Source organism: Lentzea sp. NPDC102401 (genome assembly GCF_044765805.1).
Lineage (GTDB): Bacteria > Actinomycetota > Actinomycetes > Mycobacteriales > Pseudonocardiaceae > Lentzea > Lentzea sokolovensis.
This window is the reverse complement of sequence record NZ_JBIWKS010000003.1, coordinates 672,179-855,628: the sequence shown is the minus strand read 5'-3', so window position 1 is coordinate 855,628 and position 183,450 is coordinate 672,179. Positions and strand designations below refer to the sequence as shown.

Genomic DNA, 183,450 nt, shown 5'->3' with positions numbered 1-183,450 from the left:
GGGAACCCGAACCTGCGGCCGTTGCGCCTGCCACGCTGGGAGTCCGCCCAGTTGCCCAAGGCGGTCGCGAGGTTGGCCAGGCCGCAGGAGTAGGCCTCCTTCGAGTTCTCGGCCCACCACGGGGCGACCTCGTCCTTGGCTTGGTTCCAGTCCTTGCGCAGGCTGTAGGCCGACCACGACACCGACGGCGTCAGCTCGTCCTCGACCAGGCCGTAGGTCATCTCGGCGCCCCGCTGGTCCAGGTTCGCCTTGATCCGCGCCAGGCCCCAGTTGAACGCGCGCCGCTGGGCGCCACAGTGCGACCGCAACGCTTGCTCCTGAACGGGAGCGGGGTCCAGGGCGAACCGGTACGCCTGGATCACGGACGACACCCGGCCAGCCTACCGAACACATGTTCCCATCGCCGCGAAGGGTCATCCCAGCTCACAAACGAACACGTTCCATCACACATGATCACAAACCACCGAACAGTTCAGAACCCCTTCGGCGTGTCCTCAGGAGCCATACCGGAGGATGGAGGCATGGCCTCAGTCGTCCAGTGGATCCAGGGGACCCGCCCGCGCACGCTGCCGAACTCGATCGCCCCGGTGGTCGTGGGAGCTGCTGCGGCGCACCACATCGACGAGTTCAACGTGCTCTACACGGTGCTCGCTCTCGTCGTCTCGGTGGCGTTCCAGGTCGGCGTGAACTACGCGAACGACTACTCCGACGGCATCCGCGGCACCGACGACAACCGGGTGGGGCCGTTCCGTCTGACCGGGTCCGGTGCCGCCGAGCCTGCCAAGGTGCGGCTGGCGGCGTTCATCGCACTCGGCGTGGGCGCGCTGGCCGGTGTGGCGCTGGTGGTGTTGTCGGGCCACTGGTGGCTGCTCGGGTTCGGCGCGGTGTGCATTGCCGGAGCGTGGTTCTACACGGGCGGCAAGTGTCCGTACGGCTACGCGGGCCTCGGCGAGATCGCGGTGTTCCTCTTCTTCGGCCCGGCCGCGGTGCTGGGCACGCTGTACGTGCAGACCGGCGAGATCACCGGTATCGGCATCGGGGCGTCCATCGCGATGGGGTCGATCTCGGCCGCGGTGCTGGTGGCGAACAACCTGCGCGACATCCCGACGGACGCCGTGTCGGGCAAGCGGACCCTGGCCGTGGTGCTGGGCGACAAGGACACCCGCAGGCTGTACCTGGCGCTGGTCGCGGTGCCGTTCCTGATCGCGCTCGGGATGGTCGTGCGGGTGCCGTACGCGTTGCTGGGCTTCCTCGCGGCGCCGGTGCTGCTGCCCGCCGTGCGCCGGGTGGCCGCCGGGCGTGGCGGCCGTGACCTGATCCCGGTGCTGCAGTTCACCGGTATCGCGATGCTGGCGTGGGCGGTGCTGGTCAGCGTCGGCCTCGTGCTGGACTGAGGCTCTACCAGGCGTCTTCGGTGAACTGGGTCGGCTCGTCGTCGTCCGTTCGCACGGGCCTGCGCGGCGGTGGCGGCGGTGCCGTCTCGCCCTTGATCAGCTCGTCCAGCCTGGCCCGGTCGGCGTCGAGTGCCTGGCGCACCAGCGGATCGTGACCCGCCTCGCCGGTGAGGACCTGACGCCAGCTCAGGCCGGCGCCGCGCGCGATGCGGTCGGCGAGCTGGCGCATCGCCGGTGAGGCGTCGCTGGACTTCGCGAACTGCATCACCCTGCGGATGTCCTCAGTGGATGGTTCCTTGCCCTTGAGGTTCTGCTGGGCGGAGCGCATCGCGCGGTCCGCCTCGGCGACGGCGCTGCTCAGGAAGTCCTCCGCCGCGAGGATGTCCGGTGTCCGCCAGGCCGTCATCACCACTTGTCCTCCGTGAAGATGTCGGGGTCGAGCTGGTCGGCGTCGTCCCCACCCCGGCGCGGCCGCTGCGCGTCCATGATCTCCTCGGCGGTCATGCCCTCCTGAAGCATCTGAAACGCCTGCTTCATCTTGTTGACGTTCTCCTGCTGCATGGCCTGCACGTCGGGGTCCTGCGCCGCCTTGCCGGAGACGACGTCCTCCCAGGTGAACTCGCCCGCGTCCACCTTGCGCTTCAACGCTTTGAGCTGTTCGGGCGCGTCCCGTTCCTGCGCTGCCCGCTCGACCTGCTGGGCGATCGCCTTGAAGTCGACCGGCGGAACGGGCGGCAGCGGCGTCTCCTTGAGGCGGTTCGCGAGGTCCTGCGCCTCCTTGAAGCGCGCGTCGACCTGCGCCTCGGCCGCCCGCAGCTCCGCGGACTTCCAGCTGTCGTTCGGGGTGGTCATCAGTTCTCCCTCGCGAAGAGCCCGCGCTGAATCGGCCTGGCCTCACCGCGGATGTCGCCCACCTCGGCGCGCTGCGCGAGGGTGCGCCACTGCCGGAAGTCTACTTCGGACAGACCGAGCCGCTGCGCCGTTTCGTAGTTCTCGCCGAGGAAGTGGAGCACGGCCTGGTCGCCCAGGACGCCGATGATCTCGAACTCCGCGCCCCGGTACGTGCAGAGCGTGCGGACCAGCTGGAGGTCCTCGACGACCGCGTCCGGCACCTCGAGGAACCGGACGCCGTTCTCCTCGGTGAAGTCCGGCGGCGCGGGCTGACCGGCCAGCGGGTGCAGCAGAACGGAGCCGGGCGCCGGACCGAAGTCGACGTCGAAGTCCTGGCCCTGGAACTTCCCGATCAGTCCACGACGGACGGTCGGCCGGTGCGGAACCGGTGCCTGCCAGTACCTTCCGGGACCGAAGCCGACGTCTCCCGTGGGGACCCAGCCGACCTGGCGGTTGAGGTACTTGCCGACGCTGCGGCCTTCTCCGTTGGGCTCGAAGCGCCAGAGTTCCGTGCCCGCCGGGAGTTCGGCGAGCTCCATGACGTACTCGGGGATGGGATTCGCGCTCGGCGTGTAGCCGGTGCCGGTGAACGGGACCGGGTAGACGCGCGTGGTGCCCATCTTCTGCGCGCCGTCGAGCGTCGGCCCGCCGAAGCTGGTGTCGAAGAGCTCGGTGGTGTGGGCCAGGAAGCGCAGCAGGTACTGGGTGCCCTTCGGCCAGTCCGCGACCTTGTCGACGCCGAACGCCTCGGCGAACTGGTCGGACGTGCCCTGCGGGAAATCCTGCCCGCGCGTCACGAACCCGGCCACCCGGTGCGGTTCGAACTTGCCGGGCACCACGACGTTGCCCAGGTAGAGCTGCGCGATCGCGGGGTGCACGATCTTCTGCAGGATCGTCTCCGGCCCGATGCCGGCCGCCTTGCGGACGGCCTGTGGGGTGCTCATCCCGGGTTCTTCTCCTTCCACCGCGCCAGGAAGTCGGTGCGGTCGACCTGCACGTCCTGAAGCTCGTCGACGTCGAGCGTGGCCCGGTAGCCGTTGTACTGGTCGCCTTCGAGCCCGTTCTGCGCGGCCCACACGTACTCGCCGCCCGCGTACCCGGCCTCGGCCTTGCCGTTCTCCGTCGAGACGACGTTGAACGGCTGACCGCGCCAGGTAGCCCTGCAGGTGTCCCGGTACCAGGCTTCGAGATCCCTGACGTGCACCGTTTTGAGCTCACGGTTCCCGTAGGTCTGGAACCCTTCGCTGTTCGCGTAGGTCACGCCGGGGATCTTGCGGATCCACACGTCGTTCCCTTCCGCGCCCGCGAAGTAGGTCTCGCCGCGGTACTCGGCCATCTCCTGGGAGTACTGGGTCATCAGAGCTTCGTCCAGCCGAACTTGCGGTCGTACACGGCGTGCAGTTTCTCAGTTCCGTCCGCGTTCACCTGCCAGATCTCGGCACGATCAGGCAACGGTGTCCCACCGTCGACGCGCCACTCCGGCATCCCGCCCATCGTGGACCCGGTACCGGTGAACGGGTCGTAGCCGTCGTACGGCTTCGCCGCACCGCCCGCCGCCGCCATCTGCTGCTGCGACGCCTCGTAGTGCGCCTTCTCCTGCGGCGACTGGTACTGGTCCGCCGGGTACGGCCCTGGCTGGGTGAAGTCCGGCGTGTCCTTCTTCGGCCCGCCGAACGGCACGTTGTGCGCGCCGGCGTTCTGGTCGGTGATCTCGTACCTGAGCTGCATCGCGTTCGGCGCACCCGCCGGGATGGGCGTCCAGCCCTTGCCCTTGTCGTCGAGCGCGAGGCCGTCCCTGAGCCCCTGCGGCGTGTTGACGTCGACCACGTCCTGGCCGCGGGCGATCGAGCCGCCCATCTGGTTCTGCCAGGTCTCCTGCTTGCTGCCGGCGGCGTGCGGCTGGTCGGGCAGGTAGGTGCTGACGGCACTCGGGTTGAGGGCCTTGGTGACGATGTCGCCGGAGTCGACCTTGATCTGGTTGCGGACGTCGGCCACGTGCTGGGCCTCGGCCGGGCTCAGCTCGGTGGACAGCTTCTGGCTCAGTTCGACGTAGCGGTCGCGGTCGGCCTGGTTGGGCAGCATCTGCTCGAGCTGGTGCTGGTAGCCCTGGCCCTGCGCCGCCATGGCGGCCGCGTCGAAGTGGCCCTTGAGGTCCGGGCCGGTGGGCGGCGGCGGGGTGCTGCCGTCGCCGTTGTCGTTGTGGCCGGAGGTGGTGGCGTCGTCGTGGCCGGGCTTGGGGTCGGTGTCGTGGGTGGCCGGGGTGTCGTGGTCCGGCTGAGTGTCGTGGGGCTTGACGTCCTCGGCACCGCTCGCGTCGGTGTCGTGCGGCTTGCCGTCGTCGGGCCGGGCGTCGCCGTCGTGAGGCTTGGGGTCGGCGTCGTGGGGCTTGGTGTCGGCGTCGTGCGGCTTCGCGTCGGCGTCGTGCGGCTTCGCGTCGCTGTCGTGCGGCTTGGTGTCGCCGTCGTGCGGCCGGGGGTCGGCGTCGTGCGGCTTGGTGCCGTCCGGGGTGTCGTGGGGCTTGGTGTCCGTCGACCCGTTGGGCGTGGTGTCGTGGGGACGCGTGCTCGACGGGTCGTGCGGGGCGGTGCCGGACGGAGTCGTGTCGTGGGGACGCGTGCCGCCGTCGTGCGGCGCCGATCCTCCCGAGCCGCTGGGGGCCGGGTGGTCCGTGCTGGGGCTCGGGTGTCCCGGAGGGGAGGGCAGGCCGCCGCCCGCGCTCGGGGACGCGTGTCCGGGAGGCGACGGGAGGCCGCCACCGGAACTCGGCGCCGGGTGGTCCGTGCCGGCGCTCGGGTGGCCGGGAGGGGAAGGCAGACCGCCACCCGCGCTCGGGGACGCGTGTCCGGGAGGCGACGGGAGACCGCCGCCCGTGTGGGACGGGGCCGGCGCGGTCGCCGTGCCCGAACTGGCGGTCGGGTGGTCAGGGGGCGTGGGCAGGCCGGAGCCGCCTGGCGTCGAGTGAGCACCCGAGTTCGGCGGAGTCGGCAAGCCGCTGCCCGAGCCAGGAGTCGCGTGCGCGCCGGAGTTGGGCGGGGTCGGCAGACCGCTGCCAGGAGTCGCGTGACTGCCCGAGTTCGGCGGGGTCGGCAGGCCGCTGCCCGCGCCGGGCGTCGGGTGGGTGCCCGCGGAACCTGGCGTCTGGTGCGTGCCGGGGTGGCTGCCCGACGTGCCGGTGCCCGACGGGGGCGTGGGCAGGCCGGAACCACCAGGGCGAGTGCCGGACGCCGGGGTCGCGGGCGGGGTGGGGAGGCCTGAGGCGTGGCCGGGAGGTGTCGGCAGGCCCGTGGGGGCCTTGGACCCGGCCGGGGCGCCCGCGCTGGGGAAGGACGGGACGCCGCCCGCGCCCGGACGGGAGCCGGAGCTCCTGGTCTGGTCGCCGCCGCCCGCTCCTGACGCCATGGGGGCGCCCATCGGCATCGCGCCGCCCATGACGGGCTGGTGGGAGGCCGGCGGGGCTGCGGCGGGGGCCGCGCTGGCCGCGTGGGTGGTGTTGGTGCTGGGTGGCACGACAGATCCGTGGCCGCCGGACGAAGGCCCGCCGGACGAGGGCACGCCGCCCGAGCCGGAGTGACCGCCGGTGGGAACGCCGCCGGTCGGCACGCCGCCACCTCCGCCGCCGCCCGTCGAAGGCGGTGCGGACACGGCTGGGCCAGTGGCCGCCGCGGCGTGGGTGGCGGGAGCGTCGGGGCCGGCGTGCAGGGTGGGCGGGGGCGCTACCGAAGCGCCGCCGGGCGCCACGGACGAGACGGCGGCCGGTTTGGTGTCCTCCGTGCCGCCTGGCGGGGTGTAGACCTCGCGGACCTTCGAGCCGACGTCGCGGCCCCGGTCGGCGATCTCGGTGGCCGAGTCCTTGATGGACGCGGCGTCGTCGCTGATGTCCCTGACGGCGTTGCGGACGTCGCGGCCCGCCTCCGCCACCTCCTGGGTGGCGTTCATGGCCTCGGCGAGGGAGTCGGCGTCCTTCAGCTTGCCGATGGCGGAGAAGACGCGGCCGACGGCGTCGAAGAGCGCCTTCACGTCGGCGATGAGCTTCTGGACCGTGTCGATGATGTCCATCACGCGCCGGTAGATCTGGTACGCGTTCCAGACCATCTCGGCTGCCTTGATCCAGCCGGCGACCGGGATCCAGACGGTGGCGGCGGCTTCGAGGAGCTTGTTGACCAGGTAGTCCAAAAGCCTGGCTGCCTGCTTGCCCAGGGCCTCGGCGCCGGACGCGACCGTGTCGAAGCCCTTCGCGATCAGCTGGGCGACGCCCATCTCCGCGAGCAGGCCGGCCTTCCAGCCCAGGGCGATGTACTTCTCGTGGGCGCGAGCCGCGTCACCGTCCCAGTGGCCGCGCACCTTGCCCACGGCGTCGGTGAGGTTGTACGAGACGTCGTTCATGGCGTTGCCGACCATGCGCCAGGCGTCGCCGTCCGCACGGATCTTCGACCAGTCGCCGGTGATCGGCGTGATGATCGTGGAGACCAGGCTCTCACCGGTCACGGCCTCGAACACCCAGTTGACCGCCTGCACGCCCCAGCCCTGGTCGCGCAGGACGTCGTTCAACGACGCCGTGTCGACGTCGGGCTGCTTGAGCGAGGCCGCGACCGGGCGAGGGGAACTGTAGGACGCGGTAGTCACTTCAGCAGCCCCTCGAAGATCCGCCGCTGAAGGGCGTCGATGTCCTCGTAGCCCTTCGCCGTCGCGTCCACCGCCGCGGCCGTGCCTTCGAGCTTCGACTTGCCGAAGTCGAGCGTCTCGTCAAACAACGCTCGCACGATGTCAACGCCCGGCTGCAGCAACGTCAGCAGGCCGGTGAAGCCCGCCTTGTCGCACGCCGTGGCGTGGACGTACTTGCGGATCGTGTCGAACTCTTGGGCCTCGGTGCGCAGGTACTCGGCGTACGCGCGCATCTCGGCCGCGTCGGTGAACAGCGACGACACAGCGTCCCCCCTGCGGACTCAGGTGCTCAGGTCACGCTGTGACGCAGAACGCTCGTCACCAGTTCCCCGTGCGGTGGAAGTTGTCGAGACGTTCAAGGCACGGGTCGAGATGCATGCCCTGAGCGGATACCCATGTGTCGTCGTAGTAGGTGTTCGCGTAACGCTCGCCACCGTCGCACAACAGAGTCACCACGCTTCCGCGGGTGCGAGACTGCCTCATCTCGGCCACGATCTGGAACGCTCCCCAGAGATTCGTTCCGGTCGACCCGCCGACCCGCCGTCCGAGCAGGTCCTCCACGTACCGGATCGTCGCGACGGACGACGCGTCCGGCACCTTGATCATCCGGTCGATGACCTCACCGATGAACGACGGCTCCACCCGCGGCCGCCCGATGCCCTCGATGCCCGACCCGCGCGTCGCGACCAGGTCGCGGTTGCCGTCGCGCCACGCGTCGAAGAACACCGAGTGCTCGGGGTCGACGACGGCGAGACGCGTGTTCAGCTTCTGGTAGTGGATGTACCGGCCGATCGTGGCCGACGTGCCGCCCGTGCCCGCGCCCACGACGATCCAGTCGGGGGTGGGCGACGGTTCCAGCTTCATCTGCTCGAAGATCGACTCGGCGATGTTGTTGTTGCCCCGCCAGTCCGTGGCGCGCTCGGCGTGCGTGAACTGGTCCATGAAGTGGCCGCCGAGTTCGGCCGCCAGCCGCCGCGACTCGTCGTAGAGCGCCGACGGCTCGTCGATGAAGTGGCACCTGCCGCCCTGACGCTCGATCAGCGCGACCTTCTCGGCCGAGGTCGAGCGGGGCATCACCGCGATGAACGGCAGTCCGAGCAACCGGGCGAAGTACGCCTCGGACACCGCCGTGGAACCGGAGGAGGCCTCGATGACGGGCGTGCCACCGGTGATCCAGCCGTTGCAGATCGCGTAGAGGAACAACGAGCGCGCCAGCCGGTGCTTCAACGAACCCGTGGGGTGCGTCGACTCGTCCTTCAGGTAGAGGTCGATGCCCCATTCGAGCGGCAACGGGTAGCGCAGCAGGTGCGTGTCCGCGCTGCGGTTCGCGTCCGCCTCGATGATCCCGACGGCCTCGCACACCCAGTGCCTGGTCCTGCTGCAAACGCGGTCAACGGAGGTACTCACAGCCCGCACGATAACCGGGCGAACGTCCTACGCCTGGGTGAGAGGACCTTCGTCACCACGCAGTTCGGAACGCAGCTTCTCGCGCTCGGCCCTGCGCACGGCCTGGTGCGCGTCGAGGCCGGTCGCGACCCGCTCCCGCAACCCCTTGAAGATGAACAGCGAGGCCGGCAGCGCCACGACCACGCCCACGGCGAGGGCGGGCAGCAAAGGAACCTTGAACAACATGAGCGCGCCCATCACCACGACCACGAGGCCGAGGCGGGCGAGGACGTAGAGCGTCACATCACGAGCGAGCACCCGTTCAGGTTACGTCGCCTTCCTCGTCACCGGTGTTCGGGCGTCCCTCGAAGCGCGTGGAAAGCACCACCGTCGTGCGCGTGCGGGCCACGCCGTGGATGCGCCGCAACCGCCCGAGCGCACGCTCCAGATCGTCCACCGTCGCGACCCTGACCTTCACGATGAACGACTCGTCGCCCGCCACCCGGTAGCAGGACTCGACCTCGTTGAGCTCGGCCAGCGCGACCGCGACCTCGTTGTCGTCCGCGATGTCGGTGGGGTGGATGCCGATCAGCGCCGTCACGCCCAGGCCGACCGCGCTGGGGTCGACGACCGCGTGATACCCGACGATCACGCCGCTGGACTCGAGCTTGCCGACCCGCTCGTGCACGGCGGAGGCGGACAGGCCGACCTGCCTGCCGAGGTCGGCGTACGTGGCCCGGCCGTTGGCACGAAGTGCGGCGATGATCTGTCGATCAAGAGCATCCACCCGCGACACCCTATGCCCCACGTGTGTGCCCAGGCACCAGCGGTCACAGGAGCCGCCATGCGAACTGTCCGAATCGCGCCGGTCGTCCCTTACTACCTCTTTACCAAAAAACAAGCGTTCGAGTACCTGATGGGTCAGATGCCACGATCAGACCGGAACGTCTGATCTGAGGAGGACGAGTGACTGCAGCCACCGAGCGGCTCTTGACGCCTGGGGAAGTCGCCAATCTGTTCCGGGTCGACCCGAAGACCGTGACCCGATGGGCCACCGCAGGTCGCATCGGCTCGATCCGCACCCCTGGAGGACATCGCAGGTTCCGTGAGACCGAGGTGAAGGCCCTGCTTTCGGAGCTGACCACCGAGGCGACTGAACCCGTCCGCCACTGAAACCGTAGTTATCCCTGTGCCGCGGGTAATCTCGTGGCAAAGGGAGGTGGCGACACGATGATCTACCTGCTGGCGGTGATCGGTGCGCTCACCGTGGCTGTGCTCGTGTGGCGAGCGTTCGCCCCGCAGCACTCGGAGTACACCCCAGGCCGCAAGGTGATCGCGCCCGACGACGACCCGGAGTTCCTGCGCAAGCTCGACGAGCAGCGCAAGCGCGACGAGTGACGGAAAAGGGGCCCTGATCGACAGGACCCCTTTCCGCTAGTTTCCGGACCGGCTCAGGAGTGCGGGAAGTCGTCCGCCACCACGGCGGCGAGTTCGAGCAACGCGAGGCGGGTCTCCGGCGCGAGCTGGTCCAGTGCGATCTCCGCGCCTTCTTCGAGGTGCGCGTCGAACGGCAGGCGGACCACGGCACGGCAGCGCTGCTGGAAGTGCGCGGCGAGCTTGTCGAGGTCGACCTTGCCCGACTTCGGGCGCACCGAGTTGATCACGCAGACGGACTTCGCGACCAGGTCGCGGTAGCCGTGCGCCTCAAGCCAGTCGAGCGTCGCCGCTGACGTCTGCGCGCCGTCGACCGAGCCGGACGACACCAGGACGAGCGAGTCCGCCTCGTCCAGGACGCCCTTCATCGCGGAGTGCATCAGACCGGTGCCGCAGTCGGTGAGCACGATGTTGTAGAAGAGCTCCAGCAGATCCACCGTGCGCCGGTAGTCGTCCTCGCTGAACGCCTCCGAGACGGACGGGTCCTGCTCGGACGCCAGCACCTCGAGGCGCGCCGGCGACTGCGAGGTGTACGCGCGCACGTCGCTGTACTTCTTGATCTTCGGTGCGTCGCGCAGCAGGTGACGCACGGTCGCCGTGGTCTCGCGCGGGATCTTCAACGCCAGCGTGCCGCGGTCGGGGTTCGCGTCGACCGCGACCACCCTGTCGCCGCGCAGCGACGAGAACGTCGAGCCCAGCGTCGTGGTCGTCGTGGTCTTGCCGACGCCGCCCTTGAGGGACAGCATCGCGATCTTGTAGCACCCGCGCAGCGGCTGGTTGATCCGCGCGATCAGCTCGCGTCGCCGCACGTCGGCAGGGCTCTCGCCGAGGTTGATGGCGCCGCCGGTCAACGAGTGCAGGGACTTGCGCCAGCCCGAGGTCGGCGGACGCTTCTCCTTCTTGATCAGCTGCTGCGACGACACTTCCTGCGCCTGCGAGCGGTACTCCTGCTGCGGGAAGTTGTTCGGGAACTGCGCACCGGCGAACTGGCCGTACTGCGCCGTGTTCGGGGTGTTGTGGGGACCCGACTGGCCGCCACCCACCTGGTAGGGGCCCGACTGGGCACCCGGCACCGGGTAGGGACCAGAGGCGTTGCCCGGTACCTGGTAGGGACCCGACGCGTTGCCCGGCACCTGGTACGGGCCGGAGGCGTTGCCGGGCACCTGATAGGACCCCGACTGGTTGCCCAAGTTGTACGGGCCGGACTGGCCGCCGCTGACGTGCTGCGGACCGGACTGCTGCGGGTCGAGGTAGGCCGCCGCCTGCGGGTCGACGTACTGCGGGCCGGAGCCCTGTTCCTCACCCGGTGGTTGCCATGTCACCGCTGTGGCCCTCCCTGAGCAAGAGGGACCGAGACTTCCCCGACCCCCAGGTTGCGACGGTACGCAACCGGCAACGGTTCCATCGACCTGGGGGCTAACTCGTTAGAGACCCGCGTACGAATGCAACCCGCTGGTGACCAAGTTGATGAAGAACAGGTTGAACACGTTCAGGGCGAAGCCCGCGATGTTGATCCAAGCGGCCCCACGACCACGCCATCCGGCCGTAGCGCGCGCGTGCAGATACGCCGCGTAGACCACCCACGAGACGAACGCGACCGTCTCCTTCGGGTCCCAGCCCCAGAACCGGCCCCACGCGGCCTCGGCCCAGATCGCGCCGAGGATGATTCCGGCCGTGAACAGCGGGAACGCCAGAACGGTGGTCCGGTACGACATCCGGTCGAGCACGTCGGCGGACGGCAGCTTCGGGAAGCGGTCCGAATTGGTGTCCTTGAGCAGGTAGAGGATCGACGTCACGCCGGGGATCAGCAGCACGCCGGACGAGATCGAGATCACCGAGACGTGGATCACCAGCCAGTACGACCGCAGTGCCGGCTGGACGGGCGCGGCCTCGGCGTACAGGACGGTGCCGCCGAGGAACAGCAGGACCAGGATCGGCGGCAGCACGAACACGCCGAGACGGCGGATCGGGAACTTCGCCATCAGCACGATCCACGTCACCACGGCCGCGAGGCACAGCAGCGACATGTACTCGTACATGTTGCCCCAGGGTGCGCGCCCGGCGGAGAGTCCGCGCATGACCAACGACCCGAGGTGCAGCACCGCGCCGAGGACCGTCATCGCGGCGCCCATGCGGCCGATGCGCTCGGCCCTGGTCAGTTCAGCTTTCGGCTCGTCGACGAGGACGTCCGGCCCGCCGGCGCCCACCAACGCCTTGCGCGGCGCACGGGCGAAGGCCTGCTCGACCGCGTAGAGCAGGATCGCGAAGAGGTAGACCCCGAGTGCGCTGCGGTACAGCCAGTCGCTGTAGGTCGCGAGGGTCTCGTCAACCGGCATCAGGACTTCTCCTCGTTCAGCACCGCGCGGGCGAGCCGCGTGAACTCCTCGCCGTATCCTGCCTGGTCAGTACGGGCGAGCCCGCCGACCTCGACCAAAGTACGCCCGTCGTCCAGACGAGTCGCACGGACCCACACCCTGCGGCGCTTGACGGTCAGCGAGACCCCCAGGCCGAGGATGATCAGGATGGCGAACATCAGCACGTAACCCTGGGTCGGGTCGTGCGAGACCTGCAACGACACCCAGTCGCTCACGGAGTCGAAGCGCACCTTGGTGCCGTCGTCGAGCGCGATCTCCTCGCCCAGCGCGAGGTTCTTCCGCGCGACCTTCTGCAACCGGCCCTGGTCGACCATCTTCTGGTCGATCGAGAAGATCGACTGGCCGCGGCCGTCGTCCACGCCGAGGTCGCCTCGGTACACGTCGACGGCGACCATCGGGTCGTTCAGCGCCGGGAACTTCGAGTTCAGGATGTTGCCGTGCAGCAACGGCGTCGGCGCCAGCAGGCCCGTCACCGCGATCTGGTTCTTGCGCCGCGTCTCGGAGTCCGTGACTCCGGGCGGGTCGAACTTCGTCGCGCCCTCCGAGGCCAGCGTGAGCTGGTCGGTCGGCAGCCACTGGATGCCCTGCGTGCGCTTCTCACCGTTGGGGAACGTCACCGTGAACGTCGGCGTGTAGCCGTGTCCGAGCAGGTAGAGGCGGTCACCCTCGGTGCGCAGCGGGTGGTTGACCTGCAGCGTGTACGGATTCCAGGTGTTCGAGGCGAGGCTCTCGCCCGACTGGTAGCGGATGTCCGCCTTGAAGCCGACGGGCTGGCCGTTGTCGAGGTACTCGGCGGAGAACTTGCCGATCTCGACGCAGAACGGCGTGAGGTCCGTGCCGTCGACCCGCAGGCCAGGACGGAACTGGTCGTAGTTGAAGATGCCGCCGTTGCAGAACTGGCCGCCGTCGGCCTGGACGATGATCTGGCCCTCGTAGCTGAACATCTTGCCCAGCGCGAACGACACCAGCAGGCCCAGCAGCGCGAAGTGGAAGACCAGGTTGCCGGTCTCGCGCAGGAAGCCGCGCTCGGCGCTGACCGTGTCCTCGCCGGTCTCCATCCGCCAGCCGCGCAGGACCTTCTTGGCTCGTGCGACGGCCTCGTCCGGCGTCACGTCGAGCTCGGCTTGGGCGTGGTGCGGCATCCGCGACAGATTGCGCGGCGTCAGCACCGGCTTCGCGCGCATCTGCTTGAAGTACTCCCACGTGCGGGGAAGCAGACACCCGACGAGGGACGTGAACAGCAGCAGGTAGATCGCGGCGAACCACGGCGTGGCGTACACCTCGAAGAACCCGAGCTTGAGCAGCAGCTGCCCCCACCAGCCGCGCTGGGCGACGTAGTCGTCGACCTTGGCGGCGTTGAGCGAGAGCTGCGGCAGCAGCGCGCCGGGCATCGCCGCGAGCGCGAGCAGGAACAGCAGGGTCAGCGCGGTCCTCATCGAGGTGAGCCCGCGCCACGTGTTGCGGAGGAAGGCGATCACTAGAGCGGCAGCCTCACGACGTCGACGAACGAGTAGCGCAGCCACCCGACGAACTCACCCCAGAGCCCGGTGACCAGCGCGATCCCGACCAGGATCAGCAGCACGCCACCGAAGATCTGTACCTGCCGGGCGTGCGTGCGCAGCCACTTCGTAACGCCCAGCGCCCACCGGGCGCCGAGCGCGAGCACCACGAACGGCAACCCGAGGCCCAGGCAGTAGGCCAGGACCAGCACCGCGCCGCGCGCCGTCGACGACCCGACCTCGGTGCTGCGCGCGACGGCGAGCACGCCGGCCAGCGTCGGCCCGAGACACGGCGTCCACCCGAGCGCGAACACGGCCCCGAGCACCGGAGCGCCGAACAACCCGGCGTTGGGCTTGGTGTGGAACCGCACGTCCTTCTGCAACGCCGGCACGAGTCCGAGGAACACCAGTCCCATCAGGATCGTGACGACGCCACCGATGCGCTGGAACAGATCGGCGTTGAGGAACAACGCGTCCGACGCACCGAGAATGGCCATCGAGGCCAACGCGAAGACGACCGTGAACCCGAGCACGAACAGCAACGAGGCCCCGGCGACGCGCCACCGGCCCTGCTTCGCCGGTTCGTTCGCCTCCACCCGAGGCGCCTCGGCACCGACCAGACCGGCGAGGTACGCGAGGTAGCCGGGCACGAGCGGCACCACGCACGGTGACGCGAACGAGATGAACCCGGCGAGCAGAGCAACCCCGGTGGCCAGCAGCAACGGCCCGGAGATCGCCAGATCGGTGGGGTTCACAGACCTCAGGGTAGGTAGTTGCCCAGATCACGCGACGACCGGCACCGGTTTGTGACCCGACACAACGGTTGGGCCAAAAGTACCGACGATTGCCGCTTGTGGGTGACATCACGGTTGCTTAGCGTCAGCTCATGCATCGTTCCCGGCTGCTCCTCCCCGCGCTCACCGTCGCGGCGCTGGCACTGTTCGCGCAGGTACCGGCCGGTGGCGCTGCCCCGGCGATGGAGTGGCGGGAGGTCTTCAACGAGGACGGCTCCATCACCCAGGCCCTGAGCCCGAAAGCACCAGCGGAGAAGTCGGCGGACTTCCAGGCCCTGGTCGCGGCCGACGTGGTCCCGGTCCAGGTGACCGGCGACTCGGCCGATCGCTTCGACCTCGTCTTCGTGGGAGACGGCTACACGGCCGACGACCTGGAGACCTACACCGGCAACGTGAAGAGCAAGTGGGAAGAGCTCTCCGCCGTGGAGCCCTTCGCCTCCTACAAGGAGTACTTCAACGTCTGGCAGGTCAACGTCGTCTCCGCCGAGTCCGGTGTGGACCACGACCCGACCAAGGGCCTGCTCAAGAACACCGCGCTGGACATGGGTTTCTGGTGTCAGGGCCGCGACGCGAACACCGAGCGCCTGCTCTGCGTCAACGAGACCAAGGCCAAGGAGTTCGCGGCCCTCGCCCCGCAGGCGGACCAGGTGATCGCGCTCGGCAACACCGCGAAGTACGGCGGCGCGGGCGGTTCGGTGGCCACCGCGTCCGGCTCGAACGCGCAGGCCGGTCAGATCGCGATCCACGAACTCGGCCACTCGATCGGCGGTCTGGCCGACGAGTACGACTACCCGTACGTGAACTACACGGGCTCCGAACCGCGCGAGATCAACGTGACCGCCGACCCGACCGGCGCGAAGTGGGGCGAGTACCTGGGCCAGCCCTCCCCGGACGGCGGCGTGGTCGCCCCGGTCGAGGGTGCGCGGTACTACAAGACGGGCCTCTACCGGCCGACCGGCAACTCGATCATGCGCACGCTGGGCAAGCAGTTCAACTCGATCGGGCGTGACGCGATGGTCAAGGCCTTCAAGGCCAAGATCCCGTCGCTGAACGCCCCGGTGGAACCGCCGGCCCAGTAAGCGAGCGACATGAAGAAGGGGGCCTCGCGGCCCCCTTTTCTCATTCCTTGGCCAGCTCGTCCAGGACGGTCTGGAGGTCGGAGGCCAGTACCGGCACCAGGAACGCCGCCGCCACCTTGTGGTCCTTGTCCACGATGAACGTGGAGGGCACGGTGTTGGCCGGAACTCCCCGGAACACGTTGATGAAGCTCCGGGCCGAAGCGTCGTAAATGGACGGATAGGTCAGCGATCGGTCCTTCATGAAGTCCCGGGGATGGTCCTTCGAGGTCTCCTTGACGTCGACCCCGACCACCTGGGTCCCGGCGTCGAAGATCTTCTGCATCTCGGGGGCCTCGGTCCGGCAGGGCCCGCACCAGGCTCCCCAGATGTTGATCACGACGGGCTTGCCCGCGTAGTCGGAGAGCTTGACGACCTTGCCCTCTTCGAGCAGGGACTCGCCTTCGAGCCCCTTCAACTCCTTGCGCTCGCTGGGCGCGTACCGGATCTTGACCTGCCCGCCGGGCGCCACGAGGTAGAAGTCCCCTGCCCCGATCTGGGCGGCGTCCTTCCCGGTGGCGCACCCGGCGAGCAGCAGAAGCAGAACGAGGAACCGCTTCATGCCCCGGTCACCCGAGGGTTGGTGGCACCCACCGGTTCGGAGTAGGCGATCCGGACCAGCTGCTCACCCTCGAAGATCAGCGAGGTGAGCGAGGCGAGCGAGCACTCCCGTTTGCGCGGGTCGTGCCACATCCGCTTGCCCTCCAGGAACCGTCGCACGGTCCAAATGGGCAGCTGGTGCGAAACGCACACGGCCTCATGACCTTCGGCGGCGGCCCTGGCCTTCTGCACCGCCCCCATCATCCGGTGGGCGATCTCGATGTACGGCTCGCCCCACGAGGGCTTGAACGGGTTGACCAGCTTCGGCCAGTGCTGGGGCGACCGCAGAGCGCCGTCGCCCACGGCGACCTTCAGCCCCTCGAACTGGTTGTCGGCCTCGATCAACCGGTCGTCGGTCGCGAGCTCCAGCCGATGCGAGTCGGCGATGGGCGAGGCGGTCTGCTGTGCACGGTCCAAAGGGGACGCGACCACGTGCACGATGTCGTGGTCCGCCAGGTGCTCGGCCACGGTCAGCGCCTGCTTCTGCCCCCGCTCGGACAGCTTGAAGCCGGGAAGGCGGCCGTAGAGGACGCCGGTCGGGTTGTGCACCTCGCCGTGGCGGAGCAGGTGGACGACGGTGCGGGTCACTTGCGGGCCTCCTTGGCGGCACGAGCCGCGTGCGGCAGTGCGTCGGCGATCACTGCGAACTCCTCTTCACCCATGGCGGCGTTCACGAACCACGCCTCGAACGCCGACGGCGGGGCGTAGACGCCCCGCTCCAGCAGGGCGTGGAAGAACGGCGGGAAACGCCACGTCTCGCACGCCTGCGCGCCCGCGTAGTCCTTCACCTCGGTCGCACCGAAGAACACGCTCACCAGGTTGCCGGCGAACTGCACTCGGTGCTCGACACCGGCTTCCGTCAACGCGGCCGTGAACAGCGCGCCGAGGCGCGCGGCGTTGCGGTCGAGGGCCCGGTAGACGTCCTCGTCGGCGGCCTTCAGCGTGGCCAGGCCCGCGGCGACGGCCACGGGGTTACCGGACAGCGTTCCCGCCTGGTAGACGGGGCCGGAGGGCGCCAGCCGCGCCATGACGTCCGCGCGGCCGCCGAACGCCGCCGCGGGCAGGCCGCCGGACATGACCTTGCCGAACGTGTAGAGGTCGCCGCGCACGCGCTCCAGGCCGAACCAGCCGGCGCGCGAGACGCGGAAGCCCGTCATGACCTCGTCCATGATCAGCAACGCGCCGTCGGCGTCGCAGATCTCCCGCAGGCCCGCGTTGAAGTCCTGGCCGGGCGCGACCGCGCCCATGTTGCCCGCCGCGGCCTCGGTGATGACGCAGGCGATCTCGCCGGGGTTCTCCGCGAACGCGGCGCGAACGGCCTCGATGTCGTTGTACGGCAGGACGATCGTGTCCTCGGCCTGCGCGCCCGTGACACCCGGCGACGAAGGCAGGCCGAGGGTCGCGACGCCGGAGCCCGCCTGGGCGAGCAGCGCGTCGACGTGACCGTGGTAGCAGCCGGCGAACTTGATGATCTTGCGGCGCTCGGTGAAGCCGCGGGCGAGGCGGATCGCGCTCATCGTGGCCTCGGTGCCCGAGTTGACCAGGCGGACCTGGCGGACCGGCTCGACCCGGTCGATGATCTCGGCCGCGAGGTCGATCTCGCCCTCGGTCGGCGTGCCGAACGACAGACCGTTCACGGCCGCCTTCCGCACGGCCTCGACGACGGCCGGGTGGGCGTGCCCGAGGATCATCGGGCCCCACGAGGACACCAGGTCGACGTACCGGTTGCCGTCCGCGTCCCACAGGTGCGGGCCCTCGCCGCGAACCATGAATCGCGGGGTGCCGCCGACGGAGTGGAACGCCCGCACCGGAGAGTTGACCCCGCCGGGGGTCAGCGTCGACGCGCGCTCGAACAGGGCCTGGGATCGACTCGCAGTCACGTACCCCAGTCTCACATGTCGGAGTCGGCGGCTTTCTGCGGCCGGGTGCGCACAGCCAGTAGGACCTGCCGCACCACGTCGAGAGCGAGGACCACGGCCAGCGTGAGCGCGCCTGCGGCGGTGCCCAGCCAGTTGCCGTGATAGCGCGTGGAGATCAACGGCTCACGGCCCTCGATCGGGTATTCGAGGCGCACGACACCGCGGTTCCAGGCCCACACGGCGACGATCACCAGCACGACGATCACCACGACCTCGCCCGCGGCGATGAGCCACCGCTGGGGCTGGTGCAGGCTCGGACCGGCCGGCGGGGCCTGCTCAGGCTCCTCCACCACGGTGTCCGACTCCGGCTCAGTCACGGCCTCTGTCACGTCGCTCACCCTCTCACGACCCGCCGCAGCGCCGCGAGGAAGGCTTCCGGATCGCGCGCCCATCCCAGCACCACCGTGCCGTCGACCAGCCGCAACGGCATCGTGGTCGTCCCCTTGGGCACGGACCAGCCGCCGCCGAGCACCCTGGCGCCCGTGGGAGCGCCGACGTCGGTGAAGGCCTGGATCATCGCGACCGGCAGCTTCTCCCGCCCGAACTGGGCCTCTTCGGTCGTCAGCGCGACGCTGCCGGTCTTCACCCTGAGGTTCACCCACAACACCGCGCACAGCGTCAGCACGAGCCCCACGATCGCCCACAGCGCCACGGACGCGGGCCCGGTGATGAGCTCGATCAGGTACCCGGCGACCGCGAACCCCGGTCCCCACACCAACGGCCACCAGCTGCTGCCGGACTCCCGGTAGAGCACTAGCGCACGAACTTGTTCGAGGCGGGCAGGAACTGCAGCACCACGGCCGCGATCGTCAGCCCGATCACGACGACGCTGATCACCACGCCCGGCTGCCACACCCGCGCGTTCAGCGAGATGAGCATGATCGCGATCATCGACAGGAACCCGATCACGGCGAGGATCGTGAGCAGGATGCGCGCCCAGCTCTGGCCGTTGCGCAGCACGACGGCGAACGCGACGTACGGCGCGGCAGCGACGAGCATGGCGAACCCGGAGAACACGGCCATGACCCGCACCCCGAGTTCGCCCGCCTGGCGGTCCTGCTCCGTGACGGAGCTGCCCTGGTTCGGGATGTAGTCGGCGTTGACGAGCAGCAGCACCGGGATCACGGCCACGGACAGCACGGCACCCGCGATCCAGATCCACATCGCGGCGGTGATCGTGGCGGGTCGAGGCGGCGCCATCTCGTGGGGCAGCACGGGCGAGAGCGGCGCCATCGAGAAGCTCGCCTGCCCGACGTGGTTCACCTGGTACTGACCGGTGGGCGCCGGGGTCACGGGATAGGCGCCCGCGGGGTTCTGCCACTGGACGTCGTCGGGGTTCTGCCGCTGCCACGGGTCCTGCGGATAGGTCACTGCTCTCGCACCTCCGCGATCCACTGTGCCGTACGCGCCTGCCACGTGAAGACGATTGCGAAGCAGATGAGCAGCAACGTGACCAAGTTCGACGCGCTGATGCCGACGAACAGGATCCAGACCATGTGCGCGATGGCGACGAGCGACAACGTGATCCGGGCCCAGTTCTTGCGCTTGAGGAACAGCCTGGTCAGCACCACGTAGGCCGCCACGAAGATCAGCGCGACCCCGGACAGCGTGGCCAGGAAGCTCGTGACCTGTCCGGACGTCCAGTCGGTCAGGCGCTGCACCTCACCGCGCTGGAACCACAGCCCGGCCGTGGTGAACACCACGAAAACGGCGGTCGCGAGCCAGAGCCCGACCGCGATGCGGACCGGCCGGGGAGCGTCGTTCACGTCAGCTGCTCGCGCTCGGTCAGGTAGTCGGTCGACTGCCGGAAGTAGAACAGCACCAGGCCGGAGATGGCGATCAGCACCGTCACGACCCCGAGGGTGTTCGAGATCAGCTGGAAGAACAGCCCGATCAGCAACGTGATCATCAGGCCGGTGCGGCTCTTCCTGATGCCCGCCTTGACCTTGCCCGCGAACCACACCGCGAGACCGGCCAGCACCAGCGTCACGACCATCGAGACGATCACCAGGGTGTTCACCGTCGAGGCGATCATCTCCCGCGTGACCTTCGGGTCCTTGTTGCCTTGCAGGGTGGCCTCGACCAGCACCTCCTTGTTCAGCAGCACGTACAGCGCGGCCAGGACGCTGAGGGCCACACCGACCACGACGAGCCAGTAGCCCGCGGTGATGGTGCGAGGGGTGCCCGATTCATTCGGAGACGTCACGTTCGAAACCTAGGTCCGCAGGAAGGCGCTGTCCACCGTGACGCGCTTCCTGAAGTGCGCGGACACCCGGTACATCAGCACTATCGCGGTCGCGTCCAGCACGGTGGTGACCAGCGTTACGGCCAGGTCGACCGCCCGCATCTCCACCCCGAGCTCCGCCGCGACCCCACTGCTCCAGGCACCGAGCCGGAACAGTCCGAACGCGACAGAGGCTCCGCCCAGCACGGTCAGCACGATCCGGGCCCAGTTGCGGCCGCGCGCCATCGCGTTCGCGAACCGCGTGTACGCGAGCAGCACGGCGACGGCGATCAACAGTCCGAAGAGGACACCACCGTTCACGCCCGCATCGATCTGATCCTGCCCCAGCGAGGGATTCTGGCGGCGTGCCTCGGCCACGAGGGTCTCGCGGTCGAAGAGCTGCACCACGAACCGCAGCATGCCGACGCACGCGCTGGCGATCCACAGCCAGCGCGCGACGTCGATCAGCTTCGGGACAGGAGCGGGAGTTACCGGTCCAGCCATCGGGCGGCTTCGGTTGCCCAGTACGTGAGCACGATGTCCGCGCCGGCACGACGGATGGACGTGAGCGACTCCAGGATCGAGCGCTCGCGGTCGATCCAGCCGTTCGCAGCGGCGGCCTCGATCATCGAGTACTCGCCGGAGATCTGGTACGCCGCAACGGGAACGTCCGACACCTCGGCGACCGAGCGCAGCACGTCCAGGTACAGCAGGGCGGGCTTGACCATGACCATGTCCGCGCCCTCGGCGAGGTCCAGCTGCACCTCGCGGATCGCCTCACGGGCGTTCGCGGGATCCTGCTGGTAGGTCTTGCGGTCGCCCGCGAGCTGCGACTCGACGGCGTCGCGGAACGGGCCGTAGAACGCCGACGCGTACTTGGCCGAGTAGGCCAGGATGCCGGTGTCGGGCAGGCCCGCCTGGTCCAAGGCGTTGCGGATGAAGGCGATCTGGCCGTCCATCATGCCGCTGGGGCCGACGACGTGGGCACCGGCGCGCGCCTGGGCCACGGCCATCTCGCCGTAGACCTCAAGGGTCGCGTCGTTGTCCACGGTGCCGTCGGCGGCGAGAACGCCGCAGTGGCCGTGGTCGGTGAACTCGTCGAGGCAGCAGTCCGACATGAGCACGGTGCTGTCGCCCAGTTCCGCGCGCAGGTCGCCCAGCGCGGCGTTGAGGATGCCGTCCGGGTCGGTGCCACCGGAACCGACGGCGTCGCGCACGGCGGGGACGCCGAACAGCATGATGCCGCCGACTCCTGCCTGCACGGCCTCGACCGCGGCCTTGCGCAACGAGTCGCGGGAGTGCTGCAGGACGCCCGGCATGCTGCTGATCTCAGCGGGCTCGGCCAGGCCTTCCTTGACGAACATCGGCAGCACGAGCTGCCTCGGGCGCACCTCGGTCTCGGAGACCAGGCGGCGCATCGCGGGCGTCGTGCGCAGACGCCTCGGCCGGTGAAGTGGGTACATCCTTGACTCCCTGACGGAAGAGAGTCGAAGGGGCCACTCAAAGGATCTTGAGTGGCCCCGACGGCTTCAGTTTGTTCTAGCTCCTGCGCAGGCGCTTGGTCTTGCGCGGGGGAGGAAGGGCTCCCTCGGCGCGCAACCGGGCGGCGTGCGCGGCCAGCGCGTCGACCAGCGCGGGCACGTTCGCCTCCTCAGGCTGCACGTCGACCCGGAGGCCGAACTCCCGCGCCGTCTCGGCGGTCTGCGGGCCGATGCACGCGACGAGCGTGCGGGCGTGCGGCTTGCCCGCGATGCCGACCAGGTTCCGCACGGTCGACGACGAGGTGAAGCACACCGCGTCGAAGCCACCGGACTTGATCATCTCGCGGGTGTCGGCGGGCGGCGGGGCCGCACGCACGGTGCGGTACGCCGTCACGTCGTCGATCTCCCAGCCACGTTCGCGCAGGCCCGCGGCCAGCGTCTCGGTGGCGATGTCGGCCCGCGGCAGCAGCACGCGGTCGACCGGGTCGAGGATGTCGTCGTAGGGCGGGAAGTCGTTCAGCAGGCCCTCGGACGACTGGTCACCCGACGGCACGAGCTCCGGGATGATGCCGAACGAGCGCACCTTCGCGGCCGTGGCCTCGCCGACGCACGCGATCTTCACGCCGGAGAACGCACGAGCGTCCAGGCCGAACTCGCGGAACTTCTCCCACACCGCGCGGACGGCGTTGGTCGAGGTGAAGACGACCCACTGGTAGCGGCCGTCGACGAGACCCTTGACCGAGCGCTCCATCTGCGCGGGGCTGCGGGGCGGCTCGACCGAGATCGTCGGCACCTCGACGGCGATGGCGCCGTGCGAGTGCAGACGCTCGGACATCGCGCCGGCCTGCTCCTTGGTCCGCGGGACCAGCACTCGCCAGCCGTACAGCGCCCGCGACTCCCACCAGGAGAGCTTCGAGCGGTTGGCGGCGGCGGCACCGACGGTGACGACCAGCGGGCCGCCCATCTCACCGGCGTCGGCCGCGACGGCGGCCAGCGTGGTGTCGATGGTGCGCTGCTGGAAGCCCGTTCCCTCGGCGGTCACGGCGACCGGTGTCTGCGGCGCGAGGCCGTTCTCCACCAGGTTCGACGCGGCCTCGGCCAGGTGCGAGCCGGTCGCGTGCAGCACGAGCGTGCCGGGCGCGGCGGCGAGGCCGGCCCAGTCCGTCACGGCGCGCACGTCGACCTCGGTGTGCACGCCACCGAGAGCGACACCCGCGTACGCCGGCACCGCGGTGCCCGAGGGCACACCGGGTACGACGTCGAACGGGATCGTCGACTTCGCGACGGCCTGCGCTTCCTTGACGACCGAGTCGAGCGTCAGCGGGTCACCCGCGACGAGACGGACGACGGTCGCACCGTTGCGCGCCTCGTTCACCAGGTCCTTGGCCACGTCGGCGGACTCACCGACAGCGGGGCGGACCTCGACTCCCTCCGGCACGGTCGCGAGGACGTCCGCAGGAACGTCCGGGTCCGTGACCACGAGTTCAGCCCTGGTGAGCAAGTCGTGGGCCCGGACCGTGAGCAGCCCGGTGTCGCCGGGGCCGGAGCCCACGAAGGCGACGCGTCCGGGGGTCTTGCGTGCGCGGGTCATCAGGGCACTCCCCATCGATTACGCCTCTGGACCGCTGAGAACCGCGGCCCCGAGGTCGAGCAACTCGGCGGCCAGCGCCCGGCCAAGTCCCTCAGCTTCGGTCAAGTCACCGGTGGTGGACGCACGGAGGAGATCGTTCTCCGGCGTCGCAGCGACCCCGCGCAGGGAAAGTCGGTACACGACCTTCCCGTCGTCATCGAGGTCTTCCACCACATCGGCCAGCGCGCCGACCGGCGCGCTGCAGCCCGCTTCGAGCGCGGCCAGCATGGCGCGCTCAGCGGTCACAGCGGCCCGGCTGGCCGAATCGTCCAAAGTGGACTGGATCAGGTGCTCGGCGTCGACGTCGTCGACCCGGCACTCGACTGCCAACGCACCCTGTGCGGGTGCGGGAAGCATCTGGATGGGCTCCAGGTTCTCGGTGATCTCGCTCGTGCGACCGAGCCGCGCGATGCCGGCGCGAGCCAGCACCACCGCGTCGAGCTCACCGTTGCGGACCTTGCCGATCCGCGTGTCCACGTTGCCGCGCAACGGAACGATGTCCAGCCCGAGGCCGAGGGCCTCCAGCTGGGCCGCGCGGCGCGGCGAACCGGTGCCCACAGTGGACCCCTGCGGCAGCTCACCGAGCGTGAGACCGTCGCGCGCCACGAGAGCGTCGCGCGGGTCCTCTCGCTGGGGCACGGCCGCGAGCGTCAGCCGGGGGTCCGGCGCGGTCGGGAGGTCCTTGTAGGAGTGGACGGCGACGTCGATCTCACCGTTCGCGAGCGCGTCGCGAAGGGCCGACGTGAAGACGCCGATGCCGATCTGGGCGATCGGAGCGTCGGAGAGGTCGCCCGGCGTCTTGATGACGACGATCTCGACCTGTGCTCCGGCAGCCTTCAGCGCCTCGGCCACGGTCCCCGTCTGCGCGAGCGCCAGTGCGCTGCCTCGGGTACCGATCCGTAGGGTGCGGGTCACCGCGTTTCACCATCCACAGAAGCTTGCTTGGTCTGACTGACAACCCCAGGAGCCTGGGGGTCGAGCCCGAACAGTTCGCGGAGAGCCTCCGCGTAGCCGGTACCACCAGGGGCGGAGGCGAGCTCCTTCACCCTGACGGTCGGCGTGTGCAGGAGCTTGTCTACAACGCGACGCACCGTCTTGGCCAATTCACCGCGTGTCGCGGCGTCCAGTTCGGGAAGTCGCGAATCAAGACGGAGCAGTTCGGCGTCGACCACTTCGGCGGCCCGCTTGCGCAGGGCCGTCACGGTCGGCGTGACCTCGGCGGAACGCTGGCCGGCGAGGTAGGCCTTGACCTCGTCGGCGACCAGCTGGGCCGCCAGGCGGGCGTCCTGGCCCGCGGGCGCGTCCGAGAGACGGCGCTGCAGGGTTTCCAGGTCCACCACACGAACGTTCGGCAGATCGGCCGCGGCCGGGTCTACGTCCTTGGGCAGGCCCAGGTCGCACACGACCAACGGCCGCGAGCGCTTGCTGATCATGTCCGCGCGAACGACCGTGTCGACCGACCCGGTGCACGCGAAGACGATGTCCGCGAGGTCGATCTCGACGCCCAGCGCGGCCAGGTCGACGGCCGTCGCGGGGACGCCCTCTGCCTTGAGCGACGTGGCGAGACGCACACCGTTGGCCTGCGTCCGGTTCGCGATGACGACCTCGCCGATGCCCGCCCTGCGCAGGTGCGCGGCGGCCAGGCCACCCATGGCGCCCGCGCCGACGAGCAGCGCGCGCCTGCCGACGAGGGTGCCCAGCTGGGCCTCCGCGTCACCGAGCGCCTCGGACACGACCGACGCGCCCGCGTGGTCGATGCCGGTCTCGGAGTGCACGCGCTTGCCGACGCGCAGCGCGTTCTGGGTGAGTTCGTGGACGGTCCTGCCGACGGTGCCCGCCTCGTCCGCCGCCGCGTACGCACCGCGCAGCTGGCCGAGGATCTGGGACTCGCCGACGACCATCGAGTCGAGGCCGGCCGCGACGGAGAACAGGTGCTCGACGGCAGCGGCGGCGTAATGCACGTAAAAGTGCTCGTAGAGCGAGTTCGCGTCGACCTGGGCGTGCTGCGCGAGGACCTCGACGACCTCGGACATGCCGCCGTGGAACGACTCGACGACGGCGTAGACCTCGACCCTGTTGCAGGTCGACAGGACCATCGCCTCGGAGACGCTGGGCGCGGCGAGCAACTGACCGAGGACCTTGGGCAGGTCCGGCTCGGCCACGGTGACGCGTTCCAGGACCGGAACGGGGGCGGTGCGGTGCGACAGACCGACTACGAGCAAGCTCATGTGGTCACCACGTCTGCCGGAGCCGATTGGCTCACGCTCACGGGCGAATCACCATCCCGTCCACACCGAGTCCGTTGTTGCCTGCCGAGACGATCCCCGACGAGACGCTGGCAGCCTCGTCCGCACGTCGAGCGACGTGGAACGACAGGATCTGCATCTCGACCGCCAAGTCAACCTTGCGCACCTCGACGTTGTCTGGAACCTGAAGGACAACTGGTGCGAAGTTCAGAATGCACTGGACGCCCGCAGATACCAAACGGTCGCAAACCGACTGAGCGGCGGGCGGCGGCGTCGCGATGACGCCGATCGACACCTCGCGCTCCATGCAGACCGCGGTGATCTCGTCGATGTGGTTGACGGGGATGCCCCCAACAGGGATTCCGACGAGATCGGCGTCCACGTCGAAGAGGGCGGTGACCGGGAAACCACGGCCGGGGAACCCGCCGTAGTTGGCGAGAGCGTGACCAAGGTTACCGATGCCGACGACGGCCACGGAGTGGTTGCGGGTGAGGCCGAGGATGCGCTCGATGTGGCTCACGAGGACCTCTACGTCGTACCCGACGCCCCTCGTGCCGTAGCTGCCGATGTAGCTCAGGTCCTTGCGGAGCTTCGCCGCGTTGACGCCGGCGGCCTGGCTCAGTTCCTCGCTCGAGACCGCCGTCACGCCCTGGTCGGCCATGCCGGACAGCACGCGCAGATACACGGCGAGGCGGGCCACGGCCGCCTCGGGAATCGCGCGAGCGCGTTCCTTGTCGGCAGCCTCCAGAGGGGTGGTGGTCGTCTCACCTTCGCCCCGCTGTGATGCCACGCTCTCCGACCTCCGGGTGTGCTTCACCGCAGGGACCCCGCGGCGTTGGTGATGCTCACACCGTACCGCTTGTGAACGCATGCACAAAGTCGGTGATCGGGTGTCACAGCACTGGTGACAGGGCGTGACCAGCAGTTCAGCGGTTCATGATCACTACGGGGTGAGCGCCTACTCGACGGTGAAGGTGACCGAATGCCATCCCGTCGCGCCGTCGGGAACGGGGTCCAGGCGGGCCTGGTCCTGGGTGAACCCGGATTTGTCGGTGGCCCGGCACTCGACCGTGTGACTGCCCTGGGAGAGGTCCATCTCGATCTTCCACATCCGCCAGGTGCTGTCGCTGACGTCGGCCCCGAGTTCGGTCTCCTGCCACGGCCCGCCGTCGACGCGGACCTCGACCTTGGCCACGCCCTTGGGCTGCGCCCACGCCGTTCCGGCGATGACGGCCTTCCCCTGGACCTTGCCCATCCGCCGGGGCCGGTCGATCCGCGAGGACGCCTTGATCGGCGCCCTGGTCGCCCACCCGCGCGGAATCCAGTAGCCCTGTTCTTTGGCGAACGTGGTGACGTTGAGGTCGGTGACCCACTTGGTCGCGGAGACGTAGCCGTAGAGCCCCGGCACCACGAGCCGGGCGGGAAAACCGTGCTCGGCGGGCAGCGGTTCGCCGTTCATGCCGATCGCGATCAGCCCGTTCTCGAGCACGTAGTCGAGCGGGCTGCCCGCCGTGAACCCGTCGTCGCTGGTGCTGAACAGCTGGTCGGCGCCCGCCTTCACGCCGGCCTCCCGCAGCACGTCGCCGATCTTGACGCCGATGAAGTTGGCCGTGGAGATGTACGGCCCGCCGACCTCGTTGGAGACGCAGGTCAGCGTGACCGTCTCCTCCACGAGGTCCTTGCTGCGGATCTCCTCGAACGTGAGCACCATCGGCCGCTCGACCATGCCGTGCACCCGCAGCGCCCACTCCTCGGCCCGGATCCGCGGCACGCTCAGCGCGGTGTCGATCCGGTAGAAGTCCTCGCCGCTGGTGATGAAGCTCGGGGTGCCGTCCTTGACGAAGTCGGCGTTGAACGGGATCTCCGGCGCCTTCGTCTTCGGCGTGAGGTCGCCGATGGCCTGCCTCGAGCCCTCGACGTCCGTCCGGTTGCCGAACAGCTGCCCCGCGACCCCCGCGAAGACCGTCAGCCCGGCGGTGATCAGGAAGCCGCGCCTGCTGTCACTCTCCTCGGCCTCTTTGTGCAGGTAGCGGAACACGTAGACGCCCGCGGCCGTGCTGGCGACGGGTGCGAGGACCGCGAGCTGCCCGACGTCCGGCCTCGTGACGACCGCCACGACGCCCACGAACCCGAGCAGCACGGCCACCAGCGATCCCGGCGCGGCACTGTTCCTGCTGGCCAGGCCCGCACCGATGCCGATGCCCGCCAGGACCAGGGCCATGCCGGTGAGCAGCACGAGCTTGTCTGCCGTGCCGAACGTGGTGACCGCGAAGTCCTTCAGCCAGGACGGCGTGAGGTCGATCGCGGCGTTGCCCACCGCGAGGTACGGGGAGGCGCTCAGGCCCACGAAGGCCGCCACCAGGTGCCCTGCCGCTAGGGCGGCCACGAGGGCGAGCAGTCCGGTGAGTGCGGCCTTGGCGGGCTTCATGCCTCTCATTCGACACCCGAGCGGCCCTGGTTCGCTCAGGTCGTAAGCCCTCGGTAATCAACTCCTGCGCTGGAGGCGTGTCCGAAGACGGCTGGCCTGAGCAGGAGTACGTCGCTTACCTCGAGAACGAGCGCACGAACTACGCCTGGACGTTGCAGCACTACGGCGACATGTCCGCAGATGAGGCCGTGGAGGCCGCCCTCGCGAGTTACCCGTACGAACCGCCGGACGCGTCCTACCGGGGCCTGCACTTCAACAAGGAGGCCTGGTACTGGGCGGCCGACTGGATCGCGGAGACCAGGGGCACGGATCCGCGTGACTTCCCCGCCATGCCGCCCGAGTACCCCGGCTACGTCGAGCCGGGCGTCATCGAGCCGTCCGAGGAGCAACTGGCGGCGCTCCGGCGCAGGCTGGACGGCGGCGAGGACTGAACGGGTCCCCGGCCCCCGACCAGGGCTAGTGCGGTGACCACGAACCTTCACCGGGTCTTCCGGCGCTCAGCAGGGCGCCTCGCGGCCGTCTGACCGGCGAAATACCGGGTAAAGGTTAGTGGCCACCGCACTAGCCGGCGAGAGCCGCCCGCAGGCGGTCCTCCTCGACCTTCCAGTACCCGTGCTCGGACCCGTCCACCAGGAACACCGGCACCCGGTCCCCGTACTCGGCCCGCAGCTCCGGGTCGGCGTCCACGTCCTCGACGGACCAGGTCGCGCCCAGGTCGGCGCAGATCCGCTCGATCTCGGTCGCCGCCTCCTCGCAGGCGTGGCAGTCGACCCGGCTCATCAGCGTCACGTGGTGGCTCATGCCGTCATGCTCCCAGCGGCTTGCGCAGGACGGCGCGCGCCAGCTTGCCGGTCGGCGAGTGCGGCAGGGCCGGGGCGAACTCCACCGACGTCGGCACCTTGAACTTGGCCAGTCGCGCGGCGCAGTGCGCGACGACGTCCTCGACGGAGACCGTGGCGCCGTCGCGGAGCACCACGACGACCTTCACGGACTCGCCGGTCTTCTCGTTCGGCACACCGACGGCCGCGGCCTCCACGACCCCGTCCATCTCGCCGATGACCTGTTCCACCTCGTGCGGGTAGACGTTGAAGCCGTTGACGATGATCAGGTCGCCCGCGCGGTCCACCAGGTGCAGGTCGCCGTCGGCGTCGATGAAGCCGACGTCGCCGGTGCGGAACCAGCCGGAGCTGTCCGGGCCGTACGCGCCGTCCGGCCAGTAGCCGCTGAAGAGGTTGTCGCCCTTCGCGGACACCAGGCCCGTGCCGGGTTCGTCCTCGTCGATGTCGAGCACCGAACCGTCGGTGTCGACCAGACGGATCTCGACGCCGGGCAGTGCCTGACCCACCGAACCCGGCTTCGGCACGCCGCCGACCAGCGTGGACGTCAGCACCGGGCCCGTCTCGGTCAGGCCGTAGCCCTCGTAGATCGGGATGCCGATCGCGCCGCGCATCTCCGCGATGACGCTCGCCGGGAGCGGGGCCGCACCGGAGGTGAAGAGGCGGACCGTGGCGAGCTTCTCGCGCAGCAACTCGACCGGGTTCGCGAGCAGTGCCCGGTACATGGGCGGCACGCCGACCATGGTGGTGACGCGGTGGTCCTCGATGACGTCCAGCACCGCCGCGGGGTCGAAGCGCTCCAGCAGGACCGCCGTGGCGCCGGCGCCCGCCACCTGCAGCAGGCCGGGGCCGAGGCCGTAGACGTGGAACAACGGCAGCGCGAGCAGCACCCGGTCGCCCGCCGTCACGGGGGCGGGACGCAGGGAGGCGCACTGCGAGACGTTCGCGAGCAACGCGCGGTGCGACAGCATCGCTCCGCGCGGCACACCGGACGTGCCCGAGGTGTAGCCGAGGACCGCGAGGTCCTCACCGCCGCGGACGGCCTCGAACGGCGCGGCGGTGGCCGTGACGTCCGGGACGTCGAGAACCTGCGCGTCCGAGCCCTCGCCGTCGCCGACCAGCAGCGCGGCGCCGGAGTCGGCGAGGATCCGCTGGAGCTCGCGCGGCGGGATGCCGGGGCCGGTGGGCACCACGACGCCGCCCGCACGCAGAATTCCGAACACGGCGACCACGAACTCGGGGCTCGTGGGCAGTCGTACCGCCACTCGGTCGCCCGATTCGAGTCCTGAATCAGCCAAATGGCGGGCGAAAGCATCGGTCGCGCCGTCGATGGTTTCCCACGTGAGGCTCTTACCGCTCGCTACGTCGACCAAGGCGACGTGGCTGGGTCCCCGCCGTGCCGAAGCACGGACCAGATCTGACACATTGCGAGCGGAAGTCAACATGGCCTCCTCATGAACAACTGGACGCTTCGAGCAGTCTTCCACGCGTGACGGGCGTCATGAAGTCACGGTTGGCTCGTCTGCACCACAGAACCATCCGCTACCTACTACGGAGTAACAACACGTATGCTGCCGCCACGGCGACTCTGTGGAGGTGCCGCGAGCCGATGACCGCGCGGGCACGACCGAACACGATCAGGACCACCCGGACCATGACGGGGGGTCAGCACGACAACGCCGCCGACGAGCCGTGGCAGCTCGTCAAGGCCGCCCAGGCGGGTGACACCGAGGCGTTCGGAGTGCTGTACGACAACTACGTCGACATGGTCTTCCGCTATGTCCTCTTCCGGGTGGGCGGCGATCGCGCGTTCGCCGAGGACGTGACGAGCGAGACCTTCCTCAGGGCGCTGCGGAGCATCGGTTCGGTCAGCTACCAGGGCCGTGACGTCGGGGCGTGGTTCGTCACGATCGCCCGCAACATCGTGTTCGACCACGTGAAGTCGAGCCGCTACCGGCTCGAGATCACCACGGCTGAACTGCAGGACAACCGCGAGGAGACGAGCGGCCCTGAGCAGGAGGTCATGACCGAGGCGACCAACGCGGAGCTGCTCCGGTGCGTCTCCCAGCTGGGCGACGACCAGCGCGACTGCATCGTGCTGAGGTTCATCGAGGGCAAGTCCGTGTCCGAGGTCGCGCAGATCATGGACCGCAACGAGGGCGCCGTGAAGGCGCTGCAACACAGGGCCGTGAGGCGGCTCGCACAGATTCTTCCGTCGTGGTTGCGGTGATTGCGATCGCAGACGCGTAACCCAAACTAGATCAACTTCGTTACTCGGGCTGAGATGGACGGCAAGGGAAGAACACCGCGGTGGCGGCACACGGAGCACGAGCGCTTCGCTCGTGCCGTTGAAGGCGGCCCACAGCCGGTGGGGAACGACGACCTCGCTGAGGACCTCGCGATCGTCGAACTCCTCCGGCGGATGGACGTCGGCCCGGACGCCGAGGCGCGCGAACGGATGAGACAGCGCGTCCTCACCGCGCCCCCGCCCGAGAAGCCACTGGAGCTCTCGTCGGTAAGACGGGTGGGAGCGCGCGCACGATTAGCGGTCGCAGCGGCCGCGGTCCTCTGCTTGCTGTTGTCACTCGCCGGCATGAGTGTGCTGCTCAGCCGTGACGCGCTCCCGGGAGACCCGCTCTACGGCATCAAGCGCACCACCGAAAGCGCGTCGCTGGGCCTGACCTTCGACGACGAGGACCGCGCCCTCAAGCACCTGGAGTTCGCCGCGTCCAGGGTCAGCGAGATGGAGACCCTCGCCGACCGCTCCTCGGCCCCGGAAGCGCAGCTCACCGCGCTGTCCGACCTGGACGCCGACGCGGTCGAGGGCGCCCGCCAGCTCACCACCTACGCGACCTCGTCCGACGAGACCGCTCTGCCCGCGCTCCGCGACTGGGCACTCGCCCAGTACGTGAAGATCGGCACCCTGCGCCCCCGCCTGCCCGGTGACGCCGGCGCCCACGCCGACACCACGATGTGGCTGCTGGCGAGCATCGCCCAGCGAGCCCACGACCTCGCCGCCCGCGCCGGGTGCGACGCCGTGATCAGCGGTTCCTCCGACCCGCTCGGCCCGCTGCCGGCCAAGGACGAGTGCGCCGCAGCGGTCACCGACCCGAACTCCTCGTCGGGCCGCGAGCCGTCCTCGGTCCAGCCGACCCCGTCCGGCCTGCCCACGCCCTCGGGCTCCGCGGTCCCGCCGGTCCAGCCCACCCAGTCGGTGGCGCCGGGCACGTCGAACCCGCAGACGTCCCAGCCGGGCACCTCGCCCCAGCCCTCGACCGGCAAGCCCGGAATCACGATTCCGCTGCCGCTCCCGCTGCCGAGCATCTCGCTTCCGCTGCTACCCGGCATCAGCTTCGGCTGAGTCGGGCGGTTTCCGACGAACCTGATCGCTACGCTTGGGACATGGCAAGCAAGCGTGACGTGGAGAGCGACCGGCTGGCCGAACTAGCCGGCGAGGCATCGGCGGACGCCGCGATCCAGGCCGCCGCGATGGCGCCGGAGCTCGAAGCGTCCCTGACGGTCCCGCCGGACCTGACGGCAGCGGCCTTCTTCGACGTGGACAACACGATGATGATGGGCGCGTCGATCTTCCACTTCGCCCGTGGCCTGGCCGCGCGCAAGTACTTCTCGACCTCCGACCTCGCGGGCTTCGTCTGGCAGCAGCTGAAGTTCCGGGTGGGCGGCCGCGAGGACCCGGAGTCGGTGAAGGCCTCCCGCGAGCAGGCCCTCTCCTTCGTCGCGGGCCGCACCGTCGCCGAACTGGTCTCGCTGGGCGAGGAGATCTACGACGAGCTGATGGCCGACCGCATCTGGAAGGGCACCCAGGCCCTCGCTCAGATGCACATCGACGCTGGTCAGCGCGTCTGGCTGGTCACCGCGACCCCGGTGGAACTGGCGCAGATCATCGCGCGCCGCCTGGGCCTGACCGGCGCCCTCGGCACGGTCTCCGAGTCGACGAACGGCGTCTACACGGGCCGTCTGGTCGGCGACCTCCTGCACGGCAAGGCCAAGGCACAGGCGGTCCGCTCGCTGGCCGCCAAGGAGGGCCTCGACCTGCGGCGCTGCACCGCCTACTCGGACTCGTCCAACGACGTCCCGATGCTGTCGGTCGTGGGCACCGCCGTGGCCGTGAACCCGGACTCGCAGCTGCGCGAGGTCTCGCGCCGCAAGGGCTGGGAGATCCGCGACTTCCGCACCGGCCGCAAGGCGGCGAAGATCGGCGTCCCGTCGGTGCTGGGCGCGGGCGCGCTGGCCGGAGCCGTGGCGGCCACGATGGCCTACCGCCGCCGGGTGAAGTAGCGGGTCAGACGATCCCCAGTTCCCGCCACCCCTGCTCACCCTCGGGAGCGAGGACGACGGCACGCCCGGACCCGATCCGCCGCACCCAGCCGCGTTCGAGGAACACCCGGCACAGATGGGCTCCAGCCGCGCCGGCGAGGTGAGGCACGCGCTCGGTCCAGTCCAGGCACGCCCGGCTGACCTGACGCTGCGAGGGCTCGAACCCGAGCTCCTTCAGCCACACCATCCCCGGCTCGGTGACGGCGAGGTCCGCCGTCACCACGCCCAGCGCCACCAGCCCTGACCTCAACGTGATCCCGAGCTGCCCGGCCAGGTGGTCGTAGCAGGTCCGGCCACGTGCCATCGCCTCCGAGGCAGAGACCGCCCGCAGCGAACGAGGCCGCGCGTCGGGCCCGGCGAACGCGACCATGCTCTCCAGCAGCTCCGCGACGTGCGGCCCGGCCAGAGCCACGTACCGGTGCCGCCCCTGCCGGTGCTCGACCAGCAGCCCGCCCTCGACCAGCCTGGTCAGGTGCTCGCTGACGGTGGAGGCGGCCACCCCGGCGTGCACGGCCAGCTCCCGGGCCGTCCAGGCCCGTCCGTCCAGCAGGGCCCCGCAGAACGCCGCCCGCGTCCGGTCCGCGAGCAACCCGGCAACCTGCGCAAGTCCCTCCATGGAACCCATTCTGCGACCGGAACACTTCGGCCCGCGCCGAACCGTCCCGGCTCTAGCGTCGACACCATGACCGAAGAGCTGCTGAGCCTCCCCGTACCGAGCGCCCCCGGCGGCGACCGGGGCGTGGCGTGGCTGCGCGCCACCGTCGTCCGCTTCAGCAACGGCCCGGACCACACCCGCAGGCGTGCGCTCACGACCAGGCTCCTCGACGACGTCACCGCGACCACGCTCGACGAGCTGGCCACCGCGCTGGGCCTGCCCGGCTCGCTCGACGACATCGCCAGAATCGCTCCCAGCTACCAGCCGCACGAGCCGATCACCGCGGCAGCCGACGCGGCCGTGGAACGCCTGGCCGGCACCCACGACGAGGAGGCAGCGGCGAGAATTGGCCTGCTCGTCCAGGCCTGGGCGGCCACGAACGCCCTGGCCGAGCACCTGCGCACCGGCAACCAGGCCCCACCGGTCCCGATCACCCGCAGGGCCACGAAGACCGGCACCGTCGAGGTGAGTCTCGACGCCCACCCGTTCGGCCACGGCCCGCACGCCTGCCCCGGCCGGCACCTGGCCACCCGGATCGCCAAGAACATGGCGTTCAGGGCCCTGCACCACCAGGACGAGCCGCTGATCCTCCCCAACGCCTGGGACCACGCCTCGGCGGTGGCTCTGCACGCGGCGGGCTTCCCGGCGATCGGCACGACGAGCCTCGGCGTCGCGGCAGCGCACGGCATCCCGGACGGCATGGGCCTGGCCGGCGACCAGGCGACGGCACTGGCGAGGCTGCTCGCCACGTTGCCCTGTCCAGTCACCGCGGACCTGGAGTCGGGCTTCGGCAGGACGCCGGCGGAGGTGGCCGATCTCGTGGCGAACCTCGGCGTGGCCGGGGTGAACCTGGAGGACGGCCGCCCGCACGGCCTCGCCACCCCGCAGGAGCAGGCAGAACTCATCGCGGCCGTGAAGGGACGTGCGCCGGGCGTCTTCCTCAACGCCCGCATCGACACCCACTGGCAGGGCGTGGCCCTGGAGGAGACCGAGGACCGCGCTCGCCGCTACGTCGACGCCGGCGCGGACGGGATCTTCGTGGCGGGCCTGACCGAGTCGAGGGACATCGAGAAGCTCGCGACGCTCGCCCCGTTGAACGTGCTGGCCCAGCAACGCACGCCGAAGGAACTCGGAGACCTCGGCGTGAAGCGGATCAGCACCGGTTCGCTGCTGTTCAGGGCAGCGCTGCGGCACACCGTCGCGACCGCCGAAGCAGTGCGTGACGGCGAGCCCGCCTCACCGTCGTTCAGCTACGACCAGGTCCAGTCCCTGATCAGCCGAGAAACACGTTCCGACGCTGGGTGAGCAGCCGGTAGAGGGTCTGCTGGATCGTCTCCCGCACCTGGTCGGTGAGGTTGAAGACGAGCATCGGGTCGTCGGACGCGTTCTCGCCGAACACGTCCGTCTGGATCGGCTCGCCGAACTCGATGTACCACTTCGAGGGCAGCGGGATCGCGCCCAGCGGACCGAGCAGCGGGAAGAACGGCGTCACCGGGAAGTACGGGAAACCGAACAACCGCGCGAGAGCCTTGATGTCGCCGATCATCGGGTAGATCTCCTCGGCCCCGACGATCGAGCACGGGATGATCGGCACACCGGTCTTCAGCGCCGCCGACACGAAGCCGCCGCGGCCGAAGCGCTGCAGCTTGTAGCGGTCCTTGAACGGCTTGCCGACGCCCTTGAAGCCCTCCGGCCACACGCCGACGAGCTCACCGGAGGACAGCAGCCGTTCGGCGTCCGCGTTGCACGCGAGCGTCTGGCCGCCCTTGCGGGCGATCGCACCGAGCAGCGGCGTGCGGAACACCAGGTCGGCGCCGAGCCCGCGCAGGGACCGGTGCGCCGGGTGCTCGGACGCGATGCCGTACGACGTCATCAGGGCGTCCAGCGGCAACGTCCCGGAGTGGTTCGCGACGATCAGCGCGCCGCCGGCCAGCGGGATGTTGTTCATGCCGATGGTCTCGACGCGGAACCACTTCTCGTACAACGGCTTCAGCGGCGGCATCAGCACGTTCTCGGTGAGGTCGCGGTCGAACCCGAACTCGTCGATCTGGTAGTCGCCCGCGATCCGCCTGCGTGCGAACGACAGCAGGTCGGCCAGCCTGCGTTCCCAGTCCGATGTCCCGGACTGCTGCTGCTCGGGCTCGGGAACCACCTCGACGTGGCGCGCTCGGCGCGCGGCGTCGCGTTCCGGGTCGTGCAGCGGGATAACGCGTGCTCCTGCCACTGCGTTCATCTCCTCAAAGCAAAGATCAGCGGAATCTGGCGGCCGCGTCGAGGATTCCCCGTTCCGCGGCTTCGACCGTCTCCGGGTCGATGAGCGGCTTCAGACCTCGGCCGTTCACGTAGTCGTCGAACGCCTGCTGGGTGGTCCACCGCGGCGTGAACCCGAATTCCTTCTTCAGCAGGGTGGTGTCGACCACGCGCCCCCAGTTGAGGAACCTCATCTGGTCCGGCGAGAAGTCGACGAGCCGGGCGCTCCGGAAGAAGCCACCGACCGTGGGCACGGCCATGCTGGGCACCGGCAGGTTCAGCCTGCCCGCCCGCCTGATCGCCTGCGACAGCAGCAGCACGCCGTCGCCGCCCACGTTGAACACACCGGGCAGGTCGTGCATCGTCGCGCGCTCCAGGACCGCCAGTGCGTCCTCGGAGTGCAACAGCTGCACACGAGCGTCGTAGCCCAGAACGGTGGGCACGACCGGAAGAGCGAAGTAGCGCGTCAGCACCGTGTCGATGCGCGGGCCGATGAAGTTCGTGAAGCGCAGCGTGGTGACGTTCACATCCGGCCTGCGGCGGCCGAACCCGCGCACGTACCCCTCGACCTCCACCGCGTCCTTGGCGTAACCGGACGACGGCAGGTCCTTGGGGCCCATGTCCTCGGTGAACACCGCCGGGTCGCGGCTGCTGGACCCGTAGACGGCGCTGGTGGACTTCACGACGAGCTTCTGCACCTTGGGCGACTTCTGGCACGCGGCCAGCAGCTGCATGGTGCCGATGACGTTCATCTCCTTCATCACCGTGCGACCGGTGGGCCCGGCCGGGTTCGCGGTGACGGAGGCGTGCACGACCGTGTCCACGTTCGCGGTGGAGATGACCTTGCTGATCAGCGGGTTGCGGATGTCGGCCCGCACGAACTCGGCCCTGCCCATGCGGCGCAGCAGATCGCGCGGCGGCGGTTCGGTGTCCACACCGAGCACGCGCTCGATGTCCGGGTTCGCGGCGAAGCGCGCGGCGAGGTGGCCGCCGAGGAAGCGGCTGACTCCGGTGACGAGGACGACCTTGGGCGTCATGCGACTCCAAGCACGAAGGGTGGTGCGATTGGTCGATGCTACAGACCGAATAGAGAACCGCAGGGGGCCGGAACGCCGTCTTGACGCAGGTCACGCAGGCTTTACCGGCTAATCACCCGAACGGCGGCGACCGATCCCGTGTTTCCCGCGGTTCGTCTCAGAGGGTGATATCCGTGCCGGTGCAAGCACCCAGGCGAGTACCCCTGAGCGGGCTGGAGAAACGCAACCGCCGCCGGCCTCCGTGAGGAGACCGGCGGCGGCAGAGCGCATGCGGGCTTACTTGCCGCGCTTCCTGCGCTGGACCCTGGTCTTGCGCAGCAGCTTGCGGTGCTTCTTCTTCGACATGCGCTTGCGGCGCTTCTTGATGACCGAGCCCATGCGGGTTCCTTAGCTCTAGACGTTGCTTTGACTGGCGCGCCCCAGCCTTGGCCGTGTCAAGCACGGCGCGCCGGTAAGCACGATCGGCCTACCAGTCTACCCGGCGAGGTTCACCAGCTTTCAGCCAGCGTCGAAGTACGCGTTCTCCAGGTAGGCGTGGACCGCCTTTTCGGGCACCCGGAACGACTTGCCGACCCGAACTGCGGGCAGCTCACCGGAGTGCACCAGGCGGTACACGGTCATCTTGGAGACCCGCATCATCGAGGCCACCTCGGCCACGGTCAGGAACTGAACCTGAGCGAGACCTGTTCGTTCGTTCTCCTTCGCAGGCATACATCACCGCATCCTTCGACACGTGTCGTGCCGTCGGTCTTCCCCACCAACGGTTCGACACGCACGTGCTGCCTCTGAGAGTAGCGGGACTGGTGTGACTCCTGCGACGTCCAACCAGTGTTGCTTGTAGGTAACGCGGGGCCCCCGCGTTCCCCAGAGGGAAACGAAGGCGCCCCGCGTGCACTCAGTCCTCGTGCTGACGGCCCAGCTCGACCGAACGGTCACGAGCGCTCTCGATGGCCGCGAGCAGGGCCGCACGGACGCCGTGCTTCTCCAGCTCGCGGATGGCCATGATCGTCGTGCCCGCGGGGGAGGTGACGGCCTCACGCAGGATCACGGGGTGCGAAGAGCCCTCGTTCAGCATCGTCGCGGCCCCCACGGCCGACTGGATGATCAGCGTCGAGGCCAGGTCGCGCGGGATGCCGAGCAGGATGCCCGCGTCGATCATCGCCTCGACCAGGAAGAAGAAGTACGCGGGCCCGGAGCCCGACAGCGCCGTCACCGCGTCCTGCTGCGACTCCGGCACCACCGCGACCTTGCCCACGGTCGACAGCATCTCCTCGACGATCTTGAGGTGCTCGGCCGTCGCGTTGGAACCGCCGGAGACGGCGCTCATGGCCTCACCGACGACCATCGGGGTGTTCGGCATGACCCGCACGACCGGCGTGCCCTCGGGCAGCCTGCGCTCGTACAGGGCCGTCGGCAGCCCCGCGCACAGCGAGACGATCAACGTGCCGGGACGCAGCACCGGCGCGAGTTCCACCAGCAGCGGTTCGATGTCCTGCGGCTTGACCGCCACGATCAGCACGTCGGCCTGGGCAGCCGCGCCGGCGACCGTGACGGCCTCGAACCCGTACTGCTCGGTCAAGGCACGAGCCCGTGACTCGTGCTTCTCCGTGAACATCAGATCCGTGGCGGCGCGGCCGCCCTGCAAGAGCCCGGACAGCAGCGCCTCACCGATCTTGCCCGCGCCGAGCACCGCGATCTTCGTCATCGGTCAAGTCTCACACAGCAGGCGTCAACGCCAGCTGCCGTGCCTGACACACCAACCGCCCGGCGGAATCGATCACCGTGGCGTCTTCGTCGAACCACTGACCGTGCACCGCCTGGCAGGTGACGTGGATGCGCAGCCAGCCCGGCGCCGGCCGGGCCCGCAGCAGCGCCGTCAGCTGCACCGTCGGTGACCAGCCGAAACGACCGAGGTTGAACGTGACGGGCATCGACAGATCACCCGCGAGCAACGCGAAGTACGGGTCGGGTTGCTCGTCGGTGGGCCGCGCCCACAGCTTCAGCGTCAGCGGTCCGTCCGTGCGCCGGTCGAGGAACGTCGCCGACTCGCGGTCCACCCGAAGGTCGCACAGCGCGCCCACCCGGTAGACCCCGCCGGTCGGGAACGTGGCCATCTCCACCGAACCGGCAGGCGGTGCCGCGGGCATGGTGGGCAGGTTCACGTAGTCGGCCCGGTGCTCGGGGATCCGCCCCGTGGTGACCGACGCCTCAACGCACACCTGACCGCGTTGCTCCAGCGTCACCGCGATGACCGTCGCCGTCCGCCCGGCCTTGCGCACGTCGGTGCGGACCAGCACGGGCCCGACCTCCGGCGCACGCAGGAACTGCGCGGACACGGCCAGCGGATCACCGTCGGCGACGTGAGCAGCCGCACGGGTCATCACCGCGAGAAGGAAACCGCCGTGGGGCTTCGGGCCCACGGTCCACTCGGCGGGCAGGGACGCGGTGAAGGTTCCGTCACCGAGCGACCGCACCGCACTGGACTTCGAGAAGGTCATGAGCGGCTGGCCAGCGACCGCAGGAAAAAGGTCACGTTGGCAGGCCGTTCCGCAAGTCGCCGCATGAGATATCCGTACCACTGCTCGCCGTAGGGAACATAAACACGAGTGCCGAGACGCCTCTGCTCCTCGGTCCGGATGCCGTAGAGCATCTGGTACTCGAAGTCAGTTTTGTCATACCAGCGCGCTCGTTCGCCAATGATCTCGATCAAGCGCGGGTCATGCGTCGCGAACATCGGATACCCCTCTCCGGCGAGGAGAACGTTCAGGCACCGCACGTAGTTCAGATCAACCTCGGATGGATCCTGAATCGCAACCTCGGGAGGCTCCGCGTAGGCCCCCTTGACCAGCCTGACCCTGCTCCCGGCCCCGGAGAGCGCCTTGCAGTCGTCCAACGTCCGATGCAGGTACGACTGCAGCACCGCACCGACCCAGGGCCACGTCCGACGCAACTCGTGCAGGACCCGCAACGTCGAGTCGGTGGTCGTGTGATCCTCCATGTCGAGCGTGACGGTCGTCCCGCACTGCTCGGCGGCGGCACAGATCCGGGAGGCATTCGTCAGGGCGAGCGACTCGTCGAGCGTCTGCCCGACCGCGGTCAGCTTGACGCTGACCTCGGCATTCACCGCCAGCCCCGCAGCGTGCAACGCGTCGAGCAACTCGAGGTACGCCTGCACGGTCCGCTCGGCCTGAGCCTCGTCCCTCGTGTCCTCCCCGAGGTAGTCGAGCGTCACCGGCAGCCCAAGACCGCGCACGACCTCGACGGCGTCCTTCGTGGTCTCGCCTGCGACGAACCGCTTCACGACATCGCGGCTGATCGGCGCGTTGGCGACCAGGTGACGGACCGCGTCGTTGCGAGACGCGGCCATGATCAACGCTCGCAGCGGGTTCACACCGGAAACCCTAACTCGCCACTCAACTCACAGCGCCGGGACGCGCGGCGGGTACGCAAAGCGGCCCCTCTGCCGGAACGCGGCGAGCGCCCGCAGGCCGACCCGCACGGCCGAGCCCACGAACGCAAAACGACCCGCGCGCGGCCCCGCCGCCAACGCAAGCCGACCCGCACGGTCCAAACCCGCGCACGCAGGCCCAGTCGCGATCAGCGAGACAACCCGGGCCGAGCCTTCCCGGCGTCGCCCTCGGCAGCCCAGTCCAAATGCAGCCGGGCGAACAACAAAGCCTCAGCCAGCATCTCCCGCCGCGCGCCGGGAGTCGCGGCGCGACGTGTGTTGACCTCCAGCACGACCTGCCCGTCGAACCCACTCCGAGCCAGCATCTCGCAGAGCTCCGCACACGGCTGAGTCCCGCGCCCGGGGATCATGTGCTCGTCCTTGGGCGCCCCGGACCCGTCAGCCAGGTGGATGTGCCGCAGCCCGTCCCCCATCCGCTTGGCCAACTCCAGCGCATCCATGTGCGCGGCGGCGGAATGCGACAGATCCAGGGTGTAGTTGGCGTGCCCGACATCGGTCGGGTCCACAGAAGGCTTGAACGCGTTCATCTCCACCGACCGCCCCCGCCCAAGAGGCCGCCGCACGGGAAACATGTTCTCGACGGCGATGGCGATCCCGCTCTCGTCCTCAAGCGACGAGACCAGCTCCGCGAACCCGTCCGCGTACTTGCGCTGCCACCGGAACGGCGGGTGCAGCACGACGGTCGACGCCCCGAGATCGGCAGCGGCCCGCACCGACCGGCGCAACCGCTCGGCCGGGTCCGGCGACCACACCCGCTGCGAGATCAGCAGGCAGGGCGCGTGCACGGCGAGGACCGGCATGCCCGTCCGGGCCGACAGGCGGTCGACCGCGCGGATGTCCTGCGACACCGGGTCGGCCCACACCATCAGCTCGACGCCGTCGTAGCCCAGTTCCGACGCGATCTCGAACGCCGCTCCGGCGGGCTGCGGGTAGACCGATGCCGTGGAAAGCCCGACCGGGATGCGGGCGGTCAATTCTTCACCAGCAGCATCGCCGCTGGTGAGACGGTCACGATGAGGCCCACGAGCACGGCCAGGACGGTGGTCTGCAGATCGTCCGCTCTGCGGATCTTTCGAACCAGCAACACCAGACCCACGGTAACGGCAAGCGCCACCACGAGTGCGGCGGCCGGTACCGAGCGCCACAGGTAGTTGAACGCGAGCCACAGCGCGGCGCCGCCGAGCACGCCGACGGCGAGCTGGCCGATCATGATCAGCCATTCCTTGCCGGGCGAACGCGGTTCGGCTTCCGCGTCCTCCTCGACGTCGGCCGCGTCGTCGAGGCCGGCGGGACCCTCGTCCTCGTCGTCCTCCTCCTCGTCGGCGTCCGCGAGGTAGTCGTCCTCGGCGCGGTAGACGGCGTACTCCTGCGAGTCGTCGTCCACGTACGGAGCGGGGTGCGCCGCGGTCGACTCCATCGGCGCCATCGAGAGATCCGTCTTGGCGTCCGCGTCGTCGTCGCTGAACCAGGCGTCGGGCACGTTGCCCGGCAACGGCTCCGGCAGCTTCGGCGGGGCGGGCGGCACGATCAGCACGGACTCGGTCTCGAGCGCGGCGATCTTGTCCACCGGCGCCTTCGCCGGGATGCGCGGAAGCTGCTCGGTCATCGCTTCGCGCGGCGGGCCCGGCACCGGCATCTGCACCGACGGCGGCACCGGCTTCGGCGGCCGGGTGATGTTCGTGCGCGACGGCGCGCCTGCCGCCTGGTCGAGCCGTGCCTCCAGGCGGCCGGGCACGTCCGGGCGCGGCATGTCCGGGCGGGACGGCTGGTCGCGGACCTGCGGAACCTGCCGGGTCTGCTCGGCGGCCGCGGGAGGCGGCGGCACCGGCGCGACGGGCTTGGGGACGGGAGGCGCCGGCTTCGGCGGCTGCGGAACCGGTCTGCGGACCTGCGGTGGCTGGGCCTGCGGCAACGGCATCTGCTGCGACTGCTGTGGCGGCTTCGGCGGCGCGACCTGCTGTTTCGGCTGGTACGCGGTGCGCTCGGCCGGCGGTTCGGGGGCGGCACGACGACCGGGCTGCGGTGCGGCGGTGTCGTCGCGAATAGCCATCAGGCGGCCGCTGTCGGACAGCACCCGCTCGATGATCGTCTGGGGCGCGGTCTCCGGCTGCTGGACGTCTTCCTCGTCGTCAGCGCGGCGGCGTCGCCGACGTGGCGCACTCTCTGCGCTGCCCCCGTACTGGGCGAGCAGCTCAGCGACTGTGCGCTGCGTCTGGTCCGATCCGCTCTCTCGACTCATCAACTCCACCGTGCCCCGGTCTGGCCAGTCCGTCCAGTATCGCTCTGGTCCGTCCCATCAGTGTGATCCAGCCGCCGGAGGATGACACCCTCCCGGAGTGCCCAGGGGCAAATCTCCAGCTGCGTGAGTGACAGGGCTCGCATTGTTGCCTCCGCGACCAACGCTCCCGCGACGAGCTGGTGTGCGCGTGAAGTGCTCACGCCTTCCAGCTCCGCGAGGTCGTTGGCCGACATCCGGGAAATGAACGCGATCAGCTGCCGCAGGCCGGCGTCGGTGAGAACCCGACGCGCCCTGGGCCCGGCAGACGATGGCGCGGCCCCGGTGAGCCGCGCCAGCGTTCGGAAAGTTTTTGAGGTCGCAACCACTCGATCGGGTTCACCCGCGCGCTTCAGCTTCCGCGCCACGGGCGCGAGCTGCTCGGCGAGCCAGTCGGTGGTCTCGCGGACCTCCGAACGCCGGGGCGGATCCTTCTTGAACCGGGTCCTGGTGAGCCTTCCCGCGCCGAGCGGCACGGAGAAGGCCAGGTCCGGGTTCTCGTCGCGGCCGATGGCGAGCTCGAGCGAGCCGCCGCCGATGTCGAGACTGAGCAACCTGCCCGCGGACCAGCCGTACCAGCGGCGGACCGCGAGGAAGGTGTAGCGGGCCTCGTCCTCACCGGACAGGACCTTCAGCTCGACCCCGGTCTCGGTGCGCACCCGGTCGAGCACCTCGGCCGAGTTGCCCGCCTCGCGCACCGCCGAGGTCGCGAACGCCATCATGTCGTCGCAGCCGGACTTCTTGGCCGACGCCTTGGCGGCGGCCACAGCACGAACCAGCTGGTCAGCGCCCGTTTTGGAGAGCTGACCCCGGTCGTCGAGCTGCTCGGCGAGACGAAGGATCGTCTTCTCGGACGTCATCGGGATTGGGTGGGCACCACGATGCGCGTCCACCACCAGTAGGTGGACGGTGTTGGACCCCACGTCGAGAACGCCCAGGCGCACGCCGGAAACGGTACCTGGTCGTGTCCGTCAGGACTCGAACTTGTAACCCAGACCCCTGACCGTAACGAGATGCCGCGGTGCCGAGGGGTCGGGTTCGATCTTCGAACGGAGCCGCTTCACGTGCACGTCCAGCGTCTTAGTGTCGCCCACGTAGTCCGCTCCCCACACGCGGTCGATCAGCTGGCCCCTGGTCAGGACGCGGCCGACGTTGCGCAGCAGGTACTCGAGCAGGTCGAACTCCTTGAGCGGCAGGCTGATGTCCTGACCCGCGACGGTGACGACGTGGCGTTCCACGTCCATCCGCACCGGGCCCGCCTCCAGGATCTGCGGCAGCAGGTCCTCGGACTCGCCGCCGCGGCGCAGCACCGCGCGGATGCGGGCGATGAGCTCCCGCGCCGAGTACGGCTTGGTGACGTAGTCGTCAGCGCCGAGTTCGAGGCCGACGACCTTGTCGATCTCGCTGTCGCGGGCCGTCACCATGATCACGGGGACGGCGGAGCGCTGACGGAGTTGCTTGCACACGTCCGTGCCGCTCATGCCGGGCAGCATCAGGTCGAGCAGCACGATGTCGGCGCCGTTGCGGTCGAACTCCTCGAGCGCCTCCTGGCCGGTGGCCGCGAGCGCCGCGGTGAACCCTTCCTTGCGCAGCAGGAAGGCGAGCGGATCGGCGAAGGACTCCTCGTCCTCCACGATGAGCACTCTGGTCACAGCTCTCCTCCTGGATCACCCGCGCCGGAAGGCACGAGAGTCGGATTCGGTTCGGTCGCCGCGGCGGGAATCCGCAGCGTGAAGGTGGATCCCGTTCCTGGCAGGCTCCACAGCTTCACCTCACCGCCGTGGTTGGCGGCGACGTGCTTGACGATCGCGAGCCCGAGCCCGGTGCCCCCGGTCGCGCGCGATCGGGCCTTGTCGACGCGGTAGAACCGCTCGAAGACGCGGATCTGCTGGTCCTCGGCGATGCCGATGCCGCGGTCGGTCACCGCGATCTCGACGTGCCCGTCCACCAGCCGCCGGCTCACGCTCACCGGACTGCCGGGAGGCGAGTACGCGACGGCGTTGTCCAGCAGGTTCGTCAGCGCCGTGACCAGCAACGACCGGTCGCCCGGCACGACGAATCCGCTCGGTTCGTCGACGTTGATCGAGATGTTGACGGACTCGGCGGCGAGCTTGGACCGCGACAGCGCCTCGTTGATCACGACGTCGATCTCGGTGTCGGACAGCTCCGGCAGCTTCTCCGCGCCCTGCAACCGGGACAGCGCGATCAACTCGGTGACGAGCATGCCGAGACGGGTGGCCTCCTGCATGATCTTCGCGCTGAACCGGCGGACCTCGTCCTGGTCGTCGCTCGCGTCCAGCACGGCCTCCGCCAGCAGCGCGAGGGCACCGACCGGCGTCTTGAGCTCGTGGCTGACGTTCGCCACGAAGTCGCGCCGGGTCTTCTCCAGCCGCACCGACTCCGACTCGTCCGTGGCGTCCACGACCGTGAAGTCCTCGATGAGCAGGCGGACCTCGGCGTGCACGGCCTCCGGCTGACGCCCGGTCCGATAGCCCTCCAGCGGCGAGAGGTCGACGTACACGACCTCGTTGCTGCCCCGGACGCCCTCGGCGGCCTTGCGGGCCCGGTCGTCGACGCGGTTGTTGCGGACGATCCCGAGCTCTTCGGCACGGGGGTTGTGCAGCACCACGTCACCGAAGTGGTTCAACACCACGATGCCGTCGTGCGAGTCGTGCACGATCTGCTGGATCAGGTCGGCGACCGTGAGGCCTTCCGGCTTCCGGGGGTGCCGTGGGGCGGTGGACCGGCCGATGAAGAAAGCGGCGATCACGCCGATGAGCGCGAGGCCGATCGACACAGCGAGGTAACCCGTTGTGGTCACGAGGCGAATGGTAAGCAGCTCAGAGGTGTCTTGGCCTAGTGCGGAAGCGTGAACCGTGACGCCCGCGACACCTCAATGGACGGTTGTTTCGTCCCTGGTCAGCCCGCGTTCACCCAACCGTGACTCTGCTTGTTGGCCGCTGCTCCGCAGACGGCGGCCGAGTTCGCCGGGAAGTCGGTCGTCCGGGCGCGAACTCGCGGCTCATGTTCAGGCGGGCGACGCGAACTCGCGACGCGAAAAGGCGCACCCGGAGGCCGGGTGCGCCTTTCTCGGAGTGCTTCTAACGGCCCTGGTTCGCCACCGCCGCGATGGCGTCCTTGGCGGCGTCCGGGTCGAGGTACTCGCCGCCCGGCTTGATCGGCTTCAGGTCCTCGTCGAGGTCGTAGCGCAGCGGGATGCCGGTCGGGATGTTCAGCCCCGCGATGGCCTCGTCGGAGATGCCGTCGAGGTGCTTCACGAGGGCGCGCAGCGAGTTGCCGTGCGCGGCCACGAGGACCGTCTTGCCGGTGCGCAGGTCCGGGACGATCGAGGACTCCCAGTACGGGATCATCCGCTTCACGACGTCGAGCAGGCACTCGGTCAGCGGCAGGTCGGGGCCGAGGTCCGCGTAGCGCGGGTCGGTGTCCTGGCTGAACTCGCTGCCGGGCTCGATGGGCGGCGGCGGGACGTCGTAGGAGCGGCGCCAGAGCATGAACTGCTCCTCGCCGAACTCCTCCAGCGTCTGCTTCTTGTTCTTGCCCTGCAACGCGCCGTAGTGGCGTTCGTTGAGACGCCAGTCGCGCTTGACCGGGATCCAGTGCCGGTCGGCGGTGTCGAGGGCCAGGTTCGCGGTCATGATCGCCCGGCGCATCAGCGACGTGTGCAGGATCTCCGGCAGGACGCCCGCGTCGCGCAGCAGCTGGCCGGCGCGACGGGCCTCCTTCTCGCCCTTCTCCGACAGGGGAACGTCCACCCAGCCGGTGAAGAGGTTCTCCGCGTTCCACGTGCTCTCGCCGTGGCGGAGCAGGATCAAAGTTCCGACAGACATGGCAGTCAGCCTGCCATGCCGACCCTCCCGCCGTACCCCGGCAGGGCACCGTGATCCACGCCATGAGATTCGCCGGCGCGATGAGTTCGCGGCCCGCGCCTGGTCTGTACCGGCATGAGTGATTCGGATGCCGAACCCGGCAAGGTCGTGGTCAACAGGGCGATGTCCCTGGACGGCTTCATCGCAGGTCCCGGCCACGCGATGGACTGGGTCTTCGAGCACTTCAAGGACAACCCGTTCCCCGAGGTCGAGCAGGCCACCGGCGCCATGCTCGTCGGCAGGGGCACCCACGAGGTCGCCAGGAAGATGCGCCACGAGGACACCACCTACGACGGCGGACCGCAGTTCGTCCTGACGCACCGGCCGCCGGACGAGCCGGAGAACGGCGTCACGTTCCTCACGTGCGGCCTCGCGGAGGCCGTCGCCACGGCACGCGCGGCGGCGGGCGGGAAGAACCTGGAGATCCTCGGTGCCGACCTGGCCAGCCAGTGCCTGCGGGAAGGGCTCGTCGACGAGGTCCTGGTGTACGTCCTGCCGGTCCTGCTCGGCGACGGCGTGCGGTTCTCGACCTCGGATCTCGGGCGGATCGACCTCGAACCGTTCGCCAACACGCAGTCGGGTTCGGTGACGATGCTCCGCTTCCGCGTGCGGAAGCCGGTGGCCCGGCACTGACGGCGAACGCCCTGGCGACGATCGTTGCCAGGGCGTTCGAGTTCCGCAGATCAGGCCTGTTCGCGGGCCCTGAGGTCCTTCCGGAGGATCTTGCCGGCGGCCGACTTCGGGATCGCCTCGATGAACTCGACCACGCGCACCTTCTTGTGCGGCGCGACGTGCGCGGCCACGAACGCCATCACGGCGTCGCCCTCGATCGACGATCCGGCCTGGCGCACCACGAACGCCTTCGGGATCTCCTCACCGTCCGCGTCACGCACGCCGATGACCGCCGCGTCGGCGATCTCCTCGTGGGTGAGCAGCACGGCTTCGAGCTCGGCCGGCGGGACCTGGTAGCCCTTGTACTTGATCAGTTCCTTGACCCGGTCGACGATCGAGACGATGCCGTCGGCGTCGATCACGGCCACGTCGCCGGTGTGCAGCCAGCCGTCGTCGTCGATGGTGGCGGCGGTGGCCTCGGCGTTGTTCAGGTAGCCCTTCATGATGTTCGGGCCCTTGCACCACAGCTCACCGCGTTCGCCGGCACCCACGTCCTCGCCGGTGGCCGGGTCGACCAGGCGGCACTCGAGGTTCGGGATGATCACGCCGACGGTGCCGACCGAGATGTCGTCGCGGCCGTCCGGGATGGCGTGGCTGACCGGCGACATCTCCGTCATGCCGTAGCCCTGCACGACGCGGCAGCCGATGCGCTTGCGCACCGCGGCGGCGAGGTCCTCGTCCAGCGGGGCCGCGCCGGAGAACAGCGTGCGCAACGGTGACAGGTCGTAGTTGTCGACGATCGGGTGCTTCGCCAGGGCGACGGCGACCGGCGGTGCGATGTAGACGCGGTCGGTCTTGTGCTCGGCGATGACGCGCAGGAACTCCGGCAGTTCGAACTTCGGCAACGTCACGACGACACCGCCGATGTACAGGCCGTTGTTCATCAGGACCTGCATGCCGTAGATGTGGAAGAACGGCAGCACGGCGAGGATTCGGGTGTGCGAGCCGACGTCCGACAGGATCGGGCCGCACTGCACGAGGTTCGCCACGAGGTTGCGGTGCGTGAGCATCACGCCCTTGGGCAGCGCGGTCGTGCCGGACGAGTACGGCAGCACCGCGAGGTCCTCGGACGGGTTGATCTCCACCTCGGGCACCGGGTGGTCGTTCGCGAGCAGCTCCGGCAACGACGGGTAGCCCTCGGCGCCGTCGAGCACGACCACGTCGGTCACGCCGGCCTTCGCGGCGCCGGGGGCGGCGTTGGGCAGCAGCACCGAGACGGTGAACAGCATCTTCGCGCCCGCGTCGTGCAGCTGGTGCGCGACCTCGTCGGGCGTGTAGAGCGCGTTGATAGTGGTGGCCGTGGCGCCCGCACGCAGGATGCCGTGGAACACGACGGCGTAGTAGGGCGTGTTCGGGCTGAGGATGCCGACGACATCACCCTTCCCGATACCTCGCGCGGCCAGTGCGGCGGCCATCCGGTCGATCGCGCCGGCGAGCTGGCCGTAGGTCATGGACGCGCCGGACATGCCGTCGATCAGCGCAACCCGGTCCGCCCGGTCGGCGATGTCGCCGAACAACAGCTGGTGCAGCGACACGTCAGGGATCTCGACATCGGGGTACGGACTGCGAAAGACCATGCGGCGACCTCATTCACTCGCTGTACAGCGCTGTACACCCAGCCTGTGGGGTCATCGTGATCCAGCCCACTGACCAGGTCAAGGACTGCTCGATCGCTACAGATGCGTTACTTAGCAGGTCTAAATACACTCGAATGGAGTAATACAAGCACTTGTGATCGCAAGGACGTATCTGAGAAGTTGATACCGCCTCCGCGAGTCGGCTCCCACGCTTACTCGACGAGCGCGAGGCACCGAGCGCGATTCGTCATCCCCCGTCGAATCGCGTGGCCCGCTTGGGATCCGCAGGCTCCCCCCGTCCACGGATCCACAGCAGCGGGGACCTTTGACGCGGGACGGCTCGATGCGACTCCCCCTCTCTCCCGAGCCGTTCCGCGCATCATCAAAGGCACACTCTCAGTAGAACTTGATCACCCTGCTTCGTTCATTCGGGTGACACGCCTGCGCTTGCGCAGCAGATAGACCACCAGTGCGGCGGGCACGCCCAGCGCCACCAGGAACGGCAGCATCGCGCCGACGCCGATCAGGATCACGCCCACCACCGCGACCAGCGCGTCCCAGCCACCCGCCAGAGCGCCGAAGAACCCGACCTTCTCGGGCTCGGGCGCCGCGATCGGGACCGTCGCGACCCGGACGGTCAGCGTCGCCATGGAGACCTGGCCCTTCAACGACGCGCTGCGCCGCTGCATCGACTCCAGGTCGGCCTGCCGCTTGGTCAGTTCCTGCTCGACCTGCGCGACCTCGGAGGTCGACCCCGCCCGCTCGAACAGCACGCGCAGCCGCTCGACGCTGGCCTTCTGCGTCGCGATCCGCGCCTCGACGTCCACCAGCTGATCGGTGACGTCCTCGCTGCGCACCTCGCTGCGGGTGACCTCGCCCACACTCGTGAGGTCGCGGACGACCTTGTCCAGCTCGGCTGACGGCACCCGCACGGTCACGGACCCGGCGCTCTTGGTCGAGTTCTCCTCGCCCGCGAACCCGCCGACAGCCGCCGCGCGGTCCTTGACCTGGCCGATCGCCTTCAGCACGTCGTCACTGCGCAGGTCGACGTTCGCCGTGCGCACCAGCTGACGTTCCTGCTGCTGCACCGGCTGCACGCCCTGCCCGGCGTTGTTCTCCTGCTGAGGCGCCTTGTTCTGCGCCGCCTGCGGTGGCGCGGCAGCGTCCTTCTGCGCCGTCCCACCACCACTCATGCCGCTGCCGCACCCCGTCGTGACAAGGGCCAGCAACGCGACTCCCACCCACACCCCTGGTCTGCGCATGCTCATCGGACGGCACGGCGGGGACCAACGGTTGCCGCGGAGGCCGAAACGAGTTGCCCGCTAGTCCGAAACGAGATGTTGGAAGGCCTGCAGGTTCGCCAGCGACTCGCCGCGCGACACCCGCCACGCCCACTCCCGCCGGATCGCGTCGGCGAACCCGATCTCCAGCAACGGGTTGAAGTCGCCGTCCGCCGCCTCCAGCACCTGCCCGAGCACGCGGTCCAGCTCGTCGGGCGTCACGGCGTGCTTGCCGACCCGTCCGACCAGGTAGATGTCACCCTCGCCGTCGATCGTGTAGTGCACGCCGTACAGCCGTGCGTTGCGACGCAGCAGGAACCGGTACACGTCCTCGAACGACTGGTCCGGCCGCCGGCACACGAACGCCTCGACGACCAGCGCGTGCTTCGTCTCGACCAGCCACAGGTTGGTCTGGAGCTTCTTGGTGCCCGGCAGCGTCACGAAGAACTTGCCGGGCTCGCTCCGGTCGTACTTCAGCTCCCGCTCGTCCAGAAAAGTCTTGATGACGCCATCGATGCTCAAGCGAAAACCTCCCGGCGGAACACTTCTCCCGCCTCTTGATACCCCGCCAGCAGGGCGTCAGTCGTGCGGTCCCACGAGAAGCGTCGCGCATGCCCGACTGCGTTGCTCGCCAGGTGCTCCCGCTGCGGCAACGCGACCGAGCCGATCGCACTGGCCCACTCCTCCGGCTCGTGCCCGTGCACGAGCACCCCGGACACGCCGTCGTTGACCGCCACCGGCAGCCCGCCGACGGCCGCGGCGACGACCGGCGTCCCGCAGGCCTGGGCCTCCAGCGCCACCAGCCCGAACGACTCGTTGTAACTCGGCACCGCGACCAGGTCAGCCGCCCGGTAGACCTCGGCCAGCGTCGGCCCCGGCTGCGGCGGCAGGAACCGCACGACGTCCGTGATCTGCAGCTGCGCGGCCAGTTCCTCCAGCGCCTTCGGCCGTTCGGTGCCGCTGCCGGACGGTCCGCCGACGATCAGCACCACCAGCCGGGACCTCAGCCCCGGATCGCGCACGAGCATCTCCGCGGCGGCCCGCAACAGCACGTCAGGAGCCTTCAGCGGCTGGATCCTGCCGACGAACGCCAGCACGATCGCGTCCTGCGGGATGCCGAAGCGCTTGCGGGCCCGTGCCTGGTCACCGGGCGTGAAGCGGTCCAGGTCCACGCCGGGCGGCACGACGGCCACCTTGGACGGCTCCGCGTCGTAGAGCTTGATCAGTTCGCTGGCCTCGATGTCGGTGTTCGCGACGAGCCGGTCCGACTCGCCCACGACCTGCTCCTCGCCGATCACCCGCATCCGGGGCTCCGGCGCGTCGCCCTCGGCCAGCGCCAGGTTCTTCACCTTGGCCAGGGTGTGCGCGGTGTGCACCAACGGCACGCCCCAGCGTTCCCGCGCCAGCCAGCCGACCTGCCCGGACAGCCAGTAGTGCGAGTGGATCGCGTCGTAGTAGCCGGGCTCGTGGCGTGCCTCGGCTCGTAAGACACCCGCCGTGAACGCGCAGAGCTGGCCAGGCAGTTCCTCCTTGCCGAGGCCCTCGAACGGACCGGCGGCGACGTGCCGCACCCGCACGCCGGGCGCCAGTTCCGCGACGGGAGGCAGTTCCGACGACGTGGCGCGCGTGAAGATCTCCACCTCGACACCGCGCTGGGCCATCCGTGTGGCCGTCTGCACGATGTAGACGTTCATCCCGCCCGCATCACCCGTCCCCGGCTGTTCGAGCGGCGAGGTGTGCACTGAGAGCACCGCGACGCGCTTCATCGGGCGACTCGCAGGAGATCGGCGGTGAACCGCGCGGGCCGCTCCAGGAAGGGCGCGTGCGCGGTGTCGGGGTACAGGCTCAACTCGGCTCCGGGGATCAGGGCGGCGGAGTACTCGGCGGCGGCAGGGGCGACCACCTCGTCTTGAGTTCCGTGCACGACCAGCGTCGGCACGTCCACGGCCTTCAGCACGTCAGCGCTGCCCACGTCCCTGCGGAACAGCTCGCCTCGCACTTTATGGCTCACGGAGGTCGCGGAGGCAGTGAGCTTGGCGACGGTCCCACCAGGCAGGAAAGGCGCCATGGCCTCGCAGAACTTCGCCATCACGACGTCGTCGGTGATCGCGCCGGGCAGCGCGTCCCGCATCACCGGCCCGGTCTCGCCTCCAGGGCGACCGCGGCCGATCTCGGTGATCGCGCTCACGAACACCAGCGCGTTGATGCCCGCGGTCCCGTGGAAGCGCAGGTAGTCGGCGATGACGAGCCCGCCGTAGGACCATCCGACGACGGTCGCGGGCCCGGTGTGGTCGAGCACTGCCTTCAGGTCCGCGGCCCACTGGGCAGAATCGCGGTAGTCGCCGAAGTCGTCCGATTCGCCGTGTCCTCGCAGGTCGACGGCGTAGGTGCGGAAGTCGGGCAGATCCCAGACGGCACCCGTCTGCGCCCAGCCGTGGATCAGCACCACCGGCGGCGATCCAGGCCGGCCTGCCTCACGTACGGCCAGTCGTCCCCCGCCGGCCGCCGTCACGTGTGTGAGATGCACACCTGTACGAACGACCTGGTCGGGGGACGCATTCCCGGTTGCCGTGATGTCACGCGGGGGCCCCGCGTTTCCTCCTGGGAAACGCGGGGCCCCCGCGTGACGTCCGAGCCGCCTACTTGATGGCGGACTTGCCCTTCCACTGGTCCCACGAGATCTGCCAGTCGTACCAGTCGAACTGGGCCGGCAGCGTCGTGATCGAGCCGGTCACCTCGACCGGGTCACCGACCAGCGCCGAGTCGTAGTACGCCTTCGCGTCGGCTTCCAGCAGGTTCGCGCAGCCGTGCGAGGTGTTGTTGTTGCCGATGTTCGCCGCGTTGTCGTTGTTCTCGTGGATGAACTCGCCGTGGTTGGAGAACCGGACGGCCCACTTCTTCACGACGTTGGTGTAGCCGTAGCGCGGGTTGTCGAACGAGAACGTGTCGTTCTTCGACATGACGACGAACGTGCCGTTCGGCGTCGTGAGCTCGGGGTCCGCGTCCTTGCCGAACGACGCCGGGTAGTCGGCGACCTGTGCGCCGTCGCGGAACACCTTGAGCCGGTGCGTCGGGTTGTCGATCTTCACGACCTGGTTGCGGCCGACGGTGAAGTCGCTGGTCACGTCGGCCTTGCCGAACGCGCCGCCGCCGTAGTTGACGCCGTAGAGCTTCGCCTCGACCTTGACCGTCGTGTTGGCGGGCCAGTACTTCTCCGGCCGGTAGTGCACTTCCTGGGCGCTGAGCCAGGCCCACGAACCCTGGACGTTCGCCGAGTTGGTGACCTTGAGGGCCTTCTCGACGGTGGCCTTGTCCTCGACCGGCGCCTCGAACTTGACCATGATCGGCGCCGCGACGCCGACGGTCTGGTTGTCGGAGGGCCAGAGCGTCGCGCGGGTCTGCGAACCGGGCGCGACGGTGGTGAACGAGCCCTTGAGCTCGACCGGCTTGCCGTCGGAGCCGACGGCCTTGCCGTTGTAGCTGTACGTCTTGCCGTAGCCCAGGGGCTCGGCCGTCGTCCAGCCGGACTTGTCCTCGGTGAGGGTGCCCTTGACGTCGGCGCCCTCGGGTGACTTCAGTGCGACGGACTCGATCTTGCCGTCCACCACGGTGACCTGGACCGGGGTCGTGACCTGCACGTCCTTGGTTCCGTCGACCGGGGACAGGGTCACCTTCGCGGACGGCAACGAGCTGTCCGCCTTCGGCGATCCTGCCTCGACACTCGAGCAGCCGGTCAGCAGCGTCAGTCCGGCGACCAGCGCGACAAGTGTTCTCTTCACGGTTTCGACCTCCCACCATGGTGGACGTCCAGAACCCCATCAGGGTGTGAGTGATGTCAGTCACACCCCGTTCGGCACCTACGATCGAAGTCGTGAATCGACCTGTCGCAGTTGTGACCGGAGCTAGCGCGGGCATCGGTGAGGCCACCGCGCGCCGGTTGGCCGCCGAGGGCTTCCACGTCGTGCTCGGAGCACGTCGTCTGGACCTTCTCCACGTTATCGCGAAGGAGATCGACGGGACGGCCATCGAGCTGGACGTCACCGACGAGACCTCCGTCGCCGCCTTCGCGGACCGGGTACCCCAGGCGAACGTCCTCGTGAACAACGCGGGTGGCGCGCGGGGGCTCTCGACCGTCGCCGAGGGCGTCGCGGACGAGTGGCGCTGGATGTGGGAGGCGAACGTCCTGGGCACGCTGCTGGTGACCAAGGCGTTCATCCCGAAGCTGATCGCGTCCGGGGACGGGCACATCGTGTCCGTGACGTCCATCGCCGCGTACGAGGCCTACGACAACGGCTCCGGGTACACGAGCGCCAAGCACGCCCAGTCGGCGCTGCACCGCACGTTGCGCGGCGAGCTGCTCGGTCAGCCGGTGCGGATCACCGAGATCCAGCCGGGCATGGTCGAGACGGACTTCTCGGAGAACCGGTTCGGTGGCGACGCCGAGCGCGCGGCCAAGGTCTACCAGGGCATCACGCCGCTGGTCGCGGACGACGTGGCGGACGTGATCGCGTTCGCCGTCACCCGGCCGTCGCACGTGAACCTGGACACCATCGTGCTCAAGCCGCGGGCCCAGGCCTCCGCGACTCGGGCACACCGGGAGTGAGCAACTCCACGTCCAGCTGACGCAGGACGGGCTCGACGGGGTTCGCGAATCCTGTCGAGCCCGACCCGGCGACGTACAGGCCCACGACGAAGTTGTCGGCGTCGACCAGCACGGCGCCGCTGTCCCCGTGGTCGCCGAAGCGTTCGGACGAGTGGACGCGGATCTGGTCGCGCAACGTCCGGACGCCGATCCCGTCGCCGAAGTCGAGCCGCAGCGTCGAGTCCGTCGACTCGATCACGCCGTACGTGAGCTCGGTGGTGCGGCCGCGTTTGCGCACGGTCGAGCCGATGACCGCCCTGGCGCCGCCCATGACCGCGCCGACGTCGAGCACCTCCGCGCGGAACGGCCTGGCGCCCATCCTCAGCCCCGCCGCGCACACGGCCCCCGCGAGCGCCGCCCGGTCCAGCACGGCGATCTCGTCGGCACCGGGAACCCCACCGTCCACTCGGGACGGATGCACGAACGCGTCGCCCACCGACCACGAGTCGTCGACACACCCGACGTGGAAAGTGGTGAGCCCCAACACCTTGCGAGACTCGTCACGGGTGACGACGAACGCGCCGAGCGTGCCCGCGATCACGTACTCGCCGGCACGCTCGACCTCGGGCGGCACGACCCGGAACGACCTCGCCGGGCCGATGCCGATGCCACCCCGCAACACCTGATGCCGTTCCGCCGCAACGGGTTGCCCGTCCTCGGCGCGCGTGATCCTGGCCCGGTGCAGCACGATCGACTCGGCGACCACGTCGGTCGGCACGCCCCCGACCTCCACCGGGATCTGCTGCGGATGGTCGGGTCCCTTGGCGCACACGTAGACCACGATCGCGGCCTTGCCCGTCGGACGGCCACGGGTGACCTTCTCGCCGATGTCGACGCCGATCACTCCGGGCCGGGACAGGAACTCGTCTTCGACCATGCGCTTGACCGGCCTGATGACGTCTCGCGCGTTCTCGTCGAGGTAGCTCATGGCAACCCCCGTTCCACAACCCCTACCTCAATGAAACACGCCAGGTAGCGGTTCGTCACACGGAGTCACCCGGACGGACTTACAGCTGAACGCCTACGAAGACCGGTTCCGGGTGCAGCTCGACGCCGAACGCGGACCGCACGCCGTCGCGCACCTCGCGTGCGAGGTCGAGCAGGTCCTCGGTGGAGGCGCCGCCGCGGTTGGTCAGGGCCAGCGTGTGCTTGCCGGACAACGACACCCGGCCGCCCGGGCCCTGGTGGCCCTTGCGGAACCCGGCCCGTTCGATCAGCCACGCGGCGGAGAGCTTCTTCTGGCCGTGGCCCGCGGGGTAGCTCGGCACGTCGACGTCGGCCCCGAGGCGTTCGGCGATGCGGATGAGCACGCCGCTGAACGTCGAGTCGTCGATGATCGGGTTGGTGAAGAACGAGCCAGCGCTCCACGTGTCGTGGTCGGTGGCGTCGAGCACCATGCCCTTGCCGCGCCGCAGTTCCAGCACGGCTTTGCGGGCGGCGTCCGCCGGAACGCGATCACCTTGTGCCACACCGAGAACACGGGCCAGCTCGCCGTAGCGGATCGGCGCGGACATGCCCCCCGAGGTCAGCGAGAACCTGGTGCGCAGCACGACCGCGTTGTCCGTGCCCTTGAGCACGCTGGTGCGGTAGTCGAGGCCCAGCTTGGCGGCGGGCACCTGGTGCACCTTGCCGCTGCGGCGGTCCAGCAGGTCAACCGACTGCAGCACCTGGGAGATCTCGACGCCGTACGCGCCGACGTTCTGCACGGGCGTGGCGCCGTTGAGGCCCGGGATGCCCGACAGGCACTCGAGGCCGCCGAGGCCCTGCGCGACCGCCTCGGCGACGACCGCGTCCCACTCCTCGCCCGCCTCGACGGTGAACTGGACGATGCCGCCGCCCAGCGGGTCGAGGCGGAAACCCTTGGTGGCGACGTGCACGACCGTGCCGTCGAAGCCGCCGTCGGAGATCACGAGGTTGGAGCCGCCGCCGAGCACGAGGACCTTCTCGTCGGCGGACGCGTCGGCTGTTCGCACGGCTTCGACCAGCTCAGCGGCGGTCGTGGCGTGGACGAACCGCGCGGCCGGGCCACCGAGTCGGAGCGTGGTGCGCTCGGCCAGAGGTACGGACTGCGTGGTGGTCACAGACGTCAACGGTAGCCTCCGCGACATGGCACGCCGCATCGAGCACCACACCACGTCACCCCATTCGGCGGAGAAGGTCTACGGCGCGATGGTCGACGAGACCTATCTGCGGGACCGGCTGGCCGAGATCGGTGGCCCCGGCGCCGCGCTCGTGACGTTCTCCAGCACCGACGAGCGGACGTCGTACCAGCTCAAGCAGGGTGTGCCCGCGGAGCACGTGCCGTCGGCGGTCAAGGCGGTGCTCGGCGGCGACCTGGTGATCCAGCGCACGGAGACCTGGGCGGCGGGTGCCGGCACGGTCGAGGTGGCGGTCGGCGGCGTGCCCAGCCGGCTCGAAGGCTCGTTCACGGTCCTGGACAACGGATCCGGCTCGAAGCTCACCCTCATGGGGGAGGTCAAGGTCAGCATCCCGTTCGTCGGCGGCAAGATCGAGAAGCTGATCGCCGAGCAGGTCGTCGTGCTGCTCGACAAGGAGAGCGAGTTCACCTCTCAATGGCTCGCAAACCGCGGCTAGCGGCCGGCCGGGCCCGCGCGCTCGGCGTCCCGACCCGCGGCACGACCAACCCGAACCGCCTGCGCCGGGTCGACCGGTGGATGACCGGCACGCTGTCCGGCTTCCTGCTGGACGCGGCCGATCCGCTCGTGGTCGACCTCGGGTACGGCGCGACGCCGATCACCACCGTCGAGATGGCCTCCCGGCTGCGGGTCGTGCGGCCGGACGTGCGCGTGCTCGGGCTGGAGATCGACACCGACCGGGTCGAGGCGGGCAAGGCCGTCGCCGATCCGCCCTTCCTCGATTTCCGGCGCGGTGGCTTCGAGCTGGCCGGTGCGCGGCCGGTGTTGTTGCGCGCCTTCAACGTGCTGCGCCAGTACACCGAGGAGCAGGCGTTCGAGGCGTGGGACACGATGCTCGGCCGCATGGCTCCCGGCGGGTTGATCGTCGAGGGCACGTGCGACGAGATCGGGCGCCGGTGCACGTGGGTGACGCTGTCCGCCGACGGGCCGTTGCGGTTCACGCTGGCGTGCAAGCCGTCCGGCATCGACGTGCCGTCCGACCTGGCCGAACGGCTGCCCAAGGCGTTGATCCACAAGAACGTGCCGGGCGAGCGCGTGCACGCGCTGCTGGCCGAACTGGACGCCTGCTGGGCCACCGCGGCGCCGTTCGCGCCGTTCGGTCCTCGGGCGCGGTGGGTGGAGTCGGCGCGGCTGCTGCGCGAGCGCGGCTGGCCGGTGCTGGACGACCGGCGGCGGTGGCGGCTCGGCGAAATCACGCTCGAATGGGCGGCCGTCGCACCCTAGGGTGAGTTCGTGGACTTCGTCGCGCAGATCGAGACCCAGGCTTCGTTGATGCGTTCGGCCGCCGTGAAAGCGGGTCCGGACGCCCCGGTATCCACGTGTCCTGAGTGGACGGTGCGGAAACTGGTGCGGCACATGGCCGAAGTCCACACCTGGGCGGCGCAGGCCGTCGTCACCGATCCCGAGGCGGGCCGGCCGGAGTGGCCCAAGGCCCCGCGGGACTGGGACGAGGCGCTCGCCTGGTGGGAGAAGGGAACCTCCCTGCTCCTCGAACGGTTGCGCGCCACGCCGCCTGACACTCCGGCGTGGACTTTCCAGGGCCCCTCGCAGGCGGGGTTCTGGGCACGCAGGCAGGCGCACGAGACGTCGATCCACCGCCTGGACGCGGAACTCGCGACAGGTCACGAGCTGCCGTCGCTGGTCTTCGACCCGGAGTTCGCCGCGGACGGCATCGACGAGATGCTCACGATCATGATGCCCCGCCAGCTGGTGCTGGGCCGGGTGATCGAGGCGACCGGCCGGGTCCTCGTGCACGCCGCCGACGCGGGCCGCACGTGGGAGGTGTGGCTCGCGCCCGGTGAGCCGCTGGTCGTGACAGGGGTGCTGGACTCGGCCGTCGACGCCGACGTCACCCTCGCGGGCACGGCCGACGCCGTCTACCGCGCGTTGTGGGGCCGTCCGAGCCACGCGATCGTGACCGGAGACGAGTCGCTGTTGGCGGGGCTGCCCAGGCCGTGAATACTTCTGCGGCGTGTCATCGCCTGAGCGTCGCTATGTGATCACCTTCGGCTGCCCGGACCGCACCGGCATCATCGCGAGGATCTCGTCGTTCCTCGCGGACAACGGCGGCTGGATCGTCGAGGCCGCGTACCACACCGACCCGGAGACGGGCTGGTTCTTCACGCGCCAGGAGGTCCGCGCGGACTCGCTGCCGTTCGGCGTGGACGAGCTGCGCACCCAGTTCGCCGAGGTGGCCGCGTCGCTCGGCGCGCAGTCGACGTGGACGGTGACCGACACGGGCTCCCGCAAGCGCGTGGTCATCCTGGTGTCGAAGGAAGGCCACTGCCTGTACGACCTGCTGGCCAGGGTCGCCACCGGTGAACTCGACGTCGAGGTGTCCGCCGTCATCGGCAACCACCCGGAACTCGGCGACATCACGCGCGCGCACGGCATCCCGTTCCACCACGTGCCGTTCCCTTCGAACGACCCCATGGGCAAGCAGGCGGCGTTCGCCCAGCTGCGCGAACTGGTCGAGAAGCACGACCCGCACGCCGTCGTGCTGGCCCGCTTCATGCAGATCCTGCCGCCGGAGATCTGCGCCGCCTGGACCGGCCGCACGATCAACATCCACCACAGCTTCCTGCCGTCGTTCATCGGCGCGCGCCCGTACCACCAGGCCCACCGCCGCGGCGTGAAGCTGGTCGGCGCGACGTGCCACTACGTCACGGCCGACCTGGACGCCGGGCCGATCATCGAGCAGGACGTGATGCGCGTGCACCACGGCGACTCGGTGGCGGACATGGTGCGCAAGGGGCGCGACATCGAGAAGGTCGTGCTGGCGCGCGGGTTGCGGTGGCACCTGGAAGACCGTGTGCTGGTGCACGGCAACCAAACGGTGATCTTCTAACACGCCGCGCCTGGGGGCACTGGTGACCGAGAACGAGAACAACCGCGGGTGGCAATGGCTGCTGCCCATCAGCCTGATCGCCGACATCTCGGCGATCGTGACGGTGCTGTCCGGTTCGGCGTCGACGGCGGCGTTGGTGATCGGCGTCGTCGCGTTGTTGATCGGCGCGGGCCTGGTGGTCGCGAGGATCGGCAAGCCGGTCGACAAGGTGGTCCTGCTGGCGGTCCTCGGCATCGTCGCCGGCACCGCGGCGGTCACGGTCGTCGCCACTCGTGCGGTGACGGACGTACCCGGTCAGGCTTCGGGAACGACCAACCCGGCCACCACAACAGGAACGGGCTCTTCGACCGCTCCGACGACGACCACGACCACGACACCTCCACCGTCCCAGGAAGCACCTGGGATCAAGCGGACGAGCAAGGACAGGCTGGTCCAGCTCACGAGCTGGTACGGGGTGGACCTCGACTCGACCGCCCTGGACTGGGGGGCGGTGAAGACGAACCAGTCCGACGAGCGGTACGACCTGTCCTATGACGGCTACACCCTCACGGCTCGCGAGGACCTGGCGCCGGCCAAGGCGGCCGCGACCCTCGACGACTGCGTCACCGCCGGGTACAAGCGGTCCGCGAGCGGCAAGGAACTCGCCCCTGACCAGACCTTCTGCGTGAAGACCAATGGCGGGACGTTCGCCCGTGTGCGGCTGGCCGAGGTGAAGGGCGGACTGCTCGCGCTGGACGTCCTGGTGTGGACGCCGAAGAGCTAGTGGCGCGTCTCGGAACGTCGGCGAGGTAATCCACACTCAGCAGGGCGCCTCGCGGCACCGCCCCCACGCCCCCGTACAACCAGTACGAGGACGTGGGGGCGGCACCACGATGCACCCGTCTGACCGCGAATTCCCCCGGCAACGTTCCGAGCCACACCACTAACACGAGCAGTTCGTCCGTCAGATCTTGTTGGCTGCCATTCCCACGGCCTCGATCATCCATCCCGCGTCCTCCGCCGACATGACGGCGGGCGGGGTGAAGCAGACCGTCCGGCCGCGGAAGTCCGCCAGCACACGCTGGCGCAGCAGTTCGCCGGTGAAGACGTCGGCGGCGTGCTGGTCCGGCAACTCCACGCCGAGCAGCAGCCCCGTGCCGGTCGCATGGGCCTTGCCGGCGACAACAGCGCGCAACCCGTACAGCAGCTCGTCACCCAGCAGCTTGGCGCGTTCCACCAGACCTTCGGAGGCCGTGACGCGCAAGCACGCGTTCACGGCGGCGGAGGCCAACGGTGACACGGCTTCCGAGCCGCGCAGCAACGGCACCTCGACCTCGGCCGTCGCGACCACGGCGGCGATCGGGAGCACACCGCCGGACAGGCCCTCGCCCACCAGCATGATGTCCGGCGTCACGCCGTCGAGGTCGACGCCCCACCACACGCCGAGGCGGCCGAGGCCGGAGCGCGTCTCGTCCACGACGAGCAGGGCGCCGGACTCGCGGCACACCTCGGCCACGGCGCTCAGGTAGCCGGTCGGCGGGAGTGAGGCACCGCGGACCGGTTCCACGAGCACGCACGCCGGTGGTCCGGAGGCCAGGGTGGCGCGCAACGAGTCGATGCCGCCGTACGGGACGTCACCGGTGGTCAGCACCCGCGGGCGGCCGTTCGCCTGTGCGAGGGCAACGGCGAACTGGGCGGCCTCGGAAGCCGAAGCGAAGGTGTGGACGTGGTCGAGCCCGTTGGGAGTGACCAGGTCGAGCATCAGGCGGTCCAGCAGGGACGGCCGGCGCACCTGGCCGACCACGGCCTGCACCACGGCCGGGTGGGCGTGGCCGAGAAGAGGGACTCCGTACCCACCGCAGTCGAGGTACTCGACGCGGTGGGGATCTACCACTCGTGCGCCTCGGGCGGCGCATCCTGTCAGCAGTTCGGTGGCCATTGCGGGGAACCTTTCCTGGGCAGCGCGGCCCGCGGCCGCTCGTCTTGCATGGCGAGCGGACCTCGGTTCCCACAAACTCATTCGGATTCCAGGCCACGTTGGTTCGCCCTGGGCATAGGCTTTTTCTCGTGCGGATCGAAATCACCGACCTCGACCAGCTGCGGGCAGCTCCTGACCTGCGCAAAGCCGTCATCATCGGGCTGGACCTCACTCGCGAGGACGTGCGGGTGCCGTTGGACGGCGCGCTGTTGCTCGGCTGCACCCTCAGCGAGAGCATGCAGCGCCGGGCGGAGGCCGCGGGAGCGTTGATCTTCCCGGTCATCCCCGACCTGCCCTACGAGGTGTACCGGTCGGCCCTGTACACGCCGAAGGAGCTGTTCGCGGGCTTCGACCCGGCCAATCCCAAGTCGTACGCCGACACCCCGGACGCCGAGATCTACCGGCACAGCAAGCAGCAGGGCCACCACCCCGACCCGTTGCACGCGCTGGCCGAACGCCTGCACGACCACTCGATCACCGAGGCTCTCGACGAGACGCTGACGGGCTCGCCGGTCGCGGTCATGGGCGGCCACGCGCTGGCCCGCGGCTCGGACGGCTACCGCAACGCCGTCGCGCTGGGCGCCTCGCTGGGCAAGGCGGGCTTCACCGTGCTGACCGGCGGCGGACCGGGCGCGATGGAGGCGGTGCCGCTGGGCGTCCGGCTCGGCGAGGTCGACCGGGACGTTCTCGACGCCCTCGCGCAGGCCCCGACGTTCGGCCACGACGACGAGTCGATCGGCCGGTGGCTCGCGGCGTTCCCCGAGATCCGCAGCTTCGACACCCCGCGCACGATCGGCATCCCGACCTGGTTCTACGGCCACGAGCCGCCCAACCCGGCCTGCGAGCTGCACGCGAAGTACTTCGCGAACTCGGTGCGCGAGGAGGGCCTGCTGACCGTCGCGACCGGCGGCATCGTCTACACGCCGGGCAAGGCGGGCACGGTCCAGGAGGTCTTCCAGGACTTCACGCAGAACTACTACGGCAGCGTCGGCCCGGCCGCGCCCATGATCTTCCTGGGCAAGGCCTTCTGGACCGACGAGATCCCGGCCGCGCCGCTGGTGATGAAACTCGCGGCGGGCCGGGAGGCCGAGCAGTGGATCCTCGTCACGGACGACGTGGACGAGGCCATCGAGCTACTGCAGAAGTACCAGTCCTAGCTCCGTGACGGCCTCGCGCCCTTCAGCAGGGCGCGAGGCGATCAGCTCCTACTGATAGCGGTAGACCGTGCCCGTGCACACGATGTCGCCACCGGCGCTGCGGTTCCAGGTGCAGGGGATGCCGTACAGCTCGCTGTCCTCGTAGTAGTTCTTGTTGCACTGGCCCCAGTTGCCGTTGCCGAGGCTGGTGATGCAGGTGCCGTTGCGGTACAGCGAGCCGTTTCGGTAGTTCTCCCAGTACACACCGGCCGACGACGCGTCACCGCTGTTCTGGTCCTGCACCCACCAGTGGTCGCCGCCCTTCTCGTAACAGATCTCGACGGCCGTATAGGAGTGGCACGTCAGCTGGGAGCGGGGCGGCAGCGTGCCAGCGACGGCGAACTCGATCCCGTCCGCCGCCGCACCGATCTCGGACACCGCCTGCATCGAGGTGACCTCCGCTGACGCGGAAGCGGGCATCATCGAGCCCATGACGGCCAGGAAGGCCATCGAGAAAGCAAGCACGAGCTTGCGCATGAAGATTCCTCCAGGTTTGCCGGGGTTCCCGCCTCGGAGGAGGCGGAAGTCGAGTGGCTCAGCCGATGTCGCTGAGCGGCACGGCGAAGATCGCTCGCCGGTCGATGAACGTGCTGCCGTCCTCGGTCCAGGCGTGCTCGGTGACCGTCCAGAGCTTTCCGGCGGTGATTCCCGGGCCGTGCTCGTGATAGAGGTCCTCGCCGCCGATGGCCCAGCTGTGGGTGTCCGTGGCGCTGTTCACGGCACCGGAGTGCATCCAGCTGTGGTTGCGGTTCGAGCTGCGACCGAGGTAGTAGCGGCCCTCCCAGGTCTGCACGCCTTGGAGGTTGCTGCGCGGCACGGTCACCACGTCCTGCGGCACGGCCTTGCCGTTGGTGAGCACGAGTTGCCGGGACGAGGCGTCCACGCGGTAGCGGACCACCCGGCCACCGTCGACGGCGGCGTCGGTGCTGCGGCCGTTGAGGTACTCGCCGACGACGAGCGTGTCCGGCGTGGTGCTGCGGTCCAGCGACAACGACGAGAAGCACAGCTGGGAAGCGCTCGGCACGCACTCCGTCCGCACGGACTGGCGGTACCAGCCGACCTGCGGCAGCACGTACTTGTAGTTGTAGGCGTAGTAGTTGCTGCCGCTCTTGCCGATGCTGTCCTGCGCGTCGGACACCTCCAGGAGGCGTTCGACGTCGAACACGCGCAGACCTCCGTCGGTGTCGGCCACGTAGAGGTAGTGGCCGAGCCAGGCGAGCCCGCCGGCGTGGATCGGCACCGCCTTGTAGTTCGCGTTCGACGTCGGTTCGACCAGCAGCACGTGCCGGTACTTGCGGTTCTTCATGTCGACGAACGACACGCGCACGCCCTTGTCCGGCGAGGAGTCGTCGTAGTGCCAGCTGACCAGCAGGATGCGGTTCTCGCCCCACAGGCCGTCGTCGTCCGCGTCGGAAGAGCCGGTGACGCCCTGCGGAATCCAGTAGTCGACCTTGCTGTCTCCCGGGTCCCAGCAGAACTTCTCGCTGCTGTGCAGGATCTGCCCGGACGTCAGCGGGTAGTCCGTCCGGCCGTAGTTCTCCGGAAGCGCCTGCTGCTGCGCGCTGTTGCAGGTGGCGATGTCCCGGTTCGCGTCACGCAGCAGGGCGGCGACCGACGTCGTGGTGCCGACCGCGGTCTGCAGCTGCGCCGCGGAGGACTCCAGACTCCAATCGGCCGTCAACGAGAACGCACCCGTTGGGCGGCTGTGGATTAGTTCGTCCGCCGCCTCTTGTGCCTGCACGGGCAACGCCGCGCTCAGCGCGCCCGTCAACGCCACTAGAAGTGCTGTGCGCCAGCGTCTGGTCATCATCGCTCCTGCTCAGCCCGAAGTCGTTGCGGCACCAGGTTTAGAGCGGGTTGAGTTGATCAGGCAGTGGCGCAGGCGCTTTTCAATCAACCCAGATCAACTGGAGTCCGAGTGGGTAGACGAGAGCGGCCGATCGATCCCGAGGAAGGCCCGGTCCAGCGGTTCGCGTGGGAGCTGCGGCAACTGAGAGAGAAGGCAGGCTCGCCGAACTACCGGACACTCGCCCTGCGCGCGCATTTCTCCGCCACGGCGCTGTCGCAGGCCGCCGCGGGAGAACAGCTGCCGTCGCTGGCGGTGGCGCTCGCGTACGTCCAGGCGTGCGAAGGCGATGTGGCCCAATGGGAGCAGCGCTGGCGGCAGGCTGCCACGGGCGAGCACGACTCGACGCCGTACCTCGGGCTCAGCGCGTTCGGGATCGAGGACGCGGACCGGTTCTTCGGACGGGACGACCTCGCCGCGGACATCACCGGCCGCATCCGGCGACAGCGCGTCGTCGGCGTGTTCGGGCCGTCCGGCTCTGGCAAGTCCTCGTTGATCCACGCAGGGGTGCTGCCGGCGCTGACCGACTGGACGGTCCTCACCGCGACACCGACGACCTGGCGCGGCGGCCAGGCCGATCTCGTGGTGGTCGACCAGTTCGAGGAGTTGTTCACCCACTTCGACAGCGCGGTCGACCGGGAGGCGTTCGTCGAGTCGCTGTTCGACGGCGACAATCGGGTGCTGCTCGCCGTGCGGGCCGACTTCCTCGGTCACTGCGCCACGGTGCCCGCCCTGGTGGACGCGTTGCGCGATGCCCAGGTGCTGGTCGGGCCGATGACCGACGACGAACTGCGGGCCGCCGTCGAACTACCGGCCGTGCGTGCCGGGCTGAAGGTGCAGCCGGACGTGCTCGCGGCCGTGATGGCCGACGTGCGCGGGCAGCCGGGCGCGCTGCCGTTGCTGTCGCACGCGCTGCTGGAGACGTGGCGAAGACGCGAGCGCGGCCGGCTGACCCTCCACGGTTATCGGGCGAGTGGCGGGGTCACCGGCGCCGTCGCCGCCACGGCCGAGAGCACCTACGCCGAGCTGTCCGTGCGCGGACAAGCCGTCGCACGCGCGGTGCTGCTCAGGCTCGTGCAGACCCACGACGACGTGAACGACCTGCGCCGCCGGGCCCCGCTCGACGAGGTGATGGCGGCGGGCCGGCCGACCGACACCGCGCACGTCGTGAACGTCCTCGCGAACGCACGGCTGATCGTCGTCGCGGACGGCGTTGTGGAACTCGCGCACGAAGCACTCGTACGCGCGTGGCCCCGATTACGGCAGTGGATCGACGACGACCGGGAGGCGTTGCGGCTGCACCGCGACTTCACCACCGCCGCCACGGCGTGGCAGTCGGCCGGGCGCGATCCCGGCGAGCTCTACCGGGGCGCGCGGCTCGCCGCGATGCGCGAGCTGGCAGGCCGGATCGAGTGGCCGATGTCGTCCAACGACCTGGAACGCGAGTTCCTGCAGGCGGCGGTGGACGAGGAGAGTGCCTCCAGGCAGGCGGCGGACCGGCAGTCCCGCCGGTTGCGCACGCTGGTGAAGTCACTGGCCGTGCTGACCGTGGCATGCCTGGTGGTGACGTCCGTGGCCGTCGTGCAGGGCAACGCCGCGCTGCGAGAACAGCAGATCGCCGAGTCACGCCAGATCGCGGTGCAGGCACAGGACCTCAGCGCGTCGTGGCCGGACGCGGCCGCGCAACTCGCCGTGGACGCCTACCGCACGTCGGCGACCGCGGAAGCGCGCGGGGCGTTGCTCAGCACCGCGGCCTACAAGCCCGCACGGACGGTGTTGAAGGATCATCGCGGCCCGGTTCGCGCGGTCGCGTTCAGCGCGGACAGCTCGTTGTTCGCCACTGCGGGCGATGACCACTCGGTGCTGCTGCGGTCGCCCTCGTCCGATGCCGCACCAGCGATTTTGACGCAGCACAACGGCGCCGTGCGTGCTCTCGCGTTCATGCCGGGCGGCACGACCCTGGTGTCCGCGGGTGACGACCGGCGAATCATCTTGTGGGACACCAGAACGCACCTGCCGTTGCGGACCCTCTCTCTCGACGCCGAGGTACGAGCCCTTGTGCTCTCAGCGGACGGAACGACCGCCGCAGTCGCGACAGCCGACGGCCTGATCTCCTCGTGGCGCACGGATGACTGGACGCGGACGGGCACGGTCCTGCACGAACTGGGCGAGGTCCACGCGTTGGCGTTGAACGGATCCGTGCTTGCCGCAGGTGGTGAGAAGGGCACGTTGGTGGTGGAGAACGGCGTCGCGCGCACGTTCACCGATCACGTCGCAGCCGTCCGCACGGTCGCGTTGAGCCCCGACGGCCGTGTGCTCGCGTCCGGCGGAGACGACTACCAGGTGGTGCTGCGGGTGCTGGCGACCGGCAAGACATCCGGGCTGCGCAGGCACGTCGGCGGTGTGCACTCGGTGCAGTTCGACGCGACCGGCACCAAGGTCGTGTCCACCAGCGACGACGGCAGCATCCGCTGGTGGACGGTGCCCGACGGCGGGTGGCTGACCGGGTTGATCACCCGCACGCATCCGTTCTACGTGGCGGCGCTCAGCCCGGACGGCAACTGGTTCGCGGCGGGCGGCGACGAGAGCGTGAGCCTCTGGAGCCTGCCGCTGCCCCCTCTGACCGGGCACACGAGTCCGCCGGACGGCATCGCCCTCTCCCCGGACGGTGCGGTGCTGGCCACCGGCGGGCGCGACCGGATGGTCCTGCTGTGGAACCGCGAGGGCAGGCAGATCGGACGCATCGACGTCCCCGCGCACGTGACGGCGCTGGCGTTCCGGACCGCGACCGAGATCGTGGTCGCCGACGTGCGCGGAGTGTTGTCGTCGTGGCAGACCGACGGCAGCGTCCTGCGCACCTGGCAGGGCCATCGTGGCTCGATCAAGAGCCTCGTCGTGTCGGGCGATCGGGCGGTGACCGGCGGTGCCGACGCCGCGGTCGTCGTGCAGGACCTGAACTCCGCCGAACCAGGCCGCGCGCTGCCCACCGGTCACTCGGGGCCGGTCAACACCGTGGCGTTGCTCGGCGACCTCGTGGTCTCGGGCGGAGCCGACGGCCGGGTGCTGCGGTGGTCCGGCGACCAGGTCGAAGTCGTCCGGGAGACCGGCCCCGCGGTGAAGTCGATCGCCGCCGTACCCGGTTCGGGCCTGCTGGTGGTGGGCGACGCGGGCGGGGAGGTCGCCTTGTGGGATCGCAGCGGCAAGTCGCGCACACTCGTCACCGGCCGGGGCGCCATCGGAGCGGTCACCGCCAGCCAGGACGGCACGACCGTGGCGGCGGCCGCGAACGACAGCCTGATCACGCTGTGGCAGGTCACCGACGGCGCGCAGGTCGCGACGCTGACCGGCCACACCGGTCCGGTCAACGCCGTGCTGTTCGACGCGGGCGGCGACCTCACGTCGTCCGGCCCCGACCCGCGGGTGATCAGGTGGAACCTCGACCCGGACCAGGTGATCACCCGGCTGTGCGCCTCTGGTTGCTAGCGCGCCAGGTCAGGCAGCACCTCGGCCCCGGTGAGCTTCATCAGCACGTCACCGGGGATGAGGATCTTGCTGCCCCGGATGCCGCTGCCCACGATCAGTTCGGGGGCGGCGGCCACCTCGGGCGACACGAGGATCGGCCAGTCCGCGGGCACGCCGACGGGCGTGATGCCGCCGTACTCCATGCCGGTCAACGCCACGGCCTCGTCCATCGGCGCGAACGACGCCTTGCGCGCGTCGAGCCGCTTGCGGATGACGCCGTTCACGTCCGCTCGCATGGTCGCCAGCACCATGCAGGCCGCATAACGGACGACGTCGCCGCGCTTGCCCGCGACGACCACGCAGTTCGCCGACGCTTCGAGCGGCGAGCCGTAGTGCGCGCAGAACTCGGCGGTGTCGGCGAGGGTCGGGTCGATCTCCGCCACGGCGACACGGTCAGCGCCGTCCAGGGTCTTCAGGGCGGCCGCGACGGGTTCGGGCACCAGGTCGAGGCGGGAGAGCACAGGTACGGGTTCGAGAGACCCGGCGATGGTCCACACGCTGCCCATCCTGCCAGCGAGTTCGCGCTGGTCGTCGTCTGCGGAGCAGCAGCCGACAAACACTGTTTGACTTTGACGCTGCGTCAACCTCTACCTTCGATTTCAGAGCGCGAAGGAGGAACCGAAATGGCCTGGTCGATCGCCCAGGTGGCCCGGATGTCGAAGGTGACGTCCAGGACGCTGCGGCACTACGACTCGATCGGGCTGCTGCCGCCGGCCTGGATCGGCGACAACGGTTACCGCTACTACGAGAAGGAACAGGTGCACCGCCTGCAGCAGATCCTGCTGCTGCGCGACCTGGGTCTGGGCCTCGACGTGGTGGCGAAGGTGCTGGACGGCACGGACCAGCTGACGGTCCTGCGCAACCACCACCGGTGGCTGCGGGACGAGCAGCAACGCCTGGACCGGCTCGCCCACACCGTCGCGCGCACGATCGAAGAACTGGAAGGAGGGGACGAAGTGAAGATGGAAGAGCTGTTCGACGGCTTCGACGCGAAGAAGCAGGAACGGCACGAGGCCGAGCTCGTCGAACGCTACGGCGAAGGTGCCCGTGAGCACATCGCCGAGAGCCGCAAGAAGATGAAGGGCTGGACGCGTGCCGATGCGGACCAGTTCATGGCCGAGTGGCGGGACATCGCGCAGAAGCTCGGTGCCCTGTACACGGCGGGCACGGCGATCGACGCTCCGGAAACGCAGGAGCAGATCGACCGCCACTACCGCTGGATCTGCCTGAGCTGGACGCCTGACCGGGAGTCCTACCGGGGCCTCGGCGACCTCTACGTCGACTCGGACGAGTTCCGGGTCAACTTCGAGGTCGACGGCGGCGGCAACATGGCCGAGTGGACCCGTGACGCCATGGCGCACTACGCCGAGACGCGCCTCTAGAAACGATGCGGGAGCTGCAGATCCCGCATCAGCCCAGGTCGAAAGCCTTCAGTGCTTCCCGGTTGAACGCCGGCAGGTCGTCGGGATTGCGGGACGTCACGAGCGTCCACCCGTTCATGTCGCACACCCGAACCTCTTCGTCGGCCCAGTCGCCGCCCGCGTTGCGGATGTCGGTCTGCAGGCTCGGGAACGAGGTCAGCATCTTGCCGCGCACCACGTTCGCCTCGACCAGCAGCCACGGACCGTGACAGATCGACGCGATGGGCTTGCCCGCGGCGACCATCGCGTGAATCAGCTCGACGGCGTCGTTGTCCATGCGCAGGAAGTCGCTGTTGGCCACACCGCCAGGGATCACCGCGCCGTCGTAGTCGTCCGCGGACGCGTCGGCGAAGGTCGTGTCGACGGGGAACGAGTCGGCGGGCGTGAGGTGGTTGAACCCGCGGACCTCACCGAGCTTCGGCGCGAGCAGGCGCGGCACTCCGCCCGCCTTCTCGACGTGCGCCCACGGATCGGTGAGCTCGATCTGCTCGATGCCCTCTTCTGCCACCAGGAACGCGATCTTCTTCTGTTCAGCCATGCACTTCGGCTACCCGGCGAAGAAGGAGACCAACCGGTGCCGGATCTCGGCGCGGTGGGTGATCATCGGCGAGGGCGAGTCGATCAGCCACAGCTCACCGTCGGGGAACGCGGCCGCCGTCGCCTTGGCCACGTCTTCGGGATGCAAAGGATCGCCCACAGCCCCGATGACCAGCACCGGAGTGGACACGGCTGCCAGAGCGGAAGCGTCGGGCACGGCCACCTGACCCGGCAACTGCTCGGCGGCGGCCTCCAGGCGCTTGAGCGCGGCCCGCCGCTCGGCGACGTAGATGGGCGGCCCGACCGTCAGATCCGACAGCTGTTGCAACGTGATCGGCTGCCGAGGCTGGTCGAGCACCGCGGGCAGCAGCAGAGCCACCCGCTGAAAACGATCGGGTTCGAGGGACATCAGCCGTACCAGGGCACCGGCGCCCAGTGAGACACCGACGGCGTGGTCGGCGGGAACGGTGCCCAGATCGGCCGCGATCCGGCCGTAGTCCCAGTACCCGTCAGGTGCGTCCGGGGCGTCGCCGTGGGACGGCAGCGTCACCACGACGCGGGTGCCGGGCAGCCCGGAGGCGGGGATGCGCGCCTCGCCGGGCGTGGCGCCGAGCCCGTGCGCGACCAGCGTCACCGGTGAGCCGGAGCCGTACGAGTGGGTGATCACCAACGAGGGCCGCGCTGGACCTCGATCAGCTTCGGGCGCACGTCCACCATGTACACGAGCACCGCGATGAGCCCGGCCAGCCAGAAGATCGACCCGACCCCACCGGGCCCGAACAGCAGCAACGCCGCCGTTCCACCGCCGGTGATACCCATCCAGGCGGGCTTGGTCATGCGCTCGATCGCGGTGTACGCGTCGGGGCGCTGACTCAGTGCGTGGAAGAACGCGAACAGGCCGAAGATGCTGAACCCCAGGTCGGCGAAGAAGTACACGATGCCGTCGAGGTTCCAGATGCTGAAGATCGGCACGTAGAACACGCACCCAGACTACGTGGACGTACGACGGGAGGGGAGCAGCCCTGTCGGACTGCTCCCCTCCCGGAGAAATTCACAGACTCACTTGGCGGTGTTCGGGGTGGTCTTCTTCGCCGCGGTGGTCGTGGTGGTGCGGGTCGTCGTCGCCGGCTTGCGCGGCGCCGTGCGGTTCGCGGTCTTGCGGGCGGTGCTGCGCACCTCGTGCGCGGCCTCGCCACCGGCCTCGACGATCTCCTCGGCCAGCTTCTCGGCGGCGTCCTCGACCTCGATGGCGACCTTCTCGCCGACCGAACGGGTGCGGCGGGTGACCTTGCCGAGGACGTCGTCCGCGATGACGCGGGCGTCGGCGGCAGCGGACTCGGCGCGCTTCTGCGCGGCCTCGACGGCGTGCTCGACCTGCTCGACGGCCTGCTTGACCTGCGGCTGGGCCTTGATCTGCTCCAGCGTCTGCTCGCCCTGGTCGGCGAGGTAGGTGTACAGGTTCACCGCGGAGGCGGTGTAGGCGTCGACGAGCTTCTTGAGCTCGGCCGGCTGCAGCTTGTCGCGCAGGTCCTTGAGCTCGTTCGGGATGTCGACGGCCTGGGTGCGGGCCTCGTCGGCGCGGTCCTTGGCCTTGTTCAGGGCCTCGACGACGGCCTTCGCGGCGAGGTCACCGGCGCCGAGAGCGGCGAGCAGTGCCTGGCGAGCGGCGTGCGCGCCCTGCTCGGCGGCCTTGCGAACGTCTTCCTGGGTGAGCTTCGGCATGGAGATCAGTCCTCCTCGTTGGTGGCGGTGTTCTCCCGCCGGAAAGATTCGTAAACGTCGAGCAGCACCTGCTTCTGCCGCTCGGTCAGATCGGTCGCGGCGACGATGGCGTCCGCCAACGCACCGCCTTCGCGCTGCTGGAGGATCCCGGCCTCGACGTAGAGCACTTCGGCCGAGATGCGCAGCCCCTTGGCGATCTGCTGAAGGATCTCCGCGCTGGGCTTGCGCAGTCCTCGCTCGATCTGGCTGAGGTATGGGTTGGAGACACCTGCTTGCTTCGCCAGTTCCCGCAAGGAGATCTTGGCGGTGTTGCGTTGCTCGCGGATGTACTCACCGATGTTGCGGCCGAGGTCCGCGACTGCTTTGTCGATGGACTTGTCCACTGTTCCCGCTCCCGTTCCTCGTGCCACCAACCACGTTAGCGACGAGTGCTAGCTGTTGCAAGCACTCTGCTAGCAATCGCTGCGTGTGCTCCGCCACAGGGATACCGTGGGAGGCGACATGGACGGCGCCGGGGCCTTACGAGCCGAGCTGACGGATCACCTGCTCGGCGACGGCGTTCTGCACGATTCCAAGTGGCTCAACGCTTTCCGCGTCGTTCCACGGCACGAGTTCCTGCCGCGCTTCTACCGCCAGCTGCACACCGGCGACTGGGAACGGGTCACCGCACGGCACCCGGACTGGCTCGAACTGGTCTACGCCGACCGGGTCTGGGTTACCCAGTTCGACGGCGACGACACCATGACCGGCGGCACACCGACGTGCTCGTCGAGCATGCCCACCATCATGGCGATCATGCTGGAGGCTCTGGACGTCCACAACGGACAGTCAGTGCTCGAGGTCGGGACGGGCACGGGGTACAACGCGGCTCTTCTGTGCCACGCCGTGGGTTCCGGCAACGTGACCACGATCGACGTCGACCCGCACATCTCGCGACGCGCACGCAAAAGGCTGCACCGCAACGGCTTCTTCCCCACCTGCGTGACGGGCGACGGCGCGCTGGGCCACCCCGCCCGCGCACCGTACGACCGCTTGCTGGCCACCTGCTCCGTTTCGACCATCCCGCCCGCCTGGCTGGAGCAGACACGGCGGGGCGGCCTGGTGGTGACGACGTTGCACCGCCCCATCGGCGCCGGGCTGGTGCTGATCACGTCCGACGGCGACGGCACCGGCGAAGGACGCGTGCTCAGCGAGGACGGGCGCTTCATGCCGTTGCGCGCGCACGCCCGGCCACCGGCGCCGACCGGCGAAGGCGCGTTCGACCGCCGCGCCACCTCGTTGCGGCTGAACTCGGTCATCGATCCGGCCAGCCCGTTCGAGTTCTTCGCGGGCATCGCGTTGCCGGAGGTGGCAGCCGGCCGCGACTGGCTGGCCCATTCGGACGGATCCTGGGTGCACCACCACGGTTCGCACGTCGACCAGGGCGGCCCGCGCCGGCTGTGGGACATCGCGGAGCAGGCCCTCGCCGACTGGAACGACCTGGGCAAACCTCGCCGAAGCCAGTTCGGGATCACCATCGGCGACGACGGCCAGCACCTGACACTGGGTGATCTCCGCTGGCATCTGTGATCAACAACTGAACGTCACGACACGGGTCACTGAATCGACCCCGAGCGGATGCGGTGCGTCATGATGCCTCGCATGTCCAGATTCCGTCAGCAGGCGCTGCTGGCCGGGTGCGTGCTGACCGCGTTGCTCACCGCGGCCGGGCTGTTCGTCACCGACCACGGCATCCACCCGCACCTGTGGCTGATCGTGCTCGCGCTGGCGTTCCTGGGCTTTCTGGCTCTGCTCGACCCGTGGGTCCGGCGCAGGCACAACGCCGCGCTCAGCACCGACGAGCACCTCGACGCGGCGTGCCGGGCGCTCGCCATCGGCCTGCAGTCGCAGTGGAACGAGGAGGTCCGTTCCCGCGGCCTCACCGACCCGGACGTCCTCGACCTGCACTGGATCGCCCCCGAACTGGACGTGAGCGACGAGCCGGATGCGCCGCCAGGACGCAGCGACGCCGTGGTGGGCGCGTTCGAACGGCAGATCAACCGCCGGATGGTGATCATCGGCGAGGCCGGCACCGGCAAGTCGACGGTCGCGATGCTGCTGACGTGCGGCCTGCTGGACCGCTACGACGGCGGCATGGTGCCGGTGCTGCTGCCGTTGTCGACGTGGAACCCGGCGGTCGAGGACGTCCGCACGTGGCTCACGCGCAGGCTGTACGAGGACCATCCGGCGTTGCGCAACACCGAGTTGTACGGCAGCTACGCCGGTGACCTGCTGGTCGAGCAGCACCTGGTCCTGCCCGTGCTCGACGGCCTCGACGACGTCCCCGCCCACCAGCGCGCGGACGCTCTCGCGCGGATCTCGAAGGCGTTCGGCGCGAACCGGCCGCTGGTGCTGACCTGCCGCACGGCGGAGTTCGCGCAGGCCGTGCACCTCGCCGGTCCGCTGCCCGGCGCCGACGTCGTCGAACTGGCCCCGCTCGACCTGGACGAGGTCGCCTCCTACCTGCGCGCGAGCGCCGACAGCTGGGGCGCGGCGCGCTGGGAGCCGGTGTTCATCCAGTTGCGCGAGGAACCGGACGGCAGGCTCGCGGACGCGTTGTCCACGCCGCTGACGATGTGGCTGGCCAGCATCGTCTACTCCGACAGCGAGGCCGAGCCGACCGAACTGCTCGACCGCGGCCGTTTTCCGGACGCGCGGGCGATCTCCGACCACCTCTGCGACGAACTGGTGTCGCGCGCGTACGGCAACAGGGCGTTCGCCCACCACGCCAACGCCACGCAGGTCTGGCCACGGGACAGGGCCCGCAAGTGGCTCGAGTTCCTGGCGCACGAGATGCGCGACCGCGGCATCCGCGAACTGGCCTGGTGGGAGCTGCGCCGCTCGGTCGGCAGCACGTGGCTCGCGGTGCTCGGCGCGCTGGTGCTGGGCGCGATCGGCGGGTTCGGCGTCGGCTGGCTGATGGCGTACTCGATCACGCCGTCGCTCGCCCCGATCACCGGTCTCGTCGCGGGCATCGCTGTCGGCGCGGCGGCCCTGACCGCGTCACACGAGCGCAAGGCCAAGCCGCGCCTGGGAATCTGGCGCAGTCTGCTGCTCGTGCCCGGCGTGCTCGGACTCGCCGCCGGACTCGTCTTCGGTGCGCTGTACGGACTTTCCGCCGGGCTCGTCGTCGGCCTCGGGCTCGCCGTGGCGATCGCGCTGCGGTTCGCGTTGACGAGCGCGACCGAGCTCTCGCAGGCTTCCAGTCCTCAGTGGACGATGTCCCGCGACCGGATCGCGGTGTGGACCGGATCTCTCGTGCTGGCCGTGGTGTTCGGTTCCGCGGCGGCGCTGGTGTTCGGCCCCGGCCAGACCGGCATGGTCGGGCTGGGGCTCGCGTCCGGCCTGATGCTCGGGTTCGCGCTGGCCGTGCTGCACCTGCGCTGGTGGTGGTTCACCGTCGCGCGGATCTGGCTGGCACTGCGCGGAAAACTGCCCTGGGAGCTGATGGTGTTCCTGGAGGACTCGCGCAAGCTCGGCGTGCTCTGCCGGGCGGGAGCCTGCTACCAGTTCCGGCACGGACTGGTGCAGGACCGCCTGGCAGAGCACGAGACGACGAGCAGGACTACTCGGTCCGCAGGCCAAGTGCTCCGGTCGCCCTTCTCAGCGAAGGCAACGTCAGAGCAGTGACCGCGAGCACCAGCGCCACCGAAGCGCCGGTGAGCGAGGCGATGCCCGTCCAGTCGTAGGCGACCTCGGCCTCGAACACCCGCGTGACCATCACGCCGAGCAGGACACCGGTGCTCACCGAGATCGCGGTGGACAGCACCAGCGGCACGCCGTTCTGCCAGAGCAACGACCGCGCGAGCGTGCCGCGGGGCACGCCACTGGCCGCCATGACGGCGAGCGGCCGACGGCGTTCCCGCACCTGCTCCAGTGCCATGACCAGCAAGGAGGCCCCGGCGAGCAGCAGTGTGAGCACCGAGCCCCCGAGCAGCGCCCGCCGGATCGCGGCGAAGACCATCACGACCTCGGCCGAGTCGTCCTGACCGACGAAGTACGCGTGCACCCGCCAGGTGTACGGCGCGATGGCGTTGCGCATGTGCTCGGCGGCGTCCGGCACCGAGAGGTCGAGCTCGGCCTGGAGCTGGGGTTTGCTCTGGGAGAGGTCGACCCCCTTGGCCGCGGCCGGGGTGAGGAAGATGCCGGAAGCCGTGCCCTCCACTTCCTTCAGTTCGGGCACCGTCCAAGGGCTTTGGTCGCGGACCATCAGCACCTCGCCGGAGGTCGCGTCGATCGAGCCCCTCCCGAAGCTCACCTGGTAGGCCTTGCCGTCCGCGCAGTCCGTGATGTCCGCCTGCGCTTTCAAAGCCGCGCACGTGCCGACGGAGATGTTCGTCGTGCGGCCGTCCGGCAGGCTCGCGAAGGTGCGGTCGAGCACCCCCACGGCCCGTACCCCGGTGCTGGCCGCCACGGCGTTCTTCATCTCGGTGGTGTCGAAGCCGGCTTTGGGCGTCAGCGCGACGAAGTTGTGGGAAACGTCGCGCTTCTCCTCGGAGAGCACGTCCTTCTCGACGCTCGCGAGGATGATCTGCAACGTCACGGTGCCCGCGAGCACCACGGCCACACCGCCGACGACCCTGGCCGCCGTGCCCGCGTCGAGCTGCAACCGGCGCACCGCGAGCTGCAGTGCCGGGGTCGCGCCGCGCATCCCGGTCACGACCCGTTCCACCAGCCACGGCAGCAGCACCGGAATGCCCAGCATCAACAGCACCACCCCGGTGATCACGACGAGCTGGAACGTCGCGTCCTTCTCCCCGGTCGCCCCGAACTGGCTCGCCAGGCACGCGGCACCGGCGACAACGGGCGTGAGGCGCCACCACAGCCTGCGCCGCACCGGCTTCTGGTGCCGGACCACACCGAGCGGTTCGATGATCGTGCGGCGCATGGCGAACAACGACGTCAGCACCGCGAGCACCGGCACGGCCACGAGCACCAGCACCGCGAGCGACGGCGTGGGCATCAGGTCACTCGGGAACGCCGCGAGCTGAACGATGGAGATGTCGTCGGCCAGTGGCCTGGCCGCGAAGAAGAACGCGGTGCCGAACACGATCCCGACGAGCGCGCCGACCAGCGTCTCCCCGGACGCGATCAGCCGCACCCGGCCCGCGGCCGCGCCGACCAGCCGCAACGCCGCGAGCCTGCGATCGCGCTGGGCGGCGGCCAGCCGGGTCGCGACGCTGACGAACACGAGCACCGGGAACAGCAGCAGGACCATGCCGACCAGGCTGAGCATCAACAGCACCGGGGGCAGCCCCATCCGCCCGTAGGCCACTCCGAAGCTGTAGACCCGGTTGCTCTCGTCCTCGACGATCGAGTCGTCGCCCGCGTAGAACAGCAGGTCCTCCGGCCCGACCAGGCCCGCCTGGCCGATCGTGCCGATGATCTTCTGAGGGAAACGTGGCTTGAGCAGTCCGGCGTCAGCCGAGGCGAGCAGTTCTGCCAGGGCCGGCGACACGACGATCTCACCGTCCTTCGGCAGCCGGTCGAGTCCGGGCGGCACCGGAGCGTCTGGTGTGAGCGCGTTGACGTAGTTGCCGGGGATGTCGTGCGAACGGAAGTGGACGTACATCTCTTCCATCAGCAACGGCGCAGGCCCGCTGCCCTGCGCCACCTCGTTGCGGGTGTCCGCCCGGTCCTCACGCGCCTTCAGCGCGTTCGGGATCGCGGCGGCGAGCAACAGCACCGCGACGCACAGCCCGATGCCGACGCCCTGCAGCAGGAGCCTGCCCCACGACTTCCGGCTGCCCCCGACGGCCAGCCGGACGCCGAGAGCGAGGTCGCTGACCACCTGGTTCATCGGGCGAACTCCACGTCCCTGGCCTTGCCGTCGCGCACCACGACCTCGCGGTCGGAGTAGGCGGCGACGCGGGCCTCGTGCGTCACGAGCACGACCGCGGCGCCGGTCTCCCGCGCGGCCGTTGTGAGCAGGTGCATGACCCGTTCGCCGTTGAGCGAGTCGAGTGCACCGGTCGGTTCGTCGGCGAAGATCACCTTCGGGCCGGTGACCAGCGCACGGGCGATCGCGACCCGCTGGCCCTGGCCACCGGACGTCTCGCCGGGCCGCTGGTCCGCGACACCGTCGACCTCCAGCTTGGCCAGCCAGTCGGTCGCGGCGCGTTCGGCGTCCTTGCGCTTCGTCCCGCTCAGGCGCAACGGCAGGGCGACGTTCTCCAGGCAGGTCAGCTCCGGCACGAGCTGGCCGAACTGGAAGACGAACCCGAACTCGGTGCGCCGCAGCTCGCTGCGTTCCCGGTCGGACATCGAGGTGAGTTCGCGGTCGCCGTAGCTGACGACACCCGAGTCCGGCGGCAGGATGCCCGCGATGCAGTGCAGCAGGGTGGACTTGCCGGAACCCGAAGGACCCATCACCGCGACGATCTCGCCCGCGCGGACGGTGAGGCCCGCACCTTCGAGCGCGAGCGTCCTGCCGAACGACTTGTGCAGGTTCTCGGCCCTCAAAAGGCTCATTTCCTGACCTCCTGGGCCAGCTTGTCGAGGCGCGCCGCGGTCAGTTCGAGCCAGCGCAGGTCCGCTTCGAGGTGGAACAGGGCGAAGTCGCAGATGAGCTGGTCGGCGAGGTCACCGTCCGCCTTGCGCTTGGTCAGGTCGCGCATCGTGGTGAGGTGCGCGGCACGCTGGGTGTCGAGCACCTCGGTCGCGCCGCGGCCGGACAGCAGGGCCAGCACGACCTTCGCGTAAAGGGTGTTCTGCAGGTACGGCTCCGGCTTCTCCGGAGTGCCGAGCCAACGTTCGACATCGGTGACCCCGGCGTCCGTGATCGCGTACCGCTTGCGCTCCGGGCCGTCGCCCGCCTCCACGCCCGCCTCGCTCACGAGGCCGTTCTTCAGCAGCCTCGACAGGGTCGAGTACACCTGTCCGTAGTGCAGCGGCCGGTCGTGCCCGAAGCGCTCGTCATAGGCGCGCTTGAGGTCGTAACCATGCCTTGGACCGCCCTCTAGCAGCCCCAACAGTGCGTGTCCGATCGACATGAGCAGCACTATACACATGATGTATACACCCAGTGTATTCATCGGATGCCCTGACGGGCCGCCGCCGTGACGCCTACAGTGGTGGGGTGACTGGTCTGACTGTCGGCTGGGATCACGACGTCGAGCTGCTGCTCGACTTCCTGAACACTCGACACGTACTGGACAGTGAAGCCTCCTGGCGCGCATGGGTGACCGAGCGCGGCCTCGGGCGGAGCAGTGAAATCGCGCAGGCGCGCGCCGCTCGTGCGGCGCTGCGGTCGTCGATCGAGGGCTCGTCAGGGCCCCAGACGGCAGCGGGCGTCGTCCACATCGAGCTCACCGACGGCGTCCCGGTGCTGTCGAGCTCGGACGCGCTCGGCGCGGTGCTCGCCGCGTCCGCCCGCCTCGCCGTGCTGGGTTCCTGGGAACGCTTCAAGATCTGTCCCGCCGACGACTGCCTGCGCGCGTTCTTCGACCGCTCCCGCAACCGCTCGCGCACCTGGTGCTCGATGCAGGTGTGCGGGAACCGGGAGAAGGCCCGCACGTTCCGAAAACGGACCCGCGCCCAGAACCCGCCTCAGAACAGCAAGCTGGCCGCGGTGTAGATCACCAGGCCGGCGAGCGCGCCGACCACGGTGCCGTTGATCCGGATGAACTGCAGGTCCCTGCCGACCTGCAGTTCGATCTTGCGCGAGGTCTCCTCCGCGTCCCAGCGCTCGACCGTGTCCGTGATCAGCGTGGTGATCTCCGCGCGGTAGTTGCCGACGACGTACCCGGCGGCCTGCTCCAGCCAGCCGTCGACCTTGGCGCGCAGTTCGAGGTCGTCGGTGAGGTTCGTGCCGAGCGTGATCAGGCCCTGCGTGACGCGCTTGCGGAGCTCGCTGGACGGGTCCTCGGCGGCGTCGATGAGCATCTTCTTGGCCGTGCCCCACGCGGAGCTGATCAGCTTCTGGACGTCCGGGTGGGTGATGACCTGCTGCTTGACCTGCTCGGCGCGTTGCATGGTGACCGGGTCGGTCTGCATGTCGGTGGCGAACTCGATCAGGAACTGGTCGACGGCGAGCCGCATCGGGTGGTTGACGTCGGTCTTCACCGCCCAGGCGAAGTTGACCAGCTCCGTGTAGACCTTGTCGCCGAGCAGCGCGTCCACGAACTTGGGCGACCACGTCGGCGCACGGTCCGTGACGATGAGGCTGACCTTGTCGGAGTTGTCGCGCACCCACTCGTAGGCGCGGTCGCACATGAGGTCGACGAGCTTGTGGTGCGCGCCGTCGGTCAGGACCTGGCCGAGCAGCTTGCCCAGCGGCGGACCCCACGGCTTCTCCGTCACCCGCTTGACGATCGCCTGTTCGAGGACGGCCTGAACCTCTTCGTCCTTGAGGACCGTGATCGCGCCCTTGATGACGTTCGCGAGCTCGTTGGTGATCCGTTCGGCGTTCTCGGGCTGCCTGATCCACGCGCCGGCGCGTTCCGCGATGCCCGCTCGGCGCAGCTTGTCCTGCACGACCTCGGGACTCAGGAAGTTGACGCCCACGAAGTCGCCGAGCGTCTGCCCGAACATGTTCTTGCGTTCGGGGATGATCGCGGTGTGTGGGATCGGCAACCCCAGTGGCCTGCGGAAAAGGGCGGTGACGGCGAACCAGTCGGCGAGCGCGCCGACCATGCCGGCCTCGGCGGCGGCCCGCACGTACCCGACCCACGCGCCCTCGAAGGCGTGCGTGCCGAAGAAGATGATCGTCGCGCCTATCAGGAAGCTCGTCGCGACGAGCTTCATCTTGCGCAGGTCCGTGCGCTTCTGCTGGTCAGCGGCGGTCAGTTGCTCCACAGCGCCATTGTCCGTCAACTTCCGGATCTGGGGGCTGAGCTTGCAGTTCCAGCTCTCCCGATCGGATCGCGTTCTCGTCCACCACTGGCTGTCATGGACGATGCAGCATCACCTGCCGCACTCAGGCGGCAGGTTCGGGCACGTTGACCGGTACCCACGCCGAGCGTGCACGGTTGCGCACGTTGATCCCGGCGACGTGATCAGCCGGCCCAGCGAGGCCGCACTGACGACAGCGGAAGCAGTCGCGATTGAGCCGGTTGTTGCGGGCCGTGTGACCGCAACGTGGACACATCTGCGAGGTGTGCCGGGCGTCCACGGTGATCACGGGGACACCGGCCCGCTTCGCCTTGTACTCGATGAACGTACCGAGCTGCCGAAAAGGCCAGGCAGAGTGGATGGCTCGCTGGTCGCGGCGAGGCCGTACCCGATCGCGAATTCCGCTCAGATCCTCCAGAGCGATACCGCGGCCGGTGCGTTGCGCGACAGCCACCAACTTCTTGGCGATCTCATGATTGACCTGAGTCACATGGCGGTGCTCCCGCCGAGCCCGCCGACGCAGGCGACGAGTTGCCGATCTGGTGCGCCTGGCCTGCAGCTCAGCACGCTTTCGCGCGTGCCATCGCCGGTAGCGCCGCAATCGGCGGCCGTGAAAGTTCTCGCCGTCCGACGTGGTGGCCAAGTTGATGATTCCGCGGTCCACGCCGATCCAGTCACTTGGCGTCAGCACTTCGGGTTCGGGCACTTCACAGGTGGCGATCAGCAGCCATTTGCCGCCTCGAAACACCAGGTCGGACTCACCTTGCCGGTACGCGCCGAGCGTCGCGAGCTGCACAGGATGCCCAGCGAACCGAACTCCCTTCAAGCGACCCGCGACAGTCCAGATCGACACCGTCTTGTCGTCGTGCCGCCACGAAAGCATGCGGTCGTCGAATGGCTGTGCCGCACCCTCTCGAAACCTGATCGCCTTGCTTTCAGCCTTGACCTTGCGTGGACCGGCCAGACTTCCGATTCGGATCCTCGCGTGCACGCTGGCGTATGCGTCAACGACCTTCTTGACCGTCCGCACTGCGGCTTGAGCTCCGAGCCCAGCTGCCCGCATGTCTCCGTAGACCAATTTCTGCAGGTCATTGCGAGAACGCACGCCTCGCTCGAACGCCATCTTCGATGCATTGTCCGCGGCTGAATTGCACGCGCGCAAAGTCGCAAGCAGCGCCGCCGCCTGCGCGGCACACGGCAGCAAGCGAACCTGCACGACGACCTTCACCCGACAAATCTAGAACATACGTTCGATATCGGACTCCCCGGGCGCCGTGACGACGTCGATTTCTCACACTCAGAGGAGCCGGACTTCCCTCGGCACACGATTCAGGTGAAGATCCTGCGTTGTGCGGGTACCAGCGCTAGTTCCTCGTTTGCAGCCGTTCACGTCGACCATCTTCGCGGAGATGACGGCGCTGGCCGTGCAGCACGACGCCGTCAACCTCGGTCAGGGCTTCCCCGACACCGATGGCCCGTCGTCCATGCTCGCGGCGGCCCAGTCGGCGATCGCGTCGGGCGTGAACCAGTACCCGCCCGGACCCGGCATGCCGGTGCTGCGCCGCGCCGTCGCCGCCCACCGCTCGCGGTACGGGCTCTCGTACGACCCTGACTCGGAAGTCCTGGTGACCGTCGGCGCCACCGAGGCGATCGCGGCCTCGCTGCTGGCGCTGGTCGAGGCCGGCGACGAAGTGATCCTGATCGAGCCGTACTACGACTCGTACGCCGCCTCCGTGGCCATGGCCGGCGCGACGCGGGTGACCGTGGGCCTGCGCGAGGACGAGTCGGGTCGCCTGGCGTTGGACGTGGACGCCCTGCGCGCCGCCGTGACGCCTCGGACGCGGGCCATCCTGGTCAACTCGCCGCACAACCCGACCGGGACCGTGTTCCGCTTGGAGGAGCTCCAAGCAATCGCCTCTTTGTGCGTCGAGCACGACCTGCTGGCGATCACCGACGAGGTCTACGAGCACCTGGTGTTCGACGGACTCGTCCACATCCCGCTGGCCTCGCTGCCGGGGATGGCCCCGCGGACGTTGTCGATCTCCGGTGCCGGCAAGACGTTCAACTGCACCGGCTGGAAGATCGGCTGGGTCTGCGGCCCCGCCGAGCTGGTTTCCGCGGTCCGCGCGGCCAAGCAGTTCATGACCTTCGTGGGCGGCGCCCCGTTCCAACCCGCCGTCGCGCACGCGCTCACCGCCGAACTGGACTGGGTCACCGGGTTGCGCGACTCCCTCGCCTCGAAGCGTGCGCGTCTGGCCGAGGGCCTGCGTGCGGCCGGTTTCGAGGTGCGTTCCTCCGAAGGCACGTACTTCATCTGCGCCGACGTGCGCCCTCTGGGCCACACGGACGGCCTGGCCCTGTGCCGCGAACTGCCCGCCCGAATCGGCGTCGCCGCCGTCCCCGTCCAGGTGTTCACCGACCGCCCGGCGGACTGGCAGCACCTGATCCGTTTCGCGTTCTGCAAGCAGGACGCCGTGATCGACGAAGCCGTGGAGCGCCTCCACAAACTGTAGTTGTCCACAACTGTGGACAAGTTTCTCCACAACTGTGGACAAACCACTTTCGGGTGAGCCCGGGAGCCACGGCGCCGGAGTTCGACTCCAAATGGCATGGACTCGAACACTGAGGTTCTCGTGGCTTGGCGTTCCGGCCTGTCCGGCTGGGACGCCCTGGTCGACCGCTACTCCCGCCTGGTCTGGTCGGTGCCCAGATCGTTCCGCCTGAGCCATACCGACGCCGCCGACGTCTACCAGTGCACGTGGCTCTGCCTGGCAGAACACCTCACCCGCCTCCGAGAACCAGAACACCTCGGCACCTGGCTGGTCCGTACCGCCACCCGCCAGTCGCTCACCGTCCTGCGCACACGGGGCCGCGAGGTGTCCTACGACCTGTGGGAGCCGACGTCGGTCCTCCCCACGCCCGACGAGGTCGCGATCACCACCGATCGTCAGCGCCGGCTCTGGTCCGCGCTGACGACCTTGAACGAACGGTGCCAGCGCCTCCTGCGCATCGCTGCCCACAGCCCCGAACTGAGTTATGCACAGGTTGCCGACGCCCTGGGGATGAAGGTGGGGAGCGTTGGCTCCACGCGCAGCCGCTGCCTCGCTGAGCTGCGGCGGAAGCTGGAGGACCTGCGATGAGGGACGCACTGCTCGCCCGGCTCGCCGACCTCCTCGACGCCCCGCCTCAGCTCGACATCCACAGCCTCCCGGCACGCACCGCCGGCTCGACGCGGCCCGGCATCCACACCCCACCCGATGACCTGCGGTTCCACGCCACCACCCCGTCGACGGCAGCCGCCCGCGACCTGCCCGCCGGCCTTCTGCTCACGCCGGTTGTCCACAGCCCACTGACCTCCGGAGGTTCGCGATGAGGGACTCGCTGCTCGACGAGATCGCCGGCCTCTTCCGCTCGGACGCCCCGCCGTCCGCCCTCACTCCACTCCCGACCGGCCTCGACCCCATGCGGCCGGTCGAGGAACCCGTCCGCGGCCCCTCCCACCTGCTGGTGTTCCAGGTCGGCTCGGGCCGCCTGCACCTCCAACTCGACTCCGACCCGGCAGGCCTGCACCTGACCGGTGTCCTCGACCACGAGGACGTGGCCGTCGAGATCCGCTCACCGCACTCCGTCCAGGCCCTCCGCCCCGACCCCGAGGGCTGGTTCCGCGCTGACGTCACCCCAGGACCGCTGTGCGTGACCGTGCCGGAACTGGGCCTCACGACGGGCTGGTTCGTCGCGTGAGCGCCAGCGCCGACCCGCAGGCCACCATCGCGTCGACCGAGGTCCGCGGCACGAAGGCACAACGCGCCGACGCTCTGCACGACCTGAGTGTCGCCCACGTCGAGCTCGGGCACCTCGACGTCGCCGCGCGGTTCGCCCGGCGCGGACTGAGGCTGACGAGCGAGGCGCGGTTCCACCTCGTGCTCGCGTGGATCGACCTGGATCGGGGGCGGCGCAAGCAGAGCCTTCAGCACCTCGACCTGGCGACGCCCCACCTGCGCGGCGGCGAGTTGGCGAGGGCCAGGTGTCTGCGCGGGCTGCATCTCTGTCAGTCGGCTGAGCCGCGGCTGGCGATCGCCGAGCTCACCGCGGTCATCAGGGAGTTGCGCAGGTACGGCGACGAGCGGTGGCTGGCCAACGCGCTGATCGGGCGTGGGATCGCCCGGTGCAACGCGACCAGACTGGTGTCGGCCGAGGCGGATTTCAGTGCCGCGCAGACGGTGCTGCTGGCGCTGGGGGAGCCTGGGCGGGCGGCGATGTGTTTGCACAACAGGGGATTCGTGGCGATGCTCGCCGGAGATCTGCCGCTCGCACTCCGCAGGTACGAGGAGGCGGCGAAAGCCGGTCTCGACTCGACGAGTCGGCCCGAGGCGCTAGTGGACAGGGCCGAGGCGTTGCTGGCCGCCGGGCTCACCACGGAGGCGCGGCGGGTGCTGGCTCCTGCGATGGAGCTGTTGCGGCGGTGCAACCGGCACGTTCCCGAGTTGGCTGTGCTGAGCGCGCGGTGTGCGTTGCGAGACGGAGATCCGGGTCCCGCACTCCGTCTTGGTGGCGCGGATGTCGAGTTCATGTTGGCCGCGGGAAAGCTTGATGCCGTTGCGGCGCATCGGTTTCGCGGGCCCGTGCAGACGCGGGCGCTCGGGTGGCTCGCGCAGGCACGACGCTCGAGCAGGCGAGGTGCGCTGGCTGCGTGCCGCGCCGGGCTCAAGTTGCTCGACGAGCATCACGGCGACTGGCCCCGTCGCGAACTGACCGGGCACGCGCTCGGGCTGGCCAGGACTGCCCGCGAAGTGCTGCACTGGTCGGAGCAGCACCGTGCTTCGGTTCCGTTGCCTCCCAACGAGCCTGAGCTCGCAAGGGCGCTCACGAACCTGCGGCGGGCGAGAGCGTTCGGGCTGCCGCTGGAGGCGATGGAGCGAGACGTCCGGAGGCTGACCCTGGCCTCCGCAGCTCGCACCACACCATGCGCGACAGCCCCGGCAGAACTGCCGCTCGTCAGCTTCATCGTCCACGAAGGACGGACAAGGGCGGTCACGCTGATCGACGGGCGTGCTCACCTGAGGGTGATTCCAGAGCCCGCCGAACTCGTCCGCACCGCCAAGCTCGCTCTGCGGGCCGGGCGCGCCGTCACCACGGACCTCCTGCCGGACGAGGAGGAAGTCATCGTGATCCCGGACGGCGTGCTGCACGAGATGCCGTGGGCGGCGCTCGGCCGCCGAGTCCACGTCATCCCGTCGCTGCGACATTGGCAGCCGTCCAGCCGCGGTGGCCACCGAACGTGGATCACCGGCCCTCACCTCCAGAACGATGAGGTGCCCGAACTCCAGCGACAACACGGCGGAACGATCGCGAAGTCCACTGTGGAATCAACGGTCAACGCACTGGAAGGCGCCGGGATCGCGCACATCGCGGCGCACGGGCACGTCAACCAGGACAACCCGCTGTTCTCCTACCTCGAACTCGAGGACGGCCCGCTCTACGGTTACGACATCGCCAGGATCGAGAACCCGCCCGAGATCGTCGTCCTGTCCGCCTGCGAGTCAGGCCTCGCCCGCGCGTTCCTCGATGCCGGCACCCGAGCGGTCATCGCGACCACCCTCCCCGTACCGGACGCGCAGGTCAGCGAGGCCATGGCCGAGGTTCACCGCCGGATCGGCCACCCCGCCGAGGCGGCGCGAGCCGTCGCTCACCTCGGGTTCAGCTGTTACGGCACCGGGACCAGGGTCGCGGCGTGAAGCGCGGCCGCGAACGAGGTGCCGGTGCACAGCAGCTGAGACGGACCGACCGTGGCGGGCACGTCGACGCCGGGCACGACCACGTCCACCCACGGCCCGTGTCCCGAGAAGGCTTCGGAAGCACCCACCGCCGTGACGTCGGGCAAGGCGGCAGGCCACCAGGGACGCATGGAACCACCGTTGCCCGCCGCGGCCACGACGTTGCGGCCGCAACCCGACAGCACGGGCGGGCATTCGTCGTCGAAGGTGTAGGTGCCGGACGCGACCAGCACCACCGGCAGGTCGCGAGTGGCCTTCAACGCCGCGGCCAGGGTCAGGTCGTCGCCGAAGCCCGAAGCGCCCAGGACGGGGAACGGGCGCACCGAAGCGCCGTGGTGGCGGAGGACGCCGGCGACCAACGCTCCGTGCGGCGCGTCGAGAGGGGTGTCGAGCAACGCGACCGTGCCCTCGCCCAGCAGGTCGGGGAGGCGCTCGCCCACCACCGGGCGCGAGGTGCCGATCATGATCGGGCAGGCGAGGTGGACGTGGTTCGGCGTCGCACCCACTTCAAGGGCGATGGCGACGACGCGCTCTCGTTCGGACGCTTTCAGGTGCATGCGGATGACGCCCGAAGCGATCTCCTCATGGGAGTAGACGCCTCGCAAACGCTTGCGCACAGTGGGTGCGTCCACTGGCAGGACGATCAGTTCCCCCGAACGGACCAAGCACTCGTTTGGACCCGCTGGATCGTGCGCGGTCACGGGGCCGAGCGCACGGGAGGCGTGATCGACCAGCTCAGAGAGGCTGCTGACCTGCTTTGGCGCGTCCACATCGGACACCATCCCCCGCCGCGACACGGTCCACAGGGGACCGAGGCGCAAAGTCACTCGATCCGATGACGACACTGACGGTGTTCATGCCTGATCAGGGCAACACGGACAGCCGCACGAGACCGCCCTTCCGGGTGTTTCGCGCCGAGTTGGTTCGCAAAGTCACTCACCGGTGCTAGACATAGCTCTACGTCGACCTCCGACGGCGCGCTGTGCGTTGAGGGTGACCTGAAACGGTGGACGGGTGGTGATCCTGTGGCGAGTGGTGGAGTTGGTGCACTGCTGCTGCGGACCGCTGCGCTCGGCGGGCTGACCGCCGCCGCCTGGTTGCTGAGCGGGACGTCCGCGTCCGCCAGTCCCGAGGAACCCCCGGCCGTCGAGATCACCACCGAGACCGCCGTCGAGGCCCCGAAGCTGCTGGAAGATCCCGCCGGGTGGGCCGAGGCCTTCACCGCGTCGGTGATCGAGAAGCACCAGCCGGCCAGGCTCGTGCCGCCGCCCGTCGTGACGAGGCCCGCGGAAGAAGAGCCCCAGGAGGAAGAAGAGGACGCGGGTCCGATCCTCGACTTCACCGGCGGTTCGCAGGCCAACACCCGCTCCGGCTCCGTCTCGAACGAGGCGCCGCCCGAGGTCGTCGCGGCCAAGGCTCAGGTCCGCGCCGCCAAGATCGCCGCGAAGCTCGCGGCCGAACTCCCGCCGCCTCCTCCTCCGCCGGCCGCACCCGTCGTGGCGGTCAAGAAGTCCGTACCGCTTTTGCCCGACCTTCCGGTGCCCGCTCCCGCGAAGACCAAGCCCACGCCGGTGAGCGACCTCACCTGGTCGACTCCCGGCCCCGACGCTCCGCTCCCTGCACCGCAGCAGGCACCTGTGGTCGCCACGGCCTCCGCGTCGTCCGGCCACACCGACAACTCCGGCGGCACGCGCGGCGTGCTCGCCGTTCTGACGTCGCACAACTCGCTCTTCCCGCCCGCCACGTGGTCGGTCGAGGAGCGTCGCGACGGCACTGAGCCCGGCAGCATTCCGGGTCTGCCCAGCACGTCACCCGACTGAGTCCGACAGGACCAGTCTGCCCTCTGCGCGATTTGTGACCGTCTCGTGCCGTCGCGCCAGTAACTCCTTCTGTCATTTCCCGTTGTACGCAAGGAACCCCCAGTCTTCCTGACCTGCCAACCGCGCCCTGGCAGGTCGGGTCTGGTCCGAGTGCCGCGCTGCCCCCGCAGTCTCGGACCACACGGGAAACCTGCGGACGGGGAACGCCAATCCCTGGGACGTTCCCCTCCGCAGGCCTCTCGTTTGCAAGTTCGTCGGCCCGGTCTCCCCCGCTGCGGGAGACCGGGCCGACGTGTTTCACGCGACCGGCGTCGACAGCTCGGCATCCGCCGGAAACCCTGTTCCTGCAACAGATGCAGCTATCACACCCAAACGGCCGATCGCTTCCCGCAGCACTTCGGCCGACTGCGTGTACGGCACTCGGAGCATCTGCTCGCATCCGCCGTGCACAGCCCACCTCGGACCGGGCACGAGCCGCAGGCCGTGGTTCTGCGCCATCACGGCGATCCTGGTGCTCACAGGCGCATCGAGCGTGCACCACAGGCCTAGGCCACCGGCCGGGACCTTGAAGCTCCACTGTGGACAATGTTGCGCCAGCGCCTCCACCGCGACGTCCCGCTGGGCGGCGAACTCCAGGCGCCGTTGCCGCAGCACGGGTTCCGGATCCCGCAGCAGGTCGGTCAGCACCAGCTGCTCGAACACCGGCGTACCCAGGTCGATCGCCGCCCGCGTGGACGTCAGGCGGTGCACGATCTCCGCCGATGCCCGGATCCACCCGACGCGCAACCCGCCCCAGTGCGACTTGCTCGCGGACCCCAGCGTCACCACCAGATCCCCGCCGAACGCCGCCATCGGCAACGGCATCGGTTCGTCGGTCAGCGACAGCTCGACCAGCGTCTCGTCGACGACGACCGGCGTGTGGGCCTTCCGCAGCACGGCGACGAGCTTTTCCCGCCCGGCGGAGGAGAGCAGGGCACCGGTCGGGTTCTGGAAGTCGGGGATGAGGTAGGCCAACCGGGGCCCGACCTGCCGCAACGCCGCCTCGTACGCGTCGACGTCCCAGCCGTCGTCCGTCATCGGCACCGGCACCGGAATCGCCGACGCCGCCCGCACCGCCTCCAGCGCGTTGGGATAGGTCGGCTGCTCGACCAGAACCCGGTCGCCTGGCCCGGCGAACAGCCGCAGCGTCAACGCCCACGCGTGCTGCGCTCCTGACGTGACCACGATCTGGTCCGCGGAGGTCGGCAGCCCTCTCGCGGTGTACCGATCGGCGATCACCTGGCGCAGCGCGGGCAGCCCGCGTTCGTGATAGCCGTGCGACGCCAGGTGCTCGGGCATCTGGGCCATCGCCGCGACCATCGCCTGCCGCAGTCCGGGATGTGCCGGCGGCGCGCACCGGGTCAGGTCGATCAACGTGTCGTCGCCACCCGTGATGCCGCCGCCGGCACCGACGGGACCGTTGATCCACGACCCGGACCCGCGGCGTGACTCCACGACCCCTTCGGTGCGCAGCTGGTCCAGCGCGGTGGTGATGATGGTCCGGCTCACGGGCAGCGCGTCGGTGAGCTCGCGCTCGGACGGCAGCCGCGTCCCGATGGGCAGCCGCCCGTCCGCTACCAGCAGTTTCAGCGCGGAGGCGAGATCGGCGGACCCCTGCCGGGCACCGCCACGACGCCACTCACCGAGCAGTCGAGCCAGCCGAGCACCGGATACACGTCCACCTGGTGGGAGCATGCAGCCAATTATCCTGAATTGGCTATGGATTACCAGGCCAATCGAAGCTCAGTATGGCCACATGTCCTCCATGACCGCACTCCACCAGGTCTCCGTCCGGATCTCACCCGCCCGTCGCCTTCCGCAGCTCGTCGCAGGCCTGTGGCTCTACGGCGCGAGCATGGCGATGCAGATCCGCGCGACCCTCGGCCTGAACCCGTGGGACGTGCTGCACGAGGGCCTCGCGAAACTCACCGGCCTGAGCTTCGGCCTGATCACCGCGATCACCGGCGTCCTGGTGCTGCTGGCGTGGATCCCGTTGAAGCAGAGACCGGGCATCGGCACGATCGCGAACGTCGTCCTCATCGCCGTCAGCGTCGACGTGACGCTCGCGATCCTGCCCGCGCCGCAGGGACTGCTGCCCAGGATCGTGTTCCTGACCCTGGGCATCGTGCTGAACGCCGTCGCGTTCGCCGCGTACGTCGGCTCCCGCCTCGGACCGGGCCCGCGCGACGGCCTGGTCACCGGATTCTGCCGCCGCACGGGCATTTCCCTGCGGGTCACGCGGACCGTGCTCGAACTGATCGTGCTCGGCACCGGCTGGCTGCTCGGCGGCACGGTCGGCATCGGCACGGTCCTCTACGCGCTCGGCATCGGCCCGCTCGCGCAGCTGTTCCTGCCCGCTCTCACGTGGCGCGAGCGCTCGCGGCCCGTTTGCGAATCTCCTCGTACGTGACGCCTCGCTCGGTCAGCACCTCGGCCACGATTCCCTTGTCCTGCAACAGAGCCAGCACGATGTGCTCCGCACCGAGGTAGTTGTGGCCGAGGTCGCGCGACTCGCGCAACGACTTCTCCAGCGCCTTCTTGAAGTCCGAGTCCAGTGGCATCCCGAACCACCGCCGGCGCGGACCCGGCCGCAGCACCCCGGTGCCGAGCGACTGCTCCACCGAGTCGATCACCGCGTCGACGTCGATTCCCAAGCCCCGCAACGCTTCCGCGTCGGCCTTGGTCAGCCCTCCCTTGCGCCGGTAGTCCCGGAACGCCGTCTCCAGCTCGTCGCGCGGCAGGTCGAACCCCGCCAGCACCGGCGCGTCGAGCAACGCCAGCAACAGGAACTCGACACCGACCTCCCCGGCGTGCACCTGTTCCGCGTCCCGCACCGCGGCCCTGACCGCCTCACGGGCTTCCTTCGTGAACCGCTCCGCGATCATCATCGACCCCCGTGCTTCTTGTGGACCGCCTGGCGGGACACCCCGAGTTCCGCCGCGATGTCCTGCCACGACCAGCCCTGGGCCCGCGCACTGCGGACCTGGGCGGCCTCGAGATGTTCCAGCAGTCGCCGCAACGCGCTGACGGCCCGCAACCCGACCTTCGGGTCACGATCCCCAGCCGCTGTGGCGAGATCCGTCGCTTCCGTCATGCTGTCAACGTACGTTGACAATCCGGATCCGTCAACCAAAGTTGACACGTACGGTGGAGCCGTGAAGATCGAGACTGCCGAGCAGGGGGCTCCAGGCCGAGTCACCGAGGATCGGATCAGGGTGCTGCCGAACGCCGTCGTCGTGCTCGACGGCGTGACGTCGCGAACCAGGCCACCTGACCGCAACGGCGGTTGGTACGCCTCAGAACTCTCCGGCGAACTGGCCGCGCTGATCAACGCCACCGACCCGTTGACCGACGTTCTCGCCCGAGCCATCGCGAATCTCGTCGAGAAGCACGGCCTGATCCCCGGCGACTCCCCGTCGTCCACCGCGGCGATCGTCCGCTGGAACGACGACACGATCGACGCGCTCGTCCTGTGCGACACCCCTGTTGTCGCGTTCGGACAGTCCACCCGAGTGCTCGAGGACACCAGACTCGAAGACCTCCGGCCGGACCCGGACATCCTCAGGTGGAAGAACAAGCCGGCCGGTTACTGGGTCGCGGAGGCCGATCCCGTTGCGGGACACCAGGCCCTGACCGCCTCGTGGCCCCGCGCGGAGGTCACGAATGTGATCGCTCTCACAGACGGTGTCTCCTGTGGAGTGTCCGGCTACGGGCTCTTCGCCTGGGAGGACCTCAGGCAATTGCCACTGGGCGAAGTGCTCGACCGAATCCGGGAAGCCGAGCGCGGTGATTCGGAGCACAAGCGTTGGCCTCGCTACAAAACGCACGACGACCAAGCCATCGCTCGAATCGACTTCAGCGCATAAACGAAAGAAGCCCTCGCAGCGTTCTGCGAGGGCTTCTTTCGAAGAAGGATGGCCAGGGGCGGGGTCGAACCGCCGACCTACCGCTTTTCAGGCGGTCGCTCGTACCAACTGAGCTACCTGGCCATGGAAAAGAAAAGCGACCCAGACGGGACTCGAACCCGCGACCTTCGCCGTGACAGGGCGACGCGCTAACCAACTGCGCCACTGGGCCTTGCTCTTGCTGTCGTACCTTACCGTACTTTACTGCGTGCCCCCAACGGGATTCGAACCCGCGCGACCGCCTTGAAAGGGCGGGATCCTAGGCCGCTAGATGATGGGGACTAGCTGGTCTCTGGAAGCATCGTAAGCATATGCCATAGGTCCACGCATCTCCAAAACGGGGTCCCACTTATGCGTTGACCTGCCGAAACCCCCTGCGAGCCGAGATCGAGCAGATCAACAAACGCCTGTTCAGGGCCTTCAAGGCCCTTCACGAGGTTTCAGACGCAGTTTGTGATCCAGACAACTTCCAGCCGGGAGACGTGACGCTGGGCAGCACGTGTCCCAGAACCTCGCGGATCCGCTCGGGGAAGTCCGCGCACGCCGTCGTCGCGGAGGAGATCAGCCGCGAACCCAGCGCCGCGCTGCACAACGTCCGCGCGACCGCTTCGGCATCGACGCCGGGACGCAGGTCTCCGCGTTCCGCCGCCTCGAACACGTAGGCGGCGACGAGCTTCTCCCACAGGAGGTGCGTGTTCGGGACGCCCGGATATCCGACCTCGCGGTCGGCGTTGAGCCGCACGCCGGCACGCAGCACCACGTCGGCGGCCATGCGGTCGGCCGACTCGGCGAACATCCCGTGCAGGGCGCTGAGCGGATCAAGGCCGCGCAGCCGCCACGACTCCCTCATCCGCGACCACAGCTCGCTCTGCCGTTCGACCAGGGCGTCCGCGACCGCTTCCTTCGAGGGGAAGTGGAAGTAGAACGCACCCTTGGTCAACCCGGTGCGCGCGAGCACGGCGGTCAGCGACGTGCGCTCGTAACCGAGCCGGTCGAACTCCTCCGCCGCGGCGCGGAGTATCGCCTCACGTGTCGCGTACGCCCGGTCCTGCTGGGGCATGGGTGAAGGTTAGCCGTTGCCGCAAAAGAGACCCGTGGGTATGTTTCCGGTTGCGGCCCTGCTCCGCAGACGCGCTCCGGGGGGTGCGCGCCTGGAGTCAGGGCCGCTTTCGCGTGCGCACGCCGTCACCGTTGCGCCGGTGGCAGCCCGCCGTCCTCGCCCGGTGACAGGCCCAGCATGTCCAGCAGCATCCGGCAGTCCTCGGCACCCAGCGCGCCGCGCGCGACCGCGAGCCTGGCCCGGTGAACCTGATCGTCGGAGATCCGCGAGGGTTCTCCGCTCCGCTGGGCCGGCACGTTCGGCCCGCCCTGTCGCGACATGCTGTCGTCCTGTGTGAACAGGAACTTCCGCACTTCCAGTGACCCGCTCATTGCACCCTCCCCGACTTGAGGTGTGGCGCGAGGCTAAGCGACCTGGGACAACGGCCGCAGCCCCCCGCAGAGTGATTCCACCGCCACCCAGCGTTACTTTCTGTACTGGTGCGTTGTGTGCATCAGGGGAACGGGCCAGTGGATGATGGACCGATGACCGACCCCACGCCGGAGCCTTCCCCCGATGCAGAGGGCCAAAACGCGTCTCAGCCACCGCCCGACGTCGACCAGGAAGCGATCTTCAAGGCGCTCAGCGGCATCGACCTGAACACGATCGAGGCCGACATCGAGTCCGCGTTCGGTTCGAGGATGGCCGAGCTCGACAAGATGCTCGAAGGCCTCGACGACCTGGTCAACAAGATCGAGAGCGATCTCCACCACCTGGACCAGCCCAAACCCGAGAGTCCTCAGTAAATCCCTTACCCCAGGGGGGTATAGACTCAGAGCCCCGTACAGAGAAAGGGCTCTCATGTCCGTCACTGCCACCTACACCGTCACCGGCATGACCTGCGGCCACTGCGTCAGCTCCGTCACCGAGGAGCTGACCGAGGTCTCCGGCGTCACGGGCGTCGACGTCGTCCTCGAGACCGGCGCCGTGACCGTCACCAGCGACCGCGAACTCGGCCGTGACGAGGTCGTCGCCGCCGTGACCGAGGCCGGGTACGAGGTCGTCTGATGACCACGACCGAGCCTCGTCACGTCGAGCTCGCCATCAGCGGCATGACGTGCGCTTCCTGTGCGAACCGCATCGAACGCAAGCTGAACAAGCTCGACGGCGTCTCCGCCACTGTGAACTACGCGACCGAGAAGGCCAGCGTTCAGTTCCCGGACGGCCTGCGCGTGGACGACCTGGTGTCGACCGTGCGCGCGGCGGGCTACGACGCCGAGGAGCCCCAGCCGGAGGCTCCCGAGGTGGACGAGGCCGGTGAGCTGCGGCTGAGGGTCACCCTCGCCGCGGTGCTCGGCGTGCCGGTGATCGCGTTCTCGATGGTCCCGGCGTGGCAGTTCCCCACTTGGCAGTGGGTGTCGCTGGCGTTGGCGAGCGTGGTCGTGTGGGTGTGCGGCTGGCCGTTCCACCGTGCGGCCGCCGTCAACGCACGGCACGGCGCCAGCACCATGGACACCCTCGTGTCGATGGGCGTCACGGTCTCGTACCTCTGGTCGCTCTACGCGCTGGTGTTCGGCGAGGCCGGGACGATCGGGATGCGGCACGAGTTCAGCCTGCTGCCGCGCCCCACCACCTCCGGTGACATCTACCTGGAGGTCGCGGTCGGCGTGACCGTGTTCCTGCTGCTCGGGCGCTGGCTGGAGGCCCGGTCGAAGCGCAGCGCGGGCGCGGCCCTGCGGTCGTTGCTCGCGCTCGGCGCCAAGGACGTGGCGGTGCTGCGCGACGGGGTGGAGACCCGCGTGCCGATCGGTCAGCTCCAGGCCGGCGAACGGTTCGTGGTCCGTCCGGGTGAGCGCATCGCCACTGACGGCCTAGTGGTCGAGGGCAGTTCGGCCGTGGACAGGTCGATGGTCACCGGGGAATCGGTGCCGGTCGAGGTCGGCACGGGCGATTCCGTGGTCGGCGGGACGGTCAACGCCGGCGGCCGGCTGGTCGTCGAGGCCCTGAGCGTCGGCGCGGACACGCAACTCGCGCGGATGGCCAAGCTGGTCGAGCAGGCCCAGGCGGGCAAGGCGCAGGTGCAACGACTGGCGGACCGGGTGTCGTCCGTCTTCGTGCCGGTCGTCGTGCTGATCGCCCTGGTGTCGTTCGGGGCGTGGCTGCTCGCCGGCCGTCCGCTGGAGTTCGCGGTGACGACGGCGGTGGCCGTGCTCGTGATCGCGTGCCCGTGCGCGCTGGGGCTGGCGACGCCGACGGCGTTGCTTGTGGGCACCGGGCGCGGCGCTCAGCTCGGGATCCTGGTGAAGGGACCCGAGGTGCTCGAGTCGACCCGGCGCGTGGACACCGTCGTGCTGGACAAGACCGGCACGGTCACGACCGGGCGCCTGACGCTGGTCGACGTGATCCCCGCGGACGGCGCGGCACGCGACGAGGTGCTGCGGTTCGCGGCGGCCGTCGAGAACGCGTCCGAACATCCGATCGGCGCGGCGATCGTCCGCGAGGTCGACGACGTTCCGCCGGTGTCGGACTTCGTGTCCACGGACGGCGTGGGCGTCAGCGGAGTGGTCGAAGGTCGACGCGTCGTCGTCGGCCGGGTGCGGAATGTTGTCCTTTCACAGGAAATGACCGAGGCCCTGGTTGCTCACACAACTCGGACTGTTGTCGCGGTTTCCTTTGATGACAAGGTTGTCGGCGCCATCGTCGTGTCGGACGTCGTGAAACCCACGTCCGCACAAGCGATTGCGGAACTCAAGGGGCTCGGCCTGCGCCCGGTGTTGCTGACCGGCGACAACGCCGCGGTGGCCGCCGAGGTCGCGGCCGAGGTGGGCATCGACGAGGTCATCGCCGACGTGCTGCCCTCCGGCAAAGTCGAAGCAGTCCGGAATCTCCAGGCACAGGGCCGAGTTGTGGCCATGGTCGGCGACGGCGTGAACGACGCGCCGGCACTCGCGGCCGCGGATCTGGGGCTGGCCATGGGAACCGGGACCGACGTCGCGATCGAGGCGAGCGACCTGACGCTGGTGCGCGGCGACCTGCGCGTGGCGGCGGACGCCATTCGGTTGTCCCGCAAGACCTTGGGCACCATCAAGGGGAATCTTTTCTGGGCGTTCGCCTACAACGTCGCTGGACTTCCGCTCGCGGCACTGGGTCTGCTGAACCCCATGATCGCGGGCGCCGCGATGGCCTTCAGCAGCGTGTTCGTTGTTACCAACAGCTTGCGACTGCGGGGTTTCCGTCCATCGGCAGCATAAGAATCTCGTGGGGAACACTCCCCAACCGACGCGTGCGCATGCAACAATCCAAAAGCTGACACACCCCCGGTCAGCGCCTGTGGAGATCCCCTCCGGCCCCCGCGTTCCTCCCCCTGGCGCGGGGGCCTCTCCGCGTCCGGGGACGCTCGTCGGAGATCCACTCTGAGTAGAAGCCATTTACACCTTGGGGTGACCCGGCTCACAGGGGTTTGGCTTCCGTGACCGAGCCGTTATCGTGTCCCGGTGCCCATTGGATCCCTCGGACGCTCCAAGTCCGGCCGTCACCGCCCCGCGGACGAACCGCAGCAACCGGAGACGTCGCACGACGAAGAGCTGACCTCTTACCTGGCCGCCCTAGCCCCGGACGCGGACAACGAGACCACCGCGTCGGGCTTCGGCAGCGCGCAGGTGTACCAGCTGAGGCTGCAACTCATGGCGAACGAGCAGCTCAAGGAGCTCGCCGCCGAGCGCCAGACCTCCCCGCAGGCTCTCGCCACGGAGTGGGTCATGCAGCGCCTGGAGTGGGAAGCGCGCCAGCGCGGCCACTAGCCCAGACACGACGAAGAAGGACCCTCGACCGAGCCCGGTCGAGGGTCCTTCTCACTTACGACTCAACTGCGGCGTGTTGCAGATCTGATCAGACCGCGCGGACGTTCTGGGCCTGCGGACCCTTGGTGCCCTGGCCGACCTCGAACTCCACTCGCTGGTTCTCCTCCAGGGTGCGGAAACCCTGACCCTGGATCTCCGAGTAGTGGACGAAGACGTCAGCGCCGCCGTTGTCCTGGGCGATGAAACCAAAGCCCTTCTCGGAGTTGAACCACTTGACAGTGCCCTGTGCCATGTACCTGCCTCCATCGCAGGAAAGCTTGGGGCTGCACCGTGCAACCCCGGCCGTCCCGGGGGCGTTCGGCAAACTCGCTGAGAGCGCACCGCACGCCCGCGTGTCGTTCCGCGAGCGTGTGAAGCACGAACACAGAAACCACGGCCTGCGCGGGTCAGCCTAACGTGTGATTGGTCATAGCACTACAGGTCATTACTGGCCAGTTGTGTGCCTCAATAGGGGGAAACCCGCTGGTCCGGGTGGGTGATCGCAATTTCCCGAGCAACGTGTTCCACGGCCGCGCGTCCTCTTCAGCGTTGGACGAGGGGATCTTGGGGGGACGCGTGTTCCGGCCGTTGGTTTTGGCTCTACTACTGGGATTGACCGCCTGCGGCGCCGCGCCCGAGGGTGCGCCCGGGGCTGGTTCGCCGGCCACTGCTCCGGCTGCGGAGCAGAAGGCAAAGGCAGCACTGACCGTGACGCCGGCCTCGGGCGAGGGGATCAGCCCGGCCGGACCATTCCAGGTCGGAATGACCGGTGGCGCGCTGACCGCCGTCGCGCTCACCGGCGCCGACGGCCGGGTGGTGAAGGGGGAACTCACCGCCGGACAGTGGGTCGCCACCGAGGATCTGGGCTACGACAAGGCCTACACGTGGTCGGGGTCGGGCAAGGGCGAGGACGGGGCCGACGTCCCGGTCACCGGATCGTTCCGCACGATCAAGCCGCAGCGACTCACCAGCGCGTCGCTCAACGTCGGCGACCACCAGACGTACGGCATCGCGATGCCCGTCAAGGTGACCTTCAGTTCGCCGGTGCAGGACAAGGCCTCCGTGCAGAAAGCCATGACGGTCACGACTTCCGTGCCGACCGAGGGGGCGTGGGCGTGGCTCTCCGACACCGAGGCGCACTGGCGTCCGCGTGAGTACTGGAAGCCGAACACCGACGTCTCCGTCAACGTCGACGTCTACGGCGTGCCGTTCGGCGGCGGCGCGTTCGGTGCCTCCGACGTGCACGTGCAGTTCAAGATCGCCGACCGGGCGCTGGTGGCCAAGGCGAACACCCAGACCAAGCGGTTCGAGATCTACCGCGACGGCGTGCTGCTGCACGACTTCCCCGCGTCGTACGGGATGGAGAGCGACAAGCGGGCCGAGACCAGGGGCGGCATCCACGTGGTGCAGCAGAAGGAAGCCGCGCGGAAGATGACCAACCCGACGTTCGGTTACAAGGACGTCCCGGTCACCTGGGCCGTGCTGATCTCGCAGAACGGCGAGTTCGTGCATGAGAACAACGGCACGATCCCGTCTCAGGGCAAGAAGAACGTCTCCCACGGGTGCGCGAACCTGTCCGGCCAGAACGCGAAGATCTTCTACGACCTGACGATGCTCGGTGACCCGGTCGAGGTCGCCGGTTCGTCCCAGCCGTTGCAGGCGTCGGACGGCGACTACTACGACTGGGCGTTCGACTGGGCCACTTGGACGTCGAAGTCCGCTGCTACTTCCTAGGACTTCTCGGTGATCTGCGGTGGCTGCGGGATCTCGTAACCCGACGGACCGACGTTGCGTTCGAGAGCCCGCTTCCACTCGCCGCTCGAAATCATCTTCTCGATGGCGTCGTTGACGGCGTCGCGCGACTTGGCGTCACCCTTCGGCACACCGATGCCGTAGCGCTCCTTGGAGAACGTCTTGCCGACGAGCTTGAGCAGTTCGGGGTTCTCCGCGGCGAACCCGGCGAGGATGACCTCGTCGGTCGAGACGGCGTCGACGTTGCCCGCCATGAGAGCGATCACGCAGTCGGAGTACTGGCCGTACTCGACGAGCTGCACGTTCTTGGAGTAGTCCGACTTCACCTTCTGCGCGGAGGTGGAACCCTTGACCGAGCACAGCTTGCGGCCGTTGAGCGTCTCCGGGCCCTGGACGTCCTGCTCGGAGTAGCGCACCAGCATGCCCTGGCCCGTCTCGAAGTACGGGCCGGCGAAGGCGACCTTCTCCTTGCGGGCGTCGGTGATCGAGTACGAGGCGATGATCAGGTCGGCCTCGCCGTTCTCCAGCATCGACTCGCGGGCGGCGCCGCGGGCCTCCTTGAACGTGATGCCGGTGTCCTTCACGCCGAGCTCGTTCGCCACGTACTTGGCGACGTCGACGTCGAAGCCGACGTACCGGCCGTCGAGACGCCGCTCGCTCAGGCCCGGCTGGTCGTAGCGGATGCCGATGGTCAGCTTCCCGGAGTCGGCACGTCCGATGACTGTGCTGCTGTCACCGCTCCCACAGGCGGTGGCGAGCACCGCAACGGCGATCAGGAGCGCGGCACGACGGATCACGACAGGCCTTCCGGGGGTGTTGTGGATTCGTGCGCAATGCTACGGACCTGCGGCGATGATCGACTGTGATGTATGACAACTACGGAAGCCTCGCTTTGCTGGGTGTCACATGCCTGCCCTGCCGCTCGATCGCGCGCCTGAGATGGCCGGGCGGAGCCAGCCTTCTGATCTTGCCCGGCACCATAAGCGCAGTTCGGCGCATCATTCGCAGCCACCGATCGGCATGGAGGTAGGGCTCGCGGCCGTGTAGTTCGAGCGCCCACTCGGGTAGTACCGAATACGCCAGGTGGCCCACCAGAACCCGGTACACCGGCAGGCCGTGACGGAGCCATCCTTGCACCGGAGGGCCGTGCAAGAAGTCGTAGATCACATCAGAATCGGTCGTTCGACGCAGAAACGGACGTGTCTGGTCGAAGTATTCGGCCATCTCACGCCTGGATCCCGGTACTTCATCCGGGTGCAATCCGACCAAAGCGGCCGCAGATCGTTGTTCGGCGTAGTAGAGGTCCTTCTGCCTCCCGGACAGCCCGTATCCCGCGCGGTCGAGCACTGTTTCGAAGCAGGAAACCTCCGAGCAATGAACCCAGAGCAGCAGTTCGGGCTCGTCGACGCGGAACGTCCTGCCGTCGACGACACCGCGCAGGCTGCGGTGCGTGGCCCGCACCCGTGCCGCCGCGGTGGCGATCTCCTCGTCGGTGCCGTAGACGCCGAGGTCGACGAAATCCGCCGTGCGCCTGAGCCTGCCGAGCGGATCTGCCTGGAAGTTCGAGTTCTGCACGACACCCGCGACCGCCCCGGGGTGCAGTGCTTGCAGGTAGAGGCTCGCGATACCGGCGATCCACATCGTCGGATCCGCGTGCAGCTGCCAGCTGACGGAGTTCGGATCGGGCATGCGGACATCGTCCCGTCTCGCCAGGATGAAGACCATGGAACTGGACCAGGCACGGGAAGTGCTCCGCAGCCAGCATCGCGCGGTGTTCTGCGCGGTGAAATCCGACGGCACGCCGTCCATGTCACCGGTGCTCGTCGCGTTGGACGACAACGGTGACGTGCTCGTCTCCACGCGAGCCACCGCCTACAAGACGAAACAGGTCCAGCGCGATCCGCACGTCTCGTTGTGCGTGCTGCCGGACAGCTTCTTCGGACGCTGGATCCAGATCAACGGCACCGCGACGGTCGTGCCGTTGCCCGAGGCGATGGACCTGCTGGTCGAGTACTACCGGACGATCTCCGGCGAGCACTCCGACTGGAACGACTACCGGGCGGCGATGGAACGTGAGCAGCGCGTGATCCTGCGGATCTCGCTGACCAGCGCGGGGCCGGACAGGACGGGCTGATTTCCCGATCCCGTAACACCGTTAGCGGGCACAACGATTCCACGGGGACGGCGGCTACCGGGCAGGCGGAACCTGGGGAGCGAGAAGCGATGACTGGTGTCAGACGCCGCGGCTACTTCACAGCCGCGGTCGCGGTGATGGGCGCTGCCCTCGTCGCGGCCTTGTTCACGACGCCCCCGGACAAGCCCGTCGACATCCGCCTCGTGGCTCCGCCGCCCGTGCCGCCCGAGGTCATCACCGCGACCGCCACGACCACCGTCTCCGTCATCGGTGCCGATCGGCCGCCGCCTCCGCCGCCACCACCCCCTGGCGTCAACCCGCCGCCCCGGCACCGGCCCGACCACCGGCCGCCGCCCCCTCCGCCTGGCCAGGGAGCACCCCAGGCCAACCTGTTCGACCTGCTGCGCTGCGACTCGAAGCTGCTCGGCGACGAGTTGAAGCGCTGCATGGAATGGCCGATGAGCGACGAGTTCTGCGATCTCCTGAAGAAGTACCACCTGCAACCGGTCGACCTGCGCGGGCCGGACGGCAAGCCGTTGGAGCTGAACTGCGACAAACCTAGGCCTTGAGCTCCCTGAGCCTCGCGAGGTTCGCTTCCGCCAGCGAGCCGAGCAACTGGGCCTCGCCGAGGTAGTGGTCGTCGATCAACGCCTCGACCTCGGCGTCGTTCATCGCCGGCACGATCCTCGCCGCCATCCTGATCATGTTGCGATAGCTGCCCTGCAACAGGAACGGCTGCCCGGACGGGTCCGCGGCGGAAGCGATGTAGGCCTGGTTGACCTTGAGCACGACCTGCTGGATCCGTTGCAGCTTCCGGACCACCGACAGCATTCGCTCCAGCTCGACGGTCTCGTGGTCGTGCCGGACGCTCTCGCCGTTCGCCAAGCGCACCAACGGTTCCACGTCGACGCCACCCAGGGTCGGGTTCGAACCGGACGCGTTCTCCAGGTAGCTCAACGCGAACAGCGCGTCGCGGCCGGACAGCACGTCACCGAGGTTCCACACGTCCGCGCGGTTCGCGAGCATGTCCGGGACGCGGAACGCGCGGCCGGTCTCGGTGTACGGGTTGCCGGCCATCGACACCGCGAAGCGCTTGCCCCGCAGGTCGAACGTGCGCGCCTCGCCGTCCCAGACGCCGTCCACCCGTCGTTGGGCGTCGCAGAGCGAGATGAACTTCTGCAGCAGCTCGGGTGAGGTGTGCTGGATGTCGTCGAGGTGCAGGAGAACGTTGCTGCCCAGGGCGAACGCGAAGTTGATCCGCTCGACCTCCTGACGCGCGGTGGCGTTCGGTGCCTCCTCAGGGTCGAGCGAAGTGACGCCGGTGCCCAGCGCCGGGCCGTTGACCTTGACGAACACCATGCCCAGGCGGTTCGCGACGTACTCCATGAGCGTCGTCTTGCCGTAGCCGGGCGGGGAGATCAGCATCAGCAGGCCGGTGCCGTCGTTGAGCTGCTTGCTGAGGTTGTCGCCGATCAACGGCAGGTAGACCTCGTTCAGCAACCTGTTGCGCACGAAGGTGTTGAGCACCGCGGGCCTGTAGTCGTCGAGCCTGAGCCTGCGGCGTTCCTCGGCCAGCAACTCGTCGCGCTGGCGCTGGTAGGCGCGGAACGCGGGCACCTGCTCGGCGTTGAACGTCCTGAGCCTGGTCAGGGTCTCGTCCAGACGCAGGTCCATCGACTGGTCGTGCACGCGGGGGTGCGTGCCGAGCAGGCCGGTGACGGTCTCGGTCAGCGACGCGCTGGAGTCGTAGCGCGGCAGGTCGGTGAGCAGGATCGCGACGACCTCGGGGAACTCCGGGCAGTCCTCGTCCTTGAGGAACGCACTGAGCCACGCCTCGATCAGGTCGCGGTCGTGGAGTTCCTCGGTGACGACCGCGCGGAACCGGTCGATCACCGCACGGGCGGCCTTGCTGGTGACGAATCCCCTGGGCTCGCAGGCGAGTTCCTCGAACAGGTACTCGGCGCTGAGGTCCTCGAGCCCGAACTGCTTCGTGAGCTCCGGAATTCCGTGCGTGCCACCGAAGATCGTGCGGGCGCGGGCCAGCGACTCGGCCTTGCGCGTCCACACCGCGCGTTGGTCCTCTGGCTGTTCGGACCAGAAGATCTGTGCCTTGGCCCGGGCCTGCGGCGGGTACCGGAGCAGGCCGGCGCCGGCGTGGAGTCGTTGCAGGACAGCGAGGATCTTCTCGGCGTCGTGGTCGTGGACGCCCTTCTCGTAGCCCTCGTCGTAGCGTTCCGCCGCCGCGTTCGCGACGTCGGTGCGGCCTTCGGCGAGCAGGCATCCGGCGAGGTGTTCGGACCGGTAGACGTCCTGCGTCTCGGAGACCAGCAGCTGGTCCCAGAACGCGGTGGTCTTCCCGAACTCCGCGTCGGTGACCTCGCTGCGGTAGTCGGTGCCGGTGACCGCGTAGTAGAGGCGGCCGTCGCGGGGCACCAGGGTGAGGTTCATCGGCTCGGTCGTCACCGGGAAGCGATGACGACCGAGCACGATCGACGCGCCGTCGTAGAGATCGGCTCGGTCACGCAGTGCCCGGCCTCCCTCTTGCCGGGCATCGCGCAGACTCGCGTCGAGCTCATCTGCCCGCACGTCACCGAGTTCTCTGAGTTGCTCGGCGACCGTGCGGACCTTGGCGACCATCGGGTCGCCGGCGAAGTACGTGTTGATCTCGTCGGTCGAGGTCAGCTTCCCGACGCGACGGCGGATCGTACCGAGCACCCGTTCCGCCGACTGCACGAGCCGGTCGGCCTTGCGCGCGCGTTCGTCGAGCAGCGTCTGCTTGCGGGCGGAGAAGGCCTCGTAGACGTCCGTGCGTTTGGCACCGACCTGGGCGAGGAAGTCGTCGAACTCGCCGAACCGCGACTCCAGGTTCTCCAGCTGCAGCAACAGCCTTCCGAGCTGGTCGTCGCAGCGTTGCGGGGTGTCCGCGACCGACAGCGCGCCGGTGATGGCCTGGCCGAGCAGCGCGAACTCCGCGGCGAACTCGGCGCGGCCCTCGGCGTTCGCGAGCTGGGCGCGCCGGCCGTCCACAGTGGCCCGTGCGCGGTTGACCGCGGCCAGCACCTCGCCGATGCTCGCGAGGATCTGCGTGCGGGTCGTCGTGTCGGCGGCGTCGAGCGTGCTGACGACCTCCGTCAGCACCTCCAGCCCGGTCTGCTGCTGCGCGAGGCGTTCGCGCAACGGCTTCGCCTCGGCCGCGGTCTTCAGCTCCGCGGCCGCGATCTGGTCGATCTCCTCGTGGTACTGGGAGAACGCGCCCTCACCGCTGAGGAACGCGACCGCTCGGCGTGCCGACGCGCCGAGTTCCTCGACCAGTTCGGCCTCGCGGCGGTCGATCTCTTCGAGGTCGACGTACTTGAGGTCCTTGAGGGTGATCAGCCGGCCCTGGGCGGACCGCAGATCTGCCAGCAGCCGCACCCACTCGTCAGCGCTGCGCGGTGCGGCCGACCTGGCGAGCCGGACGAGACTCGCCAGCTTCTCGCCAGCGGTGTGGAGCTGCTGTGCGGCGTGCTCGGTGAGCGTGCGAACGGCCTCGAACTCGTCCAGCACCTGCTCTGCCGTGGCGCGCACGGCCTGGACGTCCTGCTTGAGGCCCAGTTCGTCGAGCCAGAACACGCCGTCGATCACCCTGGTGCACAGGGCGATCAGGCCCTCGAACACCGGTGCGCTCGGCGTCATCCCGGCGCTCATCCTGGTGATGGACAGGCAGTCCGAGATGCCGCGGACGAGGTCGGCGTTGCCGATGCGGGCGAGCGGGCCCGCCTGGTCCGGCAGCACCTCGTCCTGCACGAACGGCGTGCGCCACACCTGCATCGGGTGCACGCGCGCGGCCTCGGAGCTCGTCTCGCGGAAGACCACGAGCGTGCCGTCGGCGAAGAGCGAGTAGCCGTGGCAGGTGATGGGTGTCGCGACTTCCTTGCGGATCACGTTGTAGGGCAACAGGAGACTGCGGCCCTCGCGGCGGGCGTGGAAGACGTACAGCACGTCCTCGCCGTTCGCGGACCGGACGACCCGCTCGAACTCCAGCTCGTCGGTGTCGACGTCGAACGTCTTGTCCGCGCCCGTGACGAGGTAGTAGCCGCCGGGGAAGATGATCCCCTGGTCCTCCGGCAGGCGCTGGCAGGCCTGGCCGATGCCGTCGAGCCTGGTGACCTCCTTGGTGCGGGTGTTGAACACCAGGTGCCGCCACGCCGTTTCCTTGTACGGCAGGATCTTGAGGAGGATCAACGGGCCGACGCGGGCGTAGTGGATCTCGGCGTCCGCGAGGCTCTGCAACGGCTCGTCGACGGGCTCTTCGTAGACGCCCTCGCCCGACTCGGTGTTGTCCTCGATCTTGACGGTCAGCGTGCCGCCGACCGTCTCGACGAAGACCTCGTTGTCGATCGCGATGTGCGGGTGCCGGCCCAGCACGTGCTGCTCGCGGGTCGTCTCGACCCACGTGAAGTCGTGCGAGGGCGGGAAGACGTGGTCCCGGTCGCCGCGGTTGTCGACGTATGTGACGGTGCCGTCGACCTTGACGTCCCAGCGCAGGACGCGGAGGTCCTCGATCTGCTCGCCGGTCTGGAACACGGCGAGCAGCCGCGACTCGACCGTGCGCAACTGGAGCAGCCGCGTTTCCCGGTAGTACCGGTACAGCTCGGCGAAGTCGTTGCGGAACCTCGGGTCCTGCAGGAACTCCGCCTCGACCGTGGCGAAGTCCCTGCCGTGCGCCGCGAAGACGTCGTTGACCGTCGTCTCGGGCTTGAGGCCCATGAAGACGTTGTAGCCGAACAGCATCACGTCGCCGAGCGCGACGATGTCACGCGGCACGCAGTTGTTCTTGGTGCGAATGCGTTCGGTGGCAACGAGTTCGAGGGCTGTGCTGCCGAACGTCTCGACGCGCCGGTCGTTCAGCGCCTCGGTGCTGCGGGCGAGCTGAGCGGCCTGGTCGGCAAGTCTTGCCCGCAGCACTTCGTATGTTCCGGCGTCCAGTCCAGAAGGGTCGGACACTGTCATGCGTTCTGGCCGTTGTTCTTGGCCATCTGGGTCAGCGCGATCGCCGCGGCGATGTTCTGCGCGTCACCCGTGGTGAACGAGCTGAGGATCTTGGTCAGGTCCTCCGGGAAGTTCGCCGACCCGTCCATCCACTTCGAGCCCAGCGCCTGCACCACGTCGGAGCCGCCGACGAAGCCGTCGACCTGCTTGCCCGCGGTGATCGAGCTGGCGATCCGGTCGAAGAACATCGTGTCGCCACCGATGATGTCGATGTCGGCCTTCTCCAGACCGGCCGCGAGCACCATGGCCTGAGCCTCGGCGATCTCGCGCTGCACGTCGATGCCCCTGAGCCGGATCTCCTTCTCCGCCTCGAGACGCAGTCGGTACTCCTCGTGCTCGCGGGTCGCGGTGTCGAGCGCGGCCATCGCCTCCGCCTTGTGCGACAGACCTTCCGCCTCGCCCTTGAGGCGTTCCTTGATGCCCTCGGCGTCGGCGAGTGCCTTCTCGCGGTCGACCACGGCCTCGGCGAGGCCGAACGCCTCGGACGCGGCGGCGTCGCGTTCCTTGACCAGCGCGTCCGCCAGGCCCTTGGCCGCGGCCTCTGCCTGCGCGCCCTCCGCGAGACGGATCTTGGAACGGGTGTCCAGCTCGGCGGCCTTGTTGCGGGCCTCGGCGAGCACGACCTCCTCGCGGGCCTTGTGCTGCGCCGACTGCTCGGCGGCCTCGGCGGCCTTGATGTCCTTGACCAGCGACTCCTGCGCCTCGGCCTCGGCGCGGATGATGATCTGCTGACGGTCGCGCTCGGCTTCCTCGACCGCACGCAGGCGCTTGATGTTCTCCTCCTGCTCGGCCACCGTCTTCTCGACGGCGACCCGCTCGCGCACCAGGTCGGCGATCGCGCGGCGCTCGTGCTCCAGTTCCTTGTCCTTCTCGATCATGCGCAGCGACGTCTCGCGTTCGCGGGCGATGACCTCCAGCAGGCGGTCCTTCTCGATGCGTTCGGTCTCGACGGCGATCACGCGCTCGCGGTTCTTCTCGGCGACGGCGATCTCGCGGGCCTTGTTCTCGGTCTGGATGCCGAGCTGTTCCTCGGTGCGGATGAAGGCGGTGTTGGCCTTGAGGCGTTCCTCGGCCTGCACCTTCTGCGTCTCCGCCTCCTGCTGTGCGCGGGCGGTCTCGATCGCGCGCTTCTGCTTGATCTCCGCGTCGGCCTGGCGCCGTTCGAGTTCGAGGATCGCCTCACGCGCGCTGACGTTCTGGCGCGTGATCTCCTTCTCCTCGTTGCGGGTGAACTCGTTGGTCTTGACGTGCTCGATCGCGGTCAGTTCGGTGATCTTGCGGATGCCCTGCGCGTCCAGGATGTTCGCCGGGTCGAGCTGCTTGAGCGGCGTCTGCTCCAGGTAGTCGATGGCCGCGTCCTCGAGGCTGTAGCCGTTGAGGTCGGTGCCGATGACCTGCACGATCCGGTCGCGGAACTCGTCGCGGTGGGTGTAGAGGTCGACGAAGTCGAGCTGCTTGCCGACGGTCTTGAGCGCCTCGGAGAACTTGGCGTTGAACAGCTCCTGCAGCGTCTGCTCGTGGCTCGCCCGCTCGGTGCCGATCGCCTGCGCGACCTTGATGACGTCCTCGACGGTCTTGTTGACCCGCACGAAGAACGTGATGCGGATGTCCGCGCGGATGTTGTCCCTGCAGATCAGGCCCTCGTTGCCGGCCCTGCGGATCTCGATGGTCTTCACCGAGATGTCCATCGTCTCGCACCTGTGCAGCACAGGCAGCACAACGGTTCCCGTGAACGTCACGTCGACCTTGCGCATCTTCGAGACGATCAGAGCCTTGCCCTGCTCGCACTTCTTGAACAATCTGCTCAGCGTGATCAGTGCCAGGATCAGCACCAAAGCGATCACGGCGATCAGCACGATCAGCCCCGTGGAGATCGCACCCATGTCAGCCCCCTGTGGTGATGTCCACGACCCAGAAGAACTCGCCCTCTGCGTCGTAGTCGAAGATCAACGCGGTCTGGCCCGCCTTGAGATCGGTGCTCTGCGCCGCTCGCACCTGAACGACCGCCGTACCGCCGTCGTCGGCGGTCACCTCGGCCTGCCCGTACCGCTCGGTGACCCTGGTCGTCCTGACGATCGCGGTGCGACCCACGAAGTCGTTGCGGGACGCCGGTTTCTCCGGTTTCGTCCAATTCCTGACCGGGATGAGAAGGATCTTCGTGACGAGTGCGCCCACGAGCAGCGCCCCGGCGAGGACGGCGTACCGGAGCGAGCCCTCGGGCGTGAGCACCGTGCCGACCAGCGCGGCGAACCACGTGATCACGACGAACATCGAGATGGAGATCGGCATCACCGGGGCGTCGAAGTCCAGGCCAACCAACGCCACCGTGAGCCAGTAGGCCAGCACTATCAGCAACAGAAAGCTGAACACCACGGTCGGAAACGCCAGCGCGGCAGCCAGGAACTCGGTCATCATCGCCCCCCTTCTCGTCATTCTGATGCGCGAAGTGCCTGTTCCGTTGCACTTTCGGGAATGATCGACGCAAATCGATGGTTGGCCCGGTCATGGACATCGGGGTGCAGGGGCTCAACGTCGGCGACCACGCCGGACCGGACGAGACGCGGCGGCTCGCCCAACTGGCCGAATCGCTCGGCTATCGATCGTGGTGGGCGTCCGACCACGTGGTGCTGCCGTCGCCGCGGGTCGACCCGTCACCGTCCGAACCGGACGCCGTGATCGTGGATCCGCTGGCCCACCTGGCTTATGTGGCGGCGGTCACGTCCACGCTGGAGCTCGCGACCGGCATCGTGATCCTGCCGCAGCGCAACCCGCTGGTGCTCGCGAAGCAGGTGGCGTCGCTGGACCTGCTCAGCGGCGGCCGGTTCACGCTCGGCGTCGGAGCGGGCTACCTCGAACCGGAGATGACCGCGGTCGGGGTGTCGTTCGACGACCGCGGCGCGCGGACCGACGAGTACCTGGACGCGATGGACCAGCTCTGGCACGCGCCCTCGCCGGCGTTCGAGGGCAGGTTCGTGTCGTTCTCGGGGGTGGACGCGCATCCGCGGCCGTCCAACGTGCGCGTGGTCGTGGGCGGGCACAGCCCTTCGGCGTTCCGGCGGGCCGTGACCCGTGCGCAGGGGTGGTTCGGCATCGGGACGCCCGACGACATCCGCGGCCACCTGGCCCGGTTCCCCTCACGCCCCGCCGAGTTCCGGATCAGCGTGTCCGCGCAGGTGCCGCTGACGGCGTCCGTGGTGCGGGAGTACGAGGACCTGGGCGTGGACGAGCTGGTGATCTACCCGCCGATGTTCGACGGCACCGTGGACGAGGTGCTGCGGCGGAACGCCGAGTTCACCGGCTAGCCTCGGACGTCGTGATCCCCGTCGTCGTGCTCGCCGGCTTCCTCGGTTCCGGCAAGACCACCCTGCTCAACCACCTGCTGCGCACGTCCGGCGGCACGCGGATCGGCGTCGTGGTGAACGACTTCGGGCAGATCAACATCGACGCGTTCTCGGTCTCGGCCCAGGTCGACTCGATGGTGTCGCTGTCGAACGGCTGCCTGTGCTGCGCGGTCGACGGCACCGAGCTCGACGACATGCTGACCCGGCTGGCCGCGGCGGACCTGGACGTCATCGTGATCGAGGCGTCCGGGCTCGCCGAGCCCGCGGCCATGGTCCGGATGGTGTTGCAGGCGCCGGGAGTGTCCTACGGCGGGCTGATCTACGTGGCCGACGCGGTGGAGCTCGATGCCGTGCCTCACCTGGAACGCGATCTCGCGATGGCCGATCTGGTGGTGCTGAACAAGGTCGACCGGGTTTCCTCGTTGCCTACGCTGCCTTGTTCGGCGCCGGTGCTTCCGGTTTCCTACGGGCAGATCGATCCGGCGCTGCTGTTCGAGGTGCGGCCGTCGGACCTGGGGCCGCGGCAGCTGTCGTTCGACGACCTGGAGGACCACTCCACGCACGCGCACGCCTCGTATGACAGCGTGTCCTTCGAGTACGCGGATCCGTTGCACCCCAAGCTTTTCATGGACTTCCTGGGCGCCCGGCCGGAGGGGTTGTTCCGCGCCAAGGGTTTCGTGCGGTTCCCGCTCGGCACGTTCATGCTGCAGACCGTCGGCGCGTACGTCTCGTTCACGCCGGTCGACGACGCCCCGACGCAGCTGGTGCTGATCGGGGCGGGCATCGATCCGGAAGCGCTGACGGACTGGTTGCTGGCGTGCGTGGCGGACGAACCGGTGACCGAGCAGGACATGCTCTGGGTCCTCCGGTACGCCCGCTGACGTCACTTCTTGCAGAGTGCGGTGTCGATCACGTCGAACACCTGCTGGAACTTCTTCGCCGGGTCGTCGCCGAACGTGCCGGGCAGCGCGGTGAGCGTGACCGCCGCGCTCTTGCCGCTGTCGGTCGCACCGCCCAGTGACGCCCAGCCGTGAATCGACCCGCCGTGCCCCCACCAGATCCCGCCGCAGCTGAGCTTGGTGCTCTCCAGCCCGAGGCCGTAGGCGCTCTTCTCGTCGACGGTGACGGCCTTGCGCATCTCGTCGAGCTGCGCCTTCTTGAGCAGTCCGCCCTGCATGAGCGTCTTGAAGAACTTGGCGACGTCGGCGGGCGTGGAGACCATCGCGCCGGACGCCCACGCGGCGGACGTCTCGATCTCCGTCGCGTTGACCACCTCCGACTTCGGGTCGAGCAGGTCGCTCAGCGCGTAGGCCTGGGCGTGGCGGCCGCGGATGCGTTGCTCGCCCTGGCCCGGCCAGTACGTGTCCTTGAGGCCCGCCTTGGTGATCACCTGGTGGATCGCCTCGCCGACCGGGCGTCCGGTGACCTTCTGGATGAGCAGCCCGGCGACGACGTAGTTCGTGTTGCTGTACTCGTACTTCTCGCCCGGCTGGAAACTCGGCTGCTTGGCCAGCGCGACGTCCAGCAGGTCGTGCGGCGCGAAGTACCTGTCCCGGATGTCGGCGATCTTCGGGACCCCGACGTCGAGCACGTAGTCCGGCAGTCCACTGGTGTGCTGCAGGACCTGGCGCACGGTGATGCGGCCGTCCTTGATGTGCGGCACGTACTTGTTCGCGGGCCCGTCCAGCTCGACCTTGTTGTCGGCGACGAGCTGGAGCGTCGCGACCGCCACGAACGACTTGGTGATGCTCCCGATGCGCACCTGCCCGTTGACCGGCGCGTTGCCCCGCGCGAGGTCGTGCCCGTTCACATGCGCCTCGACACCGGGCGTGCCGTCCTTGACGATCTGGTCGAGTTGCTGGGGGACGAGGAGAGTCAGCGCCGTGAGCGCCGCGACCGCGATCACTTGGCACCACACAGAGCAGCGTCCACAGTGGCCAGAACAGCGTCGTGGGCCTTCGCGCCTTCCTCGGGCGTGTCCTGGAAAGTACCCGGCAACGCCGTCACAGCAACGGAGAACGCCCTGCCGCTGTCAGTGACCCCGCCCCGCGTCTCGTAACCGTGGATGTCGCCACCGTGACCCCACGACCGTCCACCACAGGACAGCGGCGCACTGGCGATGCCAAGCCCGTACTCGACGCCCGGCCACATCTCACCGGCGGTGTCGACGGTCTTCTTCATCTCGTCCAACTGCGCCTTCTTGACGAGATCACCCTTCAGCAGACCGCGGTAGAAGGTGTTGAGGTCCTTGGTGGTGGAGATGATCTGGCCGGCCGCCCAGCCCCAGCTCGGATCGAGCTCCGTGACGTCCTCGATCCCGTTGCCGGTCCTGGCATACCCGTGCGGGTGCTTGCCCTTGATGGTCTCGTCACCGACGCCGGGCCAGTAGGTGTCGTTGAGGTTCAGCTTCCGCACGATGCGCTGGTCGACGTTCTCCGCGACCGGACGCCCGGTGGTCTTCTGGATCAACAGGCCGAGCAGCACGTAGTTCGTGTTGCTGTACTTGAACTTCGCACCCGGCTCGTTGGTGATCGGGTTCGCGTTCGCGATGTCCAGCAACTCGCGCGGCTCGAGGTACCGGTGCCGCACCTCCTCGAACTTCTCCAGCCCCATGTAGTTCGTGTAGTTCGCGAGCCCGCTGGTGTGGTTGAGCAACTGCCGGACCGTGATCCGGTCGTCCTTGATCGCGCCGGGCAGGTAGTGGTTGATCGGCTTGTCGAGCTCGACCTTCCCTTCACCGACGAGCTGCATGACCACAGTGGCGACGAACGCCTTGGTGTTGGACCCGGCCCGCACCTGCCCGTTCTTGGGAACAGGCGTCCGCTTGTTCAACTCGGACGTACCCGAGGTGTAGGCGCTCGTCCGGCCGTTGGCCTCGGTGACCGTCGCCAGCGCCGCCGGGAACTCGTGCTGCTTCGTGAGCCCGTCGAGCTGCTTCTGCACGTCACTTGCCGGCGCGGCCATCGCCGTTCCGGTGAACAACATGGCCGCTGCCAGCACTCCTACCAGCGTCTTCTTCATCCTGCGCCTCCCCTTGCCGTGGTGAGGACAGATTCCCAATCACGGGCCCGGTGCCGCAGTCACGCACACTTCCGTTCTCGGGGTGGAGCAGGCTCTACCTCGGCAGCGAACGTCGCTCTGCAGAAGCGGCGGGGTAGACGGCCCGAGGCCTCGCCGTCCACCGTGGTCCCGGCGAACTGCATCGCCCGCAGCTCGCCGTGGAGGCCGCGGGGTAGTTGAGCTCGGGCTGCGAGAGGTGGCTGAGCCTGGCGATCTGTTCCTGTGTCAGCGTGACCTCGTCGAGGTTGCCCGATCCCACCAGGTCGTCGAGCGTTCGCACGGTCTCCTCGATCGGGGTGTTCCGATTCCCGGTTGTGCATCCAGCAGAGGTCGAAGTAGTTGGTATTCAGCCGCCTCAGTACCCGCTGCCGCCTCCTTGCCTGATCCTCTCCGTAGCTGCTTCTTGCGCCTGGTCCGGCCTTGAAGGTGGTGCGTCAACCGTGAGGTTGGCAACCCGGAGGACATGCGGAGGTGGAGATCGGTAGGCTGTCCCGGCGAGGGCTGCTAGCTCAATTGGCAGAGCAGGAGACTTTTAATCTTCGGGTTCAGGGTTCGAGTCCCTGGCGGCCCACCAAACCCCCAGGTCACAGGCCTGGGGGTTTCGCATTTCAAGATCGCTGATACGCCTTTGATGCGCTTTACTCTCTGACTCTCAACTTCCGGCCTCTCCCGGTTCGTCCTGCTCAGGCCGGTCGAGCGCCCCTTCCAACGCGTCAGCGGCCTTCCGATCGACCACCTTCCGAGCCAGGTAGGTGTCCTGAGTCATCGACGGCCGGGCGTGCCCGAGCTGGTCCGCGACGACCCGCGCGGAGAGCCCCGCCTCATCGAGGATGGTGGCCGCCGTCTTCCGGAAGACGTGCGAGGTCACCCAGGCGAACTCGTCGCCTCCACGAGCGTTGCGGAGGTCCCTGCGGGTGTTCGACGGGTCCCGCAGGCCACCGAGGCTGTTCGGGAAGACCGGCCCGTTGGGGAACAGCGTGACCTCAAGTCGCCGCCGCAACATGTCGAGCGCCCACTTGGGCAGCGGTAGCGTTCGCTCGCCAGCCTCCGTCTTGGTCGACTTCCTGATCAGCCCGAGGCCGCTGGCCCGAATGACCGTGTAGTTCACGACGACCGTGCCCGCCACGAAGTCGACGTCGTCCCAGTAGACGGCCAGCGCCTCACCGATCCGCGCACCCGTGGCCATCATGAACCGCGACAGGTCAGGCAGGTCCTTCCGAACCGCCACCGGATCGGACTCCAGCATCTCCAGCCACAACAAGCGCTCCTCCCGCGTGAGCGCCCTCGGGCTCTTCTTCCGCCCGCTCTCCAACGGGTCCGTGTCCCTCACGGGGTTCGTGTCGAGCGCCCTGTCTCGGACAGCGATTCGCAGGGCACCCGAGATCACCGAGCGCGCTGTCTTGGCACTGTCGACCCCGACCGACCGCCACAGCGCACCAAGAAACGCATCGATCCGCGCCACGGTCATCTCGCGAATCCGCAGCTCTCCGAGGCCGGGAAGGACATGCCGGCCGAGGATGCTCCGGTAGGTGTCGAGGCTGCTTGGCGACCGCTTGCCCATGTCCACGAGCTTCTGGAACTTCGCTTGCCAGGCTTCCAGCGCGTCCTTGAACCGACTGTCAGGCGTCAACGAGTCTCCAACCGGACCTTTGCGTTCAGTGAACGCCTTCTTGAGCCTCCGCTCAGCCTCAGGCTTGGTCTTCCCGCGCCGCAGCACCGGCCGCGTCTTGCCGTCGAAGTCGCGGTAGTTCGCGACGGCGATCCAGCCAGATTCCGTTTGACTGCAACGAATCTTGCCGTACGTGCCGATGTCGAGTGGTGGACGAGGCATCAGGCCGCCTCCTCAAGCAGGTGCTCGAACCAGCTCCGCACCTCGGACGGCAGGTACCGCAAGTGCTTCCCCAAGCGCCGTGCGGGCGGGCCGTAGTTCTTCGTCCGCCAGCCATAAAGCGTGTGGACCGGGACGTTCAGGTAGGCCGCAACGTCACTGACTGTCCACAGTGGCTCAAACCGGTGTGTCTCCATGATGTTCCCCCCTTTAGATCAAGCAGCTTCAGGTGTTGCCGAACTCCCCGGCGGTCCGGCGGACGCGAGCAATGCGGCCGTGTATTCGGCCTTCCACCTGCGACGTTCTGCGACAGCGCTCAACAGCAGGTGCGCCCGTGGCGGCACGTTCGGGTCGCCGGGCTGGACGTTGTTCCACACGACCCGCTGTGCCTGGTCCTCCTGCTTGATCCCGACGTCCGCGAGCAGCTGCCGAACGAAGGCCTTGCGGTCGTGCTTGTGGTCCGCGAGCGACTTCCCGGACCACTTCCGCGACACCAGGACCCGCCGACCAGCAACGCCGAGCGTGGTTCGCTTGTGCGCCTTGCCCTTGCACGTGCCCGGCACCGTCGACAGCCGAGCCCCACGAGGCTGCACGCCGTACAACAGCCAGAGCGGACACTGCGGCGAGCAGGGCGTCACGGCCAGCTCAGCGCACAGCCGTTCGGCGTGATCCTCCTGACGTACGGTCTGCGCCTCAAAGCACTCGTTGATGCTCTTGGTGAGGTACTTCGTCAGGTAGCCGATGTGGCGGCCGGCCTCGTCAGTTCCGCCGAGGATGCCCTTGGAGTGCACCTGCACACCGAACCGCGCGACGTGCGCCGGTCGCTCGACCTCATCGAGGGCGTCTTCCCAGGTAGGCAGGGCCATCCGCGTATGCGGATCAACGAAGCCCTTTGCCCGGACGTCCCACACCGGCAGGTTGTCACCGCTGTACTTGATCTCGTCATGCGCAGGCCACCAGACCTGGTGATACGTGGCCTCAGCGACCGCCCGCAGCTCAGCCCGCGAGATGGAGCCCCGAACCGCCGCGTGCCAATGCGGAGCCAACCGCCTCTGCGGTTCGACAGCGGAGAAGTACTGAACCTCCCAACCGACACAGCGCCGAAGGTTCTGCACGAACCGATCGAGCAGCGCCGCGAAGTGCACCGCGTCCCGAGCAGCGCGCCGGTAGTCGTACCTCGAGGGATCAACGGGCGTGCCGTCGTTGCGCACCTTCCCGTAGCTGTCGAGTGTCAGCGTGAGGAACGTCGAGGGCTGGTACTTGCCCCCGAACACCTTGCCCACGGTTCGCTTGCTGACCGGCCGTCGAGGCAGGTTGGGCGCGTCCTGCCGCCGCCTGGTCGAGCGCTTCCGAGCACCCTTGAGCGGCACCTCCAGCGAGGGGAGTGAACCGCGGACTCCAAGTTGCCGAAGTTCCTCATCAACCTCCGCGACCTCCTCCCGAACCTCCTCCGCCCCAACCTCATCGCCCTCATCGAGGGCCAGGCGGAAGGCCTTGACCAAGTCCGCCCGGTACGCAGTCAGCTCCCACTGTTCGTCGCTCGGAGCGTCCGGCGTGAAGTCGGGTTCCTCGGTGAGGTGCCACCCCTCGCGACACTGCGCCATCCGCAGACGGCGGTTCTTCTCCGCACACGTCGGACACACACTCGCGACTGTCGAGCCGCACGGCACGGGCACGATATCCACGCGTCCGGTGTCGAGGTCGATCCGTTCCTTGGCCAACGGCCGGACGCACACGCCGTGTTCTTCAGCGACAGCCCGAGCGATGTCGAGCGCGGCCGGCCGTTTCATCCGCTCGGAGCGGTTCAGGTACTCAGTCACGCTGCCTCACGCCCCTCAGCAATAGCCGGGAACTCGTGCACAGTCGCCGGGGCGAGGTAGACACCCAGTTCCACCAGGTCCGCATCCGTGACGTGGAAGGCCCGCGCCCTCTCCGGCTCGCGCTGCCCGTCCTCCTTGAGCCAGGCGACACCGGGCGTGTTCTCACTGATCTCATGAGCAGCCGCACCGCGTTGACGAACGCCATCGCCCAGCACCATGTCGACCTGGACCGGCTCATCAAGGCGCAACGCCACGCGGGTCGTGAACAGATGCCGGAAGCCGACGACCTCCTTGCGCGGGTCCTGGACCAGGCCGACGACGGCGTAGCCAGGAGCACGTCCCTGTGAGGTGATCGTCTGGACGGCACGCGTAGCGCGTTCGCGGAGGTTCCGGTCCGGCTGGTAGGCGATCAAATCGGCCAATTCATCCACGATCAGGACCGTGAACGGCTCACCCGTGCCACGCGCCCACAAGCGTCGGATGCCCCGATACCGTGCCGCACGTTCCTTGACTTCAGCGGCAATTTCTTCAAGCAGGGCAACAGCTTCAGGCCCGTTGTCGTAGATCACCTTCTCGAACGCGTCCGGGCACTGACCCAGCTCCATGCCGCCCTTGGGGTCGATCCCGACGAGGCGAACCATGCTCGCCTTGATGGCCGGGGCGAGCTGCCACACGATCGACCACAGCACCGAACCCTTGCCCGCGCCAGGCACACCAACCACGAGCACCTGAGAGCCGAGCAGCTTCAACCGCCACGGCTTACCGGTCTCGGTACGGCCAACGACTACGCGCTTGAGATCAACCTCTCCAACGGCCGCGAGCTGCGGAACGGCGACCGGACGCGACAGCGGATCAGAGTGGATGAAGTCGAGCTCAAGCACACTCGGCCGCAGCACCCGCACCCGACAGGACCGGGCGTTGAACGAGTGGGCCAGGTTGTCCCGACGCGCTTCCCACTGCTCCGGTGACTGCGCCGGGATCATCCGCACCCGGACCTTGTCCCGCCAGCCCTCAGACCGGACGCGGCGCAGCTTCGGGCGGTACTCCCGCCCACGGTTGTCCTTGGCCAGCTCAGCCAACCGCATCACAGTGCGCCACTGCGGCACGTACACCGTCACCCGCCGCCACTCCGTCAGGACGCGGTACCAGCCATGCCGCAGGAACGAGGCGCGGTCGAGGCCGTACCAAACCGTCAGCGCACACACGAGCGACAGCAGCGCCAGGACGAGCGGCGACAACCCGAACTGCTGGTATCCGAAGTAGCCACCGAGCCCGAACGTCACCGCAAGGGGGTACCGAACGGTCAGCACGACGAGCTTCACGGCCAGTCGGCCGGCGAACCAGATCAGCCCGAACGGCGCGAGCACGAGCTTGACCCAGCCGGGAAGCCATACCCACCAAGGAACCTGCGGCCGTGCACCCTCAAACGGCGCGGGATCGACCCAGCGGTTGCCCCTCATCGGACACCGCCAGCGCACGTGAGGCACTGAAAGACGCTGCCGACGCTCGGGATACGCCCAACAGGCCGGAAAGCTCCCGAACTAGTGGTCTGCTGCGTCTTGCAGATCAGGCACTCGAAGCCCTCCGCCTGTGCGGCCGTGAGTTCCATCGTCTCCAACGAGCCGCCGTCGAGCATGACGACGTAGCTGGAGACGGTCTGCTTGCTGGAGATCACCCGATCCCACAGCAGTTGCTTTGTGGCCCTGTCTAGCGCACGAATGCGCTCAGGCTCTACGCTCATCTTGTTCACTCCTGAGTTGGGTGGACAACGCAGGAGCGGCGAGGTTGGTAGCCGGGTTCCGCTCCTGCGTCTTACGTTCTCTTTGCACCGCAACAAGACGTGCGGCATCGCCACGTGACCCAGCAGAGTCACGCGCTCTGTCCAATAAGGACTTCTGCTACTTCTTCACGGTCTTGGTGACCTTGATTGCCTCGCCCTTCTCGCGCTCACGGTTCGCCCAGTACATGGCCTCGTGGTGATGAGTGCGGTCGCTCTCGGCGACTCGCGCGTAGATCGAGGCAGAGCGGAGGTAGTAGTCCCTCAGCACGCCGGGCGCAGCCTTGGGATTGGGCAAGAGCTTGCTCAACACGTCGTGCGCTTCGCTCAGCGTCCGAGCCTGCTCCGCCAGCCCCCAGTGCATGGCCTCAACTGCGGACATCAGGAGCCTCCTCCGCGAGCGAGTGACGCCCCTCCTGTCGAGCGGCAGAGGCCTGAAGAGCGCGCCACCCCTGGTCGAGCACGTCTCGCAGTTGCGGAACCACGTCGCGATCGATGACCAGGACGGCAGGGAAGGCGTTGCCGAAGCGGATCTCAATACGGTCGGCGAACGGCATTGCGAGGGGCCGCATCGGCACGTCAGCGGTCACGTGCACACGCACCAGGTCAGGCATCACGCCGCCTTAGCAGCTGGCTTGCTGACGACCGGCTTCATGCCGGAGGCCCGCAGGCTGTAGCCGAGCTTGGCGCGGCAGCGGTGACGCTCGCCCGCGTGCACCCCACGGCATGCCTTGTCATCGATCCACGGGGTGACGGTCAGCCCCTCGAACAGGACCGGCCGAACGTCCGTGCCGGGGATTGCCTCCGGCGGCACGGGCTGGTGAGGCGCGGAGATCTTCACCGTGACCACGGCGTCCGTCTTGCGCTCCGCCGCCTGATCGATCACCAGCACGGACCACACTAGGAGACCAGACTCCTTGTCCTTCTCCTGCTCCGGAGGCAACCCCTTCGTCCGCTCCTCAGCGGACTGAAACTTGAGCACGGGCTCGACGCCCATCACGAGCGCGCCCCTGGGAAACACGAAGTCGTGACCCGCAGGGAGCCTGCTCCCACCTGTGATCGCCATCGTGGCTCTCCTGTCGTAGGTGTCGTCCAGACCCGTTGTCTGGAGTTCTCGACAACTACGACTTTCGACTGAAAACCGGGACGGGAGCACCGCACAGCGGGACTTCTAGAGACGTCCTCGCTAACATAAGACGTCCCTAGCGTCCCTCAGGAAGCGATCATGGCGAACGAGCGACTACGAGATGCGTTGCTACGCAACGGACTCACATACGAGCAGGTAGCCAAGGCCACAGGCGTCGACCAGAAGACCGTCGAGCGCTGGATCACGAAGGCCCGCGCGCCGTACCCGCGCCACCGCAACACCATCGCGTCGATGGTCAAGGAAACCGAGACCTACCTCTGGCCGGACGCAGTCGCGCCAGAGCGGAAGGCAGAGATCACCGAGTCCGAGGTGGTCAAGCTCTATCCACACCGCAACTCGATCCCCCCAGACCTGTGGGACCACCTCATCACCAACGCCACCCGACACGTGGAGGTGCTGGTCCACGCCGGCATCTTCTTGGTGGAGCGCCCGACTTTCATGCGAGACCTGGCCAACAAGGCCGCGAACGGCGCACGTATCCGGCTGATCTTCGGCGACCCGGCCAGCCGCGAGGTCGCCAAGCGCAGCGACGAAGAGCAGCTTGGCAAGGGCACGCTCGGCTCCCGCATCCGCAACGCGCTCGCGTTCTACCGTCCACTGGTGGGCGTGGACGGCGTGGAGATGCGCTTCCACAAGACGACGCTCTACAACTCGATCTTCCGCTTCGACGACGAGATGGTCGTCAACACGCACGTCTACGGCTTCCAGGCCGCGCACGCACCGGCCCTGCACCTGCGTCGGCTCGCTGCGGGCGATCTCTTCGAGACCTACTCTGAGAGCTTCGAGCACGTCTGGAACCTGTCCAAGCCAGCAACGTTCTAGGGAGCCACATGGCCCGCGTGGACTACTTCCACGACCCCAACGCACCCAAAGCCAACAGCTTGCGACCCGCAGTCAGCGCGTTTGTTCAAGATGAGTCCGGCCAAGTATTGATGATTCGCCGCACGGACAACGACTTGTACGCCATCCCTGGAGGGCAACAAGAAGTGGGCGAGACTCTGACTCAAGCCGCAACACGGGAAGTACACGAAGAGACAGGACTTAAAATCGAGATAACAGGACTGATCGGCCTATACTCAAATCCAGACCATGTCATTGCTTACGATGATGGCGAAATTCGACAAGAATTTTCGATCTGTTTTCGAGGAAAAGTGACCGGAGGCCGTCTGTGCACCAGCAGTGAATCTAAGGAAGTACTGTGGATCCCGCCCCGAAGCATCGGCGAGCTGAACGTGCACCCGTCCATCTCACTGAGGATTAATCACGCCCTATCTGATCGACAAACTCCTTTCTTCACCTAATAATTTGCAACTAACCACACAGACAGCCTAGACACGAATGCGAAGCCTTGCCGGAACCCTGACCTGCTGCGTCAGCATCTGATACAAGTCGGCCTGCACAAGGTTGCGATCTTCCAATGTGACCGTGAGTGCGTAGGATTGCTCCTTGTAAGCCGCATTGTCTCTTGCCCATGTAGCAGCACGATGCGTTACCGCCACATAAAAGACCTCATCGTCATTGACAAATGAGTTCTTCGCGGTCCACTTACGCAACTGGAGCGTTGCACTGCTTACAGAGTCACTACCAGGCAGCAGCTTTGGACGCCTTCTATCCTTGATCAAATCCAAGCTATCGGTAGCCTGCTGCTTACGAAGGATCTCTTCCAGATCAGCCAAACTCACATCCCGATACAAATCAACCTGCATCGTCGCCGCCAGATACTCACGCCGCTGCCGCCTCACTGGCGGATCAAATGCGAGCGCAATTGTAATGTACCGCTCCCCGCCACTGCCGCGCCGAAAGATCTCCGGGACAGGCACCGGATGAATTCGAACTGTATCGACTGGCATATTTCCGTCGTAAGTCATAGTAGCGCATTGACGATCACTAACGATGGCCCGGTTGATACCCGGCAGACCAAGCCCAAAGCGCGCACTACGCCGCGTCTCATTCACGACATTATTGGCCGGATCCGGCAGTTTTGCCCCTAGAGCTACAAGCGCTCTGATTAGATTAGCGGAAGCATCCGGATACTCCTGTTGGACATCGGCCGCCGCGCGCGCAACCGCGGGTGCGGCATAGCTAGTTCCGTTGCACGACTTAAACATCTGTCCAGTCGCCGGATTGAATGCCGTACTCACAACGCCCGCGCCTGGATCATTCGGAACAACAATTCCCGAGTCGTTCATCGCAAAGTTTCCACCATAGTGGACCACATCCGGCTTGTTTCGACGTCTTTTGTTTACTCCGATTCCCGGTCCAGTGCGGCTGAACGGCGAGATATTACCCGCCTCAGCAATCGCCTTCCAGGCAAGTCGATTGGGAAGTTCCGCAACAGCGCCACTAAGGGCGACAGAACCTACCGTAATCGCAAGCGCGGCCGGCGCAGGTTCAGCAATCCGATGTTCCGGAGTATCAAGATAAGCCGGATAGTCGTCGCCCACGTGATGCCCGCTTGGGGTCTCCCCCGAGAAAGGGTTGATTGCGGAAACATTTCCTGTCGGCACTACTATCACAATATCCAACTCGCGCGCGAGCTCGTCTATGACCTCAGTGAGCGCCCCAAGGTGAACATCATTGAAAGGCTCACTATAGCCGATCGATAGGTTAAACACCTTCACGCCGTACTCCTTGTGAAGATGACGAATTCCTTCCTCGACCAGATCATGAGGAAAGCTTCGTGTGGCGAACCGAGGCGCGCCAGCAAGATTCTGAGGGTCCGGCTCTAGAATTCGCGCAACCCGCACCGAGCCGTGGGCTGTTATAGCTTCAACATCACGGAGCTGTTCATGGAGACGAGGAAAAAGGACGCGTCCAACTACTTCGGTTCCGTGATCACCAGGCTGTTGCCATGCATAGTCAGCGGGTCCAACCAGATCCACAGAATGAACCAATCCTGCCAACAACGGATGCCCCACCGCAGGCGCATCATCCAGTACGCCGACCGTCGCTGACGGAACCTCAACTCTAGTCAGTTCGGACGCAGCAAGGTTTCGCCAGTCCCGGAAATCCAGGAAAGGCACCGGAGGAGTACGAACTTGCTCGACGACGCTCACACTGAGCAGGTCGTTCAGACCGGTCTCATTCACTTGCGCTCGAATTACACTTCGTCGGGCAGAAATCGAGCGCAGAAGCTGTCGACCTCCAGAAATTGGAATAACAGTCTCTACAACTCCAGCCCGCCGCTGAGCCTCTTGATAGCTACCTGAGGGCCAGATCTCAATATCGACCAGGAACGAGCCAGCAGGAAGCGGAAGAGCAAGCCCCGGGCCGCGTCTATCTTCGGGGCCGTACGGCTCGATGTCTTCGATCAGGTCCAGAAGCGAAGAGAGTGTCCCTGCCGATGTGTAGCGCCTCAGCGCAGCGCCGAGGGTTGCTCCCTCATCACTGCTAAGTACAAAGTAGGTGTAGTTCACAGTCTCACCGAGGACCTGCAAGCCGCGATCTTCCAGCAAGCCATCCTTGGGACGTGCCACAGACTTGATCTTGAAGACCAGATCAGGATCGACGCCTGCGTTCAGGCGACGAGGAGCTGCAACGACCTGACTCAGTTCTTGCTGGAGATGCGCCCCGTGCGAGCCGCGATTGCGCTTCACTCCACCAGATCCGGCACCACCCGCACGACGTGATCCAACTGGGTGGGGATCGGGCAAAAGAAGGTGTCTCGGCATAGACCACAGCTCCTAGACCTCACCAAGGCCGAGCGGTCACGGATGCAATCGCTTCTCGAACATCGTCAGCATGCACCTCAGTGTTACCGCGCAGGAGAGCGAAGCGCCGAGCGTCAACCGCCAGCTTCTCGGCGGCAGCGTGAGGCAAGCCTTTTAGAGCGCTCGCAACCTTGTCTATATCTACACCTCGATGAGGCGCTAGGCGCAGCCGAAGACGAAGCAACCGACGAATCTCATGCACGGTGGGGTGCTGGAATTCCAAAACTTCATCAAAGCGGCGCCAGATCGCAGAGTCCATCAAATCGGGATGGTTCGTCGCTGCTAGCAGCAGACTGGGACCCCGGTAAGTATCAATCATCTGCAAGAACGCCGTCACTACGCGCTTCATCTCACCGTGCTCGCTTGCATCTTCACGGGAGCGCCCTAACGAGTCAAACTCATCGAAGAGGACAACGAATGGTGCCTGGTCAATGTAATCAAAGATGCGCCTCAGGTTACTTGCGGTTTCACCGAGATAAGACGACACCACTGCATCGATCCGAATGAGTAGGAATGGACGACCAAGTTCACTCGCAAGCGCCTCCGCCGCACTCGTCTTGCCACACCCAGGCGGCCCGCGGAACAGGAGACGCTGCCGACGGGGAATCCCCGCAGCATCTAGCTCGGACCACCGGCTTACTTCCGCGACAAACTGAGAAAGCACGTCACCGACTCTCGGCGACAGAATCAAGTCTTCAAAGAGGCGATCGGGAGTTCGTACCTCTGCCAACGGCCACTCGCCCTCGCGGTCCTTCGGAGGTTCGGGCAGTACGACGGTAGCGCTGGTGTCGAGGCTGCCGCCAGCCGCCAGCAACTTCTGAAGATCACGAGCCAGCGCGTGGTGTTGCTTGGCCTGCTCTTCCTCGATGATCTCCATGGCGACACGACGGAACGCTAGCTCGTCCCGGGTGTGAAACGCCCGAAACAAGGTCTTGAGGTGTCTGCCAGCGGCCATGAGTTGATGCTAGGCCGTCAGAGCTGGAGCGTGGCTACAACCCATGATTGACACGCAACGCTGCCGAAATTGGCTCTACAGGATCAAGGCCGCCGCTGGCGGCACGCTCCGCGCGTACAGCGAACACCATCCATCCCGGCACTCCCGGCATCCGCTTCGCTGCGCCGGTCGGCCGGGCGGCGCTGCGCGCCGTCCTCCGGCCTTGCCCTACCGACGAGCTCAACCTGTAGAGCTATGTCGGCCAGCAGCTCCCTACGAGCGCCGTCAGGGTCACCTCGGACTGGCCGGTCATGGCGCTCGACTGCCGCGACGGCTGCGCCGCCTTGCCACCGATCAGGCACCAGACGAAGCCGCGGAAACGTCCCGACGAACATCAGGCCGAGCCACCCCGACGCCGCGAGTATGACAACGGCCGGCGGCACCACGTCAAGGCTGAAACGAGTACCTTGACCCAGCACCACCGGCCGCGTTCTTGGGCTCAGTGTCGGGATGATGGCAGAAGAGTGGACGGTCCAAAAGGACCAAGATCATGATGCGCTTTAGTCTCGTAAAACGTCGATAAACGTCGAGAAGCGACTGTCCACAGTGCTCAGATCAAGACTGCATCCGCGCAGGTAGTGGACACTGTCGAGCAAGATCGGCGAACAACGCCAAGCGAAGGCTCTTACTCTTCGGGTTCAGGGTTCGAGTCCCTGGCGGCCCACCAAACCCCCAGGTCACAGGCCTGGGGGTTTCGCATTTCAAGATCGCTGACACCCGTGATGCGCCTGCCCCTCTGCTCTCAAAGCTGCGGTACCAGGGACTAAGACGTCAGTGATCTCGCCGGACGTCTGCGCTGGACCTTCGGATGGTTGAGAACGATCTAAAGCCTGGTTCGGGCCCCCTGCCTGGCTTCGCGCGGGAGGTCAGCCGAGTTCCAGAGTGGGTTTCAGCCTGGTCTGCCAACGTGTACCACGTGAGCGAAGCTGTTGAGCGGGTTGACGAGCATGACCAGGTCATTGGCGTCGTGGACCGAAGTGAGGCGATCCGTCGCGAATGGCTGCATCGAATCGCGACGATCGTGTGTCGTGACGCTGATGGGCGGATACTCGTGCACCGCCGCCCAGATGACGTCCAACTGTTCCCAGGTCAACTGAACTGGATGTTCGGGGGCGCTGTGGGAGTGGCCGAGTCGTATGAGGACGCCGCCGCGCGGGAACTGGAGGAGGAGCTCGGTGTGCGTGCTCGCCCTCGATTCGTGCTCAAGTTCTTGTGTGCAGGCGCGATCAGCCCGTATTGGCTAGGTCTGCATGAGGTCGTGATCACCGGGTGCGTTCGACCTGACTCTTCGGAGATCGCTTGGCATGACTGGCTGCCTGAGTCGGAACTGGTTGATCTGGTTCGCGATCAGGCGTTCGTTCCCGATGCCCGCGAGGCCTTCGACCGGTATCGCGCCCTGTTGTGACCTTCGACGCTGGGCTTCGGTCCGAGCCGACGGGACTCACGAGACGATAGTCGAGAGACCCGCACACGAGACTCACCCCGTTCGCCTTGCAAGGTCCGGTGCCCGTCGCGGCGCCGAACTGAAATCGCGTGCAGGCAGGGCTTTCCGGCACGTAGGGTGCGCGAGACCAAAGGGGGGTGCGGCATGACGAAGCTGAACCAGATCATCGCGGTGGAGAAGAGTGTCAAAGGGGGCACGCTTCGGGACCTCACCGACGCGCATCACGGGTTGCAGAAGCCCGCGCTGCTGGCCGGTATCTCCCGGACGTACCAGCCGAAGGACGAGGACGGCGAGGTGTTGCCGCCGGAGTCCACTCGCGTGCAGATCAAGGCCGAGGACGTGCTGCGGAAGACCGCTTCGGTGATGACTCGGCTCTTCGACGTGACGGCGACCAAGGACTGGGCCAACTGCGTCGCGAAGGCTGATGTGGTGGTGGACGGGCAGACCTTGCTTCGCGACGTGCCTGTGTCGTATCTGTTGTTCCTCGAGAAGCAGCTGACCGACCTGCACACGTTCGTGAAGAAGCTGCCGTTGCTGGACGCGGCCGAGGACTGGAACTTCGACGAGTCCGCCGACTACTGGCGCACTGAGCAGGTTCGGACCATCCGCACCAAGAAGGTGCCGCGCAACCACGTCAAGGCCGAGGCCACCGAGAAGCACCCGGCGCAGGTCGAGGTGTACTACGAGGACATTCCAGTGGGTTACTGGACCACGGTGAAGTTCTCCGGTGCGCTGCCTGCCCGTCGGGTCAACGAGCTCGTCGACCGGGTGGAGAAGCTTCAGCACGCGGTGAAGTTCGCCCGCGAGGAAGCCAACAACATGGAGATCACCGACGAGCGTGTCGGCGCGGTGGTCTTCGACTACCTGTTCCGATAGCGTCCACAGACTCCCCCGCTGGAGCGCGGGGGTGCGCTCCCCTTGGGAGCGTGAAAGCTGAAACTGAAACGTCAGCCTGAACCACTCGGTCACCAGTGCAGGTTCGAATCCTGTCCCCGGCACCATCGCGCCGGGGTAGCCCAATCGGTAGAGGCAGCCGGGATCAAGCTCAGACTCTCGCTCCAGAATCAGCATTTCCGCCGAACGCCAGATCAACCGGGAACGGACAAGACTCGCCGAGGTGCAGGTTCGAATCCTGCTGGCCGCTCTGCTCATGCGGCCGTAGCTCAACGGAAGAGCGCGGCGACCTAAGGACTGATCCGTCTCTTAAACGTCGCTGGTGTGCGCAAATGGGCGGCAAAACGGGGCCCTGGACTGGACATGTCCGGGGCCCCATCCGCGTTCAGGTGCCGTGCGGTGCGTTCAGGACGTGCGGCGGCGGCCTCACGTGGTTTCGGCTCCCAGGTCACGGCAGGGCCCACCACGGCGGCAGTGCGCTGGTCCAGGACGGACAGCCACAGTGCGGCTTCTGCGCCCTTGGACAGGCCCAGCGCGGAGAGTCTCTCGGCTCCCGACCCTCTCCGCCGTACCAGCGAAGTCCCAACGCCGTCAGGCCGGGCGCGGGCCAGGAGCCTGCATCGGTCGAGCGTGCCGAGGCCGTCAGTGGGCGATGACGTCGCCGGACTTCGTGGTCCGGCTCGGCAGCATCGCCGCCACGACGATCGTGGCCGCGGCCAGGACGGTGGCGATCACGAACGCCAGCTTCATGCCGCTCAGCTGCGCCAACGCCGCGGTGGTGCCGTCTGCGACCAGTTGGCCGGTGCGGGCGGACATCACGGTCACGACCAGGGCGGTGCCCAGGGCTGCCGCCACCTGCTGGAGCGTGCCGAGGATCGAGCTGCCGTGCGGGTACATGTTCGGCGGGAGCGCGCCCATGCCGAGGGTGAAGATCGGGGTGAACGTCGCTGCCAGGCTGATCATCAGGAGCACGTGCAGGGCGAGGATCTGCCAGTACGGCATGGTCATCGAGACCTGGGTGAAGCCGGCGAGGGAGAGCACGATGCCGATCGAGCCCGGCAGGACCAGCGGGCGGCTGCCGAGGCGGTCGTACAGGCGGCCGACGGTCGGGCCCAGCAGGCCCATGCCCAGGCCGCCCGGCATGAGGAGCAGGCCGGTCTGCAGCGGGGTGAGGCCTCGCAGGTTCTGCAGGTAGAGCGGGAGCAGGATCATCGAACCCATCATCGCCAGGAACGCGATGCACATCAGGGCCAGCGCCAGTGCGAAGGTGCGGTGCGTGAGGGTGCGCAGGTCCATGAGGGGCGCGCCGGTTCGCTGCAGTTTGAGCTGGCGGAGCACGAAGAACGCGATGGTGGCGGCGCCCGCGACGACGATGCCGATGCTCGGGCCCAGGTTCGACTCGCCCTCGCCGAAGAGGCTCAGGCCGTAGACGAGGCCGCCGAAGCCGAGGGTCGCCATGGCCGCGCTGGCCCAGTCGAGGGTGCTGACCTGAGGTTCGCCGATGTTGTCGAGGTGACGCAGGCCGAAGTAGGTCACGGCGCCGGCGATCGGGAGGACGGCCACGAACAGCAGGCGCCAGGAGCCCAGTTGCAGGATCACGCCGGAGATGGCCGGGCCGAGGGCCGGGGCCACTGAGATCGCGAGCGTCACGTTGCCCATGACGCGGCCGCGGTCCTGCTCCGGCACGACGGTCATCAGCGTGGTCATCAGCAGCGGCATCATCACGGCCGTGCCCGCGGCCTGCACGATGCGGCCCAGCAGCAGGATCGTGAACGACGGCGCGGCGGCGGAGATGGCGGTGCCGGCGAGGAAGACGCCCATCGCGATCGCGTAGCCCTGGCGGGTGGTGACGCGCTGCAGGAACCAGCCGGTGACCGGAATCACGGCGGCCATGGTGAGCATGAACGCGGTGGAGACCCACTGCGCGGCCTGTTCGGTGACGTGCATCGACTCCATCAGGCGCGGAATCGCGTTGATCATGAGCGTTTCGTTGAGGATCACGACGAACGTCGCCAGCACCAGCAGGCGCACCACCAGGGGTGTCTTCCCCGCTTGTGCGGTCGGCCGGTCTTGGATCGCAGCAGGCATGTCAGGCCCTCACTAGGTTGCTGGCATCAGGTTCTTCGCGACACCGGTGGAGACCCGCAACGCTGTAGGAACTCATCGGTACACCCGAGTCTTCCTCATCGTCGCCCCGGTCTCACCCGGTTTCTCGTCCGTCTACTCATGCGTCGAACGGCCAGACCGCGAATCGACATGCCGGTCCGCAGGTTTTTCCGGATGGGGTCGAGGCTGGGTGAGTTGATCGACGAGTACGGCGTTCCAGGTGCTCAGGTGGCCGTGCCGACCAACAGCCTGCACGACGAAGCGCCTCAGACCACGGGCTGAGGGTGGAGTCGGACCGCGGGCCGATCACAGGCGGTCGTAGCGCTGGAAGCGTCGACGACCATGAGGTTTCCGAACGGGTGGGTTGGTGGCACGGCTCTCGCACTGGGGCCGGTGCTGTTGCTGGCGGGCACGCTGTTGCGGTCGCCGTTCAACTTCTTCTTCCCCGACCAGCTGCGGGCGGTGGCCGAGCACCCGGAGTTGATGCGGGCGGCGTACACGGCGTTTCTGGCGGGAAACGTTGTGATGTGGGCGGCGGTCGCCTGCCTGGTGCAGCGGATCGGCACCGAGAACCCCAGGTGGGCGGCTTGGGGCGGGATGCTGGTGACGGTCGGGTTGTTCGAGCGGACCTTTCACGCCGGGGTGGATCAGGCGGCGTTCAGCGCCACCAGGCAGCTGGGCGTCGAGGGAGCGACGGAGCTGGTGGCGAAGGGATATGGAGAGCTGCACCTGTTCAGCTTCCTGTCCTTCACGATCATGTTCGGCTGGTTCGTGCTGGCCTTCGGGGCGTACCGGTCCGGAGCGCTCGGCAAGACCAGGTCGGTGGCGCTGGCGACCATGGGGTTGTTGCCTCTCGGGGTTCTGAAAGGCACCGAAATGCTGTCGATCGTCGGAACGGCCGGGTTGTGCATTGCGTTGGTGCCGCTGGGGATTCTGGTGCTGCGCGAGCAGCCGCGGCCGACGCGGAGGAACGTGCTGACGGCGGTGCCGGTGGCGCTCGGACTAGGGGCGCTCGCGGTCCTGAGCACGCTCGGATGAGGCGAACGGCACCGCGAACCACAGGCCGGTGAAGACGACGAACGCCAGCACGCCGACCACGATCGCAGGCCAGCCGTCCAGGATCACCTCGGCGAGCAGCAGGACGGTGCCGGTCATCGCCAGAGCCAGGAAGGCCATGCCCACCAGGGCGAACGTGTTGCCGTAGCGGACGACGTCCTCGCGGCGGCCCTGGCGGAACAGGACGCGGTGCCACGCTGCGGGAGCGGTGAGGAAGGCGACGGCCGCCGCCGCGCACAGCACCGCGACGAGGTGGGTGACACGGATGTAGCCACCCACGTTGGCGTACTTGTCGGTGAAGGCGATGGAGAGGAGGAAACCGAACAGGATCTGCACGCCGGCCTGAGCCACGCGGAGCTCCTGGAGCAGCTCGTTCACGTTGCGGGCGAGTCTGCGCTGCTGAGATTCCTCGGCTTCGCTCACCACAGCCGCGTACCCGCCTCCGAGCAGTTGAAACGCCGAATGGCGGAGCTGGGCCGTTGGCACTAGGCAGGTGATCCATGAAGACGCTTGCAGTCGCGGTCGCCGCCGCGCTCGTGTTCACCGGAACCGCGCACGCCGAACCCGCGAAGGTGGCTCACACGTCCGCGAAGTTCGAGAGTTACAGCGCCGCGGCGAAGGCCGTCACGTACGACGCCAAGGTCCCGGCAGGAGCCAGGGTCACCGCCGTCGGAGTGCCGACGGTCCGTGGCGGCACGACAGTGTTGTTGGTGCTGAGCGGATTGCAGCCGCACCGGACTTACGGCGCGCACGTCCACGTGAAGAAGTGCGGTGCGGCTCCGGCGGATTCGGGGCCGCACTTCCAGAACGTCGCCGACCCGGTGCAGCCGTCCGTCGATCCGGCCTATGCCAACCCCCGCAACGAGATCTGGCTCGACGTGCACACCGACGGCAACGGGTTCGCCCACACGGAGTCCTCCGTGGACTGGCAGTTCACCGAACGGCGCGCGCAGTCCGTGGTGCTGCACAACGAACACACGCACACCAAGCCCGGCGAGGCAGGCACCGCCGGGCCACGACTGGCGTGCGTGAACGTCGAGTTCTAGATCCGGTTGATCACGAACTAGCCTCTTGTAATCACAAAAAAATCAGTGACGAACGCGACCGGGTCACCCGCGGTGTTGCGGCCGACCCAGGTCGGGTAGACGCCGTCGCCCCAGCCGGTCGAGAACGCGACGACGTTCAGGCCGGTCCGGGCGTCGGTCACGTTGGCGGGGCCACGGCCGCCGCCCACGGCGCCGAGCGCGTCGATCAGGGCGCAGTTGCCCAACGCGTCGTCGCCCGCCAGGCGGTCCAGCGCCGACGCGGCGGCGAGGTCGAAGAACGCGCCGGTGCTCGACTTCACCTCGTAGCCGAACTCCGGCATCACCGGCAGCATCGGCACGTGCTCGCCGGGGACCACCGCCGGGCGCCACGAGTACGCGGGCTCGTCCTTCACGGTCACCTTGGCGGCCGCTACGCGGTAGCCCTGCCGCTCGTCCGGCAACCCGTCGCCGTCGATGTACGAGACCAGCGAGACCGACACCGGGTACGTGCCCGGCTCGACCTCGTCGGTGAACGACTCGGCGTCCTCCGGCCACACGACGAACGGGTCCGCCGCCACGAGTCTGCCCGTCGGCAGGGCCAGCTCACCCACCTGCTGAACGGCGATGACCTGCTGTTCGCCGCCGCCGGTCGGCATGCCGACCGGTCCGTCGACGAAGAACCGCTCGAACCCGGACCTGATCAGTGCAACCGCCCCCATGAGCTAGGCCACCTCCAAGGGCATGTTGGCAGAAGGGTCTGACACCCGATCGGGGCACCGGGGGTGTTCGCGTTCAGTGAAGTCTGCGATACCGCAAGGAATCCGCTGCCACGCTGGTCAGCATGGGGACGATCGAAGTGGTGCTCGGCGACATCACGCAACAAAGAGTTGACGTCATCGTCACGGCGGCCAACGAGTCGTTGCTCGGTGGCGGTGGCGGTGGCGTTGACGGCGTGATCCATCGAGCGGCGGGGCCGAGGCTCGCGGAGGCGGGGTCCAGGCTGGCGCCGTGCGAACCGGGCAAGGCCGTCGCCACGCCTGCCTTCGACCTCGCGCCGGTCAAGCACGTGATCCACACGGTGGGGCCGGTCTGGGAGGACGGCGAGCAGGGTGAGGACGAGGTGCTCACCAGCTGTTACGTCGAGTCGCTCCGGCTGGCCGAGCGGCTCGGGGCGGAGAGCATCGCGTTCCCGGCCATCGCGACGGGGATCTACGGGTTCCCGGTGGAACGTGCCGCGGAGATCGCGGTGCGAACCGTCCGCTCGTTGCCGATCGTCGACAACATCCGGCTGGTGGCGTTCGATCGGGAGACCTACGAGGCGATAGTGGTCACTCTCGGTGAAGATCGCGGCAGGTCAGTGCCGTAACCTGAGGGGCGTGTCCGTTCCCTCCACGCTGAAGATCGGCCCGTTCGCCGTCGACCCGCCCGTTGTGCTGGCCCCCATGGCCGGCATCACCAACGTGGCGTTCCGGCAGCTGTGCCGTCAGTACGGGGCCGGGCTCTACGTCTGCGAGATGATCACCGCCCGCGCCCTCGTGGAACGCGACGCGATGACCATGCACATGATCACGTTCGACGAGGGGGAGAGCCCCCGCTCGATGCAGCTCTACGGCGTGGATCCGCGCAACGTCGGCGAGGCCACGAAGATGATCGTGGACGAGAACCTCGCCGACCACATGGACATGAACTTCGGTTGTCCGGTGCCCAAGGTGACGCGCAAGGGCGGCGGCGCGGCGCTGCCGTACAAGCGCGAACTGTTCCGGCAGATCGTGCGGGCCGCGGTGCGCAACGCCGGGGACATGCCGGTGACCGTGAAGTTCCGCATCGGCATCGACGACGACCACCTGACGTACCTCGACGCGGGACGCATCGCGCAGGACGAGGGTGCACAGGCCGTGGCACTGCACGCGCGCACAGCGTCGCAGCGGTACTCCGGCAAGGCCGACTGGACGGCCATCGCGCGACTCAAGGAGGCCGTGACCAGCATTCCGGTGCTGGGCAACGGCGACATCTTCAGTGCTCAGGACGCGCTCGACATGGTCGCTGAGACGGGGTGCGACGGCGTGGTCGTCGGGCGTGGGTGTCTCGGCAGGCCGTGGCTGTTCCGGGACCTGCAGGCGGCGTTCCGGGGCGAGCCGATCCCCGAGGGTCCGAGCCTCGGGGAGGTCGCGGACGTGCTGCGCAGGCACGCCGAGTTGCTCGCGGCGCACGACGGCGAGCACAAGGGGTTGCGTGACCTGCGCAAGCACATGGCCTGGTACTGGCACGGCTTCCCGGTCGGCGGCGACACGCGGCGGGCGTTCGCGATGGTGTCGAGCCTGCAGGAACTGGACGACCTCATCGGCACGCTCGACCGGTCGGTGCCGTTCCCCGAGAACGCCGAGGGCCCGCGCGGCAGGCAGGGCTCGTCGGCGAAGGTCGTGCTGCCCGAGGGCTGGCTGGACGACCCGGAGGACGCCACGGTGCCCTCGGGTGCGGACGTGATGCACTCCGGTGGCTGAACGCGTCGCGGTCCTCCTGGCCTCGCTCGCGCTGGTCGCGGGCTGCGGCGGTCCGGTCGCGGGCTCCGCGAAGCCGGTCCGGCTGAGCGACGGCGACCGCGCCAAGTTCAAGGAGTACTACGCCCAGGTCAACAAGGCCGGTGACGAGAGCGCGTCCAAACAGGCACAGCTCCTGAAGGACACGCAGCACCCGGACTTCAGGCAGAAGGCCTGCGACCTGCGCGGCGCGACGATCAAGGTCGAGCCCACGTGGACCACGCTGCGGACGGACGCCGACTGGGCGCCACCAGGCGAGAAGGCCCATCCCCGTGGCGACGTGTACGTCGTGGCCGTCACGATCACGCTGCGGCAGGAGGATCAGGCCATCGGCAGCCAGATCGGGTCGCTGCACGTCGTGCTCCTGGACGACGAGGTGTACGGGTTCGCGCCCTGCCTCGGTGGCTGAACGGATTGTTGATCTTCCAAGCTCACTGGATCGGAGCAGCTGACGGTCAACCGGACGGGGGAAATCCCACCCCCACGTGTCCTTCTTGCTCAAGCGCCGCCTACTTGGGGACGACACCTGCCAAGTAAGGAGGTGACCGCGATGACCGCGCTGCGACCCGAAACCGCAGAGACCCAGCAGGCCGACGCCCCAGTCGACAAGCAGGGTCCTGGCCTTGTGGGGCTGCACGAGTCCATCGCGACGTTGCTCGCCTCCCGCGGCCAGTGGCGCCAGGCGTACCTGCACCTGCGTTCCGCGCTCGACCTCGTCCACGCGGACCAGGTCGAGGAGCCGCACGTTCCGGAACAGCTGCGCCGCGAGGTCGAGCTGCTGCGCCGGGAGCACGCCGAGGCACGCGAGCAGAGCCTGCGCGACAGCCTCACCGACTCCTACAACCGCCGTTACCTCGACCAACGGCTGATGGACCTGCTGACCGAGCACGGAGCTTGCCGGCACGGGCTCGCCATAGCGCTGATCGACCTCGACTGGTTCAAGCAGGTCAACGACACCTTCGGCCATCTCCTCGGCGACCGGGTGCTGCAGCGCGTGGTCGAGATGCTGCAGCAGGGCCTGCCCGAGGGCGCCTTCTGCGCCCGCTACGGCGGCGAGGAGTTCGTGCTCGTGCTGCCCCGCGTCGACGCCTCCAGCGCCCTGGAGATCGTCGAGAAGGCCCGGGAACGTGTCGAGCGTCACCCGTGGCAGGAGATCGCGCCAGGGCTGCGCGTGACCGTCAGCGCGGGCCTCGCGTACGAACCGCCCGCGGACGAGGCACCGGAACGTCCGGCCGTCAGCGCCGAGCAGCAGTTGCTCCGCGCCGACAGCCTCCTCTACACGGCTAAGCAGTCGGGACGCAACGCGGTGGCGTACCGTGCCGATGGACGGGTTCGCCTCGCAGGTGCTGCCGCTGGCAGGCGTGCGATCACTGAGACACGTGTTCTCGGTTACTACTGAGTGACCTGGCTCACCCGTTCAGGGCAAGCAGACTGCTCGTAATCGCGTACGGATCGCAGCTCTATCACCCGGAGTGGTCGTCAGAAGTCGCCTACATCCGTAGTATCGCGGGCGCAACTGACACGCCGGTGATGCAACCCTTGTGTCCCGGTCGACGTCACTTCGTAATGACGAACCGCTTTTGCTTCTGACCCAGAAGGGAGATTGGGTGCCCGACGACCCCCGACGTGGCGGCCCCTCTTCCCGTGGTGATCAGGATCCCCAGCACGACCAGCCGACCGGCCGTAGACGTCGCTCGATGGAAGGCTCTGGGGGCCTGAGCGTCTCGGAGCTCATCGAGCAGCACAGCAGGACGAACATCCCCCGGCCCGTCCCGCCAGGCTCGCCCGAAGAACCCACGACAGGCAGGCGTGCCCTGCCCGACCCACCCGCGCCCACCGGCAGGCGTGCTCTGCCTGATCCCCCGGTGCACCAGCCACCACCGCCCCAGCAGCCTCCGCAGGCACCGCGGCAGCAGCCACCCGCAGCTCACCGGCCTGGTGAGCAGACGGGTACGCGCCCGCGGCCTGAGCAGGCCGCCCCGCAGAACTTCACCGGCGACCCGACCGGCAGGCGGCGCAGGGCGGACGTTCCGCCCGAGCCGAACGGCGTTCAGCAGCCCCCGGCGCGCCCGCGTCCCGCTCCTGGCGAGCAGACCGGTCCACGGCCGAGGCCTGCCCAGATTCCGATCCCGAATCCGGAACAGAGCGGTGCCTACCGGGTCGAGCAGACCGGCCAGCGCCCGAGGCCCGACGCGACGGGCATGCAGCGCCGCCCGGTCCCCGGCGAGCCACCGAGCGGCCAGGTCCGGCGTCCCGTGCCTGGTGAGATGCCGCCCAACGGCGCTCCGCAGCGCAGGCTCGCCCCCGGCGACGCTCCGTCGTCCAACGGCATCCCGCGCCCGCCGGTACCCGACGCCACCTCGAACGGCATGCCCAGGCCGCCGGCTCCCGGCGACCCGAGGCGCATGCCTCCCGGCGACGCGCCTTCCTCGAACGGCATTCCCCGGCGTCCCGCGCCCGGCGTGCCCGAGGCGAACGGCATGCCCGCCGGCACGGTCCGCCGACCGGGACCCGAGGTCGGCGGGGCACCGCCGCGCAGGCCCGGCCCCGGCGACCCCCCGTCGTCGAACGGCATCCCGCGCCCGCCGGTCCCCGGCGAGATCTCGCAGCCCAACGGCCTCAAGCGTCCGCAGGCACCCGGCGAGCCCAACGGCCTCCAGCGGCCCCCCGTGCCAGGCGGGACGCCGGACGGCCCCGCGCCTCGCCGCCTCCTGGCAGGCGAAGCACCGTCGTCCAACGGCATTCCGCGTCCTCCCGCCCCCGGCGAGGGACCGGAGAACACCGGCCGCCGCCCCATGCCCCCGAACGGGGACGTGACCGGCAGGCAGCCGATGCCGTCGCGCGCGGAGTCGAGCGGTCCCCGGCCGATGCCCCCCAGGGCGGAGTCCAGTGGTCCGCGGCCGATTCCCGGTGGCCTCGCAGGCCGGCTCGGCGCCGAGCCCGTGGACGAGCCCAAGGCCGACGCGCCCGGCCCCGAGGCCACCCAGATCGCCTCGGCGGCGGGGGTGGCCAAGGTCGAGAAGCGCGAAGACATGGACCCGTTGAGCCTCACCACCGAGATGGAGGCCATCGGCGACGACGTGAAGAAGCGTCGCGAGGTCGACCACACTCTCGCGCGGTTCTCCGCGGTGCACGACGAACTGCTCGAGCAGGAGCGCCAGCGCAAGGAACGGCGCGCCAAGCTCATGCCGTGGGTCAAGGACGGCGACGAGGACGATCTCGTCGACGAGGCGACCGAGTTCGCCGAGCCGGTCGCGCTCGGTCAGGAGGCCGGCGAGAAGCGGATCCCCGGTCGCACGCCCCAGCAGCGCAAGCTGATGCGCGCCGGACGGATCGGCGCGATCGCCGCCGCGGCCGTCGTGTTCGCGTCGACGGGCATCGGCTGGGCCGCGATGCAGTGGGCCGACTCCAGGTTCACGAAGATCGACGCGCTGGGCGGCAACTCGCAGGCCGTGCAACAGGCCGAGAAGCAGCTCGGTGACGAGAACTTCCTGCTGGTCGGCTCGGACACCAGGGCGGGCGCGAAGGCGGGCGACAACGTCGGCACCCAGGCGCAGGAGGGTGGCGCGCGGTCGGACGTGATCATGCTCGCGCACATCCCGGCGGACCGGAAGCGCATGGTCGTCGTGTCGCTGCCGCGTGACGTGCGCGTCGACCGTCCCTCGTGCCGCACCTACAACCCGGACAACGGGCAGTACGCGGGCCCGCTGGCGCCGGAGAAAGAGGTCATGGCGAACTCCGTCTACAACGACGGTGGGCCCGAGTGCGTCGCCAACCTGATGACCCAGCTGACCGGCCTCAAGATCAACCACTTCGTCAGCATCGACTTCGTCGGCTTCCGCGAGATGTCGACCGCGATCGGCGGCGTGGAGATCTGCTCACCGATCGCGATCAAGGACGACGAGCTCGGTGTAATCCTCGAGAAGCCGGGCAAGTACACGCTCAAGGGCGACCAGGCGCTGCAGTACGTGCGCGCTCGCAAGGTCCAGGCCCAGGGCGACGGCGGCACGGACTTCGACCGGATCAAGCGGCAGCAGGGTTTCCTGTCGGCGATGCTGCGGCAGGCGCTGTCGAACGAGGTCCTGCTGAGCCCGACCAAGCTCAACAACTTCATCAACGCGCTCACCAAGTCCACCGCCGGCGACAACGTCGGTGTGGCGCAGTTGCTGGAGCTCGCGAACTCCCTGCAGAGCCTCGACGCCGGTCGCGTCTCGTTCGTGACGATGCCGCACTGGACCGACGAGGGCCCGACGAAGTCGAACGACGACAACATCGAGCGGCTCAAGGACGACGACGTCAAGGCGCTGTTCCAGACGATCATCGACGGAACGCCGCTGCCGCAGGAGAAGCCCGTCGAGGGCAAGCCCGGCGAGACCAACGCTCCCGCGCAACCCGGCACGGTGATCGACCCCAAGGACGTCACCATCCAGGTGCTCAACGGGGACCCGACCAACGACGGCGCGGTCGGCAGGACGGCGAACGCGTTGGAGCAGCAGGGGTTCAAGATCGCGCAGCGGGGCAACGCAACGGAGAACGCCCCCAAGACGATCATCAAGTTCGCGAAGGGCAACGAGAACAAGGCGGCGACGCTCAAGGCCGCCGTGCCCGGCGCGGACCTGGTCGAGGCACCGGAGATGGGTGGGGCGATCCAGCTGACGATCGGCGCCGGCTTCGACGAGAAGATCCAGTCGCCCAAGGCGGGTACCCAGCAGGGCACTCCGCAGGGTCAGGCAGCTGGTCAGCCCGGCGACGGTCTGTCCATTGTGAACGCGGCACAGGACCCCTGCGCGGCGAAGTGATTCGCCTGGGGTTCACCTGCGGTTCATGCTGGCATGTCGCTGCCGCGATGGTCGGGACGTAGGCTGAGCGCCATGCGCGAGGCCTACCACGACCAGCTTGAACATCTCGCCGACCAGCTGGCAGACATGACCGGCATGGTCGCCGAGGCGATGCAGAACGCGACCACGGCACTGCTGCAGGCCGACCTCGGCCTGGCCGAGCAGGTCATCGGCGGCGACCAGAAGGTCGACGACGTCCGCTCCAGCATCGAGGAGCAGTCGTACGCACTGCTCGCACTGCAGGCGCCGGTCGCGACCGACCTGCGCACGGTGCTCGCGGTGATCCACGCCGCCGAAAGCGTCGAGCGCATGGGCGACCTGGCACTGCACGTGGCCAAGGCCGCGCGTCGCCGGCACCCGGCGTCGGCGCTGCCAGAGGACGTGCAGCCGTACTTCGCCGAGATGGGCCGGATCGCGGTCAAGCTCGCGAACGAGGCCGCGTCGATCATCCGCGAGAAGGACGTCGACCGCGCGCGCAGCCTCGAGGACGAGGACGACGCGATGGACGACATCCACCGCCACCTGTTCTCCGTGATCATGGACAAGGAGTGGCAGCACGGCGTCCCCGCCGCGGTGGACGTGACGCTGCTCGGTCGCTTCTACGAGCGCTACGGCGACCACGCCGTGTCGGTCGCCAAGCGCACGGTCTTCGTCGTCACCGGCCGGATGCCCGGCTACGGCGACGACGAGAACCTCTAGATCTTCCAGATCCTTCAGGAATCAGCGAAACTGCCCATCGCGCTCTGCCACCAGCTCCGGATCGGCGTAGGCCTCGGAGAACTCGGTGAGCACGGTGGGCAGTTCTTCGTCCCACACCGCCCGCGCCTCGTCGCGCGGCAGATCCCGGGCGTCCACGGTGAAGTACGCCCACGCTCGCACGATCTCGGGCAGCAGCGCCAGATCCGCGTCGCTCACGTGCAGCTTCGCGGCGACGTTCAGGATCAGCACCGCGGTCAGCGACGCCGGTCCGTAAACGACGGGGTCGCGGTTCTGTTCCACCGCGGCGGAAACGACGATCCGCGCGAACGCCCGCGCCGCCTCGACGTCCGCGATCCCGTGCTCTGAAGCCAGGAACGCGTCGACGACCTCGTCCGTCCTTTCCGGACTGACGGCGGGGATCTCGTACTCCTTGGGCACGAGGACGCTCACGCGGGCGTCGGCGAGGGCGATGAGCTGCACCGGATGCCGCACGTCCTCCTCGCCCATCAGGCCCTCCTCGACCTCCTCGTCCGGGCCGTCCTCCCAGAACTGCTCGACGTCCGGCCACACGCGGTCGTAGACGTCGGAGGCGCTCAGGGGCGTGATCTCGTCGCGGAACGCCTCGGGCGTGGAGGCGATCATGTCCTCCAGCAGCGCCACGGTGCCTTCAGCCGGCGTCGCGAACAGCTCGATCGCGGTGGCCCCGAGCACCGGCTGCCGCATGAACAGGACGGTCTCGCCGAGACCCGCGCGTTCCTGGGTGATCGCGATGACCTCGACGTCCCCCAACAGGTTCGTGACGAGGAAGGCGTCGCGGAAGTCGGGCACGGTGTCGGGGACGTACCAGGACGGCTCGGCGACACCTCGTGCCGCAACGGCCTCCGCGGCGGCGAACGCGGCGGACCTGCTCTCCTCCGAGCCCACACCGGCCAGCGCGCGCAACGCGGTGAGCGCCGCGGGGTCGTCCATCTTCCGCAGCGCCTCGACCAGCGGGTCGGTGCCGGAGCCGGCGAGCCAGAGCGTCGCGTAGAGCTCGCTCGCCCAGGCGTCCGCGAGCAACCACGACTCCGAACGCAGCGCGGCCGCCGACTCGAGCAGCGCCCCGTACGGGGACTGCTGCTCGGGCCTGCGGCCGGGTGCCTTGCCTTGCTTCTTCTTGCGGGGCTTGCTTTGCGGGCTCACGCCAGCAAGATAGCCGAACCCGCGTTCTCAGCCGAACCGGCCGGAGATGTAGTCCTCGGTCGCCTTCTGGCTGGGGTTGGAGAAGATCTTCTCCGTGTCGTCGACCTCGATCAGCTGGCCGGGCTGACCGACACCCAGCAGGTTGAAGAACGCGGTCTGGTCGGACACGCGCGCGGCCTGCTGCATGTTGTGAGTCACGATGACGATCGTGTACTCCTTCTTCAGCTCCGTGATCAGGTCCTCGATCGCCAGCGTGGAGATCGGGTCCAGGGCCGAGCAGGGCTCGTCCATGAGCAGCACGTCGGGCTGCACCGCGATGGCACGCGCGATGCACAGACGCTGCTGCTGACCGCCGGAGAGGCCGCCGCCGGGCTTGTCGAGGCGGTCCTTGACCTCGTTCCAGAGGTTGGCGCCGCGCAGCGAGCGCTCCGCCACCTCGTCGAGCTTCTTCTTGTCCTTCACGCCCGAGAGCCGCAGGCCGGCCACCACGTTGTCGCGAATGGACATCGTGGGGAACGGGTTCGGCCGCTGGAACACCATGCCGATGGTGCGGCGCACCTCGACCGGGTCCACAGTGGACGCGTAGATGTCCTCGCCGTCGAGCAGCACCTTGCCCTCGCAACGGGCGCCGGGCGCGACCTCGTGCATGCGGTTCAGAGACCGGAGCACGGTCGACTTGCCGCAACCGGAGGGGCCGATGAACGCGGTGACGTTCTTCGGCGGCACCGCGAGCGAGACGTTCTCCACGGCGTGGAACTTGCCGTAGAAGAGGTTCAGGTCCTTGATGTCGAGTCGCTTGGCCATGTCCGCCCGCTCACTTCGTCTTCGGCGCCAGCGCCCGCGAGATCACGGTCGCCAGGAGGTTGAACAGGGTGATGAGGACGACGAGCGTGATCGCCGCGCCCCAGATGCGGTCGAAGCCCGCCGCCGTCGGGTTGTTGCGCTCGTTCACCATCATCAACGGCAGCGAGGCCATCGGGCCGTCGAAGAGGTTGTAGTTGATGTACGGCGCGTACGCCGCGAGCACCAGCACCGGTGCCGTCTCACCCATGACACGGGCGAGGGCCAGCATGATGCCGGTCAGAATGCCGGACAGCGCGGTCGGGATGACGATCTTGACGATGGTCTTCCACTTCGGGATGCCCAGCGCGTAGGAGGCCTCCCGCAGCTCGTCCGGAACGATCTTGAGCATTTCCTCGGTGGTGCGCACGACGACCGGCACCATCAGCAGCACCAGCGCGAGCGACACGGCGAACGCGCTGCGGCTGAGACCGAACGTCGTGATCCAGACCGTGTAGACGAACAGCGCGGCGACGATCGAAGGGACACCGGTGAGGATGTCGACCATGAACGTCGTGGCCTTCGACAGCCGGGAGCGGGCGCCGTACTCGACGAGGTAGATCGCGATCATGATGCCGATCGGCACCGAGATCACGGCGCAGACCAAGCCTTGGACCAGCGTGCCGTAGATCGCGTGGTACGCGCCGCCACCCTGCTGACGGGCCAGCAGGCCCGACATCGACTTCTGCCACCAGTCACCGTCGAGGATCACCGGGAAGCCGCGCTGGATCACGGTGTAGAGCACCCACACCAGCGGGATGACGGCGATCAGGAACGCACCCCAGACCAGTCCGGTGGCGAGGCCGTTCTTGATCCGGCGGGCCACGCTGACCGACTGGAACGTCGGCGGCGTCGCGAGGCGCTGGGGATCCGCGAGATTCGTGCTCACTCGTACTCCTTGTGGCCGGCGACGATCGAGCGCGCGATGGCGTTCACGACGAAGGTCAGCACGAACAGCACCAGACCGGCGGCGATGTAGGCACCGGCCGAGCGCACGTCGTTGAACTCGGCCGCGGCCAGCGCGATCTTCGAGGCGATCGTCGAGCCGCCGTCGAACAGCGACCAGCCGAACGAGCTGGTGGCGGCGCTCAGGATGATCGCGACGGCGATGGTCTCACCGAGCGCGCGGCCGAGGCCGAGCATCGAGGCACTGACGTAACCGGCCTTGCCGAACGGCAGGACGGTCGTGCGCACGACCTCCCACTTGGTCGCGCCGAGCGCAATGGCGCCCTCGATGTGCATGGTGGGCGTTCGCTCGAAGACCTCGCGGCTGACGGCCGTGATGATCGGCAGGATCATCACCGCGACGACGATGCCCGCGGTGAAGATGGTGCCGCCGAGCTGCACGTTCACGTTGCCCTTGGCGAAGATCGGGATCCAGCCGAGGTTCTCGATCACCCACTCGGAGAACGGGAAGAGCACCGGGCCGAGCACGAACAGGCCCCACAGGCCGAAGACGATGGACGGCACGGCCGCCAGCAGGTCGATGACGTAGGCGAACGGCCGGGCGAGGTTGCGCGGCGCGTACTGCGTGAGGAACAGCGCGATGCCCAGCGCGATCGGCATGGCGATCAGCAGGGCCAGCAACGCGACGACGACCGTGACGAGCGTCAGGTCGAGGATGCCGAACCGCAGGTTCTCCGGGTCCGAGGTGGCCCACTCACGGCTGGTCAGGAAGTTGACGTTGTCCAGCCCGAGCGACGGGACGGCCTGCAGGAGCAGGAACAGGCCGATCGCGCCGATGAGGACGACGATGAAGACACCGGACCCCGTCGCCAGGCCGCGGAAGATGCGGTCACCAGGCCGGACGTGAGGTGCCTTGGTCGTTTCTGGAGCTTCCGGTGTCGGGGGAATCGGAGCCTCCGAGGCGGTGGGAGCAGCCGCGACGCCCCGCTCGGCCCCGGTGTCACCGGAGCCGGCGGGGCGCAAGGCCGCGACGGGATCATTCATCGCGTCTGTGTGTCAGCCGAAGTTTCGCATCAACCTCAGGCGATCGCCTTCACGGCGGTCAGGAGCTTGTCCTGGAACGCCTTGGGCAGCGGCACGTAGCCGGCGTCGGCGAGCTGCGCCTGACCGGTGGTGGCGGCAACCGTGAGGAACGCCTTGACGGCCTTCGCGGTGTCGGCGTCGTAGCCCTTCGAGCACACGATCTCGTAGGTCGCGAGCAGCAACGGGTACGCGCCGGCGGCCTTGGAGCCGTAGATCGAGTCGAGGTCGAGGATCAGGTTGTTGCCCTCGCCCTTGACCTTCGCACCGTCGATGGCCTTGCCGGCCGACTCGGCGGTCAGCTCGACAGCACCGGCACCGGAGTCGATCTTGGCGATCGAGAGCTTGTTGTCCTGCGCGAACGACCACTCGACGTAGGTGATGGCACCGTCGATGGAGCCGACGGCCTGACCGACACCGGCGGACTTCTCCTTGCCCTCGCCGACACCACCCTTGAACTGCTTGCCGTCACCCTTGGTCCAGCCGCCGGCGACCTTCAGGTACTTCTGGAAGTTGTCGGTCGTGCCCGACTCGTCCGAGCGGTAGATGACCGAGATGTCCTTGTCCGGCAGGGTCGCGGAGCCGTTCAGCGCCTTGATGGCCGGGTCGTTCCACTTCTTGACCGCGCCGGAGAAGATCGCGGCGATGGTCTTGGCGTCCAGCACGAGGCTGTCCACCCCGGAGACCTTGTAGCCGACGGCGACGGGGCCGAAGACCAGCGGCAGGTTCCAGGCCGGGTTGGTCTGGCAGCGCTTGGCGGCCGCCTCGGTCTCGGCGCCTTCCTTGAGCGCGGAGTCCGAGCCACCGAAGTCGACCTGGCCGGCGTTGAAGTTCTTCACGCCCGCGCCGGAGCCCGAGGGGTTGTACGCGAGGTCCACACCGGGGCAGGCGGCCTGGTAGGCCTGCACGAACGCGTCGACCGCGTTCTTCTGCGCGGAGGAGCCCTCAGCGTTGAGCTTGGTCTTGCCACCGCACTCGACCGGGACGGAGGCAGCGTTCGACGAGGGGTTCGTGCCACCCGTCGGCGCGTTGTTGTCACTGCCACACGCACCGAGCAGCAGCGCGCTGGCCGCGACGAGGCCGAGAACGGCACCGTGCCGCTGGATCTTCACCTGGGTCCTCCACCTTGCGGAAGCATTTAGCGGTTCGCGACGAACCCGCCGCTCGCTACGGAAGGTAGGTAGCCAGAATGGACAGACCACCTAGTCAGGGTGAACGGGAGGTGAACACCGAACGGGAAGTGACGGGTCACACGGCCAAAAGAGTGACCGCGTGACCAGCGCGTATGCGTTTTGTGACGGTACGTTGACTACCGGGCGTACTGGACGTCGGCGTCCCAAAGGGTGAATCCGAGCTTCGTGTACACGCGGACCGCCGCCGTGTTGTCCGACTCGACGTAGAGCATGACTTCCTTGACGCCCTGTTCGCGCAGGTGACGCAGGCCGACGAGGGTCAGCGCCTTGCCCAGGCCACCGCCCTGGCGGTCCGGGTCGACGCCCACGACGTAGACCTCGCCCAGCTCGGGCGTGTGCACCTTCGTCCAGTGGAAGCCCGCCAGCCTGTCGTCGGCGTCGAACGCGAGCAGGAAGCCCTCGGGGTCGAACCAGTCCTCTTCTTCCTTCGCACGCACGTCCTCGATCGACATCGCGCCCTGCTCGGGGTGCCAGTCGAACGCGCGGTGGTTCACGTAGACGACCGCGGCCTCGTCCTTGCCGGGCACGAACGGCCGGATGGTGATGCCCTCGGGCACCGACGGCTCCGGCAGGTCGTTCTCGACGCGCAGCCGCATCCGCAGCAGCTCGCGCACCTTGCCGAAACCGAGCTTCTCCGCGAGCTTCTCGGCGTCTGGATGGCCGCCGTGCGCCCAGATCCGCAGCGACTCCTGCGGGAGCGCTTTCACCAGTGCCTCGCCGACGCCCTGATGGCGGTGCTTCGGGTGCACGGCGAGTTCGGCGACCTTGTTGCCACCGGAGTCACCGATCAGGTCGATGTGCGCGTACCCGGCCAGTTCGCCGTTCAGGTGCGCCAAGAGATGCCTGCTGCCTGTCGCGCCGGGGCGCATCCGCAGTCGCACGGCCTCGCCGACCGGGGCCACGCCGTCGGTGCCCCGGGCAGCCTCCAGCAACCCGGTCACCTCGGCGGCCTGGTCGGCCGTCAGCTCCTCGAACCAGCTCAGTTGCGCCACACAGGCGAACCTACCGCGCGATCAAACGCTCATCCAGGACACGCGCGGAGTCGTCGATCTCCACCTCGGCGAGGTCGGACGGGCGGCGGGACGATCCGGGACGCGGCGGGCGGACGAACTTGTAGCCCACGTTGCGGACCGTGCCGATCAGCGCCTCGTGCTCGGGGCCGAGCTTGGCGCGCAGCCGTCGCACATGGACGTCGACCGTGCGGGTGCCGCCGAAGAAGTCGTAGCCCCAGACCTCCTGCAGCAGCTGGGCGCGGGTGAAGACCCGGCCCGCGTGCTGCGCGAGGTACTTGAGCAGCTCGAACTCCTTGTAGGTGAGGTCGAGCGGGCGGCCCTTGAGGCGCGCGGTGTAGGTGGCCTCGTCGATCACGAGGTCGCCGAGCTGGATGGCGCCGTCGCCACCCGGCTGCGTCGTGCCGCGGCGCGAGCGGACCAGCCGCAGGCGTGCGTCGACCTCGGCGGGACCGGAGTTCGGCAGCAGGATCTCGTCGACCGACCAGTCGGAGTTGACCGCGACCAGACCGCCCTCGGTGACCACGGCCACCACGGGCACGTCCACACCGGACGAGTCCAGCAGACGGCACAGCGAACGCGCGCCGACCAGGTCGGTGCGAGCGTCGATCAGCACGATGTCGTGCGGTCCGGCCTCCAGAAGCGCGGAGACCTCCGGGCGCAAGGGACGTACGGCGTGGGGAAGCAGAGCCAGCGCCGGAAGCACTGCCTCCGGGTCCGGGTCTGTCGTCAGCAGAAGCACGTCGATGCTCATCGCGGCGCCCTCCAAATCGGCCGTGGTCGGTCACCTGGACCAGACCAGCGGCGTACGGTGACCGGGCCCCGTTGCCTGCGGATGACGGAGACAATACCGGTGCACCCCGAGAAAGTCCCAGGTCAAGAAGCCGTGCTCACACTTGTTTCCACAAGCGTCATGCCTGTTACATCCATGTCACATGACGGGGTGCGTCTGCACGGCGTCCACCACAAGAGTGAAAGCGACCTCGCTTTCGTTGTGGGACACGGGTTCACGAACAACGTGCGCCGGCCGTACGTCTCGCGCGTGCTTGCCCGAATGGCCAGGAAAGCCGGTGTCGTCGCGTTCGACTTCCGCGGCCACGGACGTTCGGAAGGCCGTTCCACGGTCGGCGCGGACGAGATCCACGACATCGAGGCGGCCGTTCTGAAGGCCCGCGAGCTCGGTTATTCGAAGGTCGCCACTGTCGGGTTCTCGATGGGCGCCTCGATCGTGCTGCGGCACGCGGTGCTGGGGGAGACCAGGCCGGACGCCGTCGTCTCCGTCAGCGGACCCGCCCGGTGGTGGTCACGCGAGACCGCTCCCATGCGCCGCGTGCACTGGTTGCTGGAGCAGCCGCACGGCAAGCTCGCGGCACGGGCGCTCGGGGTTCGGCTCGGCGGCAGCTGGGTACAAGCGCCGGAGAGTCCGCTGGAGGTGGTCGGACGGATCACGCCCACCCCACTGCTGATCGTGCACGGTGACCTGGACCACTATTTCTCCGTGGACCACGCCAGGTCGCTGCACCGCGCGTCCTCAGGACATGCCGAGTTGTGGATCGAGCCCGGCATGCGGCACGCCGAATCGGCCGCGACTCCAGACCTGGTAGACCGGATGGCGGCATGGATCGTCGCCAAGATCGAGGACGAGGGATGACTGCGCAGACGCCTGCAAGGCCGCGGAAGAAGCCACGGCGCGGGAAGTTCCTCATCATCGCGGTGATCGTGCTCGGCGTGCTGCTCGTCGCGGCCGACTTCGCGCTCGCGGCGGCCGGTGAGTACCAGATCGCCCAGCGGATGCGGGAGAAGCTGCAGCTCAACGAGGACCCGTCGGTGCGCATCAACGGGTTCCCCTTCATCCTGCAGGCGATCCGCGGTGACTACACGCACGTCCGGATCGACGCGTACGGCGTGCCGATCAAGGACGAGCAGCAGGGCGTCGACCTGCGCGACCTCGACGTCGGCGCCGACCTGCGGCACACCCGCGTCGAGCTGGCCGACCTGCTCGCGGGCAACGTCTCCAAGGCGACCATCGACACCGTCGAGGGCAGCGTCCGGATCAAGGCGCCGGACCTGAACCGGCTCGCGAACCAGGTGACGCCGTTCGACAAGCTCTCGATCGAGCCGGACAACCGCACCGCCACCCAGACGCCGGTCGACCCCAAGGCGCCCAAGACGACCGCCGCGATCAAGCTCTCCGGCCAGACCAACGTCGCCGGCAAGGTCATCACGCTCACCGCGTACGGCCAGATCGCGCTCGTCAGCGGTGCCATCCAGATCAACATCGATGACATCGAACTGGACGACGCCTCGCTCAAGCAGATCATCCCGCAGCTGCGCCAGGCGCTCGCGATCAAGATCGACCCCGGCACGCTGCCGTTCAACGCCACGCCGACCGCCGTCGAGGTGGAGAGCGGTTCGTTCAAGCTCAGCGGCCAGATCGCGGATGTACCGTTGGTCCAACGATGACTGGTGTGTGGGCGCTGCTGGGCGCGCTGGCCGTGGCCGGCGCGATCGGTGTGCTGCTCAAGGTCCGCGAGGGCCGCATCTCTCGTCGTGAAGCTTCAGCCGACCTGCCCGCCCCCGTGCGCGACCTGCTCGCGCCGGGGGTGACGCTGGTCCAGCTCTCCACCACGTTCTGCGCGCCGTGCCGGCACGCGAAGGTGATCCTGCGCGACCTCGCCGACCGCACGGACGGCCTCACGCACGCCGAACTCGACGTCACGAACCTCCCGGACGTCACCACCAGGCTCGGCGTCATGCGCACCCCGACGACGCTCGCCCTCACGGCCGACGGAACCGAGGTTCTGCGAGTCGGCGGAGTGCCGAAACGCGACTCGTTGATCGAGGCCCTGCGCCCGCATTTGCCCTAATCCGGTCGGGTGAACCTGCGTTGTTCCACCAGATGGACATACCTCCCGCACCGAGGGATTGAGGGCTACCCTCGCTGGCATGACCTTGCTGCTCACGAAGCGACGCGCGGTTGACCTGTGCCGCACGCGCAGCAGCCTGTGTCGCACGACGAGCTGAACCGGGCTGCTTGACGCCCATCAGCTACCTCTGCCGGACTGAATGCCCTCGTCCGTTTGCCCGGAGGTCGTCGTGCTCAAAGACCGCCCTGTTGACCCGCGCGGACCGCGCTTCTCCGCCTGGATGACGACCGTCATCCTCGCGATCGTGTTGCTCACCGGCTGGTGGCGTCTCCTCGCCGCGCAGACGGTGCTCTTCGCGATGTGCGCGTTCATCTCGCTGAAGTTGAACCCGTGGGGTCACGTCTACCGCTACGCGATCCAGCCTCGCCTGATCCCGACCGCCGAACGCGAGGAAGCCGCCCCACTGCGGTTCGCGCAGGGTGTCGGCTTCGTCTTCGCTCTGATCGGCACCCTCGGTTACGCCACGGGCCTCACCACGCTCGGCATGGTCGCGACCGGCTTCGCGCTGGTGGCGGCACTGCTCAACGCGGCGCTGGGCCTGTGCCTCGGGTGCGAGATGTACCTGGTGCTGCGCCGGTACGTACCAGCCTTCGCTCGACCGCAATAACGACACGCACTACTACAGGAGCAACTTCCCATGAGCCGTGAGAACGTGCTGGTCTCGGCCGCCTGGTCCGAGGAAAACCTCCAGGCGCCCGGCGTCGTGTTCGCGGAGGTCGACGAGGACACCACCGCGTACGACGGCGGACACATCCCCGGAGCCGTGAAGATCGACTGGAAGAACGACCTCCAGGACCCGGTCCGCCGCGACTTCGTCGACCGCGAGGGCTTCGAGAAGCTGCTCTCGGCCAAGGGCATCTCCAACGACGACACCGTCGTCCTCTACGGCGGCAACAACAACTGGTTCGCGGCCTACGCGTACTGGTACTTCAAGCTCTACGGCCACACCAACGTCAAGCTCCTCGACGGCGGCCGCAAGAAGTGGGAACTCGACGGCCGCCCCCTGGACAAGGAGGAGGTCACCCGCACCGAGACGTCGTACAAGGCGCAGGAGCAGGACCTCTCGATCCGCGCCTTCCGCGACGAGGTCGTCGACTCGATCGGCAACAAGAACCTCGTCGACGTGCGCTCCCCCGACGAGTTCTCCGGCAAGCTGCTCGCTCCGGCCCACCTCCCGCAGGAGCAGGCCCAGCGCGGCGGCCACATCCCGTCCGCGGTGAACGTCCCGTGGTCCAAGGCGGCCAACGAGGACGGCACCTTCAAGTCCGACGACGATCTCCGCGAGCTCTACGCCGAGGCAGGCTTCGACGGCAGCCGCAAGACCATCGCCTACTGCCGCATCGGCGAGCGCTCCTCGCACACCTGGTTCGCCCTGCGCGAGCTGCTCGGCCACGAAGACGTCAAGAACTACGACGGTTCTTGGACGGAGTACGGCTCGCTGATCGGCGTGCCGATCGAGCTCGGTTCCGGCAAGGAGGCCTGATCTCATGACCAACGGCTGCGGTGCCCCTGCTCAGGGCGGCACGATCGACGCTTCGACGACGGAAACCGTCCTCGAAGGCAAGGTCCTCTCCGAGGGCACCCCGGTAGGCGGCGCCTTCGTCCGCCTGCTCGACTCGACCGGCGAGTTCACCGCCGAGGTGGTCACCTCCCCGGAGGGCGACTTCCGCTTCTTCGCGGCACCGGGCAGCTGGACCGTCCGCGCGCTGCACCGCACCGGCAACGGCCAGACCGCCGTGTCGGCCTCCGGTCCTGGCGTGCACGCGGTGGAGATCGCGGTCGCCTAGGCAAGACCTGGTTGGTACGACGAGGGCCCCGGCGGTTTCGCACCGCCGGGGCCTTCCACGTCTCGGGCACGCTCGCAGTCTCGGCACACGCTCGCGCAGGGGTCCCCTTCGCTTTGGAGTCCCCCGCGACCCAACTTAGCGACGAGGTGTGACACTCCCGCGAAGCCGAAAGGCGAGCCGTCTTTACCGTGCGATCTGGTCTTTACCGTGCGATCTGGGTGCGCCCCTCGACGCAATGCCACTCCGCCCAAAGCAACAGACCGTGCCATCTGCCCGCGTATGGCGTGGACCCCGGTTTGATCAGATTGGCGAGGCCTGTGGCGGCGCCCCAGGAATCAGCCGCCGGACAACGCCCGCAAGGCGACCACCTGCGGACTCGGAACAGGCAGCCGCCAACGCAACCGGGGGACGACCCACCCCGACCAACGCGCACGCCGAAGGTGGTGTGGAGCCGCAGGCCCCCGGTGTCCTCCACCACCACAACCCTGCACGTCCCGACCAGGGAGATATCCTCTTCACCGTGGAACACATCTTCACCGGACTCCTGGTGCTAGTGACGGTCGCCGTAATGTGGTTCGGCGGCTACGTCGTCTACCGCCTCTACTCCGACAAGCGATGACCAGCGGCGACGAGGCCATCCGCCTGGCCGAGGAACGAGCGGCGGCCACGAAGCAGCGCAACCTCCCCCAGTTCACCGACATGCCCATCCCGGCAGACACGGCGAACCTCCGAGAAGGCGCTGACCTGAACGACGCCCTCCTGGGCGTCCTCCCGCTGGTGGGCGTCTGGCGAGGCGAAGGCGAGATCGTCTACCCGACGATCGACGGCCCGTTCCGCTTCGGCCAGCAGATCACCTTCGCTCACGACGGCCGTCCGTTCCTCGTCTACGAGGCGCGGTCGTGGCTGCTCAACGAGGCAGGCGAGGTCATCCGCCCGGCAGCCCGCGAACAGGGTTTCTGGCGCCCGCAGGAAGACGACACGATCGAGCTCCTGCTTACGCACAACACGGGCATCGTCGAGCTGTACTACGGCAAGGTGCGCACGCAGACGTCCTGGGAGTTCCAGACGGACGCGATCATCCGCTCCGCCACGGCCAAGGAGGTCAAGGGCGCGCAGCGGCTGTACGGCGTGGTGAACGGCGACCTCGCGTACGTCGAGGAGCGCGCCATGATGGGCCAGGAGATGCAGCCGCACGCGTCGGCACACCTCAAGCGCATCGTCGGCTGACTGGATTGTTGAACGATTCGCGTGTCGGATTGTTCAACAATCCCACGATTCCCCGTAACATGGGTGCATGCTTCTGCGGCGCTGCGGAACCGACGCGCTCCTGGTCGAGGTCGACTCACTGAGCGAGGTCGCGGCCGTCCGCGCCGCCCTCGAACGACTCGACGGCATCGAGGAACTCGTCCCTGCCGCCCGGACGGTGCTGGTCAAGGGCGCGCTGAGCCAGGTCAGGGACGCGCTGAAGACCATCGACCTGACCAAGGCTCCCGCGACGCACCCGCGCGAGATCACCATCCCGGTCAGCTACGACGGCCCCGACCTCGGCCTCGTCGCCGAGACGGCCGGCATCACCCCGGACGAGGTGGTCAAGCTCCACACCGAGGCCACCTACGAGGTCGCGTTCTGCGGCTTCGCGCCGGGCTTCGCCTACCTCACCGGTCTTCCGCAGAACCTCCAGCAGCCGAGGCTCGACTCCCCGCGCACGAAGGTCCCGCAGGGCTCGGTCGGCATCGCGGGCGAGTTCACCGCCGCCTACCCGAGGCCGACGCCGGGTGGCTGGCGGCTGATCGGCCGCACCGAGATCACGCTGTTCGACGCCAAGGCCGAGACCCCCGCGCTGATGCAGCCGGGTGACCAGGTCAGGTTCGTGATCGCATGAGCCGCAGTGACACGAACCGCAGCGTCACGATCATCAGAACCGGCCCCCAGGCACTGATCCAGGACCTCGGCCGGCCGGGCAACGCGCACCTGGGCGTGCCTCCGTCGGGCGCACTGGACCAGGACTCGCTCAAGCTCGCCAACCGCCTCGTCGGCAACCCCGAGGACGCCGCCGGGCTGGAACTCCTGCTCGGCGGCCTCGCGCTCAAGGCGAACACGAGCTGCACGATCGCGGTCACCGGACCGTCCACCGAACTCGAGGTCGACGGCAGACTCGCCGACTCCCACCAGCCGATCTACCTCGAATCCGGCCACACACTGGAGATCGGCACCCCGCAGACCGGCCTGCGCAGCTATCTCGCCCTCTCCGGCGGCATCCAGGTACCGGAGGAACTCGGCAGCCGCTCCACCGACCTGCTCTCCGGAATCGGTCCAGACCCGTTGCGGGACAACGACGTCCTGCATCTTGGGACGCCGAACCTGCCCAACGGTGCCGATGTCGTGCCGCCAGTCCAGGCGCTGCAAACGTTGGTCATCCCGATCCGGCTCGGGCCGCGCGACGACTGGTTCGACCAGGCGGAAACCCAGCTGCGGCAAGGGTCGTGGACGGTGTCGGACCGCAGCAACCGGGTCGGCGCGCGGCTGCAGGGCACGGCACTGAATCGTCGTGACGGGGAGATTCCCAGCGAGGGAATGATCACCGGCGCGGTTCAGGTGCCGCCGGACGGGCAGCCCGTGATCTTCCTCAACGATCATCCGACGACGGGCGGTTACCCCGTCATAGGTGTGGTGGACAACGATTACCTGCGTTTTCTCGGGCAGGCGCGACCGGGCACGAAGGTCAGGTTCCGCCCGATCGTCTGAGGATCACGCCGTTGACGGAAGTGGTCCAGACCAAATACGGTAACTCCCAGCCGCCGCGGAATCTCTACCAAACTGGAGTTCCGCATGCGCCGGATCCCTGCCCTCCTAGCAGTTCTGATAGCGCTGTTGGCCCTGGCGGTCCCTGCGAACGCCGCCACGGGCATCACCGCGACCTTCTCCCGCACCGGTACGACCGGCAAGTTCGTGGTCGCCAACGCGAGCACGGCCGCGCTCAACGGGTGGTCGGTCAAGTTCGACCTGCCCGCCGGTGTCACGGCGAGCAGTCCCCAGAACGCGACGATCACCCAGAACGGCACGAGAGTGACGCTCACTCCGGCCTTCTACATCAACAACCTGCCCGCCGGACGCAACACCGAGCCGTACAGCCCGACGTTCACGCTGAGCGCCGCGGCCGACCCGACCGCCTGCACGATCAACAACATGGCGTGCGACGGCAGCGGCACCGCACCGCCGGCGCCGACCGGGCTGACCGCCGAGTACTCGGTGGCCGGTGGCGCGGCGAAGTTCGTCGTCCGCAACCACTCCGCCGCCGCGGTCTCCGACTGGTCGATCTCCTTCACGCTCCCCAACGGCGTGACGGTGAGCAACGGCCAGAACGGCACGGTCGCCCAGAACGGCAACCAGGTCACGATCACCCCTGCGCACTACAACAAGACCGTCAACGCCGGCGCGAGCACCGAGCCGTACAGCCCGGCGTTCTCGATCAGCTCGAACGTCGACCCGGTGACGTGCCGCATCAACAACGCGAACTGCGACGGCAGCGCGGACACTCCGCCAAGCACGCCAACGGGTCTCGCCGCACCGACGAAGACCACGCGCACGGTGACGTTGCAGTGGAACGCCTCCACGCCGGGTTCGCTGCCGATCGCCGGTTACGACGTCTACAACGGCTCCACGCCGGCCGGCAGCTCCACCACGACGTCCACGATCATCTCCGGCCTGAACCCGAACACCGCGTACTCCTTCACGGTGCGGGCCAAGGACACCAAGGGAACGCAAAGCGCCCCGAGCGCCGCGCTGAGCGTCACCACCAACAACCCCGCCAACGACACCACGCCTCCGACCGCGCCGGGCAACCTGCGTTCGACGGCGAAGGACGCGGGCAGCGTCACGCTGGCTTGGAGCGTCTCCACGGACAACAGCGGGGTCGCGAACTACGACGTCTACGTGGGTTCGACCGTGAAGCAGACGGTCTCCGGCACCACAGCGGTCGTCAGCGGCCTCTCGCCGTCCACGGACTACACCTTCACCGTCAAAGCACGGGACCTCTACGACAACGTGTCCGCGGCGAGCAACGCGCTGAACGAGCGCACTGGTGACATCGTCGGCGGCTACGCCCGTGTCGGGTATTTCGTGCAGTGGGGCATCTACGGACGCCAGTACTTCGTGAAGGACATGGACGCCGCGAAGATGACGCACGTCAACTACGCGTTCGGCAACATCGACCCGGTCAACCTGACGTGTCTGCACGGCGTCACGAAGGGCACGAGCCCGAACCCGCAGGACCCGAACCAGGGTGACGGCGCGGGGGACGCGGAAGCCGACTACAGCAGGCCGATGAGCGCGTCGCAGTCCGTCGACGGTGTCGCGGACAGCGGCTGGGAACCGTTGCGCGGCAACTACAACCAGCTCAAGAAGCTCAAGGCGAAGCACCCGAACCTCAAGGTGCTGATCTCGCTCGGCGGTTGGACGTACTCCAAGTACTTCTCCGACGTCGCGGCGACGGACGCGGCGCGCAAGAAGTTCGTGTCGTCGTGCATCGACGTCTACCTCAAGGGCAACCTGCCCGTGTACAACGGCGCCGGCGGCACCGGCACGGCGGCGGGCATCTTCGACGGCTTCGACCTCGACTGGGAGTGGCCGGGCGCGGAAGGCCACGCGGGCAACCACTTCGGCCCGCAGGACAAGGTCAACAACACCCTGTTGATCGAGGAGTTCCGCCGGCAGATGGACGCGTACAGCACCACCACGGGCAAGCGCTACCAGCTCACGGCGTTCACCCCGGCCGACCCCGGCAAGATCGCGGCTGGCTGGGAGCTCGGGCGGGTCGCGCAGTCGATGGACATCTTCAACGTCCAGGGCTACGACTTCCACGGCTCCGGCAGCGACAACTCGTGGGAGCCGAACCGGACCGGCCACCAGGGCAACCTCTACCCGGACCCGGACGACCCGTACACGACCAAGTTCAGCGTGGAGAGCACCGTGCAGGCCTACCTCGACGCGGGGGTGCCGTCGCGCAAGATCACGCTCGGCCTCGCGTTCTACGGCCGCGGCTGGCAGAACGTGGTCAACGGCGGCAAGAACGGCGAGTGGCAGACCGCGGGTGGTGCGGCGCCGGGCCAGTTCCCGGAGGAGTCGGGCACGCGCGGGTACGCCAACCTGGTCGCGTCCGTGCCGAACTGCACCGTCTTCCACGACGAGGTGGCCGTGGCGACGTCCTGCTACACCGGCAACCAGTGGTGGACCTTCGACGACGCCTGGTCGATCCAGCGCAAGACCGCGTGGCTCAAGTCGAAGAACCTGCTGGGCGCGATGTTCTGGGAGATGTCCGGTGACCGCGGCCCGTTGATGGCCGCGGTCGACGCCGGACTCAGGTAACTCGGGCAGGGATCAGTACTCGGACTCGTACAGGCCCTGCAGCTCGGTCAGCAGGGCCGCCGAGTCGGGCAGTTGCTTGCCGTCCAGCACGTTCACCCGCGTGATCTTGCGGACGCTGGACGCGAGGAACACGCCCTCGGCGTCGTAGAGCTCGCCGGTCTGGATCGGCTCCACGAGCACGGTCCAGCCGGCGCGCTCGGCGGCGCGGAACAACGCGTACTGCGTGGTGCCGGGCAGGATGCCGAGCTTCGACGGCGGCGTGACCAGAGTCCTGCCGCGCACCAGGATCAGCGTCGAGGTCGGGCCTTCGAGCACCGAGCCGTCCGACGTGGTGAAGACGACCTCGGCGGCACCGCGGCGCTCGGCCTCGCGCAGCGCGGCCATGTTGATCGCGTAGGACAGGGACTTCGCGCCCAGCAGCAGCCACGGCGCGCGGTCGGCGAGGTCCGCGTCGACGCCGCGGTCCAGGGTCACCGCGGACAGGCCCTCGGCGCGCTGCTTGAGCACCTTCGCGCCGATCTCCATGCCGAGTGCGAAACCGGTGGGCGTGCCGTCGCCGCCTTCGACGCCGCGGGTATAGACGAGCTTGAGGGCGAACTCCGCGCCACCGGTCCAGTTGCCGATGACGAGCTCGACCGCGCGCTCGAACTCCGCACGGGGAGGCGGCGTCATGTCGAGCATGGCCGCGGACCGGTCGAGCCGGTCCAGGTGCGGCGTGAGTTCGCGGGGTTTCCCGTCGACCACGAGGATCGTTTCGAACACGCCGTCACCGCGCATGAGTCCGAGATCGTCGACGCGGATCTGCGGCGAGTCGGGGTCAGCGAGGGTTCCGTCGAGCAGTGCCAGCACGCGCATGGAACGAGCCTACTAACATCAGTGATGTGGAGACCGCAAGAGGGCTGCGCAAAACCCTGCACGACCGCGGCATGAGGATGACGCCGCAGCGTCAGCTCGTGCTGGACGCGGTCAGGTCGCTCGAACACGCGACGCCGGAGCAGATCTGTCAGCGCGTCCAGGAGACGGCGCCGACGGTCAACATCACGACGATCTACCGCACGCTCGACCTGCTCGACCGGCTCGGGCTGGTGCGGCACACGCACCTGGGTCACGGCGCGCCGAGCTACTCGGCCGACGACCACCAGCACGTTCACCTGGTGTGCCACGTCTGCGGCGCGATGCAGGAAATCCCGTGTGAGCTTCTCGACCCTCTGGTCGGAACATTGCGGGAGCGCGACGGGTTCGAACTTGACGCAAGCCATCTCGCGCTGTCCGGCACGTGCCGTGACTGTTTGACGCAGGAGCAGGAGACCGAGTGACCCTCCCCGGAGCCGTCCCGCCGCCCGACGATTCCACCGACGCCGGCGTGGCCTGGCACTACGGAGACCCGTTCGCCGAGCAACGCTCCGCCGTCCGTTCCGCGGTCGTCTTCGACCGCTCGAACCGCGGTGTGATCGCGATCCCGGGCGAGGACCGGCTCACGTGGCTGCACCAGCTGACGAGCCAGCACTTCGAACAGCTGCACGAGGGTGAGGCCACCGAGGCGCTGATCCTCGACGCCCAGGGCCGCCTGGAGCACCACATGGTCGTCGCGAACGTAGGCGGCACCGTGTTCCTCGACGTCGAGAAGGTCGACGACCTGCTGGCGTACCTGAAGAAGATGGTCTTCTGGTCCAAGGTGGAGCCGCGCGACGCGACCGAGGAGTTCGCGCTGCTGACGCTCGTCGGCCCGGACACCCCCGCGATCCTGGAGAAGCTCGGCATCCCGCTGCCCTCGAACGTGGACGCGCTCGGCGAGGGCTTCGTGCGCAGGACGTCGTGGCCCGGCCAGAACGCGGTCGACCTGCTGGTCCCGCGGGCCGAGCGGGCGGACTGGTGGCAGCGCATCACGGACGCCGGCGCACGCCCCGCGGGCAGCTACGCGTTCGAGGCGCTGCGGGTCGAGTCGCTGCGGGCCCGCCAGGGCGTCGACACCGACGAGCGCACGATCCCGCACGAGGTCGGCCTGATCGACCCCGCCGTGCACCTGAGCAAGGGGTGCTACCGCGGCCAGGAGACGGTCGCGAAGGTCCACAACGTGGGACGCCCGCCCAGGCGAATGCTCCTACTCCACCTGGATGGTTCTGCCGATGCCCAGCCGGAGACCGGTGACCCGGTGACGCTGGACGGGCGCGTGGTCGGCCGGGTGGGCACCGTGACCCTGCACCACGAGCTCGGCGCGATCGCGTTGGCGCTGGTCAAGCGGTCCGTGCCGGTCGAGGCGGAACTCATCGCCGGAGCACCCGAACGGGAGGTTGCGGCACGAATCGACCCCGACTCGGTGCCCGCGGACACGCCCGGACTGGGCCGGGAAGCTGTTCGCAACTTGAGGGGATGAGCCCCTAAAGTCCCGGTACATGTCCCTGGGCACGCTGATCACTGTCGCTCCCACCGGAGCGGAACACGCGAAAGCCGACGTCCCGCAGCTTCCGGTGACCCTGGAAGAGCTGGTCTCGACGGCGCAGACGTGCGAACAGGTCGGCGCGGCGATGATCCACGTCCACATTCGTGGCGAGGACGCGAAGCCGTCGCTGGACCTCGGTCGTCTGAAGGCCACCGTCGAGGCGTTGCGGTCCGAAACGAACCTCGTCGTGCAGCTCTCCACCGGCGGGTCGGTGCACGACCCCGAGTCGGACCGGCTGCGCGTGCTGGAGGCGATGCCGGACTCGGCGTCCTGCACGATGGGCACCGTCAACTTCGGTGACGACGTGTTCCTGAACCGCTGGGAGTTCATCGTCTCCCTGCACAAGGGCATGCAGGAGCGCTCGATCGTCCCGGAGTACGAGATCTTCGACATCGGGCAGCTCGCGTCGTTGAAGCGTCTGCTGGACCAGCACGGCCTGCCCGCGGGCGGCCACGTGCACGTCGACTTCGTGATGGGCGTGCCCGGCGGCATGCCCGGTGACGCGGCGACGCTGGTCGCGGCCGTCAACGCTCTGCCGGACGGAGCAACGTTCTCCGCCACCGGGATCGGCCGGACCACCCTTCCCGTGATGTTCACCGCTTTGGGTGCGGGTGGCCACCTCCGAGTGGGTATGGAGGACACCATCAGCTACTCGCGGGGGGTGCCGGTGCGGGACAACGCACAGCTCGTGGCACGTGCCGCAGGTCTCTCCAAGATCGCCCAGCGACCCGCTTTGACACCTGATGAGGCGCGAAAGCTGCTGGGCGTGCACATTTGAGACAAGTTTGGTGCATGGGATGTGTTGGCGGGTAGGGAGGATCTACCGCAGGATGGACACGTGATCGAGGTGCGTCCTGGCGGGCGCCGCCGAATCGACCGGGTGCTCGCCCCCGACTACACGGAGGGCGTCGAGCAGCGCCCGCTCGTCGAGGTGCGCGAACTTCGCGACGAGGCCGCGCAGGAAGAGACAGATCTGTCCTATCTGCGGCGGTTGTTGCACGCGCGCATCGACATCGTGCGTGCGGAGCAAGAACGCCGCAGCTCCGGTGGCTCGGCCGTGGTCGAGCAACTGGCCACGATCCTCTCCACGAACGCAGTGGGGCCCGCGACCGGTCTGGGTCGCTATCAGACCCATGAGCCGTCACGTGCTGATGCGCATCAACGGCACGTCGAGGCGCTCATCTCCGACGTGGACCTCTCCGACGTGAGTTCGCTGGCCGACGATCGCCTCGGCGACGTGCTGGAGACGCTCATCTCGGAAGAGGCGTCCGTGTCGGTGCGGCGGCGCGAGGTGCAGGTGGTCGTGGACCGGCTCAACGCCGAGATCGCCGCGCGCTACCAGCGCGGGAGTGCCTCGGTGGACGAGCTGCTGGCCGCCGAGCGCGGACACCACCGTCCCAAGAGGTAAGACGAGCGTTCCACTTTCTGAGCAGCCGACCTAGCGTGCCCTCATGGGGTACCGCTGGGTCGTTCTGTCTGTCGGAGCGTTGGCTCAGGGCACGAACGCGGCCGTGTTCCTCGGCCTGCCCGCGATCAGCCCGCAGCTCCAGCAGCACTTCTCACTGACGTTGCCCCAGGTCGGGCTGCTTCTCGGCGCGGTCAACCTCGGCACGATGATCGCTCTCGTGCCGTGGGGAGTCGTCGCGGACCGACGCGGCGAACGCCTCGTGATGACCATCGGTGGCGTGGGTGCCGCCGCGTGCCTGCTCTCCGTGGCGTTGGGCAACGCGTGGATCGCCGGTCTCGCGCTGCTCGGCGCCGGGCTGTTCGGGGCCAGCGTCAACGCGGCCAGCGGCCGGGCGGTGATGTCCTGGTTCAGCCGCGAGTCACGCGGCCTCGCCATGGGCGTCCGGCAGACCGCGACCCCGCTCGGCGCGGCCCTCACCGCGGCCGTCCTGCCGGGGATCGCGATCTCGGCCGGGATCCCCACGGCGTTCGTCGTGCTCGCCGGCATGACGGCCTTCGTGGCGCTGGCGGTGGCTCTGCTGGTCAGGGAACCGCCCGGCGCGATCCGGGCGAGCACCGAGCACGGGCTGGTGCTCAAGGATCCGAAGCTGCTGCGGCTGTCCCTCGCCAGCGGACTGCTGGTGGTGCCCCAGTTCACCGCCACGGCCCTGCTGGTGCCTCTGCTGCACGGACACCGCGGCATGAGCGTGACGGCGGCGGCGGCCGTCTTCGCCGTCGCCCAGCTGCTCGGTGGGGCCGGCAGGCTGGTCGTCGGCGTGTGGTCGGACCGGGCGCGCAGCCGGATCGGGCCGCTGAAGATCATCTCTGTGGTCACGGCGGGCGGGTTCGTACTGGTCGCGGCGCTGGACCAGGCGCCGTTGCCGTTGCTGATCGCGGTCCTCGTCCCGACCAGCCTGTTCGCGCTGTGCTGGAACGGGCTGGCGGTCACCGAGGCAGGCGAGCTCGCCCCGGAAGGCCGCAGCGCCACCGCGATCGGCATGCAGAACTCGGCGAACTACCTGAGCGCGGCGGTGACCCCGTTCGTCGCGAGCTTCGTCGCGGTGCACGTGGCGTGGCCTGCGGCGATGCTGCTGGCGGCGGTGGCAGCCGTGGTCGCGCGGGTGCTGATTCAGCCGTGGCGTTCTCTGCGGGCCAGCCCGCCCCAGAACTCACGCAGCGTCTCGTAGCGCAGCGCGACCTCCTCGGCATCGTCCGCTTCGAGGGCGTCCACGATGGCGTTCACGTCGGCCGCGGAGGTGTCCTCCAGCAGGTCCTTGTCCTCCAGCAGCTGCACCAGGCCGCCGTAGTCGAGCTCGACGGCCGAGTGCGGGTGGAAGTGCTCCAGCCAGCGGCCGGTGTCGGAGAGGATCTTGGCGGGGCCGTCCTCGCCCAGTGAGCCCTTCACGACCTTGAGCGCCCGTGCGACCCGTCGCCTGGCGTCGGCCATCGCCACGCGCCACGACACCTGCCGTTCCGGGTCGTCCTGGGCGCTGGCCAGCACCACGCGGCGCTGGGCGGGGTCGACGAGGGCGAACCACGGCAGCGGGACCGTCCAGGTCGTGGAGATCACGTGGACCGCGCCGGCGGAGAGTTCGGCCATCACGGAGGACGCGCGCGCCCGGACCGTCTCCGGCGAGAGGTTGAGGGCCGCGTCCTGCAGGACCGGCGGCGCGGTGGCCAGGAAGCCCACCAGAGCGGCGGCGGACCTTGCCCGGAGATCAAGGGGGCAGACGAGGGGCCCTGGGCCGACACGGGCCGCTTCGGAGGTCGGAACCTCGGCCGGACTGATCGTCATCACGTCGAAGGACTCGCCCGGGAGGAGCTTTCGTCCCAACTGTGATCGCAACCACAGCTCCCGTTCCCGGTCACCTACCTCCGACCGGGGGACAGGGCCCGCTTCCAGGGCTTTTTCGACCTTGGAAGCTAGCGGTGCGTCCAATACCGATAACGGTTCGTACACCCGTAGGTAGGCGACGAACGGTCTGGGCACGTGTGCATCCTTCCACGCGAGGGGGGCCACGAGATTTGGCGGTACGTGTCACGCCTACCGCGTCGCGAGGAACCCCATCGGCACGGTACGGTAGTTACCAGGAATCAGTTGTCGAGACGAGTGGGGCCGCCGTTCCCCCGGCCGCCCCCGTCCCTGTGCGAGGGGGTCGAGCCATGGGGCGCGGCCGAGCTAAGGCCAAGCAGACGAAGGTCGCCAGGGAGCTCAAATACAGCTCTCATGAGACCGACTTCGCTGCATTGCAGCGCGAGCTGTCGACTGATGAAAGGTCGCCGAACGGGAGTAGTGGTGGCGATGAGCCACACGACGACCCGTACGACGATTACGACGACTACCGTCGCTGAATTCAGCCTTCGGAGTTCAAGGGTTGGGTGGCCGGTTCGCCGGCACCCAGCCCTTGAACTCTGAGGGCTCTTTCAGAACGCCCTGGCGTACTGCTTCGGCGCGAGGACCTCCACACCCAGCTGCTGTGCCGCGTGCAGCGGCCAGTACGGGTCGCGGAGCAGTTCGCGTGCGAGCAGGACCAGGTCGGCGGAACCGTCCGTCAGAATCTGTTCGGCCTGCTTCGCTTCGGTGATCAGGCCGACCGCACCCGTGGGCACGTCTGCCTTGCGTCGCACCGCTTCGGCGAGCGGCACCTGGTAGCCGGGCCCGATCGGGATGTCCGCCTGCGCGGTGTTGCCGCCGCTGGACACGTCGATCAGGTCCGCACCCGCGGCCTTGAGCGCCTGTGCCAGCACAACGCTGTCGTCGGCGGTCCAGCCGTTGTCGACCCAGTCGGAGCCGCTGATCCTCACGATCACCGGCACGTCTGGGCCAACGGCCGCGCGCACCGCCGCCGTCACCTCGACGGAGGGGGCGATGCGTTCCTCGATGCTGCCCTCGTTCGTCAGCGGCGAGTAGAACTCGTGCAGCAGGTAGCCGTGGGCCGCGTGGATCTCCAGGACCTCGAAACCGGCCTCGATCGCCCTGAGCGCGCCGTCGACGAACGCCTTCACGATCCCAGTGTGGTTCTCGAGCTTCTCCGGCGTGTTACCGCCGGGGAACGGCTCTGTCGTCGGCGCCACCGGCACCCAGTCACCGATCGCCTTGCGGCCGGCGTGCGCGAGCTGGATGCCGGGCACCGAGCCGTGCTCCTTGATGAACGCGGTGACCCGCTTCCAGGCCGCGACCTGCTCGTCGTTCCAGATGCCGACGTCCTGCGGCGAGATCCGGCCGCGCGGCTCGACGGCGGTGGCCTCGGCGATGACCAGCCCGGCGCCACCGACCGCGCGGGAGCCCAGGTGGACGAGGTGCCAGTCGGTCGGCACACCGTCCTCCTTCGTCACCGAGTACTGGCACATCGGGCTGACCGCGATGCGGTTGGGCAGGGTGACCGAGCGCAGGGTCAGCGGGGAGAACAGCAAGCTCACGGGAAGCTCCCTCAGAACGTTTCGTAGGGCTACGAATCGTTCAAGGGGCCGGGGTCGGCGTGTTGTTCCCGGATGTGAGGCATCTCAGTCACTGAACAGCGACGCAGAGACACGGGCGGGCGTGAAGTCGGGTGGCCACAGCGTCCCGCGGTTGACCCGAGCCCCGGTCAGGACGGCCTTGTCCAGGTTGACGGCGCGCATGTCGGCGCCGCGCAGGTCCGCGTCCGTGAGGTCGGCGGCGCGGAGGTCGGCACCTTCGAGGCAGGCGACCCGCAGCGACGCCTCGCGCAGGGAGGCTCCTCGCAGGTCCGCGTCACGAAGGTCCGTGGCGTCGAGGGCGGCGCTGTCGAGGCACGTTCCGAGCAACCGGGCGCCGGCGAGGTTCGAGCGGCGGATCACCGCTGCCGCGAGCGTCTGCTTGCCCAGGTCGGCGCCGCGCAGATCGACGTGGGACAGGTCGATCACCGCGCCGGGCCGCCGGGTGAGGATCGCCAGAGCCGTCTCGACGTCCAGGCTTCTGACGGCGGGGCCCGACGGCTCCGCGGCCGTCCAGGGAGATCGCTCGCGCAGGAAGTCCCCGAGGGTGTCGTCCACCAGTTGCCGGCTTCTCGGCGAGTCCTTCGCGATCTGTTCCAGCGCGTCGAGGCCGCCGAGCCTGACCTCGGCCTGGTCACTGCCGAGGTGCTCGACGGCGAGGCGGTACCGGTCGACGACCTGGCCGTCCCTGACCTGGTACCAGCCCAGCGCACCACCCGCGACGATCAGCACCCCGCCGAGGAGCAGCAGCGACGCCGGTCGTGGAGCGCTCTGCGGCAGCACCAGGACGACGCCGAGTGCTACCAGGGCGAACGCGCCGAGCCTGAACATCCGCTTGCTCACGGAGGCTCATCCTCGTGATCGCATCCGTCCAGCGGTATCCGCTGTTGGAGTTCAGCTCAGGTAGCGGACCTGTTTGGACTTGCCCTCCAGCACTTCTTCGCGGGCCTGGGCGATCTCGGACCGGTGTGAGACCTCCGGCACGCCGACCTCCCACCAGGCTCCGGCCTCGGTCCACGACGACGGGTGCGTGCGGATCACGACCACGGCCGGCCGCTTCTCGGCGACGGCCACCTCGCGGGCCTTGCGGTAAGCGCCTTCCAGATCGGCCAGCGAGTCGGCCGGGAAGACCGCGCAGCCCATCGCCGCGGCGTGGGCGGCGAAGTCGGTGCGCGGGGGTTCGGAGTGGCCAGTCGTGCAGTCGGGGTAGAGGTTGTTGAAGCCCGCGCCGCCCTGGCCCGTCTGCAGGCGGTGGATCACGGCGTAGCCGTCGTTGTCGCAGACGACGGCCACGAAGCCGTGGCCCGCGAAGGCCGCCGAGAAGAGTTCGGAGTTCAGCATCAGGTACGAGCCGTCGCCGAGCAGCGTCGTGACGACGCCCTGGGTGTGCGCGATCGCGGCTCCCCAGGCGCCGGCCAGTTCGTAGCCCATGCAGGAGAAGCCGTACTCGACGTCCATTGTGGACTCACCGGTGGCGCGCCAGCCGCCGATCAGTTCGCCGGGGAGGCCGCCTGATGCCGTCATGACGTAGTCGGTGGGCTCGCTGACGTCGTTCACGACGCCGACGACCTGGGCGTACGTCGGGAGAGCGGTGGACGGTGTGCGCAGCGAGGTGATGTGGGCGTCCCACTTCGCGCGTTCGAGCTGGGCACGGCCTGACCAGTCCGCCGGGGCCTGCCAGGAGCCGAGGACGTCGGTGAGTTCGCGCAGGCCCTCGTCGGCGTCGGCGACCAGGGCGAACGAGCCGTGCTTCACGGCGTCGAAGCGGGCCGCGTTCAGGGAGAGCAGGTGGGCGTCCGGGGAGAAGACGGTCCAGGACGCCGTGGTGAAGTCCTGCAGGCGGGTGCCCACGGCGATGACCAGGTCGGCCTCGCCCGCCAGGACGTTGGCCGAGGTCGAGCCGGTGATGCCCAGCGGACCGGCGTGCAGCGGGTGCTCGTGCGGGATCAGCGTCCGGCCGGCCGTGGTCTCCGCGACGGGGATGTTGTGCTGTTCGGCGAAGCGCAGGGCTCGGCCCGCGGCGCCCGAGTAGCGGACTCCGCCGCCCAGGACCAGCAGCGGGCGGGAAGAGTCGCGGATCGCCGACGCGGCCTCGGCCAATGCGAGCAGGTCGGGGCGTTGGCGCAGCGGGCGGTGCACGACGGGGGCGAAAAGCGCGTCGGGGAAGTCGTAGGACTCGGCCTGGACGTCCTGCGGCAGCGCCAGAGTCACCGGGCCGCAGTCGGCCGGGTCGGTCAGGACGCGCGCCACCTGTGGCAACGTGGAGAGCAGCTGTTCGGGGCGGGTGATCCGGTCGAAGTAGCGGCTGACCGCGCGGAACGCGTCGTTGACCGTGGCCGTCGGGTCGTGGAAGTGCTCGACCTGCTGGAGAACGGGATCCGGTGCGCGGCCGGTGAAGGTGTCGCCCGGCAGCAACAGGAGTGGCAGTCGGTTGGCGTGGGCCACACCGGCCGCGGTGATCATGTTCAGGGCGCCGGGGCCGATCGACGACGTGGCGACGCCCACCTGACGGCGGTGGGTGGCCTTGCCGATGCCGACGGCGGCGAGGGCCATGCCCTGCTCGTTGTGCCCGCGCCACACCGGGATGCGGTCGCGGACCTCCTCCAGGGCGTTGCCGAGGCCCAGGACGTTGCCGTGACCGAAGATCGCGAACACGCCGGGGAACAGCGGCGCCTGCGTGCCGTCGAAGAGTTCGGTGCGCTGCGCCAGCATCCAGCGGACCAGTGCCTGTGCGGTCGTGAGCTTCAATTGACCCGTCCCTCGGCAGTCGTGACGGGACAACGGGGATCGAGTTCCTGCGTCGCCCAGCTGTCCCGGATCCAGGTGTGCGCCGGGTCGTCGCAGAACGCCATCGAACGCTCGTCGCCGGGACCGGCCAGGACGTTCAGGTAGTACATGGGATATCCCGGCGCTGCCACGCACGGACCGTGGTAGCCGCGCGGGATCAGGAAGACGTCGCCGTCCCGCACGGTCACGTCCTCGTCGATCGTGCCGTCGTCGGTGTACGTGCGGTGGAAACCGAAGCCGGTGCGGGACGGGGTGACCTGGTCCCGGTCGGCGATGCGGAAGTAGTAGATCTCCTCGTTGTTCACCTCGCACGGCTCGGACTCGTCGTGCTTGTGCGGCGGGTACGAGGACCAGTTGCCGTCCGGGGTGATCAGCTCGCACGCGTTGAGCTTGTCCGCGTGGTCCCACACGCCCGGCACGCCGAAGTTCGTGACCTGGCGGGTCGCGTTGCCGGAGCCGCGCACCTCGACCGGAACGCCGTCGGCCGGGCCGTACTTCGGCGTCAGGCGGTTCTCGCAGCGCGCCATCGGGAGTGCGATCTCGCATCCATCCACAGAGGACAGCTTGACCGACGCGTCGCGCGGCACGTACGCGAAGTCCGTGACGCGGGTGAAGACCGACTCACGGCCCTGCAGCTCGTACCGCTCGTCGTCGACCTCGACCGTCAGCGACCCGGCGAGCGGCAGCACGAACGCCTCGAACTCGCCGGTCTCGATCGTGCGCACCCAGCCGGCCTCGATCCGCAGCACGCGCAGACCGGTGTACGTCCAGCTCGCGTCCTCCGGCGTCAGGTGGATGACGTCGGTCTGCGTCGAGAGAGTCCCGTGTGGACGGTGCAGGCTCATTCCGTGACTCCCTTCGCGGTACGGAGGATTTCGGCGGCGGCGGCGACGGCGGAAGCGACATCGCCGTCCGGCGGGTAGAGCAACGCCCGGCCGACGACCAGGCCGCGCACGGTCGGATGGCCCAGCGATCGGCCCCACGACGCGAGGTCGTCCTGGGGGTTCGCGGACGGCACACCGCCGAGCACCAGCGCGGGCAACGCGGTGGTGTCCAGCACGATCTCCGGCTCTTCCGGCGCGGGCAGCTTCAGCCAGGTGTAGGCGGAGGTCGAGCCCAGCCCGGCAGCCACGGCCGACGCGCGGGACAGCGCCGCGGAATCCTTCTGCAGCACCAGTTTGTCGTTGTGGTCACGCTTGTACGGCAGCGGTTCGACCATCGCCATCAGGCCGTGCTCGGCGAGTTCGGTGACGGCCCGTGCGCAGCCTTCCAGCGTCGGGATCGTGCCGGGGTCCGAGTCGACCAGGCGCAGCAGCATCTTGCCGCCGTCGAGCCCGAACGTCGCGATCGACGAGGCGTCGTACGCGGTGAACCTGTCGTCGATCTCCCAGTCCGCACCGGCGAGGCCGCCGCGGTTCATCGAGCCGATGACCACTCGGTCGTTCAAACCGTCCAGCAGAAGGAGATCCTCGATCACGTCCGGCGTGCCGAGCACCCCGTCGACGTCGGGGTTCGCCAGTGCCGTCAGCAACCGGGCCAGCAGCGAGCGCCGGTCGGCCATCGCCATTGGGTCGCCACCGACGCCCAGCGCACCACGCGCCGGGTGGTCCGCCGCGACCAGGAACAGCGTGGACTTGCCGTTCAGCAACGAGTTGCGCCGCTTGCGCGCCTGGTAGGCCCGCCGGATCGAGCCGGGGTCCTCTGCCCGCCGCCACAGCAGTTCGCGCCACTGGCCATCGGTGATCACAGCAATTCCTCGATCTCTTCCTGGTCGGGCATCGCGTCGGCGCAGGCCAGCCGGGAGGCGACGATCGCGCCGGCCGCGTTGGCGTAGCGGGCGATCTTCACCGGGTCCCAGCCCGACAGCAGGCCGTGCACGACCGAGCCGCCGAACGCGTCACCGGCGCCGAGGCCGCAGACGACCTCGACCGGGTTCGGCTCGACCGTCCAGCGACCCTCCGGCGTGGCCACGAGAACGCCCTCGGCGCCCTTCTTGACCAGTGCCAACGAGATTCCGCGCGCCAGCAGCCGATCGGCGGCCTCGTCGGGGTCGGACGTGCCGACCGCGATCTCGCACTCGGTCCGGTTGCCCACGGCGACCGTCACGTGGTCGAGCATCCAGCTGATCTCGGTGCGCGCGGTCTCGACGTCCGGCCAGAACATCGGCCGGTAGTCCAGGTCCAGCACGGTGTGCCCGTGCCGGGCGCGGTTCGCCAGCATCATCCGTTGCGAAGCACGTGCGGGTTCGGCGGAAACGCCCGTGCCGGTGACCCACAGCAGCGGGACTTCGCGCGTGAGCGTCCACGGCACGTCGTCCTCGCCCAGAGTCATGTCCGGCGCGGTCGGCAGGCGGTAGAACAGCAACGGCGGGTCGGCGGGCGGGTTGAGCTCGCAGAACACCACCGGTGTCAGCAGGTCCGGCGAGGTGCCGACGTACTTCGACGACACCCCGAAGCCTTCCAGCGCCTCGCGAACGTAGGTGCCGAACCCGTCCGGGCCGACCTTCGTGAGCACACCGGCACGACGGCCGAGCCGCGCGGCGGCGACCGCGACGTTGGTCGCGGTCCCGCCGAGCGACTTGGCGAACGTGCTGACCTGGGCCAGCGGCACCCCGGACTGCTCCGGGTACAGATCCACCCCGACCCGGCCCACGGTCAGCACTTCGAGAGACGTCACGCCTCGGCACCCCGCAGCTCGTGCTCCAGCGCTTCCAGCTCGGCACCGCCGGCCATCTGGCGCGTCAGCTCGTTGATGTCGATCTCGTTCTTCTCGTAGCTGCCCAGCGCACGGCCGCGCTTGAGCAGCAGGAACCGGTTGGCGACCGGGTAGGCGTGGTGCGGGTTGTGGGTGATCAGCACGACGCCGAGGCCACGATCACGTGCCTGGGCCACGTACTTCAGCACCACACCGGCCTGCTTGACGCCCAACGCGGCCGTCGGTTCGTCCAGGATCAGCACCTTGGCGCCGAAGTGCACGGCGCGGGCGATGGCGACGCACTGCCGTTCGCCACCGGACAACGTGCCGACCGGCTGTTCGACGTCACGGAGGTCGATGCCCATGTCGGACAACGCCTTCTTGGTGATCTCCTTGCCCTTCCTGCGGTCCAGGAAACCGAACTTGGTCGTCGGCTCCGAGCCCAGGAAGAAGTTGCGCCACACCGACATCAGCGGCACCACGGCGAGGTCCTGGTACACGGTCGCGATGCCGTGGTCCAGGGCCTCGCGGGGCGACGAGAAGCGGATCTCCTCGCCCTCGACCTTGAACGAGCCCTGGTCGTGCTGGTGGACACCGGCCAGGATCTTGATCAGGGTCGACTTGCCGGCGCCGTTGTCGCCGAGCACGCAGGTGACCTCACCGGCGTTGACCACAGTGGACACGTCGCTGAGCGCGATGACGCTGCCGTAGGTCTTGCCGATGTTCTCGGTCTCGATGAGGGACGTCATCGCCGGACCCTTTCCGCTCGGCGGCGCAGCATGTTGTTCACCAGCACCGCGGCCAGCAGCATCACGCCGAGGAACAGCTGGAACCAGTCGCTGTTCCACCCGGCGTAGACGATGCCCTGCCGGGCCATGCCGAAGATCAGCGCGCCGATCGCCGCACCCACCGCGGAACCGAAGCCACCGGTGAGCAGGCACCCGCCGATCACCGCCGCGATGATGTACTGGAACTCGAGGCCGATGCCCTGGTTCGCCTGCACGCTCGCGTACCGCAGGATGTTGATCGAGCCCACCAGCCACGCGGCGAACGCCGTCGTCATGAACAGCAGGATCTTCGACCGCACGACCGGCACACCGACCGCGCGTGAACTCACCGCGGCACCGCCGATCGCGAAGATCCAGTTGCCGAACTTGGTGCGCATCAGCACCGTCGACGCGACCACGGTGAACAGGACCCACCAGATGATCGACACGTAGAAGCTCTGTCCGCCGATCTGGAACGTCGACGCGAACAGGAATCCCGCCGACTCGTAGCCCGCGGCCTCCCGCATGCCCGACACCTGCACGCTGCCCGTCACCAGGCGCGTGATGCCGAGGTTCAGGCCCTGCAACGCGAGGAAACTGCCCAGCGTCACGATGAAGCTCGGCAGGCCCGTGCGCATCACGAGCCAGCCGTTCAGCGCGCCCACCGCCAGTGCGAAGGCGAGCGACACCAGCAACGCCAGCCAGACGTTGAGTCCCAGCTGGGTGGCGAGGAGAGCCGTGACGAGCGCGGTGGACGCGGTCATGACACCGGCGGACAGGTCGAACTCGCCGCCGATCATGAGCATCGCCACCGCGACCGCCATGATGCCGAGCATGGAGGCGTCGTCCAGCCACGTGGCCGCACCACCCACGCTCAGGAACTGCTCGGTGACCACGGAGAAGAACAGGAACACGAGCAGTGCGCCGAGCATGGCGCCGATCTCCGGGCGTTTGATCAGCTGATCCATGGCCCTGGGTTTGCTCAGCCGTTCGTCTGCAGCCGGTGGAGCTGTGGCCGTCACGGTCATCTCCCCGCCTCTCCCTTACCTCTTGCCGTTCTTGGCGTACTCCGCGACCTTGTCCACGTTGGACTTGTCGACGAAGCCGGGACCGGTGAGGACGGGCTTGCCGCCACCGAGGGTGTTGGCGTTGTCCTTGAAGAGCTTCAGCATCACGATCGGCAGGTAGCCCTGCTGGTACTGCTGCTGGTCGACGGCGAACAGCACCTCGCCCGCCTTGATCGAGCTGACCACGTCGGCGTTCAGGTCGAACGTCGCGACCTGCGCCTTCGAGCCCGCGCCCTTGATCGCGGAGGCCGCGTTCACGGCGACCTGCGGGTTGAGCGCCAGCACACCGTCGACAGCGGTGTCGGACTGCAGCTTGGCCTTGATGCGGGCCTCGATGTCGGTCGGGTTGGAGATGTCGACCTGGAGGTTCTCCACCGCGCCGCCGAAGCCGGTGCGGGCACCGTCGCAGCGCTGGTTGAGGCCCGTGTTGCCGGCCTCGTGGATCACGCAGAGCAGCTTGGTCTTGCCCGCGGCCTTGAGCTTCTTGCCGGCTTCCTCACCGGCGATCGACTCCTCCTGGCCGACGTGCGCCATGGCACCGAACTCCGCGCTCTTCGCGCTGCCGGAGTTGATCGTGATGACCGGGATGCCGGCCTTCACCGCGTTCTCGATGGAGGTCTTGAGCGCATCCGGGTTCGCCATCGACACCACGATGCCGCCGACCTTCTGCGACACGGCGTTGTCGATCAGCTTGGCCTGGGCGCCGGGGTCGCCGTCGGAGTTGTAGGTGACGCCGACGCCGAGCTGCTTGCCCGCGTCCTCGGCACCGACCTTCACGACGCTCCAGAACGCGTCACCCGCGGTGCCGTGGGTGATGACGGCGACCTTGAGGTCCCCGGTGGCCGGTGCGCTGTTGTTCTGCGTGTTTGAGGTGTTGGTTCCCGTGGGACCGCTGCAGGCGGCGAGTAGAGCAACACCGGCGAGAGCGACGCCCGCGCGGATGACCAGACGAGACTTCATCGTCTCCAGTCCCTTCAGAGGATCTTGCTGAGGTGCGCGAGACTGCGCGCGGTGTCCTGAAGTGGCTTGTCCACTGGACTTCCGTCCTTGAGCTGGGTGTCCTGCTCGAGGACGAACCAACCGGTGTAGCCCGCCTCTTGAACGAGCTTCACCAGCGCTTCCACGTCCACGTCGCCGTCCCCGAGCGGCACGTAGATGCCCTGTTCCACGGCATCGGTGTAACTGAGTTCGCCGCTGCGCACCTTCGCCGCGATCTCGTCACGCACGTCCTTGAGGTGCACGTGACCGATCCGGTCCGGGTAGCGGCGCGCCAGCTCGACCGGGTCCGTGCCACCGATGAGCAGGTGGCCGGTGTCCAGGCAGAGCTGGAGATCGGAGTCCGCGAGGAACCTGTCGACCTCCGCCTCCCGCTCGACGTGGGTGCCCACGTGCGGGTGCAGCACGGTTTCGAGGCCGTGCCCGGCGGCGATCTCACGGATCTTCGCGCAGGTGGCGACGAGGGTGTTCCACTCGTCGTCGGTGAGCTTCGGGGTCTCGTCGTAGCCGTCCAGCCCGGTCGCGGCGGCGAGCACGAGAACCTCGGCGCCACCGGCCGTGAGGATCGCGGCCACCCGGTCGGCTTCGTCCAGAGTGGACTGGACGTCGGTGTGCAGGGTGACCGCGAGGAAACCACCGACCAGCGTGAGGTCGTGGCCGCTCAGGAGGGTTTTCAACGCTTCGGGGTCGGCTGGCAGGTAGTCGGGCGGGCCGAGTTCGGTGGCGGTGAGTCCGAGCGAGTGCATCTGGCTCAGCACCGTGTCGGACGGGAGCACGTTGCCCCAGCCCGGCACCTCGCACACGCCCCAGGAGATCGGTGCCCCAGCGATCTTCGCCATGCCTAGTTCCCCTCGATCCTCACCGGTGCGCCGCTGCGACGCGACTGCTCACAAGCTTCGGCCAGGCGCAGGCTGATCAAACTCTCTCGCGCCGGCGACGGGTTCGCGACCTCGCCCTTGATGACCTGCGTGAACAGGTTCATCTCGTTGACGTACGCGCGGTGGAAGCGCTCGGGGAAGCCGGGGTAGGCGTCCGGTCCGGCCACGTGACCGCCGGGCTCCAGCGAGTTCAGCGGCGTGCGCGCGTCGACGCCCGCCACCAGGGAGTCCTTGCTGCCCAGGACCTCGATGCGGTGGTCGTAGCCGACCGGGTCGTGCCGTCCGCCGGCCAGCGTGGCGTGCGCGCCGCCCTCGAACTTCAGCATCACGACGGCGTTGTCCACGTCGTCGGCGTCCGCGAACGCCTGGTGCACCAGGACCGAGCCGCTCGCGTAGACCTCGACCACCGGCTGGCCGACCAGCCACGGCACGCAGTCCAGGTCGTGGATCAGCAGGTCGCGGAAGATGCCACCGGAGGCGGGCAGGTAGGAGAAGTCCGGCGGGTTCGCGTCGTTACCGACGGCCCTGACCAGGTAGATGTCGCCGACCTCGCCCGCGCGGATGCGGCGGTTGAGCTCGTAGATGGCCGGGTCGAACCGGCGCTGGAAGCCGACGAGCACCTCGACGCCGGACTTCTCCACGTCCGCGATCAGCGCTGCCATCTCGGCGACGTCGCTCGCGATCGGCTTCTCGCACAGTGTGGGGACGCCCTGCGCGATGGCCGCGCGGAGCATCTCCGGGTGGGTGTTCGTCGGGGTGGCGAGCAGAACACCGTCGACGTTGCCCAGAAGGGTGTCGAGGTCGTCCACCGCCTCGGTCCCAGCGAGTTCGGCCGACGCCTGCGCTGCCCTGCCGGGTACCGGGTCGAAGAGAAGCACCTCGTCGACTCGATCCAGTGCGGCGAGGTTGGTCGCATGCATGGTGCCGATCCTGCCGACACCCGCTACTCCGATCCGCATCGCAGGTTTCCCCTGTTCATCGCCGAGATGTGTTAGAGCGCTCTATTGGTTGGAGCGCTCTAACCCTGTAGCTTCCATCACACGGGTGTCAAGGGTGGGTTTCCAGTCCGTGACGTGAGGGGAGGTGGTTCCAGGTGGTCAGGCCGACAATGGAGGACGTCGCTCTGCGGGCGGGCGTGTCCCGCGCACTGGTGTCACTGGTGATGCGCGGTTCACCCAAGGTGAGCGAGTTGCGACGCAGCGCTGTGCTGAAGGCCGCGGAGGAACTGGGGTACTCCCCGCACGCCATGGCGCGGTCGCTGGCCTCGCGCACGTCGACCGTACTCGGCGTGATGGTGTCCGACCTGCACAACGCGTTCTTCGCGGAGGTCGTGGACGGCATCGACGAGGTGGCGCGCGAGCAGGGGTTCGACATCATCATCAACACCGGCGGCCGCTCGCCCGCCCGTGAACGCCGCGCCCTGGAATCGCTGCTGTCCTTCCGCCCTGCCGGGTTGATCCTGCTGTCGCCTGTCGTGCCGGCGACCGCTATCGGCAAGGCAGCCGAACAACTTCCTGTGGTGCTGGTCGCCCGGTCGTCCCGTGTGTCCACTGTGGATACCGTGAACGACGACGGCGAGCAGGGCGCACGACTGGCCGTTGACCACCTGGTTTCTCTGGGGCACAAGCGCATCGCGCATCTGGACGGCGGTGAAGGCAGTCAGTCCGGACCTCGCCGGCGCGGATACGTCGCCGCCATGGAAGCCCACGGGCTCGTGCCGCAGGTCGTGCCGTCCGAGTACACCGACGCGGCTGGAGCGCGCGCGATCCGTTCGTTGATCGACGACGATGCTTTGCCCACGGCAATCCTGTCCTGCAACGACTTCAACGCCGTCGGCGCCATCTCGGCTCTGGAAGACGCCGGGCTGCGCGTTCCCGACGACGTTTCCGTTGTGGGGTACGACAACACCTCGCTGGCAGCGTTGCGCCACGTCTCGCTGACCACGATCGACCAGCCCCGTGCCGAGTTCGGCCGGTTGGCCGCTGACGCGCTTCTGCAGCGCGTTCGTGAAGAGCGCACCGAACCCGTGCGCCATCTCCTCAATCCCTCGCTCGTCGTTCGGAACACGACCGCCCCACCAGCGACTTCGCGTCGGTCGTCCGGCTCCCTCTTCCTGTCAACCGCCGAAGGCGATTCGGCGGGAAGCGGGGGCCGGACGACCGACTTCAGGGCGAAGTCGCCGGAGCGGCGAAGCCGCGACCACTAACACGGAGGCACGCGTTGAGCACCATCCCCCACTGGATCGACGGCGCCCGCACCACGGGGGTGTCGTCTCGCAAGTCCGACGTCTTCGACCCGGCCACGGGCTCCGTTGCCGCGCAGGTCGTGCTGGCGGAGCAGGCCGACGTCGACCTCGCCGTCTCGTCGTCCCTGAAGGCGACGCTGTCCTGGTCCGAGTCGTCGCTGTCGACGCGATCGCGCATCCTCTTCGAGTACCGCCACCTGCTGCACACGCACCGCGACGAGCTCGCCGCGATCATCACGTCCGAGCACGGCAAGGTGCTGTCCGACGCGGCCGGCGAGGTGCAGCGCGGCCTTGAGGTCGTCGAGTTCGCTTGCGGCATCCCGCAACTGCTGAAGGGCGAGCACTCCGAGCAGGTCTCGCGCGGGGTCGACGCGTACTCGTTCCGGCAGCCTCTGGGCGTCGTCGCGGGCATCACGCCGTTCAACTTCCCCGTGATGGTGCCGATGTGGATGTTCCCCATCGCCATCGCCTGCGGAAACACCTTCGTGCTGAAGCCGTCCGAGCGTGACCCGTCGGCTTCGTTGCGGCTCGCCGAGCTGTTCAAGGAGGCCGGGCTGCCCGACGGCGTGCTGAACGTGCTGCAGGGCGACGCCTTCGCGGTCAACGCGCTGCTGGACCACCCGGACGTCGCCGCCGCGTCGTTCGTCGGCTCGACCCCGATCGCGCGGCACGTCTACTCGCGCGGCACCGCGGCAGGCAAGCGCGTGCAGGCCCTGGGCGGCGCCAAGAACCACATGGTCGTGCTGCCCGACGCCGACCTCGACGTGGCCGCCGATGCCGCGGTTTCCGCAGGTTACGGCTCCGCCGGCGAGCGTTGCATGGCGATCTCGGTGGTCGTGGCCGTGGGCGAGACCGGCGACGAGCTGGTGTCGAAGATCGCCTCGCGGACCCGCGACCTGCACCCGTCGGTGCTGCCGGGCACCGACCCCGCCGCCCAGATGGGCCCACTGGTCACCGGCGTGCACCGGGACCGCGTCCGGTCCTATGTGGACGCGGGCGAGGCGGCCGGCGCGTCGCTGGTCGTGGACGGCCGCGGCTACGCGCCCGCAGGACACCCGGAGGGCTTCTGGCTCGCGCCGACGCTGTTCGACCACGTCACCCGCGACATGACGATCTACACCGACGAGATCTTCGGGCCGGTGTTGACGGTCGTGCGCGCAGACACGTTCGAGGACGCGCTGGAGCTGGTGAACGCCAACCAGTACGGCAACGGCACCGCCATCTACACCGGTGACGGCCTCGCCGCCCGTGAGTACCAGCGGCGCGTGCACGTTGGCATGGTCGGCATCAACGTGCCGATCCCCGTGCCTATGGCCTACTACTCGTTCGGTGGTTGGAAGGACTCGCTGTTCGGCGACACGCACGTGCACGGCGCTGAGGGCGTGAAGTTCTACACGCGCGCCAAGGCTGTCACCGCCCGGTGGCCGCAGCAGCACGGCGTGAACCTGGGGTTTCCGACACACGGCTGATCCGTTCGGAGCAACGGCCACCCTGTCCGCCTGAGGCGAACAGGGTGGCCGTTTCCATTTGGTACAAACCAATAGCCGCTCGAACAGCTCGCTGATCTGGACAAACGAACTAAGCGAACGATTGTCCTGCTGAAATCGACTTCAGTTTCGCCGATCTTGGAATATCCGGACACGACGGAACGGTTCGACAAAGGTGCCGGACACGGAGGTAAGATCCGCGTTCACCCAGTCGAACACCGCTCCCTTTCTCGCGGACGCCGCCCCGTTCGTTACACCCGCGCAAAGGGAGAAGAACGCCTCAGCAGGAGGACCGAACACGATGTCGCCCAGCGAGGACGACAGTCCGTTCGCGACGGCATGCCGCGCCACCAACTGTGCCGAATTCGTCCGCGCACTCAACCTGCTGCGCATGTCGAGAGGTTTGTCGTATCGGCAGGTCTCCATCAACGTCGGCGACCTGGCGTTGGCGAAGAGCAGCGCGCACGCGATGTGCATCTACCGGCTCCCGAAGCAGGAAGACCCGCTGAGAGCCTTCCTGACCGGCTGCGGAGAGCCACCGAAGGCGATCGACGACTGGGTGCAGCAGTGGCGGCGCGTGACGGCCTCCCGCGCCAACAGGAGGCCGCACCCCGCTGCTCAGCTGGTCCAAAGCTCGGCCAGGGGTTTCTCACCGCCGGAATAAAATTCCAGCACGCTCGCGAGCCTAACGGGCAGCCACAGCTCCGGCCAGAGAATTGGACGGCATTGGACGTTGACAATACGACCAATCGACCACCACGTGGTCAGCGGCTGCGCAAAAGTGGCCAGAAACTGGCCAGTTGGATCCGGTTGGACGGATCTGGACAGCGTTGCACAGGACATGAAAAACCTGGACGACGATTCAGTTGGCAATCACCCGTGTGAGTGACATGCTCGTGGTCAAGCCGTTATGTCGCCGGGTCCGGCGGCAACGCCAATTGCTCGCACGGACGCTTTCCACACATACGGCTTTTCGCTGTTCTGCAAATCAGTTGGTCCACCCGGCGCGCGGTGACGCCTGCGCCGACCCCATCCAGGAGTTTCTGATGACCACCACCCCCTACAACGGGGCTCTTCACCCGCGCCGGCGGTGCTCCACCTCCGGCGCCAGCACGGTCATGCTGGCGACGGCCGCGTTCATCTTCACCGCGTGGATGCTCGCGCACGACCACTCGCCGGTCGTCGCCGTGTCCACGACGGCCGCCGTGCTGGCCGTGACGATCACGCTGGGCCGCAGCCGTCCGTTCACCGCGAGGTTCGGCCCGCTGCCGCCCGCGAGTCCGATGGTGGTCTGGCCGGAAGAGCAGAGATGACCTACCCGGAGGGCGATCCGCTCGAACGCCTGCACCGGCTGTGGCCGCAGCTCCTGCTCGGCCTGTCGAGATCGAGCAGGCGCGCGGAGGCGATCGCGGCCTACCGCGAGATGAGCGCGATTCTCGGAGCGGAACTCGGCATCGACCCGCATCCGGTGCAGCCGCTGATCGCGACCTCGACCGCCGAACTGCGAGCAGCGACCGCGGCCGAGTTCATCGAGTTGCTGCGGACGATCCAGGTCCGGTCGGGCCTGACCCTGCCGGAGATCCACCGCCGGGCGGGCAGACAGCTGCCGCGCAGCCAGGTCTACTCGCTGCTCAAGCGCGGCAAGCTGCCGACGAAACCCGAGCAGGTGCGGGCGTTCGTGACGATCTGCGGAATGCCTGAGCCGCAGGTGGCCCGCGTGATGGAGCTGTGGGCGACGCTGCGCGAGCAGACCGAGTTCGCGGTGCGCGGGCCGGAGGACGAGAAGCCGTTCGCGATCCTGATCGTGCGCAGCGCATGAAGAAAGCCCCCGCCGGGAGAGCGGGGGCTTTCTCGTGCGATCAGGCGTCCACCTTCTCGCGTTCCGGCTCCGCCGCAGCGGCGGGCGGCTTCGGCAGGAACCGCTTGAACAGCGGGAAGAACAGGATCACCACGATGATCACGTAGACCACGATCGCCATCGGGCTGTTCACCAGACCGGTCAGCGAGCCGTCGGAGAGCTGCAGCGAGCGGCGCATCTGCTGTTCCGCGGCCGGGCCGAGGATCACGCCGATGATCGCGGGCAGCACCGGCAGACCGTAGCGGCGCATGCCGAAGCCCAGCAGGCCGATCACGAACATCAGCAGCAGGTCGAAGATGTCCGCGTTGACCGCGTAGGCGCCCACCGAGGCGAAGAACAGGATGCCCGCGTACAGGTACGGCCTGGGGATGCGCAGCAGCTTCGCCCACAGCGGTGCCAGCGGCAGGTTCAGCACCAGCAGCAGGGTCAGGCCGATGAACAGCGACGCGATCAGCGCCCACACCAGGCCGGACTCGCGTTGGAACAGCAGCGGGCCCGGCTGGATGCCGTACTGCTGGAACGCCGCGAGCATGACGGCCGCGACCGCCGTGGTCGGGAGGCCCAGCGTCAGCATCGTGACCAGGGTGCCCGCTGCGGAGGCGGAGGCCGTGGACTCCGGGCCCGCCACTCCCTCGATGGCGCCCTTGCCGAACTCGTCCTTGTGCTTGGAGAGCCGCTTCTCCGTCACGTACGACAGGAACGTCGGGATCTCCGCGCCGCCTGCCGGGATCGCGCCGAACGGGAACCCGATCACCGGGCCGCGCAGCCACGGCTTCCAGGTGCGCTTCAGGTCCGCGCGAGACAGCCACGGGCGGCCGACCGGGATCGGTTCGAACGGCTTGCGGCGCAGGTGGGCCGCCACCCACAGGGCCTCGCCGACCGCGAACAGCGCCACCGCGACCACGACGATGTCGATGCCGTCCGCGAGGTGCAGCGAGCCGAACGTGAGGCGCTGCTGGCCGGTCATCTCGTCGAGACCGACCAGGCCGAGGGTGAGGCCGATGAGCAACGAGGCGAACCCGCGGATCCGGGACGCGCCGAGCACCGAGGTGACGGCGATGAACGCCAGCACCATGACCGCGAACAGGTCGGGGGCGCCGATGTCGACGGCGTGCTTGGCGACGAACGGCGCCAGCAGGACGATCAGGATCGTGCCGATGATGCCGCCGGTGAAGTGGCCGATGGCGGCGGCGGCAAGCGCTTGCGCACCGCGTCCCTTGCGGGCCATGGGATTGCCTTCGAACGCGGCCACGACCGCTGCGCTCTCACCTGGCGTGTTGAGCAGGATCGACGTGGTCGAACCGCCGAACATGCCGCCGTAGTAGATGCCCGCGAACATGATGAACGCGCCGGTCGGCTCCATGCCGTAGGTGACGGGCAGCAGCAGGGCCACCGCCATGGCCGGGCCGATGCCCGGCAGGACACCGATCGCGGTGCCGAGCAGCACGCCGATGGCGGCGAGCAGCAGGTGTGTCGGCGTCAGCGCGGTCGCGAAGCCGTCGAGCAGTTGTTCCACCTAGAACACCTCCATCAACGGGCCACCGGGCAGGGGGACACCGAGCAGGTTGTTGAACACCACGAAGGTGAAGATCGACAGGCTGGCCGCGATCAACGGGTCGCGCACCAGGTTGCGGCTGCCGAGCGCGTAGGCCGCGCCCCAGAACAGGATCGCGCCGGAGATCGGGAAGCCGACCACGCCGATCAGTGCGGCGTTCGCGAGGAAAGCACCGCACAGCAGGAGAACCGTGCGCCAGTCGGCGGGTGCGGACAGGTCGACGTCCTCGCCGGCCTCGGCCTCGCCCTTGCCGCCGCGCAGGACGTCACGGGCCAGCAACGCGGCGACGATCAGCAGCAGCGAGCCGACCAGGATCGGCACCGCCTTCGGCCCGACGGGGCCGCGCTGGGCGAAGTCCGTGGGGATGCGCAGCGCGTCGGTGAGCACCAGCACGCCGAGCACGACCAGCAGGGCGCAGATGCCCAGCTCGGAGTGTTCGCGGAGCCAGTTCTTCCGCTCCGGCTTCATCACGGTCGTCATGCCAGCCCCAAGTCCTTGAGCACCGTTGCCACCCGCTTGTTCTCGTTCTCCAGGAAGGTCCTGAACTCGTCTCCCGGCGCGAAGGCGTCCGTCCAGCCGTTGCGCTGCAACGCTTCCTTCCACTGCGGCGTCCTCTGGAGGTTCTGGAACACCTCGACCAGCTTCGCCTTGTCGGTCGCCGAGATGCCGGGCGGAGCGACGATGCCGCGCCAGTTGGTGAACTCGACGTCCACACCGGACTGTCGCAACGTCGGCGCGTCGATGCCCTGGATGCGGTCCTTGCTCGTCACCGCGAGCACCCGCAACGTGCCGGCCTGGATCTGGTCGCGGTACTCGCCGACGCCGGAGACGCCGAACGCGACCTTGCCGCCCAGAACGCTGGCCAGCAGCTCGCCGCCGCCGTCGAACGGGATGTAGTTGACGGTCTTGGGCGGCAGGCCCACGGCCTTCGCGATCAGCATCGGCGCCAGGTGGTCGGGGCCGCCGGGAGCCGAACCGCCGCCGACCGTCACCGTGCCGGGGTTGGCCTTCCAGGCGTCGACGAGTTGTTGCATCGACGTGTACGGCGAGTCCTTCGCGACCACGACGATGTCCGGTTCCTCGATCAGCTTCGCGATCGGGGTGGTGTCGAGCAGCGAGTTCGGCGACTTGTTCGTGTACACCGCGCCCACGACGCCCAGACCCATCGACATGATCAGCTTGCCGTTGCCGCGCTCACCGACCGTGCGGCCGAGTCCGACCGTGCCGCCGGCGCCGGGGAGGTTGAACACCTCGGCGTTGCGCAGCAGGTCAGCGTCCTCCATGGCCTTCGCCGCCGTGCGAGCCGTGATGTCGTAACCGCCGCCAGGAGCGTTCGGCACCAGCACCCGCAGCGCTCGTACCTGGCTCGTCTCGCCGCTGTCCGCACCCGGCGTCAGCAGCGGCGGCACGAGCAGGACGGCGAGCAACGCCGTCGCCACCGCCACCCACACCTTCACCGACACTGTGATCCCCGCCTCTCGTCCGCGTGGTTGGACATGTTGCTCTCGTGTAAACCTTGATGTCGCTCTTGCGCTTCTAAGGTTTCTTTCGGTCTTTCTGGTCACGGGAGGTCACATGCGTCGCCGCCGTTCCCTGGCCAGTCAGCTCCTCGCATGGCAACTCGTAGTCGTCACCCTGCTACTGGGCGCGGTGGGCGCGCTGACTGTCGTCCAGACGGGCAGCAACTTTCGCTCCAACGAGGAACGGCGGATGCTCTCGGTCGCCGAGACCGTCGCCGCGAACTCGCTGGTCCAGGAGGAGATGGGCAACTGGCGCCTGCTGTCCGCGCCCGCCGAGACGGCCCGCAGCCTGTCCGGCGCCTCCTACGTGCTGATCCTCGACGAGAACCGGCTCGTGATCGCCTCACCGGACCCGGCCCAGATCGGGTCCACTCTGGACACCCGAGCCACGGCCCTGGAAGGCCGGTCCTGGACGGGCACCATCGGCGACTCGATCGAGGCGCACGTGCCGGTGTTCGACCCGACCAGCCGCCAGGTCAACGGCATGGTGATCGCGGGCGCCGAGGAACCGGGGATCTTCGCCGGCGCGCTGGAGCAGCCGGTCGACGTGCTGCGCTACCTGGCGATCGCGCTGATCATCGGCGTCACCGGGTCGTTGCTGCTGGCCCGCAGGGTGAAGAACCAGACGCTCGGGCTGGAGCCGCACGAGATCACCGCGCTGGTCGAGAACCGCGAGGCGTTGCTGCACGGCATCCGCGAGGGCGTCGTCGGTCTCGACGGGCAGAACCGGATCACGCTGGTCAACGACCACGCGAGCGACCTGCTGGCGTTGCCGGAGGACGCGGTCGGCCGCTCGGTCGAGGAACTGGAGCTCAACGACCGGCTGCGCGACGTGCTGACCGGCCGCGCGACCGGTGTCGACCAGTTGGTGCTGCGGCAGGGCGTGGTGCTGACGTTGAACCGCATGCCGATCGACGGCGCGGGCGCGGTCGTGACGTTGCGAGACCGCACGGAACTCCTTGCGCTGCAACACGAACTCGACGCCTCGCAGCACGCGACGGACACGCTGCGGGCGCAGGCGCACGAGTTCGCGAACCGTCTGCACACCATCGCCGGCCTGATCTCGTTGAAGGAGTACGACGAGGTCACCAACTACATTCACCAGATCAGCTCGGCGCAGGACCAGTGGCGGACCGAGGTCGGCGAGTCGATCGGCGACCCCGCCGTGGCCGCGCTGCTGATCGCCAAGGCGTCGCTCGCGGCCGAACGCGGCACGGCGCTGCGGCTGGGCCCGGACAGCGTGCTGGGCAGGGTCGACGAGGCCCTGTCCGCGGATCTGGTGATGGTGCTGGGAAATCTCGTCGACAACGCGTTGGACGCGCTGAGTTCGCTGAACACGAACGGCGCGGGGAAGTGGATCGAGGTGGGTGTGATGCAGTTGGACGACGAGGTCCAGGTCGTGGTGCGCGACTCCGGTCCCGGGGTGGCGCCGGAACTCGCGGAAGAGGTGTTCCGGCACGGGTTCACGACCAAGGCGGCATCGCACGGCGAACGCGGCATCGGGCTCGCGCTGATCAGGCGGGCGTGCCTGCGGCGCGGCGGTTCGGTGAGCGTGTCCGGTTCGGTGTTCACGGCAAGGCTGCCCTGGTGATCCGGGTGCTGGTCGTCGACGACGACTTCATGGTGGCCAAGGTGCACAGCGGGTACGTCACGCGCACCGACGGGTTCGAGGTCGTCGGCGTCGCGCACACCGGCGGGGACGCGGTGCGGCTGGCCGCCTCGCTGAAGCCGGACCTCGTGCTGCTCGACATCTACCTGCCCGATCAAAGCGGGCTGGACGTGCTGAAGTCGTTGCGCGCCAACGAGGACGTGGACGTCATCGTGATCACGGCGGCGACCGACGTCGAGACCGTGCGCAGTGCGATGCGCGGTGGCGTACTGCACTACCTGATCAAGCCGTTCGACTACCAGGCCCTGCGCGACCAGCTCGCGCACTTCGCGTCGTTGCGGGACAAGCTGCACCGGCTCGACTCGGCCGGGCAGGCGGACGTGGACCAGGTGTTCGGCGCGCGGCCCACCTCGAAACCGTTGCTGCCCAAGGGTTTGACGCCGGAGACCGCGCGACTCGTGGACACCGCGCTGCGGTCGCGTCCGGAAGGGCTGTCGGCGTCGGAATGTGCTTCCTCGACGGGCGTCGCGAGGGTCAGCGCGCGCCGGTACCTGGAGCACTTCGTGTCGACGGGACGGGCCGAGGTCCGGTTGCGGTACGGCGGAACCGGCCGGCCCGAACGGATCTACGCGTTAGTCCCAGGAGCCTGAACGGCCGCGGCCGCGTTTGGTGTCCGCACGGCGCTTCTTCGAGGCGATGCGGCGTTCCTGCGAACCCCTGGTGGGCTTGGTCGCCCTGCGCATCGGAGGCGGTGGTGCAGCGGCCTCGCGCAGGATCACGGCGAGGCGTTCGCGGGCGGCGGCGCGGTTCTGCAGTTGCGCGCGGTGCTCGGAGGCGGCGATCGTGAGCACGCCGTCGACGAGCCTGCCGGCCAGCCGGTCGAGCATCCGCTGTTTGAGGTGCGCGGGGATCGACGGCGAGGCAGCCAGGTCGAACGAGAGCTCCACGCGGCTGTCCGCCGTGTTCACTCCCTGCCCGCCCGGCCCACCTGACCTGGAAAAACGTTCGCGCAGCTCGGACGCCGGCACCACCAGCGTCCTCGTCACGGTCACGTCGTTCATGTCTCAAGGTTAGAAGGTGAGGCCGGGCAATGTCGCGATCTTTATCAGCTCCTCGCGGTCCAGCACCGGCGCGGACCGCTGCGGAGCCCCGCCGATGTCCGGGTCGCCCCACACCGCGTTGCTGAAGCGGCCGATGTTGTCGCTGCTGAGCATGATGCTCGTGCCGTCGGGGCGGATGGCGTCGACGTACACGATCTGCGCACCCAGGGTCGTGCTCGGCAGCTGGATGCTGCGGATCCTGATGCCGTCACGTTCCTCGATGCGGCACGACGGATCGTCGCAGTTGCCCGGTCCGGAGCTCGTGGCACGGCCGATCGCGATCGTGACGCCGCCGATGCCCTGTGCGTCCCGCAGCCTGGCCACGGCTCGTCGCTTGTTGTCGGGCGTGTTGGTGTCGCGGGTGAAGAACACGAACGCACCGGCCCTGATCTCGGGGACGTCCTCGGCGGTGACACCGGCAGGCAGTGCGTACTGCCTCCGCAGCAGCTTGGTCAGCTCAGCGTTGCGGTCGACCACACCCCCGGCGTCCTGGGACGTCGCCGGTGCCGACGCCTTGTGCGGCGTCGCCGCCAGGTACCCGGTCACGCCGACGCCGGCGAGCAGCGTGAACACCA

196 protein-coding genes and 4 tRNA genes (1 of these 200 running past the window's edge) are annotated in these 183,450 nt (G+C 68.5%); 76 read left to right on the top strand and 124 right to left on the bottom strand.

What is annotated here, in order from left to right:
* Window positions 1–371: helix-turn-helix domain-containing protein (locus tag ACIRG5_RS14960; RefSeq protein ID WP_402904873.1), on the bottom strand; the 371-nt coding region annotated here is incomplete at its 3' end.
* Window positions 372–521: 150 nt separating this feature from the next.
* Here ACIRG5_RS14960 and ACIRG5_RS14955 point away from each other — a divergent pair.
* Entirely contained in the window at window positions 522–1,394 is an 873-nt protein-coding gene (locus ACIRG5_RS14955; RefSeq protein WP_402904871.1) for a 1,4-dihydroxy-2-naphthoate polyprenyltransferase, read from the top strand.
* Window positions 1,395–1,398: 4 nt separating this feature from the next.
* Here ACIRG5_RS14955 and ACIRG5_RS14950 read toward each other — a convergent pair whose 3' ends face one another.
* From ACIRG5_RS14950 to ACIRG5_RS14910, 9 genes are read right to left on the bottom strand one after another with little or no spacing between them, the layout of a single operon-like run.
* Window positions 1,399–1,800 (bottom strand): hypothetical protein, encoded by a 402-nt coding sequence (locus ACIRG5_RS14950; protein ID WP_402904869.1) that lies wholly within the window; start codon window positions 1,798–1,800, stop codon window positions 1,399–1,401.
* Window positions 1,800–2,246, bottom strand: a complete 447-nt coding sequence (locus tag ACIRG5_RS14945; protein WP_402904867.1) for a hypothetical protein — start codon at window positions 2,244–2,246, stop codon at window positions 1,800–1,802. The genes ACIRG5_RS14950 and ACIRG5_RS14945 overlap by 1 nt, the downstream gene beginning before the upstream one ends.
* Window positions 2,246–3,229, bottom strand: coding sequence for a hypothetical protein (locus ACIRG5_RS14940; protein ID WP_402904865.1), 984 nt, complete (start codon window positions 3,227–3,229; stop codon window positions 2,246–2,248). Before ACIRG5_RS14940 ends, ACIRG5_RS14945 begins: the two co-directional genes overlap by 1 nt.
* A complete protein-coding gene (locus tag ACIRG5_RS14935) occupies window positions 3,226–3,642 on the bottom strand; it encodes a hypothetical protein (protein ID WP_402904863.1) in 417 nt (138 codons plus the stop codon). The genes ACIRG5_RS14940 and ACIRG5_RS14935 overlap by 4 nt, the downstream gene beginning before the upstream one ends.
* Window positions 3,642–6,908 carry a hypothetical protein gene (locus tag ACIRG5_RS14930; RefSeq protein WP_402904861.1) on the bottom strand — a complete coding sequence of 1,089 codons (3,267 nt, stop codon included), beginning with the start codon at window positions 6,906–6,908 and terminating at the stop codon, window positions 3,642–3,644. The genes ACIRG5_RS14935 and ACIRG5_RS14930 overlap by 1 nt, the downstream gene beginning before the upstream one ends.
* The gene (locus tag ACIRG5_RS14925; protein WP_319976804.1) at window positions 6,905–7,210 is read right to left on the bottom strand and encodes a hypothetical protein; all 306 of its coding nucleotides are present in this window, start codon (window positions 7,208–7,210) and stop codon (window positions 6,905–6,907) included. The genes ACIRG5_RS14930 and ACIRG5_RS14925 overlap by 4 nt, the downstream gene beginning before the upstream one ends.
* A 55-nt stretch (window positions 7,211–7,265) precedes the next feature.
* Complete coding sequence (locus ACIRG5_RS14920; protein ID WP_402904859.1) at window positions 7,266–8,354, bottom strand: PLP-dependent cysteine synthase family protein; 1,089 nt, start codon at window positions 8,352–8,354, stop codon at window positions 7,266–7,268.
* A 27-nt stretch (window positions 8,355–8,381) separates the two neighbouring features.
* On the bottom strand, window positions 8,382–8,651 hold the full coding sequence (locus tag ACIRG5_RS14915; RefSeq protein ID WP_319976802.1) for a DUF4229 domain-containing protein: 270 nt from the start codon (window positions 8,649–8,651) through the stop codon (window positions 8,382–8,384).
* A gap of 4 nt (window positions 8,652–8,655) precedes the next feature.
* Window positions 8,656–9,120 (bottom strand): Lrp/AsnC family transcriptional regulator, encoded by a 465-nt coding sequence (locus ACIRG5_RS14910; protein WP_093605870.1) that lies wholly within the window; start codon window positions 9,118–9,120, stop codon window positions 8,656–8,658.
* 179 nt (window positions 9,121–9,299) lie between these two features.
* On the opposite strand from ACIRG5_RS14910, the gene ACIRG5_RS14905 reads away from it, so the two are divergent.
* Both ACIRG5_RS14905 and ACIRG5_RS14900 read left to right on the top strand, forming a co-directional pair.
* Window positions 9,300–9,506, top strand: a complete 207-nt coding sequence (locus ACIRG5_RS14905; RefSeq protein ID WP_030473853.1) for a BldC family transcriptional regulator — start codon at window positions 9,300–9,302, stop codon at window positions 9,504–9,506.
* Window positions 9,507–9,563: 57 nt separating this feature from the next.
* Window positions 9,564–9,731 (top strand): hypothetical protein, encoded by a 168-nt coding sequence (locus ACIRG5_RS14900; RefSeq protein WP_086667950.1) that lies wholly within the window; start codon window positions 9,564–9,566, stop codon window positions 9,729–9,731.
* Window positions 9,732–9,784: 53 nt separating this feature from the next.
* On the opposite strand, the gene ACIRG5_RS14895 is transcribed toward ACIRG5_RS14900, so the two are convergent.
* The 4 genes from ACIRG5_RS14895 to ACIRG5_RS14880 form a co-directional block, all read right to left on the bottom strand.
* Window positions 9,785–11,089 carry an AAA family ATPase gene (locus ACIRG5_RS14895; protein ID WP_402904857.1) on the bottom strand — a complete coding sequence of 435 codons (1,305 nt, stop codon included), beginning with the start codon at window positions 11,087–11,089 and terminating at the stop codon, window positions 9,785–9,787.
* A gap of 102 nt (window positions 11,090–11,191) precedes the next feature.
* Complete coding sequence (ccsB, locus tag ACIRG5_RS14890) at window positions 11,192–12,103, bottom strand: c-type cytochrome biogenesis protein CcsB (protein ID WP_402904855.1); 912 nt, start codon at window positions 12,101–12,103, stop codon at window positions 11,192–11,194.
* Window positions 12,103–13,578 (bottom strand): cytochrome c biogenesis protein ResB, encoded by a 1,476-nt coding sequence (locus ACIRG5_RS14885; protein WP_402904942.1) that lies wholly within the window; start codon window positions 13,576–13,578, stop codon window positions 12,103–12,105. The genes ccsB and ACIRG5_RS14885 overlap by 1 nt, the downstream gene beginning before the upstream one ends.
* 41 nt (window positions 13,579–13,619) lie before the next feature.
* Window positions 13,620–14,405, bottom strand: a complete 786-nt coding sequence (locus ACIRG5_RS14880; RefSeq protein WP_319976956.1) for a cytochrome c biogenesis CcdA family protein — start codon at window positions 14,403–14,405, stop codon at window positions 13,620–13,622.
* A 122-nt stretch (window positions 14,406–14,527) separates the two neighbouring features.
* Here ACIRG5_RS14880 and ACIRG5_RS14875 point away from each other — a divergent pair, with 122 nt between their 5' ends.
* A complete protein-coding gene (locus ACIRG5_RS14875) occupies window positions 14,528–15,514 on the top strand; it encodes a M64 family metallopeptidase (RefSeq protein WP_402904854.1) in 987 nt (328 codons plus the stop codon).
* Between the two features lie 40 nt (window positions 15,515–15,554).
* Here ACIRG5_RS14875 and ACIRG5_RS14870 read toward each other — a convergent pair whose 3' ends face one another.
* From ACIRG5_RS14870 to ACIRG5_RS14800, 15 genes are all read right to left on the bottom strand, one after another.
* Window positions 15,555–16,112 carry a TlpA family protein disulfide reductase gene (locus tag ACIRG5_RS14870; protein WP_402904853.1) on the bottom strand — a complete coding sequence of 186 codons (558 nt, stop codon included), beginning with the start codon at window positions 16,110–16,112 and terminating at the stop codon, window positions 15,555–15,557.
* On the bottom strand, window positions 16,109–16,738 hold the full coding sequence (locus ACIRG5_RS14865; RefSeq protein WP_319976796.1) for a histidine phosphatase family protein: 630 nt from the start codon (window positions 16,736–16,738) through the stop codon (window positions 16,109–16,111). The genes ACIRG5_RS14870 and ACIRG5_RS14865 overlap by 4 nt, the downstream gene beginning before the upstream one ends.
* On the bottom strand, window positions 16,735–18,030 hold the full coding sequence (gene hemL / locus ACIRG5_RS14860; RefSeq protein ID WP_402904852.1) for a glutamate-1-semialdehyde 2,1-aminomutase: 1,296 nt from the start codon (window positions 18,028–18,030) through the stop codon (window positions 16,735–16,737). The genes ACIRG5_RS14865 and hemL overlap by 4 nt, the downstream gene beginning before the upstream one ends.
* Window positions 18,031–18,041: 11 nt before the next feature.
* Window positions 18,042–18,398: a hypothetical protein gene (locus ACIRG5_RS14855; RefSeq protein WP_402904851.1), complete on the bottom strand. Its 357-nt coding sequence runs from the start codon at window positions 18,396–18,398 to the stop codon at window positions 18,042–18,044.
* 5 nt (window positions 18,399–18,403) lie between these two features.
* On the bottom strand, window positions 18,404–18,823 hold the full coding sequence (locus tag ACIRG5_RS14850) for a hypothetical protein (protein WP_402904850.1): 420 nt from the start codon (window positions 18,821–18,823) through the stop codon (window positions 18,404–18,406).
* Entirely contained in the window at window positions 18,823–19,440 is a 618-nt protein-coding gene (locus ACIRG5_RS14845) for a hypothetical protein (RefSeq protein WP_402904848.1), read from the bottom strand. The genes ACIRG5_RS14850 and ACIRG5_RS14845 overlap by 1 nt, the downstream gene beginning before the upstream one ends.
* Window positions 19,437–19,835, bottom strand: a complete 399-nt coding sequence (locus tag ACIRG5_RS14840; protein WP_402904846.1) for a hypothetical protein — start codon at window positions 19,833–19,835, stop codon at window positions 19,437–19,439. Before ACIRG5_RS14840 ends, ACIRG5_RS14845 begins: the two co-directional genes overlap by 4 nt.
* Window positions 19,832–20,275, bottom strand: coding sequence for a hypothetical protein (locus tag ACIRG5_RS14835; protein WP_402904844.1), 444 nt, complete (start codon window positions 20,273–20,275; stop codon window positions 19,832–19,834). Before ACIRG5_RS14835 ends, ACIRG5_RS14840 begins: the two co-directional genes overlap by 4 nt.
* A gap of 9 nt (window positions 20,276–20,284) precedes the next feature.
* Window positions 20,285–20,797, bottom strand: a complete 513-nt coding sequence (locus ACIRG5_RS14830; RefSeq protein ID WP_402904842.1) for a hypothetical protein — start codon at window positions 20,795–20,797, stop codon at window positions 20,285–20,287.
* Window positions 20,782–21,756, bottom strand: a complete 975-nt coding sequence (gene hemB, locus ACIRG5_RS14825; protein WP_402904840.1) for a porphobilinogen synthase — start codon at window positions 21,754–21,756, stop codon at window positions 20,782–20,784. Before hemB ends, ACIRG5_RS14830 begins: the two co-directional genes overlap by 16 nt.
* Window positions 21,757–21,832: 76 nt before the next feature.
* Window positions 21,833–23,365 carry a bifunctional uroporphyrinogen-III C-methyltransferase/uroporphyrinogen-III synthase gene (locus ACIRG5_RS14820; RefSeq protein ID WP_319976787.1) on the bottom strand — a complete coding sequence of 511 codons (1,533 nt, stop codon included), beginning with the start codon at window positions 23,363–23,365 and terminating at the stop codon, window positions 21,833–21,835.
* Between the two features lie 18 nt (window positions 23,366–23,383).
* The gene (hemC, locus tag ACIRG5_RS14815) at window positions 23,384–24,319 is read right to left on the bottom strand and encodes a hydroxymethylbilane synthase (RefSeq protein WP_402904838.1); all 936 of its coding nucleotides are present in this window, start codon (window positions 24,317–24,319) and stop codon (window positions 23,384–23,386) included.
* A complete protein-coding gene (locus ACIRG5_RS14810; RefSeq protein ID WP_402904836.1) occupies window positions 24,316–25,632 on the bottom strand; it encodes a glutamyl-tRNA reductase in 1,317 nt (438 codons plus the stop codon). Before ACIRG5_RS14810 ends, hemC begins: the two co-directional genes overlap by 4 nt.
* Before the next feature lie 37 nt (window positions 25,633–25,669).
* Window positions 25,670–26,440, bottom strand: a complete 771-nt coding sequence (locus ACIRG5_RS14805) for a redox-sensing transcriptional repressor Rex (protein WP_402904834.1) — start codon at window positions 26,438–26,440, stop codon at window positions 25,670–25,672.
* Window positions 26,441–26,608: 168 nt separating this feature from the next.
* Window positions 26,609–28,078, bottom strand: coding sequence for a molybdopterin-dependent oxidoreductase (locus ACIRG5_RS14800; protein ID WP_402904832.1), 1,470 nt, complete (start codon window positions 28,076–28,078; stop codon window positions 26,609–26,611).
* Between the two features lie 77 nt (window positions 28,079–28,155).
* On the opposite strand from ACIRG5_RS14800, the gene ACIRG5_RS14795 reads away from it, so the two are divergent.
* A complete protein-coding gene (locus tag ACIRG5_RS14795; protein ID WP_402904831.1) occupies window positions 28,156–28,509 on the top strand; it encodes a hypothetical protein in 354 nt (117 codons plus the stop codon).
* A 130-nt stretch (window positions 28,510–28,639) separates the two neighbouring features.
* Here the strand turns inward: ACIRG5_RS14795 and ACIRG5_RS14790 are convergent, their stop codons facing one another.
* Together ACIRG5_RS14790 and ACIRG5_RS14785 are read right to left on the bottom strand one after the other, a co-directional pair.
* Window positions 28,640–28,879: a glutaredoxin family protein gene (locus tag ACIRG5_RS14790; RefSeq protein WP_402904829.1), complete on the bottom strand. Its 240-nt coding sequence runs from the start codon at window positions 28,877–28,879 to the stop codon at window positions 28,640–28,642.
* Between the two features lie 4 nt (window positions 28,880–28,883).
* On the bottom strand, window positions 28,884–30,359 hold the full coding sequence (locus tag ACIRG5_RS14785; protein ID WP_402904828.1) for an AMP-binding protein: 1,476 nt from the start codon (window positions 30,357–30,359) through the stop codon (window positions 28,884–28,886).
* Window positions 30,360–30,523: 164 nt separating this feature from the next.
* On the opposite strand from ACIRG5_RS14785, the gene ACIRG5_RS14780 reads away from it, so the two are divergent.
* The 3 genes from ACIRG5_RS14780 to ACIRG5_RS14770 all read left to right on the top strand — a co-directional run bounded on the left by ACIRG5_RS14780 (window position 30,524) and on the right by ACIRG5_RS14770 (window position 33,213).
* Window positions 30,524–31,144: a sigma-70 family RNA polymerase sigma factor gene (locus ACIRG5_RS14780; protein ID WP_402904827.1), complete on the top strand. Its 621-nt coding sequence runs from the start codon at window positions 30,524–30,526 to the stop codon at window positions 31,142–31,144.
* Window positions 31,145–31,282: 138 nt separating this feature from the next.
* Complete coding sequence (locus tag ACIRG5_RS14775; protein WP_402904825.1) at window positions 31,283–32,275, top strand: DUF5667 domain-containing protein; 993 nt, start codon at window positions 31,283–31,285, stop codon at window positions 32,273–32,275.
* Between the two features lie 41 nt (window positions 32,276–32,316).
* A complete protein-coding gene (locus ACIRG5_RS14770; protein WP_402904823.1) occupies window positions 32,317–33,213 on the top strand; it encodes an HAD family hydrolase in 897 nt (298 codons plus the stop codon).
* Window positions 33,214–33,217: 4 nt separating this feature from the next.
* Here ACIRG5_RS14770 and ACIRG5_RS14765 read toward each other — a convergent pair whose 3' ends face one another.
* Window positions 33,218–33,868, bottom strand: a complete 651-nt coding sequence (locus ACIRG5_RS14765) for an ArsR/SmtB family transcription factor (protein ID WP_402904821.1) — start codon at window positions 33,866–33,868, stop codon at window positions 33,218–33,220.
* A gap of 66 nt (window positions 33,869–33,934) precedes the next feature.
* Between ACIRG5_RS14765 and ACIRG5_RS14760 the strand changes: the two genes are divergently transcribed.
* Window positions 33,935–35,212 carry an isocitrate lyase/phosphoenolpyruvate mutase family protein gene (locus tag ACIRG5_RS14760; RefSeq protein ID WP_402904819.1) on the top strand — a complete coding sequence of 426 codons (1,278 nt, stop codon included), beginning with the start codon at window positions 33,935–33,937 and terminating at the stop codon, window positions 35,210–35,212.
* Here the strand turns inward: ACIRG5_RS14760 and ACIRG5_RS14755 are convergent.
* From ACIRG5_RS14755 to ACIRG5_RS14695, 13 genes are all read right to left on the bottom strand, one after another.
* Window positions 35,181–36,140, bottom strand: coding sequence for a lysophospholipid acyltransferase family protein (locus ACIRG5_RS14755; protein ID WP_402904817.1), 960 nt, complete (start codon window positions 36,138–36,140; stop codon window positions 35,181–35,183). The two genes, ACIRG5_RS14760 and ACIRG5_RS14755, sit on opposite strands and share 32 nt — an antisense overlap.
* 16 nt (window positions 36,141–36,156) lie before the next feature.
* Window positions 36,157–37,194 (bottom strand): NAD-dependent epimerase/dehydratase family protein, encoded by a 1,038-nt coding sequence (locus ACIRG5_RS14750; RefSeq protein ID WP_093605844.1) that lies wholly within the window; start codon window positions 37,192–37,194, stop codon window positions 36,157–36,159.
* A 276-nt stretch (window positions 37,195–37,470) separates the two neighbouring features.
* Window positions 37,471–37,572 carry a 30S ribosomal protein bS22 gene (locus ACIRG5_RS14745; protein WP_015105422.1) on the bottom strand — a complete coding sequence of 34 codons (102 nt, stop codon included), beginning with the start codon at window positions 37,570–37,572 and terminating at the stop codon, window positions 37,471–37,473.
* 120 nt (window positions 37,573–37,692) lie between these two features.
* A complete protein-coding gene (locus ACIRG5_RS14740) occupies window positions 37,693–37,905 on the bottom strand; it encodes a helix-turn-helix domain-containing protein (RefSeq protein WP_030477960.1) in 213 nt (70 codons plus the stop codon).
* 184 nt (window positions 37,906–38,089) lie between these two features.
* Window positions 38,090–38,899 (bottom strand): pyrroline-5-carboxylate reductase, encoded by an 810-nt coding sequence (proC, locus tag ACIRG5_RS14735; protein WP_402904814.1) that lies wholly within the window; start codon window positions 38,897–38,899, stop codon window positions 38,090–38,092.
* Window positions 38,900–38,909: 10 nt separating this feature from the next.
* On the bottom strand, window positions 38,910–39,692 hold the full coding sequence (locus ACIRG5_RS14730; RefSeq protein WP_402904812.1) for a thioesterase family protein: 783 nt from the start codon (window positions 39,690–39,692) through the stop codon (window positions 38,910–38,912).
* Window positions 39,689–40,585, bottom strand: a complete 897-nt coding sequence (locus ACIRG5_RS14725; protein WP_402904811.1) for a proline dehydrogenase family protein — start codon at window positions 40,583–40,585, stop codon at window positions 39,689–39,691. The genes ACIRG5_RS14730 and ACIRG5_RS14725 overlap by 4 nt, the downstream gene beginning before the upstream one ends.
* Window positions 40,586–40,791: 206 nt before the next feature.
* On the bottom strand, window positions 40,792–41,637 hold the full coding sequence (locus ACIRG5_RS14720) for a sugar phosphate isomerase/epimerase family protein (protein ID WP_402904809.1): 846 nt from the start codon (window positions 41,635–41,637) through the stop codon (window positions 40,792–40,794).
* Complete coding sequence (locus ACIRG5_RS14715; RefSeq protein ID WP_402904807.1) at window positions 41,634–42,902, bottom strand: hypothetical protein; 1,269 nt, start codon at window positions 42,900–42,902, stop codon at window positions 41,634–41,636. Before ACIRG5_RS14715 ends, ACIRG5_RS14720 begins: the two co-directional genes overlap by 4 nt.
* A complete protein-coding gene (locus tag ACIRG5_RS14710) occupies window positions 42,902–43,882 on the bottom strand; it encodes a Ppx/GppA phosphatase family protein (RefSeq protein ID WP_319976770.1) in 981 nt (326 codons plus the stop codon). The genes ACIRG5_RS14715 and ACIRG5_RS14710 overlap by 1 nt, the downstream gene beginning before the upstream one ends.
* A 27-nt stretch (window positions 43,883–43,909) precedes the next feature.
* Window positions 43,910–44,590 (bottom strand): response regulator transcription factor, encoded by a 681-nt coding sequence (locus ACIRG5_RS14705; protein WP_030477953.1) that lies wholly within the window; start codon window positions 44,588–44,590, stop codon window positions 43,910–43,912.
* Window positions 44,587–45,759, bottom strand: a complete 1,173-nt coding sequence (locus tag ACIRG5_RS14700) for a sensor histidine kinase (RefSeq protein WP_402904806.1) — start codon at window positions 45,757–45,759, stop codon at window positions 44,587–44,589. Before ACIRG5_RS14700 ends, ACIRG5_RS14705 begins: the two co-directional genes overlap by 4 nt.
* Window positions 45,760–46,039: 280 nt before the next feature.
* A complete protein-coding gene (locus tag ACIRG5_RS14695; protein WP_402904805.1) occupies window positions 46,040–46,786 on the bottom strand; it encodes a phosphoglyceromutase in 747 nt (248 codons plus the stop codon).
* A 114-nt stretch (window positions 46,787–46,900) separates the two neighbouring features.
* On the opposite strand from ACIRG5_RS14695, the gene ACIRG5_RS14690 reads away from it, so the two are divergent.
* The gene (locus ACIRG5_RS14690) at window positions 46,901–47,458 is read left to right on the top strand and encodes a dihydrofolate reductase family protein (RefSeq protein ID WP_402904803.1); all 558 of its coding nucleotides are present in this window, start codon (window positions 46,901–46,903) and stop codon (window positions 47,456–47,458) included.
* A 50-nt stretch (window positions 47,459–47,508) separates the two neighbouring features.
* Here ACIRG5_RS14690 and ACIRG5_RS14685 read toward each other — a convergent pair whose 3' ends face one another.
* From ACIRG5_RS14685 to ACIRG5_RS14660, 6 genes are all read right to left on the bottom strand, one after another.
* Window positions 47,509–49,074: a 4-coumarate--CoA ligase family protein gene (locus tag ACIRG5_RS14685; protein WP_402904801.1), complete on the bottom strand. Its 1,566-nt coding sequence runs from the start codon at window positions 49,072–49,074 to the stop codon at window positions 47,509–47,511.
* A gap of 410 nt (window positions 49,075–49,484) precedes the next feature.
* A complete protein-coding gene (locus ACIRG5_RS14680; RefSeq protein WP_402904799.1) occupies window positions 49,485–50,342 on the bottom strand; it encodes a DUF4349 domain-containing protein in 858 nt (285 codons plus the stop codon).
* Between the two features lie 54 nt (window positions 50,343–50,396).
* Window positions 50,397–50,876: a YbjN domain-containing protein gene (locus ACIRG5_RS14675; RefSeq protein ID WP_402904797.1), complete on the bottom strand. Its 480-nt coding sequence runs from the start codon at window positions 50,874–50,876 to the stop codon at window positions 50,397–50,399.
* Entirely contained in the window at window positions 50,873–52,120 is a 1,248-nt protein-coding gene (gene mshA, locus ACIRG5_RS14670; RefSeq protein WP_402904796.1) for a D-inositol-3-phosphate glycosyltransferase, read from the bottom strand. Before mshA ends, ACIRG5_RS14675 begins: the two co-directional genes overlap by 4 nt.
* Complete coding sequence (locus ACIRG5_RS14665) at window positions 52,117–52,881, bottom strand: alpha/beta fold hydrolase (RefSeq protein ID WP_402904794.1); 765 nt, start codon at window positions 52,879–52,881, stop codon at window positions 52,117–52,119. Before ACIRG5_RS14665 ends, mshA begins: the two co-directional genes overlap by 4 nt.
* Before the next feature lie 112 nt (window positions 52,882–52,993).
* Window positions 52,994–54,133, bottom strand: a complete 1,140-nt coding sequence (locus ACIRG5_RS14660; RefSeq protein WP_402904793.1) for an Ig-like domain-containing protein — start codon at window positions 54,131–54,133, stop codon at window positions 52,994–52,996.
* Window positions 54,134–54,225: 92 nt separating this feature from the next.
* Between ACIRG5_RS14660 and ACIRG5_RS14655 the strand changes: the two genes are divergently transcribed.
* On the top strand, window positions 54,226–54,957 hold the full coding sequence (locus ACIRG5_RS14655; protein WP_402904791.1) for an SDR family oxidoreductase: 732 nt from the start codon (window positions 54,226–54,228) through the stop codon (window positions 54,955–54,957).
* Here ACIRG5_RS14655 and ACIRG5_RS14650 read toward each other — a convergent pair.
* Together ACIRG5_RS14650 and ACIRG5_RS14645 are read right to left on the bottom strand one after the other, a co-directional pair.
* Window positions 54,911–55,924 carry a hypothetical protein gene (locus ACIRG5_RS14650; RefSeq protein WP_402904790.1) on the bottom strand — a complete coding sequence of 338 codons (1,014 nt, stop codon included), beginning with the start codon at window positions 55,922–55,924 and terminating at the stop codon, window positions 54,911–54,913. The two genes, ACIRG5_RS14655 and ACIRG5_RS14650, sit on opposite strands and share 47 nt — an antisense overlap.
* Before the next feature lie 79 nt (window positions 55,925–56,003).
* Entirely contained in the window at window positions 56,004–57,104 is a 1,101-nt protein-coding gene (locus tag ACIRG5_RS14645; RefSeq protein WP_402904788.1) for a UDP-N-acetylmuramate dehydrogenase, read from the bottom strand.
* Here ACIRG5_RS14645 and ACIRG5_RS14640 point away from each other — a divergent pair.
* The 5 genes from ACIRG5_RS14640 to ACIRG5_RS14620 are packed head-to-tail and all read left to right on the top strand — an operon-like array spanning window position 57,103 to window position 60,763.
* Entirely contained in the window at window positions 57,103–57,591 is a 489-nt protein-coding gene (locus tag ACIRG5_RS14640) for a DUF2505 domain-containing protein (RefSeq protein ID WP_402904786.1), read from the top strand. The two genes, ACIRG5_RS14645 and ACIRG5_RS14640, sit on opposite strands and share 2 nt — an antisense overlap.
* Entirely contained in the window at window positions 57,570–58,376 is an 807-nt protein-coding gene (locus tag ACIRG5_RS14635; protein ID WP_402904784.1) for a class I SAM-dependent methyltransferase, read from the top strand. Before ACIRG5_RS14640 ends, ACIRG5_RS14635 begins: the two co-directional genes overlap by 22 nt.
* A 9-nt stretch (window positions 58,377–58,385) precedes the next feature.
* The gene (locus ACIRG5_RS14630) at window positions 58,386–59,111 is read left to right on the top strand and encodes a maleylpyruvate isomerase family mycothiol-dependent enzyme (protein WP_402904782.1); all 726 of its coding nucleotides are present in this window, start codon (window positions 58,386–58,388) and stop codon (window positions 59,109–59,111) included.
* Between the two features lie 37 nt (window positions 59,112–59,148).
* Window positions 59,149–60,000: a formyltetrahydrofolate deformylase gene (gene purU, locus ACIRG5_RS14625; RefSeq protein ID WP_402904780.1), complete on the top strand. Its 852-nt coding sequence runs from the start codon at window positions 59,149–59,151 to the stop codon at window positions 59,998–60,000.
* 22 nt (window positions 60,001–60,022) lie between these two features.
* Complete coding sequence (locus tag ACIRG5_RS14620; protein ID WP_402904778.1) at window positions 60,023–60,763, top strand: hypothetical protein; 741 nt, start codon at window positions 60,023–60,025, stop codon at window positions 60,761–60,763.
* Window positions 60,764–60,943: 180 nt separating this feature from the next.
* Here ACIRG5_RS14620 and ACIRG5_RS14615 read toward each other — a convergent pair whose 3' ends face one another.
* On the bottom strand, window positions 60,944–61,918 hold the full coding sequence (locus tag ACIRG5_RS14615; protein WP_402904777.1) for an aminotransferase class III-fold pyridoxal phosphate-dependent enzyme: 975 nt from the start codon (window positions 61,916–61,918) through the stop codon (window positions 60,944–60,946).
* A 128-nt stretch (window positions 61,919–62,046) separates the two neighbouring features.
* Between ACIRG5_RS14615 and ACIRG5_RS14610 the strand changes: the two genes are divergently transcribed.
* On the top strand, window positions 62,047–63,114 hold the full coding sequence (locus ACIRG5_RS14610) for an LOG family protein (RefSeq protein ID WP_402904775.1): 1,068 nt from the start codon (window positions 62,047–62,049) through the stop codon (window positions 63,112–63,114).
* A 48-nt stretch (window positions 63,115–63,162) separates the two neighbouring features.
* Here the strand turns inward: ACIRG5_RS14610 and ACIRG5_RS14605 are convergent, their stop codons facing one another.
* Both ACIRG5_RS14605 and ACIRG5_RS14600 read right to left on the bottom strand, forming a co-directional pair.
* On the bottom strand, window positions 63,163–63,630 hold the full coding sequence (locus ACIRG5_RS14605) for a hypothetical protein (protein WP_402904773.1): 468 nt from the start codon (window positions 63,628–63,630) through the stop codon (window positions 63,163–63,165).
* Window positions 63,631–63,688: 58 nt separating this feature from the next.
* On the bottom strand, window positions 63,689–64,960 hold the full coding sequence (locus tag ACIRG5_RS14600) for a hypothetical protein (protein ID WP_402904771.1): 1,272 nt from the start codon (window positions 64,958–64,960) through the stop codon (window positions 63,689–63,691).
* A gap of 111 nt (window positions 64,961–65,071) precedes the next feature.
* Between ACIRG5_RS14600 and ACIRG5_RS14595 the strand changes: the two genes are divergently transcribed.
* Window positions 65,072–68,482 (top strand): hypothetical protein, encoded by a 3,411-nt coding sequence (locus ACIRG5_RS14595; protein ID WP_402904769.1) that lies wholly within the window; start codon window positions 65,072–65,074, stop codon window positions 68,480–68,482.
* On the opposite strand, the gene ACIRG5_RS14590 is transcribed toward ACIRG5_RS14595, so the two are convergent.
* On the bottom strand, window positions 68,479–69,027 hold the full coding sequence (locus tag ACIRG5_RS14590; RefSeq protein WP_402904767.1) for a YbaK/EbsC family protein: 549 nt from the start codon (window positions 69,025–69,027) through the stop codon (window positions 68,479–68,481). The genes ACIRG5_RS14595 and ACIRG5_RS14590 overlap by 4 nt on opposite strands.
* A 117-nt stretch (window positions 69,028–69,144) precedes the next feature.
* Between ACIRG5_RS14590 and ACIRG5_RS14585 the strand changes: the two genes are divergently transcribed.
* Entirely contained in the window at window positions 69,145–69,903 is a 759-nt protein-coding gene (locus ACIRG5_RS14585; protein ID WP_402904765.1) for a MerR family transcriptional regulator, read from the top strand.
* 28 nt (window positions 69,904–69,931) lie between these two features.
* On the opposite strand, the gene ACIRG5_RS14580 is transcribed toward ACIRG5_RS14585, so the two are convergent.
* The 5 genes from ACIRG5_RS14580 to ACIRG5_RS14560 all read right to left on the bottom strand — a co-directional run bounded on the left by ACIRG5_RS14580 (window position 69,932) and on the right by ACIRG5_RS14560 (window position 72,584).
* The gene (locus tag ACIRG5_RS14580) at window positions 69,932–70,480 is read right to left on the bottom strand and encodes a type 1 glutamine amidotransferase domain-containing protein (RefSeq protein WP_402904763.1); all 549 of its coding nucleotides are present in this window, start codon (window positions 70,478–70,480) and stop codon (window positions 69,932–69,934) included.
* Window positions 70,481–70,489: 9 nt separating this feature from the next.
* Complete coding sequence (locus ACIRG5_RS14575) at window positions 70,490–71,146, bottom strand: alpha/beta fold hydrolase (protein ID WP_402904762.1); 657 nt, start codon at window positions 71,144–71,146, stop codon at window positions 70,490–70,492.
* On the bottom strand, window positions 71,143–71,436 hold the full coding sequence (locus ACIRG5_RS14570) for a DUF2516 family protein (protein ID WP_093605924.1): 294 nt from the start codon (window positions 71,434–71,436) through the stop codon (window positions 71,143–71,145). The genes ACIRG5_RS14575 and ACIRG5_RS14570 overlap by 4 nt, the downstream gene beginning before the upstream one ends.
* A gap of 102 nt (window positions 71,437–71,538) precedes the next feature.
* Window positions 71,539–72,201: a hypothetical protein gene (locus ACIRG5_RS14565; RefSeq protein ID WP_402904760.1), complete on the bottom strand. Its 663-nt coding sequence runs from the start codon at window positions 72,199–72,201 to the stop codon at window positions 71,539–71,541.
* A 5-nt stretch (window positions 72,202–72,206) separates the two neighbouring features.
* Complete coding sequence (locus ACIRG5_RS14560) at window positions 72,207–72,584, bottom strand: helix-turn-helix domain-containing protein (RefSeq protein WP_090066023.1); 378 nt, start codon at window positions 72,582–72,584, stop codon at window positions 72,207–72,209.
* Window positions 72,585–72,702: 118 nt separating this feature from the next.
* On the opposite strand from ACIRG5_RS14560, the gene ACIRG5_RS14555 reads away from it, so the two are divergent.
* A complete protein-coding gene (locus ACIRG5_RS14555) occupies window positions 72,703–73,770 on the top strand; it encodes a methyltransferase domain-containing protein (RefSeq protein ID WP_402904758.1) in 1,068 nt (355 codons plus the stop codon).
* Window positions 73,771–73,842: 72 nt separating this feature from the next.
* A complete protein-coding gene (locus ACIRG5_RS14550) occupies window positions 73,843–75,870 on the top strand; it encodes an NACHT domain-containing protein (protein ID WP_402904756.1) in 2,028 nt (675 codons plus the stop codon).
* Here ACIRG5_RS14550 and ACIRG5_RS14545 read toward each other — a convergent pair.
* From ACIRG5_RS14545 to ACIRG5_RS14535, 3 genes are read right to left on the bottom strand one after another with little or no spacing between them, the layout of a single operon-like run.
* Window positions 75,806–78,040 (bottom strand): FtsX-like permease family protein, encoded by a 2,235-nt coding sequence (locus tag ACIRG5_RS14545; protein ID WP_402904754.1) that lies wholly within the window; start codon window positions 78,038–78,040, stop codon window positions 75,806–75,808. The two genes, ACIRG5_RS14550 and ACIRG5_RS14545, sit on opposite strands and share 65 nt — an antisense overlap.
* Entirely contained in the window at window positions 78,037–78,711 is a 675-nt protein-coding gene (locus ACIRG5_RS14540; protein WP_402904752.1) for an ABC transporter ATP-binding protein, read from the bottom strand. Before ACIRG5_RS14540 ends, ACIRG5_RS14545 begins: the two co-directional genes overlap by 4 nt.
* The gene (locus ACIRG5_RS14535; protein WP_402904750.1) at window positions 78,708–79,232 is read right to left on the bottom strand and encodes a PadR family transcriptional regulator; all 525 of its coding nucleotides are present in this window, start codon (window positions 79,230–79,232) and stop codon (window positions 78,708–78,710) included. The genes ACIRG5_RS14540 and ACIRG5_RS14535 overlap by 4 nt, the downstream gene beginning before the upstream one ends.
* Window positions 79,233–79,318: 86 nt before the next feature.
* Here ACIRG5_RS14535 and ACIRG5_RS14530 point away from each other — a divergent pair, with 86 nt between their 5' ends.
* A complete protein-coding gene (locus ACIRG5_RS14530; RefSeq protein ID WP_319976737.1) occupies window positions 79,319–79,816 on the top strand; it encodes a CGNR zinc finger domain-containing protein in 498 nt (165 codons plus the stop codon).
* On the opposite strand, the gene ACIRG5_RS14525 is transcribed toward ACIRG5_RS14530, so the two are convergent.
* Both ACIRG5_RS14525 and ACIRG5_RS14520 read right to left on the bottom strand, forming a co-directional pair.
* Window positions 79,789–81,036 carry a DUF445 domain-containing protein gene (locus tag ACIRG5_RS14525; RefSeq protein WP_402904748.1) on the bottom strand — a complete coding sequence of 416 codons (1,248 nt, stop codon included), beginning with the start codon at window positions 81,034–81,036 and terminating at the stop codon, window positions 79,789–79,791. The two genes, ACIRG5_RS14530 and ACIRG5_RS14525, sit on opposite strands and share 28 nt — an antisense overlap.
* 121 nt (window positions 81,037–81,157) lie before the next feature.
* On the bottom strand, window positions 81,158–82,300 hold the full coding sequence (locus ACIRG5_RS14520) for an RNA-guided endonuclease InsQ/TnpB family protein (RefSeq protein WP_402904746.1): 1,143 nt from the start codon (window positions 82,298–82,300) through the stop codon (window positions 81,158–81,160).
* A 121-nt stretch (window positions 82,301–82,421) separates the two neighbouring features.
* Between ACIRG5_RS14520 and ACIRG5_RS14515 the strand changes: the two genes are divergently transcribed.
* The 5 genes from ACIRG5_RS14515 to ACIRG5_RS14495 all read left to right on the top strand — a co-directional run bounded on the left by ACIRG5_RS14515 (window position 82,422) and on the right by ACIRG5_RS14495 (window position 86,807).
* Window positions 82,422–83,585, top strand: a complete 1,164-nt coding sequence (locus ACIRG5_RS14515; RefSeq protein WP_402904744.1) for a pyridoxal phosphate-dependent aminotransferase — start codon at window positions 82,422–82,424, stop codon at window positions 83,583–83,585.
* Window positions 83,586–83,681: 96 nt separating this feature from the next.
* A complete protein-coding gene (locus tag ACIRG5_RS14510; protein ID WP_402904743.1) occupies window positions 83,682–84,212 on the top strand; it encodes an RNA polymerase sigma factor in 531 nt (176 codons plus the stop codon).
* Window positions 84,209–84,445 (top strand): hypothetical protein, encoded by a 237-nt coding sequence (locus ACIRG5_RS14505; RefSeq protein ID WP_402904741.1) that lies wholly within the window; start codon window positions 84,209–84,211, stop codon window positions 84,443–84,445. The genes ACIRG5_RS14510 and ACIRG5_RS14505 overlap by 4 nt, the downstream gene beginning before the upstream one ends.
* On the top strand, window positions 84,442–84,813 hold the full coding sequence (locus ACIRG5_RS14500; RefSeq protein WP_402904740.1) for a hypothetical protein: 372 nt from the start codon (window positions 84,442–84,444) through the stop codon (window positions 84,811–84,813). The genes ACIRG5_RS14505 and ACIRG5_RS14500 overlap by 4 nt, the downstream gene beginning before the upstream one ends.
* Window positions 84,810–86,807: a CHAT domain-containing protein gene (locus tag ACIRG5_RS14495; RefSeq protein WP_402904738.1), complete on the top strand. Its 1,998-nt coding sequence runs from the start codon at window positions 84,810–84,812 to the stop codon at window positions 86,805–86,807. The genes ACIRG5_RS14500 and ACIRG5_RS14495 overlap by 4 nt, the downstream gene beginning before the upstream one ends.
* On the opposite strand, the gene ACIRG5_RS14490 is transcribed toward ACIRG5_RS14495, so the two are convergent.
* Entirely contained in the window at window positions 86,777–87,478 is a 702-nt protein-coding gene (locus ACIRG5_RS14490; protein ID WP_402904736.1) for a S8/S53 family peptidase, read from the bottom strand. The two genes, ACIRG5_RS14495 and ACIRG5_RS14490, sit on opposite strands and share 31 nt — an antisense overlap.
* Window positions 87,479–87,871: 393 nt before the next feature.
* On the opposite strand from ACIRG5_RS14490, the gene ACIRG5_RS14485 reads away from it, so the two are divergent.
* Entirely contained in the window at window positions 87,872–88,666 is a 795-nt protein-coding gene (locus tag ACIRG5_RS14485) for a hypothetical protein (protein ID WP_402904734.1), read from the top strand.
* Window positions 88,667–88,963: 297 nt separating this feature from the next.
* Here ACIRG5_RS14485 and ACIRG5_RS14480 read toward each other — a convergent pair whose 3' ends face one another.
* Complete coding sequence (locus ACIRG5_RS14480; RefSeq protein ID WP_402904732.1) at window positions 88,964–90,400, bottom strand: PLP-dependent aminotransferase family protein; 1,437 nt, start codon at window positions 90,398–90,400, stop codon at window positions 88,964–88,966.
* Window positions 90,401–90,461: 61 nt separating this feature from the next.
* Between ACIRG5_RS14480 and ACIRG5_RS14475 the strand changes: the two genes are divergently transcribed.
* Window positions 90,462–91,115 (top strand): YitT family protein, encoded by a 654-nt coding sequence (locus ACIRG5_RS14475; protein ID WP_402904730.1) that lies wholly within the window; start codon window positions 90,462–90,464, stop codon window positions 91,113–91,115.
* Here ACIRG5_RS14475 and ACIRG5_RS14470 read toward each other — a convergent pair.
* Complete coding sequence (locus tag ACIRG5_RS14470; RefSeq protein WP_402904729.1) at window positions 91,066–91,593, bottom strand: Clp protease N-terminal domain-containing protein; 528 nt, start codon at window positions 91,591–91,593, stop codon at window positions 91,066–91,068. The two genes, ACIRG5_RS14475 and ACIRG5_RS14470, sit on opposite strands and share 50 nt — an antisense overlap.
* Window positions 91,590–91,799 (bottom strand): helix-turn-helix domain-containing protein, encoded by a 210-nt coding sequence (locus ACIRG5_RS14465; protein ID WP_030473166.1) that lies wholly within the window; start codon window positions 91,797–91,799, stop codon window positions 91,590–91,592. Before ACIRG5_RS14465 ends, ACIRG5_RS14470 begins: the two co-directional genes overlap by 4 nt.
* A 61-nt stretch (window positions 91,800–91,860) precedes the next feature.
* Between ACIRG5_RS14465 and ACIRG5_RS14460 the strand changes: the two genes are divergently transcribed.
* Window positions 91,861–92,571 carry a hypothetical protein gene (locus tag ACIRG5_RS14460; RefSeq protein ID WP_402904727.1) on the top strand — a complete coding sequence of 237 codons (711 nt, stop codon included), beginning with the start codon at window positions 91,861–91,863 and terminating at the stop codon, window positions 92,569–92,571.
* Window positions 92,572–92,620: 49 nt separating this feature from the next.
* Here the strand turns inward: ACIRG5_RS14460 and ACIRG5_RS14455 are convergent.
* The 5 genes from ACIRG5_RS14455 to ACIRG5_RS14435 all read right to left on the bottom strand — a co-directional run bounded on the left by ACIRG5_RS14455 (window position 92,621) and on the right by ACIRG5_RS14435 (window position 94,041).
* Window positions 92,621–92,694, bottom strand: a tRNA-Phe gene (locus tag ACIRG5_RS14455).
* A 14-nt stretch (window positions 92,695–92,708) separates the two neighbouring features.
* A tRNA-Asp gene (locus tag ACIRG5_RS14450) sits at window positions 92,709–92,782 on the bottom strand.
* Window positions 92,783–92,819: 37 nt separating this feature from the next.
* Window positions 92,820–92,892 (bottom strand) — tRNA-Glu (locus tag ACIRG5_RS14445).
* A 148-nt stretch (window positions 92,893–93,040) separates the two neighbouring features.
* Window positions 93,041–93,670, bottom strand: a complete 630-nt coding sequence (locus ACIRG5_RS14440; protein ID WP_402904725.1) for a ScbR family autoregulator-binding transcription factor — start codon at window positions 93,668–93,670, stop codon at window positions 93,041–93,043.
* Between the two features lie 125 nt (window positions 93,671–93,795).
* Window positions 93,796–94,041 (bottom strand): hypothetical protein, encoded by a 246-nt coding sequence (locus tag ACIRG5_RS14435; RefSeq protein WP_402904723.1) that lies wholly within the window; start codon window positions 94,039–94,041, stop codon window positions 93,796–93,798.
* A 153-nt stretch (window positions 94,042–94,194) separates the two neighbouring features.
* Here ACIRG5_RS14435 and ACIRG5_RS14430 point away from each other — a divergent pair, with 153 nt between their 5' ends.
* The 4 genes from ACIRG5_RS14430 to ACIRG5_RS14415 all read left to right on the top strand — a co-directional run bounded on the left by ACIRG5_RS14430 (window position 94,195) and on the right by ACIRG5_RS14415 (window position 97,449).
* The gene (locus tag ACIRG5_RS14430) at window positions 94,195–94,455 is read left to right on the top strand and encodes a hypothetical protein (protein ID WP_402904722.1); all 261 of its coding nucleotides are present in this window, start codon (window positions 94,195–94,197) and stop codon (window positions 94,453–94,455) included.
* A 55-nt stretch (window positions 94,456–94,510) separates the two neighbouring features.
* On the top strand, window positions 94,511–94,717 hold the full coding sequence (locus ACIRG5_RS14425) for a heavy-metal-associated domain-containing protein (RefSeq protein WP_402904720.1): 207 nt from the start codon (window positions 94,511–94,513) through the stop codon (window positions 94,715–94,717).
* Window positions 94,717–96,900 carry a heavy metal translocating P-type ATPase gene (locus ACIRG5_RS14420; RefSeq protein ID WP_402904718.1) on the top strand — a complete coding sequence of 728 codons (2,184 nt, stop codon included), beginning with the start codon at window positions 94,717–94,719 and terminating at the stop codon, window positions 96,898–96,900. The genes ACIRG5_RS14425 and ACIRG5_RS14420 overlap by 1 nt, the downstream gene beginning before the upstream one ends.
* A gap of 243 nt (window positions 96,901–97,143) precedes the next feature.
* Window positions 97,144–97,449, top strand: a complete 306-nt coding sequence (locus tag ACIRG5_RS14415) for a hypothetical protein (protein WP_030477904.1) — start codon at window positions 97,144–97,146, stop codon at window positions 97,447–97,449.
* A gap of 88 nt (window positions 97,450–97,537) precedes the next feature.
* Here ACIRG5_RS14415 and ACIRG5_RS14410 read toward each other — a convergent pair whose 3' ends face one another.
* Window positions 97,538–97,741, bottom strand: coding sequence for a cold-shock protein (locus ACIRG5_RS14410; RefSeq protein ID WP_030477903.1), 204 nt, complete (start codon window positions 97,739–97,741; stop codon window positions 97,538–97,540).
* Window positions 97,742–98,196: 455 nt separating this feature from the next.
* On the opposite strand from ACIRG5_RS14410, the gene ACIRG5_RS14405 reads away from it, so the two are divergent.
* Entirely contained in the window at window positions 98,197–99,222 is a 1,026-nt protein-coding gene (locus ACIRG5_RS14405; RefSeq protein ID WP_402904715.1) for an Ig-like domain-containing protein, read from the top strand.
* Here the strand turns inward: ACIRG5_RS14405 and ACIRG5_RS14400 are convergent.
* A complete protein-coding gene (locus ACIRG5_RS14400; protein WP_402904940.1) occupies window positions 99,219–100,034 on the bottom strand; it encodes a glutamate ABC transporter substrate-binding protein in 816 nt (271 codons plus the stop codon). The genes ACIRG5_RS14405 and ACIRG5_RS14400 overlap by 4 nt on opposite strands.
* Before the next feature lie 82 nt (window positions 100,035–100,116).
* Entirely contained in the window at window positions 100,117–100,929 is an 813-nt protein-coding gene (locus ACIRG5_RS14395; protein ID WP_402904713.1) for an oxygenase MpaB family protein, read from the bottom strand.
* Between the two features lie 34 nt (window positions 100,930–100,963).
* Here ACIRG5_RS14395 and ACIRG5_RS14390 point away from each other — a divergent pair, with 34 nt between their 5' ends.
* The gene (locus ACIRG5_RS14390; RefSeq protein WP_402904712.1) at window positions 100,964–101,374 is read left to right on the top strand and encodes a PPOX class F420-dependent oxidoreductase; all 411 of its coding nucleotides are present in this window, start codon (window positions 100,964–100,966) and stop codon (window positions 101,372–101,374) included.
* Window positions 101,375–101,463: 89 nt separating this feature from the next.
* On the top strand, window positions 101,464–101,943 hold the full coding sequence (locus tag ACIRG5_RS14385; RefSeq protein ID WP_402904710.1) for a hypothetical protein: 480 nt from the start codon (window positions 101,464–101,466) through the stop codon (window positions 101,941–101,943).
* Here the strand turns inward: ACIRG5_RS14385 and ACIRG5_RS14380 are convergent.
* From ACIRG5_RS14380 to ACIRG5_RS14370, 3 genes are read right to left on the bottom strand one after another with little or no spacing between them, the layout of a single operon-like run.
* The gene (locus tag ACIRG5_RS14380; RefSeq protein WP_402904708.1) at window positions 101,933–106,366 is read right to left on the bottom strand and encodes a DNA repair ATPase; all 4,434 of its coding nucleotides are present in this window, start codon (window positions 106,364–106,366) and stop codon (window positions 101,933–101,935) included. The two genes, ACIRG5_RS14385 and ACIRG5_RS14380, sit on opposite strands and share 11 nt — an antisense overlap.
* Window positions 106,363–108,288: a flotillin family protein gene (locus ACIRG5_RS14375; protein WP_402904706.1), complete on the bottom strand. Its 1,926-nt coding sequence runs from the start codon at window positions 108,286–108,288 to the stop codon at window positions 106,363–106,365. Before ACIRG5_RS14375 ends, ACIRG5_RS14380 begins: the two co-directional genes overlap by 4 nt.
* Window position 108,289: 1 nt before the next feature.
* Window positions 108,290–108,817: a hypothetical protein gene (locus ACIRG5_RS14370; protein WP_402904704.1), complete on the bottom strand. Its 528-nt coding sequence runs from the start codon at window positions 108,815–108,817 to the stop codon at window positions 108,290–108,292.
* Window positions 108,818–108,909: 92 nt separating this feature from the next.
* Between ACIRG5_RS14370 and ACIRG5_RS14365 the strand changes: the two genes are divergently transcribed.
* Both ACIRG5_RS14365 and ACIRG5_RS14360 read left to right on the top strand, forming a co-directional pair.
* The gene (locus ACIRG5_RS14365; protein ID WP_402904703.1) at window positions 108,910–109,707 is read left to right on the top strand and encodes an LLM class F420-dependent oxidoreductase; all 798 of its coding nucleotides are present in this window, start codon (window positions 108,910–108,912) and stop codon (window positions 109,705–109,707) included.
* An 11-nt stretch (window positions 109,708–109,718) separates the two neighbouring features.
* Entirely contained in the window at window positions 109,719–110,627 is a 909-nt protein-coding gene (locus tag ACIRG5_RS14360; RefSeq protein WP_402904701.1) for a CobW family GTP-binding protein, read from the top strand.
* A gap of 2 nt (window positions 110,628–110,629) precedes the next feature.
* On the opposite strand, the gene ACIRG5_RS14355 is transcribed toward ACIRG5_RS14360, so the two are convergent.
* The 3 genes from ACIRG5_RS14355 to ACIRG5_RS14345 all read right to left on the bottom strand — a co-directional run bounded on the left by ACIRG5_RS14355 (window position 110,630) and on the right by ACIRG5_RS14345 (window position 113,086).
* Window positions 110,630–111,652 (bottom strand): serine hydrolase domain-containing protein, encoded by a 1,023-nt coding sequence (locus ACIRG5_RS14355; protein ID WP_402904699.1) that lies wholly within the window; start codon window positions 111,650–111,652, stop codon window positions 110,630–110,632.
* Complete coding sequence (locus ACIRG5_RS14350) at window positions 111,649–112,767, bottom strand: serine hydrolase domain-containing protein (RefSeq protein WP_402904698.1); 1,119 nt, start codon at window positions 112,765–112,767, stop codon at window positions 111,649–111,651. Before ACIRG5_RS14350 ends, ACIRG5_RS14355 begins: the two co-directional genes overlap by 4 nt.
* 94 nt (window positions 112,768–112,861) lie before the next feature.
* A complete protein-coding gene (locus ACIRG5_RS14345; RefSeq protein WP_402904696.1) occupies window positions 112,862–113,086 on the bottom strand; it encodes a hypothetical protein in 225 nt (74 codons plus the stop codon).
* Between the two features lie 218 nt (window positions 113,087–113,304).
* Here ACIRG5_RS14345 and ACIRG5_RS14340 point away from each other — a divergent pair.
* Window positions 113,305–113,380 (top strand) — tRNA-Lys (locus ACIRG5_RS14340).
* A 78-nt stretch (window positions 113,381–113,458) separates the two neighbouring features.
* Here ACIRG5_RS14340 and xerC read toward each other — a convergent pair.
* From xerC to ACIRG5_RS14300, 8 genes are all read right to left on the bottom strand, one after another.
* Window positions 113,459–114,637: a tyrosine recombinase XerC gene (xerC, locus tag ACIRG5_RS14335; protein WP_402904694.1), complete on the bottom strand. Its 1,179-nt coding sequence runs from the start codon at window positions 114,635–114,637 to the stop codon at window positions 113,459–113,461.
* Complete coding sequence (locus ACIRG5_RS14330; protein WP_402904692.1) at window positions 114,637–114,831, bottom strand: helix-turn-helix domain-containing protein; 195 nt, start codon at window positions 114,829–114,831, stop codon at window positions 114,637–114,639. The genes xerC and ACIRG5_RS14330 overlap by 1 nt, the downstream gene beginning before the upstream one ends.
* An 18-nt stretch (window positions 114,832–114,849) precedes the next feature.
* Complete coding sequence (locus tag ACIRG5_RS14325) at window positions 114,850–116,424, bottom strand: replication initiator (RefSeq protein WP_402904938.1); 1,575 nt, start codon at window positions 116,422–116,424, stop codon at window positions 114,850–114,852.
* A gap of 26 nt (window positions 116,425–116,450) precedes the next feature.
* Complete coding sequence (locus ACIRG5_RS14320) at window positions 116,451–117,914, bottom strand: FtsK/SpoIIIE domain-containing protein (RefSeq protein WP_402904690.1); 1,464 nt, start codon at window positions 117,912–117,914, stop codon at window positions 116,451–116,453.
* Window positions 117,911–118,195, bottom strand: a complete 285-nt coding sequence (locus tag ACIRG5_RS14315; protein WP_402904689.1) for a hypothetical protein — start codon at window positions 118,193–118,195, stop codon at window positions 117,911–117,913. The genes ACIRG5_RS14320 and ACIRG5_RS14315 overlap by 4 nt, the downstream gene beginning before the upstream one ends.
* 157 nt (window positions 118,196–118,352) lie before the next feature.
* On the bottom strand, window positions 118,353–118,613 hold the full coding sequence (locus tag ACIRG5_RS14310) for an AMED_5909 family protein (protein ID WP_402904687.1): 261 nt from the start codon (window positions 118,611–118,613) through the stop codon (window positions 118,353–118,355).
* Entirely contained in the window at window positions 118,600–118,845 is a 246-nt protein-coding gene (locus ACIRG5_RS14305) for a hypothetical protein (RefSeq protein ID WP_402904685.1), read from the bottom strand. The genes ACIRG5_RS14310 and ACIRG5_RS14305 overlap by 14 nt, the downstream gene beginning before the upstream one ends.
* Window positions 118,845–119,297, bottom strand: a complete 453-nt coding sequence (locus ACIRG5_RS14300; RefSeq protein WP_402904683.1) for a hypothetical protein — start codon at window positions 119,295–119,297, stop codon at window positions 118,845–118,847. The genes ACIRG5_RS14305 and ACIRG5_RS14300 overlap by 1 nt, the downstream gene beginning before the upstream one ends.
* Before the next feature lie 159 nt (window positions 119,298–119,456).
* Between ACIRG5_RS14300 and ACIRG5_RS14295 the strand changes: the two genes are divergently transcribed.
* On the top strand, window positions 119,457–120,200 hold the full coding sequence (locus ACIRG5_RS14295) for a DUF5919 domain-containing protein (RefSeq protein ID WP_402904681.1): 744 nt from the start codon (window positions 119,457–119,459) through the stop codon (window positions 120,198–120,200).
* Between the two features lie 8 nt (window positions 120,201–120,208).
* Window positions 120,209–120,679, top strand: a complete 471-nt coding sequence (locus ACIRG5_RS14290) for an NUDIX hydrolase (protein ID WP_402904679.1) — start codon at window positions 120,209–120,211, stop codon at window positions 120,677–120,679.
* A 27-nt stretch (window positions 120,680–120,706) separates the two neighbouring features.
* On the opposite strand, the gene ACIRG5_RS14285 is transcribed toward ACIRG5_RS14290, so the two are convergent.
* Window positions 120,707–122,974 carry a S8 family peptidase gene (locus tag ACIRG5_RS14285; RefSeq protein ID WP_402904677.1) on the bottom strand — a complete coding sequence of 756 codons (2,268 nt, stop codon included), beginning with the start codon at window positions 122,972–122,974 and terminating at the stop codon, window positions 120,707–120,709.
* Window positions 122,975–123,068: 94 nt separating this feature from the next.
* Window positions 123,069–124,043: an AAA family ATPase gene (locus ACIRG5_RS14280; RefSeq protein ID WP_402904675.1), complete on the bottom strand. Its 975-nt coding sequence runs from the start codon at window positions 124,041–124,043 to the stop codon at window positions 123,069–123,071.
* A gap of 955 nt (window positions 124,044–124,998) precedes the next feature.
* On the opposite strand from ACIRG5_RS14280, the gene ACIRG5_RS14275 reads away from it, so the two are divergent.
* Together ACIRG5_RS14275 and ACIRG5_RS14270 are read left to right on the top strand one after the other, a co-directional pair.
* Complete coding sequence (locus ACIRG5_RS14275; protein ID WP_402904673.1) at window positions 124,999–125,487, top strand: NUDIX hydrolase; 489 nt, start codon at window positions 124,999–125,001, stop codon at window positions 125,485–125,487.
* A gap of 183 nt (window positions 125,488–125,670) precedes the next feature.
* A complete protein-coding gene (locus ACIRG5_RS14270) occupies window positions 125,671–126,402 on the top strand; it encodes a hypothetical protein (RefSeq protein ID WP_319976700.1) in 732 nt (243 codons plus the stop codon).
* A 660-nt stretch (window positions 126,403–127,062) separates the two neighbouring features.
* Here the strand turns inward: ACIRG5_RS14270 and ACIRG5_RS14265 are convergent.
* Complete coding sequence (locus tag ACIRG5_RS14265; protein WP_402904671.1) at window positions 127,063–128,508, bottom strand: DHA2 family efflux MFS transporter permease subunit; 1,446 nt, start codon at window positions 128,506–128,508, stop codon at window positions 127,063–127,065.
* A 360-nt stretch (window positions 128,509–128,868) separates the two neighbouring features.
* Here ACIRG5_RS14265 and ACIRG5_RS14260 point away from each other — a divergent pair, with 360 nt between their 5' ends.
* Window positions 128,869–129,564 (top strand): hypothetical protein, encoded by a 696-nt coding sequence (locus ACIRG5_RS14260; RefSeq protein ID WP_402904669.1) that lies wholly within the window; start codon window positions 128,869–128,871, stop codon window positions 129,562–129,564.
* Here the strand turns inward: ACIRG5_RS14260 and ACIRG5_RS14255 are convergent.
* On the bottom strand, window positions 129,529–130,005 hold the full coding sequence (locus ACIRG5_RS14255) for a DUF6328 family protein (protein WP_402904667.1): 477 nt from the start codon (window positions 130,003–130,005) through the stop codon (window positions 129,529–129,531). The two genes, ACIRG5_RS14260 and ACIRG5_RS14255, sit on opposite strands and share 36 nt — an antisense overlap.
* Window positions 130,006–130,082: 77 nt before the next feature.
* Here ACIRG5_RS14255 and ACIRG5_RS14250 point away from each other — a divergent pair, with 77 nt between their 5' ends.
* Window positions 130,083–130,628, top strand: coding sequence for a superoxide dismutase (locus ACIRG5_RS14250; RefSeq protein WP_402904666.1), 546 nt, complete (start codon window positions 130,083–130,085; stop codon window positions 130,626–130,628).
* 17 nt (window positions 130,629–130,645) lie between these two features.
* On the opposite strand, the gene ACIRG5_RS14245 is transcribed toward ACIRG5_RS14250, so the two are convergent.
* Window positions 130,646–131,326: a DUF4241 domain-containing protein gene (locus ACIRG5_RS14245; RefSeq protein WP_402904664.1), complete on the bottom strand. Its 681-nt coding sequence runs from the start codon at window positions 131,324–131,326 to the stop codon at window positions 130,646–130,648.
* Window positions 131,327–131,448: 122 nt separating this feature from the next.
* Here ACIRG5_RS14245 and ACIRG5_RS14240 point away from each other — a divergent pair, with 122 nt between their 5' ends.
* The 6 genes from ACIRG5_RS14240 to phoU all read left to right on the top strand — a co-directional run bounded on the left by ACIRG5_RS14240 (window position 131,449) and on the right by phoU (window position 138,681).
* Entirely contained in the window at window positions 131,449–131,973 is a 525-nt protein-coding gene (locus ACIRG5_RS14240) for a macro domain-containing protein (protein WP_402904662.1), read from the top strand.
* Window positions 131,974–131,983: 10 nt separating this feature from the next.
* Window positions 131,984–133,108, top strand: coding sequence for a tRNA dihydrouridine synthase DusB (dusB, locus tag ACIRG5_RS14235; RefSeq protein ID WP_402904660.1), 1,125 nt, complete (start codon window positions 131,984–131,986; stop codon window positions 133,106–133,108).
* Window positions 133,101–133,553, top strand: a complete 453-nt coding sequence (locus ACIRG5_RS14230; protein ID WP_402904659.1) for a hypothetical protein — start codon at window positions 133,101–133,103, stop codon at window positions 133,551–133,553. Before dusB ends, ACIRG5_RS14230 begins: the two co-directional genes overlap by 8 nt.
* 141 nt (window positions 133,554–133,694) lie before the next feature.
* Entirely contained in the window at window positions 133,695–134,543 is an 849-nt protein-coding gene (locus ACIRG5_RS14225; RefSeq protein ID WP_319976689.1) for a GGDEF domain-containing protein, read from the top strand.
* A 298-nt stretch (window positions 134,544–134,841) separates the two neighbouring features.
* Window positions 134,842–137,943 carry an LCP family protein gene (locus ACIRG5_RS14220; RefSeq protein WP_402904657.1) on the top strand — a complete coding sequence of 1,034 codons (3,102 nt, stop codon included), beginning with the start codon at window positions 134,842–134,844 and terminating at the stop codon, window positions 137,941–137,943.
* A 72-nt stretch (window positions 137,944–138,015) separates the two neighbouring features.
* On the top strand, window positions 138,016–138,681 hold the full coding sequence (gene phoU / locus ACIRG5_RS14215) for a phosphate signaling complex protein PhoU (protein ID WP_402904655.1): 666 nt from the start codon (window positions 138,016–138,018) through the stop codon (window positions 138,679–138,681).
* Window positions 138,682–138,702: 21 nt separating this feature from the next.
* Here the strand turns inward: phoU and ACIRG5_RS14210 are convergent, their stop codons facing one another.
* The 7 genes from ACIRG5_RS14210 to ACIRG5_RS14180 all read right to left on the bottom strand — a co-directional run bounded on the left by ACIRG5_RS14210 (window position 138,703) and on the right by ACIRG5_RS14180 (window position 145,646).
* Window positions 138,703–139,863, bottom strand: coding sequence for a hypothetical protein (locus ACIRG5_RS14210; protein ID WP_402904653.1), 1,161 nt, complete (start codon window positions 139,861–139,863; stop codon window positions 138,703–138,705).
* A gap of 27 nt (window positions 139,864–139,890) precedes the next feature.
* A complete protein-coding gene (gene pstB / locus ACIRG5_RS14205) occupies window positions 139,891–140,667 on the bottom strand; it encodes a phosphate ABC transporter ATP-binding protein PstB (protein ID WP_319976685.1) in 777 nt (258 codons plus the stop codon).
* A gap of 10 nt (window positions 140,668–140,677) precedes the next feature.
* Window positions 140,678–141,592 (bottom strand): phosphate ABC transporter permease PstA, encoded by a 915-nt coding sequence (gene pstA / locus ACIRG5_RS14200; protein WP_402904650.1) that lies wholly within the window; start codon window positions 141,590–141,592, stop codon window positions 140,678–140,680.
* Window positions 141,589–142,653 carry a phosphate ABC transporter permease subunit PstC gene (gene pstC, locus ACIRG5_RS14195; protein WP_402904648.1) on the bottom strand — a complete coding sequence of 355 codons (1,065 nt, stop codon included), beginning with the start codon at window positions 142,651–142,653 and terminating at the stop codon, window positions 141,589–141,591. The genes pstA and pstC overlap by 4 nt, the downstream gene beginning before the upstream one ends.
* A 35-nt stretch (window positions 142,654–142,688) precedes the next feature.
* A complete protein-coding gene (gene pstS, locus ACIRG5_RS14190; RefSeq protein ID WP_402904646.1) occupies window positions 142,689–143,801 on the bottom strand; it encodes a phosphate ABC transporter substrate-binding protein PstS in 1,113 nt (370 codons plus the stop codon).
* Between the two features lie 197 nt (window positions 143,802–143,998).
* Window positions 143,999–144,874: a mycothiol synthase gene (gene mshD, locus ACIRG5_RS14185; RefSeq protein WP_402904644.1), complete on the bottom strand. Its 876-nt coding sequence runs from the start codon at window positions 144,872–144,874 to the stop codon at window positions 143,999–144,001.
* Between the two features lie 10 nt (window positions 144,875–144,884).
* Window positions 144,885–145,646 carry a response regulator transcription factor gene (locus ACIRG5_RS14180; RefSeq protein ID WP_319976680.1) on the bottom strand — a complete coding sequence of 254 codons (762 nt, stop codon included), beginning with the start codon at window positions 145,644–145,646 and terminating at the stop codon, window positions 144,885–144,887.
* Window positions 145,647–145,805: 159 nt separating this feature from the next.
* Here ACIRG5_RS14180 and ACIRG5_RS14175 point away from each other — a divergent pair, with 159 nt between their 5' ends.
* From ACIRG5_RS14175 to ACIRG5_RS14125, 11 genes are all read left to right on the top strand, one after another.
* Window positions 145,806–146,543: an alpha/beta hydrolase gene (locus ACIRG5_RS14175; protein WP_402904642.1), complete on the top strand. Its 738-nt coding sequence runs from the start codon at window positions 145,806–145,808 to the stop codon at window positions 146,541–146,543.
* Entirely contained in the window at window positions 146,540–147,355 is an 816-nt protein-coding gene (locus ACIRG5_RS14170) for a DUF2993 domain-containing protein (protein WP_402904640.1), read from the top strand. The genes ACIRG5_RS14175 and ACIRG5_RS14170 overlap by 4 nt, the downstream gene beginning before the upstream one ends.
* Window positions 147,352–147,759, top strand: a complete 408-nt coding sequence (locus ACIRG5_RS14165) for a thioredoxin domain-containing protein (protein ID WP_402904638.1) — start codon at window positions 147,352–147,354, stop codon at window positions 147,757–147,759. Before ACIRG5_RS14170 ends, ACIRG5_RS14165 begins: the two co-directional genes overlap by 4 nt.
* Before the next feature lie 79 nt (window positions 147,760–147,838).
* On the top strand, window positions 147,839–147,916 hold the full coding sequence (locus tag ACIRG5_RS14160) for a putative leader peptide (protein ID WP_360045477.1): 78 nt from the start codon (window positions 147,839–147,841) through the stop codon (window positions 147,914–147,916).
* A gap of 72 nt (window positions 147,917–147,988) precedes the next feature.
* Complete coding sequence (locus ACIRG5_RS14155) at window positions 147,989–148,426, top strand: DUF4395 domain-containing protein (RefSeq protein ID WP_402904637.1); 438 nt, start codon at window positions 147,989–147,991, stop codon at window positions 148,424–148,426.
* Between the two features lie 30 nt (window positions 148,427–148,456).
* Window positions 148,457–149,302, top strand: coding sequence for a sulfurtransferase (locus ACIRG5_RS14150; protein ID WP_402904635.1), 846 nt, complete (start codon window positions 148,457–148,459; stop codon window positions 149,300–149,302).
* Between the two features lie 4 nt (window positions 149,303–149,306).
* The gene (locus tag ACIRG5_RS14145) at window positions 149,307–149,606 is read left to right on the top strand and encodes a DUF1416 domain-containing protein (protein ID WP_402904633.1); all 300 of its coding nucleotides are present in this window, start codon (window positions 149,307–149,309) and stop codon (window positions 149,604–149,606) included.
* 615 nt (window positions 149,607–150,221) lie between these two features.
* A complete protein-coding gene (locus ACIRG5_RS14140; RefSeq protein ID WP_402904631.1) occupies window positions 150,222–150,833 on the top strand; it encodes an FABP family protein in 612 nt (203 codons plus the stop codon).
* A gap of 67 nt (window positions 150,834–150,900) precedes the next feature.
* A complete protein-coding gene (pxpB, locus tag ACIRG5_RS14135; RefSeq protein ID WP_402904629.1) occupies window positions 150,901–151,488 on the top strand; it encodes a 5-oxoprolinase subunit PxpB in 588 nt (195 codons plus the stop codon).
* Window positions 151,485–152,351: a biotin-dependent carboxyltransferase family protein gene (locus tag ACIRG5_RS14130; RefSeq protein ID WP_402904627.1), complete on the top strand. Its 867-nt coding sequence runs from the start codon at window positions 151,485–151,487 to the stop codon at window positions 152,349–152,351. The genes pxpB and ACIRG5_RS14130 overlap by 4 nt, the downstream gene beginning before the upstream one ends.
* Window positions 152,352–152,435: 84 nt before the next feature.
* Window positions 152,436–154,970, top strand: coding sequence for a glycosyl hydrolase family 18 protein (locus ACIRG5_RS14125; protein ID WP_402904625.1), 2,535 nt, complete (start codon window positions 152,436–152,438; stop codon window positions 154,968–154,970).
* 12 nt (window positions 154,971–154,982) lie between these two features.
* On the opposite strand, the gene ACIRG5_RS14120 is transcribed toward ACIRG5_RS14125, so the two are convergent.
* The gene (locus ACIRG5_RS14120) at window positions 154,983–155,825 is read right to left on the bottom strand and encodes an aminodeoxychorismate lyase (protein WP_402904623.1); all 843 of its coding nucleotides are present in this window, start codon (window positions 155,823–155,825) and stop codon (window positions 154,983–154,985) included.
* A gap of 71 nt (window positions 155,826–155,896) precedes the next feature.
* Between ACIRG5_RS14120 and ACIRG5_RS14115 the strand changes: the two genes are divergently transcribed.
* From ACIRG5_RS14115 to ACIRG5_RS14095, 5 genes are read left to right on the top strand one after another with little or no spacing between them, the layout of a single operon-like run.
* On the top strand, window positions 155,897–156,286 hold the full coding sequence (locus ACIRG5_RS14115) for a Fur family transcriptional regulator (RefSeq protein ID WP_402904936.1): 390 nt from the start codon (window positions 155,897–155,899) through the stop codon (window positions 156,284–156,286).
* Entirely contained in the window at window positions 156,283–157,344 is a 1,062-nt protein-coding gene (locus tag ACIRG5_RS14110) for a YgfZ/GcvT domain-containing protein (RefSeq protein WP_402904621.1), read from the top strand. Before ACIRG5_RS14115 ends, ACIRG5_RS14110 begins: the two co-directional genes overlap by 4 nt.
* Before the next feature lie 19 nt (window positions 157,345–157,363).
* Complete coding sequence (locus ACIRG5_RS14105; protein ID WP_402904619.1) at window positions 157,364–158,188, top strand: 3-keto-5-aminohexanoate cleavage protein; 825 nt, start codon at window positions 157,364–157,366, stop codon at window positions 158,186–158,188.
* A 60-nt stretch (window positions 158,189–158,248) separates the two neighbouring features.
* Window positions 158,249–158,818 carry an aerial mycelium formation protein gene (locus ACIRG5_RS14100; RefSeq protein ID WP_093595856.1) on the top strand — a complete coding sequence of 190 codons (570 nt, stop codon included), beginning with the start codon at window positions 158,249–158,251 and terminating at the stop codon, window positions 158,816–158,818.
* Between the two features lie 43 nt (window positions 158,819–158,861).
* The gene (locus ACIRG5_RS14095) at window positions 158,862–160,043 is read left to right on the top strand and encodes an MFS transporter (RefSeq protein WP_402904617.1); all 1,182 of its coding nucleotides are present in this window, start codon (window positions 158,862–158,864) and stop codon (window positions 160,041–160,043) included.
* Here the strand turns inward: ACIRG5_RS14095 and ACIRG5_RS14090 are convergent.
* Window positions 159,986–160,846, bottom strand: coding sequence for a hypothetical protein (locus ACIRG5_RS14090; protein ID WP_402904615.1), 861 nt, complete (start codon window positions 160,844–160,846; stop codon window positions 159,986–159,988). The two genes, ACIRG5_RS14095 and ACIRG5_RS14090, sit on opposite strands and share 58 nt — an antisense overlap.
* A gap of 173 nt (window positions 160,847–161,019) precedes the next feature.
* Here ACIRG5_RS14090 and ACIRG5_RS14085 point away from each other — a divergent pair, with 173 nt between their 5' ends.
* Complete coding sequence (locus tag ACIRG5_RS14085) at window positions 161,020–161,208, top strand: DUF3073 domain-containing protein (RefSeq protein ID WP_030477845.1); 189 nt, start codon at window positions 161,020–161,022, stop codon at window positions 161,206–161,208.
* Window positions 161,209–161,280: 72 nt separating this feature from the next.
* On the opposite strand, the gene ACIRG5_RS14080 is transcribed toward ACIRG5_RS14085, so the two are convergent.
* From ACIRG5_RS14080 to ACIRG5_RS14030, 11 genes are all read right to left on the bottom strand, one after another.
* Entirely contained in the window at window positions 161,281–162,276 is a 996-nt protein-coding gene (locus ACIRG5_RS14080) for an NADH:flavin oxidoreductase/NADH oxidase (protein ID WP_402904613.1), read from the bottom strand.
* Window positions 162,277–162,360: 84 nt separating this feature from the next.
* Entirely contained in the window at window positions 162,361–163,155 is a 795-nt protein-coding gene (locus ACIRG5_RS14075; protein ID WP_402904611.1) for a pentapeptide repeat-containing protein, read from the bottom strand.
* 51 nt (window positions 163,156–163,206) lie between these two features.
* Entirely contained in the window at window positions 163,207–165,060 is a 1,854-nt protein-coding gene (iolD, locus tag ACIRG5_RS14070; RefSeq protein WP_402904609.1) for a 3D-(3,5/4)-trihydroxycyclohexane-1,2-dione acylhydrolase (decyclizing), read from the bottom strand.
* Window positions 165,057–165,944 (bottom strand): 5-deoxy-glucuronate isomerase, encoded by an 888-nt coding sequence (iolB, locus tag ACIRG5_RS14065; RefSeq protein WP_402904607.1) that lies wholly within the window; start codon window positions 165,942–165,944, stop codon window positions 165,057–165,059. Before iolB ends, iolD begins: the two co-directional genes overlap by 4 nt.
* Window positions 165,941–166,846, bottom strand: coding sequence for an aldolase (locus tag ACIRG5_RS14060; RefSeq protein WP_319976660.1), 906 nt, complete (start codon window positions 166,844–166,846; stop codon window positions 165,941–165,943). Before ACIRG5_RS14060 ends, iolB begins: the two co-directional genes overlap by 4 nt.
* Window positions 166,843–167,775: a 5-dehydro-2-deoxygluconokinase gene (gene iolC / locus ACIRG5_RS14055; protein ID WP_402904605.1), complete on the bottom strand. Its 933-nt coding sequence runs from the start codon at window positions 167,773–167,775 to the stop codon at window positions 166,843–166,845. The genes ACIRG5_RS14060 and iolC overlap by 4 nt, the downstream gene beginning before the upstream one ends.
* The gene (locus ACIRG5_RS14050; protein ID WP_402904603.1) at window positions 167,772–168,542 is read right to left on the bottom strand and encodes an ATP-binding cassette domain-containing protein; all 771 of its coding nucleotides are present in this window, start codon (window positions 168,540–168,542) and stop codon (window positions 167,772–167,774) included. The genes iolC and ACIRG5_RS14050 overlap by 4 nt, the downstream gene beginning before the upstream one ends.
* Complete coding sequence (locus ACIRG5_RS14045; protein WP_402904601.1) at window positions 168,539–169,528, bottom strand: ABC transporter permease; 990 nt, start codon at window positions 169,526–169,528, stop codon at window positions 168,539–168,541. The genes ACIRG5_RS14050 and ACIRG5_RS14045 overlap by 4 nt, the downstream gene beginning before the upstream one ends.
* Window positions 169,529–169,603: 75 nt before the next feature.
* Window positions 169,604–170,587, bottom strand: a complete 984-nt coding sequence (locus ACIRG5_RS14040; RefSeq protein ID WP_402904599.1) for a sugar ABC transporter substrate-binding protein — start codon at window positions 170,585–170,587, stop codon at window positions 169,604–169,606.
* 14 nt (window positions 170,588–170,601) lie between these two features.
* Window positions 170,602–171,462, bottom strand: a complete 861-nt coding sequence (locus tag ACIRG5_RS14035) for a TIM barrel protein (RefSeq protein ID WP_402904597.1) — start codon at window positions 171,460–171,462, stop codon at window positions 170,602–170,604.
* 2 nt (window positions 171,463–171,464) lie between these two features.
* Complete coding sequence (locus tag ACIRG5_RS14030) at window positions 171,465–172,460, bottom strand: Gfo/Idh/MocA family oxidoreductase (RefSeq protein WP_402904595.1); 996 nt, start codon at window positions 172,458–172,460, stop codon at window positions 171,465–171,467.
* A 134-nt stretch (window positions 172,461–172,594) separates the two neighbouring features.
* Here ACIRG5_RS14030 and ACIRG5_RS14025 point away from each other — a divergent pair, with 134 nt between their 5' ends.
* Together ACIRG5_RS14025 and ACIRG5_RS14020 are read left to right on the top strand one after the other, a co-directional pair.
* Window positions 172,595–173,707, top strand: a complete 1,113-nt coding sequence (locus ACIRG5_RS14025) for a LacI family DNA-binding transcriptional regulator (protein ID WP_402904594.1) — start codon at window positions 172,595–172,597, stop codon at window positions 173,705–173,707.
* Window positions 173,708–173,721: 14 nt separating this feature from the next.
* Window positions 173,722–175,215 carry a CoA-acylating methylmalonate-semialdehyde dehydrogenase gene (locus tag ACIRG5_RS14020; RefSeq protein WP_402904592.1) on the top strand — a complete coding sequence of 498 codons (1,494 nt, stop codon included), beginning with the start codon at window positions 173,722–173,724 and terminating at the stop codon, window positions 175,213–175,215.
* Window positions 175,216–175,356: 141 nt separating this feature from the next.
* Here ACIRG5_RS14020 and ACIRG5_RS14015 read toward each other — a convergent pair whose 3' ends face one another.
* Window positions 175,357–175,626: a hypothetical protein gene (locus tag ACIRG5_RS14015; RefSeq protein WP_402904590.1), complete on the bottom strand. Its 270-nt coding sequence runs from the start codon at window positions 175,624–175,626 to the stop codon at window positions 175,357–175,359.
* Here ACIRG5_RS14015 and ACIRG5_RS14010 point away from each other — a divergent pair.
* From ACIRG5_RS14010 to ACIRG5_RS14000, 3 genes are all read left to right on the top strand, one after another.
* Entirely contained in the window at window positions 175,625–175,897 is a 273-nt protein-coding gene (locus tag ACIRG5_RS14010) for a hypothetical protein (protein WP_402904588.1), read from the top strand. The genes ACIRG5_RS14015 and ACIRG5_RS14010 overlap by 2 nt on opposite strands.
* Window positions 175,898–176,279: 382 nt before the next feature.
* Entirely contained in the window at window positions 176,280–176,546 is a 267-nt protein-coding gene (locus ACIRG5_RS14005; protein WP_360040989.1) for a hypothetical protein, read from the top strand.
* Entirely contained in the window at window positions 176,543–177,052 is a 510-nt protein-coding gene (locus ACIRG5_RS14000; protein WP_402904586.1) for a BTAD domain-containing putative transcriptional regulator, read from the top strand. The genes ACIRG5_RS14005 and ACIRG5_RS14000 overlap by 4 nt, the downstream gene beginning before the upstream one ends.
* 40 nt (window positions 177,053–177,092) lie before the next feature.
* On the opposite strand, the gene ACIRG5_RS13995 is transcribed toward ACIRG5_RS14000, so the two are convergent.
* The 3 genes from ACIRG5_RS13995 to ACIRG5_RS13985 are packed head-to-tail and all read right to left on the bottom strand — an operon-like array spanning window position 177,093 to window position 180,091.
* On the bottom strand, window positions 177,093–178,607 hold the full coding sequence (locus ACIRG5_RS13995; RefSeq protein ID WP_402904584.1) for a tripartite tricarboxylate transporter permease: 1,515 nt from the start codon (window positions 178,605–178,607) through the stop codon (window positions 177,093–177,095).
* Window positions 178,608–179,126: a tripartite tricarboxylate transporter TctB family protein gene (locus ACIRG5_RS13990; protein WP_402904583.1), complete on the bottom strand. Its 519-nt coding sequence runs from the start codon at window positions 179,124–179,126 to the stop codon at window positions 178,608–178,610.
* Complete coding sequence (locus ACIRG5_RS13985; protein ID WP_402904934.1) at window positions 179,123–180,091, bottom strand: Bug family tripartite tricarboxylate transporter substrate binding protein; 969 nt, start codon at window positions 180,089–180,091, stop codon at window positions 179,123–179,125. Before ACIRG5_RS13985 ends, ACIRG5_RS13990 begins: the two co-directional genes overlap by 4 nt.
* Window positions 180,092–180,221: 130 nt before the next feature.
* On the opposite strand from ACIRG5_RS13985, the gene ACIRG5_RS13980 reads away from it, so the two are divergent.
* A complete protein-coding gene (locus tag ACIRG5_RS13980) occupies window positions 180,222–181,757 on the top strand; it encodes an ATP-binding protein (RefSeq protein ID WP_402904582.1) in 1,536 nt (511 codons plus the stop codon).
* Complete coding sequence (locus ACIRG5_RS13975; protein WP_402904580.1) at window positions 181,754–182,425, top strand: response regulator; 672 nt, start codon at window positions 181,754–181,756, stop codon at window positions 182,423–182,425. The genes ACIRG5_RS13980 and ACIRG5_RS13975 overlap by 4 nt, the downstream gene beginning before the upstream one ends.
* On the opposite strand, the gene arfB is transcribed toward ACIRG5_RS13975, so the two are convergent.
* Both arfB and ACIRG5_RS13965 read right to left on the bottom strand, forming a co-directional pair.
* Window positions 182,408–182,836: an alternative ribosome rescue aminoacyl-tRNA hydrolase ArfB gene (gene arfB / locus ACIRG5_RS13970; RefSeq protein ID WP_319976647.1), complete on the bottom strand. Its 429-nt coding sequence runs from the start codon at window positions 182,834–182,836 to the stop codon at window positions 182,408–182,410. The genes ACIRG5_RS13975 and arfB overlap by 18 nt on opposite strands.
* A gap of 9 nt (window positions 182,837–182,845) precedes the next feature.
* Window positions 182,846–183,450, bottom strand: the 3' portion of a protein-coding gene (locus tag ACIRG5_RS13965; protein WP_402904578.1) for a SigE family RNA polymerase sigma factor. 553 nt of this gene lie beyond the right edge of the window; the window shows 605 of its 1,158 coding nt (coding positions 554–1,158); the start codon falls outside the window, past its right edge; its stop codon occupies window positions 182,846–182,848.

Bases quoted from the DNA above. Each gene is read 5' to 3' on its own strand.
- ACIRG5_RS14955 (WP_402904871.1), top strand. From the start codon at position 522: ATGGCCTCAGTCGTCCAGTGGATCCAGGGGACCCGCCCGCGCACGCTG.
- ACIRG5_RS14950 (WP_402904869.1), bottom strand. From the start codon at position 1,800: ATGACGGCCTGGCGGACACCGGACATCCTCGCGGCGGAGGACTTCCTG.
- ACIRG5_RS14945 (WP_402904867.1), bottom strand. From the start codon at position 2,246: ATGACCACCCCGAACGACAGCTGGAAGTCCGCGGAGCTGCGGGCGGCC.
- ACIRG5_RS14940 (WP_402904865.1), bottom strand. From the start codon at position 3,229: ATGAGCACCCCACAGGCCGTCCGCAAGGCGGCCGGCATCGGGCCGGAG.
- ACIRG5_RS14935 (WP_402904863.1), bottom strand. From the start codon at position 3,642: ATGACCCAGTACTCCCAGGAGATGGCCGAGTACCGCGGCGAGACCTAC.
- ACIRG5_RS14900 (WP_086667950.1), top strand. From the start codon at position 9,564: ATGATCTACCTGCTGGCGGTGATCGGTGCGCTCACCGTGGCTGTGCTC.
- ccsB (WP_402904855.1), bottom strand. From the start codon at position 12,103: ATGCCGGTTGACGAGACCCTCGCGACCTACAGCGACTGGCTGTACCGC.
- ACIRG5_RS14885 (WP_402904942.1), bottom strand. From the start codon at position 13,578: ATGAGGACCGCGCTGACCCTGCTGTTCCTGCTCGCGCTCGCGGCGATG.
- ACIRG5_RS14875 (WP_402904854.1), top strand. From the start codon at position 14,528: ATGCATCGTTCCCGGCTGCTCCTCCCCGCGCTCACCGTCGCGGCGCTG.
- ACIRG5_RS14870 (WP_402904853.1), bottom strand. From the start codon at position 16,112: ATGAAGCGGTTCCTCGTTCTGCTTCTGCTGCTCGCCGGGTGCGCCACC.
- ACIRG5_RS14830 (WP_402904842.1), bottom strand. From the start codon at position 20,797: ATGGCTGGACCGGTAACTCCCGCTCCTGTCCCGAAGCTGATCGACGTC.
- hemB (WP_402904840.1), bottom strand. From the start codon at position 21,756: ATGTACCCACTTCACCGGCCGAGGCGTCTGCGCACGACGCCCGCGATG.
- ACIRG5_RS14820 (WP_319976787.1), bottom strand. From the start codon at position 23,365: ATGACCCGCGCACGCAAGACCCCCGGACGCGTCGCCTTCGTGGGCTCC.
- ACIRG5_RS14810 (WP_402904836.1), bottom strand. From the start codon at position 25,632: ATGAGCTTGCTCGTAGTCGGTCTGTCGCACCGCACCGCCCCCGTTCCG.
- ACIRG5_RS14800 (WP_402904832.1), bottom strand. From the start codon at position 28,078: ATGAAGCCCGCCAAGGCCGCACTCACCGGACTGCTCGCCCTCGTGGCC.
- ACIRG5_RS14790 (WP_402904829.1), bottom strand. From the start codon at position 28,879: ATGAGCCACCACGTGACGCTGATGAGCCGGGTCGACTGCCACGCCTGC.
- ACIRG5_RS14785 (WP_402904828.1), bottom strand. From the start codon at position 30,359: ATGTTGACTTCCGCTCGCAATGTGTCAGATCTGGTCCGTGCTTCGGCA.
- ACIRG5_RS14780 (WP_402904827.1), top strand. From the start codon at position 30,524: ATGACCGCGCGGGCACGACCGAACACGATCAGGACCACCCGGACCATG.
- ACIRG5_RS14770 (WP_402904823.1), top strand. From the start codon at position 32,317: ATGGCAAGCAAGCGTGACGTGGAGAGCGACCGGCTGGCCGAACTAGCC.
- ACIRG5_RS14765 (WP_402904821.1), bottom strand. From the start codon at position 33,868: ATGGAGGGACTTGCGCAGGTTGCCGGGTTGCTCGCGGACCGGACGCGG.
- ACIRG5_RS14760 (WP_402904819.1), top strand. From the start codon at position 33,935: ATGACCGAAGAGCTGCTGAGCCTCCCCGTACCGAGCGCCCCCGGCGGC.
- ACIRG5_RS14755 (WP_402904817.1), bottom strand. From the start codon at position 36,140: ATGAACGCAGTGGCAGGAGCACGCGTTATCCCGCTGCACGACCCGGAA.
- ACIRG5_RS14750 (WP_093605844.1), bottom strand. From the start codon at position 37,194: ATGACGCCCAAGGTCGTCCTCGTCACCGGAGTCAGCCGCTTCCTCGGC.
- ACIRG5_RS14745 (WP_015105422.1), bottom strand. From the start codon at position 37,572: ATGGGCTCGGTCATCAAGAAGCGCCGCAAGCGCATGTCGAAGAAGAAG.
- ACIRG5_RS14740 (WP_030477960.1), bottom strand. From the start codon at position 37,905: ATGCCTGCGAAGGAGAACGAACGAACAGGTCTCGCTCAGGTTCAGTTC.
- proC (WP_402904814.1), bottom strand. From the start codon at position 38,899: ATGACGAAGATCGCGGTGCTCGGCGCGGGCAAGATCGGTGAGGCGCTG.
- ACIRG5_RS14730 (WP_402904812.1), bottom strand. From the start codon at position 39,692: ATGACCTTCTCGAAGTCCAGTGCGGTGCGGTCGCTCGGTGACGGAACC.
- ACIRG5_RS14715 (WP_402904807.1), bottom strand. From the start codon at position 42,902: ATGAGTCGAGAGAGCGGATCGGACCAGACGCAGCGCACAGTCGCTGAG.
- ACIRG5_RS14695 (WP_402904805.1), bottom strand. From the start codon at position 46,786: ATGTCTGTCGGAACTTTGATCCTGCTCCGCCACGGCGAGAGCACGTGG.
- ACIRG5_RS14690 (WP_402904803.1), top strand. From the start codon at position 46,901: ATGAGTGATTCGGATGCCGAACCCGGCAAGGTCGTGGTCAACAGGGCG.
- ACIRG5_RS14685 (WP_402904801.1), bottom strand. From the start codon at position 49,074: ATGGTCTTTCGCAGTCCGTACCCCGATGTCGAGATCCCTGACGTGTCG.
- ACIRG5_RS14680 (WP_402904799.1), bottom strand. From the start codon at position 50,342: ATGAGCATGCGCAGACCAGGGGTGTGGGTGGGAGTCGCGTTGCTGGCC.
- mshA (WP_402904796.1), bottom strand. From the start codon at position 52,120: ATGAAGCGCGTCGCGGTGCTCTCAGTGCACACCTCGCCGCTCGAACAG.
- ACIRG5_RS14650 (WP_402904790.1), bottom strand. From the start codon at position 55,924: ATGAGCTACCTCGACGAGAACGCGCGAGACGTCATCAGGCCGGTCAAG.
- ACIRG5_RS14640 (WP_402904786.1), top strand. From the start codon at position 57,103: ATGGCACGCCGCATCGAGCACCACACCACGTCACCCCATTCGGCGGAG.
- ACIRG5_RS14645 (WP_402904788.1), bottom strand. From the start codon at position 57,104: ATGTCGCGGAGGCTACCGTTGACGTCTGTGACCACCACGCAGTCCGTA.
- ACIRG5_RS14635 (WP_402904784.1), top strand. From the start codon at position 57,570: ATGGCTCGCAAACCGCGGCTAGCGGCCGGCCGGGCCCGCGCGCTCGGC.
- ACIRG5_RS14615 (WP_402904777.1), bottom strand. From the start codon at position 61,918: ATGGCCACCGAACTGCTGACAGGATGCGCCGCCCGAGGCGCACGAGTG.
- ACIRG5_RS14605 (WP_402904773.1), bottom strand. From the start codon at position 63,630: ATGCGCAAGCTCGTGCTTGCTTTCTCGATGGCCTTCCTGGCCGTCATG.
- ACIRG5_RS14600 (WP_402904771.1), bottom strand. From the start codon at position 64,960: ATGACCAGACGCTGGCGCACAGCACTTCTAGTGGCGTTGACGGGCGCG.
- ACIRG5_RS14590 (WP_402904767.1), bottom strand. From the start codon at position 69,027: ATGGGCAGCGTGTGGACCATCGCCGGGTCTCTCGAACCCGTACCTGTG.
- ACIRG5_RS14585 (WP_402904765.1), top strand. From the start codon at position 69,145: ATGGCCTGGTCGATCGCCCAGGTGGCCCGGATGTCGAAGGTGACGTCC.
- ACIRG5_RS14580 (WP_402904763.1), bottom strand. From the start codon at position 70,480: ATGGCTGAACAGAAGAAGATCGCGTTCCTGGTGGCAGAAGAGGGCATC.
- ACIRG5_RS14565 (WP_402904760.1), bottom strand. From the start codon at position 72,201: ATGCCGAAGCTCACCCAGGAAGACGTTCGCAAGGCCGCCGAGCAGGGC.
- ACIRG5_RS14555 (WP_402904758.1), top strand. From the start codon at position 72,703: ATGGACGGCGCCGGGGCCTTACGAGCCGAGCTGACGGATCACCTGCTC.
- ACIRG5_RS14550 (WP_402904756.1), top strand. From the start codon at position 73,843: ATGTCCAGATTCCGTCAGCAGGCGCTGCTGGCCGGGTGCGTGCTGACC.
- ACIRG5_RS14545 (WP_402904754.1), bottom strand. From the start codon at position 78,040: ATGAACCAGGTGGTCAGCGACCTCGCTCTCGGCGTCCGGCTGGCCGTC.
- ACIRG5_RS14540 (WP_402904752.1), bottom strand. From the start codon at position 78,711: ATGAGCCTTTTGAGGGCCGAGAACCTGCACAAGTCGTTCGGCAGGACG.
- ACIRG5_RS14535 (WP_402904750.1), bottom strand. From the start codon at position 79,232: ATGTCGATCGGACACGCACTGTTGGGGCTGCTAGAGGGCGGTCCAAGG.
- ACIRG5_RS14510 (WP_402904743.1), top strand. From the start codon at position 83,682: ATGGACTCGAACACTGAGGTTCTCGTGGCTTGGCGTTCCGGCCTGTCC.
- ACIRG5_RS14505 (WP_402904741.1), top strand. From the start codon at position 84,209: ATGAGGGACGCACTGCTCGCCCGGCTCGCCGACCTCCTCGACGCCCCG.
- ACIRG5_RS14500 (WP_402904740.1), top strand. From the start codon at position 84,442: ATGAGGGACTCGCTGCTCGACGAGATCGCCGGCCTCTTCCGCTCGGAC.
- ACIRG5_RS14480 (WP_402904732.1), bottom strand. From the start codon at position 90,400: ATGCTCCCACCAGGTGGACGTGTATCCGGTGCTCGGCTGGCTCGACTG.
- ACIRG5_RS14475 (WP_402904730.1), top strand. From the start codon at position 90,462: ATGTCCTCCATGACCGCACTCCACCAGGTCTCCGTCCGGATCTCACCC.
- ACIRG5_RS14470 (WP_402904729.1), bottom strand. From the start codon at position 91,593: ATGATGATCGCGGAGCGGTTCACGAAGGAAGCCCGTGAGGCGGTCAGG.
- ACIRG5_RS14465 (WP_030473166.1), bottom strand. From the start codon at position 91,799: ATGACGGAAGCGACGGATCTCGCCACAGCGGCTGGGGATCGTGACCCG.
- ACIRG5_RS14440 (WP_402904725.1), bottom strand. From the start codon at position 93,670: ATGCCCCAGCAGGACCGGGCGTACGCGACACGTGAGGCGATACTCCGC.
- ACIRG5_RS14435 (WP_402904723.1), bottom strand. From the start codon at position 94,041: ATGAGCGGGTCACTGGAAGTGCGGAAGTTCCTGTTCACACAGGACGAC.
- ACIRG5_RS14430 (WP_402904722.1), top strand. From the start codon at position 94,195: ATGACCGACCCCACGCCGGAGCCTTCCCCCGATGCAGAGGGCCAAAAC.
- ACIRG5_RS14425 (WP_402904720.1), top strand. From the start codon at position 94,511: ATGTCCGTCACTGCCACCTACACCGTCACCGGCATGACCTGCGGCCAC.
- ACIRG5_RS14420 (WP_402904718.1), top strand. From the start codon at position 94,717: ATGACCACGACCGAGCCTCGTCACGTCGAGCTCGCCATCAGCGGCATG.
- ACIRG5_RS14410 (WP_030477903.1), bottom strand. From the start codon at position 97,741: ATGGCACAGGGCACTGTCAAGTGGTTCAACTCCGAGAAGGGCTTTGGT.
- ACIRG5_RS14395 (WP_402904713.1), bottom strand. From the start codon at position 100,929: ATGCCCGATCCGAACTCCGTCAGCTGGCAGCTGCACGCGGATCCGACG.
- ACIRG5_RS14390 (WP_402904712.1), top strand. From the start codon at position 100,964: ATGGAACTGGACCAGGCACGGGAAGTGCTCCGCAGCCAGCATCGCGCG.
- ACIRG5_RS14385 (WP_402904710.1), top strand. From the start codon at position 101,464: ATGACTGGTGTCAGACGCCGCGGCTACTTCACAGCCGCGGTCGCGGTG.
- ACIRG5_RS14380 (WP_402904708.1), bottom strand. From the start codon at position 106,366: ATGACAGTGTCCGACCCTTCTGGACTGGACGCCGGAACATACGAAGTG.
- ACIRG5_RS14375 (WP_402904706.1), bottom strand. From the start codon at position 108,288: ATGGGTGCGATCTCCACGGGGCTGATCGTGCTGATCGCCGTGATCGCT.
- ACIRG5_RS14370 (WP_402904704.1), bottom strand. From the start codon at position 108,817: ATGACCGAGTTCCTGGCTGCCGCGCTGGCGTTTCCGACCGTGGTGTTC.
- ACIRG5_RS14365 (WP_402904703.1), top strand. From the start codon at position 108,910: ATGGACATCGGGGTGCAGGGGCTCAACGTCGGCGACCACGCCGGACCG.
- ACIRG5_RS14350 (WP_402904698.1), bottom strand. From the start codon at position 112,767: ATGAAGAAGACGCTGGTAGGAGTGCTGGCAGCGGCCATGTTGTTCACC.
- xerC (WP_402904694.1), bottom strand. From the start codon at position 114,637: ATGCCTCGTCCACCACTCGACATCGGCACGTACGGCAAGATTCGTTGC.
- ACIRG5_RS14330 (WP_402904692.1), bottom strand. From the start codon at position 114,831: ATGGAGACACACCGGTTTGAGCCACTGTGGACAGTCAGTGACGTTGCG.
- ACIRG5_RS14325 (WP_402904938.1), bottom strand. From the start codon at position 116,424: ATGAAACGGCCGGCCGCGCTCGACATCGCTCGGGCTGTCGCTGAAGAA.
- ACIRG5_RS14320 (WP_402904690.1), bottom strand. From the start codon at position 117,914: ATGAGGGGCAACCGCTGGGTCGATCCCGCGCCGTTTGAGGGTGCACGG.
- ACIRG5_RS14315 (WP_402904689.1), bottom strand. From the start codon at position 118,195: ATGAGCGTAGAGCCTGAGCGCATTCGTGCGCTAGACAGGGCCACAAAG.
- ACIRG5_RS14310 (WP_402904687.1), bottom strand. From the start codon at position 118,613: ATGTCCGCAGTTGAGGCCATGCACTGGGGGCTGGCGGAGCAGGCTCGG.
- ACIRG5_RS14305 (WP_402904685.1), bottom strand. From the start codon at position 118,845: ATGCCTGACCTGGTGCGTGTGCACGTGACCGCTGACGTGCCGATGCGG.
- ACIRG5_RS14300 (WP_402904683.1), bottom strand. From the start codon at position 119,297: ATGGCGATCACAGGTGGGAGCAGGCTCCCTGCGGGTCACGACTTCGTG.
- ACIRG5_RS14295 (WP_402904681.1), top strand. From the start codon at position 119,457: ATGGCGAACGAGCGACTACGAGATGCGTTGCTACGCAACGGACTCACA.
- ACIRG5_RS14290 (WP_402904679.1), top strand. From the start codon at position 120,209: ATGGCCCGCGTGGACTACTTCCACGACCCCAACGCACCCAAAGCCAAC.
- ACIRG5_RS14280 (WP_402904675.1), bottom strand. From the start codon at position 124,043: ATGGCCGCTGGCAGACACCTCAAGACCTTGTTTCGGGCGTTTCACACC.
- ACIRG5_RS14270 (WP_319976700.1), top strand. From the start codon at position 125,671: ATGACGAAGCTGAACCAGATCATCGCGGTGGAGAAGAGTGTCAAAGGG.
- ACIRG5_RS14265 (WP_402904671.1), bottom strand. From the start codon at position 128,508: ATGCCTGCTGCGATCCAAGACCGGCCGACCGCACAAGCGGGGAAGACA.
- ACIRG5_RS14260 (WP_402904669.1), top strand. From the start codon at position 128,869: ATGAGGTTTCCGAACGGGTGGGTTGGTGGCACGGCTCTCGCACTGGGG.
- ACIRG5_RS14250 (WP_402904666.1), top strand. From the start codon at position 130,083: ATGAAGACGCTTGCAGTCGCGGTCGCCGCCGCGCTCGTGTTCACCGGA.
- ACIRG5_RS14245 (WP_402904664.1), bottom strand. From the start codon at position 131,326: ATGGGGGCGGTTGCACTGATCAGGTCCGGGTTCGAGCGGTTCTTCGTC.
- ACIRG5_RS14240 (WP_402904662.1), top strand. From the start codon at position 131,449: ATGGGGACGATCGAAGTGGTGCTCGGCGACATCACGCAACAAAGAGTT.
- ACIRG5_RS14225 (WP_319976689.1), top strand. From the start codon at position 133,695: ATGACCGCGCTGCGACCCGAAACCGCAGAGACCCAGCAGGCCGACGCC.
- ACIRG5_RS14220 (WP_402904657.1), top strand. From the start codon at position 134,842: ATGGAAGGCTCTGGGGGCCTGAGCGTCTCGGAGCTCATCGAGCAGCAC.
- phoU (WP_402904655.1), top strand. From the start codon at position 138,016: ATGCGCGAGGCCTACCACGACCAGCTTGAACATCTCGCCGACCAGCTG.
- pstB (WP_319976685.1), bottom strand. From the start codon at position 140,667: ATGGCCAAGCGACTCGACATCAAGGACCTGAACCTCTTCTACGGCAAG.
- pstC (WP_402904648.1), bottom strand. From the start codon at position 142,653: ATGAATGATCCCGTCGCGGCCTTGCGCCCCGCCGGCTCCGGTGACACC.
- ACIRG5_RS14180 (WP_319976680.1), bottom strand. From the start codon at position 145,646: ATGAGCATCGACGTGCTTCTGCTGACGACAGACCCGGACCCGGAGGCA.
- ACIRG5_RS14175 (WP_402904642.1), top strand. From the start codon at position 145,806: ATGCCTGTTACATCCATGTCACATGACGGGGTGCGTCTGCACGGCGTC.
- ACIRG5_RS14170 (WP_402904640.1), top strand. From the start codon at position 146,540: ATGACTGCGCAGACGCCTGCAAGGCCGCGGAAGAAGCCACGGCGCGGG.
- ACIRG5_RS14165 (WP_402904638.1), top strand. From the start codon at position 147,352: ATGACTGGTGTGTGGGCGCTGCTGGGCGCGCTGGCCGTGGCCGGCGCG.
- ACIRG5_RS14160 (WP_360045477.1), top strand. From the start codon at position 147,839: ATGACCTTGCTGCTCACGAAGCGACGCGCGGTTGACCTGTGCCGCACG.
- ACIRG5_RS14150 (WP_402904635.1), top strand. From the start codon at position 148,457: ATGAGCCGTGAGAACGTGCTGGTCTCGGCCGCCTGGTCCGAGGAAAAC.
- ACIRG5_RS14145 (WP_402904633.1), top strand. From the start codon at position 149,307: ATGACCAACGGCTGCGGTGCCCCTGCTCAGGGCGGCACGATCGACGCT.
- ACIRG5_RS14140 (WP_402904631.1), top strand. From the start codon at position 150,222: ATGACCAGCGGCGACGAGGCCATCCGCCTGGCCGAGGAACGAGCGGCG.
- pxpB (WP_402904629.1), top strand. From the start codon at position 150,901: ATGCTTCTGCGGCGCTGCGGAACCGACGCGCTCCTGGTCGAGGTCGAC.
- ACIRG5_RS14130 (WP_402904627.1), top strand. From the start codon at position 151,485: ATGAGCCGCAGTGACACGAACCGCAGCGTCACGATCATCAGAACCGGC.
- ACIRG5_RS14125 (WP_402904625.1), top strand. From the start codon at position 152,436: ATGCGCCGGATCCCTGCCCTCCTAGCAGTTCTGATAGCGCTGTTGGCC.
- ACIRG5_RS14120 (WP_402904623.1), bottom strand. From the start codon at position 155,825: ATGCGCGTGCTGGCACTGCTCGACGGAACCCTCGCTGACCCCGACTCG.
- ACIRG5_RS14115 (WP_402904936.1), top strand. From the start codon at position 155,897: ATGAGGATGACGCCGCAGCGTCAGCTCGTGCTGGACGCGGTCAGGTCG.
- ACIRG5_RS14105 (WP_402904619.1), top strand. From the start codon at position 157,364: ATGTCCCTGGGCACGCTGATCACTGTCGCTCCCACCGGAGCGGAACAC.
- ACIRG5_RS14095 (WP_402904617.1), top strand. From the start codon at position 158,862: ATGGGGTACCGCTGGGTCGTTCTGTCTGTCGGAGCGTTGGCTCAGGGC.
- ACIRG5_RS14085 (WP_030477845.1), top strand. From the start codon at position 161,020: ATGGGGCGCGGCCGAGCTAAGGCCAAGCAGACGAAGGTCGCCAGGGAG.
- iolB (WP_402904607.1), bottom strand. From the start codon at position 165,944: ATGAGCCTGCACCGTCCACACGGGACTCTCTCGACGCAGACCGACGTC.
- ACIRG5_RS14050 (WP_402904603.1), bottom strand. From the start codon at position 168,542: ATGACGTCCCTCATCGAGACCGAGAACATCGGCAAGACCTACGGCAGC.
- ACIRG5_RS14045 (WP_402904601.1), bottom strand. From the start codon at position 169,528: ATGGATCAGCTGATCAAACGCCCGGAGATCGGCGCCATGCTCGGCGCA.
- ACIRG5_RS14040 (WP_402904599.1), bottom strand. From the start codon at position 170,587: ATGAAGTCTCGTCTGGTCATCCGCGCGGGCGTCGCTCTCGCCGGTGTT.
- ACIRG5_RS14035 (WP_402904597.1), bottom strand. From the start codon at position 171,462: ATGGCGAAGATCGCTGGGGCACCGATCTCCTGGGGCGTGTGCGAGGTG.
- ACIRG5_RS14030 (WP_402904595.1), bottom strand. From the start codon at position 172,460: ATGCGGATCGGAGTAGCGGGTGTCGGCAGGATCGGCACCATGCATGCG.
- ACIRG5_RS14010 (WP_402904588.1), top strand. From the start codon at position 175,625: ATGTCGAGAGGTTTGTCGTATCGGCAGGTCTCCATCAACGTCGGCGAC.
- ACIRG5_RS14015 (WP_402904590.1), bottom strand. From the start codon at position 175,626: ATGCGCAGCAGGTTGAGTGCGCGGACGAATTCGGCACAGTTGGTGGCG.
- ACIRG5_RS14005 (WP_360040989.1), top strand. From the start codon at position 176,280: ATGACCACCACCCCCTACAACGGGGCTCTTCACCCGCGCCGGCGGTGC.
- ACIRG5_RS14000 (WP_402904586.1), top strand. From the start codon at position 176,543: ATGACCTACCCGGAGGGCGATCCGCTCGAACGCCTGCACCGGCTGTGG.
- ACIRG5_RS13990 (WP_402904583.1), bottom strand. From the start codon at position 179,126: ATGACGACCGTGATGAAGCCGGAGCGGAAGAACTGGCTCCGCGAACAC.
- ACIRG5_RS13980 (WP_402904582.1), top strand. From the start codon at position 180,222: ATGCGTCGCCGCCGTTCCCTGGCCAGTCAGCTCCTCGCATGGCAACTC.
- arfB (WP_319976647.1), bottom strand. From the start codon at position 182,836: ATGAACGACGTGACCGTGACGAGGACGCTGGTGGTGCCGGCGTCCGAG.